Raw genomic sequence first — 229,397 nt, forward strand, 5'->3', positions numbered from 1 at the left:
GGCGAAGCGCAGGCCGGCGAGACGCCCGAAGCCTTCGGCCTCGCACGCGCGCAGCAGCTCGAGGCGAAGATCCTCGAACTCGGCGCGGAGAACGTCGCCGCGTTCATCGGCGAGCCGTTCCAGGGGGCGGGCGGCGTGATCTTCCCGCCGTCGACCTACTGGCCGGAAATCCAGCGGATCTGCCGCAAGTACGACATCCTGCTCGTCGCCGACGAAGTGATCGGCGGCTTCGGCCGCACCGGCGAATGGTTCGCGCATCAGCACTTCGGCTTCGAGCCGGACCTGATCACGATGGCGAAGGGCCTGACGTCGGGCTACGTGCCGATGGGCGCGGTGGGCATCCACGAACGCATCGCGCGGCCGATCATCGACAACGGCGAATTCAATCACGGCCTCACGTACTCGGGCCATCCGGTCGCGGCGGCGGTGGCGGTCGCGAACCTGAAGCTGCTGCGCGACGAGGGGATCGTCGAGCGCGTGAAGCGCGACATCGGGCCGTATTTCCAGCGTCGGTTGCGGGAAGCGCTCGGCGATCATCCGATCGTCGGCGAGATCGCCGGGGCGGGACTGGTCGCGGGTGTCCAGCTCGCGGGCGATCGCGCGCGGCGCGAGCGGTTCGACGCCAGCGTCGATATCGGCACCATCTGCCGCGACTTCTGCGTCAACGGGAATCTGATCATGCGCGCGACCGGCGACCGGATGCTGCTGTCGCCGCCGCTGGTGATCAGGGAGGCGGAGGTCGACGAGATCGTCGACAAGGCGAAGCGCGCGTTCGATGCGACGGCGGAGCGGGTGGGGCGGGCAGGGTAGTCAGTCGTCGCGGCGCTGCGATTGCATGTGGTCGGAGCGTCGTTGCCCGTCGAACGGGTTCGCGAGCGCAAGGAAGCGTGCAGGGGAGACGGGCCGCAGCAGAAAGGCGGCCGCAAAACGAAAAGGGCCTGCGTCGTGAGACGCAGGCCCTTGAATTCTTTGGTGGGCGGTACTGGGATCGAACCAGTGACCCCTGCCGTGTGAAGGCAGTGCTCTACCGCTGAGCTAACCGCCCAAAGAAGCTGAAATTATGTCAGAGCTTTTCGGGTTCGTAAAGCACTTTCTTCAAATATTTTTCAGCCGGTGCAAAAGATTCGTCAGCCGGCCGTCGACGGCTCGACGAGATCGAGGATCGAGCCGTCGCGCTTGAGCGTCGCGAGCACGATGCTCGAATTGATCGACATCACGCCCGTCGCGCGGTGCAGGCGGTTGATCACGAAGTCGGAATAGTGGTCGAGATCGCGCGCCCGCACCGTCAGCACGTAGTTCGAGCCGCCGGTCACGATCTGCGCGGCGATGACTTCCGGCCACTGCTGGATCGCCTCCACGAACCGGTCGTGCCATTCGGGCACGTCCGGCCGCATCGACACGTGCACGAGCGCCTCGAATGCGACGCCGACCTTCTTCGGATCGATCGTGCAGCGGTAGCCCGAAATGGCGCCGCGTTCCTCGAGCAGCTTCACGCGCCGCAGGCACGCCGACGGCGACAGCGCGACCGCATTCGCGAGGTCCTGATTGCTGATGCGTCCGTCCCGCTCGAGATGCCGGAGGATCCGCATGTCGGTTCGATCCAGATTCATTTCGCAGAATCCCATATTTTTTGAGATGACAAGCGCAGACTCTACTGCAATGGCGGCGATTCGTCATCGAAAAGTGAAGCTCATTCTATTTCGTCCTCGATAACATGCGCCCCATGCCTCGACCGCACGGCCTGACGCGCTGTCACGCCGCCGGCCGACTTGCCGCCTTCAACTTCCAGCGTCATTCCGCCATGTACGAACACATTCCCGCCTATCCGGGCGACCCGATCCTGTCGCTGTTCCAGGCGTTCCAGCAGGATGCCCATCCGCACAAGGTCAACCTCAGCATCGGTCTCTACTACGACGAAGCGGGCCGCATCCCCGTGCTGGAGAGCACGCGTCTCGCGGCCGAGCGCGTGCGCGAAGCCGGCGCGCCGCATACGTATCTGCCGATGGAAGGGCTCGCCGCGTATCGGCAGGGCGTGCAGCGCCTCGTATTCGGCACCGACTGCGCGGCGCTCGCGCAAGGGCGTATCGCGACGCTGCAGACGCTCGGCGGCTCGGGCGCGCTGCGGCTCGGCGCGGAGTTCGTGAAGCGCTATTTCCCCGACAGCGCGATCTGGATCAGCGATCCGACGTGGGACAACCATCGCGTGATCTTCGCGGCGGCCGGCCTCGACGTGCACACGTATCCGTACTACGACGAAGCGCGCAACGACCTGCGCGTCGACGCGATGCTCGCGGCGCTCGACGCGCTGCCCGCGCGCAGCATCGTGCTGCTGCAGCCGTGCTGTCACAACCCGACGGGCCTCGACCTCGGCCGCGACGCATGGCGCGCGGTGATCGACGTGCTCGCGCGCCGCGGGCTGATTCCGTTCCTCGACATGGCGTACCAGGGCTTCGGCGACGGGCTCGACGACGACGCATGGGCCGTGCGCGCGATCGTCGAAGCGGGACTGCCGGCGATCGTCAGCAACTCGTTCTCGAAGAACTTCTCGCTGTACGGCGAGCGCGTGGGCGGCCTGTCGATCGTCTGCGCGAGCGCGGGCGAAGCGGCGACGGTGCTGAGCCAGTTGCAGGCCGGCGTGCGCCGCACCTATTCGAGCCCGCCGCTGTTCGGCGCGCAGCTCGTGTCGGCCGTGCTGAACGACGACGTCCTGCGGGCGTGCTGGGAAGACGAGGTGGCCGAGGTGCGCACGCGCATCAAGCGCATGCGCGGCGCGCTGAAGACGCGGCTCGACGCGCGTCTACCGGCGAGCGCGTTCGATGCGCTCGTCACGCAGCGCGGCATGTTCAGCTACACGGGCATCGCCGCGACCGACGTGGACCGGCTGCGCGCGTCGCACGGCGTCTACCTGCTGCGCTCGGGCCGCATGTGCATCGCGGGCCTGAACGACGCGAACGTCGACCACGTCGCGAACGCGATCGCCGACGTGCTCGGCGGCACGTCGCGCCAGGCCGCCTGAGCGGCCGGTCCCGAACCGAAGGAGGACACGATGGCAGACACGATCCCGGTCGACTTGCCGCAACTCGCGCAGCCGTTCTCGTGGGCGACCCGCGCGAGCGGGCTGATGTTTACCGGCCACGGGCCGGTCGATGCGTCCGGCGCGATCGCCGGCGATACGATGACCGAGCAGGCGCGCATCACGCTCGGCAATCTCGCGAAGGCCGTCGCGGCGGCCGGCGCGACGATGGACGACGTCGCGCAGGTGCTCGTCTATCTGTCCGACGTGAAGGCGATGCCCGAATTCGACGCCGAATACCGGCGCCACTTTCACGAACCGTACCCGAACCGCACGTGCGTGGGCGTGCAGGGCTTCGCGCACCCGGACATGCGCGTCGAACTCGTCGCGTACGTCGCGCTGCCGGCGGCACGCGGCTAGCCGGCACGCGACTTCGCGACGATCGCAGCACCCACGATTAACGACAAGCATCAACACCCCCGACGAACATCAAATATTCAGACAAGGATGGAGACGAAGATGAGGCGTATCACTCGATTCGCAGTACCGACGATGGCGGGCCTGCTCGCCGCGAGCGGCGCGATGGCGCAGAGCAGCGTGACGCTGTACGGCATCGTCGACCAGAGCATTCGCTACACGACGCATGCGAACGCGTCGAACGACGCGAGCGTGCAGATGACCAACGGCGCGATCACCAACAGCCGCTGGGGCCTGAAGGGCAGCGAAGCGCTCGGCGGCGGGCTGAAGGCCATCTTCCAGCTCGAGAGCGGTTTCGAGCCGCAGAACGGGCAGCTCGACGGCGCGCTGTTCGGTCGCTACGCGTATGTCGGCCTGGCGAGCGACTGGGGCACCGTGAAGCTCGGCCGGCAGGCGACCGAGGCGTTCAACCTGTTCGGCGATCTCGATCCGCTGACGGTCGGCAACTATACGGCCAACATGTGGCCGTACTTCCTCACGCAGGGCCGCGCGAGCAACGTCGTCAGCTACGACGGCACGTTCGGCGGGCTGAACGTCGGCGCGAGCTACGGCTTCGGCGGCGTCGCGGGCAGCCTCGGCGCGAATGCGTACTGGGGCACGCACGTGTCGTACACGCTCGGCGGGCTGATGGTCGGCGCGACCTACCAGCAGGCGCGCGACCTGAACAGCCGTGCGCAGCAGGCATGGGGCGCGGGCGCACGCTACGCGTTCGGCGCGGCGACGCTGTACGCGGGCTACCTCGGCGGCATCGACCGCACGGGCCTGCTCGACCGGCAACTGCTGAACGCGCCGGGCCGCGACGTGACCTACGGTTCGTTCGCCGACAATCCGCGCCGCGACGCGATCTTCTATACCGGCGCGAGCGTGAAGGTCACGCCGGCGGTGTCGGTGACGGGCGTCGCGTACTACGACGACATCCGCAACGTCAACGGCGTCGCAGGTAACGGCGGGAAGCGCTATACGGGCGTGCTCGAGGCCGAGTACGCTCTGTCGAAGGCGACGCAGGTCTACGCGACGGTCGACTACAACCGGGTGACCGGCGGCGCGTTCACCGAAATGCCCGGACGCGGCAACCAGACGGGTATCGCGGCCGGCTTGCGCCACATGTTCTGAGCACGCGGCGCGCGGTGGCCGGTGCGGTCCGGCACCGGTCCGTGCGCCGTCGATGTTTCGACCGGACACACGTTTTCGAACGAGGTCATTCGATGCAACCAGAAGGGCAATTCCAGCACATCGCGGCGCGCGAGCAGGGTCTGCGCCGCACGCTTTCCGCACGGCAGATGGCGATGATCGCGATCGGCGGTGCGATCGGCACGGGTCTCTTTCTCGGCAGCGGGTTCGCGATCGGCTTTGCCGGCCCGAGCGTGCTCGTCAGCTACGCGATCGGCGCGTTCATCTCGCTGCTGCTGATGGGCTGTCTCGCGGAAATGACGGTCGCGCACCCGACTTCCGGGTCGTTCGGCGCGTACGCCGAACATTACGTGAGCCCGTGGGCCGGGTTCCTCGTGCGCTATGCGTACTGGGCGTGCATCGTGCTCGCGGTCGGCACCGAAGTCACCGCGATCGCGCTGTACATGAAGTACTGGTTCCCGGGTGTGCCGGGCTGGCTGTGGATCGTCGGCTTCTCGGCGCTGCTCGTGTTCGTCAACGCGCGCAGCGTCGACGTGTTCGGCGCGGTCGAATACGGCTTCTCGGTCGTGAAGATCGCGGCGATCGTCGGCTTCATCGTGCTGGGCGCGTACGTCGTGTTCGGCAATCCGGCGCTGGTCGGCGACGGCGCGGCCGGCGCGGGCTTCCACCATTACACCGAGCATGGCGGGTTCTTCCCGAAGGGGATGTGGGGGATGTGGGTCGCGGTGATCGTGTCGATCTTCAGCTACCTGAGCATCGAGATGATCGCGGTCGCGGCGGGCGAGGCGGAAGATCCCGAGCGCGCGGTGACGCGCGCGTTCCGCTCGACGATCGTGCGGCTCGTGCTGTTCTATCTCGTCACGCTCGCGTTGATGCTCGCGATCGTGCCGTGGACGGCGGCGGGGCGCGACGAGAGCCCGTTCGTGAAGGTGATGGAGGCGATCCACCTGCCGGGCGCGGCCGGGCTGATCAACTTCGTCGTGCTGATCGCCGCGCTGTACGCGATGAACAGCCAGCTCTACATCACGACGCGGATGATGTTCAGCCTGTCGCGCGCGGGTCATGCGCCGAAGGCGCTCGGCGAGGTGAACACGCGCGGCGTGCCGTTCGGCGCGCTGATGCTGTCGACGCTCGGCATCGCGCTCGCGACGGTCCTGAGCGTGCTGTATCCGGACGCGTCGTTCACGATCATGATGTCGGTGTCGATGTTCGGCGCGCTGTTCACGTGGATGATGATCTTCGTCACGCATTACTGCTTCCGGCGGCGTCGCGCGGCGCTCGGCCTGCCGGCGCCCGCGTTCCGGATGCGCGGCTTCCCGCTGCTGACGCTGCTCGGCGCGGCGCTGATGCTCGCGGTGATGGTGACGACGTACTTCACGGCCGAATTCCACATGACGCTGATCTTCGGCATTCCGTTCCTGGTCGCGCTGTCCGTTGTGTATGCGGTGTGGTATCGGCGCGCGCAGCCGGTGCTGCAGCCGGAAGCGAAGTAGCGGAGAAGTAGCGGCGCGGCGTACCGGCGCGCCGGCTCAGCCCGCGAGCGCGGGCAGCGCGTCGATCGACGCGCGCACGTAGTCGGCGAAGCGCAGCGCGACCGGTTCGGCGGTGCCGCTGCGCTTCAGCTCCAGCGTGCGCGATTCCAGCGACGCATCCTTCAGCGGCCGGAACGCGAGCCGGTCGCTCTTCACCTGCTGCAGCACGCGCGGCACCAGCGCAATGCCCATCCCGAATTCGATCATCGACAGGATCGTCTGCCAGAGCCGCGCCTCGTGACGGATCAGCGGGCTGAATCCCGCGTTTACGCATTGCGCGATGATCAGGTCGTGATAGTGCGGCGCCGCGTCGCGCGGAAACAGGATGAACGGTTCCGCGGCCAGCGCGGCGAGTGCGACCTGCCGGCGCCGCGCGAGCGGATGCGCGGCCGGCAGGCAGCACACGAACGGTTCCGCGTAGACGGGCGTCGATTCGACCTCGGGCGGGCAGTGGCCCCAGTGCGCGTAGCCGAGATCGATCTGGCCGCGCTGGATCGCCTGCACCTGCGCCTGCGTGTTCATCTCGCTCAGCACGATCTCGACGCCCGGATAGTCGGCCTCGAAGCGTCGCACGGCGTCGGGCAGCCCGCGATACAGCATCGAATGGACGAAGCCGATCCGCAGCCGTCCCGCGAGACCGGACGCCGAGCGCACCGTGAGCCTCTCTGCCTCCGCCGCCTGCAGCAGCAGCCGGCGCGCTTCGCCGAGCAGCACCGCGCCCGCGTTGGTCAGCGCGACCGTCTTGTTGGTGCGGGAAAAAAGCTGCACGCCGAGCGCATCCTCGAACTTGCGGATGTCGAAGCTCAGCGCCGGCTGCGAGATGAACAGGCGCTTCGCCGCGCGCCCGAAATGCAGTTCCTCGGCGACCGCCACGAAGTAGCGCAACTGCCTCAGTTCCATGTTGTTTCCTCCCCCGCATCGACATCGATAAGCATCGTCTATCGTACCGGATAAATCCTGTATTGGACGCTTATCGATCGCGCGCCTACGCTCTGCTGAACGCCTGGCACCAGCCGGCCGCGCCGCCACGGCGCGGGCACCGGCCGGCAGCCGGGCCACCATGGAGACGCATGCATGAACGACACCGCTCGCACGCCGGACACCGGCGCGGCCAACAACATCCCCGATAGCCGGGGCATCAACTTCTTCACGGCCGATCCCGATCTCGGCGCGTTGCTGAAACTGCATCTCGGCGCGACCCGATACGCGGAACTCGAACCGCAGCTGCACGCGCTCGGCGCGCGCGTGTCGGGCGAACTCGACGCGTGGGCGTCGCGCGCGGACAAGCATCCGCCCGTGCTCGAGCATCGCAACCGGCGCGGCGAAGCCGTGCAGCGGATCGACAAGGATCCCGCGTATGTCGCGCTCGAACGGGTCGCTTACTCGGAACTCGGGCTCGCGGCGCTGAGCCATCAGCCCGAGGCGGTGGCGCCACTCGTCAAGTACGCGCTGACGTTCCTGTTCGTGCAGGCGGAATTCGGGTTGTGCTGCCCGGTCAGCATGACCGATTCGCTGACGCGTACGCTGCGTCGTTTCGGCGACCCGGCGCTCGTCGAACACCATCTGCCGAGGCTCGCGTCGCGCGATTTCGACACGCTGTTCCAGGGCGCGATGTTCATGACCGAGCAGGCGGCCGGCTCCGACGTCGGCCGCATCGCGACGCGCGCGGTGCGCGAAACCGACGCGCAGGGCGGGGCGGTGTGGCGCCTGTACGGCGACAAGTGGTTCTGCTCGAACGCGGACGCCGACCTGGCGATGGTGCTCGCGCGGCCCGACGGCGCGCCGGACGGCATCAAGGGCCTCGCGCTGTTCCTGCTGCCGAAGACGCTGCCGGACGGCACGCGCAATCGCTACCGGATCGTGCGGCTGAAGGACAAGCTCGGCAGCCGTTCGATGGCGAGCGGCGAGATCGCGCTCGAAGGCGCGCAGGCCTGGTTGATCGGCGAGATCGGGCGCGGCTTTCACCACATGGCCGACATGATCAACATGTCGCGGCTGTCGAACGGCGTGCGCGCGGCGGGCCTGATGCGGCGCGCGCTGAACGAGTCGCTGCACGTGGCCGCGCATCGCGCCGCGTTCGGCCGTAAGCTGATCGAGATGCCGCTGATGCAGCGTCAGTTGATGAAGATGCTGCTGCCCGCCGAGGCCGCGCGCGCGATGTTCATGCAGATCGCGCTGCTGCTGCCGCAAGCGGACGCGGGCGACGAGCAGGCCGCGCGCTGCGTGCGCATCCTGACGCCGCTGATCAAGTTCCGCGCGTGCCGCGATGCGCGCCGCGTGACGGGCGACGCGATGGAGGTGCGCGGCGGCACCGGCTACATCGAGGAATGGAGCGATGCGCGCCTCGTGCGCGACGCGCATCTCGGCTCGATCTGGGAAGGCACCAGCAACATCGTCGCGCTCGACGTCGCGCGCGCCGCGCAGCGCGAGCAGGCGCTCGACGCGCTGCGCACGTTCCTCGGCGACCGGCTCGGCGCGGCGCCGCTGCCCGACGCGAGCCGCGCGGCGCTGCGGCGCATTCTCGCGCGCGCGTGCGATGCGCTCGCGCGGGTCGCGGCGGAAGGCGACGACGCGCGCGTGCGGCAGGCCGCGTCGGCGCTTTACTACGCGAGCGCGGCCGTGCTGATGGCGTGCGAGGGCGCACAGCTCGCACCCGATTACCGGCGCCTCGCGCTCGCGCACCTGGTCGTGCGTCACAAGCTGCTACCGGTCGATCCGCTCGCACCGGCGTCGCGCGACGACGAAGCGGCGGCGTTCGACGCGCTGCTGCGCGGCACACCGGTGCCGCTCGACATGGCGCTCGACCTGCTGCCGGAGGTCGAACGATGAGCGCGAAGGAAGCGATGAACGCGCCGCGCGGCGCGCTTGGCGGGCTCAAGGTCGTCGACCTGAGCCGCGTGCTCGGCGGTCCGTACTGCACGCAGGCGCTCGCCGATCACGGCGCGACCGTGATCAAGATCGAGCCGCCGGACGGCGACGAGACGCGCGGCTGGGGGCCGCCGTTCCTCGGCGACACCGCGTGGTATTTCATGGGCGTGAACCGCAACAAGGAGGGGCTCGCGCTCGACCTGTCCCGCGACGAAGGGCGCGCGATCCTGTGGCGCCTGCTGGAGGACGCCGACGTGCTCGTCGAGAATTTCAAGCCCGGCACGCTCGCGCGCTGGGGCATGGACTATGCGCGCGACCTGCAGCCGCGTTTCCCGCGCCTGATCCACTGCGCGGTGACGGGCTTCGGCGAGGACGGCCCGCTCGGCGGGCTGCCCGGCTACGACGCGGTGATCCAGGCGATGGCCGGGCTGATGAGCGTCAACGGCGAGCGCGACGGCGACGCGATGCGTATCGGATTGCCGATCGTCGACATGGTCACGGGGCTCAACGCGCTTGCCGGCATCCTGCTGGCGCTCGCGGAGCGCGAGAAGAGCGGGCAGGGGCAGTCGATCGACATCGCGCTGTACGACTGCGGCGTGTCGCTGCTGCATCCGCACCTGCCGAACTTCTTCGGCTCGGGGCGCGTGCCCGGGCGCAGCGGCAACGCGCATCCGAACATCGCGCCGTACGACAGCTATCGCACGGCGACGGTGCCGATCTTCCTCGCGGTCGGCAACGACCGGCAGTTCGCGCGCCTCGTCGCGCATCTTGGCGCGCCGGCGCTCGCGGGCGATCCGCGCTTCGCGGACAACCGCAGCCGCTGCGCGCACCGGCCCGAACTGAAGGCCGAACTCGAGGCACGGCTCGCCGCCCATCCGTGCGAGCCGCTGGCGCGCGACCTGATGGCGGCGGGCGTGCCGTGCGGGCCGGTGCGCACGGTCGCCGACGTCGCGCGCGACCCGCATGCGCTGCATCGCGAATTGTTCGTCGAGATCGGCGCATATCGCGGCACGGCATCGCCGGTGAAGCTGTCGCGCACGCCGGCGACCTATCGTTCGCCGCCGCCCGCGCTTGGCCGCGACACGCGCGCGGTGCTCGACCGCCTCGGCGTCGATCCCGCGCTCCAGCAACGATTGCTCGATGCTGGCGTGCTGAAGGTCGCGCCGGACCCGGCGTGACCGGCCGAGTGGTGCTCGCACGCGAGCATCCTCGGCCGGCGCATCGCAGGGATAAGACCCTCAACGCAAGGCAATGAAAGCGACGTAAAGCGACGTAAAGCACCACCGCCAGCCGGCGGCGCAAGGCCGGCCATCCGGCAAGGCGCGCGACAGTCGCGCCGCCGATCACAAACATGGAGACATCGATGAGCCGTCCGCAATCCCCGTCCGCCGCGCAGCCGCGGCCCGGCCGCGCCGCCCTCGCGGCGTTCGTCGGCACCACGATCGAGTGGTACGACTTCTACATCTACGGCACCGCCGCCGCGCTCGTATTCGGCAAGGTGTTCTTTTCGAGCACGATGGATCCCGGCGTCGCGACGCTGCTCGCATTCGTCACGTTCTGGGCCGGCTTCGCCGCGCGGCCGCTCGGCGGAATCGTGTTCGGGCATCTCGGCGATCGCGTCGGCCGAAAGACCGCGCTCGTGATCACGCTGGTGATGATGGGGCTGGCCACGACGGGCATCGGCCTGCTGCCCGGCTACGCGTCGATCGGTGTGTGGGCGCCGGCGGGCCTCGTCGTGCTGCGCGTGTTGCAGGGCATCGCGGTCGGCGGCGAGTGGGGCGGCGCGGTGCTGATCGCGAGCGAGAACGCGCCGAAGCATCGCAGCATCCTCTATGCGGCGTTCGCGCAGCAGGGTTCGCCCACCGGCAACCTGCTCGCCACCGCGGCCTTTTTCGCGCTGAGCGCGCTGCCGACGCCGTCGTTCCTGATGTGGGGCTGGCGCATTCCGTTCCTGCTGTCGGCGGTGCTCGTGATCATCGGGATGGTGATCCGGCTGCGGCTCGAGGAATCGATCGACATGCAGCGCGTGCTCGCGCGCAAGCGCACGGTGAAGCTGCCGCTGCGCGACGTCGTGCGCGACCACTGGCCCGTCGTGCTGCTCGCGGCCGGCACGCTGCCGGTGATCAACGTCACGTATTTCCGCAGCACCTTCGCGCTGTCGTGGGCGACGAAGGAGCTCGGCTACGCGCAGGGCACGTTTCTCGGCATCCTGTCGATCTCGCTCGTCGTGCAGTTCCTGATGCAGCCGGTCGGCGCGTGGTTCGTGTCGAAGGTCGATATGCGACGCGCGATGTGCTGGATCCTGATTCCCGAGATCGTGCTGATGCCGGTGATGTTCCATGCGCTCGCGACGCGTTCGTACTGGATCGCCGTCGCCGGGATGTGCATCTCGACGATCCCGTCGGCGATGTTCTACGGCGCGGTCGGCGGCGTGCTCGCGCGCGTGTTTCCGGCCAACATCCGTTACACGGGCCTGTCGCTCGCGTATCAGTTGAGCGCGCTCGTCGTCGGCGGCGGCACGCCGGTGCTCGCGCAGGCGATCCTGAACGCGACTGGCAGCATCGTCGGTGTCGCGATCGCGTCGGGGCTGTACGCGCTCGTGTCGCTTGCGTGCATGCTCGCGCTGCTGAATCGCACCGGCTACCGCGCGGACGAGTTGTCGACGGCCGAGCGCAGCGATGCGGCCGAATGGGGTGCCGAAGGCACGAGCGCTGAAGGTCCGACCGGCGAGACCGCGCAGGCGGGCGATCGCGGTGCGTTGAAACCGGCGGGTTGAATCCGCCGGGCCGGCGTGACTTGCCGATTCGGCGGCAGCGCACGTGCCGGCCGGATCGCATCGACCCGATTCCGCACTCCCAAAAGCAAACGGCACCGTGCGATACACGGTGCCGTTTGCCTTGCTTCGCTTCGCAACGCGGCCGGCGCGACCGGCCCGCGCGATTCGCGGTGCTTCAGCCTTCCGTCGGCGGCACGTAGCCGGACGCCTGGTCCGCGCCGTCGCCGAAGAAGTACTTCTCGGTCTGCTTCATCAGGTACTGGCGCGCGCGCGGGTCGGCCATGTTCAGGCGGTTCTCGTTGATCAGCATCGTCTGCTGCTTGAGCCAGCCTTGCCACGCTTCCTTCGACACGCTTTCGTAGATGCGCTTGCCGAGTTCGCCCGGCAGTGGCGGGAAATCGAGACCTTCGGCTTCCTTGCCGAGCTTCGCGCATTGGATCATTCGAGCCATCGTGTACTTCTCCTGTAATCGGTCTGGGGGAGGGCAGTCGTGCCTGCGCTCAGAGCTGCTTCATCAGCACGAGCGACTTGCGCTGCCAGTTATAGAGTTTGCGGCGGTCTTCCGGCAGGTCGTCGACGCTGACCTTGACGAAGCCGCGCTTGAGGAACCAGTGCTCGGTGCGCGTCGTGAGCACGAAGATGTGCGTGAGGCCGCGCGCGCGGGCACGCTGCTCGATGCGCTTGAGCAGGCGTTCGCCGTCGCCCGAGCCCTGCGCTTCCGGCGCGACCGTCAGGCACGCCATCTCGCCGATCTTCTCCTGCTGATACGGATACAGCGCCGCGCAGCCGAACAGCACGCCATCGTGCTCGATCACCGAGAAGTGGTCGATGTCGCGTTCGATCTGGTGGCGGCCGCGCCGCACCAGCGTGCCGTCGGACTCGAGCGGCTCGATCAGCGACAGGATGCCGCCGACGTCGTCCGGCGTCGCTTCGCGCAGGCTCTCGAGGTTCTCGTACGAGATCATCGTGCCGACGCCGTCGTGCAGGAACAGTTCGAGCAGCATGCTGCCGTCGAGCGACTGCGGAATCAGGTGGGCCCGGGTCACGCCGCCGCGGCAGGCGCGGATCGAGTGCTTCAGGAAGAACGCGTCGTCGCCCTGGATGTTGCCGGAGTCGAGCAACTCGGCGGCCGCGTCGAGCGACATTTCGCGGATCAGGCCGCCTTCGTCGTCGACGATGCCGGGCGCCTCGGTCAGGAAGATGATCTTGTCGGCGCGCAGCGCGATCGCGGCAGCCGACGCGACGTCTTCCATCGACAGGTTGAACGCCTCGCCGGTCGGCGAGAAGCCGAGCGGCGACAGCAGCACGAGCTTGCGGCTCGCGAGCGAATGACGGATCGATTCGGCGTCGATCTTGCGCACGATGCCCGTGTGCGCGAAATCGACCCCGTCGAGAATCCCCACCGGCCGGGCGGTCACGAAGTTGCCGGACACGACGCTGATGTGCGCGTGCGCCATCGGCGAGTTCGGCAGACCCTGGCTGATCGCGGCCTCGATGTCGAGACGCACTTCGCCGGCCGCTTCCTTCGCGGATTCGAGCGCGCGCGCATCGGTGATGCGCAGCCCGTGCGAAAACTCGGATTCGACACCATGCAGGCTCAGCTGCTCCTCGACCTGCGGCCGCGAGCCGTGCACGAGCACGATCTGGATGCCCATCGCCTGCAGCAGCGCGATGTCGGACACGAGCGCGTTCAGCAGCCCCTGCTGCACCACCTCGCCGCCGAACCCCACGACGAACGTGCTGTTGCGGAACTTGTGGATGTAGGGCGCGACGGAGCGCATCCAGTCGACGAACTGCGCGTGGCTGGCGGCCGAATCGTCGGCGGCCGGCGGCGTCGCGGCGCCGGTCTGGGCGGGTGGGAGGTCGGTTTGGGAATTCATGGGCGGGATTATAATGCGCCCCCATGTCGAATGTACCTAAAAGTCCCGCGCCGACGCGGGCCAAAGCGCCGTCGGCCCGGCACCCGGAGGGGGCGGCCGATGCGCGTCAGCAGCAGGGCCAGCCGCCGCGCCAGCAGCAACAGCAGGCGGGTCAGCCGCCGCGCGGGCCGCGCGGCGACGAGCGGCGCCGCGAGCCGGGCCAGCCGGCCGCGCCCCAGGCCGCCGGCGAGCGCGCGCCGCGCCGCGAGCGTCCGCCGCGCGCGGCCGTCGCGCCCAATCCCGTTCCGCCGATCACCTACCCCGAAAGCCTGCCCGTGTCGGGCAAGCGCGACGAAATCGCGCGCGCGATCGCCGGTCATCAGGTCGTCATCGTCTGCGGTGAAACGGGTTCGGGCAAGACCACCCAGCTGCCGAAGATCTGTCTCGATCTCGGCCGCGGCCTCGGCGCCGGCGGCACGGGCCTGATCGGCCATACGCAGCCGCGGCGCCTGGCCGCGTCGTCGACCGGCCGGCGCATCGCCGAGGAACTCGGCACGCCGTTCGGCGAGGTGGTCGGCTACAAGGTGCGCTTCACCGACAATCTCGCGCCGGGCGCGTCCGTCAAGCTGATGACGGACGGCATCCTGCTCGCCGAGACGCAGACCGATCCGCTGCTGAAGGCGTACGACACGCTGATCATCGACGAGGCGCACGAACGCAGCCTGAACATCGACTTCCTGCTCGGCTACCTGAAGGAAATCCTGCCGAGGCGGCCGGACCTGAAGCTGATCGTCACATCCGCGACGATCGACGCCGACCGCTTCGCGCGCCATTTCGGCACCGACGCGCGCCCGGCGCCCGTGATCGAGGTGAGCGGGCGGCTGTATCCGGTCGAGATGCGCTACCGGCCGGTGGCCGAGGATCGCCCGGCCGTGAAGCACGCCGAAGGCACGGGCGGCCGCGATCGCGTGAAGACCGCGCGCGAGGCCGAACGCGACCTGATGGACGCGATCGTCGACGCGGTCGACGAACTGTGCCGCGAAGGCCCCGGCGACGTGCTGGTGTTCCTGCCCGGCGAGCGCGAGATCCGCGAGGCGGCCGAGGCGCTGCGCAAGCATCATCCGCCGCATACCGAGATCCTGCCGCTGTTCGCGCGGCTGTCGGCGGCCGACCAGGACAAGGTGTTCAAGGCGTCGAACGCACGCCGCATCGTGCTTGCGACCAACGTGGCCGAAACGTCGCTGACGGTGCCGGGCATCCGCTACGTCGTCGACACCGGGCTCGCGCGCGTGAAGCGCTATTCGTACCGGAACAAGGTCGAGCAGCTGCAGGTCGAGTCGATCTCGCAGGCCGCCGCGAACCAGCGCGCGGGTCGCTGCGGCCGGGTGGCCGACGGCGTCTGCATCCGCTTGTACGAGGAAAGCGACTACCAGGCGCGCGCGCGTTTCACCGATCCGGAAATCCTGCGCTCGTCGCTCGCGTCGGTGATCCTGCGGATGAAGTCGCTGCACCTGACCGCGATCGAATCGTTCCCGTTCCTCGAACCGCCGCCCGGCCGCGCGATCGCGGACGGCTACCAGCTGCTCAACGAACTCGGCGCCGTCGACGACGACAACGCGCTGACGCCGCTCGGCCGCGAACTCGCGCGGCTGCCGCTCGATCCGCGCGTCGGCCGGATGATTCTCGCCGCGCGCGACCAGCAGTCGCTGCGCGAGGTGCTGATCATCGCGAGCGCGCTGTCCGTGCAGGATCCGCGCGACCGTCCGATCGAGGCGCAGGAGCAGGCCGACCAGGCGCACCGCCGGTTCGCCGACGAGCGCTCCGAATTCCTGCAGTGGCTGAAGATCTGGGCGTGGTTCGAGGAAGCCGTCGCGCACAAGAAGTCGAACCGCCAGCTGATCGACGCGTGCCGGCAGAACTTCCTGTCGCACCTGCGGCTGCGCGAATGGCGCGACGTCCATTCGCAGCTGCTGACGGTCGTGCGCGAGCACGGCTGGCGTCTCAACGAGGTCGAGGCGACCTACGAGCAGGTCCATCTGGCCCTGTTGACGGGCCTGCTCGGCAACCTCGGCATGAAGGCCGACGACGATCCGCACTACCTCGGTGCGCGCGGGATCAAGTTTTACCTGTGGCCGGGCTCGGCGCTCGCGAAGAAGGCCGGCCGCTGGGTGATGGCGGCCGAACTCGTCGAGACGAGCCGGCTGTATGCGCGCTGTCTCGCGAAGATCGAGCCGGAGTGGGTCGAGAAGATCGGCGCGCACCTGCTGAAGAAATCGCTGTCGGAGCCGCATTGGGAAAAGCGTCCCGCGCAGGTCAGCGCGTTCGAGCGCGCGACGCTGTACGGGTTGCCGATCTACCACCGCCGGCGCGTCGCGTTCGGCAAGCAGGATCCGGCGCGGGCGCGCGAGCTGTTCATCCGCGGTGCGCTGGTCGAGGGCGAATTCGACACGAAGCTGCCGTTCTTCGCGCACAATCGCAAGCTGCTCGCCGACATCGAGCAGCTCGAGCACAAGTCGCGCCGCCAGGACGTGCTGGTCGACGACGAGCTGATCTACGCGTATTACGACCAGGCGATTCCGGAGGGCATTCACACCGGCGCCGCGTTCGAGCGCTGGTATCGCGACGAGGTGAAGAAGGGCGGTCAGGCGGAGGAGAAGCAGCGCCTGCTGTACCTGTCGCGCGATGACCTGATGCGCCACGAGGCGGCCGGCGTGACGACCGAGCTGTTTCCGAAGCGCGCGACGATGGCCGGTGTCGAGATGGCGCTCACGTACCATTTCGAGCCCGGCACGCCGCGCGACGGCGTGACGCTCGCGGTGCCGCTGTACGCGCTGAACCAGGTCGACGCGCGCCGCTGCGAATGGCTCGTGCCGGGGATGCTGAAGGAAAAGGTGCAGCTGCTTCTGAAGTCGCTGCCGCAGAAGCTGCGACGGCACTGCGTGCCGCTGCCCGAATACGCGGCCGGCTTCGTCGAGCGGACGGGCCGCGAGCGCTTCGGCGCGGGCGGCCTCGTCGAGGCGCTGATCGCCGACGTGCGCGGCGAGACCCAGGTCGCGATGAAGACGGCCGACTTCAAGCTCGAGACGTTGCCCGCGCACCTGTTCATGAACTTCAAGGTGATCGACGAGCACGGCCGCCAGCTCGCGATGGGGCGCAATCTGGCGCAACTGCGCCAGGAGCTCGGCGCGCAGGCGCAGCAGCAGTTCCAGAAGATCGCGGCGGCATCGACGATCGCGCCGGGCGGCGAAGCGGGCGACGGCGACGCGGGCGGCGCGCCGGCGCTCGCCGCGGCGGCGGGTTCGACGGCGAAGGGCGGCAAGCCGGGCAAGGGCGCGGCGCCGCACACGGCCGCCCCGGCGGAAGCCGGCGCGACCGCGCTGTACGAGAACCTGACGACGTGGAACTTCGGCAAGCTCCCCGAGCTGCTGGAGATCCGCCGCCGCGGCCAGACGCTGTACGGCTATCCGGCGCTCGTCGATCGCGGCACGCATTGCGACGTCGAAGTGTTCGACTCGCCGGAGGAGGCCGCGCGGATCCACCGGGCGGGCTTGCGGCGGCTGTTCGCGCTGCAGCTGAAGGAGCCGATCAAGTTCCTCGAGAAGAACCTGCCGGGGCTGCGCGAGATGGCGATGCAGTACATGTCGCTCGGCACGCAGGACGAGCTGCGCGACCAGCTGATCGACACGGCGCTCGACCGCGCGTGCCTGCAGGATCCGCTGCCCGACGACGACGCGAGCTTCCACGCGCGCCGCGACGAGGGCAGGAGCCGCCTGAACCTGCTCGCGCAGGAGATCGCGCGGCTGGTCGGGCAGATCCTCGCCGAATATGCGGGGCTTGCGAAGAAGCTCGCGCAGGCGAAGCCGTTCGCGCAGGCCCATGCGGATCTGCAGCAGCAGCTCGCCGCGCTGGTCGGCAAGCGCTTCGTGATCGACACGCCTTACGTGCAGCTTGCACACTTCCCGCGCTACCTGAAGGGCATCGCGCTGCGGATCGACAAGCTGAAGGCCGACCCGGCGCGCGACGCGAAGCAGTCCGGCGAGCTGCTGCCGCTCGTCCAGCAGTATCAGCGCGCGGTGTCGCAGCGCGGCGGCGTCGCCGATTCGCGCCTCGCGGAATTCCGCTGGCTGCTGGAGGAGCTGCGAATTTCGCTGTTCGCGCAGGAACTGCGCACGCCGATGCCTGTCTCTGTCAAGCGTCTGCACAAGGTGTGGGAGTCGATGCAGCGTTAGCGCATCGGCGACCGGCGGGGCCCGCACCGGTTGCGGGCCTGGCCGCGGCCGGCCGCACGGCAGCCGCGACGTGCGTCGAAGTGGCGCAACCCCGCCTTCCGTCAACCGGTGGGGCCCGCCGAGCGTTTTACAATGACTGCTGTTCCACGACGTGAGTCTTCATGCGCACTTTCCTTTCCTTCGGCCGCACGCTTGCGCTGGCCGCCGCCGTGCTGGCGCCCGCCGCACACGCCAATAACGTAATCATCCTCAATTCGGCCGAGGCGACGCTTTCCCTGATCGACCAGCAGACCCGCCAGGTCGTCGGCACGATGCCGACCGGCAAGGAGCCGCACCACCTGATGGCGACGCCGGACAATTCGTCGCTGATCGTCGCGAATTCGGTCTCGAACAGCCTGATGTTCGTCGATCCGAAGACGGGCAAGCTGCAGCGCACGGTCGAAGGCATCGAGGATCCGTACCAGCTCGGCTTCTCGCCCGACAACAAGTGGTTCGTGTCGACCGGGCTGCGCCTCGACCGGCTCGACATCTACGGCTACGACGGCCGCGACCTGCATCTCGTGAAGCGCTTGCCGCTCGCGGTGATGCCGAGCCACATCGCGTTCACGAAGGACAGCAAGACCGTGCTCGTGTCGCTGCAGGTGTCCGGCGAGATCGCGGCGGTCGACCTCGCGACTCAGACGGTCAAGTGGAAGATGAAGGTCGGCAAGGTGCCGGCGGGCCTGTGGCTCACGCCGGACGACAAGTTCCTGCTGGTCGGGATGACCGGCGCGGATTACGTCGCGGTGGTCGACTGGCGCAACCAGAAGATCGTCAAGCAGATCCACACGGGCAACGGCGCGCACAACTTCCGCTCGCTCGCCGACGGCACGCACGTCGCGGTCACGAACCGGGTCGCGAACACGATCAGCATCATCGACGAGAACACGCTCACCAACGTCGGCGACATCACCGGCCTGCTGCCGGGACCGGACGACATGGAACTGTCCGCCGACAAGAAGACGCTGTGGGTGACGTTCCGCTTCGCGAAGAAGGTCGGTATCATCGATCTCGCATCGCGCAAGCTGGTGCAGACGATCGCCGTCGGCCGTTCGCCGCACGGGATCTACTTCTACGACCGCGCGCCGTGGAAGGCTGCGAACGGCGCGTGACGGGCGGAGGCGAGCGATGCTGCACCTGATCGATGCGTTCGTGTCGGACATCCAGACCTGGCTGTACGTCGACGTCGTGCAGCCGCTCCTCTTCAAGTTCAACCTGATGGGCTATGACGAGGACACCTACGACGCGCTGTACTGGGTGATCATCGGCGCGCTGCAGATGGTGCTGATGTTCGTGCTGCTGCGCCCGCTCGAGGCGCTGCTGCCGGTCGAGCGCTGGCAGAACCGCCGCGCGGTGCGGGTCGACGTGATCTATACGGCGATCGCGAAGCTCGGCATCTACGCGCTGTTCTTCTTCTTCGCGCTGCAGCCGGTGTTCGACGGCTTCCAGGCATGGCTGCGCCTGCACGGTGTCGTGAACGTCAACCTCGACTATCTGTGGCCCGGCGTGACGTCGCGGCCGATCGTCGCGTTCGCGATCTACCTCGTCGTGCTCGACTTCGCCGGCTACTGGTATCACCGTTGGCAGCACAAGTTCGGCATCTGGTGGGAACTGCACGCGGTGCATCACAGCCAGCGGCAGATGTCGCTGTGGTGCGACGACCGCAACCACCTGCTCGACGACGTGATCCAGTCGTGCTTCTTCGCGTCGATCGCGCTCGTGATCGGCGTGACGCCGTCGCAGTTCGTCGTGCTGACCGCGGTCACGAACTTCATGCAGAGCATCCAGCATACGAATGCGCGGCTGTCGTTCGGCCGGCTCGGCGAGCGCCTGCTCGTGAGCCCGACCTTCCACCGGCGCCACCACGCGGTCGGCTACGGCCACGAAGGCACCAAGTACGGCTGCAACTTCGGCGTGCTGTTCCCGTGGTGGGACATGATGTTCGGCACCGCGTCGTGGAACCGCACGGTCGAGCCGACCGGCATCCGCGAGCAGATCGAAGGCGTGTCCTACGGCGACGGCTTCTGGGCGCAGCACGGCCTCGCGTTCGTGCGCATCTTCCGGCGCCTCGTTCCCGCGAAGCGCGGCGCGGCGTCGGCCTGACCCCGTCGCTTTCCCGTTGAACGGCTCTCCCGCACGGCCCGCATGCGCTTTGGCGCATGCGGGCCGTGTGGTTTATCCTTTCCCCGTTTTTCTTCGTCGATACAGGTTCGCATGAACGACTTGCTGCGCTCCTTCGTCCGGGCCTTCGTCAGCGCGCTGCATCCGCGCATGCTGTGGCTCACCCTGATGCCGTTCGTCGTCTCGGCGCTGCTGTGGGGCGTCGTGCTGTGGTTCTCGTGGCAGACGCTGATCGACGCCGCGCGCGGCGCGCTCGACGGCTTCGTGCTCACGGCCGTGCTGTACCGCATGTTCGACGCGATCGGGATGTCGCAGCTGCATGCGGTCGTCGCGCCGTTCGTCGTCGTATCGCTCGCGATTCCGCTGATCGTGCTGACCGTGCTGCTGCTGATCGCGACGATCTCGATGCCGGTCGTGATCAAGCACCTGTCGAACCGGCAGTTCGCCGCGCTGGAGGCGAAGCGGGGCGGCACGTTCTTCGGCAGCGTGTTCAATTCGCTCGGCGCGGCCGTCGTCGGCGTCGTGCTGCTCGTCGTCACGATCCCGCTGTGGCTGATTCCGCCGTTCTTCGCGCTGCTGCCGCCCGTGATCTGGGGCTGGCTGACCTACCGCGTGATGACCTACGACGCGCTCGCGCAGCACGCGAGCCGCGACGAGCGCCGTGCGCTGGTGCGGCAGCATCGCTGGCCGCTGATCGGCATCGGCGTCGCGACCGGGCTGCTCGGTACCGTGCCGACCTTCGTGTGGGTGTCGTCGGTCTGGATGATGGTGCTGTTTCCATTCGTGGCGGCGGCCATGATCTGGGTTTACGCTTTCATCCTCGTCTTTTCGGCGCTGTGGTTCGGGCACTATTGCCTGCGCGCGCTGGACGACCTGCGCGCAAGTTCGCGCGCCACCGCAATCGACATGGGGCAGGCATGAGCATCGGCATCATCATCATCGGCGACGAAATCCTTTCGGGCCGCCGGCAGGACAAGCATCTGGCCAAGGTCATCGAGCTGCTCGGCGCGCGCGGCCTCGCGCTCGACTGGGCCGAATACGTCGGCGACGATCCGGCGCGGATCACCGCGACGATCGCGCGCGCGGTCGCATCCGGCGACATCGTGTTTTCCACGGGCGGGATCGGCGCGACGCCGGACGACCACACGCGCCAGTGCGCGGCCGCCGCGCTCGGCGTGCCGCTCGAGCTGCACCCGGAAGCGAAGGCGCTGATCTCGGAGCGCATCCGCGAGACGCACACCGATCCGGCCAGGCCGGTCGATTTCGAATCGCCGGAAAACCAGCACCGGTTCAACATGGGCGTGTTCCCGGCGGGCGCGACGATCATCCCGAACGGCTACAACCGGATTCCCGGGTTCTCGGTCGGCGATCTCCATTTCGTGCCGGGCTTTCCGGTGATGGCGTGGCCCATGATCGAATGGGTGCTCGATACGAAGTACCAGCATCTCCATCACGCGACGCCGCACGCGGAGCGCTCGCTGTACGTGTTCGAACTGCCGGAATCGACGCTCACGCCGCTGATGGAGAAGATCGAGCGCGATTTCCCGGGCGTGCGCGTGTTCAGCCTGCCGAGCGTCGGCGATGCCGAGCGCGGCGGGATCTACGCGCGCCGGCATATCGATCTCGGCGTGAAGGGCGAGCCGGAGGCGGTCGCGGCCGCGTTCGTGAAGCTGCGCGAAGGCGTGCACCTGCTCGGCGGCGACGTGGTCGAACCGGACGTGCCGCGCGCCTGAGGGCCGCGCAACGGCCGCACAAAAACCACGGGCCGCGCAATGCGGCCCGTCATCGGGATGTCATCGCCCGGCTCGACGATGTCGCAGTCGGGCGTGCCTGGGCGGATGCGCCGTCAGGCGCCGATCCACGGCAGTTTCCGGAAGCACCAGCCGTCGACCGTCTTGCGGTGGCCTTCGGCATCCTTGCCGCCCTCGAAGCCTTCGAGCAGGTCGAAGGCCTTCGTGAAGCCGGCCTGCGTCGAGGCGACCGCGGCGAGCTTCGAGCGCGCCGCGCTGCGGCACAGGAACAGGATGGGCGTATCGGCCGGGAGGGCCGCTTTCAGTTGATCGACGAATTCGGCGTTCGGCACGCCGCCCGGATAGCGCGTCCATTCGAGGTGCAGGTACTGGCCGTCGCCGACGAGCGGGCGGCCGATCCAGTCGAGCTCGGCGCGGGTGCGCACGTCGACGAGGCGTGCCGACGGGTCGAGCTGCAGCAGTTCGAATGCCTCGACCGGCAGCAGTGCGCCGGCATAGTGGAGCGCGCCCTGGGCGCGGCGTTCTTCGGCCTTCGCGTAAAGCTGGTCGAGCGTACTCATGGCAGGAGGTCTCCGTATCGGTCAAACAATCATTCTAGCGCGGCGCCGCCGCGCGGATGTCCGGTTGCCCGGCAGGGTATGCACCGCCCACGCATTCACCAAAAAAGTGCAGAATGGCGTGCGTGCACCAGAATGAATCTACGGCATGGGCATGCTTCGCCATTTGCACCATGGAGGTGCGGCCATGCGATCGCCGATGCGGCGCCTGGCCCCGGAATCGCGCAGCCGGGCCCTGCCGTGGCGCGGTCTGGCGCGATTCATGTCGCTTCTGTGCATGGCTGGCACGGTTGCTGCTATATAGAATTCGGTCGACCCGGGGCGCGCTGCGCCAAAGCCAGACTCCGGGCAGCTCGATAAACGAGGCGGTTCCCAGTCCGCCGGAATTGTTCAATCAGGAGAAGAGGTTATGAGTAAAACCGTCGCCGACGTCATGCAGCTCGTGAAGGACGAGGACGTCAAGTTCGTCGATTTCCGCTTCACGGATACGCGCGGCAAGGAACAGCACGTGTCGGTGCCGGTTTCGGCGTTTGACGAAGACAAGTTCGAAAGCGGTCATGCATTCGACGGCTCGTCGATCGCCGGCTGGAAGGGCATCGAGGCGTCGGACATGCTGCTCATGCCGGACCCGACCGCCGCATTCATCGACCCGTTCTACGAAGAATCGACGCTGGTGCTGACCTGCGACGTGGTCGAGCCGGCCGACGGCAAGGGCTACGAGCGCGACCCGCGTTCGCTCGCGAAGCGCGGCGAAGCGTACCTGAAGAGCACGGGCCTGGGCGACACCGCCTACTTCGGTCCGGAGCCGGAATTCTTCATTTTCGACTCGGTCCAGTGGAACACGGACATGTCGGGCTGCTTCGTGAAGATCAACTCGGAAGAAGCGCCGTGGTCGGCAGGCAAGGAATTCGAAGGCGGCAACACGGGTCACCGTCCGGGCACGAAGGGCGGCTACTTCCCGGTCGCGCCGGTCGACACGTTCCAGGACATGCGTTCGGAAATGTGCCTGCTGCTCGAACAGCTCGGCATCCCGGTCGAAGTGCACCACCACGAAGTGGCGGGCCAGGGCCAGAACGAAATCGGCACGAAGTTCTCGACGCTGGTGCAGCGCGCCGACTGGACGCAATGGTCGAAGTACATCATCCATAACGTCGCGCACTCGTACGGCAAGACGGCGACGTTCATGCCGAAGCCGGTCGTCGGCGACAACGGTTCGGGCATGCACGTTCACCAGTCGATCTGGAAGGACGGCCAGAACCTGTTCGCGGGCAACGGCTACGCCGGCCTGTCGGAATTCGCGCTGTTCTACATCGGCGGCATCATCAAGCACGCCCGTGCGCTGAACGCGATCACGAACCCGACGACGAACTCGTACAAGCGTCTGGTTCCGCACTTCGAGGCACCGGTCAAGCTCGCCTACTCGGCACGCAACCGTTCGGCATCGATCCGCATTCCGCACGTGTCGAACCCGAAGGGCCGCCGTATCGAAACGCGCTTCCCGGACCCGATGGCCAACCCGTACCTGTGCTTCACGGCACTGATGATGGCCGGTCTCGACGGCGTGCAGAACAAGATCCACCCGGGCGAAGCCGCGGACAAGAACCTGTACGACCTGCCGCCGGAAGAGGATGCAAAGATCCCGACCGTCTGCGCAGGCCTCGACCAGGCACTGGAAGCGCTCGACAAGGATCGCGAGTTCCTGACGCGCGGTGGCGTGTTCACCGACGGCATGATCGATGCGTACCTCGCGCTGAAGGAGCAGGAGCTGGCGAAGTTCCGCATGACGACGCATCCGATCGAGTTCGAGATGTACTACTCGCTGTAATCGGCGATGGCGCTTCGATTCAGCGCCGTCATGCCGGTTCGTTCCCGTCGCGCGGCTTGCGGCGGGAACCGCGGAGTCTGAAAGGGGACGGCGTCCAGCCGTCCCTTTTTTGTTCCGAGCATTTCCATTTTCCGACCCGCTGAGGCGCGACGACACGCACGATGGCTCTGAAGAATCTGATCAAGGCGAGGACGGGGCAGCCCGAGCGACTGACGGACGACGAGCGGCTCTCGCGCTCGGGCCTGCTTGCCGGGCTGGAAGCGCTGCCGACGGTCGTGATCGTGCTCGACCGCAAGACGCTGCGGGTCGCGTTCGCGAACCCGTCCGCGGAGGCGATGCTCGACATCTCGCGCCGGCAGCTCGCGCAGCGGCCGTGGGGCGAGATTTTCCCGAACGCGAACGAGCTCGCGTCGACGATCACCGCGATCGGCGAGGAGCGCTTTCACGCGACGCATCTCGATACCGTGCTCGACCGGCCGGGCCGCGAACCGCTGCACGTGCACGCGATCGTCGGCTTCCTCGAGACCGCGCCCGATTTCGTGCTCGTCGAGCTGTTCGAGAACGAACGGCAGTCGCGCACCGATCGCGAGGAGCGCATCCACGACCTGACCGCGGTCAACAAGCAACTGATCCGCAACCTCGCGCACGAAATCAAGAACCCGCTCGGCGGCATTCGCGGCGCAGCCCAGCTGCTCGAATTCGAACTGAGCGAGCGCGAGCGCGGCGAGTTGCGCGAATACACGCAGGTGATCATCAAGGAGTCCGATCGGCTGCAGACGCTCGTCGACCGGTTGCTGGAGCCGCATCGGCATCCGCACATCGTCGGCGACGTCAACATTCATGAAGTGTGCGAACGCGTGCGCGCGGTGATGCTCGCGGAATTTCCGCGCGGGCTCACCATCGAGCGCGATTACGACGTGAGCGTGCCGGACCTGCGCGGCGACAAGGAGCAGCTGATCCAGGCGCTGCTGAACATCGTGCGCAACGCCGCGCAGGCGCTGCGCGAACGGATCGCGCAGGGCGACGCGAAGATCGAGCTGCGCACGCGCGTCGCGCGCAAGGTGACGATCGCGAAGCGCCTGTACAAGCTGGCACTGGACTTGCACGTAGTCGACAACGGGCCCGGCATTCCGGAGGAGATCCGCGACCGGATCTTCTACCCGCTCGTGTCCGGGCGCGACGACGGCAGCGGCCTCGGCCTCACGCTCGCGCAGACCTTCGTGCAGCAGCACGACGGGATGATCGAGGTCGAGAGCCGGCCCGGCCGTACCGAATTTCAGATCCTGCTGCCGCTCGATCACTGAGCGACGGCATGGCGATTCACCGGATTCACCCATACCTGACCGACCTATGAAGCCGATCTGGATAGTAGACGACGACCAATCGATCCGCTGGGTGCTCGAAAAGGCACTCGCCCGGGACAGCTTCGCGACGAAGAGCTTCGCGAACGTGCGCGACGCGCTGGCCGCGCTCGACCACGAGACGCCGCAGGTGCTCGTGTCCGACATCCGGATGCCGGGCGGCTCCGGCCTCGAGCTGTTGCAGGCGATGCACGAGCGTTTGCCGGGCCTGCCCGTCATCATCATGACGGCGTTCTCCGATCTCGACAGCGCCGTCGCGGCGTTCCAGGGCGGCGCGTTCGAATATCTCGCGAAGCCGTTCGACGTCGACAAGGCCGTCGAGCTGATTCGCCGCGCGGTCGAGGAGAGCCTGCGCGGCGGCGCGCCGCAGGACGAGCGCGTCGCCGAGGCGCCCGAGATGCTCGGCCAGGCGCCTGCGATGCAGGACATGTTCCGCGCGATCGGCCGCTTGTCGCATTCGGCCGCGACCGTGCTGATCACCGGCGAATCGGGCACCGGCAAGGAACTCGTCGCGCGGGCGCTGCACCGTCACAGCCCGCGGGCGAACGGCCCGTTCATCGCGCTGAACACGGCGGCGATTCCGAAGGACCTGCTGGAATCCGAACTGTTCGGCCACGAGCGTGGCGCGTTCACCGGCGCGCAGACGACGCGCCAGGGTCGCTTCGAGCAGGCCGAGAACGGCACGCTGTTCCTCGACGAAATCGGCGACATGCCGTTCGATCTGCAGACGCGCCTGTTGCGTGTGCTGTCGGACGGCCAGTTCTATCGGGTCGGCGGCCACAACCCGCTGCGCGCGAACGTGCGCGTGATCGCCGCGACGCACCAGAATCTGGAGGCGCGCGTGCGGCAGGGGCTGTTCCGCGAGGACCTTTACCACCGGCTCAACGTGATCCGGCTGCGGCTGCCGCCGCTGCGCGAACGCAGCGAGGACATCGCGCTGCTCACGCGGCACTTCCTGCAGAAGAGCGCGCGCGATCTCGGCGTCGAGCCGAAGCGCGTGTCGGACGAAGCGCTCGCGTATCTGACGTCGCTGCCGTTTCCCGGCAATGTGCGGCAGCTCGAGAACCTCGCGAACTGGCTGACCGTGATGGCGCCCGCGCAGACGGTCGAGATCAAGGACCTGCCGCCCGACCTCGTGCCAGCAGGCGCGCCGGTGACCGCGACGGCCGATGGCGCGGATGCACTCGGCGGCGTGAGCGGCGGCGTCGCGGGCGACGCGGCGCGCGCGCAGCTGGCGGCCGGTGTCGTCCCGTTGACGGCGGCGCCCGTCGCGGCCGCGCCGAACGGTGCGCCGGCCGGCTATCCGATGTGGGAAAGCGGGCTGCGCACCGAAGTCGCGCGGCTGCTGCGCGAGAATTCGGCCGACGTGATGGACGAGCTCGCGCGCCGCTTCGAGGCAGCCGTGATTCGCGAGGCGCTCGACTTCACGCGCGGCCGCAAGGTCGAGGCGGCGGAGCGGCTCGGCATCGGCCGCAACACCATCACGCGCAAGATCCAGGAACTGCATCTGGAGCCGTAAACCTCTGTCGCGGCATGCGCGGACGTCGCGCATGCCGTGATCGGACATAATCGCGGTTTGCCGTCAGGTGCGTTCCGTCATGTCCGATTCCTTCCGCTGGCCCGCCGGGGCCGATCCCTTCCGCTTTCTCGAAGCGCTCGACAGCAAGCGTGCCCGCGCTTGGGTCGACGAGCAGAACGCGCGCACGCGTGTCGCGCTGCGCGACGACGATGCGTATCGCGCGCTCACCGCGCGGCTTGCGCAGGCGTATCTGCCGCGCGAACGCCCGGTGATTCCGACCCGCTGGCGCGACTGGGCGTACGACCTGTGGCAGGACGATCTCCATCCGAAGGGACTGTGGCGCCGCGCGCGCTGGGACGACTGGCGCGCCGGCCGGCCCGAATGGGAAACGCTGCTCGACGTCGACGCGCTCGGCGCGCAAGAGGGCGAGTCGTGGGTGTTCGAGCAGGACGCGATCCTGTACCCCGACGGTGACCGCGCGCTGCTGTCGCTGTCGCCCGGCGGGGCCGACGCTGTCGTCGTGCGCGAGTTCGATCTCGTGCAGCGTCGTTTCGTCGACGGCGGTTTCATGATCGACGAGCCGGGGCATCACACGGTCGGCTGGATCGACCGCGATACCGTCTACGTGAGCTGGGATCGCGGCGAAGCGCATGCGACCGCGGCCGGCTATCCGTACGACGCGCGCCGCTGGGTGCGCGGCACGCCGCTCGCCGATGCGCCGGTCGTGTTTCGCGGCGAACCCGACGACATCAGCGCGGGCGCGTGGTTCGACCCGATCGATGGCCGTCACGTCGCGTGGCGCAGCGTGGATTTCTTCGACGCACACGCGTACTGGCTGACCGACGCGGGCGAGTGGGCGCGCTACGACGTGCCGACGCATGTCGAGGTCGGCTTCTGGGAAGGCTGGCTCGTGCTGGAGCCGCGGCTCGACTGGGACTGCGGCGGCGTGCATCACGCGGGCGGCTCGCTGCTCGCGATCCGCGAGCAGGCGTACCTGGCGGGGTCGCGCGAGCTCACGACGCTGTTCGCGCCGCGGCCGTCGACGTCCGCCTGCACGTGGACGCACACGCGCACGATGCTGATCGCGAGCTGGCTCGACGACGTGCACAACCGCACGATGCTGTGGCAGCCGCGTCAGGGCGAGGACGGCGCGTGGACGTGGGACGCGCGGCCGTTCGACTGGCCGGGCGATGCGCAGATCGACGTCGAGCCGGTCGAGTCGACGCTGAACGACGACGTGTACGTGGACGTCGATACCTATCTCGATCCGCCCGAATGCTGGCTCGCCGACCTGGCCGATCGCGCGGCCGATGCGCCGTCGCGCCGCGTGCTGCTCGACCGGCCGCCGGTGCGGTTCGATGCGGCCGGGCTCGTCGTGCGCCGCGCGAATGCCCGTTCGCGCGACGGCACGGTGGTGCCGTACACGCTGATCGGGCCGCGTGACGCGCTCGATGCACTCGATGCGCCGGAGCGCGCCGACGGCCGCACCCGCGTCGCGCGCCCGTGCCTGCTGTCAGGCTATGGCGGCTTCGCGATTCCGAACCTGCCGGGCTACAGCGATGCACTCGGCATTGCGTGGCTCGAACGCGGCGGTGTCGCGGCGTTCGCACACATCCGGGGTGGGGGCGAATTCGGGCCGGGCTGGCACGTCGACGCGCAGCGGGAACATCGGCAGCGCTCGTTCGACGACTTCATCGCGGTGGCCGAGGACCTGATCCGCACCGGCGTGACGACGGCCGCGCAGCTCGGCATCGAGGGCGGCAGCAACGGCGGGCTATTGGTGGGCGCCTGCATGGTGCAGCGTCCGGAACTGTTCGGCGCGGTGCTGTGCCGCGTGCCGCTGCTCGACATGCGGCGCTATCCGAAGCTGCACGCGGGCGCCGCATGGCTCGACGAGTACGGCGACCCGGACGATGCGCGCGAGGGCGCGGCGCTTGCCGCCTACTCGCCGTATCACCGCGTGCGCGACGGTATCGTGTATCCGCCGCTGCTGCTGACGACGTCGACGCGCGACGACCGCGTGCATCCCGCGCATGCACGCAAGATGGCCGCGCGCATGCATGCGCTCGGACACGAACGCGTGTGGTACTGGGAGAACACCGACGGCGGTCACGGCAGCGCCGACGATCTGGAGCGCGCCGAATCCGATGCGGCGGAATTCGGCTTCCTGTGGGCCCATCTCGGGCCCGCGCCCGCGCGCGATTGAGCGCGGGCGTGAGCGGGCAGGGGGCTCAGCCGACGATCGCGACGACGGGCGTGTGGTCGGACGGCTGGTCCCACGTGCGCGGCACGCGGTCGACTTCGCACGACGTGCAGGTGGCGGCGAGCGCCGGCGACAGCAGGACGTGGTCGATACGCAGCCCCGCGTTGCGGCGGAACGCGAACATCCGGTAGTCCCACCACGTGAAGGTCTTCTCCGGCTGTTCGAAACGGCGGAATGCATCGACGAAGCCGAGTTCGATCAGCTTCGCGAAGTGCGCACGCTCCTGCGGCGACACGAGGTTCTGGCCTTCCCATTTCGCCGGGTCGTGCACGTCGCGGTCTTCCGGCGCGATGTTGTAGTCGCCGAGCAGCGCGAGCTTCGGGTAGCGCTGCATCTCGGTGCTCAGCCACGCATGCAGCGCGTCGAGCCACTGCATCTTGTAGACGAACTTGTCGGAGTCGGGCGCCTGGCCGTTCGGGAAATAGGCGGACACGATGCGCACGCCGTCGACCGTCACGGCGATCACGCGTTGCTGCGGATCGTCGAAGCCGGGGATGTTGCGCACGACGTCCGATTCGTCGACGGCGAGCGTGTCGCGCACGAGGATCGCGACGCCGTTGTAGGTCTTCTGGCCCGTGAACCAGCTGCGGTAGCCGGCAGCCTCGAGATCGGCGCGCGGATACTTCTCGTCGGGCAGCTTCAGTTCCTGCAGGCACAGCACGTCGGTTCCGCTTTGCGCGAGCCAGTCGAGCACGTGCTGCTTGCGGACGTTGAGCGAGTTGACGTTCCAGGTGGCGATTTTCATGAACGGGAATGCGTGCGGGGTGAATGCGAAGGCCGCCATCTTACCGCGAGCAAGGGGCGCGAACGCGCGCGACACGCGACGCGAAGCAGGCGCGATGCATTGCGTTATCGACGACCTGCAAAGAAATTGTGACAAAAGTGTTGACGTGAGTACTTCATCACCCTATAATTTATTTCTCTGACGCGGGGTGGAGCAGTCTGGCAGCTCGTCGGGCTCATAACCCGAAGGTCGTAGGTTCAAATCCTACCCCCGCAACCAAGCACACCAGACGATGTGCAGCGCAAGTGACCGATGCGCGCTTCGTCGACAGGAACCCGGCCTCGTGCCGGGTTTTTTGTTTTCAGCCCGCCGCCCACTCGACCGCCGCCTTCGCATGCAGTGCGGTCGTATCGAACACCGGCAGCGGCGAATCGTCCGCACCAATCAGCAGCGTGATTTCCGTGCAGCCGAGTATCACCGCCTGCGCGCCGCGTGTTGCCAGCTCGTCGATGATGGCCACGTAGGTCGCGCGCGACCCTGCATCGATCACGCCATGACACAGCTCGTCGTAGATGATCCGGTGCACGTCGCTGCGCGCGGATTCGTCCGGCACCAGCACGTCGAGACCGAATTTGTCGCGCAGACGCGCCGCGTAGAACGGCAGTTCCATCGTGTAGCGCGTGCCGAGCAGCGCGACGCGCTCGACGCCCGCTGCACGCAGCGCGGCGCCGGTCGGATCGGCGATGTGCAGGAACGGCAGCGCCACCGCAGCCTCGATCGGGCCGTGCACGCGGTGCATCGTGTTGGTCGTCAGCACGATGAGGTCGGCGCCGGCCGCTTCGAGCCGGCGCGCGGCATCGGCCATCCGCTCGCCGAGCGCGGCCCAGTCCTGCGCGCGCTGCAGCGCTTCGATTTCAGCGAAATCCACCGTGACCAGCACGCTCTTCGCATTGTGATGGCCGCCGTGCAGCGCCTTCGAATGGCGATTGATCATCCGGTAGTACTCCGCCGACGATTCCCAGCTCATCCCGCCGATCAGTCCGATCGTCTTCATCCGTCACCCGTGCGTTTCGTAACCTGTGGCAGACGAGTATAGGGGGCGGTCCTTGCGCGCGGCGGTACGATCCGCGCGAAGCAGACCGGTACGGTGCGGCCGGTCGGGACGTGCCGGAACTGCGTGGAGGCGACCGAACGCGACAGCACGTGACAGTTGAAACGGCCACTGTGTTTTTGTACAGTATCGGCACCGTGAATCCGACCATCATCCCGCCTGCCGATCCGCGCGTGCCGCCACCCGGCGACGCGCCGTCGCGCGTGCGCAAGATCATCCATTGCGATTGCGACTGCTTTTACGCATCGGTCGAGATGCGCGACGACCCGTCGCTGCGCAACCGGCCGCTCGCGGTCGGCGGCAGGCCCGACCAGCGCGGCGTGATCGCGACCTGCAACTACGAGGCGCGGCGCTACGGCGTGCATTCGGCGATGTCGTCGGCGCTGGCGATGCGCAAGTGCCCGGACCTGCTGATCCTGCCGTCCGCGATGGACAAATACCGCGCCGCGTCGCGGCAGATCATGGCGATCTATCGCGACTACACGCGTGACGTCGAGCCGCTGTCGCTCGACGAGGCGTACCTCGACGTCAGCGGCTCCGAACTGTGCCAGGGCAGCGCGACGCTGATTGCGCGGGAGATTCGCCAGCGCGTGTACGACACGGTCGGCGTGACGGTGTCGGCGGGCGTCGCGCCGAACAAGTTCATCGCGAAAATCGCGTCCGACTGGAACAAGCCCGACGGCCTGTTTGTCGTGCGCCCGCACGAGGTCGATGCATTCGTCGCGGCGTTGCCGGTGCGCAAGCTGCACGGCGTCGGCCAGGTGACGGCCACGCGGCTCGACCGGCTCGGCATCCAGACCTGCGCGCAGCTGCGCGACTGGTCGCTGATCGACCTGCATCGCGAATTCGGCGCGTTCGGCCGGCGGCTGTACCAGCTGGCGCGCGGAATCGACGAGCGGCCGGTGCAGGCCGATCAGGAGCGCAAGTCGGTCAGCGTCGAGATGACCTACGTGACCGACCTGACGACGCTCGAGCAATGCGCGGACGAGATCCGCCGCCTGGTCGTGCAACTCGACGCGCGCATCGCGCGCGCGGGCGCGGCCCGCACGATCCGCAAGCTGTACGTGAAGATCCGCTTCGCCGATTTCCAGCGCACGACGGTCGAGTGCGTGGCCGACGCGACGAATGCGCAGACGGCCGTCACGCTGCTCGCGAAGGGGCTGCAGCGGCGCGCGCAGGCCGTGCGGCTGCTCGGCGTCGGTGTGCGCATCGACGAGGATACGGCCGAGCGTCACGGGCAGTTTTCGCTGTTCGACGACGAGGCCGACCGCAACACCGACAACACGGACGAAGTCGGCGGCGAAACGCCGGCACCATGAAAAAAGGCACCGCCGAAGCGGTGCCTTTCGATGCTGCCGGACGAGCCGGGCAGCGCATGCTCAGTGCGCGGGGGAAGCCATCCCGTTGTGGCGCAGCAGCGCGTCGATTTCCGGCTCGCGGCCGCGGAACGCCTTGAACGAATCCATCGCTGGCCGGCTGCCGCCGACTTCGAGGATCTCGCGGCGATAGCGCGTGCCGGTCGCCGCGTCGAGCACGCTGCCGCTTGCGGCAGCCGCTTCCTCGAACGCCGCGTACGCGTCGGCCGACAGCACCTCCGCCCACTTGTAGCTGTAATAGCCGGCCGCATAGCCGCCCGCGAAGATGTGGCTGAACGTGTTCGGCCAGCGCGAGAACGCTGCCTGCGGGATCACGTGGTAGCGCTCGTTGATCTCGCGCGCGAATGCGTTCACGCCGGTCGTGCCGGCCGGGTCGAAGTCGACGTGCAGCAGCATGTCGAACATCGAGAACACGATCTGGCGGAGCGTGCCGAGGCCGCTCTGGAAGTTCTTCGCGGCGATCATCTTGTCGAACAGCTCGCGCGGCAGCGTGGCGCCCGTATCGACGTGCGACGACATCGACGACAGCACGTCCCATTCCCAGCAGAAGTTTTCCATGAACTGCGACGGCAGTTCGACCGCATCCCATTCGACGCCGTTGATGCCCGACACGCCGAGTTCGTCGACGCGCGTGAGCATGTGATGCAGCCCGTGGCCGAATTCATGGAACAGCGTGATGACTTCGTCGTGCGTGAAGCATGCGGGCTTGCCGCCGACCGGTGCCGAGAAGTTGCAGGTCAGATACGCAACCGGCGTCTGCACGGCGTTGCCGCGCTTCGCGCGCGCACGCGCATCGTCCATCCACGCGCCGCCGCGCTTGCCTTCGCGTGCATACAGGTCGAGATAGAACTGCGCGACGAGCGAGCCGTCGCGGTTTTCCACGCGGAAGAAGCGCACGTCCTTGTGCCACACCGGTGCGTCGTCCGGCTTGATCCGCACGCCGAACAGCGTTTCGGTGACGGTGAACAGGCCCTTCAGCACGGCCGGTTCCGGGAAATACTGCTTGACCTCGTTTTCCGAGAACGCGTAGCGCTGCTGGCGCAGCCGCTCGGCCGCGAACGCGACGTCCCACGGCGCGAGCTCGGCCAGACCGAGTTCCTTCGCGGCGAACGCGCGCAGTTCGTCCCAATCCTTGTCAGCGTGCGGGCGCGCGCGCGTCGCGAGATCCTCGAGGAACGCGATCACCTGCTGCGGCGATTCGGCCATCTTCGGCGCGAGCGACACTTCGGCGAAGTTGCGGTAGCCGAGCATCTGCGCTTCTTCGCGGCGCAGCTTCAGTTCGTCGGCGACGATCGCCGTGTTGTCCCACTCGGCCTTGCCGCCGCCGTACTGCGGGCCGAGTTCCGATGCGCGGGTTGCATACGCGCGGTACAGCGTCTCGCGCATCGCGCGGTTCTCGGCGTACTGCAGCACCGGGAAGTAGGACGGGAAGTGCAGTGTGAACTTCCAGCCTTCCTTGCCTTCCTTTTGCGCGGCTTCGCGGGCCGCTTCGATCGCGTCGCCCGGCAGGCCGGCCAGCTCGGCTTCGTCGTGCGCGAAATACGCATACGCGTTGGTCGCGTCGAGCACGTGGTCGGAGAACGCCTTCGACAGCGCAGCCTGCTGCTCCTGCAGTTCCGCGAAGCGCGGCTTCTGGTCCTCGGGCAACTCGGCGCCCGACAGGCGGAAATCGCGCAGCGCGTTGTCGAGGATCTTCTTGCGTTCGACGGACAGCGTCGCGTATTCGGCGCTCGCGGCGATCGCCTTGTACTTCTCGTACAGCGCGAGGTTCTGGCCGACGCTCGACCAGAACTCGGTCACGCGCGGCAGGTTTTCGCCGTAGGCGGCGCGCAACTCCGGCGTATCGGCGACCGCGTTCAAGTGGCCGACGACGCCCCATGCACGCCCGAGCGGTTCCGTCGCCTGCTCGACCGTCTCGACGATCGCGGCCCACGTCGCCGGCGTCGCCGGTGCGCTCGCGGTGTCGACCGCGCGGTTGGCGGCATCGAGCAGCGTGTCGAGCGCGGGCGTCACGTGTTCCGGACGAATCTCGCCGAAGCGGGGCAGGCCGGAGAAATCGAGGAGCGGATTGGTGTTGGCGCTGGCGGACATTAAGACTCCCTGTCTGTTGCCGGATGAACCGGAGTGAAAAGGGTGAGGCGCGATGCGGCGGCGCCCGATACCGACATTATTGGGGCGCATCGCGCGCTTTCCAATCGTTAGTTTCTAACGACGCGATTGGTTGCGCTCGGTGCGGGGTCGGATACGGGGGAGTTTGGTGCAACGGCGCGGCCGCGACGGCGGCCGGCCAGACGCCGGCGCACGAATGCGCGCCGGCTGGGCGGGCAGGGGCGATCGCGTTGCGATCAGGCGGCCGCGGCGGCGCGCTCGGCGGCTTCGATCGTGTTGATCAGCAGCATCGTGATGGTCATCGGGCCGACACCGCCCGGCACCGGCGTGATGTGACCGGCGACTTCCTTCACGCCGGCGAAGTCGACGTCGCCGCACAGCTTGCCCGCGTCGTCGCGGTTCATGCCGACGTCGATCACCGTCGCGCCGGGCTTGACCATGTCGGCCGTCAGGATGTTGCGCTTGCCGACCGCGGCGACCACGACGTCGGCCTGACGCGTGTGCGTGGCGAGGTCGCGGGTCTTGCTGTGGCAGATCGTCACGGTCGCGCCGGCTTCGAGCAGCAGCATCGCCATCGGCTTGCCGACGATGTTCGAGCGGCCGATCACGACGGCGTTCGCGCCTTGCAGCGGGATGTCATGTGCTTCGAACATCTTCATCACCCCGTACGGCGTGCACGGGCGGAACAGCGGCTTGCCCGTCATCAGCGCGCCGGCGTTCGCGACGTGGAAGCCGTCGACATCCTTCTCCGGCGCGATCGCCTCGATCACCTTGTGGCTGTCGATGTGCTTCGGCAGCGGCAGCTGGACCAGGATGCCGTGGATCTTCGGGTCGCGGTTCAGTTCGTCGATGCGCGCCAGCAGGTCGGCTTCCGACAGAGTGTCCGGGTACGCATCCTTCAGCGAGAAGAAACCGTTGTCCTCGCACGCCTTGATCTTGTTGCGCACGTAGACTTCGCTCGCCGGGTTGGCGCCGACGAGGATCACCGCGAGACCGGGCTGGTGGCCGCGTGCGGTCAGGGCGGCGGCGCGTTCGGCGGCCTGCGCGCGCAAGGTCTTCGAGAGGGCGTTGCCGTCGATGAGGAGGGCTGTCATGGTGGTGGTCCTGCCGGGAAGTTGGAATGCGGGCGTGCGGCGCGCGAAGCGCCGCAGCAAAACACGCAATTATACCGGTCGCCTGCCGTCGTCCGACAGCGAATACAAGGAAAGCGTCATGGCGGCGGTGCCGGCGCGCCGGGAGGAAGCGCCGGGCCGCGCCGCGCGAGTGGGCCGCATCGCACGGCGCGGCAGGGTGACGGTGCGGCCGGCCGGGCAGGTGCCCCGCGGCCGCGCGCGACGTTCAGGCCTGCTTCTTCGACAGCGCGAGGCGCAGCAGATCGGCGACCGTGTTGACGTTGAGCTTTTCCATGATGTTCGCGCGGTGCGCTTCGACCGTCTTGATGCTGATCCCGAGATCGTCGGCGATCTGCTTGTTCAGGCGGCCGGCGATGATCCGCTCGAGCACCTGCTGCTCGCGCGCGGTCAGCTTCGACAGGCGCTCGCTCGCGGCGCGCTGTTCCTGGACGCTCTTGCTTTCGCTTCGGGCCTTGTCGAGCATCCGCTCGACGAGCTTGCGCAGCTCGGCCTCGTCGAACGGTTTCTCGATAAAGTCCATCGCACCCTTTTTCATCGTCGACACCGCCATCGGCACGTCGCCGTGGCCCGTGACGAAGATGATCGGCAGCGCGGCGTTGTCCGCGATCAGGCGTTCCTGCAGTTCGAGGCCGCTCATGCCCGACATCCGCACGTCGAGGATCAGGCAGGCGATCTGGCCGGCCTGCTGCGCCGGCTGATAGGCATCGAGGAACTGCTCGGCGCTCGAGAAGCATTGCACGCGATAGCCGTTCGCCTCCAGCAGCCAGCGCAGCGAGTCCCGTACGGCCTCGTCGTCGTCGACGACGAAGACAGTTTCCTGAGTGGTGGTGACAGGGCTATTCATAGTTCTCCCGTAACGGTATGTGATGCCGATGCCTCGCGCCCCCCTTGGCCGAGATCAGCGGGTTCCCCAATGGGCAGGCTGCAGTGGAATGTCGCGCCGGAAATGCGGCCGTCCGGTTCGACATTGTTGACCACCCACAGACGCCCCCGATGCGATTCGATGATCGAACGGCAGATGTTCAGCCCCATGCCCATGCCGTCGGACTTGGTGCTGTAAAACGGTTCGAACAGGCGTTCGGCGGTCGCTTCGTCCACGCCCGGACCCTGGTCGATCACGCGGATGTCGACGAAACCCGCGTCGATGTCGGCGACGACGCGGATCACGCCGTCCGCCGACGCCGGCTTCACGTCGGCCATCGCCTCGGCCGCGTTCTTCATCAGGTTCACGAGCACCTGCTCGATCAGCACGGGGTCGACATAAATAATAGGCATTCTTGCGAGGATTTCCGTGACGATCCGGATCCTGCGCTTCCTGGCCTCGATTTCGGCGAGCCCGACCGCGTCGGCGACGATGTCCGCGACCCGCGCCGGCTGGCGTTTCGGCTCGCTGCGCTTCACGAATTCGCGGATCCGCTTGACGATCATCCCCGCGCGCAGCGCCTGCTGCGCGGTCTTTTCCAGCGCGGGCTGCAGCGTTTCGGGCGTGCCGCGGCCGCTCTTCACGAGCGCGAGCGTGCCCGAGCAGTAGTTGTTGATCGCGGCGAGCGGCTGGTTCAATTCGTGAGCAATCGACGACGCCATTTCACCCATCGTCATCAATCGGCTCGTGAACTGCAGCTTCTCTTCCTGCTGGTGCGCGAGTTCCTGCGCCTTCTTGCGGGTCGTGATGTCGGTCGCGATCTGCATCTGCGCGAGGTGGCCGTCCACCCACTGGATGTACTGGCGGCGCACCTCGAACCACTTCTGGATGCTCTCGACGTACACCTCCTGCGCGTCGGCCGTGCTGCTCGTCAGCGCGGCGGCCGGCAGGCCCGCGAACGCGTCGACCATGTCGATCGAGTCGGACGACGCCTGCGCGCGGTCGAAGCCGCCGCCGGACAGCTCCAGGTGGCCGTCCGGGCGGATCCCGAACAGATGGCGGTAGTAGCGGTTCGCGAACAGCAGCTCGGCTTCGTCGGCGGCGAGCACCGACACGGCGGCGTCGAGGCTTTCGAGCACCGTCGTGAAGCGCTCGTGCGCGGCCGCGAGTTCCTCGCGCGCGCGCTTCGGCTCGGTGATGTCGGTCATCGACGACATCCAGCCGGTCTGGCGGCCCGAGCTGTCGATCAGCGGCGACACGTAGAGGCGCGCATGGAACAGCGTGCCGTTCTTGCGCCGCACGCGCAGCTCGAAGCCCGAACTCGGCGCCTTGCCGCGCAGCGTCATGTCGAGCTGGCGCTGCATTTCGGGGTAGGCGTCGCGCGGCCAGTACGGGAACGGCGCGACCTTGCCGACGAGGTCGGTCTCGTCCCAGCCCGTCATCCGGCAGAACGCGGGGTTCACGTGCGTGATGCGGCCGTGCATGTCGAGCACGCGCATGCCGATCAGCACCGAGTTTTCCATCGCGCGGCGGAAGAATGCTTCCGCGTACAGCGCCTGCTGCGCCTCGAAGCGCTGGCGCGTGTGCTTCCACAGGCTCCAGAGGCTCCACAGCACGAAGCACGACAGGCCGGCGACCAGCCACACGAGCGTGTTGTTGGTCAGGTTCGTGAGCTGCGGGAATGCGTACACGCGCACGGTCAGCCCCTGGCCGGGCGGATCGAGCGGCAGGTCGTAGTGGGAGTCGCGCGGCAGGCGCGGGCGCGTCGACGTGGACGACAGCTCGCGGTTGTTCGAGTCGGTGATCGAGATCTTGTACTTCGACGACAGCTCCTGCGGGATGTCGTGCTTCAGGATCCCTTCGACCGAGAACACCGCGGCGATCGAGCCGAGATATTCGCGGTCGCCGCGCATCACGGGCGTCTGCAGCGTGATGAAGCCGTTGCCGAAGTCGTCGTAGATCAGCGGCGAATAGGCCTGGCGGCGCGTGCTGCGCGCCTCGTCGTACGCGCCGCGCACGGCGTCCTGCATCTGCGCGTCGCCGGGCTTCGCGAGCCGCTGGCCGAGCAGCGGCGGGTGCACGGTCGGCCAGCGCTGCACGCCGGGCGCGGTGTACCAGTTCAGATAGAGGATTTCCGGATGCGTCTGCATCACGTCCGCGACGGCCATCTGGAATGCGTTCTGGTCGAGACGGCCGGACGCGAGATCGCGCGACAGCGCCTGCAGCTGCTCCTGCGCGCCCGTCATCGACAGGCGGATCTGCTGCTGCGCCCAGGCGACGTTACGGAACAGGGTGTCTTCCTGCTGCTGCTGTTCGCGGCGATTGAGGCTCCATAGAATCAGGCTCATCACCACGAGGAACACGAGGATCGACAGCAGCGGCGTCAGCAAATAGGAGTTGGACCACCACGGTCCGTGGTGCCAGCGGGACGGCTGCGACTCCGCCGGCGGGCCCGACGGTCGCGCCGAGCGTGCGAAAAGCCGATCGGTCAACATGGCAGGATTGTAGCGCAGCGCAATACATGGAAAACCCATACCGGATATGTTGAACGGAAACGGATTTGTGCTCGCGGCGCGTGCCGGAGAGGCCCGAAACGAGGGTGCAGTGCAGCAATATTCCGCATTGCGAGAAAAGATCTCACAATTCGAAAATTTTGTTGCGCGTGGCCGTGCACGATCATTACAATCCGTCGGAGCTTGCCCGCAGCCGGCCGCGTCGCGTCGTCTGCACGAGAGCGATCCTCACATTCCAGGACCCAGGAGACGAGAATGTCCGCTGTACCGAACGAAGTGATGAAATATGTCGCCGCCGATCGTGACGACGACCCGCAAGAAACCGTTGAATGGCTCGAGTCGCTCGACGGCGTGATCTCCTCCGTGGGCACGGGCCGCGCGCACTACCTGATCGAAAAACAGATCGAATTCGCCCGCATGCACGGCGAACACCTGCCGTTCTCCGCCAACACCCCGTACATCAACACGATCCCGGTCGAAGCCCAGGCGAAGATTCCGGGCGACCAGGACGTCGAGCACCGCATCCGTTCGTACACGCGCTGGAACGCGCTGGCGATGGTGCTGCGCGCAGGCAAGGACACGAACGTCGGCGGCCACATCGCGTCGTTCGCATCGGCCGCGACGCTCTATGACGTCGGCTACAACCACTTCTGGCACGCGGCGTCGGACCAGCACGGCGGCGATCTCGTGTTCGTGCAGGGCCACTCGTCGCCGGGCGTGTACTCGCGCGCGTTCCTGCTCGGCCGCCTGTCGGAAGAGCAGCTCGACAGCTTCCGCCAGGAAGTCGACGGCAAGGGCATCTCGTCATACCCGCACCCGTGGCTGATGCCGGACTTCTGGCAGTTCCCGACCGTGTCGATGGGTCTCGGCCCGATCATGGCGATCTACCAGGCACGCTTCATGAAGTACCTGGAATCGCGCGGCATCGCGAAGACCGCCGGCCGCAAGGTCTGGGCGTTCCTCGGCGACGGCGAGACGGACGAGCCGGAATCGCTCGGCGCGATCGGCATGGCGAGCCGCGAGAAGCTCGACAACCTCGTGTTCGTGATCAACTGCAACCTGCAGCGTCTCGACGGCCCGGTGCGCGGCAACGGCAAGATCATCCAGGAACTGGAATCGGAATTCCGCGGCGCCGGCTGGAACGTGATCAAGGTCATCTGGGGCAGCCGCTGGGATGCGCTGTTCGCACGCGACAAGACGGGCGCGCTGATGCGTCGCATGATGGAAGTCGTCGACGGCGAATACCAGACGTACAAGTCGGAGTCGGGCGCGTTCGTACGCGAGCACTTCTTCAACACGCCTGAACTGAAGGCGCTCGTCGCCGACTGGTCGGACGACGACATCTGGGCGCTGAACCGTGGCGGCCACGACCCGCACAAGATCTACGCGGCATTCCACGAAGCGACCAACACGAAGGGCGCGCCGACCGTCATTCTCGCGAAGACCATCAAGGGCTACGGGATGGGCGAGTCGGGCCAGGCGATGAACATCACGCACCAGCAGAAGAAGCTGCCGGTCGAGCAACTGAAGAAGTTCCGTGACCAGTTCCGCCTGCCGATCACCGACGAGCAGATCGCCGACGTGCCGTACCTGAAGTTCGAGGAAGGTTCGAAGGAACTCGAATACATGCGCCAGAAGCGCATGGACCTCGGCGGCTACCTGCCGCATCGCCGCGAGAAGGCGACGTCGCTGCCGGTGCCGGCGCTCGACGCATTCGAGCCGCTGATGAAGGGCACGGGCGAAGGCCGCGAGATCTCGACGACGATGGCGTTCGTGCGGATCCTGAACATCCTGCTGAAGGACAAGGCGCTGGGCAAGCGCGTCGTGCCGATCGTCCCGGACGAATCGCGTACGTTCGGCATGGAAGGCCTGTTCCGCCAGATCGGTATCTGGAACCAGGAAGGCCAGAAGTACGTGCCGGAAGATTCCGACCAGCTGATGTTCTACAAGGAATCGGAAACCGGCCAGATCCTGCAGGAAGGCATCAACGAAGCGGGCGGCATGTGCGACTGGATCGCGGCGGCGACGTCGTATTCGACGCACGGCGAGATCATGGTGCCGTTCTACATCTTCTATTCGATGTTCGGCTTCCAGCGGATCGGCGACCTGGCATGGGCGGCGGGCGACATGCGCTCGCGCGGCTTCCTGCTGGGCGGCACCGCGGGCCGCACGACGCTGAACGGCGAAGGCCTGCAGCACGAAGACGGTCACTCGCTCCTGTGGGCGGCATCGGTGCCGAACTGCGTGAGCTACGACCCGACGTTCGGCTACGAACTCGCGGTGATCATCCAGGACGGTCTGCGCCGCATGGTGCAGGACCAGGAAGACGTGTACTACTACATCACGGTGATGAACGAGAACTACGAGCACCCGGCGATTCCGCAGGGCGAGCACGTGGCGGCCGACATCATCAAGGGCATGTACGCGTTCAAGAAGGCGGACGCCGACCAGAAGGCGCCGCGCGTGCAGCTGCTCGGCGCGGGCACGATCTTCAACGAAGTGATCGCCGCCGCCGACCTGCTGAAGAACGACTGGGGCGTCGCGGCCGACCTGTGGAGCGTGCCGAGCTTCACCGAACTCGCGCGTGAAGGTCACGAAATCGAGCGCTGGAATCTGCTCCATCCGACCGAAGAGCGTCGCCTGTCGCACGTGCAGAAGTGCCTGAAGGACACGCAAGGCCCGGTCATCGCATCGACCGACTACGTGCGCGCGCTGGTCGACCAGATCCGCGGCCAGATCGATCGCCGCTTCGTCGTGCTGGGCACGGACGGCTTCGGTCGTTCGGACACCCGCGAGAAGCTGCGTCACTTCTTCGAAGTCGACCGTCACTGGGTCACCGTCGCCGCGCTGAACGCGCTGGCCGACGAAGGCACGATCGAGCGCAAGGTGGTCGCGGACGCGATTGCCAAGTACAACCTCGATCCGTCGAAGCCCAACCCGATGACCGTTTAACGCACACGCGCCGTGTGATGCCGCGCGCCGCTTCCGGGAGGGGCGCGCGCGGCCATGGAGACACAAAAAGATGAGTCAAGCGATCGAAGTGAAGGTGCCGGATATCGGCGATTACAAGGACGTGCCCGTCATCGAGGTGCTCGTGAAGGTGGGCGACACGGTCGAGCCCGAGCAGTCGCTCGTCACGCTCGAGTCGGACAAGGCGACGATGGACGTCCCGAGCCCGGCAGCCGGCACGGTCAAGGAAGTGAAGATCAAGGTGGGCGATTCCGTATCGGAAGGCTCGCTGATCATCCTGCTCGAAGGCGGCGCCGCGGCGCAGGTGAACGGCGCGGCCGCGCCGGCAGCAGCGCCGGCACCGGCCGCAGCCGCGCCGGCTGCCGCTCCCGCTGCGTCGGGCGGCACGCTCGAGGTGAAGGTGCCCGACATCGGCGACTACAAGGACGTCCCGGTGATCGAGATCGGCGTGAAGGTCGGTGACACGGTCGAGAAGGAGCAGTCGCTCGTCACGCTCGAATCGGACAAGGCGACGATGGACGTGCCGAGCCCGGCCGCCGGCGTCGTGAAGGAAATCAAGGTCAAGGTGGGCGATTCGGTGTCGGAAGGCACGCTGATCGTGCTGCTCGACGCCGCCGGCGCCGCGCCGGCCGCCGCGCCGCAAGCGAGCGCACCGGCACCGGCCGCTGCCGCGCCGGCACCCGCCGCCGCACCGGCCCCCGCGAAGGCCGCGCCGGCTCCGGCTGCTGCCGCGCCGGCCGCCGCACCGTCGGGCGAGTATCGCGCGAGCCACGCATCGCCGTCCGTGCGCAAGTTTGCGCGCGAACTCGGCGTCGAAGTCGCACGCGTGCAGGGTAGCGGTCCGAAGGGCCGTATCACGAAGGAAGACATCACGGGCTTCGTGAAGGGCGTGATGACGGGCCAGCGCGCAGCGCCGGGCGCGGCAGCCGCGCCGGCAGGCGGCGGCGAGCTGAACCTGCTGCCGTGGCCGAAGGTCGACTTCGCGAAGTTCGGCCCGTTCGAGGCGAAGCCGCTGTCGCGCATCAAGAAGATCTCGGGCGCGAACCTGCATCGCAACTGGGTGATGATCCCGCACGTCACGAACAACGACGAAGCGGACATCACCGAGCTCGAAGCGCTGCGCGTGCAGCTGAACAAGGAGCACGAGAAGGCCGGCGTGAAGTTCACGATGCTCGCATTCGTGATCAAGGCGGTCGTCGCCGCGCTGAAGAAATTCCCGACCTTCAACGCGAGCCTCGACGGCGACAACCTGGTGTTCAAGCAGTACTACCACATCGGTTTCGCCGCGGACACGCCGAATGGTCTCGTCGTGCCGGTGATCCGCGACGCGGACAAGAAGGGCCTCGTCGACATCGCGAAGGAAATGGCCGAGCTGTCGAAGGCCGCGCGCGACGGCAAGCTGAAGCCGGACCAGATGCAGGGCGGCTGCTTCTCGATTTCGTCGCTCGGCGGCATCGGCGGCACCAACTTCACGCCGATCATCAACGCGCCGGAAGTCGCGATCCTCGGGTTGTCGCGCGGTCAGATGAAGCCGGTGTGGGACGGCAAGCAGTTCGTGCCGCGTCTGACGCTGCCGCTGTCGCTGTCGTATGACCATCGTGTCATCGATGGCGCGGAAGCCGCGCGGTTCAATGCGTATCTCGGTGCGTTGCTTGCCGATTTCCGTCGCATCATTCTTTGATGAGCGGGGAGCGTGCTCGCGGGGCGTGGGTTTTCTTTCGGTGATCCACGCCCTGTCGTTGAACTGGCTTTCTTGACGGTCTGCTAGCGTCGCCCCTGCGCGGGGCGGCGGTCACTTTTCTTTGTCTTCCAAAGAAAAGTAACCAAAAGAAAGGCGCGTCCTTGGGCGGACGGCAAAGGTGGTCCTGCCCAAGTGTGCGTTCTCTTGTCAGGCCGTAGTTCTTCCGCGAGCGGCTCCCTCTCTGTCTGCAGCTAATCAAGAAGGGGACAGTAATGAGTCTCATCGAAGTCAAGGTTCCGGATATCGGCGATTTCAGCGGCGTCGATGTCATCGAAGTCAACGTGAAGCCGGGCGACGTGATCGAAAAAGAGCAAACGCTCATCACGCTCGAATCGGACAAGGCCTCCATGGAAGTGCCCAGCGACGTCGCCGGCACGGTCAAGGAAGTCAAGGTCAAGGCCGGCGAGCAAGTCTCGCAAGGCACGGTCATCGCCATCGTCGAAGCTTCGGCAGGCGCCGCCGCTCCGGCGAAAGCAGCCGAACCCGCGAAGGCCGCAGCACCGGCTCCGGCCGCTGCGCCCGCCGCCGCTCCGGCACCCGCGCCGCAAGCCGGCAGCTACGGCGGCTCAGCCGACATCGAGTGCGACATGCTCGTGCTCGGCGCCGGCCCCGGCGGCTATTCGGCCGCGTTCCGCGCAGCCGACCTCGGCATGAAGACGGTGCTGGTCGAACGCTACTCGACGCTCGGCGGCGTCTGCCTGAACGTCGGTTGCATTCCGTCGAAGGCACTGCTGCACACGGCGCTCGTCGTCGAGGAAGCCGAAGCGCTCGCGGCGCACGGCATCTCGTTCGGCAAGCCGCAGGTCGATCTCGACAAGCTGCGCGACTTCAAGGGCGGCGTCGTCAAGAAGCTGACGACGGGCCTCGCCGGCATGGCGAAGGCGCGCAAGGTCGAAGTGGTCACCGGCGTCGGCGCATTCGTCGATCCGTATCACATGGAAGTGCAGGGCGAAAACGGCAAGAAGGTCGTCAAGTTCAAGCAGGCGATCATCGCCGCCGGCTCGCAGGCAGTGAAGCTGCCGTTCATGCCGGAAGACCCGCGCGTCGTCGATTCGACGGGCGCGCTCGAACTGCGTCAGCTGCCCAAGCGCATGCTCGTGATCGGCGGCGGCATCATCGGCCTCGAAATGGCGACGGTGTACTCGACGCTCGGCACCGAGATCGACGTCGTCGAAATGATGGACGGCCTGATGATGGGCGCGGACCGCGATCTCGTGAAGGTCTGGGAAAAGTACAACGCGAAGCGCTTCGGCAACGTGATGCTGAAGACCAAGACGGTCGGCGCGGAAGCGAAGGAAGACGGCATCTACGTGAAGTTCGAGGGCGAGAAGGCGCCGGCGGAAGCGCAGCGCTACGACCTCGTGCTCGTCGCGGTGGGCCGCAGCCCGAACGGCAAGAAGATCGGTGCCGACAAGGCCGGCGTCGCGGTCACCGACCGCGGCTTCATCGACGTCGACAAGCAGATGCGCACGAACGTCCCGCACATCTTCGCGATCGGCGACATCGTCGGTCAGCCGATGCTCGCGCACAAGGCCGTGCATGAAGGCCACGTTGCTGCGGAAGCTGCACACGGCGAGAAGGCGTACTTCGACGCGCTGCAGATCCCGTCGGTGGCGTACACGGATCCGGAAGTGGCCTGGGCCGGTAAGACGGAAGACCAGTGCAAGGCCGAAGGCATCAAGTACGGCAAGGCCGTGTTCCCGTGGGCCGCATCGGGCCGCGCGATCGCGAACGGCCGCGACGAAGGCTTCACGAAGCTGATCTTCGACGAGGAAACCCATCGCGTGATCGGCGGCGGTATCGTCGGCCTGAACGCGGGCGACCTGATCAGCGAAGTGTGTCTCGCCGTCGAGATGGGCGCCGACGCGGAAGACATCGGCAAGACGATCCATCCGCACCCGACGCTCGGCGAATCGGTCGGCATGGCCGCCGAGCTGTACGAAGGCGTCTGCACGGACCTGCCGCCGCAACGCAAGAAGTAACGCGACCGGCATGGCCGGCCTCGTGCCGGCCACGAAAAAACGCCGCCGCCCGGGATATCCGGACGGCGGCGTTTTCTTTTGCCGCAGCCGACGGCAGTGCCCCAACGCGCCGGCGACGACCGGATGCCCGGATGCCCGGATGCCCGGATGCCCGGATGCCCGGATGCCCGGATGTTCCGACGCCGGAAACGAAAAAAAGCCGCGCAGTGCGCGGCTTTTTCAGGAGCAGGGGACGCTTACGCGGCCGGCTTGCTCGAACGGCGCGATGCAGCAGCGCTCGCAGCCTTCGTCGCGACAGCGGCAGCCGCGTTGAAGTTCGTTTCGGCGATCTCGACGGCTTGCTTGGCAGCCTTCTGGACCGTTTCGTACGTCGTGTTCGCTGCGTTCAGTGCCGACTTCAGGGCGGCGACAGCCGTTTCCGAACCGGCCGGGGCGTTCTTCGCGACGTTGTCGACGAGCGCTTGGACCTTCTTGTTCTGCTCTTCGAATTGCGCTTCGGCAACCTTCGCGAACTCGGCTTGCGTCGACGAGGCGATTTCATACAGGTGACGGCTGTACGACAGCACCTTTTCCGCGACCGGCTGCGACAGGCTCGCTTGCAGCGCGATCAGTTCCTGCGCGTCCTTCACCGACAGCAGGCGCTGCGCGTTTTCCTGGCTTTCCGCCAGCGACGACTTCACGACCTGCAGGTTGAGTTCGATCAGCTTTTCGACGCCTTCGAACGCCTTGGTCGTCAGACCGAACAGGCTTTCGAGGTTGGCTTTCTGTGCGGCGGCGATTTGCTCGGGGGTCAGCAAGGACATGTCAAGCTCCTGAAAAGCGATCGCGTCGATCGCAGGGTAAGGGGCACTACGCTGGGGAACCACGGATCCGCGTGCTTTGTGCAACGCAGCAATGTGTCGTATTTTAGGGCAGAGAAAACGCTTGTCAAGTATTTTTTGTGCGTTGCACAATCGCGACAAATTATCGATAAAACAACGAGTTATCAGGCCCATCCGGAATCGGTTTCAGGCGTGGTCCCACATGGTGCGCACCGGGCCGGGGAAGGCGCGGCGCACCATGATCATGCACAGGTAAACCTGACAGGCATGTGGAACGTTATGCTTCTGTTCCTGTCGAAAAGCGCGCCGTTTCACTGCGCGTGCCGTGGCGATGTGCCGCCGCCGCGGTCGACACCGGTGCCGCAGGCACACCGAGCGCCGGGTACGTACTTTCCCCGCTTTAATTCGTCGCCAAAGTGACGTTATCTCAATTAACCGTGTGGTAATCGGGAGACGGGTGCTGTCGGGCAGCGCATCTCATCAATTTTTTCGATGGGAGCGGGAGGGTTGATCGACTCGTCGTTGGTCAACTCTTACATTCCGGTTTAACGACGATCGGTAAGTGCCTAATATTGCTCTTTTTTTCAGCTTTAACTACACTTGCGGAAACTCCCGCCCGCTTTGTCCAGACCCCAATGAAAGCCGAATCGTTTTCACCGCGCAGATTGTTGCAGAGCATGACGCTCAGCACGGCTGTGTCGGTCGCCGTCGCCTTGCTGGCGACCGCTGCGTCCGTCGCACCCGCTGACGCCTTTGCCGCCACTGCGAAGACCCACCAGGCCGCCAAGAAAGCCGCTTCCACATCTTCGGCGAAGAAGAAGACGGTGAAGGCCGCCTCCGCGAAATCCGCCAACGTCGCGTCGGCCGATGCGCCGAAGGCAACGCGCAAGCGCGCGACGCTCGCGTCGAACGTGCACGGCCACCGCGGTGCGGTGCGCAAGGTCGCGTTCCAGCCGCGTCGCCCGACGGTCGGTCAGGCATTCGGCCTGCACGACACGCCGGACGCGCTTGCGCTGCGCTCGAGCGTCGCATACGTCGTCGACCAGAACACCGGCGAGCCGCTGTTCGACAAGAATTCGCACGCCGTCGTGCCGATTGCGTCGATCTCGAAGCTGATGACGGCGATGGTCGTGCTCGACTCGAAATCGCCGATGACCGACCAGCTCGAAGTCACCGACGAAGACCGCGACTACGAGAAGGGCACGGGCTCGCGCCTGTCGGTCGGCTCGGTCCTGTCGCGCGAGGACATGCTCCACATCGCGCTGATGGCGTCGGAAAACCGTGCCGCTGCCGCGCTGTCGCGCTACTACCCGGGTGGCCGTCCCGCATTCATCGCCGCGATGAACGCGAAGGCGAAGTCGCTCGGCATGAACGACACGCACTTCGAGAATTCGACGGGTCTGTCGAGCTCGAACGTGTCGAGCGCGCGCGACCTCGTGAAGATGGTCAACGCGGCGTACCAGTACCCGATGATTCGCCAGTTCTCGACCGACCGCACGTACGACGTCAATACGGGCAAGCGCAACCTGGTCTACAACAGCACGAACGCGCTGATCCGCGGCAACGGCTCGTGGGACATCGGCCTGCAGAAGACGGGCTTCATCAACGAGGCAGGCGAATGTCTCGTGATGCAGGCGACGATCCACGGCCGGCCGATGGTGATGGTGCTGCTGGATTCGTTCGGCAAGTACTCGCGTTTCGCCGACGCGGCGCGCCTGCGCAACTGGCTCGACGCCGGCGGCGGCGAGCGCCTGACGGCGGCCAACACGGCGAGCGGCGGCACCTGATCGTGCCACGGCGGTTCGCCGCCGTACCTTCGCCGCAAAGAAAAAGCCCCGCAATCGCGGGGCTTTTTTTCGTCCGGCCGCCGTGCGGCGGGCGGTGCGGGTCATGCGTGCCGTTGCAGCCCTTCGGCGTCCTTCGCGGGCTCCGGCCGATAGCCGAGCGATTCCGAAATGGTGAGGGCGGTGCGGCTCAACTGGCCGAGCCACGCGTCCTGCAGGCGATCGGCCGGTGCCGACAGCGAGAGACCCGCGACGAGCTTGCCCGAGTCGTCGTAGATGCCGGCCGCGATACAGCGCACGCCCAGCTCCAGTTCCTCGTTGTCACGCGCGCACGATTGCTGGCGCACGAGCGTCAGTTCGCGCTCGAGCTTCGCGATGTCGGTAATGCTGTTCTGCGTATGGCCGGACAGCCCGGTGCGCGTCGCGTAGGCGCGCACGCGCGACGTTTCGTCGACTGCGAGAAACAGCTTGCCGACCGACGTCAGGTGCAGCGGCGCGCGGCCGCCGATCGCGCGGACGACCTGCATCCCCGAGCGCTCCGAATACGCGCGCTCGATATAGACGATTTCGTCGCCCTGGCGTACCGATAGGTTCACGGTCTGGCCGGTCAGGCGGTGCAGTTCGCGCATCGGCATCAGCGCGGCGTCGCGTACCGACAGGCGCGCCTTCACGAGGTTGCCGAGCTCGAGCAGCCGCATGCCGAGCCGGTAGGTGCCGGGGTCGGAGCGGTCGACGAGGCGGCAGGTCACCATGTCGTTGAGGATGCGGTGCGCGGTCGACGGATGCAGCTCGGTGCGCTGCGCAAGCTCCTTCAGGCTGACGGGGTCGCTGTGCGCGGCGAGCGCGTCCAGCAGCCGCATCATGCGTTCGATCACCTGGATCGACGTTTTGGAATCCGGGGTGGGTTGGCTCATGTCGGGGGGGAATCGGTTGACGCATCAAGCGGTGGTTGCGTCGATTGTATCTCGTATCGTGAAAAAAGCGAACGCCGTTCGAGGAAGTCCTCGTTTCCGGCCGTGCATGCTTGCGCACGCGCCGGCGTTGGTCTTGCCGGCCAAACGGCGGATAATGAGAGCCGTTTTCTCGAAGGAGCGCATATGCGAGTCGGTTTGTTCGTGACCTGCCTGGTCGACCTGATGCGTCCGGAAATCGGTTTTTCCGCGCTGAAACTGATTCGCGAAGCCGGCTACGAGGTGTTCGTGCCGCCCGCGCAAACCTGCTGCGGCCAGCCGGCCTACAACTCGGGCGACCGCGTGCTCGCACGCGATCTCGCCGAAAAGACGCTGCGCGAGTTCGAGCAGTTCGACTACGTCGTCGCGCCGTCGGGCTCGTGCGGCGGCATGATCCGCACGCACTACGGCGACCTGTTCCGCGACGACCCCGAACTGATGGGGCGCTATGCGCGATTTCAGCAGAAAGTCTATGAACTGACCGATTTCCTCGCGAACGTCGCGAAGGTGACGCTCGCGCCCGGCGAATTCACGGGGCCCGTCACCTATCACGACTCGTGCTCGGGCCTGCGCGAGCTCGGCGTGAAGGCGCAGCCGCGCGCGTTACTCGCGCAGCGTGGCGTGGCCGTCACCGAGATGAAGGACTGCGAGCACTGCTGCGGCTTCGGCGGCACGTTCGCGGTCAAGTACGGCGACATTTCGGCGGCCATCGCGGATGAGAAATGCGCGAACGTGCGCGCATCCGGCGCAGGCGCCGTCGTGCTCGGCGATCTCGGCTGCATGCTGAACATCGAAGGGCGGTTGCGCCGCATGGGCGACCGCGACACGCGCGTGCTGCACGTCGCGCAGGTGCTGGCGGGCGACGTCTGACGCCCGGTTCCGCTCACTTTTCCCCGATACCGCGATGCAAGTCCAATCGATGCATTTCAAGGCTCGCGCCGGCCAGAAGCTGGCCGACCAGCGCCTGCAGCAGAACCTGAAGAAGCTGTCGACGAAATTCGTGTCCGCACGCGCTGACGCGATGACCGCGATCGACTTCCAGGCGACGCGCGACGCGCTGAAGGCGCGCCGCAACCGTGCGCTGGAGAATCTCGACGTGTGGCTCGAGGCGTTCGAACGCGAGGCGACGCGGCGCGGCACGACGGTGCTGTTCGCGGAAACGACCGCCGACGCCGCGCGGCTCGTCGCCGACATCGCGCGACGCCACGACGTGAAGAAGGTCATCAAGACGAAGTCGATGGTGTCCGAGGAAATGCGCCTGAACGCGGTGCTCGCCGAGATGGGCGTGCAGTCGATCGAGACCGACCTCGGCGAATACATCCTGCAGATCAACGACAACGAGCCGCCGAGCCACATCATCGCGCCCGTCGTGCACAAGGACAAGGACGAGATTGCGGACCTGTTCGCGCGCACGCACCACCGCGAGCGGCTGACCGAAATTCCCGACATGACGCGCGAGGCGCGTGAGGTGCTGCGTCCGCATTTCCTGTCGGCCGACATGGGGGTGACGGGCGGCAACTTCGTGATCGCCGAGACGGGGTCGGTCGCGGTCGTCACGAACGAAGGCAACGAAGGGATGTGCACGGTGATGCCGCGCGTGCATGTCGCGGTGACGGGCATCGAGAAGGTGCTGCCGACGCTCGAGGATCTCGCGACCGCGATGCGTCTGCTGCCGCGCTCGGCGACCGGGCAGAAGACCTCGAACTATTTCTCGCTGCTCACCGGGCCGCGTGGCCCCGGCGACGAGGACGGTCCGGAGCACAACTACGTGGTGCTTGTCGACGGCGGTCGCACGGGACTGATCGGCGGCCAGTTCCAGGAGATGCTGCGCTGCATCCGCTGCGGCGCATGCATGAACCACTGCCCGGTATATCAGAAGGTCGGCGGGCACGCGTACGGATGGGTCTATCCGGGCCCGATGGGCTCGGTGCTGACGCCAAGCTACGTGGGGCTCGACCGAGCGCTCGACTTGCCGCAGGCCGCGACGCTGTGCGGCGAATGCGACAGCGTGTGCCCGGCCGGGATCCCGTTGTCGCACTTGCTGCGCACGCTGCGCGAGAAACAGGTCGAGCGGCATCTGAGGCCGTGGCGCGAGCGCGCCGCGCTCGCCGCGTGGGGCTTTGTCGCGCGCCGGCCGATGCTGTACGCGCTCACGACCAAGCTCGCGGTGCGCATCCTCGAGCGGCTGGGCGGCAGCGGCGGCACGCTGCGGCGGCTGCCGATGATGGGCGGCTGGATGGATACGCGCGACATGCCGACGCCGACCGGACGCACCTTCCGCGAACTGTACGCGGCATCGCAAAGCCATCTCGGCTGACGACTGTTCATCGAGCGACAACAGTGCGTTCGCTATTCATGTATTTATCTCGATAGGTGCGGTCTATAGAATCCTGCCTGTAGTCCCCGGAATCGGGTTTCGGGGCATGAGGTCAAGGAGCCGCATCATGAGAAAGACAATATCGATGTACTGGCCGCTGGCAATCGTTGTTCCGCTCGCCGCTGTCGCTTATCTGCACGCGATGGCCGACGCGCCGTCGCGTGGCCCGCTCGCCGTTCATCAGGCATCGGCCGAGCTCGCGCGCGCGGTGTCGTTCGGGCTGGTCGGCGACGCGGCGAAGCCGTTGCCGGCCGTATCCGGCGACGTCGTGCTCGCCGCACCCAAGGCGCTGTAAGGCACGCCGCCGTCGCTTTGCGCGGCGGCGCGATTCCGGGCGCCTTTGTATAATGGCGCGTTCTTCTTCCGCGCGGTTCGCCGCGGCTTTTCGATAGTGCGATGACCCGCGTTGCGATCTGTTTCGTCTGTCTCGGCAACATCTGCCGTTCGCCCACGGCCGAAGGCGTGATGCGCCACCAGGTCGATGCGGCCGGGCTGGCCGATCGGATCGCGATCGACTCGGCCGGGACCGGCGACTGGCACGTCGGCGAGCCGCCCGACACGCGCGCGCAGGCGGCGGCCCGCACCCGCGGCTACGACCTGTCGGCGCTGCGGGCGCGGCAGGTGAGCGCGGTGGATTTCGAGCGGTTCGATCTGCTGCTGGCGATGGATGAAGCCAATTTCGCGGAATTGCGGCGGCGCTGCCCGCCCGAGCATCGCGACAAGGTGCGCCTCCTGATGGAATTCGCGCCGGGCGCGACCGAGACCGAAGTGGCGGATCCTTATTTCGGCGGCGCGCAGGGCTTCGAACAGGTGCTCGACCAGGTCGAGCGCGCATGCGCGGGCCTGCTGGACACCCTCCAGAGCGGCGCCGCACGCTGATCGCGGCGGGGTGTATTCAGCGATCTGCGAATACCCTGTCGAAGACATGGATACTTGACTAAAACCGTCAAATATTTATACTTGACCAAAATCGTCAAGATTGCAGTCCCCTAGACACCATGAGACTCACCACCAAAGGCCGTTTCGCCGTCACGGCGATGATTGACTTGGCACTGCGCCAGGAGCAGGGCCCGGTGACGCTTGCAGGCATCAGCCAGCGCCAGCGGATTTCGCTCTCGTATCTCGAACAGCTGTTCGGCAAGCTGCGCAGGCATGAAATCGTCGAATCCGTGCGCGGCCCGGGCGGCGGCTACAACCTCGCGCGCCGCGCGCAGGACGTCACCGTCGCCGACATCATCATCGCGGTCGATGAACCGCTCGACGCCACGCAGTGCGGCGGCAAAGGCACGTGCGACGGCTCGAAGCAGCCCGACGGCCATTGCATGACGCATGAGCTGTGGTCGACCCTGAACCAGAAAATGGTCGAATACCTCGATTCGGTATCGTTGCAGGATCTCGTCGATCAGCAGCGCGCACGCGAAGGCGCACCCGCGGTGCTGCGCGACCGGCGCACGCCGGAGCCCGTCGCGGCGCCGGCCGAACCGGTGCGCACGATGCCGCTCGGTCCCAATTCGGTGTTCAACATCGCGAGTTCGTGAGCGCGAACGCGCCGCACACCCCATAACGCACATAGTCCCTGCACAGAATTCCCGGAGCGACAGATGACCCAAGAGACTCTCCACCTGCCCATCTATATGGATTACAGCGCGACGACGCCGGTCGACCCGCGCGTGGTCGACAAGATGGTGCCGTATCTGCGCGAGCAGTTCGGCAACCCGGCGTCGCGCAGCCACGCATACGGCTGGGACGCGGAACGCGCGGTCGAGGAAGCGCGCGAGCAGGTGGCCGCGCTCGTGAACGCGGATCCGCGCGAGATCATCTGGACGTCCGGCGCGACGGAATCGGACAACCTCGCCATCAAGGGTGCCGCGAACTTCTACAAGGGCAAGGGCAAGCACATCATCACGGTGAAGACCGAGCACAAGGCCGTGCTCGACACCTGCCGCGAGCTGGAGCGCGACGGCTTCGAAGTCACCTATCTCGACGTGAAGGAAGACGGCCTGATCGACCTCGACGTGTTCAAGGCCGCGCTGCGCCCGGACACGATCATCGTATCGGTCATGCACGTGAACAACGAGATCGGCGTGATCCAGGACATCGAGACGATCGGCGAGATCTGCCGCGAGAAGGGCATCGTGTTCCACGTCGACGCCGCACAGTCGACCGGCAAGGTCGAGATCGACCTCGCGAAGCTGAAGGTCGACCTGATGTCGTTCTCGGCGCACAAGACCTACGGTCCGAAGGGCATCGGCGCGCTGTACGTGCGCCGCAAGCCGCGCGTGCGCATCGAAGCGCAGATGCACGGCGGCGGCCACGAGCGCGGCATGCGTTCAGGCACGCTGGCGACGCACCAGATCGTCGGCATGGGCGAAGCGTTCCGCATCGCGCGTGAAGAAATGGCGACCGAGAACGAGCGCATCCGCATGCTGCGCGACAAGCTGCTGCGCGGCCTGTCGCAGATCGAGGAAACGTACGTGAACGGCGACATGGAGCACCGTGTCCCGCACAACCTGAACATCAGCTTCAACTTCGTCGAAGGCGAGTCGCTGATCATGGCGATCAAGGACGTCGCGGTGTCGTCGGGCTCGGCGTGCACGTCGGCGTCGCTGGAGCCGTCGTACGTGCTGCGTGCACTCGGCCGCAACGACGAACTCGCGCACAGCTCGATCCGCTTCACGGTCGGCCGCTTCACGACGGAGCAGGACGTCGACTTCGTGATCGCACTGCTGAACAGCAAGATCGCGAAGCTGCGCGAACTGTCGCCGCTCTGGGAAATGCACCAGGAAGGCATCGATCTGTCGACGATCGAATGGGCCGCACACTGAACACCGCATTGAATACATTCGCGGGCGGATTTGCGCACGCAGACGTAACGAGTCAAGGAGTCTGAGTCATGTCATACAGCAACAAGGTTCTGGATCACTACGAAAACCCGCGTAACGTCGGTTCGTTCGCGAAAGACGACGACGCGGTCGGCACGGGCATGGTCGGCGCGCCGGCCTGCGGCGACGTGATGAAGCTGCAGATCCGCGTCGGCGCGGACGGCGTGATCGAAGACGCGAAGTTCAAGACGTACGGCTGCGGTTCGGCGATTGCGTCGAGCTCGCTCGTGACCGAATGGGTGAAGGGCAAGACCCTCGACGAGGCGCTGTCGATCAAGAACACGCAGATCGCCGAAGAGCTGGCCCTGCCGCCGGTGAAGATTCACTGCTCGATTCTCGCGGAAGACGCGATCAAGGCAGCCGTGGCCGACTACAAGAAGCGCCACGACACGAAGGAAGGCGATCAGGCAGCGGCCTGAGCGGCATCGAGCGGCTTGTGAAGGAACGCGGCGGGCCCGGGTGGCGCGCCGCGGCAAGGACATCATGGCAATTACACTGACCGAAAAAGCAGCACAGCACGTCCAGAAATACCTCGTCCGTCGCGGCAAGGGTGTGGGCCTGCGGCTTGGCGTTCGCACGACCGGGTGCTCGGGGCTCGCGTACAAGCTCGAGTATGTCGACGAACTGGCCCCCGAGGATCAGGTGTTCGAGAGCCATGGCGTGAAGGTCGTCGTCGACCCGAAGAGCCTCGCGTACATCGACGGCACCGAGCTCGACTTCGCACGCGAAGGCCTGAACGAAGGGTTCAAGTTCAACAACCCGAACGTCAAGGACGAGTGCGGTTGCGGCGAATCGTTCCGCGTGTGACGCGGGTATCCGCGCGATGCGGGCAAGAGGCGGCACGAGCCGCCTTTTTAATGTGCGGCGTTTGCCGCGCGACGAACCGGAATTGAACGCGACGATGGTTTCGCTGAAAGACAGCCACTTCGATCTGTTTCACCTGCCGGCGCAATTCGCTCTCGACGAGGCTGCGCTCGACAGCGCGTATCGCACGGTGCAGACGCAGGTTCACCCGGACCGCTTCGCGGCGGCCGGCGACGCGCAAAAGCGCATCGCGATGCAATGGGCGACCCGTGCGAACGAAGCCTACCGCACGCTGCGCGATCCACTGAAGCGCGCGACCTATCTGCTGTCGCTGCGCGGCGTCGATATCGGTGCCGAAAACAATACCGCGATGGAGCCCGCGTTCCTGATGCAGCAGATGGAGTGGCGCGAAGGCATCGAGGATGCCGCGGCCGCCCGCAACGTCGACGCGCTCGATGCGCTGCTCGCCGAGCTGCGCGACGAAAAGCGCGTGCGCCTCGAGCGCCTCGGCACGCTGCTCGACAGCGCCGCCGATCAGGCCGCCGCCGAAGCCGTGCGTCAGCTGATGTTCATCGAACGGGTCGCGTCGGAAGTGGGCGCGCAGATCGAGCGCCTCGAAACTTAACCGCGTGCCTCGCGGCACGCGCAGCAAACGGGCCGAGCGCCCGAACGAACCAAGATGGCTTTACTGCAAATTTCCGAACCGGGCATGGCGCCGGCGCCGCACCAGCGGCGACTCGCTGTCGGGATCGATCTCGGCACGACGAACTCGCTCGTCGCGGCCGTGCGCAACAGCGTGCCCGAAGTGCTGCCGGACGAGGCAGGCCGCGCGCTGCTGCCGTCGGTGGTCCGTTATCTGGAGCAGGGCGGCCGCCGCATCGGCCACGAAGCGAAGGAACAGGCCGCGACCGATCCGCGCAACACGATCGTGTCGGTCAAGCGCTTCATGGGCCGTGGCAAGGCGGAAGTCGAAGGCGCGGCGAACGCGCCTTACGAATTCGTCGATGCGCCGGGCATGGTGCAGATCCGCACGATCGACGGCGTGAAGAGCCCGGTCGAAGTATCGGCCGAGATTCTCGCGACGCTGCGTTACCGCGCGGAAGACACGCTCGGCGACGAACTGGTCGGCGCGGTGATCACGGTGCCCGCGTACTTCGACGACGCGCAGCGCCAGGCGACGAAGGACGCCGCGCGTCTTGCGGGCCTCAACGTGCTGCGTCTGCTGAACGAACCGACCGCGGCCGCGATCGCCTACGGTCTCGACAACGCGGCCGAAGGCCTCTATGCGGTGTACGACCTCGGCGGCGGCACGTTCGACCTGTCGATCCTGAAGCTGACCAAGGGCGTGTTCGAAGTGCTGGCCGCGGGCGGCGACTCCGCGCTCGGCGGCGACGATTTCGACCACGCGCTGTTCGATCACGTACTTGCGCAAGCCGGCATCGATGCGAAGACGCTCGCGCCCGAGGACGTGCGCCTGCTGCTCGATCGCGTGCGCGTGCTGAAGGAAGCGCTGTCGTCCGCGCCGCAGGCGTCGCTCGACGTGACGCTGTCGAGCGGTGCCCGGATCGAGCAGACGATCTCGCACGACACGTTCGCCGCGCTCGTCGAGCCGCTCGTGCAGCGTACGCTGACGCCGACCCGCAAGGCATTGCGCGATGCGCAGGTGAGCCCGGCCGACATCAAGGGCGTCGTGCTCGTCGGCGGCGCGACGCGCATGCCGGTGATCCGCGAGGCGGTCGCGAAGCATTTCGGCCAGCCGCCGCTCGTCAATCTCGATCCGGACCAGGTCGTCGCGCTCGGCGCGGCAATCCAGGCCGACCTGCTCGCCGGCAATCGCGGCAGCGGCGACGACTGGCTGCTGCTCGACGTGATCCCGCTGTCGCTCGGCGTCGAGACGATGGGTGGTCTCGTCGAGAAGATCATTCCGCGCAATTCGACGATTCCGATCGCGCGTGCACAGGAATTCACGACCTTCAAGGACGGTCAGACCGCGATGGCGATCCACGTCGTGCAGGGCGAGCGCGAGCTCGTCGCCGACTGCCGGTCGCTCGCGCGGTTCGAGCTGCGCGGCATCCCGCCGATGACGGCCGGTGCGGCGCGCATCCGCGTGACCTACCAGGTCGATGCGGACGGGTTGCTGTCGGTGTTCGCGCGCGAGCAGCATTCGGGCGTCGAGGCGTCGGTTGTCGTGAAGCCGTCGTACGGCCTCGCCGACGACGACATCGCGAAGATGCTCGAGGACAGCTTCAAGACCGCCGAGATCGACATGCGGGCGCGCGCGCTGCGCGAAGCGCAGGTCGAGGCCGAGCGGATGATCGAGGCGACGCAGGCGGCGCTGGCGGCCGACGGCGAATTGCTCGACGACACCGAACGCACGCAGGTCGACGCGCTCGTCGCGGCGCTGCGCACGATCGCGCAGGGCGACGACACGGACGCGATCGAAACCGCGACCAAGACGCTGGCCGACGGCACCGACGAATTCGCGGCGCGCCGGATGGACAAGAGCATCAAGCGCGCACTGTCGGGCCGACGGCTCGACGAGATCTGAACGAACTGCGTGCGGGCCGGCGACGGCCCGCGCGATATTGAACCGTGCGGCGCCAGTCGCCGCACCCTGACTGACGGAACGGACATGCCTCAACTGGTGGTGCTGCCTCACGTCGAACTGTGCCCGGACGGCGCAGTGATCGATGCGACGCCCGGCAAGAGTATTTGCGACAACCTGCTCGACAACGGGATCGAGATCGAGCATGCGTGCGAGAAGTCGTGCGCATGCACGACCTGCCACGTGGTGATCCGCGAGGGCTTCAACGATCTCGACCCGTCCGACGAGGACGAAGACGACCTGCTCGACAAGGCGTGGGGCCTCGAGCCGACATCGCGTCTGTCGTGCCAGGCAATCGTGAAGGAAGATTCTGACCTGGTGGTCGAGATCCCGAAGTACTCGATCAACCACGCGAAGGAAAATCACTGACGGATCGGCGGGGCGGACTCGCCGCGCACACGGGAGAGCAGGCCATGAAATGGACCGATTCGCGCGAAATCGCCATCGCGCTGGCAGACAAGCATCCGGACGTCGATCCGCAGCGGATCAATTTCGTCGACCTGCGTCAATGGGTCATCGAACTGGACGGCTTCACCGACGATCCGGCTCACTCGGGCGAGAAGATCCTCGAAGCGATCCAGGCCCACTGGATCGATGAATCCGACTTCGACGACGAAGACTGAGATTCGCTGTGGCGCCTCGCGCCATGTGGCTCCGGCAACGCTCCCGCAAAAAGAAAAGGCTCGTGAAGCATCACGAGCCTTTTTCATTTCCGGCGCGGCGCAAGGGCCGCCCGGCGAGACGTCAGGCGTTACGCGCCGACCAGCGTCCCGTTCTCGATCCGCACGCGCTGGCCCTGGCCGAACGGCGGCGGGTTGTGGTACGTGAACGTGCGCGTCGCGCCGCTTTCCATCTGGACCTGCACCTGGTAGTCGGTTTCCGCGCGCACCTGCTTCTCGACCTGATTGCCGGCGAGACCGCCGCCGAGCGCGCCGATGATCGTCATCGCCGTGCGGCCGTTGCCGTGACCGAACTGGTTGCCGAGCAGGCCGCCGGCCGCTGCGCCGCCGACCGCGCCGATCCCCGAGCTCTGGCCCGGCGTACGCGTCTGCGTGATCGCGACGACGGTGCCGCAGGTCTGGCAATAGGCCGCCTGCGCGGGCGCGGACGGCTGCTGCGCGTATTGCGGCGGTTGCGGCGCCGGCGTATGGCGGCGGTGCGTGGCGGCAGGGCGCGGCGCGGGCTTCGGTTCGGCCTGGGCTGCCGCCGCCTTCTCAGCCGCCGCCTTCTGCTGCGCGGCCTGTTCGGCTGCCTGCTGCTGCGCTTGCGCGGCGAGCGCGGCGCTGGCCGCAGCGGCCGTATCGACGGCCGGCTGCGACGCGATCAGCGCGGCCTGGGTCTGGCCGTTCTGCGCATTGTTGCTGTTGGCCTTCGGGAAGATGCCCGTGATCGCAGCGGTGGCCGCGAGGCTCGCGACGATCACGGCGCCTGCCGCGGTCGCGATGAGCGGGTGAAGGCGTTGCTTTTGCGGCGTGGTTTGATTCTGGTTGTCCATTTTGTTCTCCGGTGTCGACCTGGCTTCGCACGTTGGTGCCGGCCGGATCCCACGCTCGGGAGCGAGCAGACTCGGCGTTCCGGCGCCGCGTTCTGGTCCCGTGGTCATGCGTGGTGACGCAACAGGAGTGTCATTCACGGGCGAGGGTCGCACCGTATCAAGGTGTAACGAATTGCTGCAGCGGGGCGGCGGGCGTTACAGGGAAAACCCGGAGAAGGCCGTCGCGACGAGGAGATAAAACGGGGGAGGATCGAAAACCGGCGAACGCCGGCGGGCGGGATTTACGCGTGGTTACAAAGCTGACGCGTGCGCGCCGCAGGGCGCGGCGCACACGCGGGATCGGCCGTCAGTCTTCGCGGCGCAGGTGCGGGAACAGCAGCACGTCGCGGATCGTCGGGCTGTCGGTCAGCAGCATCACGAGACGGTCGATGCCGATCCCGCAACCACCCGTCGGCGGCATCCCGTGTTCGAGCGCGCGGATGTAGTCGGCGTCGAAGAACATCGCTTCCTCGTCGCCTGCATCCTTCTGCTCGACCTGCTTCTTGAAGCGCGCGGCCTGGTCTTCCGGATCATTCAGCTCCGAGAAGCCGTTCGCGATCTCGCGGCCGGTCATGAACAGCTCGAAACGCTCGGTGATGCCCGGCACCGTATCCGATGCGCGTGCGAGCGGCGACACCTCGACCGGGTAATCGATGATGTAGGTCGGCTCCCACAGCTGCGATTCGGCGGTTTCCTCGAACAGCGCGAGCTGCAGCGCGCCGATGCCGGCGTTCAGGAAGGCCGGCTGCGACACGTCCACGCCGAGGCGCTTCAGTTCGGAGCGCAGGAACGCGTCGTCCGACAGCTGGCCGTCGGTGTACTGCGGCGCGTACTTCTGGATCGCCTGCGTGATCGTCAGGCGGTGGAACGGCTTCGCGAGGTCGAGCTCGCGGCCCTGGTACTGGATCGTCGCGGTGCCGAGCGCATCGATCGCCGCCTGGCGGATCAGCTGCTCGGTGAAGTCCATCAGCCAGCGGTAGTCGGTGTACGCGGCGTAGAACTCCATCATCGTGAATTCCGGGTTGTGGCGCGGCGACACGCCTTCATTCCGGAAGTTGCGGTTGATCTCGAACACGCGTTCGAAGCCGCCGACGATCAGGCGCTTCAGGTACAGCTCCGGCGCGATGCGCAGGAACATCTGCATGTCGAGCGCGTTGTGGTGCGTGACGAACGGCTTCGCCGCGGCGCCGCCCGGGATCGGGTGCAGCATCGGCGTTTCGACTTCCATGAAGTCGGCGTTGTCCATGAACTTGCGGATCGACGCGATGGTCTTGGTGCGCGCGCGGAACGTGTCACGCGTTTCCGGCGTGACGATCAGGTCGACGTAGCGCTGGCGATAGCGCATTTCCTGGTCGGCGAGGCCGTGGAACTTGTCCGGCAGCGGACGCAGCGCCTTCGACAGCAGGCGCAGCTCCTTGCACTGGACCGACAGCTCGCCCTTGTTGGTGCGGAACAGCACGCCGCGCGCGGCGACGATGTCGCCGAGGTCCCACTTCTTGAATGCGTCGTAGGTTTCCGCGCCGACGTCGTTCGGCGTCACGAAGAACTGGATCTGGCCCGAACCGTCCTGCACCGTCGCGAAGCTCGCCTTGCCCATCACGCGCTTGAGCATCATGCGGCCGGCGACCGATACCTCGACCGGGTTCGCCTCGAGCGCGGCCTTGTCCGAGTCGGCGAATTTCGCCTGGAGATCGGCGGCGTGATGCGTCGGCCGGAAATCGTTCGGATAGGCGACGCCTTGCTCGCGCAATGCGCGCAGCTTCTCGCGGCGCTCGGCGATGATCTGGTTTTCGTCCGCCGCGACGGCGGGCTGCGTTTGGGTCGGTTCGGTCATGATGGTCGGAATTCGGAGTGGGTGCGGCAACGCAACGGGAAGGGCGGCGCGACCGCAGGGGCCGCGCCGCGGCGCTTACACGCCCTGTTTGAGGCTCGCGCTGATGAAGTCGTCGAGATCGCCGTCGAGCACGGCCTTCGTGTTGCTCATTTCGACGTTCGTACGGAGGTCCTTCACGCGGCTCTGATCGAGGACGTACGAGCGGATCTGGTGACCCCAGCCCACATCGGTCTTGCTCGATTCGAGCTTGTCCTGCTCGGCCTGGCGCTTGCGCATTTCGGCTTCGTACAGGCGCGACTTCAGCATGGCCATCGCTTCGGCGCGGTTGCGGTGCTGCGAGCGGTCGTTCTGGCACTGCACGACGATGCCGGTCGGCATGTGCGTGATCCGCACGGCCGAGTCGGTCTTGTTGATGTGCTGGCCGCCCGCGCCCGATGCGCGGTACGTGTCGATGCGCAGATCGGCCGGGTTGACCTCGACTTCGATCGAGTCGTCGATTTCCGGATACACGAACACCGACGAGAACGACGTGTGGCGGCCGCCCGACGAGTCGAACGGCGACTTGCGCACGAGGCGGTGGATGCCGGTTTCGGTGCGCAGGAAGCCGTACGCGTATTCGCCCGACACCTTGATCGTCGCGTTCTTGATGCCCGCGACGTCGCCGTCGGACTCTTCGAGCACTTCGGCCTTGAAGCCCTTGCGTTCGCAGTAGCGCAGGTATTGGCGCAGCAGCATCGACGCCCAGTCGCACGCCTCGGTGCCGCCGGCGCCGGCCTGAATGTCGATGAAGCAGTTGTTCGGGTCGGCCGGGTTCGAGAACATCCGGCGGAATTCGATGTCGCCGACGCGCGCTTCGAGCTTCTTCGCGTCGTCTTCGGATGCGACGAGGGTGTCTTCGTCGCCTTCCTCGCGTGCCAGCTCGAACAGGTCGAGCGCATCGCGCAGGTCGCTATCGAGTGCCGTCAGCGTCGTGACGACGCCTTCGAGCAGCTTCTTCTCGCGGCCGAGTGCCTGGGCGTTCTTCGAATCGTTCCAGACGTTCGGGTCTTCGAGTTCCTTGTTGACTTCGGTCAGACGCGCAGATTTGGCGTCGTAGTCAAAGATACCCCCGAAGCTCGCCCGCGCGCGTGCGCAGGTCGAGCAGGGAACTTTCGATCGCGTTGAGACGTTCCGCTTCCATGATCGTTCGCTATTCTTGCTTCGTAAAAAAGCGGAATTATAGCCGATCGGCAGGGTTTCCCGGTGACGCGGAACGTGCTTGCATGCGCGCCGCGGCCCCGTGCGGCGCGGCGCGCATGCGGCCCGCGCGTGCCGCGGCGGGTTGGCCGGGCGGGCGGCGCTCAGCCGGCCGCGTGTTCGACGATCAGCTGGACGCGCGTCACGCCGTTCCACGTGTCGGCCACGAGGCGGTACGCGATCAGCGCGCTCGCCGGAAGCGGCTCGGTGTGGTTGAACCAGATCGCGTTGAAGCGCTGGCGGCCGCGCGCCAGCTGCAGCTTCAGGTGCTTTTCCTTCACGAGCGACTGCGACACGACATCGAATTCGCCGGAGAAAAGCGGGGCCGGAAAGCCCTGGCCCCAGACGGCTTCATCGAGCAGCCCGACGAACTGCGGCGTGAAATACGCTTCTTCGAGTTCGCCGTCGGTCTCGATCACGCGCGCCAGCGCGTCGTCGGACAACCACTCGCGCGCGACGGCCTCGAACGCGGCCGCGAAGCGCGGCACGTTGTCGGTGTCGAGCGTGAGGCCCGCCGCCATCGCGTGGCCGCCGAACGCGACGATCAGGTCGGGTTCGCGCTTCGATACCAGGTCGAGCGCGTCACGCAGGTGGAAGCCGGGAATCGAGCGGCCCGAACCCTTGACCCGCGTGCCGGCTTCGTCCGCATGCGCGAACGTGAACGACGGGCGGTGGAATTTCTCCTTGAGCCGCCCGGCGACGATGCCGATCACGCCCTGGTGCCATTCGGGGTTGAACAGCGTGATCGTGCACGCATCGGCCGGATCGACGTCGGCGAGATCGGCCAGCGCCTGCTGCTGCATGCCGGCCTCGATCTCGCGGCGCTCGCGGTTCATCGTATCGAGCTGCTGCGCGAGGTCCCACGCGCGGCCGATGTCGTCGGTGATAAGGCACTCGATGCCGAGCGACATGTCCGAGAGCCGCCCGGCGGCGTTCAGGCGCGGGCCGAGGCCGAAGCCGAGGTCGAAGCCCGATGCGGTGCGCGCCTCGCGGCCGGCCGCGCGGAACAGCGCGGCGATGCCCGGCTGCATGCGGCCGTTGCGGATGCGCTGCAGCCCCTGCGCGACGAGCACGCGGTTGTTGCCGTCGAGCCGCACGACGTCGGCGACGGTGCCGAGCGCGACGAGGTCGAGCAGCCCGTCGAGGCGCGGTTCGGCCTCCTTGCTCGCGAACGCGCCGCGGCGGCGCAGCTCGGCGCGCAGCGCGAGCAGCACGTAGAACATCACGCCGACGCCGGCGATGTGCTTGCTCGGGAATGCGCAGCCGGGCTGGTTCGGGTTGACGATCGCGCGCGCCGCGGGCAGCGCGTCGCCGGGCAGGTGGTGATCGGTGACGAGCACGTCGATGCCGCGCGCGTTCGCGGCTTCGACGCCCGCGACGCTCGCGATCCCGTTGTCGACGGTGATCAGCAGGTCGGGCTTGCGCGCGGCCGCGAGTTCGACGATCTCGGGCGTGAGTCCGTAGCCGTATTCGAAGCGGTTCGGCACGAGGTAGTCGATCTGCGCGCCGAACATCCGCAGGCCGCGCACCGCGACCGCGCACGCGGTCGCGCCGTCGCAGTCGTAGTCGGCGACGACCAGCAGGCGCCGCTTGTCGGCGATCGCGTCGGCGAGCAGCGCCGCGGCGTCCGCGCAGCCTTTCAGTTCGGTGGGCGGGACGAGGCGCGTGAGGGCCGTCTCGATGTCGGTCGGAGACTGCACGCCGCGCGACGCATAGAGGCGCGCGAGGACGGGATGCAGGCCGTGGCGCGCGAGCGCTTCGGCGTCGGCGGGCGCGACGGGGCGGGTAACGATCCGGGTCATACAGGTCGGGTTATTCGAACAGGGATGCCAGCGCGCGGCGGCGCCAGAACTTGCGCAGGTCGCCGCGCGTCGCGTGCAGCGTCACGGAGCTGGTGTCGCCGCACAGCGTGAAATCGACGCCGGCCAGCTCGCCGTTCTGCAGCGCGGCGAGGGACGGCGCGAACCAGTCGCGCTCGAGCGCGGCGAGCGCATCGTGCCAGCGTGGCCAGTCCTGCTCGATGTACGGGGCGGACAGCGTGGGCAGCTCGACGAGCGTCGCGCCGGCGGCGGCGGGCAGTGCGTCGAGTGCGGCCGGCACGCCGCCGGCTTCGGCTTGCGCGGCGCGCGCGAGGCCGAGCGCCGCGGGCGACGCGGACAGCACACGCGCGAACGGCTTGCCGACCGGTTTCAGCGTGCCTTGCGCATGGAACCAGATCGAGTTGACGGCGGGCAACCCGCGCGCTTCGCGCGCTTCGTTGACCGGATGCTGGAACCACGCCATCTGCACTTCGTTCTGCAGCTTCATCCACATCCGCGAGCGTTCGCCGGTGTGCGCTTCGTGCGGCAGCCAGATCTCGATGTTGCGGCCGCTCGCGCGCAGCGGCGCTGCGCCGGCGAGGCGGGCGAGCTGCTCGCTGGACAGGTACCAGCGAGCCGGCTGCGGCGCCTCCAGCCGCACGCCGAGCTCCTCGATCAGCGGGCGCGCGACCGCCAGCAATGCGGCGGCGTCGCCGTCGTCGAGCGCGAGGCTCGCCGGGTCGACTAGCACGAGGTGATCGTGCGCGATTTCGACGTGGACGGGTTCGACGCACGCCCAGGCCTGGGTGCCCGGATCGCCGCCGTCCGCCAGCAGCATGTAGGGCGCGAGCGGCGCCTCGTCGGCGGCGTTGCCCTGGGTCGCGCCGAACTGGCGGGCCAGCCAGCGTTCGTGCGGCAGCGTGCGCTGGAAGTCCTCGCCGGCCACGCGCTCGACGAGGCTTGCGCGGGCGAGCAACTTTTCGAGCGCGGGGCTGTCCAGCGTGTGCAGGGACGAGGTCGCATCGGCCGCCGACGGCAGCGCGAACGGAACGAGAAAATGGAGGCGTCGGTCGTGCATGATGGTGCGCATTGTATGGCAAACTGCGCGCGTGATCGGGCCGGCGGACGGCCCGATTGCGTCCGGCGACCGTTTTTTCGGCCGTGCCCGGGCGGTCGGCCGCCGCCGGACGGCGCTCCGGCCACGGGCCGCCATCCCCGCCGTAACCAGCAGAAAGGACTCGCTTGAAACTTCCGTACGAATGGCAGATCGGCTGGCGCTACACGCGCGCCGGCAAACGCACGACCGGCAACGGCTTCATTTCCTTCATCGCGCTCGTTTCGATGCTCGGGATCGCGCTCGGCGTCGCGGCGCTGATCGTCGTGCTGTCCGTGATGAACGGCTTCCAGAAGGAAGTGCGCGACCGCATGCTGTCGGTGCTTGCGCACGTCGAGGTATTCTCGCCGACCGGCTCGATGCCCGATTGGCAACTGACCGCGCAGGAAGCGCGCCGCAATACGTCGGTGATCGGCGCGGCGCCATACGTCGACGCGCAGGCGCTGCTCACGCGCCAGGACGCGGTGAGCGGCGTGATGCTGCGCGGCGTCGAGCCGTCGCTCGAACCGCAGGTGTCGGACATCGGCAAGGACATGAAGGCGGGCCAGCTCGCCGCGCTCGTGCCCGGCCAGTTCGGCATCGTGCTCGGCGACGCGCTCGCCGGCAACCTCGGCGTGACGGTCGGCGACAAGGTCACGCTCGTCGCGCCCGAAGGCACGATCACGCCGGCCGGGATGATGCCGCGGCTCAAGCAGTTCACGGTGGTCGGCGTGTTCGAGTCGGGCCACTACGAATACGACAGCACGCTCGCGATGATCAACATCCGCGATGCGGAGGCGCTGTTCCGGATGTCCGCGCCGACCGGCGTGCGGCTGCGGCTCACCGACATGCAGAAGGCGCCGCAGGTCGCGGTCGAGCTGTCGCATACGCTGTCGGGCAGCCTGTACATCCGCGACTGGACCCAGCAGAACAAGACCTGGTTCTCGGCCGTGCAGATCGAGAAGCGGATGATGTTCATCATCCTCACGCTGATCATCGCGGTGGCCGCGTTCAACCTCGTGTCGTCGCTCGTGATGACGGTGACCAACAAGCAGGCCGACATCGCGATCCTGCGCACGCTCGGCGCGCAACCAGGCTCGATCATGAAGATCTTCGTCGTGCAGGGCGTGACGATCGGCTTCGTCGGCACCGCGTCGGGCGTCGCGCTCGGCTGCCTGATCGCGTGGAGCATTCCGTGGCTGATCCCGATGATCGAGCATCTGTTCGGTGTGCAGTTCCTGCCGCCGTCGGTGTACTTCATCAGCGAGCTGCCGTCGGAGCTCGTCGCGGGCGACGTCATCAAGATCGGTCTGATCGCGTTCGTGCTGTCGGCCGTCGCGACGCTCTATCCGAGCTGGCGCGGCGCGAAGGTGAAGCCGGCGGAGGCGCTGCGCTATGAATGATCGCGCGACCGCATTGGCGGATTCACGACAACCCATCAGACAGGATTCGGCAGGTATGCAGGAATACGTGCTTCAGGCGCGCGGGATCACGAAGGCGTTCGTGCAGGGCGGCTTCAACGTGCAGGTGCTCAACAACACCGAGCTGACGGTGCGGCGCGGCGAGAAGCTCGCGGTCGTCGGCGCGTCGGGCTCCGGCAAGAGCACGCTGCTGCACGTGCTGGGCGGCCTCGACGAACCGAGCGCCGGCGAAGTGTCGCTGCTCGGCAAGCCGTTTACGCAACTCGCCGAGCGCGAGCGCAACGAGCTGCGCAACCGCGCGCTCGGCTTCGTCTACCAGTTCCATCACCTGCTGCCGGAATTCACCGCACTCGACAACGTCGCGATGCCGCTGCGCATCCGCCGGATGACGACCGAGGATGCACGCGCGCAGGCACAGGCGATGCTCGAACGCGTCGGTCTCGGGCCGCGTGCGAAGCATCGGCCGGGCGAGCTGTCGGGCGGCGAGCGGCAGCGCGTGGCGATCGCGCGTGCGCTGGTGACGAAGCCCGCGTGCGTACTCGCCGACGAGCCGACCGGCAACCTCGACGGCACAACCGCCGACACGGTGTTCAACCTGATGCTCGAACTGTCCGAGACGCTCGAAACGAGTTTCGTGATCGTCACGCACGATCCCGAGCTCGCGGCGCGCTGCGACCGCATCATGCGCCTGCGCGACGGCGTGCTGCACGAGGAGCCGGCGCTGCCGGTGTGAACGAACGCCCCGCCGTGCTGCCGGGCGAGTCCCGGCACGGCGGCGAGGGCGCAGGAAAGCCGCCATGTGGATCGATACGCATTGCCATCTCGATGCCGCCGAGTTCGACGCCGACCGCGACGCCGTCGCGCACGCGGCGCGCGCGGCCGGCGTGTCGCGCATCGTGATTCCGAGCATCGGACGCGACAATTTCACGACCGTGCGCGAACTGGCGCAGCGCACGCCGGGCGCCGTCTACGCGCTCGGCATCCATCCGATGTATACGCCGGACGCGCGCGACGAGGATCTCGACCGCCTGCGCATGGAGATCGAGGCAAGCCTCGATGATCCGCGCTTCGTCGCGATCGGCGAGATCGGTCTCGACTACTTCGTGCCGGGCCTCGACGAGGATCGCCAGCAATTCTTCTATCAGGGGCAGCTGAAGCTCGCGCGCGAATTCGACCTGCCGGTGTTGTGCCACGTGCGCAAGTCGCAGGACCGCGTGCTCGCCGGGCTGCGCCGCTTCGGCGTGCGGCGCGGCATCGCGCATGCGTTCAACGGCAGTTTCCAGCAGGCCGATGCGTATCTCGCGCAGGGGCTGCATCTCGGTTTCGGTGGCAACGTGACGTTCGGACGCGCGTTGCAGATCCGGCGGCTCGCCGCGCAGTTGCCGCTCGACGCGATCGTCGTCGAGACGGATGCGCCCGACATCGCGCCTGAATGGGCGTACAAGTCCCGCAACGCGCCCGACCAGGTGCCGCGCATCGGCGGCGTGCTCGCCGAACTGCGCGGGATCGACGCGCACGCGCTGTCCCTATCCACAACGGCTAACGCGCTCGCCGCGCTGCCGCGCCTCGCACTTTCGTCCGCATAATCGTTGCCGGAAGGTGCCGCATCGACGGCGGCGCCAGATCGACGAGGAGGTGCGATGCGCGTGTGGTGGATCGCGTTTGCGCTCGGCGTCGTCGTGCTGCAGCGGCAGGCGGCGTTGCCGGGCATGGGCGGCTGGGTAGGCGGGGCGGTCGTTCTGGCCGGTTGCGGCGCGCTGCTCGCAGGGTGTGCGCGGCGCCGTCGAACCCGCGCGATCGTCGCGCTCCGGTGGATGCTGTGCGCATGCGCCGCCGGTGCGATCGGATTCGGCTATGCGGCCGCACGTGCCGAATGTCGGCTGCGTGACAGCCTGCCTGTCGAGCGGGAAGGGCGCGATATCGTCGTCACGGGCGTGATCCGCGGGTTGCCGGTGATCGACGATACCGGCGCGCGACTGCTGTTGGCCGTCGAATCGAACGATGCGGGGCTGGCCCGTTTCCCTCCGCTGATCCGGTTGTCGTGGCGCACGTACGGCGCGCGCGCAGCACGCGACGCGATGCCCGATTTGCGCGCCGCGCAGCGCTGGCGTCTCGTGGTGCGCCTGAAGCGCCCGCATGCCGAGGCGAATCCCGGCGTGCGCGACAGCGAGGCGGCGTGGCTTGCCGCGGGCATTCGCGCGATCGGCTATGTGGTCGCGCCCGAGCGGGCGGAGCTGCTCGACGCGAGGGCATCGGGATGGCGCGCATCGATCGATCGGCTGCGCGACGCGCTGCGCAACGATATCGGCGACGCGCTCGGCAGCGACGCGCGCCATCGCGGCATCGTGACGGCGCTCGCGGTCGGCGATCAATCCGGCATCGGCGACGACGCATGGCGCGTGCTGCGCAATACGGGCACGAGTCATCTGGTCGCGATTTCGGGCCTGCACGTCGGGCTCGTCGGCACGATCGCGGGCGGGATCGTTTCGTGGGTCTGGCGGCGTCTGCGCTGGCGCGGACACGCCGCGGCACTCGCGATGCCTGCGCCATATGCGGCTTCGGTGGCGGCGCTGATGGCCGCCGCCGGCTATGCGGCGCTTGCCGGGTTCAACGTGCCGGCGCAGCGCGCGTGGTGGATGATCGCGGCCGGGGCGGCTGCCTATCTCGCCGGACGCAGCGTGCCGCCGTCCGCCGTGTTGTGCGCGGCGCTCGGCGGCGTGCTGCTGGTCGATCCGTGGGCGGTGGTGTCGGCCGGGTTCTGGCTGTCTTTTGGCGCGGTCGCCGTGATCCTGATGGCCGTGGCGGGCTGGCGCGCGGTGCGCGAATTCGACGGCGGCGACGACCGTGGGACGGACGGCGTTGCCACGGTCGACCGCTGGCACCGCCTGTGCGCGTGGTGCAAGCGTGCCGGGCGCCGTGTCGCGGAGGCGACACGCGTGCAGTACGCGGTGACGATCGGTCTTGCGCCGCTGACGGCCGCGTGGTTCGCTCAGATCTCGGTATCGGGCCCGTTCGGGAATGCGTTTGCGATCCCGTGGGTCAGCGCCGTGGTGACGCCGATCGTGCTCGCCGGGATCGGGTTGCCCGCGCCGTTGGACGCGTATGCGTTCCGGCTCGCGCATGCGGCGCTCGAACCGATGATGGCGCTGCTCCGGCACCTTGCCGACTGGCCGGCCGGCGTGTTCTGGCTGCGCATGCCCGACTGGCCGGTTCTGGCGCTTGCGTGCGTGGGTGTCGCGTGGGTTTTGATGCCGCGCGGCTGGCCGCTGCGCTGGGCGGCGCCGATGACATGGCTGCCGCTGGTCGCTGCAGCACCCGATGCGCCGCCGCCTGGCGGCTTCCGGCTGACCGTGCTCGACGTCGGGCAGGGCGCGTCGGTGCTGGTGGAGACCGCGCGCCGGACCTTGCTGTTCGACGCGGGACCGGGGGCGGAGTCGACCCACGCCGGTGCGCGGATCGTCGCGCCGGCGTTGCGTGCGCGTGGAATCCGTACCGTCGATTCGCTCGTCCTGAGTCATGCGGACGCCGATCACGCAGGTGGCGCGGCAGCCGTCTATGCGGCCGCCGAGGTCCGCCAGCTGCTTGCCGGCATTGCGCCGCGACACCGGCTGTGGCGCGACGCGCAGGCGGCCGGCGTGGCGGATCGGCTGCCGTGCGCGGCCGGGCAGCGGTGGACCTGGGACGGCGTCGTATTCACGATGTTGTGGCCGCCAGGAGTTGCCGGCGCGGGTTCCTCGAACGAGAAATCGTGCGTGCTGCGCGTCGATGCGGGCGGCACGTCGGCGCTGCTGACGGGCGACATCGAGGCGCGCGCCGAGCGCCGGCTGGTGGACGATGCGCGCGACGCGCTGGCCGCGCAGATTCTCGTTGTGCCGCACCATGGCAGCCGTACGTCGTCGGTCGAGCCTTTCCTCGATTCGGTCGGGCCGCGCGTCGCGGTATTTGCTGTAGGCTATCGCAATCGATTCGGGCATCCGCACCGGACGGTCCTCGCGCGCTACGAAATGCGCGGGATTCCGCTGCCGCGCACCGATCGCGACGGGGCCGTGAGGTTCGACATCGCCCCGGCGGGCGGCGGCTTCGCGTTCGAGCGTCATCGCGATGCGCAGCGGCGGTACTGGATGGACCGGTGAGCGGCGCGATGGCGCGGGTCAAGAAGGCGGAGGCCGGAGGTGGCGCTGAAGGGCCAGCCCCGGCCGACCGCGAAGCATGGGACCGGAGTCAGCTCGAGCGCGCTGACTCCCGTCGACAAAGGAGACATCGGCGTTTGAAGGACATCCTCCATTTCTCGCACGCGAACGGTTTTCCGGCATCGACGTACCGGACGATCTTCGCCGAGCTGGCAGACGACTACGAGCTGCGCTACATCGAGCGCATCGGTCACGACCGCCGCTACCCGGTGACGCGCGACTGGCCGCATCTCGTCGAGCAGCTGCTCGACGACATCGGCAGTCGCTACGAGCGCCCGGTCTGGCTCGTCGGCCATTCGCTCGGCGGCTACTTGTCGCTGATGGCCGCGCTGAAGAAGCCGCACTGGGTGCGCGGCGTGGTGATGATCGATTCGCCGATCATCGCGGGATGGCGCGCCGGCGCATTGCGCGCGAGCCAGTGGGCCGGGCTCGACGAACGGCTGTCGCCGGCGGCCGCGACGCGCAACCGACGCACGCGCTGGGTGAGTCGCGACGAAGCCTGGCGGCACTTTCACGAGAAACCCGCGTTCGCGCGCTGGGACGAGCGGATGCTGTCCGACTACATCGACTACGGCATTCCACAGGCGGGCGCCGACGGCGAACGCGTGCTCGCGTTCGACCGGCAGGTCGAATACCTGATCTACCGGACACTGCCGCATACGCTCGGTCCGCGGCTCGCGCACGGCGCGCCGGTGCCGCTCGGCTTTCTCGCCGGCACGCGCTCGCGCGAAGTGCGGCAGGTCGGGCTCGATGCGACGCGTCGCGCGGCGCGCGGGCGCATCGAATGGCTCGAGGGCAGCCACCTGTTCCCGATGGAGCGGCCGATCGAGACGGCCCGCGCATTGCAGCGGATGCTGAGTTCGCTGAAAACGGCGGAGGGCGGCGTGCCGCGCGACAGCGCGGCGCTCGCGAAAAGCGCCTGAGGCATCGGCCCGGTGCACCGTATCGGCGTGCGCGGTTGCACCGACCGGCCGGCCGGTTCGCCCCGGCGCGCACGGGTGGCGCGGCACAGCGCGAAAGGGCGCGATCATCGCGTCAATTGCTGAGAGAAGGGCGGGCTTTACGGTATAATCCGTTTTTCCCGCGAGCATCCAGCGATGACCAAATATGTTTTCGTCACCGGCGGCGTAGTTTCTTCCCTCGGCAAGGGTATTGCCGCCGCCTCTCTCGCCGCGATCCTCGAATCGCGCGGTCTGAAAGTCACCCTCCTCAAACTCGATCCCTACATCAACGTCGACCCCGGCACGATGAGCCCGTTCCAGCACGGCGAAGTGTTCGTGACGGAAGACGGAGCGGAGACCGACCTCGACCTCGGCCACTATGAGCGCTTCATCAGCACGAAGATGCGCAAGGCCAACAACTTCACGACCGGCCAGATCTACGAATCGGTGATCCGCAAGGAACGCCGCGGCGACTATCTCGGCAAGACCGTGCAGGTGATTCCGCACATCACGAACGAAATCCAGGCGTTCATCGAGCGCGGGGCGGCATCGGCCACCTGCGGCGAGCCGGACGTCGCGATCGTCGAGATCGGCGGCACGGTCGGCGACATCGAGTCGCTGCCGTTCCTCGAGGCCGCGCGCCAGATGAGCCTGCGCCTCGGCCGCAACAGCGCGTGCTTCGTGCACCTGACGCTGGTGCCGTACGTCGCGACGGCCGGCGAGCTGAAGACGAAGCCGACCCAGCACAGCGTGCAGAAGCTGCGCGAGATCGGCATCCTGCCGCACGTGCTGCTGTGCCGTGCGGATCGCCGCATCCCCGACGACGAATCGAAGAAGATCTCGATGTTCTCGAACGTGCCGGAAGACGCCGTGATCTCGGTGTGGGACGCCGACAGCATCTACAAGATTCCGCAGATGCTGCACGACCAGGGCCTCGACCGGATCATCTGCGAGGAACTGAAGCTGTCGCCGAAGGACGCCGACCTGAGCATGTGGTCGGAGCTCGTCGAGAAGCTGGAAAACCCGAAGCACGAAGTCACGATCGGCATGGTCGGCAAGTATGTCGACCTGACCGAGTCGTACAAGTCGCTGATCGAGGCGCTGCGTCACGCATCGCTGCACACGTCGACCAAGGTCAACATCGAGTACATCGACTCGGAAGAGATCGAGACGAACGGTGTCGACAGCCTGAAGCATCTCGACGCCGTGCTGGTGCCGGGCGGTTTCGGCCGTCGCGGCACGGAAGGCAAGATCGCCGCGATCCGCTATGCGCGCGAGTCGAAGGTGCCGTACCTCGGCATCTGCCTCGGCATGCAGCTCGCGGTGATCGAATTCGCACGCGACGTCGTCGGCATGAAGCAGGCGAACAGCACGGAATTCGATCCGGACACGCCGGAACGTGTGGTCGCGCTGATCACCGAGTGGTACGACCGCGAAGGCAAGGTCGAGACGCGCACCGAGGAATCCGATCTCGGCGGCACGATGCGCCTCGGCTCGCAACGTTGCCCGATCAAGCCCGGCACGATGGCCGAAGAGATCTACGGCAAGGACGTGAACGAGCGCCACCGCCACCGTTATGAAGTCAATAACCGCTTCGTGCCCCAGCTCGAAGCCGGCGGCCTTATCATCAGCGCCCGTACCCCGAGCGAGGATCTGCCGGAAATGATGGAGCTGCCGCGTTCGATGCACCCGTGGTTCGTTGGCGTCCAGTTCCACCCGGAATTCACGTCCACGCCGCGTGACGGTCATCCCCTGTTCAAGTCGTTCGTCGAAGCCGCGCTCGCCAACAAGCAGGCGCGTGGAGTGCAAGCATGAAGCTGTGCGATTTCGAGGTCGGTCTCGACCAGCCTTTCTTCCTGATCGCGGGTACCTGTGTCGTCGAATCGGAGCAGATGACGATCGACACGGCGGGCCGCCTGAAGGAGATCTGCGAGAAGCTGAACGTTCCGTTCATCTACAAATCGTCCTACGACAAGGCGAATCGCAGCTCGGGCAAGTCGTTTCGCGGCCTCGGAATGGACGAGGGGCTGCGGATCCTCGGCGAGGTGAAGCGCCAGCTGGGCCTGCCGGTGCTGACCGACGTGCATTCGATCGAAGAGATCGAGCAGGTCGCGTCGGTCGTCGACGTGCTGCAGACGCCCGCGTTCCTGTGCCGCCAGACCGACTTCATTCACGCGTGCGCGCGCTCGGGCAAGCCCGTCAACATCAAGAAGGGCCAGTTCCTCGCGCCGCACGACATGAAGAACGTGATCGACAAGGCGCGCGACGCGGCGCGTGAAGCCGGTCTGTCGGAAGACCGCTTCATGGCGTGCGAGCGCGGCGTCTCGTTCGGCTACAACAACCTCGTGTCCGACATGCGTTCGCTCGCGATCATGCGCGAGACGAGCGCGCCGGTCGTGTTCGACGCGACCCACTCGGTGCAGCTGCCGGGCGGGCAGGGCACGAGCTCGGGCGGCCAGCGCGAATTCGTGCCGGTGCTCGCGCGTGCCGCGGTCGCGACGGGCGTCGCGGGCCTGTTCATGGAAACGCACCCGAATCCGGCCGAAGCGAAGTCGGACGGCCCGAACGCGGTGCCGCTGAACCGGATGGGCGCGCTGCTGGAGACCCTCGTCACGCTCGACCAGGCGGTGAAGCGCAATCCGTTCCTGGAAAACGATTTTAACTAAAGATCGAATGAACCTTGCGGCGGCTTCGCGCGTCAGTAGCGTAGGCGGTTTCGGCGCGCGTGCCATCGCAGTTTGAAGAATCCATCGTCATTCTCAGAGGAAACCCATGAGTGCAATCGTAGATATCATCGGCCGCGAGATTCTGGATTCGCGCGGCAACCCCACCGTCGAATGCGACGTGCTGCTCGAATCGGGCACGATGGGCCGCGCGGCGGTGCCGTCGGGCGCGTCCACCGGCTCGCGTGAAGCGATCGAACTGCGCGACGGCGAAGCCGGCCGCTACAACGGCAAGGGCGTGCTGAAGGCCGTCGAGCACATCAACACCGAAATCTCCGAAGCCATCATGGGCCTCGACGCGTCGGAACAGGCGTTCCTCGACAAGACGCTGCTCGAGCTGGACGGCACCGACAACAAGTCGCGCCTCGGCGCGAACGCGATGCTGGCCGTGTCGATGGCCGTCGCGAAGGCAGCGGCTGAAGAAGCCGGCCTGCCGCTGTACCGCTACTTCGGCGGCTCGGGCGCGATGCAGCTGCCCGTCCCGATGATGAACATCGTCAACGGCGGCGCGCACGCGAACAACAGCCTCGACATCCAGGAATTCATGATCGTCCCGGTGAGCCAGCCGACGTTCCGTGAAGCCCTGCGTTGCGGCGCGGAAGTGTTCCACGCGCTGAAGAAGATCCTGAGCGACCGCGGCATGAGCACGGCCGTCGGCGACGAAGGCGGCTTCGCGCCGAACTTCGGCAGCAACGACGAGTGCCTGTCGACGATCCTGCAGGCGATCGAGAAGGCCGGCTACCGTGCGGGCGAAGACGTGCTGCTCGCGCTCGACTGCGCCGCATCCGAGTTCTACCACGACGGCAAGTATCAGCTCGCGGGCGAAGGCCTGCAACTGTCGTCGGCCGAATTCACCGACTACCTCGCGACGCTCGCCGACAAGTTTCCGATCGTGTCGATCGAGGACGGCATGCACGAAGGCGACTGGGACGGCTGGAAGCTGCTGACCGAGCGCCTCGGCAAGAAGGTGCAGCTCGTCGGCGACGACCTGTTCGTCACGAACACGCGCATCCTGAAGGAAGGCATCGAGAAGGGCATCGCGAACTCGATCCTCATCAAGATCAACCAGATCGGTACGCTGACCGAAACGTTCGCGGCAATCGAAATGGCGAAGCGCGCGGGCTACACGGCCGTGATCTCGCACCGCTCGGGCGAAACGGAAGATTCGACGATCGCGGACATCGCGGTCGGCCTGAACGCCGGTCAGATCAAGACGGGTTCGCTGTCGCGCAGCGACCGCATCTCGAAGTACAACCAGCTGCTGCGCATCGAGGAAGACCTCGGCGATATCGCGAGCTACCCGGGCAAATCGGCTTTCTATAACCTGCGCTAACGCGCTACTATCGGGTTCGTCATCTCGACGCCGCTCTGTGCATGTTGCGCGGAGCGGCGCTTCTTATATCTGCGTCTCCTACATGCGGCTTGTCACTGTCGTCCTGATTGCCTTGCTGGCGCTCATTCAGTACCCCCTATGGTGGGGACACGGCGGCTGGTTGCGGGTGCACGAATTGCGCCAACAGCTCGGCGATCAACTGCAGAAGAATGCGGACGAGAAGCTGCGCAATGAACGGATCGCGGGCGAAGTGCAGGATCTGCAGGGCGGTACCGCGGCCATCGAGGAGCGCGCGCGCTACGAGATGGGCATGGTGAAGGACGGCGAAGTATTCGTGCAGTTCGTGTCGCCGAATGCGCCGGCCGCGCCGCTGAACAACATGCCTTCGAGCACGTCGACGCGCGGTACGGTGTCCTCGGCGCCCGTGCGGGTCGTGCCGAACCCGCAATCGATCGCGAAGCCGTCGCGGCATCACGGCGGCGAGAAGGGCAAGGCCGCGCATCACTGAGCGCGGGAGTCCGAACCATTGAAAAAGCGCGGGAAATGCCGCGCTTTTTTATTTCCTGTCAGTCTTCAATCGAGTCGGTCGACGCGATCACGCGTCACCACCACCAGCCCGGGTAACCGTAGCCATAACCGATGCCGGTGCCCCACCGGTTTCCCCAACCGCCGCCGTAATAGCCGCCGTAGACGGTCACGGGGGGCGGCGAGTAATACGCCCAGGCGCGCGCGGCGGCCTCGGCCGCCATCGCGTCGTTCTGCTCGCGCAGCACCTGCCGGTCGATTTCGTCGTAGCGTTTGCGCTCCGCGCTCGACAGTGCGGGCAGCTGTCCGCCCGATGCGCCCGGTTCGGGCAGCCGGCTCAGGATCGTCGACGAAGGCGGCTGCACCGCGCAGCCGGCGAGGGCCAGTGTGCCTGCTGCGACACTGGTCAGGACGAGGGTGCGGAATGGGCGATTCATGAATTTCTCCAGCAGCGCGCCGACAGCGGAAAGCGGTTTGCGCCGAAGGCCGGACCTCCGGCGCCTGAGCCGTGCGTGCGACGCTCGTGCGTCATTATGCGCCCGCGCGCGCATGGCTCGCACGGGCGCGCCGCTCACTCAGTGACGCTGATCGGTCGCGGGCGTGATGCCGGTCGCGAGTTCTGGCGCGGCGAACAGCTGCGCGACGTCGACGGGATCGAACTCGTAGCGCTGGTTGCAGAACTCGCAGTGGATCTCGACGTGACCGCGCTCGACGATCACGCTGTCGACTTCGTCGCGGCCGAGCATGCGCAGCATCGCGCCGACCTTCTCGCGCGAGCACGAGCACTGGAAGCGCGTACCGGCCGGGTCGAAGTGCTGCACGTTTTCCTGCCAGAAGAGCCGGCGGAACACGACTTCCGGTTCGACCTCGAGCAGTTCCTTCGCGGACAGCGTGCCGCCGAGCGTGCAGACGCGCTCCCACGTGTCGGCGTCGGTCTCGGCGTTGCGCGGCACGATGCCGCCGTCGCCCGGCAGCTTCTGCAGCAGCATGCCGACCGCGCGGTCGCGATCGGCCGCGAGCCACAGCCGCGTGTCGAGCTGCTCCGAGTGATGCATGTAATGCTCGAGCACTCGCGACACCGATTCGAGCGGACCGTCGACGCCGTTCAGCGGCACGATGCCCTGATACGGCTGCTGGCCCGGCAGCTTCTCGGCCGGGTCGAGCGTGATCACGCAACGGCCGTGGCCGCTCGCGTTGACGAGCGACGCGAAGTGCGTGTCGTCGCCGATCGTCTGCGCGACGTCGCCGGCGAACTTGGCGGTGGCGCGCATCGACAGGTCCGAGCCGCACTGGACGACCAGCATCTGGACCGGCCCGTCGCCGAAGATCTGCATGATCAGGGTGCCGTGAAATTTCAGGTTCGCGGACAGCAGCGCACACGCGGCCATCATCTCGCCGAGCACCGTGCGCACCGGGGCAGGGTAGTCACGGCGGGAAAGCACCTCTTGCCACGTGTTGCGCAGCGACACGATCTCGCCGCGCACGGGTGCCGAATTGAACATGAATTTCTGTAACTGGTCGCTCACTCTTCTTCCTTGAAATCCGCGCGAATCAGCCGATCCGCACGAGTTGCTCCTTGAAATGCGCGCGTCGTTCGACGTACGTCTTCGCATTTGCGCGCAGCCGCGCGATGTCGTCTGCCGACAGCTCGCGCACGACCTTCGCCGGGGCGCCGAGAATCAGCGAATTGTCCGGGAACGTCTTGCCTTCCGTCACCACCGCGCCGGCACCAACCAGACAGTTGCGGCCGATGACCGCACCATTCAAGACCACGGCCTGAATCCCGATCAGCGAACCTTCGCCGATCGTGCATCCGTGCAGCATCGCCTGGTGCCCGATCGTCACGTTCTCGGCAATCGTCAGAGGAAAGCCGGGGTCCGTATGCAGGACCGCGCCTTCCTGGACGTTGCTGCCGGCACCGACTGCGATCGTCTCGTTGTCGCCGCGAATCGTCGCGCCGAACCATACGCTCGCGTTTTCCTCGAGCACGACCTTGCCGATGATGGCCGCCGTATCGGCGACGAATACGCTTTCGTGGATCGTCGGGGCCGTCTCGCCCAGTTTGTAGATCGTCACGGAGTCTCCTGGTCTCTTCGATGATGGGCGCCGGTAGAATGGCGCGTCTGGCGTGCCGGGCGCATTGCGTGACGGCACAAACGCATATTGTAAACCGTCGCGTGCATGCGCTCCCGCGATGCGCACGGGCGGTGCCCCCGCTTGATGAACATGGAGCCTTCTACTTTCATGGCTGCGCCGTACTGCGTGCGACGCACCGCGCTCGACGCGCTGCGGATGTCCGAGCCGGCCGCGAAGGCCGCTCGGGTCCGCGCGCTGCATGACGCGCTGCTGGCCGGGCAGGCCGCGATCGCACCGGCGCTCGATCTGGACGAACCGACCGACCTGCCCGGCCGTCCGGCGCGCCCGCCGCTCGTCGAGCCGCGCCAGCTCGAGCGCCGCAGCATGCGCTCGCCCGCGGGGCGCGCGGTGCTGCTGCACGCCCTCGCGCATATCGAATTCAACGCGATCAACCTCGCGCTCGACGCTGTGTGGCGCTTCGCCGGGATGCCGGACGCATTCTATGCGGACTGGCTGCAGGTCGCGGCCGAGGAGGCCCATCACTTCACGCTGCTGTCCGAGCGGCTTGCCGGGTTCGGGCATGCGTACGGTGATTTTCCCGCGCACAACGGGCTGTGGGAGATGTGCGAGCGGACCAAGGCCGATGTGCTCGCGCGGATGGCGCTCGTGCCGCGCACGCTCGAGGCGCGCGGGCTCGACGCGTCGCCGCCGATCCGCGCGCGGCTCGTGCAGGCGGGCGACGACGCGTCCGCGGCGATCCTCGACGTGATCCTGCGCGACGAGATCGGCCATGTCGCGATCGGGAATCGCTGGTTCCGGTACTTGTGCGACGAGGCAGGCCGTGATCCGGTGCCGGCCTACCGCGAGCTCGCCGAGCAGTACGATGCGCCGCGACTGCGCGGCCCTTTCAATTTCGACGCACGTCGCATCGCGGGGTTCGAGCAGGCGGAGCTGGACGAACTCGCCGCGCAGGACGCGGCGGGCGGCAAGGCGGACGGTTAGCGCGGCCGGCCGCCGCGAGTTGCCGACGGGCGGGCGAAGGCTGTCGCCGTGCCGGCCTCGTGGATCGTTCGGCGGCATGTCCGCGGTGTCCGCATGCCGATTCCATACGCCGGCGCTAGAGAGCTGCCTCGACTGCCGGGCGCCGGAACGGAAGCGCCATCGCTATAATCGAACGATCATTCTTTTTTTGGCGGCTGCAATGAGTGCCTCGAGTTCTATTTCCGATTTCGTCACGGTGCGCGGCGTCAAGCTGCATGTGCGGCGCTGGGGCCGGCCCGATGCGCCGACGCTGTTCATGCTGCACGGCTGGATGGACGTCGCGGCATCGTTCCAGTTCGTCGTCGACGCACTCGCGGGCGACTGGCAGGTGATCGCGCCGGATGCGCGCGGCTTCGGCCAGTCCGACTGGCCGGTCGCGAGGCAGGGCGGCGGTCATTACTGGTTCCACGAGTACCTGGGCGACCTCGATGCGCTCGTCGATCACTATGCGCCTACCGGCGAAGTCAATCTGATCGGGCACAGCATGGGGGCGAACGTCGTGTGCCTGTACGCGGGCGCGCGCCCGGAGCGCGTGCGGCGCGTGGTCGACCTCGAAGGGTTCGGGCTCGCCCCCGCGCGGGCCGAGCAGGCGCCGCGCCGGCTGCGCGGCTGGCTCGACGAGCTGCGCGAGCCACCGGTGTTGCGCCCGTACGCGTCGCTCGACGACGTGGCGGCCCGGCTGATCAAGACCAATCCGCGGCTCGAACCGCGCAGGGCCGCATTCCTTGCCGCGCACTGGTCGAAGCGTGGCGACGACGGCCTCTACCACCTGCTGGCGGATCCCGCGCACAAGATGGCGGGCCCGCAGCTGTACCGGCTCGACGAGGTGATGGCCGTCTGGAAGCAGGTGCGTGCGAAGGTGCTGCACGTCGAGGCCGTCAATTCGCCGACGCTCGCGTATCTCGCCGGCGACATCCCGCTGCCGGAATTCAAGGCGCGCTTCGGCGCGTTCCCCGACTGGCGCGAAAAGCTCGTCGAGGATGCCGGCCACATGGTTCATCACGACCAGCCGGAGCAGATCGCGGCGCTGATCGAGGCGTTCTGCGCGTAGGCCGGCGGCAGCGGCGGCGGGGCAGGCGGGCGGCGCAATTGCCGCATTGCAGTAGAATGAAGCTTCACCTGCCATACCGACAATGAACGCTGATCTCCACTGCCATTCGAATGTTTCCGACGGGTTGCTGTCGCCTGCCGACGTCGCGCGCCGCGCCCATGCCGGCGGCGTGACCCTGTGGGCGCTGACCGACCACGACGAAGTCGGCGGCCAGGCGGCGGCGCGCAGCGAGGCGGAGGCGCTGGGGATGCGCTACCTGAGCGGTGTCGAGATTTCGGTTACATGGGCGTCGCGCACCGTGCATATCGTCGGGCTGCACATCGATCCGTCGAACCCGACGCTCGTGGACGGCCTCTACCGCACGCGCCACGGCCGCGCCGCCCGTGCACGGGCGATCGCCGCGCAACTCGAGACGCTCGGCATTCCCGGCGCGTACGAAGGCGCACTCAAGTACGTATCGAATCCCGACCTGATCTCGCGCACCCACTTCGCGCGCTTCCTGGTCGAGAACGGTCATGCCGAATCGACCTCCGATGTGTTCGACCGCCTGCTCGGCGACGGCAAGCCCGGGTTCGTCCCGCACCGCTGGGCGACGCTGTCCGACGCCGTTGCATGGATTCGCGCGGCGGGCGGCGAGGCCGTGGTCGCGCACCCGGGCCGCTATCGCTACACGCCGGTCGAATTCGATGCGTTTTTCGGTGAATTCATCGATCTGGGCGGCCGCGCGATCGAGGTCATTACGGGCAGCCACACGCCCGACCAATACCGCGAATACGCGGACGTCGCGCGCCGCTTCGGCTTCGAGGTGTCGCGCGGCTCGGATTTCCATGCGCCGGGCGAGGGCCGCATCGAGCTCGGTAGCCTGCCGCCATTGCCGCCCGACCTGAAACCGCTCTGGGAGCGCTGGCTCTGACGTACCGCGGCCGCTTGCCGCTGGCGCTGCCGCCCAGGCGCGCATCCGACTTCTCCCTCTTTACGTGTCCCCATGTCCCAGTTCTTCAGGATTCATCCGGATAATCCGCAGCCGCGCCTGATCAAGCAGGCCGCGGACATCGTCAGCAAGGGCGGCGTGATCGCGATGCCGACCGATTCGAGCTACGCGCTCGCGTGCCACCTCGACGACAAGGACGCGGTCGAGCGCGTGCGCCGCATCCGTGGCCTCGACGAGAAGCAGCATCTTTCGCTGCTCGTGCGCGACCTGTCGGAACTGGCGAACTTCGCGATGGTGGACAATCGTCAGTACCGGCAGATCAAGTCGGTGACGCCGGGCCCGTACGTGTTCATCCTGCAGGCGACGAAGGAAGTGCCGCGCCGGCTGTCGCACCCGTCGCGCAAGACGATCGGGCTGCGCGTGCCCGACCACGCGATCACGCTCGCGCTGCTCGAATCGCTCGGCCAGCCGCTGCTCGGCACGACGCTGATCCTGCCGCCGGACGACGAGCCGCTCAACGATCCCGACGACATCCGCGCGCGGCTCGAGAAGCAGGTCGATCTCGTGATCGACGGCGGCGCGTGTCCGCGCGAGCCGTCGACGGTGATCGACCTGACGGGCGACGAGCCGCAGCTCGTGCGCGCGGGGCGCGGCGCGCTCGAACCGTTCGGGCTTTCGGCCGCGTAAGCGCCTTTCATTTTTGCGCGAGTGCGCTTGTTACAATAACGCGATATGGACGCTTCCCTGATACAGACCATCGCCGTCTACGCGCTGCCCGTGATCTTCGCGATCACGCTGCACGAGGCCGCGCACGGCTATGCCGCACGCCTGCTCGGCGACAACACCGCCTACATGATGGGGCGCGTGTCGTTCAACCCGATGCGCCACATCGATCCGCTCGGCACGATCGCGATCCCGCTCGCGATGTATTTCCTGACGGGCGGCGCCTTCCTGTTCGGCTATGCGAAGCCGGTGCCGGTGTCGTTCGGCAACTTGCGCAATCCGCGCTGGGGCAGCCTGTGGGTGTCGCTGGCGGGCCCGGCCTGCAACTTCGTGCAGGCACTGATCTGGGGCGTGCTGACCATCGTGCTGCCCGCTGCCGGCATCGACGAGCCGTTCTTCACGCGGATGGCCTACGCAGGCGTCAGCGCGAACCTGGTGCTCGGCGTGCTGAACCTGTTTCCGCTGCCGCCGCTCGACGGCGGCCGCATCCTGGCGGCGCTGCTGCCGCCGAAGCAATCGATCGCGCTGTCGCGCATCGAGCCGTATGGTTTCATCATCGTCCTCGTGCTGGTCATGACGGGCGTGCTGACGAACTTCTGGCTGCGTCCGCTCGTGAACGCCGCGGCCGGCGTGCTGAGCGCCATCCTGTCTCCCTTCGCCTCGCTTTTCTAACGACAATCATGTTCCCAGATCGTATTTTCTCCGGCATGCGACCCACCGGGTCGCTGCACCTCGGCCACTACCACGGCGTGCTGAAAAACTGGGTGAAGCTGCAGTCCGAGTACCCGTGCTTCTTCTGCGTGGTCGACTGGCATGCGCTGACGACGCACTACGAAACACCCGAGGTCATCGAGAAGAACGTGTGGGACGTGCTGATCGACTGGCTCGCGTCCGGCATCGATCCGGCGCAGGCGACGCTGTTCATCCAGAGCAAGGTGCCCGAGCATGCGGAACTCGCGCTGCTGCTCGGCATGAGCACGCCGCTCGGCTGGCTCGAACGCGTGCCGACCTACAAGGAGCAGATGGAGAAGCTGAAGGACAAGGACCTGTCGACCTACGGCTTCCTCGGCTACCCGGTGCTGATGGCGGCCGACATCCTGCTGTATCGCGGCTCGCTCGTGCCGGTCGGCGAGGACCAGGTGCCGCACGTCGAGATGACGCGCGAGATCGCGCGCCGCTTCAACTACCTGTACGGCCGCGAGCCGGGCTTCGAGGAGAAGGCGCTCGAAGCCGCGAAGAAGCTCGGCGGCAAGCGCGCGAAGCTTTATCACGAGCTGCGCAACGCGTATCAGCAGGAAGGCGACGACGAGGCGCTCGAACAGGCGCGCGCGATGCTGCAGGAATCGCAGAGCCTGTCGATGAGCGACCGCGAGCGCCTGTTCGGCTATCTCGAAGGCGCGCGCAAGATCATCCTGGTCGAGCCGCAGTCGATGTTGACCGAAGCGTGCCGGATGCCGGGCCTCGATGGCCAGAAGATGTCGAAGTCGTACGGCAATACGATCGGCCTGCGTGAGGACGCGGAGACGATCACGAAGAAGGTCCGCACGATGCCGACCGATCCGGCGCGCGTGCGCCGCACGGATCCGGGCGATCCGGACAAGTGCCCGGTGTGGCAGCTGCATCAGGTCTATACGGACGAAACGACGCACCAGTGGGTGCAGAGCGGCTGCCGCTCGGCGGGCATCGGCTGCCTCGACTGCAAGCAGCCGGTCGTCGAAGGGATCCTGCGCGAACAGCAGCCGATGCTCGAGCGCGCACAGAAGTACATGGACGATCCGTCGCTGCTGCGCGCGATCGTCGCGGACGGCTGCGACAAGGCGCGCAAGCACGCGGTCGAGACGATGCGCGACGTGCGCGAGGCGATGGGTCTGTCGTACACCTGACCTGACGGCATGCGCGAACCAGTCATTGCCGCCGCGGGCGGCCACGTCGTCCAGACCGAACCGTCGCGCTGGGTCGCCCGCTGGTCGCGGCTCGTCCCGGCGGGCGGCGCGGTGCTCGACGTCGCCGCGGGCGGCGGCCGCCATGCACGCTGGTTTGCGTCGCACGGGCATCCGGTCGTCGCGCTCGACCGCGATCCGGCCGCGCTGGCCGCATTGCGCGCGATTCCCGGCGTCGATGTGCGCGACGCCGATCTCGAGGGCGCGCCCTGGCCGCTGCCGGCCGGCGCGTCGTTCGCGGCAGTGATCGTCACCCATTATCTGCATCGCCCGCTTTGGCCCCAACTGCTCGATGCGGTGGCGCCGGGCGGCGTGCTGATCTACGAAACCTTCGCGCAAGGAAACGAAACGGTCGGCAAGCCGTCCAATCCCGCGTTCCTGCTCGCCCCGGGCGAGCTGCTGGACGCGGTGCGCGGCCGCCTGCGGGTGGTCGCGTACGAGGACGGATTTGTCGCCGCGCCGCGCGAGGCGTTCGTGCAGCGCGTCTGCGCGGTACGCGAGGGCGCGACCCCGACGGCGGGGGCGGGAATTCCACGTTACGAACTGCCCGGCTAATCCGCTACAATCTCAACGTTTACCGGTACATCAATCAATCGCGTTTCATGGCTAACGGCACCCAAGACGGCATTCAAATCCGCGGCAGCATCCCCGCGATCGTCACCCCGATGCTCGAAGACGGCAGTCTCGACCTGCCGGCGTTTCGCAAACTGATCGACTGGCACATCGCGGAAGGCACCGACGCACTCGTCGTGGTCGGCACGAGCGGCGAGTCGGCAACGCTCAACGTCGAAGAGCACATCCTGATGATCCGCACGGCGGTCGAGCATGCGGCGAAGCGCATCCCGATCATCGCGGGCGCGGGCGGCAATTCGACTGCCGAGGCGATCGAACTGACGAAGCATGCGAAGGCCGTCGGCGCCGACGCGACGCTGCAGGTCGTGCCGTACTACAACAAGCCCACGCAGGAAGGGATGTTCCGGCACTTCAAGACGATCGCCGAAGCGGTCGACCTGCCGGTGATCCTGTACAACGTGCCCGGCCGGACGGTCGCGGACATGGCGCACGAGACGACGCTGCGCCTCGCGCAGGTGCCGGGCATCATCGGCGTGAAGGACGCGACCGGCAACATCGATCGCGCCGCGCACCTGATCAAGGCCGCGCCGAAGCATTTCGCGATCTACAGCGGCGATGATCCGACCGCGATCGCGCTGATGCTGCTCGGCGGCCACGGCAACATCTCGGTGACGGCGAACGTCGCGCCGCGCGCGATGAGCGACCTGTGCCGCGCGGCGCTGGCCGGCGACGTCGCAACGGCGCGCGAGCTGCACATGAAGCTGCTGTCGCTGCACAAGAACCTGTTCGTCGAGGCGAACCCGATTCCGGTGAAGTGGGCGCTGCAGGCAATGGGCAAGATGCAGGGCGGCATCCGCCTGCCGCTCACGCCGCTCGACGAGCGCTGTCACGATGTCGTGCGTTCGGCCCTCGTCGAGGCCGGCGTCCTCTGATGCTCAGGCGGCCGTGTCCTGCGGCCGCCGGCTCGACCCCTCATCAACCCGCACCGGCCGGCTCCGTCCGGCGCCGCTCCTGACGAGCGTTCTAGCAAGACGAAGGATTTCATGAAACGTTTCGCCTTTTCCTCTCGCGCCATCCAGGTTTCGGTGGTGGCGCTGGCGCTGGGCGCGCTCGCCGGCTGCGATACGCTGAACGATTATCTGGCTCCTGACCGGGTCAACTACAAGAACACGGGTTCGGCGCCGCCGCTCGCGGTGCCGAGCGACCTGAAGCCGGTGCCGACGACCCAGCAGTTCGTCGCGCCGCCGAGCAACGCCGGTCTCGGCACGCTGCCGCCGCGGGCGACGACGGCCGCCGGCAACGCGACCGACGGTGTCCCGAGCGCACAGGATCCGCTCGGCATGCATATCGAGCGCGATGGCGACCGCCGCTGGCTCGTCGTGGACGGGCGCACGCCCGAGCAGCTTTGGCCGATCCTGAAGGAATTCTGGCAGGAGAACGGCTTCTCGCTGAAGACCGACGCACCCTCGACCGGCATCATGGCCACCGACTGGGCCGAGAACCGCGCGAACATTCCCGACGACTGGTTCCGTCGCACGATCGGCAAGGTCATCGACTTCGCTTACTCGTCGGGCACGCGCGACCGTTTCCGCACGCTCGTGAACCGCACGCCGGACGGCAACACCGACATCTCGATCACGCACAGCGCGATGGAGGAAATGATGGTCGGCCCGCAGGGTGGCACGTCGTCGCGCTGGGAAGAGCGTCCGCGCAATCCGGTGCTCGAGGCCGTGTTCCTGTCGAAGCTCATGCAGAAGTTCGGCCTGAGCGACGCGCAGGCGAAGCAACTGCTGACCGATGCGCGTCCCGCGACGGCACCGGCGCAGGTCAACGATACGAGCAGCGGTGCCGCGACGCTGCAACTGGCGGAATCGTTCGACCGTGCATGGCTGCGCGTCGGTCTCGCGCTCGACCGTACCAACTTCGCGGTCGACAATCGCGACCGCGAGAAGGGCGTGTACACGGTCCGTTACGCGAACACGATGGAAGAGCTCAAGCGCGACGGGCTGTTCGGCAAGCTGTTCTACGGCGGCCCGTCGGCGGCCAAGCCGGGCAAAGAATACCTGGTCAACGTGCGCGCGCAGGGCAGTGGCGGCACGCAGGTCGCGGTGGTCGACGCGAACGGCAAGGTCGACAACTCGTCGGACGCGCAGCGGATCATTTCGCTGCTGCACGCCCAGTTGAACTGATCGCGTGCGCTTCGCCAGCCTCGGTAGCGGCAGCGAAGGCAACGCGCTGGTCGTCGAGGTCTCGAGCGGCACGACGACCACCCGCGTGCTGCTCGACTGCGGTTTTTCAGCGAAGGAGGTCGAGCGCCGCCTCGGCCGCCTGAATCTCGCCATCGACGATCTCGATGCGATCCTCATCACCCACGAACACAGCGACCACGTCGGTAGCGCGCTGACGCTCGCGCGGCGCGGGTCGCTGCCGCTCTACATGAGCTGGGGCACGGCACGCGCGGTGGGCGCGGACGAAGCCGATGTCGATCTCCACGTGTTGTGGGGCGACGAGACGGCCGCGATTCGCGATCTGGCCGTGATGCCTTATACGGTGCCCCATGACGCGCGGGAACCGCTCCAGTTCGTCTTCATGGACGGTTGCAGCCGGCTCGGCGTGCTGACCGACGTCGGAATGGCCACCCCGCATATCACGGCCGTTCTGAGCGGTTGTGACGCGCTGGTGCTCGAATCCAACCACGATACTGAGATGCTCGCCGGGAGCCGCTATCCGCAGTCGTTGAAGGCGCGGATCGGCGGCAATCATGGCCACCTGAGCAACGACGCCGCCGCGGGCATCCTGGCATCGCTCGAACGCAGCCGCCTCCAGCACTTGGTCGCGGCGCACCTGAGCCAGCAGAACAACCGGCCCGAGCTGGCCCACCAGGCATTGGCCGGCGTGCTGGGAACGGACGGGGAGGAAGTGGTCGTGGCCACGCAGGACTCGGGCTTTGACTGGCTGACGCTCGGCTGAGCGGGCGCAGGATAGGGCGTACAGGACGGTTCCTGGCCGGCCTGGCTGCCGGAAATGATGCGCGTAACCGACAGACGTAAAAAAACCGGCCCGAAGGGCCGGTTTTTTTTCAGCTGATGCTGAGGCTTACTGGCTTGCGCCCGAAGCCGGAGCAGCCGTCGCTGCCGAAGCAGCCGACGCCACAGCAGCAGCTGCGTCGCTCGCAGCAGCCGTCGCCGACGAAGCAGCAGCCGAAGCGTCGCTCGCAGCACCAGCAACTGCCGAAGCAGCCGACGAAGCAGCAGCCGATGCGTCGCTAGCAGCCGACGAAGCAGCTTGATCAGCGCTCTTGTTGCAAGCAGCCAGTGCAACAGCAGCCAACAGGGAAGCTACGAGGAGGGATTTCTTCATGATCACGTCCTTTTATGGTTAAAGGTAAGCAACAGCGCGAAACAATACCGGTAATGTGCTCCAACACCGACCTGGGCCGCTGGTGGAGACGCACTTCTAGAGCGTGAATCTTCCCTACGGCTTGGGCGGAAATTATATGCACTTTCCTATCGACCGTCGACAAATGCGGGGTCAATACGTTGTCTTTCCCATACAGAATTTGATCTGCACGGGCATACGGGGAGGCTCACTAAATCCGGTTTCCGACCCGTATCCAGCCCGCACAATACCACTCGTGCAGCAAGGCTGTCATTGAGGGAACCCGGGATAGTGTTACAAACCGTTTCGCCTCCATGTGGCGCAGATTGGCCAGTTCGGGCAGCCATTCGCCGGCCTGCTCGAGCGGTTCTTCCTCGCCATTAATGAAGTACGAGCGCGCGTTATACATCAATGCGGCCCGTCTGTCGAGATACACGCCCCGGCGCGATGCCTGCGCGACGAACGCGGCCTCCGACAGCGGACGCGCCGGCGGCTCGAATACGACGTTTGATTTGGGTTCGCTCAGGTAGCAACCGAGGAATTCGGCGACGTCGCGCTTGCGCCAGCGGATCGCATCGACGATCTCGGCGACGCGATCGACCATCGCCGGCGGCAGTTGCGCAGGGGTGTCGACCGCCGGCTGCTTCGGGTCGCGGTAAAGCGCGTCGCCACGCTCGTCGCGCAGGCCGCCGCGTTCAGCGAGGTAGTACAGGAATTGCGCGCCCAGCTCCCCGGCGGACGGCGCCCGAAAGCCGATCGAGCAGGTCATGCATTCGCCTTCGGCCACGCCGTCGTGCGCGATGTGCGGCGGCAGGTACAGCATGTCGCCCGGCTCCAGCACCCACTCGTCGCTCGGCTCGAAATGCTCGAGGATCTTCAGCGGGACGTCCGGCTGCAGCGACAGGTCCTTCTGCGCACCGATGCGCCAGCGGCGCCGGCCCTCGACCTGCAGCAGAAATACGTCGTACGAGTCGAAGTGCGGGCCGACGCCGCCGCCGTCAGTCGCGTACGAAATCATCAGGTCGTCGAGGCGCGCGTCCGGGATGAAGCGGAAGCGGTCGAGCAGCGCGCGTGCCGCGTCGACGTGCAGGTCGAGCCCCTGCACGAGCAAGGACCAGGACTTGCGCGAAACGGCAGGCAGCGCGCCCGGCTCGAACGGACCGTGGGCCAGTTGCCACTTGTTACGAAAATGGGTGATCAGTCGCGATTCGGCGTCATAGTCGGCTGCGAGCTCGAACAGGGCGTCGCGCGTGACCGGCGGCTTCACGCCGGGGATCGCCTGGCGGATCAGCAGCGGCTTCTTCTGCCAGTAGCGGCGCATGAATTGCGCCGGCGAGAGGCCGCCGAGCAGCGGCGTGGGAAGATCGGAAGGCGGCGCGCCGTGCGGGGCGGCAGCGGTATCCCGCGGTTCGGCTTGAGACCGGTTGCGCATCGTATAATGAGACTTGTATTTGGGAGAATTGGATGAAAATCGCAAAAAACACCGTCGTGTCGGTCACTTACAAGCTGTCGGATGCGCAAGGCAATCTGATCGAGGAAAGCGACGAGCCGATGGTTTATCTGCACGGCGGCTATGATGGCACGTTCCCCAAGATCGAGGAACAGCTCGACGGCCAGGAGCCTGGTTACCAGGCGCAGATTCAGCTCGAGCCGCAGGACGCGTTCGGCGACTACGATCCCGAACTCGTGAAGATCGAGCCGCGCGATCGTTTTCCCGAGCCGATCGAAGTGGGCATGCAGTTCGAAGGCACGCCGGAAGACGGCGACGAGGAAGTGGATTCGCTGATCTACACGGTCACCGACATCGCCGAGGACAAAGTCGTGCTCGACGGCAACCACCCGCTCGCGGGCATGGCGCTGCGTTTCGCGCTGACGGTCAAGGACGTTCGCGAAGCGACCGAGGACGAGATCGAGCATGAGCACGCGCATGGCGCGGAAGGCCTCGAAATCGTCGACGAGGACGAAGACGACGACGGCGACGCGCCGTCAGGGCGTACCCTGCACTGAGCTGGCGGGCAGGCCCGGCGCCGGCCCTGAAGCAGGGGGCGGCGCGGGCCACGAAGCGCCGCCCGGAGTCGTGCCGTCGCCCTGCAGCGGCGGCGCGACCGACGACGAGTCGGGCAATGCCGGCAAGGCCGGGATCTCCGGCATCTGCGGCAGCGGGACCTCGTCGCGCGGCACGGCCGGCAGCGCGGGCGGAATCGGCAGATCCTTCGGGACGTCCTGGACGCTCACGTTGAAGATGGTCTGCCGCGCCGGCGACACGTTGACCTTCACCCACTGATTCGCCGGATGACGCGGTCCGATCGCGACACGCGTCACATTTCCCACCAGCACGCCATCGTCCGCATGCAGCGGGCGATCGATCAGGAAGCCGTTCGCAAGCGGCTCGCTGCTCGCGTGCATCACCAGGATCGGGCCGCGGAATGTCGCTGCCGCCTTCACCAGCGTTCGTTTCAGTTCACGAAAGCCGTCACGGACGCGCGGCCGGTTGAAACGCAACCACGCAAAGCGTTCGGCACGTTCATAGCGATCGAACTGCGGATCGCCTTCGAAAATCACCACCATCGCGCGCGCTTCGCGCCGCTTCGCATATTCGGCCGCATGGTCGATCCAGAAGCCGTTCGCGATGATGCGGTCCTCGAATTCGCCGTTGCGCCCGCCGGCCGTCAGATAGTGATTGTTCGGCGCCGGTGCGTTCAGCGCGACGTAGACGACGTCGTCATGCAGCCAGCGCGCGTTTTCACGATAGGGCCGGAAGCGGGCGACTTCGCTTTCGCGCGTGATCTGCAGCGCGCCGGGGTCGGGCAGCGCCGCGTCGGCCAGTAGCGTCTGACGCAGGAAGTCCAGGCGTTCGACCGGGTCGTAGCTGCCGCCTGCCGCCGTGTTGCACGTTACCCAGTCGTCGTGACCGGGAATGAACACGAGCGGCACGCGCGATGCATCCAGGATCGCGCCGCGCTGCGTATACAGCGAATCGCGGCACGCTTCCTTCGCACCCTTGATGTTGCCTGCATAGACGACGAAGGCCAGATTGCGTTCGCGCGCGATCGATTCGAACAGCCGCTGTGCGGCAGGTTCGTTGGCCGGCGCGTCGATGACGCCCGACACGACCGCGAACGAATAGGGGGCGGCGGCACGTTTGGGCGGCGCGGCCAGCGCGCCGGCCTGCGCCAGCGCAAGCATCGCCGCGACCAGCGCAGCGGTGGCCCGGGCCGGCCAGCCCGACGGGGTGCGTTTATGCGTGCCCGTCGGCATCGTGCGAGCGGACAAGCGTGCGCAGTTCGTACAGCAGGTCGAGCGCGTCGCGCGGCTTGAGGTCGTCGGGATCGATGTCGCGCAGCCTTTCGAGTGCCGGATGCGAAGTGTCGGCCGGCGCGGGCGCATCCGCGCATTCGAGTTCGTCGGTCGCGGCGGGCGGCGCGCTGAACAGATCGAGCTGCGGCGTATGCTGCGTGGCCGACTGCTGTTCGAGATACGCGAGATGCTTGCGCGCGGCGCGGATCACCGGTGCCGGCACGCCCGCGAGTTGCGCAACCTGCAGCCCGTAGCTCTGGTTCGCCGGGCCTTCGTTGACCGCGTGCAGGAACACGATGCCGTGACCGTGCTCGACGGCCGACAGATGGACGTTGGCCGCTTGCGGGAATTCAGCGGGCAGTTGCGTCAACTCGAAGTAATGCGTCGCGAACAGCGTGTAGCAGCCGTTTTGCGCCAGCAGATGGCGCGCGATGGCCCATGCGAGCGCGAGGCCGTCGAACGTCGACGTGCCGCGGCCGATTTCGTCCATCAGCACGAGGCTCTGCGGTGTCGCGTCGTTCAGGATCGCAGCCGCTTCGGTCATCTCGACCATGAAGGTCGAGCGGCCGCCGGCGAGGTCGTCGGCCGCGCCGATCCGCGTGAAGATCCGGTCGATCGGGCCGAAGCAGGCCGACTTCGCCGGCACGTAGCTGCCGACGTACGCCATCAGCGCGATCAGTGCCGTCTGCCGCATGAAGGTCGACTTACCGCCCATGTTCGGGCCGGTGATCAGCAGCAGTTTGCGCTCGGCGCCGAATCGGCAGTCGTTCGCGATGAACTGCTCGACCTGCGCTTCGACGACGGGGTGACGCCCCTGTTCGATCTCGATGCCGATTTCGTCGGTGAAGGCGGGCGCAACCCAGTCGAGCGTGCGGGCGCGCTCGGCGAACGCGGCGAGCACGTCGAGCTCCGCGAGCGCCGACGCGACGCGCTGGCACTCGGCAATGAACGGCAGCAGTGCCTGCAGCACGCCGTCGTACAGCGCGCGCTCGCGGGCCAGCGCGCGTTCCTGCGCGGACAGCGCCTTGTCCTCGAAAGTCTTCAGTTCGGGCGTGATGTAGCGCTCGGCGTTCTTCAGCGTCTGGCGGCGGCGATAGTCGTCCGGCACCTTGTCGGTCTGGCCGCGCGTGACTTCGATGTAGAAGCCGTGCACCTTGTTGTATTCGACGCGCAGGTTCGCGATGCCCGTGCGGGTACGCTCGCGCGCCTCGAGATCGATCAGGAACTGCCCGCAGTTCTCGGAGATGTCGCGCATCTCGTCGAGCTCCGCATCGTAGCCGCGCGCGATCACGCCGCCGTCGCGTACCATCGCGGCAGGCTCGGGCGCGATCGCGCTTGTCAGCAGGTCGAGACATTCGGCGGGCGGCGCGAGCGCCGCATCGACGCGCGTGAGCGCATCCGCGTTCGCGACGATCGCGCTGATGCGTTCGCGCAGCGCGGGCAGCGCCGCGAACGTGTCGCGCAGGCTCGACAGATCGCGCGGGCGCGCGGACAGCAGCGCGAGACGACCGGTGATCCGCTCGACGTCGGCGATCTGGCGCAGGGCGGTTCGCAGTGCGTCGAGGCTCGCGTTCACGGGCGCCTCGAGCAGCGCGCCGATCGCTTGCTGGCGTGACTGCGCGGCGACGGACGCGCGCGGCGGGTGATGCAGCCAGTGGCGCAGCAGGCGGCTGCCCATCGTCGTGCAGCAGGTGTCGAGCAGCGAGTACAGCGTCGGCGATTCGGTGCCGCGCAGGGTCTCGGTCAGTTCGAGGTTGCGGCGCGTTGCCGGATCGAGCCCGATGTATTCGGTTTCGTTCTCGACCTTCAGACTGCGCACGTGACGCAGTTGCTGACCCTGTGTAGCGGCCGCGTACAGCAGCAGTGCGCCGGCTGCGCCGCATGCGCTCGTCAGCGAATGCGCGCCGAAGCCGTCGAGGCCCGCGACGTCGAGCTGGTCGCACAGGCGCTGCGTGCCCGACGCGATATCGAAGTGCCATGCCGGCACGCGCTTGATCGCGCCGGCGCCGGCGGGCACGGCGTCGGTCGCGCCGTCCGCCGTGAGGATCTCGGCCGGCCGGATGCGTTCGAGCGCGGCACCGAGCTGCTCGGGTTCGATTTCGGCGAGCCGCAGCGCGCCGCTTGCGAGGTTCAGCCACGCGAGGCCGATGTTGACCGCCACTCCACGCTTGTTGTGCCCCGTGCACATCGCGAGCAGGTAGACGTCGTTCTTGTCGGACAGCAGCGCCGCGTCGGTCAGCGTGCCGGGCGTGACGACGCGCACGACCTTGCGTTCGACCGGCCCCTTCGACGTCGCAGGGTCGCCGATCTGCTCGCAGATCGCGACCGATTCGCCCATCTTCACGAGCTTCGCCAGATACTGTTCGACCGCGTGATGCGGGACGCCGGCCATCTTGATCGGCGTGCCGGCCGATGCGCCGCGTTGCGTGAGGGTCAGATCGAGCAGACGCGCCGCTTTCTCCGCATCCTCGAAGAACAGCTCGTAGAAGTCGCCCATCCGGTAAAAGACGAGCGTGTCGGGGTGATCGGCCTTGATGCGCAGGTACTGCTGCATCATTGGAGTGACGGGTGCAGGTGCTGCGGTGGGTTGCATGCTCATGTGACCGGGGAAAGTTGCTTTGGCCGCCCGAGTTTACCAGCGGGCCGCACGCGACCGCTTGAAGTTCGCCGTTCGGCCAATTGCCGGAGAACACGACCGCCGGTTGCCGGCCATGAGACGACAGTTGATCGCGCTCACGAACGGGATCCCTGCGCTTGCAAGACGACCAATGCACAGCGTTGGCCAGCATCATCCGCGCGCCATCTGGAATGCGTATGTATCGCCTTGATTTGCGATAGAGCTATTCTGCCCGGCGACGAACTGCCGTCAGGGTTCGAGATATCAAGGGCAGCGCCGCTAATGCAAGGCATACAGCTCCGAGCGGGCATAGCAGCCATGCGTACCAAAGCCAGCCATAGTGCGGCGCCACGCTGTTAAAGGTAAGTGGCGGGCGCGCGAGCAACCTGATCCTCTCGCCCACCAACGGGGTGCCGACTTCAGCCACTGTGACCGAGATGTCGTTTCTTCCGGGAACTGCCTTCAGCCGCAGCGCTCGTGGAGGCCATTTCCATTCGCCCGCTGCTGTTGCGTGATCCGCCGTTAGCTTTCGTGCAATTTCGGTATCTGTCCACGCACTTGCCGGCATAGCCTCAAGCATCACGGTCGGGCCTCCGTTCACCGAGACGGCGATATATAGCGGTTCTCCCGGATTAGGGAATGCCAGTTTTCCGGGCGTCCCGTCGAGCCTTCGATAGCTACCGAGGTCGGCTTCTCGGTGCCCCCCTGGCTCATGGCGGAACCATGCCTCGAATTCAAGCGAATGTCCCCAAAGGCTTGGGACTTCAAGCCGTGCAGTCTCGCCTGGACGCAGGACAACCGCCACTTCAGGTGCCGCTGTCGCGATTCTCCAAAGTGCGTAATAGATCAGAGGGAAAGCGGCGATGACACCCCAGATTGTCCATGCTCGCACCAGTGCTCTAACTGTCGGCATCTTATGTGGACCCTCCTACCTTTCCAGGGGCAACGTAACGGGGAAAAGATGTTTTGGCAGCCAGATTGCCTGTGAGCCCACATGGGGCATCTGTTTAACGGTGATGTGTAAATATTCCTAGGTAATTCGGTACAACCAAAACGAGCACTCCACACGCCACAATGCCCCGCATGCAGTACAGATACACCTTGCCACCGCGGCTCTTGATTATGCGACGCGCGGCATCGCTATCGCGACTAATCCGGCTAAGTAAGAGGCCGCAACCGACCGTAACGAGACCGACGATTAGAATCGGCGCAAACCTAAACGATACAATCGATACCAGCAGACAGAGTGCAAGAAAGACATGGAGAACGAGCAGGCTGACGAAGATCTTGGCTTGATTTGCCGCAATTTTTTCCATATTGCACCTCCTGTCGGAAGGCTTCGAAAGCGGTGGTCGTGTGTGCACGACGGGCCAAAGAATGTCGCGGACGCGCCTATCATGTGTGTCGCCCATTCATCATCGGATATGGGACGCAGTATTGCAACTGGATGTGAACGGCGAGTGCATAGACAACGAAAAGCCCGCTGGGAGCGGGCTTTTCTGGGCGCAACGAGTTTGCTGTAGCAGTGGCCGAATGCCGCTCGTCATTCCATCTCCTGACCGGCGAGGTGGCGTAGGTCTCGGCGTAGCTTTGCGTATCTAGCCTTGTCAGATAAGGCGCAGGTACTGCTGCATCATTGGCGTGACGGGTGCTGGTGCTGCCGTGGGTTGCGTGCTCATGTGACGGGAAAAGTTGCTTTGGCAGGACAAGTTTACCAGCGGCCTTGATGATGCCGCGCGAATCTAGTCATTTGGCCGACTATGTCGGTTCGACAATCGGTACCAGATCGGAAAGAGTCGCATCATCGAGTCAATGCGGTGGCTTGCAAGCTATCCACGCTTTATCCCGATTGTTTTGTGTTCTGTGGGAACGGTGGGCTTGAGCTCTTTGGTTTTGATTTGACGGGCGCTGCGCCGTGGCCAGTGATGGCGTTCGACGGCGTGAATCCTGAGGGTTTGGTCCAGCGAGTCGCTGACGATTTCGCAACCTTCCTTCAACTCATTGGACCGGAAATGGAATTGCGGATCACCGAGGCCGTTTCCCAAGATTGAAATGGCCCGAAGAAATCAGGCAGGTCAACACCGGCGTAGTCTTAGCGTTAAATTATGTTAAATTCAAAACGTGGGGCCACATGCAGCATGACTTCCTTAACAGTCCCCCCTAAGATTTGGGCACTCCAGATTGGAGATCCAAAGTAAATTCCTGTTGAAGGAGAAGTTATGGCCCTGTTTCGCCTCATGGTCGGCAGCGCTTCGCTGATTGTTCTTTCCATACTGAGCGGCTGCGCATTTACCCCGCCGACAGCGTTCGATCGGTACCGTGCAGAAGCGGATAAGATTGCGAACATGACACCAACTCAGAGGGAGCAATATCGGCTCCAAAAGGTGGAGGAAACCAAGAAGAAAGCGGAACAGGGCGATGTAATTTCTCAGTACGTATTGGGCGACGTTTATTATGAAGCAAAGGACTACTCTTCCGCTCACTTTTGGTATCTCAAGGCGGCGGAACAGGGCAACTCACTCGCACAAAACGGTGCCCTGATCAACGTAGCAAGGGACTACAGCGAAGGAAAAGGCGTCCCTCGTGATGATGTCAAGGCCGCCTACTGGTTGCAGAAAGGTGCCGACCAAGACATTGCGGAAGCGAAAGTCAAGCTAGCAGATATGTACGCCAAGGGTCGTGGCGTGCGTCGTGATAACGCCAAACGAATTGCCCTACTGCAGAGCGCGGCCCGTGGTAGGAGCCAGGAGGCCATCAAAATCCTTGCCTCCCTCGGTGATCCCGGCGGCGTTCTGCAGCAAATTGCTACGGAGGATGAACGGAACAGACAAAATACGGCGCGGGCCGTCAACGAGGCAGCCGCTCGACGGGCCTGGGAGCAGCAGCAACAGCAACAGCCTCAACGGATGTGTACGCAAACAGGTGGCGGGGTCGTTGCTATGTTCCCCTGTTGACATAGAGCAAAATAATTCCGTCACTCCAGAATCCTCGTGGATCAAGGCTTCCGGCTCGCGAGTTGACGACTTTATTGGCGGTTCTCAAGCGTCATTTGCTCGTCCGCTGACAAATAGTCTTCTGCAGGAAAGTCATCTGGAACAGACAACAAGACGTAGCTTATGAAGTCGTGATGCTGGTTCAGGGGCGCAGCCATGTTCGTGTTTGTAGCCTAGTATGGGACGCGTGGTGTCCTTGGTATGCTCAATTCAAACGACCGGTACACGGTCGCAAAATGAATGCGTTTAGATTGAAAGATCAGGCGTAGGTTAAAGCGTAGCTTTTGCGATGGCGCCTTGTCAGCTAAGGTGCAGGTACTGCTGCATCATCGGAGTGTGGCCTGCAAAGGCCTCGGGCGACAGCGTGGTCATAGATCCGGCATGAATTTGTTGCTTGAGTTGCCCCGAGTTTACCAGTGGCTTCGACGAATACGGTCGAAGTTGGCCGATAAGCCAGCAGATCGCGCGATACGACTCCATGTCCGGCATCGATTCCTGGCCGCTCGGATGGTCCCAAGGGATAGCGCCGGCGTTTGTCTTGCCGGCATGACACTGATGAATCAGCCAAGGCGGGCAGGCGGCCTGTCGGCTAACCGGATCTCGATCCGACTTGCAGCGTCGTGCTGAAACCCTCTCCGGGCACTCGTTCCAAGACGGCCGCGCTGTTGACCTGAATCAATCGGGGGCGATCGACTCCGCTTAAAGTGAATTCACGTCGGAATCGATGGACGCGCGGCAAGGGATACGATGTGCGGTCCGCTACTGACGGAGACGGCTCGGCAAATCGAGCTTCTGCAGAGAAAACGTCGTGAAAGAGGCATCATGAGATCCCCATCGTTTGCCATGCTCGCCGCATTATTCGCGGGGTACGCCGTGTCGATGACTGCCAATGCGCAGACGTTAGACAAAATCTCCCGGTCCAATCAAATCGTTGTTTCGTACAGGGAAGCCGCCGTGCCGTTCAGCTATCTGCTGACGCCGCATAAAGCCGTCGGCTTTTCGATGGACGTAACGGAAGCAATCGTCGACGACGTTCGCAAGGCACTTCGCAGACCGGATCTGAAGGTCGCTTACGTGCCGGTCACAGGTCAAAATCGAATTCCGCTGCTCGTCAATGGCACCTACGATCTGGAGTGCGGGTCGACGACAAATACGTCGGCGCGTGGCAAGGACGTCGCGTTTTCGATCAATTACTTTTATGCCGGCACGCGGCTGATGGCCAAACGGGCGTCGGGCATTGGCGACTATGCCGACCTCGCGCATAAGTCCGTCGCGACGGTCGGCGGGAGTACGAACGAAAAAACGCTGCGGCGCCAGCTCGAAGCGCAGCACATCGATGCCGAAGTCGTGCTGACAAAGGACTATGCCGACGCACTAAAAATCGTCGCGGACGACAAAGCGGCAGCGCTCGCCCTCGATGACGTGCTGCTTTACGGGCTCAGGGCCAACGCGGACGACCCGAGTACGTGGGCCGTGGCAGGAGACGCGCTGCAGGTGGAGCCGTACGCATGCATGGTGCGCAAAGACGATCCGGCGTTCAAGCGACTCGTCGATGGCACGCTCACTCGGCTCATGAAGAGCGGCGAATTCACTCGCCTGTACGCAAAGTGGTTTGAATCGCCGATTCCGCCACGCGGCGCGAATCTCGACATGCCGATGAGCGCGGCGCTAAAGGGAAATCTGGTCACGCGCAGCGATCGACCTGCACAGTGACGATCCATCGGCCGGGCGCAGGTCGTGGCGTAGCGTCGTGCGCCGGGACTTGTCGAATCATGCCGGAGAACAAGGAAATACCCGCTTGCGACAGCGGGGCGTTGCTCCTGCGATCCTCAAGCGTTGTCCGTGCGCCAACGACGCGGTGTCACGCCGGTGACGCGCGTGAATGTTCTCGTGAAGTGGCTCTGGTCGGCGAAGCCGCATGCGTCCGAGATCATTTGCAGGGGCATGGACGACGTGCGCATGTACATCATCGCTCGCTCGATACGCTGGTCGATCAGCCAGCGATGGGGCGGCAACCCGGTGGTCTGATGAAAGGCTTTGACGAAATGGCCGCGAGACAGGCCGCATGCTCTCGCCACATCGGCAATCGAGATGTTCCCGGTAAGGTGTTCGAGAAGAAGTCCCTTCGCCATTCGCTCCTGCCACGCAGTGAGTTTGCAGGTCGACTTCTCCCGGCGCTCGCTGACGCCGCCATACAGGCGCGCGACATGCGCCTGGAAGGCAAGCGCGACGTGGTCGATAAAGAGCTGAGACGCATGCTCGGGCCGCGCTAAAGCGGGGAGCAGAGCCTGGCCCAGGCGGTGGATGATCGGATCCGTCGCGCTCAAGTGCGGCGGCAAGTAGAGCTGTGGTCGCTGTCTGCCGCCGATTTCATCGACTGTCTCCTCCAGCGTTCGGCGAGGGAGGTGAAAATGGATGCAGTCGAACGCCCCCTTGAGGTCGGAAACCCATCTGCGATCAAGGTCATGAATCGTGACGGTCCCCGCATCGTAGGGGACGAAACGGGCAACACGTCCGTCAAGCCACAATTCCTGTTCGCCGAACGCGCGCAATTGCAGCACGATGAGATCGGCGTCTTCAAGTTCATATGGCGCAGTTCGGCCAATATTTCTACGAGATGTCTTCAGTCGGCTGATGCCGACTTGGGAATGCGGCAACGTCTGCGTGACCACGCTTTGCCTGAGGTCAGCCGGCATGAAATCAGATGACGCGTTGTCCGACTGTGCGGCGGTCATGGATGCGGGGAAACGTAGAGGGCTTGGCCGCGAAGTATACCAAAGCGAAATTTGGCCCGGCGTCAGTCGTGTCCGGCACATCGGCCTCTGAATGGCCGCGGTGCATCGCAAAGGCGGGGCGATCGAGATCGGAGAGCGTCGGTCCGATGCGGCGATTCGAGCTCGCCCCGGGCGGGCATTGAAAATGCCGGCTTCACTCGGCGCACGGGCGTACGTGCGCCGAGTCCGTCCTGCAATATCAGGACGTGTGCGCCGACATTAGATCGAGCGCCACCGCCTGCGCGACTTCGATGCCGTCGATCGCTGCCGAATAGATGCCGCCCGCATACCCGGCGCCTTCTCCGGCCGGATACAGCCCTTCGACGTTCACGCTCTGGTAATCGTCCTTGCGCCGGATCCGGATCGGGGACGACGTGCGCGTCTCCACGCCGGTGAGCGCCGCGTCGTGCATCGCGAAGCCGGCGATCTTCTTGTCGATCTGCGGCAGTGCTTCACGAATGGCTTCGATCACGTAGTCGGGCAGCGCGGTGCTGAGATCGGTCGGGCGCACGCCCGGTTTGTACGACGGCACCACGGAGCCGAGCGACGTCGACGGCCGGCCCGCGATGAAATCGCCGACCAGCTGCCCGGGCGCGCTGTAATCGCCGCCGCCGAGCTCGAACGCGCGTTCTTCCCATTTGCGCTGGAACGCGATGCCCGCCAGCGGGCCGCCCGGATAGTCTTCCGGCGTGATGCCGACGACGATGCCCGCATTCGCGTTGCGCTCGGCGCGGGAATACTGGCTCATGCCGTTGGTGACCACGCGGCCCGGCTCGGAGGTCGCCGCGACCACCGTGCCGCCGGGGCACATGCAGAAGCTGTAGACCGCGCGTCCGTTGCTGCAGTGGTGAACCACCTTGTAGTCGGCCGCGCCGAGTTGCTTGTGACCGGCGAACTTGCCGAAGCGGCTGCGATCGATCAGCCCCTGCGGATGTTCGATCCGGAAGCCCAGCGAGAACGGCTTCGCTTCGACATATACGCCGCGGTCGTGCAGCATCTGGAACGTGTCGCGCGCGCTGTGGCCCACGGCCAGCACCACGTGATCGCACCGGAGCGTTTCGCCGTTCGACAGCGTCAGCGAGCGCACCTTGCCCTGGTCGATTTCGATGTCCTCGACCCGGGTTTCGAAGCGCACTTCACCGCCCAGTTCGTGGATGGTCGCACGCATCTTTTCCACCATGCTGACGAGGCGGAACGTGCCGATGTGCGGTCGGCTCAGGTACAGGATGTCTTCCGGTGCACCGGCCTTGACGAATTCGTCGAGCACCTTGCGGCCGTAGTGGTGGGGATCCTTGATCTGGCTGTAAAGCTTGCCGTCGGAAAACGTCCCGGCGCCGCCTTCGCCGAACTGCACGTTGGACTCGGGATTGAGGACGCTCTTGCGCCACAGGCCGAAGGTGTCCTTGGTGCGCTCGCGCACGGCCTTGCCGCGCTCGAGGATGATGGGGCGGAAACCCATCTGCGCGAGGATCAGGCCGGCAAACAGGCCGCACGGCCCCATGCCGATGACGACCGGGCGCAGGAAGTTGCCGTGCTCGGGCGCCTTCGTGACGAAGTGGTACGCCATGTCGGGCGTCACGCCGCAATGCGGCGTGCCGGCGAGTCGCGGAAGCACGGCCGCTTCGTCCTTGACTTCGACATCGACGATATACGTGAGCTTGATGTCGGCGCGCTTGCGCGCATCGTGCGCACGGCGGAACACCGTGTAACGGAGGAGCCCGTCTGCCGGCACGCCAAGCTCCGCGAGGCGCGCGCGGATCGCGGCCTCGAGGGCGCTCTCGGGGTGGTCGAGCGGGAGTTTAAGTTCGCTTAGCCGTAACATGAGTATTCGGATACGGTCGCCACGAAGTCGTGGCGGTGTTGAGACGGGCGGGGCGGCGCGCTGGCGGCAGGGGTGCTGCGTCAGCCGCGCCGCGCGGGCGCGGCCCGGATTTACTCCGCTGCCGGATGCACGCGGCTGTAGCGGTTCAGGATCGGGATCATCTGCGCGTAGATCTTCGGGTTCGCCGCGACGATCTCATGACGATGCAGGAAGTCGGCGTCGCCCGTGTAGTTGCCGACGAGGCCGCCGGCTTCGGTGATCAGCAGGCTGCCCGCCGCCATGTCCCACACGTTGATGCCTTGCTCGAAGAACGCGTCGAGACGGCCGGCCGCGACGTTCGCGAGATCGAGCGCGGCCGCGCCCGGACGGCGCAGCCCCGTGCAGGCCTGCGTCATTTCGGTGAACAGGCGCGCATATGCGTCGAGGCCGTCCTTCTCGCGGAACGGGAAGCCGGTGCCGACCAGCGCGTCCGCCAGGCGGTCGCGACGGCCGACGCGGATGCGGCGGTCGTTCAGGTACGCGCCGCGGCCGCGGGTGGCCGTGAACAGGTCGTTCTTGTTCGGATCGTAGACGACGGCCTGCGTGACGACACCCTTGTGCTCGAGCGCGATCGACACGCAGTAGTACGGGAAGCCGTGGATGAAGTTGGTCGTGCCGTCGAGCGGATCGATGATCCACTTGAATTCGGATTCGTTCTCGGATTCGCCCGATTCTTCCGCGAGGATCGCGTGGTCGGGGTAGGCGGTCTTCAGCGTCTCGATGATCGCCTCTTCGGCGGCCTTGTCCACTTCGGTGACGAAGTCGTTCTGCTGTTTCTTGCGGATCTCGATCAGGTCGAGGTCGAGCGAGGCACGGTTGATGATCTGTCCGGCGCGGCGCGCAGCCTTGACAGCGATGTTGAGCATGGGATGCATGGCCTGGATCCTGTAGCCGGCGGCACGGGCCGCCACGAAGTGGAACACACCGCCCGGAACGGCGCAAACGTGCCGGGCGAGATGAGACGCGAATTGACAAAGAGCAGGGTACGACCCGTGTCGCACGGGATGCGACACGTAAACGCATGATTTTACCCGATTTTCGAGAGTTTCAGGTGGCCGGAATGCGGGGAAACCCCACTGGCCGTCCGGACGAGTGGGTTTGCCGGGGCGATGGCGATACCATACTGCCATTCTGATGAACCGAGTCGTATGCAGTGGAAACCCCGCAGAACCCTGCCGCGCCGTCCGAATCGGGCGCGGCCTCGTCCCCGCCGCCATCCGGCGGCTTCACGTCCACCCGCTTCGTGCTTGTCGAGCCGAGCCATCCCGGCAATGTCGGGGCGGCCGCCCGCGCGCTGAAGACGATGGGTTTCTCCAGGCTCGTACTGGTCGCGCCGCGCGTGCCGCACGTGCAGAGCGACCCCGAGGCGATCGCGATGGCGAGCGGCGCGGATGACGTCCTCGCGTCCGCGCATGTCGTGCCGACGCTCGGCGACGCGCTGTCCGGCGTCCAGTGGTCGATCGCGCTGACTGCCCGCGCGCGCGAATACGGGCCGCCGCGCCTTGCGCCGCGCGAGGCCGCCGAACAGGCGCGCGCGCAGGTCGGCACCGGCGACATCGCGCTCGTGTTCGGCAACGAGCGCACGGGCCTCGCGAACGAGCACGTCGAGCAGTGCAGCGCGCTCGCGCACATCCCGGCAAATCCGGCTTACAGTTCGCTGAACCTCGCACAGGCCGTGCAGGTGCTCGCGTATGAACTGCGCGTCGCGCTCCTGGAGCAGGGGAGCGGGCCGTCGCATCAAGCGCAGGCCGAAGTAGGCACGCTCGCGCAGAGCGATGAGATCGAGCGGATGTACGCGCACCTCGAGAACGCGCTGATCGCGCTCGATTTTCTCGATCCGCGCAACCCGAAGAAGCTGATGCCGCGGCTGCGGCGCCTGTTCGCACGCACCGGTCTCGAGCGCGAGGAAGTCAACATCTTGCGCGGCATCGCGAAGCACATCCTGCTGAAATCCGGCACGCCTGACGGCGACGCGTAAGCGGCCCGGCACGCCGGCTGCCGGGCGCTCGCGGGCTGCACGGCTGCGTCCCCGCCCGCGAACGCCGCATTGCATCGACCGCTCGATGTCGGTGACCTTGCGCGCGCCGATCCATCGGAAGGCCGTGTCGATCCGCCGCGACGGGCATTCCGCACGAATACCCGTGCCGCCGGCGGGGTGAACGCGCGACGCCGTGTGGCCGCGCGCGAGTGGCCCTACAATCGCCGGACGTCATAAGCAAATTACCCGGTGCGATAACGGCCGGCCTTTGCCGGCGGGGCACGCCGGCCTTTTCCCCAGCCCAGACCAGATCATGTTCACTAGACTGCGCGAAGACGTTGCGACGATTCGCGAGCGGGATCCCGCCGCTCGCAGTGCCTGGGAAGTGCTGACCTGTTATCCGGGGCTGCACGCGCTCGTGCTGCATCGCTTCGCGCATGCGTGCTGGCGCGCGAAGCGCTACTGGCTCGCACGCTTCGCGTCGCAAGCCGGGCGCTTCCTGACGGGTATCGAGATTCACCCGGGCGCGACGATCGGCCGGCGCGTGTTCATCGATCACGGGATGGGTGTCGTGATCGGCGAAACTGCGATCGTCGGCGACGACTGCACGATCTATCAGGGCGTGACGCTCGGCGGCACGTCGCTCACGCGCGGCGCGAAGCGCCATCCGACGCTCGAGGCCGGCGTGATCGTCGGCGCGGGCGCGAAGGTGCTCGGCGGTTTCACGGTCGGCGCGGGTGCGAAGATCGGTTCCAACGCGGTTGTCGTGAAGCCGGTGCCGGCAGGCGGTACCGCGGTGGGCAATCCGGCGCGCATCGTGATGCCGGCGCAATCGAAGCCGCAGCCCGAGCGCGCCGCGTTCTGCGCGTACGGGATCACGCCGAACGCGGACGACCCGATGTCGCTCGCAATTCACGGCCTGATCGACCACGCGGCGAAGGAAAGCCGGCGCGTGGACGAGATCGTCGCGGCGCTCGAGCAACTCGGTACGCATCTGGAAACGCTGCAGGGCGCGGACGCGGCGCGTCTCGACCTGCGCAGGCTGTCGGCGGTGCTGGAAGGCAAGGCGCTCGAGCGCCAGTCGTAACGCGGCGCATGCCGGCGGCCGCCGGCAGCGCCGATCGCGTCAGTCGAGCGGCATCGCGTGGATGCCTTCGGCGTCGACGCGCAGATAGCCGCCGCGCGGCATGCCGTGGTCGAGATCCCAGTCGGGCAGTACCCAGCGAATCCCGCCCGGTTCGGCGTGGCTTGCGGGGCGATGCGTGTGGCCGTGAATGATCACGCTCGCGCGGCTCTTCCGGAACAGCGCGGCGATGCCTTCACGCGTGACGTCGTAGAGCGGCGAGGCGGGGCGCATCCGGCCCGCTTCGCTGTTCGAGCGCATCCGTTGCGCGAGCGCGCGGCGCCAGCGGAACGGCCACGCGAGAAACAGCGCCTGCGCGATGCCATTGCGGGCAAACCGCCGAAATATCTGGTAGCCGCGATCGGCCGTGCATTGCGCGTCGCCGTGGGCGAGCACGATGCGCTGGCCGAACGACGTGATCAGCGCCGGATCGGGCAGCAGCATCGCGCCGGCCGCCTTCATGAAGCGCCGGCCGAGCAGGAAATCGCGATTGCCGTGCATCACGTAGAGCGCGATCCCGCGTTCCGAGAACGTATGCATCAGCGCGGCCATGCGCGCCGCGAACGGATCGTGGTCGAGCACGTCGTCGCCGATCCAGTATTCGAACAGGTCGCCGAGGATGAACACCGAGTCGGCGCTGTCGGCCGTGTATTTCACGAAATGCTCGAACGCGGCGACCGTCTTCGGAATCGCCTCGCTCAGGTGCAGATCGGAGAGAAACAGGAACGGGCGTGCGGCTTGCGCGTATTCGCGCTCGCCCGGCACGCCCGCGGAGACGCTTCGCGGCGGACTCTCCTGCAACATCGAAGTGCCTCCGTAACGGACTATGCGTCAGACCACCACGGCCTTTTCGATCACGACGTCGTCGGTCGGGACGTCCTGGTGGAAGCCCGCGTTGCCCGTCTTGACGCCCTTGATCTTGTCGACCACGTCCTGGCCTTCGACGACCTTGCCGAACACGGCGTAACCCCAGCCCTGCGGCGTCGGCGACGAGTGGTTCAGGAAGTCGTTGTCGTTCACGTTGATGAAGAACTGGGCGGTCGCCGAGTGCGGATCGTTCGTGCGCGCCATCGCGATCGTGTAGTTGTCGTTCTTCAGGCCGTTGTTCGCTTCGTTGTCGATCGGCGCGTCGGTCGGCTTCTGCTTCAGGCCCGGCTCGAAGCCGCCGCCTTGAATCATGAAGCCGTTGATCACGCGGTGGAACACCGTGCCGTCATAGTGACCCTTCTTCACGTAGTTGAGGAAGTTCTCGACCGTCTTCGGTGCCTTGGCGGCGTCCAGCTCGAGCTTGATCACGCCGTGGTTCGTGTGCAGTTCAACCATGATGAAATTCCTTCGGTGAGGCGGTTTAAATGGCACGCGGCCGGTCGTGCGACGCGGCCGCGTGTGGCGCCGGACGTGCCGGCAGGTGCTTATTTCGAGACGATGCTGGCCGATTCGATCAGGACCGGCTGAGCCGGCACGTCCTGCATCGGGCCGCGCGAGGTCGTCGCCACGCCTTCGATCTTCTTCACGACGTCGAGGCCCGACACGACCTTGCCGAACACCGCATAGCCGTTGCCGTCCGGGTTCGGGTAGTCGAGGCCGCTGTTGTCGACCGTGTTGATGAAGAACTGCGCGGTGGCCGAATTCGGATCGCTGGTACGCGCCATCGCGATCGTGCCCGTCAGGTTCTTCAGACCATTGCGGCTTTCCAGCGGGATCGGCGCGCGGGTCGGCTTCTCCTCGAAGTTGGTCTTGTAGCCGCCGCCCTGGATCATGAAGCCCTTGATCACGCGATGGAAGATCGTGCCGTTGTACTGGCCGGCCTTCACGTAATCGAGGAAGTTGGCGACCGTCTTCGGCGCCTTCTCCGGATAGAGCTCGACGCGGATGTCGCCCTGCGAGGTCTTCAGCTGCACGACGGGGTGCGCGGTGGCCGATTGCGCGAACGCGGGCGCGGTCGCGAGAAGGGCGGCGCCGCCAAGCGCCAGCAACAGACGTTTCATTGCGATCCTCAGATTGGGAGGGAAGAAAGGTTGCGCCGCTTACTGCGACGGCGCGACGTACGGCGCTGTCAGCGCGCCGGACGGACCGTTGAACTGGAACGTCGGCGACATCGGCAGCGTGGTGGTGCTCACGTTCGCGGCGGCGCGATCGGTGTACGCGCGCGTCGCAGGCGTGACGGCGCGTGCATTCGCCGCCGCCTTCGGCGGCGACACGATCTTCTGCAGGTCGGCGAGGCGCTGCGCGGTCGCGCCGCTCGTGCGGCCGAGCGATTGCGCGCGCTTGTACGATTCGGCCGCGAGGCGCAGATAAAGGTCGCCGAGGTTCTCGTACGCGAGCGAGTAGCTCGGGTTCGATTGCGTCGCGGTGACGAGCGCGCTGCGCGCTTCGTCGTAGCGGCCGTGCTTCGCGTAGAGCGCCGCGAGGTTGTTGTACGGTTCGGGCAGTTCGGGGTAGGCCTGCGTGATCGCGACGAACTGCTGGATCGCGTCGTCGTCGCGGTTCAGGCGGGCGAGCACGGTGCCGCGCTTGAACTGCGCCTGCACGTCGTGCGGATTCGACGCGATGCGCGCGTCGAGTTGCGCGAGCGCCTGTTTCCACTGCTTGCCGGCGATCGACCCGTCGATTTCGGGCGTGCCGTCGGCGGTGGCCGGGGCCTTTTGCGCGTATGCCGCGGGGGCCGCGAAAAGCGTCAGTGCGACGCCCATGACGGCGGTCGCAACGAGGGTCGCAGCGCTCGGCGCGCGGCCGCGATGAGGTTTCATAGGCGTAAATCGGAATGTTATACTCCGACCCATTCTAACAAAACGTCTGCGCGTTCCGGCGAGCCGCAGATAGTCTTTCTTTGCCTCTCGTGGCCGTCACCGCTGTGCTTGCAGCCTGACCGCCCCATGTGATACCGAGGACGCGCGGCGTCGTGCCGCGGCAGGTGGTCCGTCCGTTTCGCATGCTGGGCGAGCTTCGCCAGGGCGGTTTCCTTCGGCTCACGGTTCATCTCTATGGAATCACTGCGCATCTACAACACGCTCGCGCGTGACAAGCAAGTTTTCGTGCCGCGCCAGACAGGCGAAGTGCGGATGTACGTATGCGGGATCACCGTCTACGACTATTGTCACGTGGGCCACGCGCGCATGCTGGTCGTGTTCGACCTCGTCCAGCGCTGGCTGCGTGCGATCGGCTATCGGGTCACGTACGTGCGCAACATCACCGACATCGACGACAAGATCATCCGCCGCGCGGTCGAGAACGGCGAGACGATCAAGTCGTTGACCGACCGTTTCATCGGCGCGATGCACGAGGATGAAGCGGCGCTCGGCATCCAGCGGCCGGACATTGAGCCGCGCGCGACGCAGTTCATTCCGCAGATGCTCGGGATGATCGAGCAGCTCGAGGCGAACGGCTACGCGTACCAGGCGACCGACGGCGACGTCAATTATTCGGTGCGCAAGTTCGCGAACTACGGGAAGCTGTCGGGCAAGTCGCTCGACGATCTGCGCGCGGGCGAGCGCGTCGCCGCGAACGATGCGAAGGAAGATCCGCTCGATTTCGTGCTGTGGAAGCGCGCGAAGTCGGACGACCCGGAAGGCGCGTCGTGGGCATCGAAGTACGGGATGGGCCGGCCGGGCTGGCACATCGAGTGCTCCGCGATGGGCTGCACGCTGCTCGGCGAGCATTTCGACATCCACGGCGGCGGCCAGGACCTGCAATTCCCGCACCACGAGAACGAGATCGCGCAGAGCGAAGGCGCGACCGGCCAGACGTTCGTCAATTACTGGATGCACAACGGCTTCGTGCAGGTCGACAACGAGAAGATGTCGAAATCGCTCGGCAACTTCTTCACGATCCGCGAAGTGCTCGAGCGCTACGACGCCGAGGTCATGCGCTTCTTCATCGTGCGCACGCACTACCGGTCGCCGCTCAACTACAGCGACGTGCATCTCGACGATGCGCGCGCGTCGCTCACGCGCCTGTATACGGCGCTGAAGGATGTCGAGCCCGACGCGCTCGCGCTCGACTGGAACGAGCCGCATGCGCAGCGTTTCGCGGCCGCGATGAACGACGACATCAACACGCCGGTCGCGGTGGCGACGCTGTTCGAGCTGGCGGGCGAAGTCAACCGCACGCGCGATGCATCGCTCGCGCGGCAACTGAAACAGCTGGCTGGCCTGCTGGGCCTGCTTGGCCGCGAACCGCGCGCGTTCCTGCAGCAGGGCACGGGTGCCGCGCAGGCACGCGGGCTCGCAGCCGACGAAATCGAAGCGAAGATCGCCGCGCGTGTCGCGGCGAAGCAAGCGAAGGACTATGCCGAAGCGGACCGGATTCGGGCGGAACTGCTCGACGCCGGCATCGCACTTGAAGACAAACCGGGCGGATCGACCGAATGGCGTCGCGTATGAGCGCGGTGCGTTCCACTGACCGATCCGTCAGGTAGGAGGCAAGATGGCAACGGCCAGAAAAGCGCCGGTCAGGCGCGCGACTCCGCTCGCCGCGCGTCCGGCGGCCAAGCGCGCGCCAGCGGCGAAGGCGGACGCGACGCGCGCCGTGCCGAACGGCGCGCTCAACGGTCATGCGAAGCCCGCACGCGGGAAGGGCGCGGACGCGGCGCAGCCGGAGGTCGCGATGGCGGCCGCCGACGCGGCCCGCAAGGTGCGTGCTGCCGATGCGGCAGTCGACGGCGCCGATGGTGTCGTGCGCCCCGCATACTGGGACAAGGCGTGCGCCGATCTCGTCAAGCGCGACCGCATCCTGAAGAAACTGATCCCGAAGTTCGGCCCCGCGCATCTCGTGAAGCGCGGCGACCCGTTCGTCACGCTCGCGCGCTCGGTCGTCGGCCAGCAGATCTCGGTGCCGTCCGCGCAGGCGCTGTGGGCGCGCATCGAGGATGCGTGTCCGAAGCTCGCGCCGCAGCCGGTCATCCGGCTCGGGGCGGACAAGCTGATCGCGTGCGGACTGTCGAAGCGCAAGACGGAATATATTCTCGACCTCGCGCAACACTTCGTGTCCGGCGCGCTGCACGTCGACAAATGGACGTCGATGGACGACGAGGACGTGATCGCCGAACTCACGCAGATCCGCGGCATCAGCCGCTGGACGGCCGAGATGTTCCTGATCTTCAACCTGTCGCGGCCGGACGTGCTGCCGCTCGACGATCCGGGCCTGATCCGCGCGATCAGCGTCAATTACTTCAGCGGGGAGCCCGTCACGCGCAGCGAGGCGCGCGAAGTGGCCGCCAACTGGGAGCCGTGGCGTACCGTCGCGACCTGGTACATGTGGCGCAGCCTCGACACGCCGGACGCCGACGCCGATTGACGGCTATCGGGTTTTAAACATCAATAGTTGAGAGCCGGTCTTGCACGTCGCCCGCGCGGGTAGAATACGCGCTGCCGCAAGACCCAAGGATTCGAACACATGAAGACCACGTTTCTGGATTTCGAACAGCCGATCGCCGAACTCGAGGCCAAGATCGAAGAGCTGCGATTCGTGCAGGACGACTCGGCTGTCGATATTTCGGAAGAAATCGAGCGTCTGTCGAAGAAGAGCCAGCAACTGACGAAGGACCTCTACGCGAATCTGTCGCCGTGGCAGGTCTCGCAGATCGCGCGGCATCCGCAGCGTCCGTACACGCTCGATTACGTTGCGGAACTGTTTACCGATTTTCACGAACTGCATGGCGACCGCGCATTCGCGGACGATCTTTCGATCGTCGGCGGTCTCGCGCGCTTCGGCGGGCATCCGTGCATGGTGATCGGCCATCAGAAGGGGCGCGACACGAAGGAACGCGCGGCGCGCAACTTCGGGATGCCGCGTCCGGAAGGCTATCGCAAGGCCGAACGCCTGATGCGTCTCGCCGAGAAGTTCGGGCTGCCGATCTTCACGTTCGTCGACACGCCGGGCGCGTACCCGGGCATCGGCGCGGAAGAGCGCGGCCAGTCGGAGGCGATCGGCCGCAACCTGTACGTGATGGCCGAACTGAAGACGCCGATCATCACGACCGTGATCGGCGAGGGCGGTTCGGGCGGCGCGCTCGCGATCGCCGTGGCCGACACCGTGATGATGCTGCAGTTCTCGACCTATTCGGTGATCTCGCCGGAAGGCTGTGCGTCGATCCTGTGGAAGAGCGCGGCGAAGGCGCCCGAGGCAGCGGAAGCGCTGGGCCTGACCGCGCATCGCCTGAAGGCGCTCGGCCTGATCGACAAGATCATCAACGAGCCGCTCGGCGGCGCGCACCGCGATCCGAAGGGCATGGCCGCGCTGCTGCGCCGTGCGCTGGCCGATTCGCTGCGTCAGTTCCAGGGCATGAGCATCGATGCGCTGCGCGAGCGCCGCTTCGAGCGCCTGATGGCCTACGGCAAGTTCAAGGAAACCACGCCCGGCGCATGACCGGCGTGTTCGCATCGCGCGCCGTCCGGCGCGCGTCTGTCTCGTGATCCCCTCGACCGAATTCTCCGCCGACCGCGTCGTTCTCGACGCGGTCGGCGTTGCGCTTGCCGATCTGCCGGCCGATGCGCGCATCGCGATCGCGTACAGCGGCGGCCTCGACTCGACCGTGCTGCTCGACGCGGCCGTGCGCGTGGCGGGCGCATCGCGCTGCGTCGCGCTGCACGTGCATCACGGCCTGAGCGCGAATGCCGACGCATGGGTCGCGCATGCGCAGGAGGCGGCCGAGCGACTCGGCGTCGCGTTCGAATCGGAGCGTGTCGACGTGCCGCGCGACAGCGGCCTCGGCATCGAGGCGACCGCGCGCGAGCGCCGCTATGCGGCGCTCGACGCGATGTGCGAACGTCATGGCGTGGCCGCGCTCTGGGTCGCGCAGCATGCCGACGACCAGGCGGAGACCGTGCTGCTGCAGTTGCTCCGCGGTGCGGGGATCGCTGGCCTGGCCGCGATGGCGCCGCGTTATCGCCCTGACGGTGCGAGCGTCGAGCGCGTGCGACCGCTGCTGCGATTGTTGCGCGCGCAACTGGAGCGCTACGCGGCGCAGCGCGGGCTGACGTGGATCGACGACGAATCGAACGCCGATACGCGCTATGCGCGCAATGCGCTGCGCCTTGACGTGCTGCCGGCGCTCGCCGTGCATTTCCCGGGTTTTCGCGATGCGCTGGGCCGCGCGGCCCAGCATGCGGCCGCCGCGCAGCGGCTGCTCGACGATCTCGCCGAACTGGATTTCGCCGGCGCCGCGCGTGACGACGGCCGCGCGCTGTCGCGCGATGCGCTGGTCGCGTTCGATGACACGCGCGGCGCGAACCTGCTGCGTTTCTGGATGCGCCGGCTCGGCTTGCCCGGCGCATCGGCAGGGCGGCTCGCGAACATGATGCGGCAACTGCGCGCTGCGCACGACGCGCATGCGCTGCGGGTCGATCATGCCGGGCAGTGTCTGCGGCTCTATCGCGACACCGTGTACTGGGAGGCGGGCGACAGCGCCGAGCCGGCCGACGACGGCACCGGAACACCGCATCCCGAATCCTCGCTTGTGTGGGACGGCCAGGAAGTCTGGCACGTACCGGCATGGCGCGGCACGTTCGTATTCGCACCGGCCGAAGCCGGCAGCGACGGTGCGGTGCCGGAGGCGCTGCTGCGAAGCGCCGCGCTTGCCGCGCGCGCCCGCGCGGGCGGCGAGCGGCTGCGTACGTCACCTGGCGGCCCGGGTCGCACGCTGAAGAATCTGTTCCAGGAGCGCGGCGTGCCGGCCTGGCAGCGCGACGTACCGCTGTTGTTCGCGGGCGACCGGCTCGTCTACGTGCCACGGCTCGGCGTGAATCATGGCGACGGGCTGTCCGGCGATGGCGGGTGGCGCCGGATCGAGTGGCGTCCCGATCTGCTGATCGCGTAGCGGCGGCACGCTTCCGGCCGCGCGATCGCGCGCCGGTTTTCACCATTTGGTAAACAGCGCCGGAACGCTTGCCAAACCGGCGGGCGGCTTGTCAAGCGGGCCTCTATCGGGTACGCTCGGTCGTTTGCTCGGCTCGATTTTTGAGCGATTTGTGCAGGTTTTCCGCGTGACGTACCCGGTTTGCGCGGCCTGATCGGCCTTCCGGGCAAAATCCGTCACGCTTGCGTGCTGCGTCCCAGCCGTCCCCCTCGTCGTCCGTCCACAGCCACAAGCCGCGTGACCGAACGGCAACTCGGCCTGCCCTGCGCGCCCGTGCGGCTTCTCCTTCAGTTCAGAACGACAATGGCACTCATCGTACACAAATACGGCGGCACTTCGATGGGCTCGGTCGAGCGCATCAAGAACGTCGCGAAACGCGTCGCAAAATGGCATCAGGCCGGGCACCAGATGGTGGTCGTGCCGTCCGCGATGTCCGGCGAAACCAACCGCCTGCTCGGTCTCGCGAAAGAGATTTCGAGCCAGCCGAGCCCGCGCGAGCTCGACATGATCGCGTCGACCGGCGAGCAGGTCAGCGTCGGCCTGCTGTCGATCGCGCTGCAGGAAATCGGCGTCGAAGCCGTGAGCTATGCCGGCTGGCAAGTGCCGATCAAGACCGACAGCGCGTTCACGAAGGCGCGTATCCACTCGATCGACGACGAGCGCGTGAAGGCCGATCTGAACGCCGGCAAGGTCGTGATCATCACGGGCTTCCAGGGCGTCGATCCGGATGGCCACATCACGACGCTGGGCCGTGGCGGCTCGGACACGTCGGCGGTGGCGGTGGCGGCCGCGCTGGATGCTGAAGAGTGCCTGATCTACACCGACGTCGACGGCGTCTACACGACCGACCCGCGCGTGGTCGAAGAGGCGCGACGCCTCGATCGCGTGACGTTCGAGGAAATGCTGGAAATGGCCAGCCTCGGCTCGAAGGTCCTGCAGATCCGCTCGGTCGAATTCGCCGGCAAATACCAGGTGAAGACGCGCGTGCTGTCGAGCCTGACCGATCCGCTGATTGCGCTCGACGAAGAAATGCGCTCGGGCACCCTGATTACTTTTGAAGAAGACGAGACCATGGAAAAGGCAGTCATTTCCGGCATCGCGTTCCAGCGCGACGAAGCCCGCATTGCGGTGATGGGCGTGCCCGACAAGCCGGGCATCGCGTATCAGATCCTCGGCCCGGTCGCCGACGCGAACGTCGACGTCGACATGATCATCCAGAACCAGAGCGTGGAAGGGAAGACGGACTTCACGTTCACGGTCGGCCGCGGAGACTACCAGAAGGCAATGGACATCCTCACCAACCAGGTGCAGGGCCATGTGAGCGCCGAGCGCGTGCAGGGCGACCCGAAGGTGTCGAAGGTGTCGGTCGTCGGCGTCGGCATGCGTTCGCACGTGGGCGTCGCGAGCAAGATGTTCCGCACGCTGTCGGAAGAGGGCATCAACATCCAGATGATCTCGACGTCCGAAATCAAGATTTCGGTGCTGATCGACGAGAAATACATGGAGCTGGCCGTCCGCGCGCTGCACAAGGCATTCGAACTCGACCAGGCAGCGTGAATTTTTTGTGATGCATTAAAGAAAATGCATCACGGAAATTGACGCACGGTTCGAAACCCTATATTATTTCGTTCTCGTCGCACTGCCTCCCTGGTGCGAGCGAAAGTTTGGGAGACGTGGCCGAGAGGTCGAAGGCACTCCCCTGCTAAGGGAGCATCTGGGCCAAAACCTGGATCGAGGGTTCGAATCCCTCCGTCTCCGCCAAAAGCGGTGACAAAGCCCCGCAAGTTCTCGGACTTGCGGGGCTTTTTCTTTTGCCGCTCCGATGACGGACCTGCCGCCCGGCGCCACGCTTCGTCCGGACAGCCAATCAATGCTCGACTTGAGCGGCGCTCATGCGCTAAATAGGCGTATCGCCTCGCGCGGCTCAATCCGGAGTTCCGGCACGCATGCATTCCGTACTGACCATCCTTTCGCATCGACCCGTCGACGGGCTCGTCGACAATCACGAACGCTACGCGCGGGGCCGCGGCTACCGGCACGCGATCGTCGACGGCACGCACGTATATGGCGAGCGCCAGCAGGTGCTGCACAAGTACCACGCGATCATCGCGCAGCTCGTCGCGATGGAGCAGGGCGCGTTGCTGCTCGTGCTCGATCCGTTCTCGGTGGTGTTCGGGCAGCATGCGTTGCCGGATGTCGCCGACGGTTATGACGCGATCGTCACGACGCAGACGTCGAAGTCGCCGCTGCCCGCTGCAAGCGGCATGATCTTTCGCAACGTGCCCGACGTGCGCGAGCGCTTGCGCAAGCTGGTGGTCGAGCTGGGCAAGTGGGCGATGCGCCTTCCCGAGCGGCACCATGCGTGCGAGGCGACGCTGCTTGCCGAGCACTTCCCGCCGCTGCCGTTCGATCAGCCGCTCGCGACCGGTTATTTCGCGTCGGCCCAGACCGTGTGGGGCGACGGCCTTGCGATCGACGGCGTCGTTGGCGCGCAACCGCTCGTGGCGCACCACGCGCCGGAATGGCAGCAGATCGATGGCGTATGGGCGCCGACGCCCGACTACGACTTTCGCTATGTGCTCGCGCTCGTCGACGATGCGGCGCGCGTTCAGCGAGGCGAGCAGCCGCGCGCAATGGACGACTGGCGCGCCGCGCAGCAACGAACGCGCGAGCCGGCGCGGCACCTGAACCCGCATGCAGACATCGCGTTCGTGAGTCTGCACACGTCGCACATCGCCGGTTACGGCGATCTTCACGAAGAGAACTTCATTCGCTATTGCACGCGACACGGCTATGCGTACCACGCGTATCGCGAACCGCCCGCGTTCCTGCCGGCCGGCGTCGATGCAAACTGGGCGAAGCTGCACCTGATTCGCGAACATCTGCCCGATCACGCGTTCGTGTTCTGGGTCGACGCCGACATCCTTGCGATCGACCAGCGGCAGACGGTCGACAGCGTGATCGACGGCCGCGATTTCGTGATCGGCACCGACCACACGGCCTGGGCGATCAATTCGTGCATGATCGGCGTGCGCAACGTCGCGCCGATGCGCGAACTGGTCGAGCGCATATGCGCGCGCATCGAGAGCTTCGACGATCGGTCGTCAGTCTATGCAAGCGGCGGCGACCAGCAGGCGATCTATGTCGAACTGCTGGAGGCGGGCATGATCGACGCGCGCTACATCGTCGATGCGACGTCGCTCGCGTCGTCGCCCGTCTATGCGACGCAAGACAGCCGTTTCGTCCATTTCCCCGCGCAACACAACCACTATCGCGCGGTGACGATGCGCGTGTGGGACCGGCTGAGCCATCAGCGCTGACGGAGCGGAATGCGCCGCGATTTCCGGTTTCCGGATCGCGGCGATCGTCTGTCATTGAAGTAAAAATGAAAGCGTCGATGTAAGGATTGAATCGGTTCCGTTCATCCTTCCCCGCATTCACCTCCGTGCGCTCCGAAGAACCGGTCTTCAGACAAAAATGCGGCATCGCACCGATTCACGCGAGCGACGCCGCGTCGCAATACGAAAAATTACTCATAAAAATCAGCGACGTATCTGAGCATCGTAAAACAAAGCTTTGCTGCGATGCAAAAAATAATCAGTCGCCTTATGCTGGTTAACCCGATTGCGCTTGAGCGGCGTCAAACTTTGTGCTGATTCCGCTTTACATTTTGCCAACAATGGCGATCCACGAAATCTATCTGTCGATTTGATTTCGTTCCCTTCGTCACGCCTGTACCCAATGCAGTGCGCGACCTTCTCAAGGCCTGTTGACATGCATGATTTCCCCTTTCTGAGCCTGGCGATCTGGGTTCCGATCCTGTTCGGCGCGTGCCTGCTGCGTGCCGGTTCCGACCGTCATCTCCGGCGCACGAGGCTGATCGCGCTCGTCGGCGCGTTCGCGGGGCTCGCCGCCGTCGCGCCGCTCGTCGCCGGCTTCGATTCGCACTCGGCCGCGATGCAGTTCGCCGAAACCCGCAACTGGCTGGCGGCGTTCAACGCCGGCTGGCGCGTCGGGATCGACGGCGCGTCGCTGTGGCTCGTCGTGCTGACCGCTTTCACGACGCTCGTGGTCGTGATCGCGTCGTGGGAGTCGGTGACGGTGCGCGTCGCGCAGTACTACGCGTCGTTCCTGATCCTGTCGGGGCTGATGGTCGGCGTGTTCGTCGCGCAGGACGGGCTGCTGTTCTTCATCTTCTTCGAGGCGACGCTGATTCCGCTGTATCTGCTGATCGGCACGTGGGGCAGGGAGCACCGCGTCTACGCGGCCGTGAAGTTCTTCTTCATCTCGTTCGCGGGTTCGCTGCTGCTGTTGATGGCGATGCTGTACCTGTACGCGAAGTCGCATACGTTCGACATGAGCGCATGGCGCACGCTGCAGCTCGGCTTCGCACCGCAGTTGCTGGTGTTCCTCGGTTTCTTCGCGGCATTCGCGGTCAAGGTGCCGATGTGGCCGGTGCACACGTGGCTGCGCGACGTCTACACGGACGGCCCGACGGGCGCGGCGCTGATGCTCGCGATGCTCAAGCTCGGCGGCTACGGCTTCCTGCGCTTTGCGCTGCCGATCACGCCGGACGCGAGCCACTTCTTCGCGCCGGCCGTGATCGCGCTGTCGCTGTTCGCGATCGTCTACGCGAGCCTGATCGCGCTCGCGCAGACCGATCTCGGCAAGCTGCTCGCATATTCGACGGTCGCGCACATGGGGATCGTCACGCTCGGGCTGTTCCTGTTCAACCAGATCGGTGTCGAAGGCGCGATCGTGCAGCTCGTGTCGTACGGCTTCGTCGCGGGCGCGATGCTGCTGTGCGTGAGCGTGCTGGTCGATCGCACGAAGCAGCGCGAGATCGCCGCGTACGGCGGCGTGGCGGGTGTCATGCCGCGCTTCGCGACGTTCGCGCTGCTGTTCGCGATGGCCAACGTCGGCCTGCCGGGCACGTCGGGCTTCGTCGGCGAGTTCATGGTCATCATGGGCGCGATCCGCGTCAACTTCTGGATCGGCGCGATCGCGGCGCTCACGCTGATCCTCAGCGCGTCGTACACGCTGTGGATGGTCAAGCGCGTCGTGTTCGGCAAGGTCGCGAGCGCGCGCATCGCGAAGCTCGCCGATCTCAGCCGTCGCGAGATCGTGATGTTCGCGTCGCTCGCGCTGATCGTGCTGATGGTCGGCGTCGATCCGAAGCCGTTCACCGACGCGATCGACCCGACCGTCGCGCGGCTGATCGACGACGCCAGCCATTCGAAGCTGCCGGCCGGGGAGGGCGGCGCGCCCGCGCAGGCGTACATGGCAGCGACGCACGGCTGAAGGCGTGACGTCGCGCGCAACGGCCGCATCGCACGACGACGCGATCGTTGCACGCACATTCATCCGGTCAGGCGCGGGCGGCGTCCGGCCGGCTCGTGCCCGCCTTCCGGATGCGTGAAATTGCCCCGCGACAATCTGACTCACAGCAGATTTTGCAATGATGATTTGCCGCATCCACCGGTTTTTCGTCGCACCCGCGCGACGTATGATTCGGCCACTTTCGTGGATCGAATGCGCATCGGGCATACGCAACGGATTCAATGACCCTCGGGCTGTGTGATGAAAAGAAAAGCTTCAAGAGGCTGGACGGCGCTGATATCGATCGGCGCGGCGCTGAGCCTGTCAGGCTGTAATTTAGATGTACTAAATCCGAAAGGAAGCGTCGGCGCCGCGGAAAAGGCGCTGATCGCGACGTCGACCTGGGCGATGCTGATCGTCGTCGTGCCGGTGATCCTGCTCACGCTGTGGTTCGCGTGGCGTTATCGCGCATCGAACCGCAACGCCGCGTACGCGCCGAACTGGTCGCACTCGACCGCGATCGAGGTCGTGATCTGGACGGTGCCGACGCTGATCATCCTGTTTCTCGGCGTGCTCACGTGGAAAACCACGCACGAGCTCGATCCGTACAAGCCGCTCGAGTCGTCGGTGAAGCCGATCGATGTCGAGGTCGTCGCGCTCGACTGGAAGTGGCTGTTCATCTATCCGGAACTCGGCATCGCGTCGGTGAACCAGCTCGCGATTCCGGTCGGCACACCGGTGAACTTCCGCATCACGTCGGATTCGGTGATGAACTCGTTCTTCATTCCGCAGCTCGGCGGCCAGGTGTACGCGATGGCCGGCATGCAGACGCGCCTGCACCTGATCGCCGACGAAGCCGGCGACTACGCGGGCACGTCCGCCAACTTCAGCGGCCGCGGCTTCTCCGACATGAAGTTCCGCACGCTCGCCGAGCCGCGCGAGCAGTTCGACGCCTGGGTGCAGAAGGTGAAGGCGTCACCCGACCGGCTCGACGCGACCGTGTACGGCACCGTCGCGCAGCCCAGCGAGAAGGCGCCCGTGCGCTACTTCTCGTCGGTCGATCCGCGGCTCTTCCACAACATCATCGCGAAATACAACGATGGCCACGTCCTCGACCTGAAGGACGCCGCCTGCGGCACGAAGGGGTAACGCATGTTCGGCAAACTCACACTATCGGCGATCCCGTTCGACCAGCCCATCATCATGGGGGCGGGCGCCTTCATGGGGCTGGTCGTGCTGGGCATCCTCGCCGCGCTGACGATCACCGGCCGCTGGAAGTGGCTGTGGACGGAATGGCTGACGACGGTCGACCACAAGAAACTCGGCGTGATGTACATCATCGTCGCGCTGATCATGCTGCTGCGCGGCTTCGCCGACGCGATCATGATGCGCATGCAGCTCGCGCTCGCGTACAACGCGCCCGGCTACCTGCCGCCGCACCACTATGACCAGATCTTCACGGCGCACGGCGTGATCATGATCTTCTTCATGGCGATGGTGTTCATGGTCGGCCTGATGAACCTCGTCGTGCCGCTGCAGATCGGCGCGCGCGACGTCGCGTTTCCGTTCATCAACTCGCTGTCGTTCTGGATGACCGCGGTCAGCGCGATCCTGATCAACGTGTCGCTCGTGATCGGCGAGTTCGCGCAGACGGGCTGGCTCGCGTATCCGCCGCTGTCGGAGCTGCAGTTCAGTCCCGGGGTAGGGGTCGACTACTACCTGTGGGCGCTGCAGATCTCGGGTGTCGGCACGCTGCTGACCGGCGTGAACTTCTTCGTGACGATCATCAAGATGCGCGCGCCCGGCATGACGCTGATGAAGATGCCGGTGTTCACGTGGACGGCCCTCTGCACGAACGTGCTGATCATGGCGTCGTTCCCGATCCTGACCGCGACGCTCGCGCTGCTCGGCCTCGACCGTTACCTCGGCATGCACTTCTTCACGAACGAAGCCGGCGGCAACGCGATGCTGTATCTGAACCTGATCTGGGCGTGGGGCCATCCGGAGGTGTACATCCTGATTCTGCCGGCGTTCGGCATCTTCTCGGAAGTCATCGCGACGTTCTCGAAGAAGCCGCTGTTCGGCTACAAGACGATGGTGTACGCGACCTGCGCGATCATGGTGCTGTCGTTCCTCGTGTGGCTGCATCACTTCTTCACGATGGGTTCCGGTGCGAACGTCAACGCGTTCTTCGGGATCATGACGATGATCATCGCGATCCCGACCGGCGTGAAGGTGTTCAACTGGCTGTTTACGATGTTCCGCGGCCGGATCGAATTCACGACGCCGGTGCTGTGGACGATCGGCTTCATGGTCACGTTCACGCTCGGCGGCATGACCGGCGTGATGATGGCGATCCCGGGCGCGGACTTCGTGCTGCACAACAGCCTGTTCCTCATCGCGCACTTCCACAACGTGATCATCGGCGGCGTGCTGTTCGGGTATCTCGCGGGCTTCAACTACTGGTTCCCGAAGGCGTTCGGCTTCAAGTTGAACGAGAAGCTCGGCAAGGCCGCGTTCTGGTTCTGGCAGGTCGGCTTCTACGTCGCGTTCGTGCCGCTCTACGTGCTCGGCTTCATGGGCATGACGCGCCGTCTGAACCACTACGACAACCCGGCGTGGCATCCGTGGCTGCTGGTCGCCGCGTTCGGCGCCGTGCTGATCGCGATCGGTATCGCATGCCAGCTGCTGCAACTGGTCGTCAGCATCCGCAACCGGAACCTGCCGGCATACCGCGACACCACGGGCGACCCGTGGGGCGGCCGCACGCTTGAATGGGCGACCTCGTCGCCGCCGGCCGAGTACAACTTCGCGGTGATCCCGCAAGTGCGCACGCTCGACGCGTACGCCGACATGAAGGCGCGTGGCGACGGCCGGCCGAACCCGGCGACGATCCGCGACATCCACATGCCGTCGAATACGTGTGCGGGTCTCGTGGTCGCGATCTTCAGCCTGGTGCTGGGCTTCGCGCTCGTGTGGCACATCTGGTGGATGGCCATCGGCGGCCTGGTCGGCATCGTCGCGACGCTCGTGGTCTACAGCTCGCGCGACAACGACGGCTACTACATCCCGGCGTCGAAGGTGCGCAGGATCGAAGAGAAGCAACCGGCGGCACGCGTGGCCACGCATGTCGACGACGTGGAACTGGAGGCCAACTGATGTTGCAGAAAACCTTGAGCGCAACCCTGCTCGAGCACGACGACCATCCGCCGTCGCACTCGGTGTTCGGCTTCTGGCTATACCTGATGACCGACTGCGTGATCTTCGCGGCGCTGTTCGCGACGTTCGCGGTGCTCGGCAACCAGTACGCGGGCGGTCCGACCGCGAAGGACCTGTTCGACATTCCGGGCGTCGCGGTCGAGACGGCCGCGCTGCTGCTGTCGAGCATCACCTACGGTTTCGCGATGCTGGCCGCGTATAAGCAGCGGCGCGGCGCGCTGCTCGCGTGGCTCGCGGTGACGTTCGTGCTCGGCGCGGCGTTCATCGCGATGGAACTGCGCGAGTTCTCGCACCTGATCGCGGAAGGCGCGGGCCCGCAGCGCAGCGCGTTCCTGTCGGCGTTCTTCACGCTGGTCGGGACGCACGGGCTGCACGTGACGGCCGGCCTGGTGTGGATGATCGTGCTCGCCGGGCAGATCGTATCGCGCGGCGGCGACCTGACCGATCGCGACCTGCGGCGCCTGACGTGCCTGAGCCTCTTCTGGCACTTCCTCGACATCGTGTGGATCTGCGTGTTTTCCTTTGTCTATCTCGCGAGCGTGATCTAAATGGCTCATTCGCATTCGTCTCAACTCGAAGAAGGGCACGGCAGCGTCGGCGGCTATGTCGCCGGCTTCATCCTGTCGGTGCTGCTCACCGCCGCGTCGTTCGGCCTCGTGATGGGCGGCGTGCTGTCGCCGCACGCATCGCTGATCGCGCTGGCCGTGCTCGCATTCGTGCAGATCGTCGTGCACCTCGTGTACTTCCTGCACATGAACGGCTCCTCCGGCCAGCGCTGGAACGTGATGGCGTTCAGCTACACCGTGCTGACCGCGGCGATCCTGATCGTCGGCACGCTGTGGGTGATGCACAACGTCAGCATGAACATGATGTCGCGCTGAACGTCATCGTGGCGCAGCGGACGATCTCCATGCGCTTCGTGCAAAAAAGGCGGCACGCAAGTGCCGCCTTTTTCTCATTTCGCGGCCCGATACCGCATGACGTCAGCGTAGGCGGCGCGCGGGGCCGGGCGGGCGACGCACGGATGAAACATGTTTCACCCGCGTTCGCCCGATGCCGGATGAAGCTATTTTCATCTAACGCCGGATGGCGATCGGGGCATCTACGATAGTCGCGCGCGCATCGGATGCACGCGTCGTGACATCCATTGCGAGGACAGGCATGCGAGTACTGACGGTCGAAGACGATGCGGCGACCGCGAACGAGATCGTTGGCGAACTGACCGCGCGCGGATGTCGGGAAGAATGTCGGTCGGCGTGCGCAGTGCCGCGAGCGGCCCGGCGATCAGGATCAGCAGGGCAAGGACGATGAACGTATAGGGGCGCGCGAGCGCGAGTCGGACGAGTTTCAGCATGGGCGAGGTCTCCGCCGGCGCGGGGCGCCGGCCTGTCAGCGAGATGCCGACGCGTGGCGCGAGCACGCATCGGCTCGCGCAGTGTGCGTGGCGCCGCTTAACGCCGGGCGCGGGCCAGGATGAAAGATGTTTTAGGAAGGGCGGAGCGGGCTCGCGGCCCGTGCGGCAAGGCGGGCCGGGGAGCGAGGCGTGACGGCCGGGCGCCAATTGTTACAAGACGTTAGCGCGCGGTTCCCGTTGCGATGCTGCGCATCAGTTCTTACAAACTTGAAATATGCCGGGACGGCGCTTGTCGCTATAGTCGAATCACACATGAAACAACTCGAAGAGGAATCCATGAAGACTTTGCGTATTGCCTCGCTCATGACCGGTATGACGGCCTTGCTCGTGTCGGGCGCAGCAATGGCGGGAGTCAATGTCGGGATCAACGTCGGCGTGCCGGCTCCGGTCTACGTCGCGCCCGCGCCCGTGTATGCGCCGCCGCCTCCGCCGGTCGTCTACCAGCCGGCGCCCGTGTATGCACCGGCGCCCATCTACGCGCCGGCACCGGCGATCGTGATCGGCTGGCACGGCGATCGTTACTGGGACGGCCGCCGCTACTGGGGCCGCGACGAGTGGTATCGCCATCATGGCCGCGGCTGGGGCGGCGATCGCGGTCACGGCCATTGGGATAACGGCCGCCACAACGGCTGGCGTTGATCGACATGCGACGCACGCGTGTCGCGTGCGCGCATGAGACGAAGACCGCCCGCGTGGCGGTTTTCTTTTGCCTGCACGGCCGCGCGCGGCGCTCCCGATGCGCCGGCGCCACGCACCAAAAGCCGCAGGCTGGCTCGACGTCGAATTGAATGGGTAGAATCGACCCACGTTCCATCCCTCAATCGACCGACAGGGCCTCTATGACGAAGGGTTCGCCCCGGGCCGCCGCCGCGCGTACCCGCTTCGGCGCCGCGCGTGCAGTACGTGCCGCCGGCCGCACGGCGGCAGCATGGGCAATACAGGCGGTACTCGCCGCGACGGCCGCGCACGCGGCCCATGCGATCGCGCAGTATGGCGAGCCGAAATATCCGCCGGGCTTCAAGCATTTCGACTACGTGAACCCGGACGCGCCGAAGGGCGGCACGCTTGTGCTCGCGAACCCGAACCGGCTGACATCGTTCGACAAGTTCAATCCGTTCACGATGCGCGGCAACCCTGCGCCGGGCATCGACATGCTGTTCGAGAGCCTTGCGACCGGCAGCATGGACGAGCCGTCCTCCGCCTACGGGCTGCTCGCCGACGACATCGCGATCGCGCCGGACCGCCGTTCGGTCACGTTCCACCTGAACCCGCGCGCGCGCTTCTCGAACGGCGATCCGGTCACGGCCGAGGACGTCAGGTTCTCGTTCGACACGCTGAAGAGCAAGCTGGCCGCACCGCAGTTCGGCGCGTACTTCGCCGAAATCGCGAAGGCCGTGGTGATCGATCCTGCGACGGTGCGCTTCGAATTCCGCAGCGCGAACCGCGAGCTGCCGCTGATCGCCGGCGGCGTGCCGGTGTTCTCGCGCAAGTGGGGGCTGCGCGCGGACGGCTCGCGGATTCCGTTCGACCAGCTCGCGTTCGAGCAGCCGATCGGCAGCGGCCCGTACCTGATCGAGCGCTACGACAACGGCCGCACCATTACGTACCGGCGCAATCCCGCGTACTGGGGCGCCGATCTGCCGGTGCGGATCGGCACCGACAACTTCGAGCGGATCGTCTACAAGCTGTACGGCGACGGCGTCGCGCGGCTCGAGGCGTTCAAGGCTGGCGAGTACGACGTGCTGGTCGAATACATCGCGCGCAACTGGACGCGCCGCGACGTCGGCAAGCGCTTCGACAGTGGCGAGCTCGTCAAGCGCGAATTCCGCCAGCACAACGGCGCGGGCATGCAGGGCTTCTTCATGAACCTGCGCCGGCCGCAGTTTCGCGACGTGCGCGTGCGCCGGGCGCTCGATCTCGCATTCGACTTCGAATGGCTGAACCGCCAGCTGTTCTATAGCGCGTACACGCGCCTCGACAGCTATTTCGCCGATACCGACCTGCAGGCGACCGGCACGCCGGGCCCGGGTGAGCTGAAACTGCTGGAGCCGTTGCGCGCGCAGCTCGACCCGGCCGTGTTCGGGCCGATGGTCACGCAGCCGAACACGAACCCGCCGGGCTCGCTGCGCGCGAATCTGCTGAAGGCGCGTGCGCTGCTCGCGCAGGCCGGCTGGACCTACCGCGACGGCGCGTTGCGCAACGCGCAGGGCGAGCCGTTCACGTTCGAGATCCTCGACGATTCGGGCGCGGCGATGGAAGGCGTCGTGACCGCCTATCAGCGCAACCTCGCGAAGCTCGGCATCGACGCGCGCTTTCGCACGGCCGATTACGCGCTGCTGCAGAAGCGGCTCGACGCGTTCGACTACGACATGACGACGGTCCGTCTGCCGGGCGTGCAGGTGCCGGGCGCGGAGCAGTTTTCGCGCTACGCCAGCAAGTTCGCCGACGAGCCGGGCTCCGACAACATCATCGGCCTGAAGTCGCCGGCCGTCGACACGCTGCTGCATGCGCTCGGCGCCGCACAGACGCGTGACGACCTGCTTGACGCGACGCATGCGCTCGATCGCGTGCTGATGCACGGCTATTACGCGGTCCCGCAGTGGTACAGCACCACGCACCGGATCGCATACAAGCGCACGCTCGGCTATCCGCAGACGTTGCCGCTGTACTATTCGGCCGAGGGCTGGGTCGTGTCGACCTGGTGGGCCAAGCCCGATCACTGAAGCCTGCCGGCCCTTCGTTCAACCCAGCCTATCGATCGCGAGTCGACGCCCTATGTGGAGCTACATCCTCAAACGCCTGCTGCTGATGATCCCGACGCTCGTCGGCGTGCTCACGCTCACGTTCGCGGTGATCCAGTTCGTGCCGGGCGGCCCGGTCGAACAGGCCGTGCAGGAACTGCGCAAGGGCGCGACGGAGCAGGGCGCGGCGCCGTTCGGGATGCGTGCGCATACCGGCGTCGACGCGCAGCAGCTCGCGCAGCTCAAGGCGCTGTACGGCTTCGACAAGCCGCCGCTCGAGCGTTACTGGCTGATGCTGAAGCGCTTCGCGCGCTTCGATCTCGGCGACAGCTACTTCCGCCACCAGAGCGTGTGGTCGCTGATCGTGCAGAAGCTGCCGGTGTCGATCAGCATCGGGTTGTGGACGTTCTTCGTCACCTATCTGATCTCCGTGCCGCTCGGCATCGCGAAGGCCGTGCGCAACGGCTCGCCGTTCGATGTCGCGACGAGCCTCGTCGTGCTGGTCGGCTACGCGATTCCGGGCTTCGTGCTCGGCGTGCTGCTGCTCGTGCTGTTCGGCGGCGGTTCGTTCTGGCAGTTGTTCCCGCTGCGCGGGCTCACGTCGGACAACTTCGCCCAGCTGTCGCTCGCCGGCAAGGTGCTCGACTATCTGTGGCACATCGCGCTGCCGATCACCGCGTCGGTCGTCGGCAGTTTCGCGGTCATCACGATGCTCACGAAGAACGCGTTCCTCGACGAAATCCGCAAGCAGTACGTGCTGACCGCGCGAGCGAAAGGGCTCGCCGAGCGCACCGTGTTGTGGAAGCACGTGTTCCGCAACGCGATGCTGCCGCTGATCGTCGGGTTTCCGGCCGCGTTCATCGGCGCGTTCTTCACGGGCAGCCTGCTGATCGAGACGCTGTTCTCGCTCGACGGCCTCGGGCTGCTGTCGTACGAGTCGGTCGTGCGGCGCGACTATCCGGTCGTGCTCGGCACGCTGTACCTGTTCACGCTGATCGGACTCGCGACCAAGCTGATCTCCGACCTCTGCTACGTGTGGGTCGACCCGCGCATTCAATTCGACAATCTGGAGCGCTGACATGAATCCGTCCGCCAGCACGCCGCTCGCCGGCGCGCCCGTCCGCCTGCCCGCGCTCGCCGGGCGAGGTGCGCGATGAACCGGGCCGTCGTGTCGTCCCGCATCGACGCGGCGCGCGCGCGCGTGTCGCCGTCGCCCGCGCGCCGTGTCTGGCAGCGCTTTCGCCAGCAGCGTCTCGGCTACTGGAGCTTCGTGATCTTCGTCGTCGCGTTCGCCGCGAGCCTCGCGGCGCCGCTGTGGTCGAACGACAAGCCGCTCGTCGTCCGCTACGACGGCCAGACCTATTTCCCGATGTTCCATGCGTATCCGGAGACAACCTTCGGCGGCGACTTCCCGACGCCGGCCGACTATCTCGATCCGTACGTCCGCAAGCGGCTCGAGGCGCCGGGCAACTTCGTCGTCTATCCGCCGAACCGCTATTACTACGACACGCTGAATTACTTTTCGACCGTGCCGAACCCGGCGCCGCCGTCGCGCGCGAACTGGCTCGGCACCGACGCGCAGGGGCGCGACCTGCTCGCGCGGCTCGTGTACGGGTTCCGCGTGTCGGTCGAGTTCGGGCTGATCCTGACCGCGATCGGCACGCTGCTCGGGATCGCCGCGGGCGCGGTGCAGGGCTTCTTCGGCGGGCGCATCGACATCGTCGGGCAACGGCTGATCGAGATCTGGAGTTCGCTGCCCGAGCTGTACCTGCTGATCATCTTCGCGTCGATCTTCGAGCCGAGCTTCCTGCTGCTGATCGTGCTGCTGTCGCTGTTCGGCTGGATCGGCCTGGCCGACTACGTGCGCGCCGAATTCCTGCGCAACCGCACGCAGGACTACGTGCGCGCGGCCCGGGCGATGGGCCTCACGAACTGGCAGATCATCTGGCGCCACGTGCTGCCGAACAGCATGACGCCCGTGATCACGTTTCTGCCGTTCCGGATGAGCGGTGCGATCCTCGCGCTCACGAGCCTCGACTTCCTCGGGCTCGGCGTGCCGCCGCCGACGCCGAGCCTCGGCGAGCTGCTCGCGCAGGGCAAGGGCAATCTCGACGCGTGGTGGATTTCGTTGTCGACGTTCGGCGTGCTGGTCGCGACGCTGCTGTTGCTGACCTTCATGGGCGACGCGCTGCGCAATGCGCTCGACACGCGGATCGCCGACTCGGTGCGCGCGGCGGGAGGCCAGCGATGAGCGACACCGTCGTATCGAACGCGGGCGAACCGCTGCTGTCGCTCGAGCATCTGCACGTGCGCTTCGGCGACACGGTGGCCGTCGACGACGTGACGCTCGCGATCGGTCGCGGCGAGCGCGTCGCGCTCGTCGGCGAGTCGGGGTCGGGCAAGAGCGTGACCGCGCTGTCGATCCTGCGGCTGCTGCGCGACGCCGACGTGAGCGGCACGATCCGCTTCGCCGGGCACGACCTCGCCGGCAAGAGCGAGCGCGAGATGCGCGGGCTGCGTGGCTCGGACATCGCGATGATCTTCCAGGAGCCGATGACGGCGCTCAATCCGCTGTACACGATCGGCGCGCAGATCGGCGAGACGATCGTGCTGCACGACGGCGTGACGGCGGGGGAGGCGCGCAAGCGCGCGATCGCGCTGCTCGCACGCACCGGCATCGCGGAGCCGGAGAAGCGGGTCGACAGTTACCCGCATCAGTTGTCGGGCGGCCAGCGGCAGCGCGCGATGATCGCGATGGCGCTCGCGTGCCGTCCGCGCCTCTTGCTCGCGGACGAGCCGACCACCGCGCTCGACGTGACGATCCGCGCGCAGATCGTCGATCTGCTGCTCGAGTTGCAGCGCGAGGAGGCGGAAAAGCGCGGGATGGCGATCCTGCTGATCACGCATGACCTGAATCTCGTGCGGCACTTCGCCGAGCGGGTCGCGGTGATGGAGCGCGGCAAGCTGGTCGAAAGCGGGCCGGTCGAGCGGATCTTCGCGGAGCCGGAGCATCCGTATACCCGGCGGCTGCTGAACAGCCGGCCGCAGCGCACGGTCGCGCCGGTGCTGCCGATCGCGCCCGTCGTGCTCGATGCGCGCCACGTCAGCGTGCAGTTCGCGCGCAAGCGGCCGGGCTTCGCGGGCTGGTTCGGCACGATGCCCGTGACGGCGGTCGCGGATGTGTCCGTGTCGGTGCGGCAGGGCGAGACACTCGGGATCGTCGGCGAATCCGGCTCCGGGAAGTCGACGCTCGCGATGGCGCTGCTCGGACTGCAACGGACGGTGCACGGCGAGATCGAATTCCAGGGGCGCGCGCTGTCGACCTATCGCGGTCGCGAACAGACCGCGCTGCGCTCGAACATGCAGGTCGTCTTTCAGGATCCATTCAGCTCGCTGTCGCCGCGTCACACGATCGAGCGGATCGTCGGCGAGGGGCTCGAACTGCATCGCCCGGAATTGACGCCGGACGCGCGTCGCGCGAAGTCGCTGGCCGTGCTGCGCGAAGTCGGCCTCGACCGCACGGTGCTGCATCGCTATCCGCACGAATTCTCGGGCGGGCAGCGCCAGCGGATCGCGATCGCGCGCGCGCTCGTGCTGGAGCCGCGCATCCTCATCCTTGATGAACCGACTTCCGCGCTCGACGTGTCGATCCAGCAGCAGGTGCTGAAACTGCTCGCGAATTTGCAACAGAAATACAACCTCGGCTATGTATTCATCAGCCACGATCTGGAGGTGATCGGCGCGATGGCGCACCGGGTCGCGGTGATGCAGGGCGGGGCGATCGTCGAGTCCGGCGACGTGGCCGATATCTTCACGAAACCGTCACATCCTTACACACAAAAGCTGTTGAAAGCGGTCTGGAAAGCGTGATAAGCGTCCAATGGTCTGACTATCTCGATTGTATTTTTTAATTTGTTTTGACAAACGATTACGCGCTGGCTAGTATCGACCGAAATTTTCCGCCAATCAGCTGATTTTTAAGCACATTCCATCGACCAATGCAGCATCGATCCCTGACCCAGGCATGCGCGCGCACCCTCGCCGGGCTGTTCATCGGCGCCCTGTTCGCAGCAGCTCCCGGCGCGTTCGCCGACGAAGTCAGCAGTTTTAACCAGAATGTCACGAATTCGACTCAAATCGGGGCGAATTCCTCCCTCCAGCAGACCAGCGCCCAGCCGTCGAGCGGCGGCGCGAAGTCGTTCCTCGCCGGCATGGCCGGCAAGGCAGGCGACGTGGTCGTCGGCGCGCTGAACATGATCGGCGTGCGCTACCGCTGGGGCGGCAACTCGCCGGATTCCGGCCTCGACTGCAGCGGTTTCGTGCGCTACGTGTTCCAGGACACGCTCGGCATGTCGCTGCCGCGTCGCGCGGAAGAGATGAGCCGCGTCGGCGAGAAGGTCAGCATGAGCAACCTGAAGCCGGGCGACCTCGTGTTCTTCAACACGATGCGCCGTACGTTCTCGCACGTCGGCATCTACATTGGCGACAACAAGTTCGTGCATTCGCCGTCGACGGGCAGCACGGTTCGCGTCGACGATCTCGACAGCGGCTACTGGGAAAAGCGTTTCACCGGTGCGCGCCGGATCGAATCGGCATTCCCGATGAAGGCCGACGACCTGCGCCAGCGCGTGCGCGCGACGCTCGGCGACGACGCGGCGAACGGCAGCAACTGACGCCCGCCGGCGATCGGCCGGATCGAAAAACCCTGTCACCGAAAGGCGGCAGGGTTTTTTGCTTTGGGGCGCGCGGAAGTGGCGGGGATGCGGTGCTATCGTCGGCGCCGCCCCCCGCGATGCGTCCGCTTATGCCGCTACTGCCCCGCGGGCTGCGGCAAGCTTGCGCTGCAACTCGGGCATGATGCGCGCGACCGCTTCCTCGCCGGCGAGGATGGCCGCGTTGCGCTGGTTGAAGTCGCTGCCGCCCATCGCCGCGAGGTTCGGGCGGATCACGACGTCCGCGTATTTGTCGAGCTCGTAGGTCTTGATCGTCTGGCCCATGATCGTGAAAGTCTGCAGCAGCATCTCGATCGGGTTGGTGGTCGCCGCGCCGTCCGGTCGCGACGAGATGTCGACCGCGATCACGAAGTTCGCGCCCATCTTGCGCGCGAACGACGCGGGCACCGGGCTCACGAGGCCGCCGTCGACGTATTCGCGGTTGCCGATCTTCACGGGCTCGAACACCGACGGCACGCTGCACGACGCGCGCACTGCAAGCCCCGTATTGCCCTGCTGGAACAGGATCGGCTGGCCGTTCTGCAGGTCGGTCGCGACGACGCCGAGCGGCTTCGCCATCTTTTCGATCGGCCGGTTGTTGAGTGTCTTGTTCAGGAAGTTCTGCAGCGCGATGCCCTGCAGCAGCCCGCGCGAGCGGAACGGCAGCGCCCAGTCGCTGATCGCCGCCTGATCCATGTCGAGCGCGATCTTGTTGATCTGCAGTCCGCTCATCCCCGACGCGTACAGTGCTCCGACCACCGAGCCCGCGCTCGTGCCGGCGACGATCTCGACCGGGATGCCGCGCGCCTCCAGCGCCTTCAGCACGCCGATGTGCGAGAAGCCGCGGGCGGCGCCGCCGCCGAGCGCGATGCCGATCTTCACGGGCTTCTCGCGCGACTGCGCGGGATTCGCGGTGTTGTCGGGGCGGGACTTGTCGCCGAACGACGTGCAGGCGGCGAGGCTGGCGGATGCGCATGCGATCGTGAAGTGACGGCGCGACAGGCGAGGGGACGACATCGAGTGGTTCTCCGGCGGCTTGGCGGCGGGCCGGATGGCCCGCGGCGGCGATAGGTTCCGAGCGGCCGTGCGGCGGAAACCGGGCGGCCGGCGCGGCGCCGGCTGGCGGCCGCGGCGCGCACATCATAAAGCAAGCGGCGCGCTTGGCGCGAAGACCGGCGCGAGTATAATTCCGGCTTCTTTCCCGTTCCGGGCGCGGCCGGCCCCATTGCTGTCCGGGCTGTCGCCGTCGATCCCGCGTCGAATCATTCATGCGCCCCAGGCGTTCGAGTTACCGTTTATGACCCGTCCTGTCCGTACCCGCTTCGCGCCGAGTCCCACCGGCTTCATCCACCTCGGCAACATCCGCTCCGCGCTCTATCCGTGGGCGTTCGCGCGCAAGATGAAAGGCACGTTCGTGCTGCGTATCGAGGATACCGACGTCGAGCGCTCGTCGCAGGAAGCCGTCGACGCGATCCTCGAAGGGATGCAGTGGCTCGGCCTGGATTTCGACGAAGGCCCGATCTACCAGATGCAGCGGATGGACCGCTATCGCGCGGTGCTCGCGCAGATGCTCGAGCAGGGGCTCGCGTACCCGTGCTACATGTCGGCCGAGGAACTCGACGCGTTGCGCGAACGCCAGCGCGAGGCCGGCCTCAAGCCGCGCTATGACGGCACGTGGCGTCCGGAGCCGGGCAAGGTCCTGCCCGAGCCGCCGGCCGGTGTGAAGCCCGTGCTGCGGTTCCGCAACCCGTTGACCGGCACGGTCGTGTGGGACGACGCAGTGAAGGGCCGCGTCGAGATCTCGAACGAGGAACTCGACGACCTCGTGATCGCGCGTCCGGACGGCACGCCGATCTACAACTTCTGCGTGGTCGTGGACGACATGGACATGAACATCACGCACGTGATCCGTGGCGACGACCACGTGAACAACACGCCGCGCCAGATCAACATCCTGCGCGCGCTCGGCGGCGAGCCGCCCGTCTACGCGCACCTGCCGACCGTGCTGAACGAGCAGGGCGAGAAGATGAGCAAGCGGCATGGCGCGATGAGTGTGATGGCGTACCGCGACGCGGGCTTCCTGCCGGAGGCCGTCGTCAACTACCTCGCGCGTCTCGGCTGGTCGCACGGCGACGCCGAAATCTTCTCGCGCGAGCAGTTCGTCGAATGGTTCGACCTCGAGCATCTCGGCAAGTCGCCCGCGCAATACGATCACAGCAAGCTGAGCTGGCTGAACGCCCATTACATCAAGGAAGCGGACAACGCGCGCCTCGCCGCGCTGGCGAAACCGTTTCTCGACGCGCTCGGCATCGACGACGCGGCGATCGCGACGGGCCCGGCGCTCGACGCGGTGGTCGGCCTGATGAAGGACCGCGCGACGACGGTCAAGGAGATCGCCGAAGGCGCCGCGATGTTCTACCGCGTGCCGGCGCCGGACGCCGACGCGCTCGCGCAGCACGTGACCGACGCGGTGCGCCCGGCGCTGGCCGACCTCGTCGCCGCGCTGAAGGCGGCCGACTGGACGAAGGAAGCGGTGTCCGCCGCGTTGAAGGCGACGCTCGGCGCGCACAAGCTGAAGATGCCGCAGCTTGCGATGCCGGTGCGCCTGCTGGTGGCGGGCACGACGCATACGCCGTCGATCGATGCGGTGCTCGTGCTGTTCGGTCGCGACGTCGTGGTGTCGCGTATCGAGGGTGCGCTGGCCTGAGGTTGGGGCGGGGCGAAGCCGCCCGTGCGTGATGCCGCAGCGGCTTCGCAAAAAAATTCGCTCGAATCGCAAAAAGGGTATTTACAAGTTCAAATTCGGTCCATATAATCTCATTTCTGTTCTGCAAGGGGGTATAGCTCAGCTGGGAGAGCGCTTGCATGGCATGCAAGAGGTCAGCGGTTCGATCCCGCTTACCTCCACCATCAGAGCAGAATGGATCGATTTGCGAAGCAGTGGTGGTAGTAATAAATGCTTCACAAAATGATTTAAAGCAGTTAGAATTTCGGCCTTCGCTATTGATGATGAATGAATAGCGGAAGTCAGACAGATCTGAAAAGATTATGTCCCCTTCGTCTAGAGGCCTAGGACATCACCCTTTCACGGTGAGTACAGGGGTTCGAATCCCCTAGGGGACGCCAGATTCAGCGGCGTTTCGTAGTAGAAGTGTCGCGAGGCTTGCAGGAACGTAACCGACGTCCTGCAGGTAACGGTGCAGAAAGTTGGAGCGGTAGTTCAGTCGGTTAGAATACCGGCCTGTCACGCCGGGGGTCGCGGGTTCGAGTCCCGTCCGCTCCGCCAGAACGAAGCCCGTTCAAGACGTTTTTGAGCGGGCTTTTGTATTAAAGATGTAAGCAGTACGTTGTCCCCTTCGTCTAGAGGCCTAGGACATCACCCTTTCACGGTGAGTACAGGGGTTCGAATCCCCTAGGGGACGCCAGATTTCGGCGTCGTTCGAACAAACGATGCGCCGGCAGGAAGTAACCGACGCCTGCCAGGCAAGAAGCAAGACTGGAGCGGTAGTTCAGTCGGTTAGAATACCGGCCTGTCACGCCGGGGGTCGCGGGTTCGAGTCCCGTCCGCTCCGCCAAAAAATGAAGAAGCCCGCCTCGTGCGGGCTTTTTCGTTTGCATTGCCGGTCCGCGTGTCGCTACGAGAAATTCGCGATTGCATCCGCCCGCGACTGCGCTATCTTTGCGGGATGCGTACTTGACCCCCGCGCGATGCTCGATCCGACCGACCTGCGATTGCTGTATCAGCTCCGGCCAGCGGAGCCTGGCGATTTTCCCTTTGCCGAGGCGCTCACGCACGGCAACATGGGCGGCTATTACAAGCGCCATGGGCTCGTCTGGCGCAGCGATCTGTTCTATGCGAGCTGGCGCGAATCCGAAAACTTCATCCTGGAAGCCGACGGCGAACGCATCGGCGTGCTGCGCGTGACCGAGGAGGGCGATTCGCTGCACATCCGCGACGTGCAGATCGCGGCGGGCCATCGCGGGCAGGGTGCAGGCACCTACCTGCTCGACATGTCGCATCGCTGGGCGCGCGCCCGCGGGCTGCACGAACTGCAGCTGCGCGTGTTCGTCGACAATCCGGCCGCGAAGCTCTACCAGCGCATGGGGTACCGCGTTACCGGGCCGAGGCTGGCACAGCTCGGATCGATCCGCCATATGGTGCGCGCGGTCTGAACGCGTAACGGCACAATGCCGCAGGCAACATGGCGACGTCAGCGTGCGGTGCCGATCGCGTCATCGTCGGGGATGTCGCTGGTGGCGATGTCGTCTTCCGCGCCGCGATGCTCGTAGCCTCGCAGCATGAATGCGCGTGGACTTTCGCCGAACGCGCGCCGGAACATCGCCGAAAACGCGCTCTGGCTCTGGTAGCCGAGTTCGCGCGCGATATGCGATAGCGGACGCCCCTGGTTCAACAGCGGAATCGCGCGCGCGAGCAGCGCCTGCTGCCGCCACTGTGAAAAACTCACGCCCAGTTCCTGCTTGAACAGCCGCGAAATCGTGCGCGTGCTGGCGCCGACCTCACTCGCCCAGTGTTCGAGCGATTCCGCGTGCGCGGGTTGTGCGAGCACCGACTCGCACAGCAAGCGCAGCCGCTTCTCGTCGGGCATCGGCACCGCGAGCGGCAGCGGTTCGGCGCGGCTCAATTCGTCGAGCACGAGCCCGCACAGCAGCCGTTCGCGCTCGCCGCTCAGGTCGCGCGCGTCGAGTGCGACGATCAGTTCGCGCAGCAAGCCCGTCACCTCGACGACCCGGCACGCGTCGAGCCCGTCCGGCACGACCGACTCGTCGATATACAGCGTGCGCAAGTACGCTTCCTCGACGATCACGACCTCGTGCGTGACGTGCGGCGGCACCCAGATCGCGCGGGAGGGCGGCACCATCCAGGTCGTTCCGGTCGTCGCGACGCGCAGCACGCCGCGCGACGCATACGCAAGCTGCGCCCACGCGTGCGTGTGCAGCGGGATCCGGCGGCCGGCATCCACCTGCCGCGCCCGGACGCGCATCGGGTGGACGCGGGTCGGCGCGAACTCGGGCGGGATGTCGATGACGTCGTAGGGATTCGATGCGTCGGCTTGGGCAGGCGGATTCATGGACGATTCGGTCGGCGCGGCGGCAATGCCGTTATTTTAGAAGGCGCCGCACAGGCGCATGCGGCGGTTTTTCGGCCGATAATGCACCGTTCAAATGAACTTTGTATGGGGCCGCACGCATTCCGGCCCACGCAGCCGGGTTCAGGACGAGCGCGCCGCGTCATGCCGAAAGAACCATCGGGCCGCCGGCGCGGTCTATCGATGCGGGCGCGTCCTCGTGAGAGCGGCGCCCCGGCGACGCCGGCGCCCGCGGCGCGGCCGCGACGGCCCGGCACGGCAACACCTGAATCAACGAGGAGAACCACAATGCGCTACGTATTCGTCTACGGCACGTTGAGAGCGGGAGAAGCCAACGACATCGGCCATGCGGCCGCGCGGCACGGGATCGCCGCGCCGACGCTGCTCGGTGCGGCCGCGCTGCCGGGCGAACTGTACGATTTCGGCACGTATCCGGGCATGGTCGCCGGGCCGGCCGGCCAGTCGCTCGTATGGGGCGACGTCTACGAGATCGACGAACAACTGATGCCCGTGCTCGACGAGATCGAGCGCGTCTATCCGGGCGTCGACACGCTGTTCCGGCAGGAGCCGGTGACCGTCGAGCTCGGCGGCCGTACGTATGCGTGCGTCTACTATCCGGTCGCGGCGCATGCGGCAGCCGACCGTCCGCGCATTGTGTCGGGCGACTGGGTTCAGCACCGGCGCGAGCGGGAAGCCGCCTGAGCGTCCGCGCGGCGAACGGCTGCACGGTAAAAAGAAAAAGCGCCCCGCGGGGCGCTTTTTTCATGCCGCCGTGTCGCGCGTCGCGCGACCGGCGGGCCGGACGGGTGCGAGCAGGTCGACCCGGTCCGCGTCGTCAGATTTCCTCGTACAGCGGCAGCGTCAGGAATTCGGTGAAGCCTTCCGACGTCGACATCTGTTCGAAGATCGCCGCGGCACGCTCGTACGGCTGCGTGTTGCCGCCGACCGAACGCTTCACGTTCTCAAGCTCGACCTTCGCGAATTCGCGTACGAGCTCGGCGGTGACCTTGCGGCCGTCGTCGAGCACGCCCTTCGGCGAGCGGATCCACTGCCACACCTGCGAGCGGGAAATCTCGGCGGTCGCCGCGTCTTCCATCAGGTTGTGGATCGGCACGCAGCCGTTGCCGTCGAGCCAGGCGCCGAGATAATGGATGCCGACGTTGATGTTGTTGCGCAGGCCGGCTTCGGTGATCGGCGCTTCGGGCTGGAAGTCGAGCAGGTTCTTCCCTTCGATCTGGACGTCGTCGCGCTGCTTCGCGATCTGGTTCGGCTTGTCGCCGAGCACCTTGACGAATTCTTCCATCGCGATCGGCACGAGGCCCGGGTGCGCGACCCAGCCGCCGTCGTAGCCGTCGGTCGCGTCGCGCTGCTTGTCCGACCGCACGCCGCCCATCGCCTTGTCGTTCGCTTCCGGATCGTTCTTGATCGGAATCAGCGCGCTCATCCCGCCGATCGCCGGCGCGTTGCGCTTGTGGCAGGTCTTCAGCAGCAGCAGCGCGTATGCGCGCATGAACGGCACCGTCATCGTGATCTTCGAGCGGTCGGCCAGGCAGAAGTCGCGGTCGTTCTTGAACTTCTTGATCGCCGAGAAGATGTAGTCCCAGCGGCCGGCGTTCAGGCCCGAGCTGTGTTCGCGCAGTTCGTACAGGATCTCGTCCATCTCGAACGCCGCGAGGATCGTCTCGATCAGCACCGTCGCGCGGATCGTGCCGCGCGGCACGCCGACTGCCTCCTGTGCGGCGACGAAGATGTCGTTCCACAGGCGCGCCTCGAGATGGCTTTCCATCTTCGGCAGGTAGAAGTACGGTCCCGAGCCGCGCGCGATCAGTTCCTTCGCGTTGTGGAACAGGAACAGCGCGAAATCGAAGATGCCGCCGGACACGCGCTGGCCGTCGACCGTCACGTGCTTCTCGTCGAGGTGCCAGCCGCGCGGACGCACGATCAGCGTCGCGACCTTGTCGTTCAGCCGGTACGACTTGCCGTTCTGCTCGAGCGAAATCGTGCGGCGCACGGCGTCCTTCAGGTTGATCTGGCCGTCGATCTGGTTCGTCCAGTTCGGCGCGTTCGAATCCTCGAAGTCCGTCATGTACGAATCGGCGCCGGAGTTCAGCGCGTTGATGATCATCTTGCGCTCGACGGGGCCGGTGATCTCGACGCGGCGGCATTGCAGGTCGGCCGGCAGCGGCGCGACCTTCCAGTCGCCTTCGCGGATCGCCTTCGTATCGGCCAGGAAATCGGGGCGTTCGCCGGCGTCGAGGCGCTTGGTGCGCTCGACGCGGGCCTGCAGCAGTGCCTGGCGGCGCGGCTCGAACGCGCGGTGCAGCGCCGCGACGAGTGCGAGCGCTTCAGGCGTCAGGATCGCTTCGTAACCCGGCTTGATTTCGCCGGTGATCGCCATGCCTTGCGGCAGCGTGATCGGGGTGCTCATGAGTCTCATCTCCTTGGTCGGTCAGTTGCGGTTTCGGTGAAGGGGGAAGACGGCAGCGCTGCGAACGTCATGCGCCCGGGCCGGGGCGCGCGCGGTTCGCGGGTCTGCCGGACGGAGCCGGGGTGGCGAGGAATGCGAGCAGGTCGGCCATGCCGCTGCCGATGCCGTCGGGCGGCACGCCGAGTTCCTCGGCGGGCGCGCCCGTGCGGTTGAGCCAGAACGTCGTGTAGCCGAACCAGGTGGCGCCCGCGACGTCCCAGGCGTTCGACGACACGAACACGATGTCGCGCGGATTCGCGCCGAACGCGGCGGTGCCGAGCGCGTACGCGACCGGGCTCGGCTTGTACGCGCGCACCGCGTCGGCCGATAGCACACGATCGAACAGGCCGGTCATGCCGGCGCTCTTGATCGCGATGTCGAGCATCTCCGGGTTGCCGTTCGACAGGATCGCGAGCGGCGGGCGCGGTTCGAGCGCGCGCAGCTTGCGCAGCGCGGGCACCGTGTCGGGATAGGTGGACAGGCACGCGTATTCGTCCATCAGCCGCTTTTCGGCCGCGCTGTTGAGCGCGAGGCCGAGCAGGCGCGCGGCGAACCGCAGCGCGTCCAGCGTGATGTCGCGGAACGGCCGATAGCGCGCGCCGGACGGATCGGCGAGTGTGCGCAACTGCGAGTATTCGATTTGCTTGCGTCGCCACAGCTGCGACAACCGCTCCCCGTGACCGGGAAACATCTGCTCTGCCGCGGCCACGACCGCATGCACGTCGAACAACGTGCCGAATGCGTCGAAGAGGATTGCGTCGGGAGAGGAGAGTGTCGTTGTGGCCGACATAGCCTTGCGCTCCAGTTTCAGAGGTCGGGTCGATTCTATTCGTGATAACAGGTGCTAAAAAAGACGCTAATCATCACTTGATCTTTTACTTTCATATACATAATCTTGACCGCTCAAGCTATTTGGAGGGCGGGAGCGCCGCCCTGGCGAGTCATGGACCGGTTCAAACAGATCGAAACGTTCGCCGCGGTCGCGGCGAAGGGCAGCCTGTCGGCGGCCGCGCACGCGGAAGGCGTCGCGCCGGCGATCATCGGCCGCCGCCTCGACGCGCTCGAGGAGCGGCTCGGCGTCAAGCTGCTGGTGCGCACGACGCGCAAGCTCACGCTGACCTTCGAGGGTTCGGCCTTCCTCGAGGATTGCCAGCGGATCATCAACGACATGCAGAACGCGGAGGCGAGCGTGTCCGCCGGCGGCGTGAAGGCGAGCGGCCACCTGCGCATTTCCGCGCCGGCCGGCTTCGGCCGGCGCCACGTCGCGCCGCTCGTGCCCGAATTCAGCGGCGCGCATCCGGACGTGTCGGTCACGCTCGACCTGTCCGACCGGATGGTCGATCTCGTCAACGAAGGGTTCGATTGCGCGGTGCGGCTCGGCGAGCTGCCCGATTCGTCGCTGGTGTCGCTGAAGCTCGGCGAGAACCGGCGCGTCTGCGTCGCGTCTCCCGCGTATCTCGCGCGGCGCGGCACGCCGGCCACGCTCGCCGAACTCGCGCGCCACAACTGCCTCGCGCTTGCCGCGAACGCGAACCAGCAGCGCGGCTGGGCGTTCCAGGAGGACGAGAAGGTCGTGTCGATTCGCGTAAACGGCACGATGGAATGCTCGGACGGCGCGGTGCTGCACGAGTGGTGCCTCGCCGGGTACGGCCTGGCATGGCGCTCGTGGTGGGAAGTCGGCGACGACATCGCGGCCGGGCGCCTCGTCAGCGTGCTCGATGCGTTCGCGGCGCCGCCGATCGGCATCCACGCGGTATTTCCGCAGCGCCGCCACCTGCCGCTGCGCGTGCGCCTGTTTCTCGATTACCTGAAACATACGTACGAGCGGCCCGGGTATTGGGGCGAGTAGGGCGCGCCCGCCCGCGCGTTTCCGATATGAGGGCGAACCCGCTGCCGGCGCCGGTCGCCCGGTTTCGCGCACTACAATCGAAACTGGCATGCGCGACGCGCCGGGGTCGGCCCGCATGGGGTCGCGGCGCGTGCGGTGCGTCTGACGCAGGAGGGCGCGATGTTCCGGCACATCCTCGTTCCAACCGACGGTTCCGAGCTGTCGCAGAAGGCGATCGACGGCGCGATCGACCTGGCGCGCGCGGTCGGCGCGCAGGTCACGGCGTATGCGTGCCTGCCGCAGTATCCATACTCGCCGTTTTCCGAAGTGATCATCGAACCGCCCGCCGATTTCCGGGCGCGGAGCGAGCGCGAGGCGCGCGCGCACCTGGACGACGTGCAGGCGGCCGCGAAGGCGGCCGGCGTCGTCTGCGACAGCTGGACCAGCGTGCATCCGTCGCCGTACCTCGGCATCATCGAGGCAGCCGAACGCGGTGGCTGCGACGTGATCTTCATGGCGTCGCACGGACGCCGCGGGCTCGGCAGTCTGCTGATCGGCAGCGAAACTCAGCGCGTGCTGACCCATACGAAAATTCCGGTGATCGTCTATCGGTAGCCGCGGCGCCGTGTAGGGCCGCGCGGGCGGCGGCACGGCAGCGCCGCTGAAAAAAGGCGCGCCGGACGAAGCCGGCGCGCGTCGTTGCTGGCGGCCGCAGGCCGCGCGGCGGGTCGCACGGGTCACCGCGCGCCAGCCGTCTCCTCCCTGATTGTTGTCCCATGCCGCCGATGCCGCGCCGTCGCAGGACGGGCGGGCATCGGCGTGACGCTTGCTTTCACGTGTTATGCGACCTTCTTGCCGTCGAAGAACTGTTCGTCTTCGGTCGAGCCGTGCAGCGCGGTCGTCGAGGCTTCACGCTCGACCGTCTGCGTGACCGCGTCGAAGTAGCCGGTGCCGACTTCGCGCTGGTGCTTGACGGCCGTGAAGCCCTTGTCCGCCGCCGCGAACTCGGCCTGCTGCAGTTCGACGAACGCGCTCATCTGCGTGCGGGCATAGCCGTGCGCGAGGTTGAACATCGAGTAGTTCAGCGCATGGAAGCCGGCCAGCGTGATGAACTGGAACTTGTAGCCCATCGCGCCGAGTTCCTTCTGGAACTTCGCGATCGTCGCGTCGTCGAGATTCTTCTTCCAGTTGAACGACGGCGAACAGTTGTACGACAGCATCTTGCCCGGGAACTGCTTGTGGATCGCTTCCGCGAATTTCTTCGCGTACTCGAGATCCGGCTTGCCCGTTTCGCACCAGACGAGATCGGCGTACGGCGCATAGGCGAGGCCGCGCGAGATCGCCTGCCCAATGCCCGGCTTCGTCCGGAAGAAGCCTTCGACCGTGCGCTCGCCCGTCAGGAACGGCTTGTCGTTGTCGTCGATGTCGGATGTGATCAGGTCCGCCGCTTCGGCGTCGGTCCGCGCGACCAGCACGGTCGGCGTGCCCATCACGTCGGCCGCCAGACGCGCCGCCGACAGTTTCGCGACCGCTTCGCGCGTCGGCACGAGCACCTTGCCGCCCATGTGGCCGCACTTCTTCACCGACGCGAGCTGGTCCTCGAAGTGGACGCCCGATGCGCCTGCCTCGATCATCGCCTTCATCAGTTCGAACGCGTTCAGCACGCCGCCGAAGCCGGCTTCCGCATCGGCAACGATCGGCGCGAAGAAGTCGACGTAGCCTTCGTCGCCCGGGTTCTTGCCTTCGGACCACTGGATCTGGTCGGCACGCGTGAGCGTGTTGTTGATGCGCTTGACGACGAGCGGCACCGAGTTCGCCGGGTACAGCGACTGGTCCGGGTACATTTCGCCCGCCACGTTCGCGTCGCCGGCCACCTGCCAGCCGGACAGGTAGATTGCCTTGAGGCCGGCCTTCACCTGCTGCATCGCCTGATTGCCGGTCAGCGCGCCGAGTGCGTTGACGAACGGCTCTTCGTTGATGAGGTTCCACAGCTTTTCCGCGCCGCGCTTGGCCAGCGTGTGCTCGACGACGATCGAGCCGCGCAGGCGAACCACGTCCTCAGCCGTGTAGCTGCGCTTGGTACCCTTCCAGCGTGGATCGGTTTCCCATTGCTTTTGCAGTTCCTGTGCCTGTTGCTGTCGCGACATGATGAGCTCCTTGATGCGATGTGTTGCCAGATCGGTCGAATCGGACGGTACTGATGCCGTTCTCGAAACGGGGGGCAGGGTGTGCGCCGTTTTCGGGAAGTCTTGTATAAGAGTTTAGGCAAACCAATCGGAGCAAAACAGGGGCTGGCTCAGGAAGTTTTAAACTTTTTAATTGTTATTAATCAATGTGTTGAACATTATATTTCGCAATGGGAAACGATTTTTCCCATCTCGCAATTGTAAGGTTGTGCCGCGCAGCATGATTTTTTACGACTCAAAAAAATTTTCCGTATCGTGAAATCTGGCGCGGGACGAAAAAAAACCGGCGCGGGTGCGCCGGTCTGCCGGATGGGCGGGGCGGGGCGGCGCGGGGCCGCCCGGGCGTGCTTACGACGCCGAATTGCTGCGACGCGGGCCACCGCTGCGCTGGCCGTCGCGACGCGGGCCGCCGTCACGGCTGCCGCCCGGCTTGCCGCTCCAGCCGCCGCCATTGCCGCCGCCGTAGCTGCGGCCGTTGCCGCCATGACCGCCGCCCGGCTTGCCGCCGAAACGACGACCGCCGTTACCGCCGCCCGGACGGCCGCGGCCGCCGGTGCCGCGATCGTTGCGCGGGGGTGCCTTGCGCGGCTCGAAGCCTTCGATCACGTTGACCGGCAGCGGCGAACGCACGAAGCGCTCGATGCGCTTGAGCGCGCCTTGTTCGGCGTGGTGCACGAGGCTCACCGCGGTGCCCGAACGGCCGGCACGGCCCGTACGGCCGATACGGTGCACGTAGTCTTCCGCGAACTTCGGCAGGTCGTAGTTGAACACGTGCGTGATGCCCGGGATGTCGATGCCGCGGGCCGCGACGTCGGTTGCGACCAGCACGCGCACGCGGCGCTCGCGCAGCGCACGGATGGTGCGGTTGCGCGCGCCCTGCGGCAGGTCGCCGTGCAGCGCGGCCGACTGGAAGCCGGCGTCGGCGAGACGGCCGGCGAGCTGGTCGGCGTCGATCTTGGTCGCCGTGAAGATGATCGCCTGGTCGAGCGCGTCGTCGCGCAGCAGGTGATCGAGCAGACGATCCTTGTGATCGCGGTCGTCGACGTAGTGGACGGTCTGCGCGATGTTCGCGCGCGACTCGATCTTCGCCGTGATCTCGATGCGCTCCGGATCCTTCAGCAGGCGGCTCGTCAGCGAACCGATCTTGCCGTCGAGCGTGGCCGAGAACAGCATCGTCTGGCGCGACTCGGGCGTCGCGGCGACGATCGTCTCGATGTCGTCGATGAAGCCCATGTCGAGCATGCGGTCGGCTTCGTCGAGCACGAGCATCTTCAGTTCGGACAGGTCGATACGGCCGCGCTCGAGGTGGTCGAGCAGGCGGCCCGGCGTGGCGACCAGGATCTCGGGGTTCTTCGCGAGCAGCATCAGCTGCTGGCCGTAGGCGACGCCGCCGAGGATGCTGACCGTACGCAGACGCTTCAGGTGCTTGCCGTAAGTCGACGCGGCCGTGGTGACCTGCATCGCGAGTTCACGGGTCGGCGTCAGCACGAGCAGGCCCGGGCGGGCGACGGGTTGCGGGCGGCGCGCACGGCGGTCGCCCTGGTTCGGTTCACGCGGCGCACGCGGTTGCTGCGCCTGCGTCTTCTGAAGCTGCGCGAACCGTTCGATCGCGGGCAGCATGAATGCGGCCGTCTTGCCCGAACCGGTCGGGCTCGACACCAGCAGGTCACGGCCGGCGATGCCGGCCGGAATCGCGCGCTGCTGGACCGGCGTCGGCTTGGCGTAGCCGGCGGCCTGCAGCGCGGAGACGATCTCCGGCGACAACCCGAGCGACGCGAAAGTCGGCTCGTCCGACGCCGGTTCGACCGCGGCCGGTGCGGCGGCGTTCTCGAGACCGAGCGCCTGGTCGGCGATCGCGTTGAGCGGGCTGGAGTTGATGCTCGAAGTCATAACAATCCTTGAAACACAGTGGGTGAAACGTCGGCGCCAATCGCGCATACCCAAGTCGTCGGATTCAGCGAGCAAATCGGGAAACGGGTGCAATCCGCCGAACCGTCGGCGGATGAGGCATTAGAAGCTGTTTTGGGTGCGGCGCGCTTCTGGAGCGGGGCCGCCAGCCTGATAAGTGACGACCGCGAGGGTCGAAGCAGGAGGGGACAGGTTCTAAACCGGATTGGAGCTTAACGCTACGAGGCGTCGGGCCGGAACGGCTTGCGAGCCGAGCGCGGGAGATGACGCAGCCAGCATTATAAAGATATTTGCTGCGCTGCGCCACTGATTTGATTGCCTATTGCGGCGGGCGGGGCAGGTCAGGACGCCGTGCCGTTCTTCAGCGATTCGACGAGCTCGATGTATTGCTGCTTCGCCGCATCCTGGGTCGTGCCTTTCAGGGCTTCCCATGCGTCGTACTTGTACTTGCCGACGATATCGGTGAAGCCGGGCTTGTCGCCGTGCGCGTCGCCGTCGGTCGCCTGCTTGAAGAGCGCGTACAGGCGCAGCAGCGTCAGGTTGCCCGGTCGCTCGGTCAGTTGCTTGACGTCGATCTGGGCCTGGTCGAATTGGGCGGTGAGTTCGCTCATCGTGTGTCTCCGTAAGGGTTTCAAGTCGGCCGATCTTAACAAGCGCCGCGCCGCGCGGGGTCGAGCGATCCTTCCAAACCGCCAGCCGGGCGGCGTGCGCAACGCGATCGGGCCCGATCGCCCGTGGGAGCGGGGCGCCGCATTACAATGTCGGCCATGACGCAAACAGTGCTCCTCGCCATCGATACGTCGACCGAATACTGCTCGGTCGCGCTGCTGCGCTCGGCTTCGGCCGATGACGCCGTTTCCACCCCGCAAACCTGGGTCCGCCACGAGCTGACGGGCGCCGTGTCGAGCACGCGCGTGCTGCCGGCCATCCAGGAACTCTTCGCCGAATCGGGCCTCACGTTCGCCGATTGCGACGCGATCGCGTTCGGCGCGGGCCCCGGCTCGTTCACCGGGTTGCGTACCGCGACCGGCATTACCCAGGGGCTCGCGTTCGGGCGGGGGCTGCCGGTCGTGCCGGTCGGCACGCTGCTCACGTGTGCCGAGCATGCGCGACTGCGCGCGCCCGGCACGACGCGCGTGCTGGCCGCGCTCGATGCGCGGATGGACGAAGCGTACTGGGCCGATTTCGCGTGGGACGACCAGGCAGGCGACTGGCGAACGTTGCATCCGGCGTCGCTCGATGCGCCGGGCGCCGTCGGCGTGCCCGACGCGCCGTTCACGCTCGCGGGCAACGCGGCGGCCGCATTCGGCGCGCAGCTGCCGGCCGTGGCCGCCGCGGCCGTGATCGACGGCGACGCGCTGCCGCATGCGCTGGCGGTCGCGCATGCCGCGCTGCGGGCGTTCCGCGCCGGCCGTACGGTGCCGGCCGACCAGGCTGCACCGGAGTACGTGCGCGACAAGGTCGCGCAGACCACCGCCGAGCGCATCGCGGCCCGCGCCGCGCAGACGGGCGGAGCGAAAGGATGACGGGCGTATTGTTGAGCGACCGCTATCTGTCGCCGATGACGGATACCGATCTCGATGAAGTCGTCGCGATCGAGCAGGTCGCGTACGAATTCCCGTGGAGCCGCGGCAATTTCGAGGATTCGCTGCGCAACGGCTATTTCGGCGTGTGCCTGCGGCACGTGACGGGCGCGCTCGTCGGCTATTGCGTGCTGATGCCGGTCATCGACGAGATGCACCTGCTGAACTTGTGCGTCGCCCCGGCGGCCCAGCAGTCGGGCGCGGGTCTCGCGCTGCTGCGCGAAGCCGTGCGCATCTCGCGCGCCGAACGGCTCGACGGCGTGCTGCTCGAGGTGCGGCCGTCCAATCCGCGCGCGATCCATCTGTACGAGCGCTTCGGCTTCGTGACGATCGGCCGGCGCAAGAACTACTATCCGGCGCGGCATCGCAGCCGGGAGGACGCGATCGTGATGCGTCTGACGCTGAACAAGGACGAAGGGGACGCGCATGGCGTGGGCTGAAGCAGCGCTCGAGGAAATGGGGCTCGCGCAAATATGGGTGCGGCGCGGGCAGCGTGCGGAAGGCGATGAAGCGGGCGCTACGCCGACGGCTGCGTCCGGCGCGGGGGGCGAGGTGTCCGCCGTTGCGGCCGCAACCGTCGCGGCAACGCCTCGGCCGGTCGCGGAACAGCCTCGCGACACGCAGCCGCCTGCGACGCGTGCGTTCGCACGTGACGATACGCCGCCGGTCGGCGCAACCGCACGCAATGCGGCACCGGCGGGCGAGGCCGGTTCGGCCGCCCGTGTCGCGAGCGATGACGACCGCGCGCCCACCACGCCCGCGCCGGCCGCTGCCGCGGACGACATGCCGCCCGTCACCGAGGACGATTTCGCCTGGTTCGACGCGGCGCCGCCCGGCGATCCGCTGCCGCCGGCCGAATCGCGTCCCGCCGCAACCCCGGTGGCGATGCTCGACTGGGATGCGCTGGCCGACCGCGTTGCCGGCTGCACGAGCTGCCGCCTGTGCGAGAAGCGCACCAATACCGTGTTCGGTGTCGGCGATCGCGAGGCGGACTGGATGCTGATCGGCGAGGCGCCGGGCGAGAACGAGGACAAGCAGGGCGAGCCGTTCGTCGGCCAGGCCGGCAAGCTGCTCGACAACATGCTGCAATCGCTCGCGCTCAAGCGCGGCGACAACGTCTACATCGCGAACGTGATCAAGTGCCGCCCGCCGGGCAACCGCAATCCGGAACCGGACGAGGTCGCGCGCTGCGAGCCGTACCTCCAGCGCCAGGTCGCGCTCGTGAAGCCGAAGCTGATCGTCGCGCTCGGCCGTTTCGCCGCGCAGACGCTGCTGAAGACGGACGCGAGCATTGCCTCGCTGCGCGGCCGCGTGCACACGTATGAAGGCGTGCCGGTAATCGTTACCTATCACCCGGCGTACCTGCTGCGCAGCCTGCAGGACAAGTCGAAGGCGTGGGCCGACCTGTGCCTGGCGCGCGACACGTTCCAGCGGCCTGAGGGTGACGACGCGAACGGGCCGGCCGGACAATGACGCGCGGCGCGGCGTTCGCGTTCGTCGATACGCTGCACGATGCCGCGGTCCGCGATCTGGGCTGGCTTCTCGCGAGCCCGAGCCTGCTCACCGCGGCGCCCGGCGCGCCGCTCGCGCATCCGTGGTCGGACGCGGTCGAGCGGGTGGCCGTCGAAGCGTGGCTCGTCGCGCTCGATGCCGCGCCGGCGCCGCTGCACCGCGCACTCGACGGGCTGCGGCCCGTGCGACTCGGCCGCTATGCCGAGTGCCTGCTCGAGTATTTCCTCACGCACGGGCCGTCGCTGCGGCTCGTCGCCGCCAATCTGCCGCTGCGCAGCAACGGCAAGACGCTCGGCGAAGTCGATTTCCTCGTCGATGCGCCGGGCGGGCAGCGCCTGCACTGGGAACTCGCGGTGAAGTGCTATCTGTGCGCGCCGGTGGACGGCGACGCAACGCTCGCGGATTTCGTCGGGCCGAATCTTGTCGACCGCCTCGACCGCAAGCGCAGCCGGTTGCTCGAGCATCAATTGCGGCTGAGCGATCGCCACGGGTTCGCGCTGCTCGGCTACGGCGCGCCGTCCGATGCACAGATGTTCATCAGGGGCTGGCTGTTCTATCCACACGGCGTGCCGCTGCCGCCGGTGGCTGCAGAAATCGCGGCCGATCATCCGCGCGGGTTCTGGCTCACGCATGCGCAGTGGCCGGCCTGGGCGGCCGCGCAACCCGGTGGAGCGGCGTGGAACGTGCTGCCGCGGCTGGCGTGGCTCGCGCCGCGGCGGGCGGCGGTGGACGCCGCGCCCGAAGCGCTGGCGCAGTCGCTCGCGCTGCCGTCCGTATTGACGGCGCGCCAGGCGCCTGCCTTGATCGGTGTGCATCGACAGGACCGCGACGGCGTATGGCGGGAGACGGCACGCGGCTTCATCGTCCCGGACGACTGGCCGGCGCGTGCGCGGGCGTTCGCCGCGCAGGACCACTGACGCCGCGTCAGCCGGCGCTTACCACCAGCGATGGAAGTGATGGACGGGGCCGACGCCGTGGCCGACGTCGAGCTGACCACTCGCGGCGATCGCGCCGGTCAGATAGGCCTTTGCTTCGCGCACCGCGCTCTCGAGATCGGGCTGTTGCGGCAGCAGCGCGGCGATCGCCGACGACAGCGTGCAGCCGGTGCCATGCGTATTGCTGACCGGCACGCGCGCACCGTCGAACCGCACCGTATGCGCCGCGTCGACGAGCCAGTCGGGGCTCGCGGCGGCATCGGGCAGATGGCCGCCCTTCATCAGCACGGCGCGCGCACCGGTCTTCAGCAGCAGTTGACCTTGCCGGACCATCTCGTCTTCGGTCGTCGCGGGCGTATCGCCGAGCAGGGCGGCCGCTTCGGGCAGGTTCGGCGTGACGACGGTCGCGAGCGGCAGCAGCGCGTCGCGCAACGCGTCGACCGCATCGGGCGCGAGCAGCGCATGCGAGCTCTTCGAGATCATCACCGTGTCGAGCACGACGAAGCGCGGCGCATGGCGCCGCAGCGCGTCGGCCACCGCGTGCACGATCGCCGCGTTCGCGAGCATGCCGATCTTGACCGCGTCGATGCGGATGTCGTCGAACACCGCGTCGAGCTGCGCGGTCACGAACGCGGCGTCCGGCGCGTGCACGCCGGTCACGCCGCGCGTGTTCTGCGCGGTCAGCGCGGTGATCACGCTCGCGCCGTACGCGCCGAGCGCGGAGAAGGTCTTGAGGTCGGCCTGGATGCCCGCGCCGCCGCCCGAGTCGGAGCCGGCGATCGTCAGGACGTTGGGTATCGGGTGCGTCATGATGGCAAGGCGCCGGTTCGAATACCGGCGCCGACGGACGAAAACGGGAAGTGTAGCGTCAGTGCCGCGATTCGCCGATCAGCGCGACCGAGTCGAACTGACGCTGGTTCGCCTGGTGGCGGCGCATCACGAGCCACATCGTCAGGCAGACGAACGTGCCGAACAGCACGATCACGACGCCGACCGGCACGTCGAGCCAGACCAGCACCGCATACAGGCACAGCATCACGAGCACCGACAGGTTCTCGTTGAAATTCTGCACCGCGATCGAGTGGCCGGCCGACAGCAGCACGTGGCCGCGATGCTGCAGCAGTGCGTTCATCGGAACCACGAAGTAGCCGGACAGCGCGCCAACGCAGATCAGGAAGATGTACGCGACGATCAGGTACGCCGGCAGGCGCAGGTGGCCGAAGTGCACGGCCCAGTGCGACGGGAACAGGTCGCGCGTGTAGAACGCCATCAGCATGACCGCGATGCCCATGATGATGCCGACGGGCAGCACGGTGAGCGACTTCTTCAGCGGGATCCGCGCGGCGGCGGCGATCGCGCCGCCCGCGACGCCGACCGCGACCACCGCCTGCAGGATCGCGCCTTCGGACAGCGACATGTTGAGCGAGACTTCGGCCCACTTCAGCACGATGAACTGCAGCGTCGCGCCGGCGCCCCAGAACAGCGTCGTGACCGCGAGCGAGATCTGGCCGAGCTTGTCGCGCCAGAGCACCATGAAGCAGTCGGCGAAGTCGGTGAGGAGCTTGACCGGGCCACGCTCCTGCTTCGGGTAGCGCGCGCCCGTATCGGGGATCCGCAGGTTGAAGATGGCGGCGATCACGTAGATCGCCATGATGATCACCATCGCCGCTTCGGCGGGCGTGGCGATCCAGGCTGGCGTGTGCGCGATCACGTGCGACGCGATGTGCGGGCTGATCAGCGCGCCGCCGAGCACGGTGCCGAGGATGATCGAGCTGACGGTCGTGCCTTCGATCCAGCCGTTCGCGGCGACGAGCCTGTCGGCCGGCAGCAGCTCGGTCAGAATGCCGTATTTCGCGGGCGAGTAGGCTGCGGCGCCGAAGCCGACGATCCCGTACGCGATCAGTGGATGAGCGCCGAGCAGCATGATCAGGCAGCCGACCACCTTGATCGAGTTGGTGATGAACATCACTCGGCCCTTCGGGCGCGAGTCGGCGAACGCACCGACATACGCCGCCAGCACCACGTAGGACAACACGAAGAACAGCTTGAGCAGCGGTGTCATCCAGTTGGGGGCGTGGAGGTCTTTCAGCAGGGCGATGGCGGCGATGAGAAGCGCATTGTCGGCCAACGACGAGAAAAACTGCGCGGCCATGATGGTGTAAAAACCTTTTTTCATCTGATGCGATGCTTTCGTCGCTGCGGCAGGGCCGCGTAGGCCGCCTGGTATGCGATCGGCTTATTCCGTTCGAAATGGGTTGTGCGCACGGCTTTATAACACGAAAATACGGCAATTCGGACTAGCAAGATTCCCCGATCGTTCCGCAAATTGTCGGCTTCGGTGCTCAAAAGGCGCGGTAAGCTGATGATTCGCAAGCGTCTTTACGTAAATTTCCCATGCCGCGCCCGATCTCCGCCACCATCCACACCGCCGCTCTCGCGAACAATCTCTCCGTCGTCCGCCGATTTGCCGGCCCGTCCAAGGTCTGGGCGGTCGTCAAGGCCAACGCGTACGGCCACGGTCTCGCGCGCGTGTTTCCCGGCCTGCGCGGCACCGACGGCTTCGGCCTGCTCGACCTCGACGAGGCCGTGAAGCTGCGCGAGCTCGGCTGGGCCGGCCCGATCCTGCTGCTCGAAGGGTTCTTCCGCTCGACCGACATCGACGTGATCGACCGCTACAGCCTCACGACCACCGTCCACAACGACGAACAGATGCGGATGCTGGAGACGGCGCGGTTGTCGAAGCCGGTCAACGTGCACCTCAAGATGAACAGCGGGATGAACCGGCTCGGCTACGTGCCGGAGAAATACCGCGCCGCGTGGGAGCGCGCCCGCGCGTGCCCCGGCATCGGCCAGATTACGTTGATGACCCATTTTTCGGACGCGGACAACGAGCGCGGTGTGGCCGAGCAGCTCGCGACGTTCGAGCGCGGTGCGGAAAACATTGCCGGTGCGCGCAGTCTCGCGAATTCGGCTGCCGTGCTGTGGCATCCGGATACGCACTTCGACTGGGTGCGCCCGGGGATTGTGCTGTACGGCGCGTCGCCGTCGGGGCTGTCGGCCGACATCGCCGACACGGGCCTGAAGCCCGCGATGACGCTCGCGTCCGAGCTGATCGCCGTGCAGACGATCGCGAAGGGGCAGGCGATCGGCTACGGCTCGACGTTCTCCGCGCAGGCGCAGATGCGCATCGGCGTCGTCGCGTGCGGCTATGCGGACGGCTATCCGCGCGTCGCGCCCGAAGGCACGCCGGTGATCGTCGACGGCATCCGCACGCGGATCGTCGGCCGCGTATCGATGGACATGATTACCGTCGACCTGACGCCGTGCCCGCAGGCCGGCGTCGGCGCGCGGGTCGAGCTGTGGGGCGACGCGCTGCCGATCGACGACGTCGCGCGCCATTGCGGGACCATCGGCTATGAACTGATGTGCGCGGTCGCCGGCCGCGTGCCGGTGCGCGCGGAATAAGGGCAGCACGCGTGGCAAAACAGAAAACCGTCTACGTCTGCAGCGAGTGCGGCGGACAAACCCCGAAGTGGCAGGGGCAATGCCCGTCGTGCCAGGCCTGGAACACGCTCGTCGAATCGGTCGCCGAGTCTCCGGCCGCCCATCGCTTCCAGTCGCTCGCGAAGCGGGCGCCCGTGCAGCGGCTTGTCGACATCGAGGCGGCCGACGTGCCGCGCTTCTCCACCGGCATCGGCGAATTCGACCGCGTGCTGGGCGGCGGGCTGGTGCCGGGCGGCGTCGTGCTGATCGGCGGCGATCCGGGCATCGGCAAGTCGACGCTGTTGCTGCAGTCGCTCGCGGACATCGCGAGCGAGCGTCGTGCACTCTATATCAGCGGCGAGGAATCGGCCGCGCAGATCGCGTTGCGCGCGCAACGGCTCGCGCTGCTCGACGGCGGCGCGCCGGCGGCCGAGTTGAAGCTGCTCGCCGAAATCCAGCTCGAGAAGATCCAGGCCGCGATCGATGCGGAACGGCCGGACGTTGCCGTCATCGACTCGATCCAGACTGTCTATTCCGAAGCGCTGACGTCGGCGCCCGGTTCGGTGGCCCAGGTGCGCGAGTGCGCGGCGCAGCTCACGCGCATCGCGAAGCAGTCCGGCACCGCGATCATCATGGTCGGACACGTGACGAAGGAGGGCAACCTCGCCGGCCCGCGCGTGCTCGAGCACATTGTCGACACTGTGCTGTATTTCGAAGGCGACACCCATTCGTCGTTCCGGCTCGTGCGCGCGTTCAAGAACCGCTTCGGTGCGGTCAACGAACTCGGCGTGTTCGCGATGACCGAGCGCGGGCTGCGCGGTGTCGCGAATCCGTCCGCGCTGTTCCTGTCGCAGCATGAGCAGGTCGTGCCGGGTTCCTGCGTGCTCGTCACGCAGGAGGGCACACGCCCGCTGCTCGTCGAAATCCAGGCGCTCGTCGATACGGCCCACGTGCCGAACCCGCGCCGGCTCGCGGTCGGCCTCGAGCAGAACCGGCTCGCGATGCTGCTCGCGGTGCTGCACCGTCATGCGGGCATCGCGTGTTTCGATCAGGACGTGTTTCTGAACGCGGTGGGCGGCGTGAAGATCACCGAACCGGCCGCCGACCTCGCGGTGCTGCTCGCGATCCATTCGTCGATGCGCAACAAGGCGCTGCCGAAGGGCCTGATCGTATTCGGCGAAGTGGGGCTGGCGGGCGAGATCCGGCCGTCGCCGCGTGGCCAGGAACGGCTGCGCGAGGCGGCGAAGCTTGGTTTCACCGCAGCGCTGATCCCGAAGGCGAATGCGCCGAAACAGCCGATCGAAGGGCTGAACGTGATGGCCGTCGAGCGGATCGAGCAGGCGATCGACCGCGTGCGCGATCTCGAATGACCGTGGTGGCCGGCACCCGCGCGTGCCGGCCCGCCCCGATCTGTCGCGTAATTCGTTGTAAAGAATATGTAGGCTGATGTAACCCGCCGGACATCGCTTTTCCCTATCCTTTGCCGGATTGTCGAACCGCGCAATGCGAAGGGAACCTATGTTCAAACAGTATGGGGAAACGCCGGGCGGACGCAGTTACAACCTGCGCGGCTGCCGCGTGTCGGAGCCGATCGTTCGGCCGTGGGGCGGTGGATGCCGGATCGTCGAGTGGATCGACGACGAAGGGCGCATCGCGCGCCGGGTCGTGTCCGAGGACGTGACGGAAGCGGAGGTTGCCGCGGCGATCCGCCGGCCGACCGAAGGGCGGCGTCACCTGATGGACGACGACGAGCAGATGCCGCGCGATACGTTGCCGCGGCGTTGAGCGGACGGCGGGGCCGACGAACGGCCGACGCGACAACGGCGAACGCGACAATGACGAAGAGGCCGGGCCTGAGTGCCCGGCCTTGTCGTTTCCGGGCCCGGCGCAGCCGGGCGGTGCGTCGGGCGTCGACGCATCCCGGGGGTGCCGCGCGTGGCAGATGAAGCGATCGGCCGACGGCGCCCGGGCCCTGGTCAGCCGATCTGCTCGAGCTCTTCCTGCACGGCGAGCCAGTCCGCCTCGACCGTTTCGAGCCGGGTATTGACCTCACCGAGCTTGCGGATCGCGTCGGTCAGTTCCGTCTTGCGCGCGGCCTCGTAGCTCGCCGGATCGGCGACGAACGCGTCGAGGCGAGCCTTCTCCGCGTGCAATGTTTCCATTTCCTTTTCGAGCTTCGTGATGCGGTTCTGCAGCGGTTTCTTCAACTGCGACAACCGCTGGCGCTCCTCGGCCGCCTGACGTTTCTGATCCTTGCGGTTGACGCCCGGATCCACACCCGCTGCTGCCGCGCTGTCGGCCTTCGCGGCTGCGCGCTGCTCGGCCGCATGCTGCAGGAGCCAGTCGCGGTAATCGTCGAGATCGCCGTCGAACGGCTGCAGACGGTGTTTCGCGACGAGCATGAACTGGTCGGTGGTCGCGCGCAGCAGGTGGCGGTCGTGCGAGACGAGGATCAGCGTGCCTTCGAACTGCGCGAGCGCCATCGTCAGCGCGTGACGCGTTTCGAGGTCGAGGTGGTTGGTCGGCTCGTCGAGCAGCAGCAGGTTCGGCTTCTGCCAGATGATCAGCGCGAGCGCGAGCCGCGCTTTCTCGCCACCCGAGAACGGGCCGACCGGGCTCGTCGCCATGTCGCCCGAGAAATTGAAGCCGCCGAGGAAGTCGCGCAGTTCCTGCTCGCGCGTATCGGGGGCGAGCCGGGCGAGATGCGCGAGCGGCGAATCGTCCTCGCGCAGCGTTTCGAGCTGGTGCTGCGCGAAATAGCCGATCGTCAGCCCCTTGCCGTCGCGCACGTGGCCCGACAGCGGCGCGAGCGTGCCGGCCAGCGTCTTGATCAGCGTCGACTTGCCCTGGCCGTTCGCGCCGAGCAGGCCGATGCGCTGGCCGTTCTGGATCGACAGCGCCACGCGTTCGACGATCGGGATGTCGGTTCCGTCGTCGGCGTGGTAGCCGCAGCGGACGTCCTCCATCACCATCATCGGATTCGGCGCCGCATCGGGCGTGCGGAACTCGAAGGTGAACGGCGATGCGATGTGCGCGGGCGCGATCAACTCCATTTTCTCGAGCGCCTTCATCCGGCTTTGCGCCTGCTTGGCCTTGGTCGCCTTGGCCTTGAAGCGGTCGACGAAGCTCTGCAGGTGCTCGATCGTCTTCTGCTGCTTTTCGTATGCGCTTTGCTGCAGCGCCAGTTGTTGCGCGCGCAGCACTTCGAATTGCGAGTAATTGCCGCCGTAGCGCTTCACCTGGCGATTTTCCAGATGCAGCGTGACGTTGCAGATCGAGTCGAGGAATTCGCGGTCGTGCGAGATCACGACGAGCGTGCCAGCGTAGCGGTGCAGCCAGTCTTCGAGCCAGACGATCGCGTCGAGGTCGAGGTGGTTGGTCGGTTCGTCGAGCAGCAGCAGGTCGGAGCGGCACATCAGCGCCTGCGCGAGGTTCAGCCGCATGCGCCAGCCGCCGGAGAAGCTGGCGACCGATTCGCGCGTCTGCGCGAGCGTGAAGCCGAGGCCGAGCAGCAGTGCTTCGGCGCGCGCCGGTGCGGTATAGCCGTCGGCGTCGGCGAAGGCCGCATGTGCGTCGGCCTCGGCTGCGCCGTCATGCGCGGCCGAGGCGGCGGCGATGCGCGCTTCGATCTCGCGCAGCGCGGTGTCGCCGTCGAGCGTGTAGTCGAGCGCCGAGCGGTCGACGGCGGGCGTTTCCTGCGACACGTGGGCGATCCGCCACGACGGCGGCATCGCGAAATCGCCGGCGTCGGAATGCAGCTCGCCGCGCAGGACCGAGAACAGCGTCGATTTGCCGGCGCCGTTCGCGCCGATCAGGCCGGCCTTTTCGCCGGGATTGAGCACGAACGAGGCCGACTCGAACAGCGGCTTGGTGCCGCGCGCAAGGCTGAACTGATTGAAACGGATCACGGCGGGAATGACTGACCAAAACCGCTATTCTAGACTGCGCGCGCATCGCCCCGGATATCGGCCGTTCGGCAGGTGCCGCAACGGCACGATTTGGCCTAGACTCCACCTCGATCCGGTTTCGTAAAAGGAGTGCCCGATGTCCACCCTGTATTCGTTCAGCGCAGAGACGCTCGCCGGTGAGCCGGCGTCGCTCGATGCGTACCGCGGCAAGGTGCTGCTGATCGTCAATACCGCGAGCGAGTGCGGTTTCACGCCGCAGTATGCGGGCCTGCAGAAGCTGTACGACCAGTACGCGGCGCGCGGTTTCTTCGTGCTCGGCTTCCCGTGCAACCAGTTCGGCAAGCAGGAGCCGGGCGACGCCGCGCAGATCGGCGCGTTCTGCGAGCGCAACTACGGCGTCACGTTCCCGATGTTCGCGAAGATCGACGTGAAGGGCGACCACGCGCATCCGTTGTACCGCTACCTGACCGACGAGGCGCCCGGCATCCTCGGCCTCAAGGCGATCAAGTGGAATTTCACGAAATTCCTGATCGACCGTGACGGGCGGATCGTCAAGCGCTATGCGCCGTCGACGAAGCCCGAGGACATCGCCGCGGATATCGACAAGCTGTTGTAACGCCGAGAAGCGGCGGGGGGGAGCTGTTCGGACCGAGCGGGCAGTGGCGGCCGCGCCGAGCCGAATCCCGCGAAAGCGTGTGCCGTCATCCAGGCAGCGCACGTTCGGCGCTCGCGCGGCCGCTACAGGATCGGCGCGAACAGGCGCGCGACGTGCATCGCGATGCGTCGCCACGCGGGCGAGCGCCGATACTCGTTCGCATCGACTTCGTAGGCCAGTGCGAAATCGGCGTCGAGCATGGCCTCGACCTCGTCGGCGAACGTGCGATCGACGGTCAGCACCATGATTTCGAAGTTGAGCCGGAACGAACGGTTGTCGAGATTCGCGCTGCCGATCGCGGCGGCGACGCGGTCGATCAGCACGACCTTCTGGTGCAGGAAGCCGGGCCGGTAGCGGAACACCTTGACGCCCGCGTCGACGAGATCGCGCGCATAGAGCCTGGACGCCTCGAACACGACGTAGTGGTCGCGCCGGCTCGGGATCAGGATGCGCACGTCGACGCCGCGCATCACCGCGAGCTTCAGCGCGGCGATCACCGCTTCGTCGGGTACGAGATACGGCGTCGTGATCCAGATCCGTTCGCGCGCGGCGTTGATCGCCTCGACGAAGAACAGCGAGCCGGTTTCCTGTTTGTCGGCCGGCCCCATCGGCACGGCGAGGCAATGCATCGCGTCGTCGGGCAGCGCCTCCGGCGGCGTGGCGAGCGTCGGCAGCGTCTGCGTGGCCCAGTGCCAGTCTTCGGCGAACACGTACTGAATGCTGGCCACCACGGGGCCGCGGATCTCGATATGAGTGTCGCGCCACGGCGACAGGCGCCGGTTCGCGCCGAGATATTCGACGCCGACGTTGAGGCCGCCGACGAACGCGCGATTGCCGTCGACGACGACGATCTTGCGATGGTTGCGGAAGTTGAGCTGGAAGCGGTTGACGAACTTGCGGTGGGTCGCGAACGGATGGACCTCGACGCCGCCACGGCGCAGCGTGTCGACGTAGCTGTGCGGCAGGTCGAAGCTGCCGATGCTGTCGTACAGCAGGTAGCAGCGCACGCCGGCCGCCGCGCGGGCGAGCAGCGCGTCGCGCAGCATCTGGCCGAGCGCGTCGTCGCGCACGATGAAGAACTGGACGATTACGTAGTCGCGCGCGGCGTCGATCGCCGACAGGATCGCCGAGAAGGTCGCGTCGCCGTTCACGAGTGTGCGCACCGCATTGCCGCCGACGAACGGCATTCCGCCCAGCCGCGTAAGCGCGAGCACGGCGGCTCGGCCGATCGCGTCGGCGGCCGGCCCGTCGGTTGCGTTCGCATCGGGCCACGGCGCGCGCGGTGTGTGCGTGCGTAGCGCTTCCATCTCGTGGCGCCGCGCGTCGACATAGCCGGAGAACTTGCTGCGGCCGAGGAACAGATAGGGAATGAGCGTCAGGTACGGCATCGCGGCGAGCGATACCGCCCACGCGATCGCGCCTTGCGACGTGCGCGTGTTCAAGATCGCGTGACACGCCGCAATGATCCCGAGCACATGGATGGCCAGGATCAGGGTGCCGAGGTGTAACCAGTCGAGGGTCATGGGCGCGTGACGGACTCCTGAGGTCGTGCGGCGCGACAGCCGCTTACGCGCATCTTACCGAACCGTGCGGGACAGCGGTGTGCCGTACCGCACGGTTCGGTCGTGGGGTGCCGTCAGGCCTTGCGCGGCAGGTCCGACGCCTGGATCAGGAACACGGCGTCGTCGCCCGCGCTGGTGGGCAGCCACGTGAGCTCGAGGCCGCCGAACGCGGCTTCGACGTGCTCGCGCTCGTTGCCGATCTCGACGACGAGCACGCCGTCGTCGTGCAGCCACTTGTGCGCTTGCCCGATGATGCGTCGCACGATGTCCATGCCGTCGTCGCCGCCCGCGAGCGCCATCTCCGGCTCGTGCCGGTATTCGGGCGGGAGGGCCGCCATCGACGTTGCGTTCACGTACGGCGGATTCGTCAGGATCACGTCGTAGCGTGTGTCGGGCTCGGCGCGGAACGCGGGCAGCGGCGCGTAGAGGTCGCCGTGATGCAGCGTGATGCGATCGTCGAGACCATAGTCGTGCACGTTGATCCTGGCGACTTCGAGTGCCTTCTCGGACAGGTCGACCGAGTCGATCTCGGCATTCGGGAACGCGCTGGCCGCGAGAATCGCGAGGCAGCCGGAGCCGGTGCACAGCTCGAGCACCGCGCCGACCTGTTCGGGATCGGCGACATACGGCTGCAGCCCGTCGTCGAGCAACTCGCCGATGAACGAGCGTGGCACGATCACGCGCTCGTCGACGTAGAAGCGGTGGCCGTGCATCCACGCTTCATGCGTGAGATAGGCGGCCGGCACGCGGTCGGTCGCGCGTCGTTCGATCACCGCGAGCACTGCCGCGATTTCGTCGGGCAGCAGGCGAGCATCGAGGAACGGCTCGAGCGTGTCGAGCGGAAGGTCGAGCGTGTGCAGCACGAGGTAGGCGGCTTCGTCGTACGCGTTGTCCGAGCCGTGGCCGAACGCGAGCTTCGCCTTCGAGAAGCGCGTGACCGCATAGCGCAGCAGGTCGCGAACGGTTGCAAAAGGTGTCGTCATGCGAGGCTCCGTCAGGCAATCAGTTGTTCGAGCACGCGGCGGTACACGTTCTTCAGCGGGTCGACGAAGCGCACGTCGATGTGTTCGTCGATCTTGTGGATGCTGCCGTTCGGCGGGCCGAACTCGATCACCTGCGGGCAGATGCGCGCGATGAAGCGCCCGTCGGACGTGCCGCCCGTCGTCGACAGTTCGGTCGTGAGGCCGGTTTCGGCGCGGATCGCGTTCTCGAGCGCGTTCGACAGGTCGCCGCGCGGCGTGAGGAACGGCAGGCCGCTCACCGACCACTTCAGCGTGTACTCGAGGCCGTGCTTGTCGAGGATCGCATGCACGCGTGCCTGCAGGCCTTCGACGGTGCTCGCCGTCGAAAAGCGGAAGTTGAACATCAGGTCCGCGTGGCCGGGGATCACGTTGGTCGCGCCGGTGCCCGCATGCAGGTTCGACACCTGCCAGGTGGTCGGCGGGAAGTATTCGTTGCCTTCGTCCCACTGTTCGGCGGCGAGCTCGGCAAGCGCCGGCGCGAGCAGGTGGATCGGGTTCTTCGCGAGGTGCGGGTACGCGATGTGGCCCTGCACGCCCTTGACGATCAGTTCGCCCGACATCGAGCCGCGGCGGCCGTTCTTCACGACGTCGCCGAGTTCGGCGGTCGACGTCGGCTCGCCGACGATGCAGTAGTCGAGGCGTTCGCCGCGCGCTTCGAGCAGCTCGACGACCTTCACGGTGCCGTCGGTGGCCGGTCCTTCCTCGTCGCTCGTGATCAGGAACGCGATCGCGCCGCGATGGCCGGGGTGGGCCGCGACGAATTCCTCGGAGGCGACGACGAACGCCGCGAGCGACGTCTTCATGTCGGCCGCGCCGCGGCCGTACAGCTTGCCGTCGCGATGCGCGGGAATGAACGGTGGCGAAGTCCACTGCTCGAGCGGGCCGGTCGGCACGACGTCGGTGTGGCCCGCGAACGCGAGCAGCTTGCCGTCGCGGCCGTCGGTGCCGCGCTTGACGGCCCACAGGTTGGTCACGCCGTGCGACGCGATGGTCTCGCATTCGAAGCCGAGCGCAGCGAGGCGCTCGGTCATGATCTGCTGGCAATGCTGGTCGTCGGGCGTGACGGACGCGCGGGCGATCAGCTGTTCGGTAAGGGCTAGGGTGGCGGACATGGTTCGGACCACTTTCGATAAAAAATGCCGGCGCGGTGGCCGGCAGCGATGGGGCGTCGTGCGCGGCGCGGGCGCAGCGCGGGCGGCCCTAGGCGGCAAACAGGGCCGCGTACTGATCGGCCACGAAACCGAGCGATTTCACGCGGCCGTTGACGACGAGCACGGGGCGCTTGATGACCGACGGCTTGTGGATCATCAGCGCGACCGCGCCGGACTTCGTTTCCGCGGCCGCCTTCATGGCGTCGTCCAGGCCGCGCCACGTCGTGCCGCGCTTGTTCACGAGCGCGTCGAGCGACACGTCCTTCAGCCAGTCCTCGACGAGCGGTGCGCTGACGCCGAGCTTCTTGAAGTCGTGGAACTCGAACTCGACGCCGTGATCGTCGAGCCACACGCGGGCCTTCTTCACGGTGTCGCAGTTCGGAATGCCGTAGACGACCACGGTGCGCGGCTTGGCCATCAGTCGCCTCGCAGCAGCTCGTTCAGGCCGACCTTCGCGCGGGTCTTCGCGTCGACCTTCTTCACGATCACCGCGCAGTACAGGCTGTGCGAGCCGTCCTTCGACGGCAGGTTGCCGGCGACGACGACCGAGCCGGCCGGGATGCGGCCGTAGCTGACTTCACCCGTTTCGCGATCGTAGATCTTCGTGCTCTGGCCGAGGTACACGCCCATCGAGATCACCGAATTCTCCTCGACGATCACGCCTTCGACGACTTCCGAGCGCGCGCCGATGAAGCAGTTGTCTTCGATGATGACGGGGTTCGCCTGCAGCGGCTCGAGCACGCCGCCGATGCCGACGCCGCCCGACAGGTGCACGTTCTTGCCGATCTGCGCGCACGAGCCGACCGTGGCCCACGTGTCGACCATCGTGCCTTCGTCGACGTACGCGCCGATGTTGGTGTACGACGGCATCAGCACGACGTTCTTCGCGATGAACGAGCCGCGGCGCGCGATGGCCGGCGGCACGACGCGGAAGCCGCCCGCGGCGAAGTCTTCGGCCGTGTAGTTCGCGAACTTCGACGGCACCTTGTCGTAGAACTGCGAGTAGCCGCCGGCCGGCATCGGTGCGTTGTCCTCCAGGCGGAACGACAGCAGCACGGCCTTCTTCAGCCACTGGTGCACGGTCCAGTTGCCGTCGATCTTCTCGGCGACGCGCAGTGCACCCTTGTCGAGTTGCTCGATCGCATGAGCGACGGCTTCGCGGATGTCGGCGGGCGCGGCCTTCGGCGACAGCTCGGCGCGGTTTTCCCAGGCGGTATCGATGATTTGCTGAAGTTGTTGCGACATGTTCGTTTTCGCAGGAGATGAATGGAATTGATCGGGATGGACGTCTTACCGCGCGAGAGCCCGGCAGAAATCGACGATGCGTTGCGCGCCCTCGACGCATTCGGGGGTGCCCGCGACGAGCGCGATCCGGATGAAATCGCGGCCCGGATTCGTGCCGTGCGCATCGCGCGCCAGGTACGAGCCGGGCAGAACCGTCACATTATAGTCGGCGTACAGGCGGCGGGCGAACTCGGTATCCGACAGGCCGGTGCGCGCGACATTGGCCCACAGGTAGAACGCGGCGTCGGGCAGCTTCACGTCGATCACGTCGGCCAGCATCGGCGTGACCGTGCTGAACTTCTGCAGGTACAGCGCGCGGTTCTCGCGCACGTGCGCCTCGTCGTTCCACGCGGCGATGCTCGCGTGCTGCCAGACCGGCGACAGCGCGGCGCCGTGATACGTGCGGTAGAGCAGGAATTTCTTCAGCAGCGCGGCGTCGCCGGCGACGAAGCCCGAGCGCATGCCCGGCACGTTCGAGCGCTTCGACAGGCTCGACAGCATCACGAGCCGCTCGAAGCCGCGACCGAGGCGGTGCGCGGCCTCGAGGCCGCCGAGCGGCGGCGCCGCTTCGTCGAAGTAGATCTCCGAATAGCACTCGTCGGATGCGATCACGAAGCCGTGGCGGTCGGACAGCGCGAACAGCTCGCGCCAGTCGTCGAGCGTCAGCACGGCGCCCGTCGGATTGCCCGGCGAGCACACGTACAGCAGCTGGGTGCGCGCCCAGACTTCCTCGGGCACGGCCGCGTAGTCGCACGCGAAGTTGCGCGCCGGGTCGCTGTTCGCGAAATAGGGTTCGGCACCGGCCAGGAGCGCCGCGCCTTCGTAAATTTGATAGAACGGATTCGGACAGAGTACGATCGCTTTCTCGCCGTCCGCGGTCGGGCGCGCGTCGATCACCGTCTGCGCGAGCGAGAACAGCGCCTCGCGCGACCCCGACACGGGCAGCACCTGCGTGGCCGGGTCGATCGCCGGCAGCCCGTAGCGGCGCTCCAGCCAGTGCGCGATCGACGTGCGCAGCGCGTCCGAGCCGGCCGTGGCCGGATATGACGCGAGGCCGTCGAGCGAAGCCACCACGGCGTCGCGGATCAGCGCCGGAGTCGGGTGCTTGGGCTCGCCGATACCGAAGCTGATCGGTTTCAGGCCGGCGGAGGGCGTCACGTCCTTGAACAGGGCGCGCAGCTTTTCGAAGGGATAGGGCTGGAGCGAGTCGAGTCGAGGGTTCACGGGCGAAGCGGCCATCGCGGCCGGTTGGAGCGAAAGGGGCGGCGCGGGTGCCGCACGGCTGCGAGCGGGCGCCGACGGCGCGCGGGTCGCAACGGACGATTATAGCGTGATGCAATGCGGTCACGGCCCGCCGGAACGGCGGCCGGGCCGGTCGAATAAAGGGTATCGAACCAAATGAATAACGCGGTACGCGGCAGCCTGCCGACGCTGGCCATCCTGATCGGCGCGTCGGTATGGGGCCTGATCTGGTATCCGCTGCGGATCCTCGCGTCGCTCGGGCTCACCGGCACGCTGGCGAGCGCGCTGACGAGCGCCGTTGCTTTCCTGTTCGTAGTGGTCGTGCGGCACCGCACGATCGCCACGCTGCGCTGGCACTGGGTGCTGCCTGGCATCGCGATCACGGCGGGCGTGACGAACCTGGGCTTCGTATGGGGCACGATCCACGGCGAAGTGCTGCGCGTGATGCTGCTGTTCTACCTGACGCCCGCCTGGACCGCGATCTACGCGCATTTCCTGCTGCGCGAGCGGCTGACCTGGGCCGGCGTGGGGCTTGCGGCGCTGTCGATCGGCGGCGCGATGCTGATGCTGTGGTCGCCGAAGCTCGGCATGCCGCTGCCGGCCAACCCGGCCGAATGGGCGGGGCTCGCGGCCGGCCTGAGTTTCGCGATGAGCAACGTGCTCGTGATCAAGGCGAGCCGCGAGCTGCCGGACATGCGCGCCGAAATGCGCACGGCGACGCTGTTCGGCGGCGCGGCGGTGTTCGGCGCGATCGCATCGCTGTTCGAGGGGCTGCCGGCCGCGCCGGCGGGCGGCCAGCTCGGCGTCGCCGCGCTGATCGTCGCCGCGATCGGCGTGACGATGGCGGCGAACAACCTGCTCGTGCAATATGGCCTCGCGCGCGTGCCGGCGAACCGCGCGTCGATCATCATGCTGTTCGAGATCGTGATCACCGCGCTGTCCGCGTGGGTGTTCGCGAACGAACTACCGACGGCGCGCGAGTGGGCGGGTGGCGCATGCATCGTGCTGGCGACGCTGCTGTCGAGCCGGGTCCATCGTGCCGCGCCGGCATCGGGCAAACCCGGCGACGGGCGGGACGGCGCACGCGCGATGGTATGATGGAAGCCGTTTGCGGGGCCCAACGCTGGATGCGCGCGGCCCCGCTTTTGAATTCCGGGGCGCATCGCGCGCACGGGCCGTCCGGCCCCGCACGTCGCGGCCCCGTCCGTTTCACACCTTCTTCACATCCGATACCGCCGTGCGTCTGAGCTCGATCAAACTCGCTGGCTTCAAATCCTTTGTCGATCCCACGCATTTCCAGGTTCCGGGCCAGCTTGTCGGCGTGGTGGGCCCGAACGGGTGCGGCAAGTCCAACATCATCGATGCCGTGCGCTGGGTGCTCGGCGAGTCGCGCGCGTCCGAGCTGCGCGGCGAGTCGATGCAGGACGTGATCTTCAACGGCTCGACCGCACGCAAGCCCGGCAGCCGGGCCAGCGTCGAACTGATTTTCGACAACTCCGACGGCCGCGCGGCCGGGCAGTGGGGCCAGTACGGCGAGATCGCCGTGAAGCGCGTGCTGACGCGCGACGGCACGTCGAGCTACTACATCAACAACCTGCCGGCGCGCCGCCGCGACATCCAGGACATCTTCCTCGGCACGGGCCTCGGCCCGCGCGCGTACGCGATCATCGGCCAGGGCATGATCGCGCGGATCATCGAGGCGAAGCCGGAAGAGCTGCGCGTGTTCCTCGAGGAAGCCGCCGGCGTGTCGAAGTACAAGGAGCGCCGCCGCGAGACGGAGAACCGCCTGCACGACACGCGCGAGAACCTGACGCGCGTCGAGGACATCGTCCGCGAGCTCGGCGCGAACCTCGAGAAGCTCGAGGCGCAGGCCGTCGTCGCGACCAAATACAAGGAACTCGTCGCCGACGGCGAGGAGAAGCAGCGCCTGTTGTGGCTGCTGCGCAAGAACGAGGCCGCGAGCGAGCAGCAGAAGCAGCAGCGCGCGATCGAGCAGGCGCAGATCGACCTCGAGGCGCAGACGGCAAAGCTGCGCGAGGTCGAGTCGCAGCTCGAGACGTTGCGGGTCGCGCATTATTCGGCGAGCGACGCGATGCAGGGCGCGCAGGGGGCGCTCTACGAGGCGAACGCCGAAGTGAGCCGCCTCGAGGCCGAGATCAAGTTCATCGTCGAATCGCGCAATCGCGTGCAGGCGCAGATCGCCGCGCTGAACGCGCAGCGCGAGCAATGGCGCGCGCAGGCCGAGAAGGCGCAGGACGAGCTCGAGGAAGCCGAAGAAGCGCGGGCAATGGCCGACGAGAAGGCCGCGCTTGCTGAAGACAACGCGGCCGCGAAACACGACGCGCTGCCGGCGCTCGAGGCGAAATGGCGCGATGCGCAGGCGCAGCTCAACGACGAACGCGCGCGGATCGCGCAGACCGAACAGTCATTGAAGCTCGAGGCGGCGCACCAGCGCAATGCGGACCAGCAGCTCCAGCAGCTTCAGCAGCGCCACGAACGCCTGAAGTCCGAGGCGGGCGGGCTCGACGCACCGGACGAAGCCCAGCTCGAGGAGTTGCGCATGCAGCTCGCCGAGCAGGAAGAGATCCTCGCCGAAGCCCAGGCACGCCTCACCGATGCGCAGGACGCGCTGCCGCGCCTCGACGGCGAACGCCGTGCCGCGCAGGAGCGCGTGCAGGCCGAAAGCGCGCAGATCCACCAGCTCGAGGCGCGGCTCGCCGCGCTCAAGCAGCTGCAGGAGAACGTGCAGACCGAAGGCAAGATCCAGCCGTGGCTCGACAAGCACGAGCTCGGCGCGCTGCCGCGTCTCTGGAAGAAGCTGCACGTCGAGGCGGGCTGGGAAGCGGCGCTCGAGGCCGTGCTGCGCGACCGTCTGGCTGCGCTCGAAGTGTCGAATCTCGACTGGGTGAAGGCGTTCGCGACCGACGCGCCGCCCGCGAAGCTCGCGTTCTACGCGCCGCCCGCGGCCGGTGAACCGCCGGCCGCCGCAGCCGGGCTGCGCCCGGTGCTGTCGCTCGTACGCATCGACGATGCGGGCATCCGTGCGGTGCTGAACGACTGGCTCGGCAACGTGTACGTCGCCGACGACGTCGCGCAGGCGCTCGCGACGCGCGCGCAACTGCCGGCAGGCGGCGCGTTCGTCGTCAAGGCCGGCCACATCGTCACGCGTGTCGGCGTGCAGCTGTACGCGGCCGATTCGGAGCAGGCCGGGATGCTGGCACGCCAGCAGGAAATCGAGAACCTGACGCGCCAGGTGCGCGCGCAGGCGCTGCTCGCCGACGAGGCCCGCACCGCCGCCGTGCGGGCGGAGGCCGCGCACACGCAGGCCACGCAGGCGCTCGGCGACGTGCGCGCGCAGGCCGAGCGCGCGACGCAGCGCGTGCACGCACTGCAGATGGACGTGCTGAAACTCGCACAGGCGCATGAGCGCTACACGCAGCGCAGCACGCAGATCCGCGAGGAGCTCGAGGAAATCGGCGCGCAGATCGACGAGCAGCGCGCGCTGCGCGCGGAATCGGAAGCGAACTTCGAGCGTTTCGACGGCGAACTCGCGGAACTGCAGGCGCGCTTCGAGGACAACCAGCTCGCATTCGAGGCGCTCGACGAATCGCTGACGCAGGCGCGCCAGGAAGCGCGCGACCTCGAGCGCGGCGCGAACGACGCACGCTTCGCCGCGCGCAACGCGGTCACGCGGATCGACGAGCTCAAGCGCAGCATCCAGGTTGCGCACGAGCAGAGCGAGCGCGTCGCCGCGTCGCTGGAAGACGCGCGCGCCGAACTCGAAACGATCAACGAACAGACCGCGCACACGGGCCTGCAGGACGCGCTCGAAATTCGCGCGGTGAAGGAAGAGGCGTTGCAGGCCGCGCGGATCGAACTCGACGACCTGACGGCTAAGCTGCGCGCCTCGGACGAGCAGCGTCTCGTCGCCGAGCGTTCGCTACAGCCGTTGCGCGACCGCATCACCGAGCTGCAGCTGAAGGAGCAGGCCGCGCGCCTGTCCGTCGAGCAGTTTGCCGAGCAGCTCGCGGCGGCCGAGGTCGACGAGCAAGCGCTGCGCGAGAAGCTGACGCCCGACCTGAAACCGTCGTACCTGCAGGGCGAGGTCACGCGCCTGAACAACGCGATCAACGCGCTGGGCCCGGTCAACATGGCCGCGCTCGACGAGCTGAAGGCCGCGAGCGAGCGCAAGGTGTTCCTCGATGCGCAGTCGGCCGACCTGACCGATGCGATCACGACACTCGAGGATGCGATCCACAAGATCGACCAGGAAACCCGCACGCTGCTGCAGGGCACGTTCGACGAGGTCAACCGTCACTTCAGCGACCTGTTCCCGCGCCTGTTCGGCGGCGGCCAGGCGAAGCTGATCATGACGGGCGACGAGATCCTCGACGCGGGCGTGCAGGTGATGGCGCAGCCGCCAGGCAAGAAGAACGCGACCATCCACCTGCTGTCGGGCGGCGAAAAGGCGCTGACCGCCACCGCGCTGGTGTTCGCGATGTTCCAGCTGAACCCGGCGCCGTTCTGTCTGCTCGACGAGGTCGACGCGCCGCTCGACGACGCGAACACCGAGCGTTTCGCGAATCTCGTGCGCGCGATGTCCGACAAGACGCAGTTCCTCTTCATCTCGCACAACAAGATCGCGATGGAGATGGCGCAGCAGCTGATCGGCGTGACGATGCAGGAGCAGGGCGTGTCGCGGATCGTTGCGGTGGACATGGAAACCGCCGCGGGTTTTGCCCAGAATTGACGTTTGACGAAACCGGACCGCGTTCGCGCGGCGCATGGGCGCCCGTTCGCGGGTCCGACGAACAAGAATTGCTGATGGAGCATGCATGGACGAGTTGACACTCGGATTGATCGGCGCGGGCGCCGTCGTGGTGGGCGGCGTCGTGGTCTACAACGCGTGGCAGGGCGCGAAGGTGCGGCGCAGGATGCCGCGTCCGATGCCGGAAGAGACGGCCGAGGCGATGAATCGCCCCGAGCGCGATGAAGAGCTGCCGTTCATCGAGCCGGTGCGCCAGCCCGTGCGCCGCGAATCCACGGCGCCGGCACCGGCCGCCGCTGCCGCGAGCGCGTCGGCCGACGCCGCGCGCGTCGAGCCGACTTTCGGTGGCGTGGCGCCTGCCGACACGCCGGCCGACCTGCAGGCCGAGGCCACCGGCGTCGACGCGCCGTCGGCGTTGACCGAGCAGGCCGTCGACGAAGGTGCGGTCGCCGCCACGCAGGAAGCACCGGCCGAGGATGCCTCGAATGAACCGGCTGAACCCGTGCTGCCCGCCGCGACGACGATTTCGTCGGCGCCGCCCGCGATCGTCGACCGCCGGATCGACTGCATCGTGCCGATTCGCCTCGGCGCGCCGCTGCCGGGCGACAAGATCCTGCCGGTCGCGCAGCGGCTGCGCCGCGCGGGCAGCAAGCCCGTGCATATCGAGGGCAAGCCGGAAGGCGGCCAGTGGGAACTGCTGCAGAACGGCGTGCGCTATGAAGAGCTGCGTGCCGCCGCCCAGCTCGCGAACCGCAGCGGCGCGCTGAACGAACTCGAATTCTCCGAATTCGTGACGGGCGTCCAGCAATTCGCCGACGCGATCGACGGCGCACCGGAATTCCCGGACATGATGGAGACGGTCGCGATGGCGCGCGAACTCGACGGCTTTGCCGCGCAGTGCGACGCGCAGTTGTCGATCAACGTGATGTCGGATGGCGCGCCGTGGTCGGCGAACTACGTGCAGGCCGTCGCTTCCCAGGACGGGCTGCTGCTGTCGCGCGACGGCACGCGCTTCGTGAAGCTCGATGCGAAGCAGAACCCCGTGTTCATGCTGCAGTTCGGCGACACGAACTTCCTGCGTGACGACCTGACCTACAAGGGCGGCAACATGATCACGCTGGTGCTCGACGTGCCGGTTGCCGAAGAGGACATCCTGCCGTTCCGGCTGATGTGCGACTACGCGAAGTCGCTGTCCGAGCGGATCGGTGCGCGGGTCGTCGACGATTCGCGCCGGCCGCTGCCGGAATCGACGCTGGTGGCGATCGACCAGCAACTCATGAAGCTGTACGCGAAGCTCGAGGAAGCGGGCATCCCGGCCGGTTCGCCGGTCACGCGCCGCCTCTTCAGCCAGTAACGCGTTCACGGGCGACGGCCTGCGATGCCGTCGCCCGTTGTCGTTGCAGCGCCGCACACTCCGTCCGTGTGCACCGCAGCGGGCCTGCGCGGCATGCATCGCGTGCCCCCGCCGCGGCGTCAAACTGAGATAATCGAACATCCGATTTTTCAGAGCGAATTGCCGCCAGCATGGCCCGAACCCAAGCCGAACCGCCAGCCAGCCACCCCGACGCGCGTGCCGCGTGGCTGCGCGATCAACTCGAGCGGGCGAATTACGCCTATTACGTACTCGACCAGCCGGATCTGCCCGACGCCGAATACGACCGGCTCTTCGGCGAGCTGCAACAGCTCGAAACCGACCATCCGGAACTCGTGACGCCCGATTCGCCGACGCAGCGCGTCGGCGGCGAAGTGGCGAGCGGTTTCACGCCGGTCGTCCATGACGCGCCGATGCTGTCGCTGAACAACGGCTTCGCCGACGAGGACATCGCCGCGTTCGACAAGCGCGTCGCCGATGCGCTCGGCAAGACGACCGATCTCGCCGGCTCGGTGACGGATCCCGTCGAATACGCATGCGAGCTGAAGTTCGACGGGCTCGCGATCTCGCTGCGCTACGAGCGCGGCGTGTTCGTGCAGGCATCGACGCGCGGCGACGGCACGACCGGCGAGGACGTGACGGAGAATGTCCGCACGATCCGTTCGATCCCGCTGAAGCTGAAGGGCGCGCACGTGCCGGCCGTGCTCGACGTGCGCGGCGAGGTGTTGATGTTCAAGCGCGATTTCGCACGCCTGAACGAACGCCAGCGCGCGGCCGAGCAGCGCGAATTCGCGAATCCGCGCAATGCGGCGGCCGGCAGCCTGCGCCAGCTCGACCCGAAGATCACCGCGCAGCGTCCGTTGTCGTTCTTCTCGTATGGGATCGGCGTGCTCGACGGGATGCCGATGCCGGACACGCACAGCGCGCTGCTCGACTGGTACGAGTCGCTCGGCCTGCCAGTGAACCGCGAACGCGCGGTCGTGCTCGGTGCCGAAGGCCTGCTCGGTTTCTTCCGCAAGGTCGGCGAGAAGCGCGAATCGCTGCCGTACGATATCGACGGCGTCGTCTACAAGGTCAACCGGCGCGACGAGCAGGACCGCCTCGGCTTCGTGTCGCGCGCGCCGCGCTTCGCGCTCGCGCACAAGTTCCCCGCGCAGGAAGCATTGACGAAGCTCGTCGCGATCGACGTGCAGGTCGGCCGCACGGGCGCGATCACGCCGGTCGCGCGGCTCGAGCCGGTGTTCGTCGGCGGCGCGACGGTAACCAACGCAACGCTGCACAACGAGGACGAAGTGCGCCGCAAGGACATCCGGATCGGCGATACCGTGATCGTGCGGCGTGCGGGCGATGTGATCCCCGAAGTCGTCGGCGCGCTGCTCGACCGCCGGCCGGCCGATGCGGCCGAGTTCGTGATGCCGACCGAGTGCCCGGTATGCGGCTCGAAGATCGAGCGCCTGCCCGACGAGGCGATCGCGCGCTGCACGGGCGGCCTGTTTTGCCCGGCGCAGCGCAAGCAGGCGCTGTGGCACTTCGCGCAGCGCCGCGCGCTCGACATCGACGGGCTCGGCGAGAAGATCATCGATCAGCTCGTCGAACTGAACCTCGTGCGCACGCCGGCCGACCTGTTCAATCTCGGTTTCGCGACGCTCGCGGAACTCGACCGGTTCGCCGAGAAGTCCGCACAGAATCTGCTCAACTCGCTCGAAAAGGCGAAGCACACGACCCTCGCACGCTTCATCTACGGGCTCGGGATCCGCCATGTCGGCGAATCGACCGCGAAGGATCTCGCGAAGCATTTCGGGTCGCTGACGCCGATCATGGACGCGTCGATCGAGGAACTGCTCGAAGTGAACGACGTCGGTCCGATCGTGGCCGAGTCGCTGCACCAGTTCTTCGCGGAAGAGCACAACCGCACGGTGATCGAGCAGTTGCGTGCGCCCGGCAAGGTCACGTGGCCCGAAGGCCCGCCCGCGCCGAAGGCGCCGCAGGGCGTGCTCGCCGGCAAGACGGTCGTGCTGACGGGCACGCTGCCGACGCTCACGCGCGACGCGGCGAAGGAGATGCTCGAAGCGGCGGGCGCGAAAGTCGCGGGCTCGGTATCGAAGAAGACGGATTACGTGGTCGCGGGCGCTGACGCCGGCAGCAAGCTCGCGAAGGCCGAGGAACTCGGCATCCCCGTGCTGGACGAAGACGGACTGCACCAACTCCTGGAGGGCAACACGCCATGATTCGCGAGATCCTGAAGATGGGCGATCCGCGCCTGCTCGAAGTCGCCAAGCCGGTCGAGCGGTTCGATACCCCCGAACTGCACGAGATCGTCGCGGACATGTTCGAGACGATGCATCACGCGAACGGTGCGGGGCTTGCCGCGCCGCAAATTGGTGTCGGTCTGCAGATCATCATCTTCGGCTTCGGCAGCAACAACCGTTATCCGGACGCACCGCCCGTGCCCGAGACGGTGCTGATCAACCCGAAGCTCGAGTACATGCCGCCGGACATGGAAGAGGGCTGGGAGGGCTGCCTGTCGGTGCCGGGCATGCGCGGCGTCGTCAGCCGCTATGCGAAGGTGCGCTACAGCGGCTTCGATCAGTTCGGCGCGAAGCTCGACCGCGTCGCCGAAGGCTTCCACGCGCGGGTCGTCCAGCACGAATACGATCACCTGATCGGCAAGCTGTATCCGATGCGGATCACCGACTTCACGCGCTTTGGCTTCACCGAAGTGTTGTTTCCGGGGCTTGATCCGGCCGACGACGACTGACCTTCATGCGGCCGCGCGCGCCGTCGCCGTACCGAAACGAAAAAAGCCCGCTCGCGCGGGCTTTTTGCATTGCGCGGCACGCAGTGCGTGCCCGCCGTCAGAACGACTCGTCAGCCGACAGATAGCGCCATTGCCCTTGCGGCAACGCGCCGAGCATCACGCGGCCCATCCGCACGCGTTTCAGGCCGATCACTTCGAGACCAACCAGCTCGCACATGCGGCGGATCTGGCGCTTCTTGCCTTCGCGCAGCACGAAACGCAACTGTTCGCCGTTCTGCCAGCTCACCATCGCGGGCTTCAGCGGGACGCCGTCGAGCTCGAGACCGTGGCGCAGCTTCGCGAGCGATTCCGCGGGGAAGTGCTGGTCGATGTCGATCAGCCGTTCGCCGAAGCGCACGCGCACCAGGTATTCCTTGTCGATGTCCGACTGCTCGCCGATCAGCTGCTTCGCGATCCGGCCGTTCTGCGTCAGCACGAGCAGGCCGGTCGAATCGATGTCGAGCCGCCCGGCCGGTGCGAGCGCATGCAGATGCTGCGGCGAGAAGCGCAGTTGCGACCGGTCGCCGCTCCACTGGTTCGCGCGCGTGATCAGTACCGATGCCGGCTCGTAGCCGTCTTCCGCCTGACCCGACACGTAGCCGACCGGCTTGTGCAGCAGGATCGTCACCTGCGCGGCCTGCGCGGCGCTCGCGCGCTCGTCGATCTCGATCTTCTGGTCCGGGCGGACCTTGGTGCCGAGCGTGTCGATGCGTTCGCCGTCGACGAGCACCCAGCCCTTTTCGATCCATTCGTCCGCTTCGCGGCGCGAGCACAGGCCGAGTTCGGACATGCGCTTCGACAGGCGCATCAGGCCCGTTTCGTCGCCGCGGTCGACGTCGGCGGCGCGGCGCTTGACCGGTTGCGCGGTCTTCAGCGCGGCGCCGGTCGAGCGGCGTTCGGTGCCGCTACGTTCGTTGTCGCGTGCGGGGCGCGCCGGGCGATCGGACGACGTGCGGCGTTCGCCGAAGCTTCGCTTTTCGCCGTAGCCGGCTGCCTTGTCGCGGTAGGGTGCGCGTGCAGCGCCTTCGGCGCCTGCGCGGCGCGGGCGTGCATCGTCGTCATTGCGACGGGCCGGGCGGTCGGAGGTCGTGCGGCGTTCGCCGAAGCTGCGCTTTTCGCCTGCGCCGCCTGCCTTGTCGCGGTAGGGGGCACGTGCGCCGCCTTCAGCGCCTGCGCGGCGCGGGCGCGCATCGTCGTCGCTGCGACGCGCGGGGCGGTCGGACGACGTACGGCGTTCGCCGAAGCTGCGCTTTTCGCCTGCGCCGGCTGCCTTGTCGCGGTAGGGGGCACGTGCGCCGCCTTCAGCGCCTGCGCGGCGCGGGCGTGCCTCGTCATCATTGCGACGGGCCGGGCGGTCGGATGTCGTGCGGCGTTCGCCGAAGCTGCGCTTTTCGCCTTCACCGGCTGCCTTGTCACGATAGGGCGCACGTGCACCGCCTTCGGTACCCGCACGGCGCGGCCGCGCATCGGGCTTGCCGTCGGTGCCGCGATACGGACGGGCGTCGCCGCGTTCGGCGCGGCCGCCAGGCTTCGCGTCACTGCGATAGCCGCGCTCGGCGCCGCCGTCACGCGGTGCGCGCTTCGCCGGAGCGCGTTCCGCACCCGGGCCCTCCGCGCCGCGCGGCTTGAACGCGCGCTCGCCGGCGGCGGCCGGTGCGGCGGCCTTCTTCGGGCGCGGCGGCTTGTCGGCCGCGGACGGCGCGGCGGGGCGCACCGCCTTGCGGGCGACGAGGCTGCCAGAGCGGACAGGTGCGCGGGTCGGCGACGCCGGCCGCGGATTCTTGACGGTCAATTTGGTGCGCATAAACGCTGGGATTCATTCAGACTGCGATCGCGCGCAGCAATTCGGTTTCGAGCTGGATCTGCAAGCGGTTGTCGGACAGGCCGGCACCGTCGAGCAGGAAGATGTCCTCGACGCGTTCGCCGAGCGTATTGATCCGCGCCGCGTGGACGCCGACCCGATGCTCGGCCAGGACGCGCGCGATCGAATAGAGAAGGCCCGGCCGGTCGTTGGCGGACACGGACAGGATGTAGTACTGACCGCGCTCGTCGGCCCGGAGGTCGACGCGCGGCGTAATCGGAAACGTCCGGGACAGCCGCGACAGGCGACCCTTGGACGGCTCAGGCAGCGACGCGGTTTCGGCAAGGCGCGTCGCGAGTTGCTGTTCGACGAGATTCGCGATGTCACGGTAGCGCACGTCGCGTTCGGTCTGCGTGACGATGAAGTTGTCGAGCGCATAGCCGTGCCGCGTCGTGCTGACGCGCGCATCGAGCACCGACAGCCCGTTGCGGTCGAAGTACGCGCAAATGCCCGCGAACAGGTCGGGGCGGTCCTTCACGTACACGAGCACTTGCAGCGCGTCGCCGATCGGCGACGGCCGCGCGCGGACGATCGCGGTCTCGGCGTTCACGTGCCGGTACAGCACGCGCGTCTGCCATGCGATGTCGGCCGCGTCGTGGCGAAGGAAAAAGCCGATGTCGAGCTGATCCCACAGCGCGCGGTGCGCGTCGTCGGGCACGGTCTCGAGGCGCAGCAGCGCGAGCGCCTGCTCCTGCCGCGACTTCAGTTCCGAATGCGCGTCGGGATTGGCGCCGCCGAGCACTGCCAGCGTAATCCGGTAGAGGTCTTCGAGGAGCTTGCCCTTCCACGTGTTCCACACCTTCGGGCTCGTGCCGCGGATATCGGCGACGGTCAGCAGGTAGAGGGCGGTGAGGTAGCGCTCGTTGCCGACGACTTCGGCGAAGCGCTTGATGACCTCCGGGTCGCTCGTGTCCTGCTTCTGCGCGACCTGGCTCATCGTCAGGTGATGCTGGACGAGCCACACGATCAGCGCCGCGTCGTCGCCGGCGATCCCGTGCTCGCGGCAGAAACGCCGCGCGTCGGCCATCCCGAGCGTCGAGTGGTCGCCGCCGCGGCCCTTCGCGATGTCGTGGAACAGCGCCGCGACATACAGCACCCACGGGCGCTCGAAATTGCCGATCAGCTGGCTGCAGAACGGGTACTCGTGCGCGTGCTCGGCCACCGCGAAGCGGCGAATGTTGCGCAACACCATCAGGATGTGCTGGTCGACCGTGTACACGTGGTAAAGGTCGTGCTGCATTTGGCCGACGATGCGGCGGAAATTCAGCAGATAGCGGCCGAGCACGCTCGTCTGGTTCATCAGCCGGAACGCATGCGTGATACCTTCGGGCTGCTGCAGGATCTGCATGAACGTGCGGCGGTTCTGCGGATCGCGCCGCCACGTGTCGTTCATGATCTCGCGCGAGTTGTACAGCGCGCGCAGCGTCCGGGCGGACAGACCCTTCACGCCACGGGTCGCCTCGTACAGCAGGAACGCTTCGAGGATCGCGTCCGGATGGCGTTCGAACACGCCGTCGTCGACGATCTCGAGCATGCCCTGCTTCTCGACGAAGCGATCGGGTGACAGCACACGCGTGATGCCGCTCGTCGCGGGAAACAGCTGCGCCTCGATGTTCTGGATCAGGATCGTCGCCAGCTGCGTGACCGCTTTCGCTGCCCAGTAGTAACGGCGCATCAGCTGCTCGCTCGCGCGCTTGGCCTGCGTCGGCTGGTAGCCGAAGCTCTCGGCGGCCTGCGTCTGCAGGTCGAACACGAGCATGTCCTGGCGGCGTCCGGCGATCACGTGCAGCCGCGCGCGCAGCGTCTTCAGGAATCCTTCGTTGCGGCGCAGCTCGCGCGCCTCGCGATCGGTGATGAGGCCGCGCGTGTCGAGTTCGCGCCAGCTGCTGCCGAAGCCGGCCGCGCGCGCAATCCAGAGGATCGTCTGCAGGTCGCGCAACCCGCCCGGGCTTTCCTTCACGTTCGGCTCGAGGCTGTACGGCGTGTCCTGGAACTTCGCGTGGCGCTGGCGCATCTCGAGCACCTTCGCGGTGAAGAACGCGCGCGCGTCGAGCGCCTCGTGATACCGCACGGTGAAGCGCTCGAACAGCGCGGTGCTGCCGACGATGCGGCGCGCCTCGAGCAGCGAGGTTTGCACTGTGACGTCCTGCGACGCTTCCTCGATGCATTGGGCGACCGTGCGCACGCTGCTGCCGATCTCGAGGCCGAGATCCCATGCCATCCCGATGAAGCGCTCGATGCGCGCGTCGAGCGCCGGGTCGTGCGCATCGGGCAGCAGCACGAGGATGTCGACGTCGGAGTAGGGCGCGAGCTCGCCGCGCCCGTAGCCGCCGACGGCGACGAGTGCAAGCGTCGCGGGCAGCCCGCAGTCGTCCCACACGCGCTTGAGCACGTCGTCGGTGAGTTTCGACAGCGCGTGCATCAGCGACGCGACGTTCGTCGCGCTGCGAAAGCGCTCGAGCATGTCGGCCTTGGCGGCCTTGAATTCGGCGCGCCGCGACAGCGCTTCGGGCGAGGGGGCGGCGTGAGCGCTCATGGGCGGGCCGTTCAGGTCAGCAGGTCAGGGGCGGGTGGGGCGGCGGCGCTCAGACCGCGGCGGCCGGTTGCGCGAACACCGGGCGCGCGGGCGTGCCGGCGGACACAGTCAGCACCTCGTAGCCCGTCTCGGTGACGAGCACCGTGTGCTCCCACTGCGCGGACAGGCTGCGGTCGCGCGTCTTGACCGTCCACTGGTCGGGCATCGTGCGGATATCGCGCTTGCCGGCGTTGATCATCGGCTCGATCGTGAAGATCATCCCGGCCTTCAGCTCGATGCCGGTGCCCGGACGGCCGTAGTGGACGACCTGCGGATCCTCGTGGAACACCGTGCCGATGCCGTGGCCGCAGTATTCGCGCACGACGCTGTAGCCCTGCGCTTCCGCATGCTTCTGGATCGCGTAGCCGATGTCGCCGAGGTGGGCGCCGGGCTTGACCTGGTCGATGCCGAGCCACATGCACTCGTAGGTGGTCTGTACAAGGCGCTTCGCGAGGATCGAGCCCTCGCCGACGATGAACATCCGGCTGGTGTCGCCGAAGTAGCCGTTCTTGATCACGGTGATGTCGATGTTCAGCGCGTCGCCGTTCTTGATCACCTTCTCGCCCGGAATGCCGTGGCAGATCACGTCGTTGACCGAGATGCAGGTGGCCTTCGGGTACGGCGGATAGCCGGGCGGCTGATAATTCAGCGGCGCGGGGATCGTGCCCTGCTCGTTGAGCATGAATTCGTGACAGAGCCGGTCGAGTTCGGCGGTCGTGATGCCCGCGACGACGTGCGGCGTGATGAAGTCGAGCACTTCGCTCGCGAGACGGCAGGCGACGCGCATCTCGGCGATGTCGTGTTCGTTTTTGAGCGTAATAGCCATCGAGGTATGCCTGGAATGCGGTGAATTGACGGATTATCGCACCTTATGGCGGGCCTCGCAGCCCCTGCCGGCGGTGCCGATGCGGGTTTTCGCGGATTGCCCGGCCGACTGCCGCGCGGCAAGCGAAAGTGCCGGGCGACTTGAGAGCCGACAAATCGGCGTGCTATACTCTTTGGCTAAGTCGACATCCAAATGCCGAACATGTCCGTCATCGGGCGGTACAGGGCGGCATGGCGATGAAAGGCTTGCGGCACGGGCATTTTCGCACGTGCCGAATCGCAAGCCGGCGCAACCAGGGTGCCGGCCGCGCGGAACGAGGGTCCTTCGGGGCGCGTTCGCGCGGCGGTACGGCAGCCGGCTTAAGACCCAACCCTCGTGGAGAATTTACATGGCAGTCACGATGCGCCAAATGCTGGAAGCGGGTGTCCACTTCGGTCACCAGACCCGTTTTTGGAACCCGAAGATGGCTCCGTTCATTTTCGGTCACCGCAACAAGATTCACATCATCAACCTCGAAAAGACGCTGCCGATGTTCACGGACGCACAGAAGTACGTGCGCCAGCTGGCAGCGAACCGCGGCACGATCCTGTTCGTCGGCACGAAGCGTCAGTCGCGTGACACGATCGCCCAGGAAGCGCAGCGCGCGGGCATGCCGTACGTCAACGCACGCTGGCTCGGCGGCATGATGACCAACTTCAAGACGCTGAAGGTTTCGATCAAGCGCCTGAAGGACATGGAAGCGGCAGTCGAGGCGGGCGAGCTCGAGAAGATGAGCAAGAAGGAAGCGCTGCTGTTCGAACGCGAAATCGCCAAGCTGCAGAAGTCGATCGGCGGCGTGAAGGACATGGGCGGCATTCCGGACGCAATCTTCGTCGTCGACGTCGGCTACCACAAGATTGCCGTGACGGAAGCGAACAAGCTGGGCGTGCCGGTCATCGCCGTGGTCGATACGAACCACTCGCCGGAAGGTGTGGATTACGTGATCCCGGGTAACGACGACTCGAGCAAGGCAGTCGCGCTGTACGCCGAAGGCGTGGCCGACGCGATCCTGGAAGGCCGTGCGAACGCGGTCAACGAAGTGGTCCAGGCAGCGCGTGGCGACGACGAGTACGTCGAGGAAAACGCGTAACTGGCCCCGAGCCGGCGCAAAAAGGGGGCTCTCAACAGGCCCCCTTTTTTTAAGCTTGTGCGCCGGACCTGATCGCGCCGAATCGGCGCGGGTCCGGAAACGATTTTCGGCCGTTCGCGTCCAAGCGGGCGGCGTTGTGAATACAGACTCAAGGAGCGAATGATGGCGGCAATTACCGCAAGCATGGTGGCAGAACTGCGCGCAAAGACCGACGCACCGATGATGGAGTGCAAGAAGGCGCTGACGGAAGCCGACGGCGATCTGGCCAAGGCTGAAGAGCTGCTGCGCGTGAAGCTCGGCAACAAGGCGAGCAAGGCGGCATCGCGCGTGACGGCCGAAGGCGTCGTCGCATCGTTCGTCGGCGGCAACGCGGGCGCGCTGGTCGAACTGAACTGCGAAACCGACTTCGTCGCGAAGAACGACGACTTCCTCGCATTCTCGAAGACGGTCGCGGAACTCGTCGCGACGCAAAACCCGGCCGACGTGGCAGCGCTGTCGGCACTGCCGCTCGACGGCTCGACGGTCGACGCAGTGCGTCTGGCCCTGATCGGCAAGATCGGCGAGAACGTGTCGATCCGCCGTTTCGTCCGTTTCGAAACCGCGAACAAGATCGCAACGTACCTGCACGGCGCGCGTATCGGCGTGATCGTCGAGTACACGGGTGCGGAAGAGCAGGTCGGCAAGGACGTCGCGATGCATATCGCCGCGATGAAGCCGGTCGCGCTGTCGTCGGCCGACGTGCCGGCGGAACTGATCGAGACGGAGCGCCGTGTCGCCGAGCAGAAGGCTGCCGAATCGGGCAAGCCGGCTGAAATCGTCGCGAAGATGGTCGACGGCAGCGTCCAGAAGTACCTGAAGGAAGTGTCGCTGCTGAACCAGACGTTCGTGAAGAACGACAAGCAGACGATCGAGCAGATGCTGAAGGCAGCGAATGCGGCAGTGCAGAAGTTCGCGCTGTTCGTCGTCGGCGAAGGCATCGAGAAGCGTCAGGACGACTTCGCCGCCGAAGTGGCCGCGCAAGTCGCTGCAGCAAAGCAGCAGTAAGCAGTCAGGCAGTATCCGCGGCGGGCGTCCGCTCCGCCGCGGCCGGCGCCGCCGCCGGCCGGCCGGGAACCCCCGTCCGACCGTCGGCGCTTGCCCGAATCAGTATTTCGCCCCTACAGTTCGTGGTTGTCATCCTCTCGTCGCTCGGAAGCCCCTATGTCCAATGCCTATAAACGCGTCCTCCTCAAACTCTCCGGCGAAGCGCTGATGGGCGACGATGCCTTCGGCATCAATCGCGCGACGATCGAGCGGATGGTGGCGGATATCGCCGAAGTCGTGGGTCTCGGCACGCAGCTCGCGGTCGTGATCGGCGGCGGTAACATTTTCCGCGGTGTCGCGGGCGGCGCGGCCGGCATGGACCGCGCGACGGCCGACTACATGGGGATGCTGGCGACGATGATGAACGCGCTGGCGCTGCAGGACGCGATGCGCCACGCCGGCATCGTCGCGCGCGTGCAGTCCGCGCTGCGCATGGACCAGGTCGTCGAGCCGTACATCCGGCCCCGCGCGATCCGCCAGCTCGAGGAAGGCAAGGTCGTGATCTTCGCGGCCGGCACGGGCAACCCGTTCTTCACGACGGATACGGCCGCCGCGCTGCGCGGTTCGGAAGTGGGCGCCGAGGTCGTACTGAAGGCGACCAAGGTCGATGGCGTATATTCTGCCGATCCGAAGAAGGATCCGTCGGCCACGCGCTACACGACGATCAGCTTCGACGAGGCGATCAGCCGCAATCTGCAGGTGATGGACGCGACGGCCTTCGCGCTGTGCCGCGACCAGAAGCTGCCGATTCGCGTGTTTTCGATCAACAAGCCGGGCGCGCTCAAGCGTATCGTGCTGGGCGAGGACGAAGGTACGCTCGTCCACGTGTAAACTCCCGCGGATGCGGGCAAGCGGCGTGGGTCGCCGGCCGCGGTGCGTGGCGCGCCGGGCGGGGCCCGCGTTCTTTGAAGGTTGGAAGGTTTGGAGGTTGAAATGAGTGTCGCTGATGTCAAGAAGGGCGTAGAGCAGAAGATGCAGCGCTCGATCGAAGCGTTCAAGAACGATCTGGCGAAGATCCGTACGGGCCGTGCGCATACCGGTCTGCTCGATCACGTGCAGGTCGACTACTACGGTTCGATGGTGCCGATCTCGCAGGTTGCGAACCTGACGCTCGTCGATGCACGCACGATCGGCGTGCAGCCGTGGGAAAAGAACATGGTCGCGAAGGTCGAGAAGGCCATCCGCGAAGCAGATCTCGGCCTGAACCCGGCGACGGCCGGCGACCTGATCCGCGTGCCGATGCCCGCGCTGACGGAAGAGCGCCGCCGCGAACTGACCAAGGTGGTCAAGAGCGAAGGCGAAACGGCCAAGGTTGCGATCCGTAACCTGCGCCGCGACGCAAACGAAGCGCTCAAGAAGCTCGTGAAGGACAAGGAAATCTCGGAAGACGACGAGCGCCGTGCGAGCGACGACGTGCAGAAGCTGACCGACAAGCACGTTGCCGAAGTCGACAAGCTCGTGCAGAGCAAGGAAGCCGAGATCATGACGGTCTGACGACCGTCCTCGCGCGCCGCCTTCTTCCCGCATTACTGTCTCAACGGCCATGACCTATACCAGCTCTACCGTTCGCGTGCCTGATGTCGGCGCCGTGCCGCGTCATATCGCGATCATCATGGACGGCAACGGCCGTTGGGCGACCGAACGCCGCTTGCCGCGCGTCGCGGGGCACACCCGCGGCGTGGATGCCGTGCGGGCGGTGGTCGAAGGCTGCGCGCGCGCCGGCGTCGAATACCTGACGCTGTTCGCGTTCAGTTCCGAAAACTGGCGCCGGCCGAACGACGAAGTGTCGTTCCTGATGCGGCTGTTCATCACCGCGCTCGAGCGCGAGATCGGCAAGCTGCATGCGAACGGGATCCGCCTGCGGGTGGTGGGCGATCTCGAGCGCTTCGAGCCGCGCATCCGCGAACTGATCCGCCGCGCCGAAACCAAGACGGCGCGCAACACCCGTCTCACCCTGACGATCGCCGCGAACTACGGTGGCCGCTGGGACATCCTGCAGGCGACGAAGAAACTCGTCGAGCAGGCCGTGCGCGAGGGACGCGAGGTCGACGTGACCGAAGACGCGTTCGCGCCGCACCTGGCGATGGCCTATGCGCCGGAGCCCGATCTCTTCATCCGCACCGGCGGTGAGCAGCGCGTCAGCAATTTCCTGCTGTGGCAGCTCGCGTACGCCGAATTCTATTTCACCGACAAATACTGGCCGGACTTCGACGGCGCGGCGCTGGCCGACGCGATCGCGTCGTATACCGAGCGCGAGCGCCGTTTCGGGCGCACCAGCGCGCAGCTCGAACCACAATCGCAGAACGCCGACTCCCTTTCATGCTGAAGACCCGTGTGATCACGGCGGTCGTGATGCTGGCAGTGTTGCTGCCGGTGACGCTGTTCGCGCCGCTCGCCGCGTTCGGCGCGCTGATCGGCGTCGTGCTCGTGTTCGCCGCGTGGGAGTGGGCGCGCCTGCTCAAGCTCGGCGCAACCGGTTCGGTCGTCTACGCGATCGTCGCGGCGCTGGCGCTCGCGGCGACCGCGCCGCTCGGCGTCGAAGCCGCTTCGTCTCGTCCCCTTTTCATGGCGGCCGGCGTGTTCTGGCTGCTGGTCGGCCCGTTCTCGCTGCGGCGCAAGCCGGAGCTCGCGGGCGGCGTGTGGCGGCCGTTCCTGCTCGCGGCCGGGCTCGTGGTGTTCGCAGCCTGCTGGCACGCGGTCGTCGCGGCGCGCGCGCAGGGCGTTGCGTTCGTGCTGTCGCTGCTTCTGGTCGTCTGGCTGGCCGATATCGGCGCATACTTCGCGGGCAAGGCCTTCGGAAAGCGTAAACTGGCCGTTACGATCAGTCCCGGCAAGAGCTGGGAAGGCGCGATCGGCGGCTGGCTCGTCGTGATGGTCGTCGCGGGTGTCGCGATGGCCGCGCACTGGTTCGAGCCGACCCTGTTTTCCGCATTCGCTGCGCGCTACGGGATGCCCGGCGCGTGGGCCGCGCTGACGCTGCTGGTCGTCTACAGCGTGATCGGCGACCTGTTCGAGTCGCTGCTGAAGCGTCAGGCGGGCGTGAAGGATTCGAGCGGCCTGCTGCCCGGTCACGGTGGCGTGCTCGACCGCGTCGACGCGCTGCTGCCGGTGCTGCCGCTCGCAATGCTGCTGCTTGGTTAAACCACTATTTCTGCTATGCAAAAACGTCTGACACTGCTCGGTTCCACGGGCTCGATCGGAGACAGCACGCTCGACGTGGTCGCCCGCCATCCCGAGCGTTTCTCGGTCTACGCGTTGACCGCGCACCGCAACGGCGACAAGCTCGTCGAGCAGTGCCTGCGATTCGCACCGGAAATCGCGGTGGTCGGCGATGCGAACACGGCGACGCACGTCGAGGCGAAACTGCGCGCGGCGGGCAGCAAGACGACGGTGCTGTACGGGCCGCAGGCGCTCGTCGACGTGTCGAAGAGCGACGGCTGCGATACGGTCGTCGCCGCGATCGTCGGCGCGGCCGGCCTTGCGCCAAGCCTCGCGGCCGCGCGCGCCGGCAAGCGCATCCTGCTCGCGAACAAGGAATCGCTCGTGATGTCGGGCGCGATCTTCATGGACGCCGTGCGCGACCATGGCGCGATCCTGCTGCCGGTCGACAGCGAACACAACGCGATCTTCCAGTGCATGCCGCGCGACGAGAACGAGCACGGCGGGATCTCGAAGATCATTCTGACCGCGTCGGGCGGCCCGTTCCGCACGCGTGAGCCGGCCACGCTCGTCGACGTGACGCCGGACGAAGCATGCAAGCACCCGAACTGGGTGATGGGCCGCAAGATTTCCGTCGATTCCGCGACGATGATGAACAAGGGCCTCGAAGTCATCGAGGCGCACTGGATCTTCGGCCTGCCGGGCGACCGGATCGACGTGCTGATCCACCCGCAGAGCGTGATCCATTCGCTTGTGTCGTACCGCGACGGCTCGGTGCTCGCGCAGCTCGGCAACCCCGACATGCGCACGCCGATTGCGCACGCGCTCGCGTTCCCGGAGCGCGTCGACGCCGGTGTCGACCAGCTCGACCTCGCGCAGATCGCGCAGCTGTCGTTCGAGAAGCCCGACTACACGCGCTTCCCGTGCCTCGCACTCGCGCTGAAGGCGCTTGAGGAGGGCGGTATCGCGAGCGCCGCGTTGAACGCGGCGAACGAAATCGCGGTCGAAGCATTTCTCGAGCGCCGGATCGGCTTCATGGCGATCGCGGCGACGGTCGATGCGGTGCTCAACGCACTGCCGAACCGTAACCCGAACGGGCTCGACGACGTCCTTGCGGCGGACGCCGAGGCACGCCGCCTCGCCGCCGAGATCATTGCGAAAGCGCCTGCGCCACGCGTGGAGCGCGCTGTCTGAATGAGGTGCTCATGAACGTGCTGGTCGAACTGATCGCGTTTGCGGTGGCGATCGGGGTGCTGGTCGTCGTGCATGAGTACGGACATTATCGCGTCGCGCGCTGGTGCGGCGTGAAGGTGCTGCGTTTCTCGATCGGTTTCGGCCAGCCCGTCGCGCGCTGGGTCAGCCGCAGGACGGGCACCGAATGGACGCTCTCGGCGTTGCCGCTCGGCGGTTACGTGAAGATGCTCGACGAGCGCGAGCCGGGGGCGGGCGTCAAGCCCGAGGAACTCGATCAGGCGTTCAACCGGCAATCGGTGTTCAAGCGCATCGCGATCGTCGCCGCCGGCCCGATCGCGAACTTCCTGTTGGCAATCGTCCTGTTTTCCGTCGTATTCGCAACCGGCGTGACCGAGCCGGCCGCGGTGCTCGCGCCGCCGGCCGCCGGCACCGTGGCGGCTCGCGCGGGCTTCGACGGCGGCGAGACGATCGTGTCGATCCGCGACGCGCGCGTAGGTGACGCGCAAGGTGGCGAGGCCGTGCCGGTGCGCTCGTGGTCGGACCTGCGCTGGAAGCTGCTGTCCGCCGCGTTCGATCATCGCGAGGTCGTGCTCGGCGCGCGCGACGGCGGCGCGTCGACGTTCGACTTCCGCGTCGACCTGCGCAATGTTCCCGAAAGCCAGCTCGACGACGATTTCATGATGCACCTGGGCTTCGAGACCGGCGGCGGCACGCTGTCGGTGGCGTCCGTGCAGCCCGGCAGCGCGGCCGAGCAGGCGGGCCTGAAGGCCGGCGACAAGCTGCTGGCGCTCGACGGCAGTCCGATCGGCGGCGCGTCGCGCTTCATCGACGCGGTGAAGCACCATGCGGGCCAGGCGGTCGAACTGCAGGTCGAGCGTGGCGGCGCCGCCCGGACGGTGTCGATCGTGCCGCAAGCGCAGCGCGACGATGAAACGGGGCAGCAGATCGGCCGCATCGGCGCGGCGCTGTCGATGCACACGCCGTCGGTCGACGTGCGCTATGGGCCGATCGAGAGTCTGCGGCTCGGCGCGCACCGCACGTGGGACATCGCGGTTTACTCGCTGAAGATGTTCGGACGGATGATCACGGGCGATGCGTCGCTGAAGAATCTGTCCGGCCCGGTGACGATCGCCGACTACGCCGGCAAGAGCGCGCGGCTCGGTCCGTCGGCCTTCCTGTCGTTCCTCGCCCTTGTCAGCATTAGCCTCGGGGTGCTGAACTTGCTGCCGATTCCCGTTTTGGACGGGGGGCATCTGTTATATTATCTGGTTGAAGCCGCGACCGGGAAAGCGGTCTCGGAGCGCTGGCAGCTGATTCTGCAAAGAGCCGGGTTGATCTGCATCGTCGCGTTGTCGGCGATCGCGCTGTTCAACGACCTGGCTCGGTTAATCCATTTCTGAAGCGTCAGGCGGCGGCCAGTCGGCCGCCGCCTGATTTGATGCAGCTAAATATTGGGGATGCACGTTGTTCAAACCTCATCGCTTTGTACCTAAGACAGTTGCAGCGGCCGCGCTCGCCGCGCACGGCCTCGCGGCGCATGCAGCGGCACCGTTCGTGGTGCAAGACATCAAGATCGAGGGGTTGCAGCGCGTCGAAGCGGGTTCGGTGTTCGCCTACCTGCCGATCAAGCAGGGCGATACCTTCACCGACGACAAGGCATCCGAAGCAATCCGCGCGCTGTACGCCACGGGTTTCTTCAACGACGTGCGCATTGCCACCCAGGGCAACGTCGTGATCGTGCAGGTGCAGGAGCGTCCGGCCATCGCGTCGATCGATTTCACCGGCACGAAGGAATTCGACAAGGACAACCTGACGAAGGCGCTGCGCGCGGTGGGTCTGGCCGACGGCCGCTACTACGACAAGGCGCTCGTCGACAAGGCGGAGCAGGAGCTCAAGCGTCAGTACCTGACGCGCGGCTTCTATGCGGCCGAGGTCAAGACGACGGTCACGCCGGTCGACGCGAACCGCGTGTCGATCCTGTTCGCGGTCGCCGAAGGCCCGAGCGCGAAGATCCGCCAGATCAACTTCATCGGCAACAAGGCGTTCAGCACCAGCGCGCTGCGCGACGAGATGCAGCTGTCGACGCCGAACTGGTTCTCCTGGTACACGAAGAACGACCTGTACTCGAAGGAAAAGCTCACGGGCGACCTCGAGGCCGTGCGCTCGTACTACCTGAACCGCGGCTACCTCGAGTTCAACATCGAGTCGACCCAGGTGTCGATCTCGCCCGACAAGAAGGACATGTACCTGACGGTCACGCTGCACGAAGGCGAGCCGTACACGGTGTCGGGCATCAAGCTGTCGGGCAACCTGCTCGACCGCGAAGCCGAACTGAACAAGCTGATCAAGATCAAGCCGGGCGATCGCTTCTCGGCCGAAAAGCTGCAGCAAACGACGAAGTCGATCGTCGACAAGCTCGGCGAATACGGCTATGCATTCGCGACCGTCAACGCGCAGCCGGACATCGACCAGGCAAACCACAAGGTGAACCTGAATCTCGTCGTCGATCCGAGCCGCCGCGTGTACGTGCGCCGCATCAACGTGGTCGGCAACACGCGTACGCGTGACGAAGTCGTGCGCCGCGAAATGCGCCAGCTCGAAAGCTCGTGGTTCGATTCGAACCGCCTCGCGCTGTCGAAGGACCGCGTGAACCGTCTCGGCTACTTCACCAACGTCGACGTGACGACGGTGCCCGTCGAAGGCACGAACGACCAAGTCGACGTGAACGTGAAGGTCGATGAAAAGCCGACCGGCGCGATCACGCTGGGCGCGGGCTTCTCGTCGACGGACAAGGTGGTGCTGTCGGCGGGCGTGTCGCAGGACAACGTGTTCGGCTCGGGCACGAGCCTGTCGGTGAACGTCAACACCGCGAAGAGCTACCGCACGCTGACCGTCACGCAGGTCGACCCGTACTTCACGGTCGACGGCATCAAGCGGATCACGGACGTCTACTACCGCACGTACCAGCCGCTCTACTATTCGACGAGCTCGAGCTTCCGGATCATCAGCGCGGGCGGCAACCTGAAGTTCGGCATTCCGTTCTCGGAAGTCGACACCGTCTACTTCGGCGCGGGCTTCGAGCAGAACCGTCTCGACGTCGACTCGAACACGCCGCAGAGCTACCAGGATTACGTGAACGAGTTCGGCCGCGTGTCGAACACGGTGCCGCTGACGGTCGCGTGGTCGCGCGACGCGCGTGACAGCGCGCTGATCCCGAGCCGCGGCTACTTCACGCAGGCGAACGTCGAATACGGCGTGCCGGTCGGCAAGATTCAGTACTACAAGGCCGACCTGCAGGCGCAGTACTACTATTCGTTCTCGCGCGGCTTCATCCTGGGCCTGAACCTGCAAGGCGGCTACGGCAACGGTATCGGCAACCCGTACCCGATCTTCAAGAACTACTACGCGGGCGGTATCGGCTCCGTGCGTGGCTATGAGCCGAGCTCGCTGGGCCCGCGCGACACGAAGACGAACGACCCGATCGGCGGTTCGAAGATGTTGGTCGGCAACATCGAGCTGACGTTCCCGCTGCCGGGTACCGGCTACGACCGCACGCTGCGCGTGTTCACGTTCCTCGACGGCGGTAACGTGTGGGGCAACGCGCCGGGCGGCACGAGTACCGGCGCGAACGGCCTGCGTTACGGCTACGGTGTGGGTCTCGCGTGGATCTCGCCGATCGGCCCGCTGAAGCTGAGCCTCGGCTTCCCGCTGCAGAAGCATGAAGGCGACCAGTACCAGAAATTCCAGTTCCAGATCGGGACGGCGTTCTGATCGAACGCATGACAACAGCAACGAGAGGGTAATTTTGCTAACCGGTAAGTTTTCGAAACGAGTGATGTGTGCGCTGACCGTTGCGCTGGCCTTGGGCGCGGCGACGGCACATGCTCAGGACGTCGCCCGCATCGCGGCGGTCAATTCGGATCGGATCCTGCGCGAGTCCGCGCCCGCCAAGGCGGCGCAGACGAAGCTCGAAGCCGAGTTCGCGAAGCGCGACAAGGATCTGCAGGACCTCGCCGCGCGTCTGAAGTCGATGTCCGATTCGCTGGACAAGAACGGCCCGTCGCTGTCGGCGGCCGATCGCGCGCAGAAGCAGCGCGATCTTGCGCAGCTCGATACCGACTTCCAACGCAAGCAGCGCGAGTTTCGCGAAGACCTGAACCAGCGCCGCAACGAGGAACTCGCGGCGGTGCTGGAGCGTGCGAACAAGGTCATCAAGCAGATCGCCGAGCAGCAGAATTACGACCTGATCGTGCAGGAAGCCGTGTACGTCAGCCCGCGCATCGACATCACCGACAAGGTGCTCAAGGCGCTCGCGTCCGGCTCGACGAACTGAACGGAGCAGACGACGAATGGCATTGACGCTTGAGGCACTCGTAAAGCGGTTCGGCGGCGAGATCGTCGGCGACGCCCAGTGCAAGGTGGGCGGCCTCGCGCCGCTCGACCAGGCAGGCCCTCAGCAACTCGCATTTCTCGCGAATCCGAAGTATCTGTCGCAGGTCGAGACGACCCGCGCCGGCGCGGTGCTGATCGCGCCGAAGGATCTCGAAAAGCTGGGCGCGGCCGCTGATGGCAGGACGGCCGGCTCCCGCAATTTCATCGTGACGCCGAATCCGTACGCGTACTTCGCGCGCGTCGCGCAGATGTTCATCGATCTCGCCACGCCGCCGCGCGCGGCCGGCGTGCATCCGAGCGCGACGATCGATCCGGCCGCGCAGGTCGCCGCGAGCGCGGTGATCGGTCCGCACGTGACGATCGAGGCCGGCGCGGTGATCGAGGACGGCGTGCAGCTCGACGCGAACGTGTTCGTGGGGCGCGGCACGACGATCGGCGCGGGTTCGCACCTGTATCCGAACGCATCGGTGTACCACGGCTGCAAGATCGGCCCGCGCGCGATCATCCATTCGGGTGCCGTGATCGGTTCCGACGGGTTCGGCTTCGCGCCGGATTTCGTCGGCGACGGCGAGGCGCGCACCGGCAGCTGGGTCAAGATTCCGCAGGTCGGCGGCGTGTCGGTCGGCCCGGACGTCGAGATCGGCGCGAACACGACGATCGATCGCGGCGCGATGGCGGACACCGTCATCGAGGAATGCGTGAAGATCGACAACCAGGTGCAGATCGCCCACAACTGCCGGATCGGCGCCTACACGGTGATCGCCGGCAAGGCGGGCATCGCGGGCAGCACGACGATCGGCCGCCACTGCATGATCGGCGGCGCGGCCGGAATCGCCGGCCACGTGACGCTTGGCGACTATGTCATCATCACCGCGAATTCGGGCGTGTCGAAGTCGCTGCCGAAGGCAGGCATCTACACGAGCGCGTTCCCTGCCGTCGACCACGGCGAATGGAACAAGAGCGCTGCGCTCGTGCGCAACCTCGACAAGCTGCGCGACCGCATCAAGGCGCTCGAAACCGCGCTGGCCGCCCAGGGCGGCACGGACGCCTGACCGCACCATGCGAGACCACGAACCGGGCACGGCCAGCGCATCCGGCCCGGTTTGCCAGACTGGGCCGCGCGGCGGCCCGCTTCAGCCTTTGCATCACCACCGCGCAGCTTCTGCGTGAGACGAACCATCATGAGCACTGAAAAAATCAATCTCGACATCCACAAGATCCTCACGCTGCTGCCGCATCGCTACCCGATTCTGCTCGTCGATCGCGTGCTCGAACTCGAGCCGCACAAGGGAATCAAAGCGCTGAAGAACGTGTCGATCAACGAGCCGTTCTTCCAGGGGCACTTCCCGAAGCGGCCGGTGATGCCGGGTGTGCTGATCCTCGAGGCGCTCGCTCAGGCGGCCGCGCTGCTGACGTTCGCGGAAGAGCAGCCGAAGGATCCGGAGAACACGCTGTACTACTTCGTCGGCATCGACGGCGCACGCTTCAAGCGTGTGGTCGAACCGGGCGACCAGCTGATTCTGAACGTGACGTTCGAACGCTACATCCGCGGCATCTGGAAGTTCAAGGCGGTGGCGGAAGTGGACGGCAAGGTGGCGGCGGAAGCCGAATTGATGTGCACGGTCAAGACGGCCGACGCGGCGCCCTGAGCGACGCGGCACGCATGGGTAACGTAACGCGAGCAACGCGACACATCACATCGAGAGGCAACGGCGCATGACCAGGATTCATCCTACCGCGATCGTCGAACCGGGTGCGCAGATCGACGAGACCGTCGAGATCGGGCCGTACGCGATCGTCGGGCCGCACGTCACGATCGGCGCGCGTACGACGATCGGTTCGCACAGCGTGATCGAAGGTCACACGACGCTCGGCGAGGACAACCGCATCGGCCATTACGCGTCGGTCGGCGGCCGTCCGCAGGACATGAAGTACAAGGACGAGCCGACGAAGCTCGTGATCGGCAACCGCAACACGATCCGCGAATTCACGACGATCCACACCGGCACCGTGCAGGACGTCGGCGTGACGACGCTCGGCGACGACAACTGGATCATGGCCTATGTGCACATCGGTCATGACTGCCGCGTCGGCAACAACGTGATCCTGTCGAGCAACGCGCAGATGGCCGGTCACGTCGAGATCGGCGACTGGGCGATCGTCGGCGGGATGTCGGGCGTGCACCAGTTCGTGCGCATCGGTGCGCACTCGATGCTGGGCGGTGCCTCGGCGCTCGTGCAGGACGTGCCGCCGTTCGTGATCGCGGCCGGCAACAAGGCCGAGCCGCACGGCATCAACGTCGAAGGCCTGCGCCGGCGCGGTTTCTCGCCCGACGCGATCTCGGCACTGCGCAGCGCGTACCGCCTGCTGTACAAGAACGGCCTGTCGCTCGAGGAAGCGAAGGTGCAGTTGCGCGAATTGGCGGCCGCGGGCGGCGAAGGCGACGCAGCTGTTGGCGCGCTCGTCGCGTTCATCGACGCGTCCCAACGCGGCATCATCCGCTAAGCGATGTCGCTCCCGACCAATCAGCTCCGGCTCGCGATGGTGGCCGGCGAGCCGTCGGGCGATCTGCTCGCGGCGTCGCTGCTCGGCGGGCTTCAAGAGCGGCTGCCCGCGTCGACCCGCTACTACGGGATCGGCGGGCAGCGGATGCTCGCGCACGGCTTCGACTCGCACTGGCAGATGGACAAGCTGACGGTGCGCGGCTACGTCGAGGCGCTGGGCCAGATTCCCGAAATCCTTCGGATTCGCGGCGAACTGAAGCGCCAGCTGCTCGCGGAGCGGCCCGACGCATTCATCGGCGTCGACGCGCCCGATTTCAACTTCAACGTGGAGCAGGCCGCGCGCGACGCGGGCATCCCGTCGATCCACTTCGTATGCCCATCGATCTGGGCTTGGCGCGGGGGGCGGATCAAGAAGATCGCGAAGTCCGTCGACCACATGCTGTGCCTGTTCCCGTTCGAACCGGCGATCCTCGACAAGGCGGGCGTCGCGTCGACGTATGTCGGCCACCCGCTGGCCGACGAGATTCCGCTCGAGCCCGACACGCATGGCGCGCGCATCGCGCTGGGCTTGCCGGCGGACGGCCCCGTGATCGCGGTGCTGCCGGGCAGCCGGCGCTCGGAGATCGGGCTGATCGGCCCGACGTTCTTCGCGGCGATGGCGCTGATGCAGCAGCGCGAGCCCGGCGTGAGGTTCGTGATGCCGGCGGCGACGCCTGCACTGCGCGAGCTGCTGCAGCCGCTCGTCGACGCGCATCCGCAGCTTGCGCTGACGATCACCGACGGCCGCTCGCAGGTCGCGATGACGGCCGCCGACGCGATCCTCGTGAAGAGCGGCACCGTCACGCTGGAAGCCGCGCTGTTGAAGAAGCCGATGGTGATCTCGTACAAGGTGCCCTGGTTGACCGGGCAGATCATGCGCCGGCAGGGCTACCTGCCGTACGTCGGCTTGCCGAACATTCTGGCGGGGCGCTTCGTCGTGCCCGAGCTGCTGCAGCATTTCGCGACGCCCGAGGCGCTCGCCGATGCGACGCTCACGCAGCTGCGCGACGACGCGAACCGTCGCACGCTGACCGACGTGTTTACCGAAATGCATCTCTCGCTGCGGCAGAACACGGCCGCGAAAGCGGCCGAAGCGGTCGTGCGCGTACTCGAGCAACGCAAGGGGCGCGCATGACGGCCGCCCGTACACCACGCCGCCGCGCGTCGACCGACGTGCAGGGCGGCTTCGACTTCAGCCGGCCCGACGAGATCGTCTGCGGCGTCGACGAAGCGGGCCGCGGCCCGCTCGCGGGGCCGGTGGTCGCCGCCGCGGTGATCCTCGATCCCGCGCAGCCGATCGACGGGCTCGACGATTCGAAGGCGTTGTCCGCGAAGAAGCGCGACGCGCTGTACGAGCTGATCGTCGCGCGCTCGCGCGCGTATTGCGTCGCTTCGGCGAGCGTCGACGAGATCGATACGCTCAACATCCTGCACGCAACGATGCTCGCGATGAAGCGGGCCGTCGAAGGCCTGTCGGTGCTGCCGACGCTCGCACAGATCGACGGCAACCGCTGTCCGACGCTGACGGTGCGTGCCGAGGCGATCGTAAGCGGCGACGCGCTCGTGCCGAGCATTTCCGCCGCATCGATCCTCGCGAAGGTCACGCGCGACCGCATGCTCGTCGACCTGCACGAACGCTTCCCGGTATATGGCTTCAACGTGCATGCGGGCTACGGCACCGAGAAACATCTTGCCGCGCTGCGCGAGCACGGCCCGTGCGAAGCCCATCGGCGCTCCTTCGCGCCGGTGCGTGCGGCACTTGACCTGATTCGATGAAAAGCATTACTTCCCGCGACAATCCGCTGTACAAGCGCCTGAAGGCGCTCGCGGGTTCGACGTCCCAGCAGCGGCGGGGCGGTCAGGCGCTGCTCGAGGGTTTCCACCTCGCCAGCGCGTATCTCGATACGGGCGCAACACCCGAGCTGTGCGTCGCGACCGAAGGCGCGCTCGCGCACGACGAAGCGCAGGCGATCATCGCGCGCGTCGACGCGCAGCGGGTCGTCACGCTGCCCGACGCATTGTTCGGGCAACTGTCGAACGTGGTCAGCGGCGTCGGTTTCCTGTTGCTCGTCGACCGGCCCGCGCAGCCGCTGCCGGAGCGCGTCACGCACACGTCTGTCGTGCTCGACGGCGTGCAGGACGCCGGCAACGTCGGTTCGATCTTGCGCAGCGCGGCGGCCGCCGGCGTGCGGCACGTATTCTGTGCGCCGGGCACCGCCTATGCGTGGTCGTCGAAGGTGCTGCGTTCGGCGATGGGCGCGCATTTCCTGCTGTCGATCCACGAGGACGTCGAGCCGGACGCGCTCGCCGTGCGTCTCGACGTGCCGGTTGCGCTCACCGATTCGCATGGCGCGCGGGCGGTCTACGACTGCGACCTGGCCGGGCCCGTCGCATGGGTGTTCGGCAACGAGGGCGCCGGCGTGTCGGCGTTCTGGCGCGACGCGGCCACGCATCGCGTGACGATCCCGCAGCCGGGCGGCATGGAGTCGCTGAACGTCGCGGCGGCGGCGGCGGTGTGCCTGTTCGAGCAGGTGCGGCAGCAGCGGCGCGCGTGACATGACGACGTGACGCACGGCGTTGTCCGCGCGCGTATCCCGACCATGAAAAAAAGGCCGCGTTCGACGCGGCCTTTCTGCTTCTGGCGGCGGCCTGGCGGCCGCGCCGGCGGGCAAGTCGTCAGTACGACTGCCGGTCGAGACGGATTTCCTGCAGGATCGTCGTCGCGATCTCCTCGATCGACTTGTGTGTCGACGACAGCCACTTGATCCCTTCGCGACGCATCATCGCCTCGGCCTCGTTGATCTCGTAGCGGCAGTTCTCCGGCGCCGCGTACTTGCTGCCCGGGCGGCGCTCGTTGCGAATCTCCGACAGGCGTTGCGGGTCGATCGACAGGCCGAACAGCTTGTCGCGATGCGGCGACAGCGCCGACGGCAGCTTGCCGCGCTCGAAGTCTTCCGGAATCAGCGGATAGTTGGCTGCCTTCACGCCGTACTGCATTGCGAGATACAGGCTCGTTGGCGTCTTGCCGCTGCGCGACACGCCGACCAGGATCACGTCGGCCTCCGACAGGTTGCGGTTCGACTGGCCGTCGTCGTGCGCGAGCGAGAAGTTGATCGCCTCGATCCGCGTCTTGTATTCCTCGGTGTCGGCGTTCTGGTGGCCGCGGCCCATCGCGTGGCTCGACTTCAGCTCCAGTTCCTGCTCGAGCGGCTCGACGAAGCGCTGGAACATGTCCAGCACGAGCGCGTTCGAGCGCTTGACGATGTCGTTCGACTCGCTGTCGACGAGCGTCGTGAACACGATCGCGCGGCGGCCGTCGTGCACCGCGGCTTCGTTGATCTTCTCGACGGTCGCAAAGGCCTTGTCGAGCGAGTCGACGAACGGCAAGCGCACGAGGCGGAATTTCTGGTCGAACTGGGAGAGGATCGAGTGCGCGAAGGTTTCGGCAGTAATCCCGGTGCCGTCGGAGACGATGAAAACGGTAGGCAGCATGAATCTGGGCGTCGAACGTGAAGGGCGGTTGCGCGGGCGGCTGGAGGTTCGCCTCCAGACGCAGTGACAAGGTCGCGCCACATCCGGCAGCCGGCACGGTAGAATAGCGGCAACCTGTTGGATAAGCAATTGCGGGGGCAGGGTGCGAACGGCCCCCCGGGCTTGCCGCGAGCGATCTAAAACTCCCGGCAAGTTCGGCGATTCGTCTGACTATATCGCCCTTCTGCCGGGATTTTTGCAAATCGGGTCGGAAGATTTTCCGCCGCTGCGATTGTTTCTCCAACAGGTTGCGCAAGACGCGCCGCGCCTTTTTGCAAGCGCCCGCGTCCGAGCCCACTTGCGCAATCGAGCATTTTTTTCACACTTAGGGGCTTGTATGATTAACGCAGCAAACGTCGCAAAGGACCAGGCGTATGTAATCCCGTTCGAGCAGTTGCGGATGACCGATGTGGAGATCGTGGGCGGCAAGAATGCGTCGCTCGGCGAGATGATCAGCCAGCTTTCCGAAGCAGGCGTTCGTGTACCCACCGGTTTCGCCACGACCGCGCTCGCATTCCGTGATTTCCTCAAGCACAACGATCTGACCGATCGCATCGCCAAGCGTCTCGAGTCGCTCGACATCGACGACGTGAAGGCGCTCGCCGAAGCCGGTGCCGAAATCCGCAAGTGGATCGTCGATGCACCGCTGCAGGCGCGTCTCGAGCAGGAAATCCGCGCACAGTTCGAAATCCTGAAGAACGGCTCGCCGGGCGAGCTGTCGTTCGCCGTGCGTTCGTCCGCGACCGCGGAAGACTTGCCCGACGCGTCGTTCGCCGGCCAGCAGGAGTCGTACCTGAACGTCGTCGGCATCGACGACGTGCTCGACCGCATGAAGCACGTGTTCGCGTCGCTGTACAACGACCGCGCGATCTCGTACCGCGTTCACAAGGGCTTCACGCACGCCGAAGTCGCGCTGTCGGCCGGCGTGCAGCGCATGGTCCGCTCCGACGTCGGCGCGGCCGGCGTGATGTTCACGATCGATACCGAATCGGGCTTCAAGGACGCCGTGTTCATCACGTCGAGCTATGGCCTGGGCGAAACCGTCGTGCAGGGCGCCGTGAACCCGGACGAGTTCTACGTGTTCAAGACGACGCTCGCACAGGACAAGTACCCGATCATCCGCCGCTCGATCGGCTCGAAGCTGATCAAGATGGAATTCACGCAGCCGGGCGAGCCGGGCCGCGTGAAGACGGTCGACGTGCCGCACGAGCAGCGCAACCGCTACTCGATCACCGACGAAGACGTGATCGAGCTGGCGAAGTACGCGGTCATCATCGAGAAGCACTACCAGCGTCCGATGGACATCGAGTGGGGCAAGGACGGCCGCGACGGCAAGATCTTCATCCTGCAGGCGCGTCCGGAAACGGTGAAGAGCCAGGCGTCCGGCAAGGCCGAGCAGCGCTTCAAGCTGAAGGGCCAGTCGCAGGTGCTGGCGACGGGTCGTGCGATCGGCCAGAAGATCGGCGCGGGCCCCGTGCGCGTGATCCAGGATCCGTCGGAAATGGAACGCGTGCAGCCGGGCGACGTGCTGGTGGCTGACATGACCGACCCGAACTGGGAGCCGGTGATGAAGCGTGCAGCTGCGATCGTCACGAACCGTGGCGGCCGGACCTGCCACGCGGCGATCATCGCGCGTGAGCTCGGCGTGCCGGCAGTCGTCGGCTGCGGCGACGCGACCGACATCCTGAAGGATGGCGCGCTCGTCACGGTGTCGTGCGCGGAAGGCGACGAAGGCAAGATCTACGACGGGCTGCTCGAGACGGAAGTCACGGAAGTGCAGCGCGGCGAACTGCCGGAAATCCCGGTCAAGATCATGATGAACGTCGGCAACCCGCAGCTCGCGTTCGACTTCTCGCAACTGCCGAACGGTGGTGTTGGCCTCGCACGTCTCGAGTTCATCATCAACAACAACATCGGCGTGCACCCGAAGGCGATCCTCGAGTACCCGAACATCGACCAGGATCTGAAGAAGGCGGTCGAGAGCGTCGCGCGCGGCCACGCGTCGCCGCGCCAGTTCTACGTCGACAAGCTGACGGAAGGCGTTGCGACGATCGCCGCGGCGTTCTATCCGAAGCCCGTGATCGTGCGTCTGTCCGACTTCAAGTCGAACGAGTACAAGAAGCTGATCGGCGGTTCGCGCTACGAGCCGGACGAGGAAAACCCGATGCTGGGCTTCCGCGGCGCGTCGCGCTACATCGCCGAAGACTTCGCGCAGGCGTTCGAGATGGAGTGCCGTGCACTGAAGCGCGTGCGCGACGAGATGGGCCTGACCAACGTCGAGATCATGGTGCCGTTCGTGCGGACCGTGAAGCAGGCGGAGCGCGTCGTCGGCCTGCTCGAGAAGTTCGGCCTGAAGCGTGGCGAGAACGGCCTGCGCCTCGTGATGATGTGTGAAGTTCCGACCAACGCGATCCTCGCCGAAGAGTTCCTCGAGCACTTCGACGGTTTCTCGATCGGTTCGAACGACCTTACGCAGCTCACGCTCGGCCTCGACCGCGACTCGGGCATGGAACTGCTGGCCGTCGACTTCGACGAACGCGACCCGGCCGTCAAGTTCCTGCTCAAGCGGGCGATCGATACCTGCCGCAAGATGGGCAAGTACGTCGGCATCTGCGGTCAGGGCCCGTCCGATCACCCGGACTTCGCGCAATGGCTGACTGACGAAGGCATCGTGTCGATCTCGCTGAACCCGGACACGATCATCGATACGTGGCAGGCGCTCGCCAACCGGAAGTAACGGTCGGTAATGGCCGTTCGGCGCAAGTGCGGTACCGCCGCGCTTGTGTTGAAGGCAAAATGCAAGGTTCGTGTTATAAACACCCCGGTAAGCACCGGGGTGTTTTTGTTTGTCGGTACGTAACGGGGTGACCCGGCCGACCCGGGCGTGCCGGTCGCGTCCGCTTGCGGCGGCGAAGAATATAGTGAGCGTACGGGACCGTTTTTCTGGAGACCACAATGATGTCGGGGCATCTGTTCTGGTGGGTCGCAGTGGGTGTGCTGGTCGTGGCCGAGTTGCTCACGGGCACGTTCTACCTGCTGATGATTGCGCTCGGCTTTCTCGCGGGCGGATTGCTGCAACTGGCCGGTTTCGCGCCGCACGTGCAGTTTGGCGTGGCCGCCGTGGTCGCGATCATCGCGATGATCGTGCTGCGCCGCTCGGGGCTCGGGCGCAAGCAGAAGCGCGACACGTCGACGAATCCCGACGTCAATCTCGATATCGGCTCGACCGTCACGGTCGACGCATGGCATGACGGCCGCGCGCGCGTGCAATATCGCGGCGCCGACTGGGACGTCGAACTCGCGCACGGCGAGCGCGACGATGTGCGCGTGTATCAGGTGCGCGCCGTGCGCGGCAACTGTCTCGTGGTCGTAGCGAAACCTGCGGGCTGATCGTCCGCTGATACAACAAGGAGAGAACATTTCATGGATTCGCTGATCATCTGGGTCGTCTTGCTCGTCATCGCCATCGTGATCGTGTCGAAGACGGTGAAGATCGTCCCGCAGCAGCATGCGTGGGTGCTCGAACGCTTTGGGCGCTATCACGCGACGCTGTCGCCCGGTCTCAATATCGTGCTGCCGTTCGTCGACCGGATCGCCTACCGACACGTGCTGAAGGAAATTCCGCTCGACGTGCCGAGCCAGGTCTGCATCACGCGCGACAACACGCAGCTGCAGGTCGACGGCGTGCTGTACTTCCAGGTGACCGATCCGATGAAGGCGTCGTACGGATCGAGCAACTTCGTGCTCGCGATCACCCAGCTCGCGCAGACGACGCTACGGTCGGTGGTCGGCAAGCTCGAACTCGACAAGACCTTCGAGGAACGCGACTTCATCAACCACAACATCGTGTCGGCGCTCGACCAGGCTGCCGCGAACTGGGGTGTGAAAGTGCTGCGTTACGAGATCAAGGACCTTACGCCGCCGAAGGAAATCCTGCACGCGATGCAGGCGCAGATCACCGCCGAGCGGGAAAAGCGCGCGCTGATCGCCGCATCCGAAGGCCGCAAGCAGGAGCAGATCAACCTCGCCTCGGGCGCGCGCGAGGCGGCGATCCAGAAGTCGGAAGGCGAGCGGCAGGCCGCGATCAACCAGGCGCAGGGCGAGGCGGCCGCGATTCTCGCGGTGGCCGAGGCGAACGCGCAGGCCATCCAGAAGATCGCGAACGCGATCCAGTCGCAGGGCGGGATGGATGCCGTGAACCTGAAGGTCGCCGAGCAGTACGTCGGCGCGTTCTCGAACCTCGCGAAACAGGGCAATACGCTGATCGTGCCGGCGAACCTGTCGGATCTCGGCACCGCGATCGCGTCGGCGCTGACGATCGTCAAGAACGCGACGCCAGCCGCGGGCGGAAAGGGTTGAGCGCACGCGCGGCTCGGTGAGCCGTCCGGCCGTTGCGTGCGGCCGGCGTGCGGCGAATCGTCGCGCCATGGAATCGCGATCCTGCTCGCATGACGATAAGCGGCGCAGGGTTTCATCAGGAACCGTGAGCGGCTGCTCGATCGGCGCATCGACGCATCGCGGCTCACAAAAGCACACGGCCCGCTTCGAGCGGGCCGTGTCGTTTGCGATGCGGGATGTTGCGCGTCAGGTACCGGCGCGCATGATGCGGGCCTTTTCGCGCTCCCAGTCGCGTTTCTTCTCGGTTTCGCGCTTGTCGTGCAACTTCTTGCCCTTCGCGAGCGCGATGTCGCATTTCACGCGACCGCCCTTGTAGTGGAAGTTCAGCGGCACGAGTGTGTAGCCGCGCTGTTCGACCTTGCCGATCAGTTTCTTGATTTCGTCGCGATGCAGCAGCAGTTTGCGCGTGCGGACCGGATCGGGCTTGATGTGCGTCGAGGCTTCGGGCAGCGGGCTGATGTGGGTGCCGATCAGGAAGATCTCGGCGTTCTTGACCACGACGTAGCCTTCCTTGATCTGGCCGCGCCCGGCGCGCAGCGCCTTGACTTCCCAGCCCTCGAGCACGAGCCCCGCCTCGTAGCGTTCCTCGATGTGATAATCGAAGTGCGCTTTCCTGTTGTCGATGATGCTCATGAAAGGATCGGGCCAACTCGTTTAAAATCACGATTTTAGCAAAGCGGGGCGAGAATCGCCCGGCTTGCGTTCTTACCTCGAGCGATGCCGCGCGATTTATGGCAGATGTCCAGAAAACCGTATTGATCCGTCATTCGGCGGAACAGATGTTCGACCTCGTCACCGACGTGGCCGATTACCCCAATTTCCTGCCCTGGTGCGGCGGCGTCGAGATTCGCCGTCAGGACGACAGCGGGATGGAAGCGCGCATCGACATCAACTTCAAGGGCATCAAGCAGCATTTCGCGACGCGCAACACGCAGCAGCGCCCGACACGGATCGACATGGAGTTCGCGGACGGCCCGTTCCGGAAGTTCACGGGTTCGTGGCGCTTCATCCCGCTGCGCTCCGACGCATGCAAGATCGAATTTGCGTTGCACTACGAGTTCTCGAGCATCCTGCTCGAAAAGATCATCGGGCCGGTGTTCAGCCATATCGCGAACACGTTCGTCGATTCGTTCGTCAAGCGCGCCGACCAGCGCTACGGGAAGGGGTGACGCGATGCTGTCGATCGAAGTCTGTTACGCGCTGCCGGATCGCCAGACGCTGATTCCGGTGTCGCTGCCCGAAGGCGCGACCGTGCGCGCGGCCATCGATGCGAGCGGCGTGCTCGCGCTGCACCCGGAAATCGACCTCGCGCACGCAAAAACCGGCGTGTTCGGCAAGCTCGCGCCGCTCGACGCGCCGCTCGCCGATCATGATCGTGTCGAGATCTACCGCCCGTTGATCGTCGATCCGAAGCTCGCGCGCCAGCGGCGCGTCGACAAGACCCGCCGCGAGGGCTCCATCGAGGGCCGCAAGTGGATGCACAAGGACGCGCGCTGACGCATCGCGCCAGCATCGCTCCATTTCCTTTTGTCCCGATTCGTCAGACCAGGCTTGCCCGCGCTCAGTGGGCCGTGATGTTCGCGTTCGCGGCTGCACGGCCGGGCGTCTTGCCGCTCGCGTGCGTGTCGCCGTGCCGGCGCACCGACCCGTACACGCCCGCCAGCAGCAGCGCGAGCGCTGAGATTTCGAGCACGCGCGGCATCCGGTGGTCGTAGACGAATGCGTAGAGCATCGCGAACACGGTCTCGAACACGATCAGCTGGCCGGACAGCGTGAGCGGCAGCCGCTTCGATGCCGCGTTCCACAGCCCGTTGCCGAGCCACGACGCGCCGATCGCGAGCGCGAGGTTCAGCAGCCAGAACAGTTGCCAGCGCGACGCCGGGACTGCCGCCTGGACCGTGCCGGCCGGCAGCGCGAGGATCGCGACCCAGCAGAGGCCGCCGATCAGGCCCGTTACGACACCCCACAGCACCGACCATTCGTTGCCGCCGAAATGATGGTGGCGCTGCAGGTAGCGCGTATTCGCGACCGCGTACCAGGTCCAGCTCGCGAGCGCGCCGGTTGCGCACGCGATGCCGGCGAGCTTCTGGCCGAGCGTCGTCGCATGCGCGGCTTCCGATGTGAAGAGGTCGACGTTGATGCAGACGATGCCGGCGATCACCAGCGCGAGCGGGGCGACGAGGCGCCGCAGCGGCATCGCGCCTTGGTCGCCAAGGCCGGCGAGCGTGACGGTCACGGGCAGCACGCCGACGATCAGCGAGCTGGGCGCGATGCCGATCAGGTGCACGGCGCCGGACAGCAGCATGTAGTACGCGACGTTGCCGATCAGCGCGAGCTTCGCGAGCGCGACGAGATCCTCGCGGGTCAGCCGCACGAGCAGCGAACGGGCGGCCGGCAGCGCCGCCGCCAGCGACACGAGGCCGTACATCGCGTAGCGGCCCGCGCTCAGCAGCAGCGGCGAGAAGTCGGTCATCAGCCGCGGCACGAGAAAGACCATCCCCCACAACGCGCCCGCAAGGACGCCATACACCACACCGCGCTGCATCGACTGCTCCGAACGAATGACTGACGAGCGCGCATCTTAACGACGGCGGCGCGGCAGCGTCTTGTTCATTCCTGCACTCGGGGAGCGGACGCGGTTCGGTATCGGCTGAGATCGCCATCGCGATTCGTTTCGGCGTTGACCGGGGATGGCGGCGGGCCGGGTGGCCCGTCGATGATCGGCGATCAGCGCTCGACCGGTTCGGATGCCGCCGCACTGTCGCCCTCCGCGCGTGCTCGCGCAGGACGCCGCACGGCGCGCAGCTTGCCGCTGTTGCCGCCGCCGCAGTAGAAGAGGTCGCGACCGTCGGATTCCAGCCCCGACACACCGACACCGGGCGGCATGTCGACCTGTTCGAGCACCTGGCCGGTGCGCGGGTCGATTCTCCGCAACGCGCTCTCGTCCGCTTCCCAGGTGCCGTGCCACAGCTCGCCGTCGACCCACGTCACGCCGGTGACGAAGCGGTTCGACTCGATCGTGCGCAGCACGGCGCCCGATTGCGGATCCACCTGATGAATCTTGCGCTCGCGATACTGGCCGACCCACAGCGTACCTTCGGCCCACGCGAGCCCCGAATCCGCGCCGCCGCCGGGCGCGGGGATCGTCGCGAGCACGCGGCCCGAATCGGGATCGATCTTCTCGATGCGGTCCTCGACGATCTGAAACAGATGACGCCCGTCGAACGCGGTGCCTGCGTGTGCGGAGACGTCGAGTGCGCGCACGGTCGTGCCGCGTTCCGGATCGAGCGCGTTCAGCTTGTCGCCGGATGCGAACCAGACGCGCTGTCCGTCGAACGTGACGCCGTGCACGCCGTCGACGCCCGGAAACGGGCCGTATTCGCGGAGGATGTCTGCGGTGGAGCGTTTCATGTCTGTCACCTCGTCGTTGGTGTGCCCATCCTAGTCGCCCGGCAGCGGTGCGGGGAGTAACAAGGTCGTCGCGAATCCGGGTAGCGGCGGCGTCATCCAGCGGCGCGCGCGACCGCGGCCGAGCGCCTGCACCTTGTCCGCTTCGGCGAGCGCGTCGAGCGCGCGCTGCACGGTGCGCTGGCTCGCGCCGAGCGCGAGCGCCAGCGCGGAGCTCGACCAGGCCTCGCCGTCCGCGAGCAGCGCGAGCACGGCCGCATGGCGATCGTCGACCGGACGCGCGAGCACGACGGTCTCGTGTGGGCCGAGCGGCTCGAGCGCGAAGCCGCGCGGCGTCGCGGTGACGTTCGCGAGCGGGCGCAGCATCGCGCGCAAGCGGCCGATCTCGACGCGCAGGCGTGCGCGATGCGATTCGTCCGCGTGTCTCGCGCGAAACGCCGCGGCGACGAGCGCGTTTCTCGACACGTCGCCGGGCCACGCCTCGCCCAGCGCGCGGGCGAGCACGAACAGCACCGGGCGGCGCGCGAGCGACACGGTCGTGCGTGCGTCGCGCACGGCGTGGCGGCATGCATCGACGACCAGCGCATTCGATTCCAGCAGCGCCTCGACCTCGTCGAGCAGCACGAGCCGCGACGCACCGCGCGCGATGAGCCGCGCGGCCGGCGTATCCAGCATGCGTGCGGCCGTCTCGACTTCGGCCGTCAGCGCGGGGATGCCGGCGTCCTGTGCGGCCGCGCGGGCACGGGCGAGTGCCGTGCGCGCGAAGTGCGGGCGGATGCGGCGCATCGCGATGCCGGCCGCGATCAGTTCATGGGCTGCGCGCGATGCGGCTGGCAGTGGTGCGGGATCGAGGTTCGCGAGCTGCCGTTCGGCATCGTCGACGTGCCCGATCAGCAGCAGCCGGCGCACGCCGAGATAGCGCGCATGCGCGGCGTTCGCGCGGTCGCCGTGTGCGTCGAGCGTCGCGCAGGCGGTTTCGAGGGCGCGCGACGGCCAGCCGAGGTCGCGGGACGCCAGCGCGATTTCGGCTTCCGCGACGACGCAGCGCGCCCGCGCGACCGCTTCCTTCGCGCCGAACGCACGTGCCGCGCCGCGCACGAGCGCCCGCGCGCGCTCGAAATCGCCGAGCTGCGCCATCGCGATTCCGCGCAACGCGAGCGCCGGCGCGTCGTCACGCAGTGCGACGCGGTTCAGCGCGCCGAGCGGGTCGCCCGCCGCGAGCGCTCGCGCGGCGGCCGTGATCAGCGAATCCATCCGAATCCCGACACAGTTGTCACTCCCTCCGGTCCGATGCCCGGCCCTAATCTAGCACCACGCACACGGCGGAGGCGCCGTGCCCGGATATCCATCGAAAGGAGGAACCTGCAATGACGAACCATCTCACCGGAACACGCGGGGAATGGCTGACTGCCCGCCGCGCGCTGCTCGATGCGGAAAAGACATTGACGCGGCAAAGCGACGAACTCGCGCGACGGCGCCAGGCACTGCCGTGGGTGCGCGTCGACAAGGCCTACCGGTTCGACACCGAGGACGGCCCGGCGACGCTCGACGACCTGTTCGGCGGCCGTTCGCAACTGCTCGTCTACCACTTCATGTTCGGCCCCGACTACAAGGCTGGCTGCCCGTCGTGCTCGGCGCTCGCCGACGGTTTCGACGGTTTTGCGGTCCACCTCGCGAACCACGACGTGACGCTCGCGGCGGTGTCGCGCGCGCCGCTCGCGAAGCTGCTCGCGTACCGGCAGCGGATGGGCTGGCACTTTCCGTGGGCGTCGTCCGACGGCGGCGAGTTCAATTTCGACTTCAACGTGTCGTTCACTGAAACGCAGCAACGCACCGGCGACGTCGAATACAACTATGCGCGGGCCGGCCACGCGATGGACATGGACCCGCCGCCGGCGGCCGTCGCCCAGTTCGCGGCGACCTGCGGCACCGACGCCGCCACGTATGCGCGCGACCGGCCGGGGATGAGTGCGTTCGTGCGCGAGGATGGCGTCGTCTATCACACGTATTCGACGTACGCACGCGGGCTCGACGGGCTGTGGGGGATGTACCAGTGGCTCGATCGTGCGCCGCTCGGGCGCAACGAGACGGGCGTGTGGTGGCGCCGCCATGACGAGTATGCTGCGCGCGGCTGAGCGCGCGCCGGCGAGCGGCGGGAGCGGGCAATGAGCGCCACGACGAAACCGGCTGCGACCGGCGCGCCGGGCAGTGGCCGGCGGGCATTCGGCGCCGCGCTCGTCGCGGTATTTGGCGCCGGCGTCTGGGCGACGCTCGCGCAGCACGCATCGATGGACGCGATGGGCGGCATGCCGATGGCGGGTGGCTGGACGTTGTCGGCTGGATGGCTCCGGCCGTGCGGATGGCAGGCAGGGCGCGCGTTCGCCGCGTTCGCAGGCATGTGGGGCGCGATGACGGTGACGATGATGCTGCCGGTGCTGGCGCCGGTGCTCTGGCGATACCGGCGGAGCCTCGGCCCGTTGGGCGAGGCGCGCGCGGGGTGGTTGGTCGCGGTCGCGGGCGCCGGGTATTTCTCCGCGTGGATGGCGCTCGGCGCGCTGGTGTTTCCTGGCGGCACCGCACTGGCGGCGGTCGCCGCGCGGTTGCCCGCGCTCGCCGCCGCGATGCCGTTCGCGTCCGGCACGGTCGTGCTCGGCGCGGGCGTGCTGCAGTTGTCCGGCTGGAAGGCGCGCCGGCTCGCTTGCTGCCGGCATGCACCGGACGACGCATGTGCGCGGCGGGCGGGAGCCGCGGCCGCGGTTGCTTGGTGGTACGGCGTGCGAGCCGCGCTACGTTGCGGCGCCTGCTGCGGGAACCTGATGGCCGTTGCTCTGTCGACCGGCATGATGGATCTACGCGTGATGGCCGTCGTGACCGGGGCGATCGCCGCCGAGCGGCTGGCGCCGGGCGGCGAGCGCGTTGCCCGGATCGTCGGCGGCGGCGCGATCGGTGTCGGCGCGGCGATGATCGCGTGCGCCGCGGTCGGGCAGACCTAGCGGCGCCCGGGGCCACATGGAGGTGCCGAGCGGGGCTGGCCGAGGCCCCGCCGGAAGGGCCGCCGTCGTGCGGCCACGACGTGCGATCGGCCCGATTCCGGCCGACTGCGCGAATGGGTCGATGCGGGGGTGAAACGAAAGGCGATCGAAAACGAACCGAACGGCGATCCGAACGATTCGGCCCCCGAACGCTTGAAAACGCCTAACCCGTTGTTCGTGTTGTGAAAATTCGCGGCGCTTCGCGTATAATTCGCTTTTGCGCCCATAGGATTTGCCATGCGTCTGATCCAAAAAGCACTCACTTTCGATGATGTGCTCCTCGTTCCCGCCTTCTCCGACGTTCTCCCGCGCGACACCAGCCTGAAGACCAAGCTGACCCGCAACATCTCCCTGAACATGCCGCTCGTGTCCGCCGCGATGGACACGGTCACCGAAGGTCGCCTCGCGATCGCGATGGCGCAGCAGGGTGGTGTGGGTATCGTCCACAAGAACCTCACGCCGGCCGAGCAGGCCCGCGAGGTCGCGAAGGTCAAGCGTTTCGAATCGGGCGTCGTGCGCGACCCGATCACGGTTCCGCCGCAGATGAAGGTGCGCGACGTGATCGCGCTGTCGCGTCAGCATGGCATCTCGGGCTTCCCGGTCGTGGAAGGCCCGCAACTCGTCGGCATCGTCACGAACCGCGACCTGCGTTTCGAATCGCGCCTCGACGAACCGGTCAAGTCGATCATGACGCCGCGCGAGCGCCTCGTCACGGTCAAGGAAGGCACGCCGCTCGCCGAAGCGAAGGCGCTGATGCACAGCCACCGCCTCGAGCGCGTGCTGGTCGTCAACGACGCGTTCGAACTGCGCGGCCTGATGACCGTCAAGGACATCACCAAGCAGACCGAGCACCCGGATGCGTGCAAGGACGAACACGGCAAGCTGCGCGCAGGCGCGGCGGTCGGCGTCGGCCCGGACAACGAAGAGCGCGTCGAGCTGCTGGTGCAGGCCGGCGTCGACGTGATCGTCGTCGATACCGCGCACGGTCACAGCAAGGGCGTGCTCGAGCGCGTGCGCTGGGTCAAGCAGAACTTCCCGCACGTCGAGGTGATCGGCGGCAACATCGCGACGGCAGCCGCCGCGAAGGCGCTCGTCGAATACGGCGCGGACGCGGTTAAGGTCGGCATCGGCCCGGGCTCGATCTGCACGACGCGGATCGTCGCGGGCGTTGGCGTGCCGCAGATCAGCGCGATCGCGAACGTCGCGGAAGCGCTGAAGGGCACCGGCGTGCCGTGCATCGCCGACGGCGGCGTGCGTTTCTCGGGCGACGTGTCGAAGGCCCTCGCGGCCGGCGCGAACGCGGTGATGATGGGTAGCATGTTCGCGGGCACCGAAGAGGCGCCGGGCGACGTGTTCCTGTATCAGGGCCGCCAGTACAAGTCGTACCGCGGCATGGGTTCGGTCGGCGCGATGAAGGACGGCGCGGCAGACCGCTACTTCCAGGACAACTCGGCGAATATCGACAAGCTCGTGCCGGAAGGCATCGAAGGCCGCGTCGCGTACAAGGGTTCGGTCAACGCGATCCTGTTCCAGCTGGTCGGCGGCGTGCGCGCGAGCATGGGCTACTGCGGCTGCCGCACGATCGACGAGCTGCATGACAAGGCCGAATTCGTCCAGATCACCGCGGCGGGCATGCGCGAGTCGCACGTGCATGACGTGCAGATCACGAAGGAAGCACCGAACTACCACGTGGACTGATCGCCGATGAAACCGTTGCTGCGAGCCGTGCTGATCGTCGATGCCGTGCTGCTGCTGGCGTTCGGCGTGCTGTTCGTGCTGACGCCCTGGCAGGCGCTGTTCAACGCGCTGCAGCTGGCGAACATCCAGCCGGCGATGCTCGGCCAGGCGTTCGGCATCGCGCTGCTCGGCCTCGCGTGGCTCGCGTTCCATGCGGCGGTCAACGGCGATCTCACGGCGCCCGTCGCGCGTGCGGTCGGCCATGTGAACTGGCTGATCGGCGTGCTGGCGGTGGTGTGGTCGTTCGGCACCGGCAACGGTCCCGCGCTCGCGGCCGCCGGCCGCGTGCTGTCGGCGATGGCCGGTGTCGCGCTGATCGTGCTCGGCGTCGGCGGCGTACGCCTCGCCTCGGCCGTGCGGCGGCGCGAGAAGGCGCAGGCGCTCGAGGCGCGGGACGCGCAGCGTCCGGCCGCACCGGCGCCGGCCTCCGCCCCGCAGCAACGGGTCGAACCGGTCGTCGGCCGTCCGGCGGCGCCGTCGGCAGCCACGCCGGCCGCATCCGACCGATTGTCAGGCAGCGTCGCGTTCGACGCACGCCCGCCGTCGCAGGATTGACCGGCGATGCGTCGCGCGAGCCGCCTGCCGCCCGACGCCGTTGTCCATGCTATTGACGCAGCGCTTCATGCGCTGCTTTTCTTATTCTATTCATCCTGTCCGCAGCCATGCACGACAAAATCCTGATTCTCGACTTCGGTTCGCAAGTCACCCAACTGATCGCGCGCCGCGTGCGCGAAGCGCACGTCTACTGCGAAATCCATCCGAACGACGTGTCCGACGACTTCGTCCGCGAGTTCGCGCCGAAGGCGGTGATCCTGTCGGGCAGCCATGCGAGCACGTACGAAGACCACCAGCTGCGTGCGCCGCAGGCCGTATGGGATCTCGGTGTGCCGGTGCTCGGCATCTGCTACGGCATGCAGACGATGGCCGTGCAGCTCGGCGGCAAGGTCGAGTGGAGCGACCATCGCGAATTCGGCTACGCGGAAATGCGCGCGCACGGCCATACGCGCCTGTTCGACGGCATCGAGGATTTCAAGACGGCCGAAGGCCACGGGATGCTGAAGGTCTGGATGAGCCACGGCGACAAGGTTGCCGAGTTGCCGCCGGGCTTCGCGCTGATGGCGTCGACGCCGAGCTGCCCGATCGCCGGCATGGCTGACGAGGCGCGCGGCTACTACGCGGTGCAGTTCCACCCGGAAGTCACGCACACGGTGAAGGGCCGCCAGATCATCGAACGCTTTGTGCTGCAGATCGCCGGCGCGAAGCCCGACTGGATCATGAAGAACCACATCGAGGAAGCCGTCGCGAAGATCCGTGAGCAGGTCGGTGACGAGGAAGTGATTCTCGGCCTGTCGGGCGGGGTGGATTCGAGCGTCGCCGCGGCGCTGATTCATCGCGCGATCGGTGACCAGCTCACCTGCGTGTTCGTCGACCACGGCCTGCTGCGCCTGAACGAAGGCAAGATGGTGCTCGACATGTTCGAGGGCCGCCTGCATGCGAAGGTCGTGCACGTCGACGCGTCCGAGCAGTTCCTCGGCCATCTGGCCGGCGTGACCGATCCGGAAGCGAAGCGCAAGATCATCGGCCGCGAGTTCGTCGAAGTGTTCCAGGCGGAAGCGAAGAAGCTGTCGAAGGCGAAGTGGCTCGCACAGGGCACGATCTATCCGGACGTGGTCGAGTCGGGCGGCACGAAGACGAAGAAGGCGACGACGATCAAGAGCCACCACAACGTCGGCGGCCTGCCGGAAACGCTCGGCCTGAAGCTGCTCGAGCCGCTGCGCGACCTGTTCAAGGACGAAGTGCGCGAACTGGGCGTCGCGCTCGGCCTGCCGCCGGAGATGGTGTACCGACATCCGTTCCCGGGCCCGGGCCTCGGCGTGCGGATTCTCGGCGAAGTGAAGCGCGAATACGCGGACCTGCTGCGTCGCGCGGATGCGATCTTCATCGAGGAACTGCGCGGCACGACCGCCACCGCGCAGGACGCGGCAGCGGGCCTGTGCGGCGAGGCCGACGTCGGCAAGACCTGGTACGACCTTACGAGCCAGGCGTTCGCGGTGTTCCTGCCGGTGAAGTCGGTCGGCGTGATGGGCGATGGCCGCACGTACGACTACGTGACGTCGCTGCGCGCGGTGCAGACCACCGACTTCATGACCGCGCACTGGGCGCACCTGCCGTACGCGCTGCTCGGCCGCGCGTCGAACCGGATCATCAACGAGGTGCGCGGGATCAACCGCGTGGTGTACGACATCTCGGGCAAGCCGCCGGCGACGATCGAGTGGGAATGATCCGGCGCCGGGGCGTGCCTCGGTAGCGGACCACGGCATCTGACGATGCGGACGCCCGGCAGGGATGACCTGCCGGGCGTTGTCGTTTGTGCGATCGGCGAGTGACGGGCGCACGGAAGCCGTGTAAGTCGCCGTCTGATACGAGACCGAAACGGGCGGCCCGATGCGAGTCGATTCGTCGACGCTCAGTCCGCTGGTCGTCTGAACGCGAGCACATCGCGCGATGCGATGCCCGCATCCGACTCGTCTCCGCTCAGTTCCGCCAGATATGGCCACGGATAGATGCCGCGCGCGTGACCGTCGCCGAACAGCAGGCGGATGCCGTAACCTGCCGCTTCCACGCCGTTCAGCGTCAGGTCGAGCGGCGCGTCGACCTGCCTGCCGTCGAGCCGGATCTTCCGGCACGCGGCGCACGGACAATCGCCGCGCAACCTCGCAAAGCCGATACGCTGCGTGGTGCCGTCCGGCCAGCACAGCGTCAACGCACGAGTCGCATGATCGAGACGAATCTCGGCCGGCGGCGTCATCGTGCATCTCCTCCAATCTGCGCGATGGCGATCCGCACGGCCTTGCGTACTTCGGGATCGCGATCGTCCAGTGCGTCGTGCAGCGCGGGCAGCGTCGCGGGATCGCGCAGTTCGCCGAGCGCGAGTGCGGCCTCCTTGCGCAGGTTGCTGATCGCATGCGACAGCAGCGCGGCGACGGCCGGCGCCGCGGCGGCGTCGCGCAATTGCCCGAGTGCGCGCACCGCACGCAAGCGCACCTGCCAGTAATCGTCATCGAGCGCGGCGACGAGCGGCACGCGTGCGATCGAGACACGCAGCTTGCCGAGCGTCGCGGCCGCTTCCTCGCGTACCTGCCATTCGGCGTCGCGCAGCGCGGCAAGCAACGCGTTGGCGATGGCCGTATCGCCGGACGCCGCGAACCCGACCGCGCCGACCGCGATGCGCCGCACGTCCGCATGCGTGTCGGTCGTGGCGATGCGTGCGAGCGGCGACAACGCGCGGACGTCCTTGAGCCAGCCAAGCACGGCGACGGCTTCGGCGCGCACGGCTGCCTCCGGCGCGTCGAGCGCGTGCAACGCAGGCGCGAACGCGTCGGGGTCGCGCAGTTCGCGCAGCGCGCGCAACGCGGCGCCGCGCACGAACGGCTCGGCGTGTTCGGCCCAGCGGCACAGCACCGCACCGGACGCGACATCCTTCAGTTCGGACAGGCTGCGTGCTGCGGTCGCGCGCACGTCGTCGTCCGGATCGAGCAGCGCGTGGCACAGCGTGTCGACGACGTCGGGCTGCTCCCAGGCGGCGAGCACGCGCGCCGCTTCGCCGCGCACGTCGGCGGCCGGATCGTCGCGCAGTGCCGCAACGAAGATCGGCACGAAATCGGGATCCTCGAGATCGGCGAGTTCGAGCAGCGCGATACGGCGCACGGATGCGTCGGGCGCCGCAACACGCGCGACGAGCGCGGCAAGGTCTGAAGTGTGCGCGTCACGTAGAGGGAAAGCAGGAGAGGAAGCGGTCATGGGCAAAATCCGGAGCATTAACGATGCGTAAGAGGCGTGACGAACAACACGGTCGCGCCGATCCGCGACCCAATGGCGCGCAGCAGCGTCCGCATCATGCGGCGCCTCTGCGCGTTGAGCACGCCGAACGATTCATCCATCAGCAGCATGCGCGGCCGGATGATCGGCGCACGCGCGATGTCGACGCACGGGCGGTCCGTCGGGTCAGCGCAGCAGGTACGGAATATCGACCTTGACCGCGCCGGTCGGGCAGTCGCGTTCGCACGGCATGCAGTACCAGCATTCGTCGAACTGCATGTAGGCCTTGCCTTTGGTCACGTCGATCGCGAGCAGGTCGAGCGGGCATACGTCGACGCAAACGGTGCAGCCCTTGTCGGCGATGCAGCGATCCTCGTCGATCGTCACGGGCGCGCTGCTGCGCAGAAAGATGTCTTGCGGGGTATGGGGCACGGTCAGGCTCCTCGGAGTCAGAGGGCGGCCGCGAGGGCGGCCGATTCGCGGATGCGCAGGTGCGCGTAGGCGCTGCGTTCGTCGTCGGCGAGCGGCACGACATAGGGCTCGACCGGCCGCTTCTCGCTACGCATCGCGCCGTCGGCATCCTTGCGCAACCATGTGTGGCAGAACCATTCGGTGTCGTCGCGCTGCGGAAAATCGACGCGATGGTGATATAGCCCCCAGCGGCTCTCGGTGCGGAACAGCGATGCACGCGCGGCCATTTCGGCGCAGTCGCGGATCGCGCGCACTTCGGCCGCGCGCATCAGTTCATGAGGGTGGTTCGCCTTGAGTTCTTCGATATCCTCAATAATGGCGTCAAAACGTTGCAGCCCGATTTCCATCTTGCGCGTCACCTTCGGCGGTTGCAGATGATCGTTCACCATGCGACGCAGCTTGTATTCGACCTGCGCCGGCGCGAGGCCATGCTCGCGCGTGAGCGGCGCGAGCACGCGGGTGCGTTCGGCCGCGACCTGTTGGTCGTCCACCGGCGCGTGATCGCGGCCGGCCACGTAGTCGGCCGCGTTCTGCCCGGCGAACCAGCCGTAGGTGAATGCGCCGAGCATGTAGTTGTGCGGGACGGCCGCCATGTCGCCGGCCGCGTAAAGCCCCGGCACGGTCGTTTCGGCGCGGGCGTTCACGTACACGCCGGACGCGCTGTGGCCGCTGCAGAAGCCGATCTCGGAGATGTGCATCTCGACCATCTGATGCCGGTAGTCGGTGCCGCGTCCTGCGTGGAAGCGACCGCGGCTCGGCCGCTCGTTCGTGTGCAGGATCTGCTCGATGGTCTGGATCGTTTCCTCCGCGAGGTGGTCGAGCTTCAGGAACACCGGGCCGTTTCCGCTTTGCAGCTCCTGGTAGAACTCCCACATCATCTGGCCGCTCCAGTAGTCGCACTCGATGAAGCGTTCGCCCTTGCCGTTCGCGGTGAAACCGCCGAGCGGGCCGGTCACGTACGCGCACGCCGGACCGTTGTAGTCCTTGATCAGCGGATTGATCTGGAAGCATTCGAGGTTCGCGAGCGCCGCGCCGGCGTGGTACGCCATCGCGTAGCCGTCGCCCGCGTTGGTCGGGTTTTCGTACGTGCCCATCAGGTATCCGGACGCCGGCAGGCCGAGACGGCCGGCGGCGCCGCAGCACAGGATCACGGCCTTCGCGCGGATCACGTGAAAATCGGCCGTGCGGCAGTCGAAGCCGAGCACGCCGCTCGCGCGGCCTTGCGCGTCGGTCAGCACGCGCGTCGCGACGATCCTGTTCGTGATCGCGATGCGGGCACGTTTCAACTGCCGGTACAGCACCTTCTTGATGTCGTGACCTTCCGGCATCGGCAGCACGTACGAACCCATGTGGTGGACCTTCTTCACCGCGTAGTCGCCGGTGCCGTCCTTTTCGAACTTCACGCCCCAGCGGTCGAGTTGCTCGATCGTCGCGAAGCTGTGCGTCGCATACGCATAAACGGCTTCCTGGTCGACGATCCCGTCGTTGGCGATCGTGATTTCGCGCGTGTACTGCTCGGGCGTCGCGTGGCCGGGAATCACCGCGTTGTTCAGGCCGTCCATCCCCATCGAGATCGCGCCGCTGCGCTTCACGTTGGCCTTCTCCAGCAGCAGCACGCGCAGCGACGGATCGCGCTCCTTCGCCTTGATCGCCGCCATCGGGCCGGCCGTGCCGCCGCCGACCACGACGATGTCGTATTCGAGTACATGGGTGTTCATTGCGGATTCCTTAATGGTTGGTGCGTCTTCTGCCGATCGATGCGCAGCCGATACTGGAACGCGTCGCCGCGGAAGTAGAGGTGTTCGTAGTCGATTGGCGCACCGGACGCGTCGTGCGTCAGGCGCTCGATCCGCAGCACGGGGCTGCTTTCCTCGACGCGCAGCGCATCGACGATTTCATCGTCGGCGAGGATTGCGTCGATCGACACGTCGGCGTGACCGAGCGGCACGCCGCAGTCGTTCTCGAGAATCAGGAAGATGTCGCGGGTTGCAAGATCGGCGCCCGCGAGCCGCTTGCCGAGCGCCGCGGGCACCCACGTCTGCTCGAGCGACACGGGCTCGCGGTTCAGCAGCCGCACGCGGCGGATCTCGACAAGCGGCGCGCCTTCCGGCACGTTCAGCTTCGTCGCGAGATGGCGGTCGGCCTTCACGGTGCGCAAGCTGCGCAACTGGTTGACGATCTCGTAGCCCATCGACGACATCGCCTCGGCGAAGCCCTGCAGCGACGTCACGTTCTGGAACGCCTTCGGCTTCGACACGAACGTGCCCTTGCCGTGCAGCCTGAACAGCAAGCCTTCCTTCTGCAGGTCGCCGAGTGCCTGGCGCACCGTGATGCGGCTCACGTCGAACATCGCGCAGAGTTCGTGCTCGGACGGCATCCTGCTGTGCGGCGCATAAGTGCCGTCGAGGATGCGCGTGCGCAGCGTGTCCTTGATCTGCACGTAGAGCGGGGCCGCCGATAGCGGCACGACGTTGGATGAGGTCATCGGTCAACTTGTCATGACAAGAGGGCTCGAGTGTAGTGATCGCGCTCGCGCGCCCAAACCAACGATTTCTGATTTCGACTTTCCGATTCCGGAAAAGCGAGGGCGGTTGCGTGGCCGAGCTTCGTCCGGATCTGCCTCTTGTCGGCTGCCCGAATCGGCAGACAATCGGAGATTCCCGCTCGCATGTGCCGCGCATGTCGATTTCACGCCGCGTCGTTCGTCGTATCGATGTCGACCGGATTCGCGACGGCGTCCGCAGCCCGGTTCCGCATCAACGCCTGACCGACAGAGAGAAAGGAGGTGCCAGATGCCTGATTCCCGCTATCGCTGGATGATCGTCGCCGCGGGCGGCCTGATGGGCTGCATCGCGATCGGCGCGATGTTTTCGCTGCCCGTGTTCCTGCGGGCCATCGCACGCGACACCGGCTGGTCGATGACCGGCATTTCCGCCGCGATGACGCTCGGCTTCATCGCGATGGCCTTCGCGAGCATCGGCTGGGGCAGCCTGTCGGACCGGATCGGCACGCGTGCGGTGGTCGTGACGGGCGCCATGCTGCTGTCGGCGAGCCTGGCGCTTGCGAGCCGAGCGCCGTCGCTGCTCGCGTTCCAGCTGATTTTCGGGCTGGCCGTCGGCAGCGCGACCGCCGCGGTGTTCGCGCCGATGATGGCCTGCGTGACGGGCTGGTTCGACACGCACCGCAGTCTCGCGGTGTCGCTGGTGTCGGCCGGCATGGGCATGGCGCCGATGACGATGTCGCCGCTGGCGGCGTGGCTCGTGTCGGGCCACGGCTGGCGCACGTCGATGCTGCTGATCGCCGCGCTCGCGGCCGCCGTGATGATTCCGGCGTCGCTGCTCGTGCGCCGCGCCCCCGCGCTCGACGGGCCGCACGCCGAGCCGGCGCCGGCCGGCGGGCCCGGGGCCGCGCCGCTGTCGGTCGGCGGCGCGCTGCGTTCGCCGCAGTTCATCGTGCTGTTGCTAACCAACTTCTTCTGCTGCGCGACGCATTCCGGCCCGATCTTCCATACGGTCAGCTACGCGGTGACGTGCGGAATTCCGTTGATCGTCGCGGTGTCGATCTACAGCGTCGAGGGGCTCGCCGGCATGGGCGGGCGCATCGCGTTCGGGCTGCTGGGCGATCGCCTCGGTGCGAAACGCATGCTGGTGGCGGGGCTGCTCGCGCAGGCGCTCGGGGCGCTCGGCTATTACTTCGTGCGCACGCTCGACGGGTTCTACGCGGTCGCGATGCTGTTCGGTTTCATCTATGCGGGCGTGATGCCGCTCTATGCGGTGCTCGCGCGCGAGAACTTCCCGCTGCGGATGATGGGCACCGTGATCGGCGGCTGCGCGATGGCCGGCAGCCTCGGGATGGCGGCCGGGCCGGTCGCGGGCGGTTTGATCGTCGATGCGCTGGGCAGCTATGGCTGGCTGTACCTCGGATCGTTCGCGATCGGCATCGGCGCGTTCCTCGTCGCGATGATGTTCCGGCCGTTTCCGAAGGCGCGGTCGCACGTGGTCGCCGCATGACCCGGCAGTCGCGAAACGGCGATTTCCACGGGACGACGAACGCCGACCGACCCGGACGAAAATAAAAAAACAGGGCCGGACGTCGCCCGCGCAGACGACGCGAAATCGGCGCGGAGCCTGCTGCGGCGCAGCACAGCGGCAAGTCGTGGCGATCGGCGCGCATGCGCGCCGATTCGGCCCCTAAAAACACAATATCGAGCATACCTTCGAAGGGCCTGTCATACGCACGTCACCCTGCTAGAATTCGGCTGCCGCATTTGTTCCGATTGACTGATGAGATTGCTTGACGCACTGGTCGAACAACGCATTGCCGCCGCCGCCGCGCGGGGCGAGTTCGACGATTTGCCGGGTACCGGCGCGCCGCAGGCGCTGGATGACGACCTGCTCGTACCCGAGGAGGTGCGGGTGGCCAACCGTATCCTGAAGAATGCGGGCTTCGTGCCGCCGGCCGTCGAGCAACTGCGCGCGCTGCGCAACCTGCAGGACGAACTGCAGGCGGTCAGCGACCGTGCCGCGCGCTGCCGGCTGCAGGCGAAGATCCTCGCCCTCGACATGGCGCTCGAATCGCTGCGCGGCGGCCCGATGGTGATGCCGCGCGACTATTGCCGGCGCATCGCGGAACGTCTGTGCGAGCGCGGGCTCGACGACGCGTCCGCCGAAGCGGGGCCGATGTGAGCGCCGATGCGCTGCACGACGCCGCAGCCGGATCGGCCGCAGCTCCCGATTCCCCCGTTCCTGAAGCCGTGCCCGTGTCGGCGCGCGATCTGCATTTCATGCGGCTCGCGCAGGCCGCCGCCGAAGAGGCGCGCGCGGCCGGCGAAGTGCCGGTCGGCGCGGTGCTCGTGCGTGGCGACGAGGTGATCGCACGCGGCTTCAACCATCCGATCGGCGGGCACGACCCGTCGGCCCATGCGGAAATGGCCGCGTTGCGCATGGCTGCGCAGCATTTGCAGAATTACCGGATGCCCGGCTGCGAGCTGTACGTGACGCTCGAGCCGTGCCTGATGTGCGCGGGCGCGATCATGCACGCGCGCATCGCGCGAGTCGTCTACGGCGCCGCCGATCCGAAGACGGGCGCGTGCGGCAGCGTGATCGACGCGTTCGCGAATCCTCAGCTCAACCACCATACCGACGTGACCGGCGGCGTGCTCGCCGACGAGTGTGGCGCCGCGCTGAAGTCGTTCTTCGCGGAGCGCCGTCGTGCGCTGCGTGAGGCGCGGCTCGCACGCGACGCCGAATCCGGCGCGCCGTAACCCCTGCCGCGCCCGTCGCCTGGAGCGGGGCGGGCAGCAAGGTTCCGTGAACCGGAGACGGTTCGGACCCTCTAAGCAGGTTTGACGATCCCGATACCTTTCGCCATGTCCCTCCAGCCCGCTGCGTCCTACACCATCCGCCTGCTGGCGCCGTCCGGCTATCCGCACGACCCCGATGCGATCAACCGCGCGCTCGAGCGCCTGAGCGGCTCGCAACATCGCATCGAGAACATCGAGGCGACGCAACGCCGCTTCCAGCGATTCGGCGGCACCGACGGCGAGCGGGCCGGCGACCTGAACCGCCTCGCGGATCCGGAGCGCGCGCTGCCGGACATCGCACTCGCGGTGCGCGGCGGCTACGGCGCCGCGCGCATCCTGCACGGGCTCGACTATCGCGGGCTCGAGCGCCGCCTGCGCGACCAGCCGATCGCGCTCGTCGGCCACAGCGACTTCACCGCGATCCAGCTTGCGCTGTACGCAAAGGCGCGCATCAAGACGTTCGGCGGCCCGATGCTGTCGGCCGACTTCGGCGCGGAAACGCCAAGCGATTTCACGATGCAGCACTTCTGGCGGACGCTGTCGCAGCCGACCACGACGATCGTCGCCGAGGCGCCGCAGGTGCAGACCGTGAACGTGACGGGCACGCTGTGGGGCGGCAACCTGGCGATCCTCACCTCGCTCGTCGGCACGCCTTACATGCCCGACATCGAGGGCGGCATCCTGTTCGTCGAGGACGTCAACGAGCAGCCGTTCCGGATCGAACGGATGATCTACCAGTTGCACCTGTCGGGCGTGCTCGCGCGCCAGCAGGCGCTCGTGCTCGGCCAGTTCACGGGTGCGCGGCCGTTCGAGTACGACAACGGCTACGACATGCAGGCGATGATCGACCAGGTGCGCTCCGTGGTCGGCATTCCGGTCATCACGGGGCTGCAGTTCGGCCATGTTCCCGACCTGCTGACGTTGCCGTTCGGTGCGCAGGCGCAGCTCGTCGCGAATGCGCACGGTTTCCGGCTCACGCTGTCGGATTATCCGCATCTCGGCTGAGCCGGGCAGGGACGATCGAAAGGCGGGGCTTCCCGCCTTTTTCTTTAAGTAAATGCGCAACTAACGGTCATAAATTTTTGTCGCCGTTGATCGGGTTGGCGGCATCGCGCGCACCAGTTTTGTCAACAAAATGACCGGAAGGGTATACACCGTAAGCCGCCATGGGAAAGCAGCAGAGGCTTGTCATGCCTGGATTTGGTGTGCCGCGCACCGCACTGACACAGGGGAATGCACGCAGATTGTGCGCATTCCGGGAAAAGAATTGTTGACAATATTTATGTCCGTCCTAGGATGAGGACCATCACGCGATGCAGAACATGAACGACTCCGATACCCATCCGTCCGGCGCTGCCGGTCCCGAAGCGATCGCCGAGCGGATCCGTACGGCAATCCTCGAGCATCGGCTCGCGCCCGGCGCGAAGCTGACGGAGGCGCAGCTCTGCGACGTGTTCGGCGTGAAGCGCGGCACGATCCGGCAGGCGCTGTCGCAGCTCGCGGCCGACAAGCTGGTCGATCTCGAGCCGAACCGCGGTGCGTTCGTCGCGAGTCCGACGCTGCAGGACGTGCACGAGGTATTCGAGATGCGCCGGATCATCGAGCTGGCCGTCGTCGAGCGGCTCGCGACGGGGCCTGGCGCGAAGCGGCTGAAGGGCGTTGCGGCGCTGATCGACAAGGAACGCAAGGCGTTCGAGCGGCACGACTTCGCGGCATGGATCCGCCTGTCGGGCGAATTCCACACGGCGCTCGCGGCGCTGACGGGCAATGCGACGCTCTGCGAGTGCCTCGACGGGCTCGTTGCACGCTCGACGTTGATGTCGGCGCTGTATGAATCGCACGGGCGCAGCCCGTGCTCGTGCGACGACCACGACGAGATCCTGACCGCGCTGGAAGCGGGCGATTCGAAGCGGGCGGTGACGCTGATGGCGCACCACCTGCAGCATGTCGAACTGAAGATGCTGGACCGGCCCGCGCAAGGGCAGGTCGATTTGCGCGAAGTGTTCGGCGGCGCCTGAGCGGCGACGCGAATCCGGCCGCGCGCCACACGACGAGAGCAATGCAGGCCGGCGGTTTGCACCGCCGGCCGCCAGTCCGACTCCGGGCGATGATCCGGAGCGATATTGATGACGGTGGAGCGGCTGGTTGGCCGCGTCAAGGAGAAGTCATGGCTCAGTTCAGTGTGGCGCACGACAGTGCGTATCCGGCGGAAGAAGGCGGCGAGGGCGGCGGGCCCATGTTGCCGGACGGTTACAGTCAACGTTTGTACAACGAAGATTTGGCACCCCTTAAGAATCAGACTTGGGGCGCTTACAACATCTTCGCATTCTGGATGTCGGACGTGCATAGCGTTGGCGGCTACGTGTTCGCGGGCAGCTTGTTCGCGCTCGGGCTGACGAGCTGGCAGGTGCTGATCGCGCTGATCGTCGGCATCACGATCGTGAACCGGCTGTGCAACCTGATCGCGCGGCCGAGCCAGCAGATCGGCGTGCCGTATCCGGTCGCGTGCCGCGCGACGTTCGGCGTGCTCGGCGCGAACGTGCCGGCCGTGATCCGCGGGCTGATCGCGATCGCGTGGTACGGCATCCAGACCTATCTCGCATCCAGCGCGCTCGTGATCGTCGTGCTGAAATTCTTTCCGCAATGGCTGCCGTACGCGGACGTCCATCGCTATGGCTTCCTCGGGCTGTCGGCGGTCGGCTGGGCCGGCTTCATGCTGCTGTGGGTGCTGCAGGCGCTCGTATTCTGGAATGGGATGGAGACGATCAAGAAGTTCATCGACTTCGCGGGCCCGGCCGTATACGTCGTGATGTTCATCCTGGCCGGCTACATGGTGTGGCGCGCGGGCTGGCGCAACATCGGCATCAACCTCGGCGGCGTCAAGTATCACGGCGCGGAAGTGATTCCGGTGATGATCACGGCCGTGTCGCTCGTCGTGTCTTACTTCTCCGGGCCGATGCTCAATTTCGGCGACTTCTCGCGCTACTGCCGCTCGTTCGGCGACGTGAAGCGCGGCAACTTCTGGGGGCTGCCGGTCAACTTCCTCGCGTTCTCGCTCGTCACGGTGATCACCACCGCCGCGACGCTTCCGGTGTTCGGTGAACTCATCACCGATCCCGTCGAGACGGTCGGCCGCATCGACCATCCGACCGCCGTGATCCTCGGCGCGCTGACGTTCACGATCGCGACGATCGGCATCAACATCGTCGCGAACTTCGTGTCGCCCGCGTTCGATTTCTCGAACGTTGCGCCGCGGCTGATCAGCTGGCGCGCGGGCGGGATGCTCGCGGCCGTCGCGTCGATCTTCATCACGCCGTGGAACCTGTTCAACAACCCGGCCGTGATCCACTACACGCTCGACGTGCTCGGCGCGTTCATCGGCCCGCTGTACGGCGTGCTGATCGCCGACTTCTACCTCGTCAAGCGCGGCCGGCTCGTGCGCGACGACCTGTACTCGATGTCGGAGCGCGGCACGTACTGGTACACGGGCGGCGTGAACCGCCGCGCGCTCGCCGCGCTGCTGCCGGCCGCGGTGATCGCCGTCATCTGCGTGATGGTGCCGGGCTGGCAGGCCGCCGCAAACTTCTCGTGGTTCATCGGCGCGGGGCTCGGTTTCGTGTTCTACCGGCTGCTCGTGAGCACGAAGGCCTGAGGAGCGCGCGATGAAGATCAAGCTGATCAATCCGAACACGACGCAGCGGATGACCGATGCGATGGGCCGCTGCGCGCGTGAAATCGCGGCGGCAGGCACCGAGATCGTCGCGGTGAGCCCGCCGATGGGGCCGCCGTCGATCGAAGGCTATTACGACGAGGCGCTCGCGACGCCCGGGCTTCTGGCCGAGATCGCGCAGGGCGAGCGCGACGGCTGCGACGCATATGTGATCGCATGTTTCGGCGACCCGGGCCTTTATGCGGCGCGCGAACTCGCGCGCGGGCCGGTGATCGGGATCGCCGAGGCGGCGATGCATGCGGCGAGCGTGCTCGCGCCGGGCTTCTCGGTCGTCACGACCCTCGCGCGCACCTGCGGGATGGCGTGGCATCTCGCCGAGCGCTACGGGATGAAGCGGTTCTGCCGCAACGTGCGGGCAACCGACGTCGCGGTGCTCGAACTCGACCGACCCGGTTCGGCCGCGCGGCGGATCATCGTCGACGAATGCCGGCGCGCGCTCGACGAGGACGGCGCCGACGCGATCGTCCTCGGCTGCGCCGGGATGGCCGAATTCGCGCACGAGATCGAGCAGCAGATCGGCGCGCCGGTCGTGGAGGGCGTCACGGCGGCCGTCAAGTGGGCCGAGGCGCTCGTCGCGCTGCGCCTCGCGACCGCGAAGCGCGGCGATTATGCGCGGCCGCTGCCGAAGCGCTACGACGGCGAATTCGCGCGTTTCAGCCCGCCGGAGGACGCGCCCGCGCCCGCGTCGGCCGCCGCCACGGCGCGAAGCGGGAGCGCCGCGTCGGAACCGGTCCCGAATTTGCCGCAACCGCACATACACGCCGTCTGACATGCACTATCTGCGCCGCTGTATGGGCGCGTATGAACGTTTTCGCTACACTGGGCCGTCATCGCATCGGCCGTGCGGCCGGCCTCCGGCACCCGCGCGGGTCGATGCGAACCCATTACTTCCGCAAGCTTTCGCCGCACTTCGAACCCATGTCACTCGATCCCAACTATCCTCGCGACCTGATCGGCTACGGCCGCCATCCCGTGCAGGCGAACTGGCCCGGGCGTGCCCGCGTCGCCGTGCAATTCGTGCTGAACTACGAGGAGGGCGGCGAGAACTGCGTGCTGCACGGTGACCCGGGCTCCGAGCAGTTCCTGTCCGAAATCGTCGGCGCGGCCGCGTATCCGGACCGCCACATGAGCATGGAATCGATCTACGAATACGGTTCCCGTGCCGGCGTGTGGCGCATCCTGCGCGAATTCGAGAAGCGCGGGCTGCCGCTGACGGTGTTCGGCGTGGGCATGGCGATCGAGCGTCATCCGGAACTCGCGCGCGCATTCGTCGAGCTCGGCCACGAGATCGCGTGCCACGGCTGGCGCTGGATCCACTATCAGAGCATGACGCCCGAGCTCGAGGCCGAGCACATGCGCCTCGGGATGGAAGCGATCGAACGCGTGACGGGCGAGCGTCCGCTCGGCTGGTACACCGGCCGCGACAGCCCGAACACGCACCGTCTCGTCGCGGAATACGGCGGCTTCCTGTACGACTCCGACAACTACGGCGACGACCTGCCGTTCTGGATGGACGTCGAGGTGTCGGGCGGCGGCACGTCGCCGCAGCTGATCGTCCCGTACACGCTCGATACGAACGACATGCGCTTCGCGACGCCGCAGGGCTTCAACACCGGCGACCACTTCTTCGACTACCTGCGCGACGCGTTCGACGTGCTGTACGCGGAGGGCGACGACGCGCCGAAAATGCTGTCGATCGGCATGCACTGCCGTCTGCTCGGCCGGCCGGGGCGTTTCCGCGGGCTGCAGCGTTTCCTCGATCACATCGAGAAGCACGATCGCGTATGGGTGACGCGCCGTGTCGATATCGCGCGTCATTGGCGTGAACATCATCCGTATCAGCCCAATCATCGAAACGAAGGGAAAGCATGAAGGCGATGCGTTACACGTTGGAGCAACTGAACACGATGGCGTCGAGCGCATTCGTCGCGGCGCTGTCGGGGATCTTCGAACATTCGCCGTGGGTGGCCGAGGTCGCTGCGGGCGAGCGGCCGTTCGCGAGCATCGACGCGCTGCACGAGACGATGTCGAACGCGGTGGAGACGGGCGGCGAAGCGCGCCAGCTCGCATTGATCAACGCTCACCCGGAGCTGGCCGGCAAGGCCGCCGTGCGCGGCGAGCTGACGGCCGAGTCGACGCGCGAGCAGAGCGGCGCGGGTCTCGACCAGTGCACGCAGGAAGAGTTCGACAAGCTGCTGACGCTGAACCGCACGTATCGCGAGAAGTTCGGCTTCCCGTTCATCCTCGCGGTGCGCGGCTACGACCGGCACGGCATCATCGCGAACTTCGAGTCGCGCGTGAATCATTCGCGCACCGAGGAACTGCGCGCGAGCCTCGACCAGATCTACCGGATCGCGCGCTTTCGCCTCGACGACCTGATCGACGCCTGACACCTCACGACGGCCTGCTGCGTCGCGGCGGCCCGATCGCATCACTGAAACAAGGAAACATCATGGCAGTTCCGTTTCTCGATCCCGACGCCCCCGACTTCACGCGGCGCTACGTGAACCTCGCCGACCCGCGCCTCGGTGCGCAGGCGCTCGAGGCCAGCGACGATTTCTTCGCGCCGAAGGACCGGATGCTGAACCCCGAGCCGGCGGTGTTCATCCCCGGCAAGTACGACGACCACGGCAAGTGGATGGATGGCTGGGAGACGCGCCGCAAGCGCACCACGGGCTATGACTGGTGCATCGTCAAGCTCGCGCGGCCGGGCGTGATCAAGGGCTTCGACATCGACACGAGCCACTTCACCGGCAACTTCCCGCCGGCCGCATCGATCGAGGCGGCATACGTGGCCGACGGCGCACCGACGCATGCGACGGAATGGGTCGAGATCGTGCCGTCGACGACGCTGCAGGGCAACAGCCATCACTACGTCGAAACGCGCGACGCGCGTGCGTTCACGCATCTGCGCGTAAACATCTATCCGGACGGCGGCATCGCGCGCCTGCGCGTGTATGGCCAGCCGCAGCTCGACTGGGCCGGCGCGAGCGCGACCGAGCAGTTCGACCTCGCGGCGATGGAAAACGGCGGCTACGTGGTGGCCGCGAACAACCAGCATTTCGGCGTCGCGTCGAACCTGCTGCTGCCGGGCCGCGGCGTGAACATGGGCGATGGCTGGGAAACCCGCCGCCGCCGCGAACCGGGCAACGACTGGGCGATCATCGCGCTCGCGCAGCCCGGCGTGATTCGCAAGATCGAAGTCGATACGGCGTTCTTCAAGGGCAACTATCCGGACCGCTGCTCGATCCAGGCCGCGTACGTGTCGGGCGGCACCGACAGCTCGCTGATCACGCAGTCGATGTTCTGGCCGGTGCTGCTCGGCGAACAGAAGCTGCAGATGGACAAGCAGCATTACTTCGAGCACGAGATCGCGTCGCTGGGCCCGGTGACCCATGTGCGCCTGAACATCATTCCGGACGGCGGCGTGTCGCGCCTGCGTCTGTGGGGGACGCTCGACAAATGAAGACGCTCGCAATCGAACCGCTGACCAAGGACGCGTTCGCGCCGTTCGGCGACGTGATCGAAACGGACGGCGCGAAGCAGATTCCGATCAACCTCGGCACGACGATCCGCTTTCACGATCTCGCGAAGGTCGACGTGACCGACGAAGACGGCCGCACGCTCGTCAATCTGTTCCGCGGCCAGCCGCGCACGCTGCCGTTCGAGGTGAAGATGCTCGAGCGCCATCCGCTCGGCAGCCAGGCGTTCGTGCCGCTGAACGACCAGCCGTATCTCGTCGTCGTCGCGCCGGCGGGCGATCTCGATCCGTCGAAGATCCGCGCGTTCGTGACGAGCGGGTGGCAGGGCGTGAACTACGCGAAGGGCGTGTGGCATCACCCGCTGATCGCGCTCGGCGGCGTCAGCGACTTCATCGTCGTCGATCGCGGCGGCGACGGCCTGAATCTGAACGAGCAGGACCTGCAGGAATCGCTATGGCTCACCGAGGACGCGCTGGATGCACTGACGGCCTGAGCAGCATTTCGGCAGTACCGTTTCACCGAAGAGACCCGCGCGATCTGCGCGGGTTTTTTTATGCTCGCCGCGCGCACAGGCCCATGACGTTGCCGCTACGTCGAAGACGTCGATCGCGTGCTATCGTGCCCGCATCGCCACCGCACGACGCCCGGTTCCCGGGCCGTACCACGATGAGCCAACCTGAAAACGACCTCGCGATCCTGCTGCGCACGATGCAGCCCGAACTGCATCGCGGTGCGTTCGCGTTCGTCGCGCTGCCGGCCGATGCCGACATATCGTTATCCGAAGCGATTGCAACGTTCCGCGAAACGGAAGGCATGACCGTCGTCGTCGACGAGGAAACGGCCGCGCGTCGCGGCTGGCCGGTGCTGTTCCGTGCCGCGTGGATCACGCTGACGGTGCATTCGGACCTCGCGGCGGTCGGCCTGACGGCCGCGTTCGCGAGCGCCCTCGGCGCGGCCGGCATCAGCTGCAACGTGATGGCCGCCGCGTATCACGATCACATCTTCGTGCCGTTCGACGACGGCCAGCGCGCGCTCGATGCGCTCGTCGCGCTGCAGCGCGACGCGATGCGGAGCTAGCGGGAGACACGTTCCGCGCGGGCAAAAAAAACGGGCCCGTTTCCGGGCCCGCGAACGGAGAGGACTGCACCGACCAACCAACCGGCGGCCGGCGCAGGGCGGCTTACTTGACCGCGCCACCCTCGAACCAGGCGGCGAGCTTCACGCGCTCGTCGTCGGTCATGTGCGTGACGTTGCCGATCGGCATCGCCTTCAGGCTCACGGCCTGTTCGTAGATGCGTTGCGCGTTCTTCGACACCTCGTCCGGCGTGTCGAACATCACGCCGGCGGGCGCGCTGCCCATCAGCGTCGGCTTCGACGAGTGGCACTCGACGCAGCGCTGCTGCAGGATCGGCATGATGTCGTTGATCACGATCTTCGGTGCGTTCGCCGCCTGCGCTTCCGGTGCGACCGGCTTCGGCATCGTCCACACCAGCGCGCCCGACAGCAGCGCGACGCCGCCGATCGGCAGGTACCACAGCTGCTTGCCGCGGTGACGCATCACGAAGAACTGACGGATCAGCGCGCCGGCCAGCATGATCAGCACGAGCACGACCCAATTGAACTTGTTCGTGTACGTCATCGCATAGTGGTTCGACAGCATCGCGAACACGACCGGCAGCGTGAAATACGTGTTGTGCACCGAACGCTGCTTGCCGCGCTTGCCGTAGATCGGGTTCGGCTCTTCGCCCTTGAGCATCTTGTCGACCATCTTGCGCTGGCCCGGGATGATCACGAAGAACACGTTCGCCGACATGATCGTCGCGAGCATCGCGCCGACGATCAGGTACGCCGCACGGCCCGAGAAGATGTGGCACGCGAGGTACGCGGCGACAACGACGTAGAGGCCGACGCAGATGCCCAGCACGCGATCGTTGGTGCCGAGGATGCGGCACAGCGAGTCGTAGACGATCCAGCCGGCCGCGAGGAAGCCGAGGGCGGACGCGACGGCGACCACGGGGCCCATGTCGAGTACGCTCTTGTCGATCAGATACGTGTTCGGTGCGAGCAGGTACAGCACGAAGAACAGCGAGAAGCCCGACAGCCAGGTCGTGTACGACGGCCACTTCGACCAGTGCAGGTCATCCGGCATTTCCGGCGGGGCGACCGTGTACTTCTGCATGTTGTAGAAACCGCCGCCGTGGACGTGCCACAGCTCGCCGAACACGCCGCGCTTGCGCTGGTTCGCGTCGGTCGGCGGTTTCAGGCTGTTGTCGAGCGCGACGAAATAGAAGGACTCGCCGATCCACGCAATGGCGACGATGACGTGCAGCCATCGCAGCGCGAGGTTCAGCCAGTCGGTGATGAAGCCTTCCATGAAACTCCTCCAGACTCAGATCGTTGTCTTTGATGCGGGCGCCGATGCGTGTGTCAGCTGCCGCGATAGGTGCTGTACGACCACGGCGACACGAGCAGCGGCACGTGGTAGTGCGATGCGGTATCGGCGATGCCGAAGCGCAGCACGACGCGGTCGACGAAGCGGGGTTCGGGCACCTTCACGCCGAGCGACGCGAAGTAGTCGCCGGCATGGAACACGAGTTCGTATTCGCCGGCGGCGAGCGCGGCGCCTTCGAGCAGGGGTTCGTCGCAGCGGCCGTCGCTATTGGTCAGCACGGTCTTGATCGCGCGGCGCGATTCGCCGTCCAGCGCGTAGAGGTCCACCTTGATGGCAGCGCCGGGGCGACCGTGTGCCGTATCGAGTACGTGGGTAGTGAGCTTTCCCATTCGCAATTGTCCTTGTGTGAATGCGAGGTTCGGCGGCGACTCGATCCATTGACTGTGCGGCGGATCGAGGCTCCACGTCACGTGGCTACATACCCGTCGGCGAGATTGAAGCGAGCGCCGTGCAGGCATTGTAAAAAGGTTCCCCGCGCAAATACGGGCGCGATATCAAAGATAATGCGCCGCGCATGAACCGCTGTCGACGCCCCGCCGGAAGCCGCCGGCGGCCCGGGATTCCGGCGTCTGCCGGGGCCGCGTGCGGCGTACCATATCGAAACCGTGAAGCGCGGTATTCCGGATCGCGCATTGTGCGTTGCGCGCGGTTGGGCGATGCTCCGGCCGTGCGCGTCGGGCCGTGGGCCCGCGCGTACCCCGAAGACGGCATTCACGCCGGGTAACCGGGCCAGCGCGTTCGAACGGACGCAGGCACCGGGGCGTGCCGCGAATCAGCGTTCGAACGGCCTTGTGACGGTCTCCGGGAGCGGCTCCCGGGGGCAGAACCACGCGGAGAACGCATGAATCTCGAGCAGCACGCCGGCGCACGCGCGCCGCACCCATTCTCATCCCGCCCGACGACCCTGCTGGTCAAGCACGCCGACGTGCTCGTGACCATGGACGACACGCGCCGCGAATTGCGCGACGCGGGCCTCTATATCGAAGACAACCGGATCGTCGCGGTCGGCCCGAGCGCCGAGCTGCCCGATACCGCCGACGAAGTGCTCGACCTGCGCGGCCACCTCGTGATCCCGGGGCTCGTGAACACGCATCACCACATGTACCAGAGCCTCACGCGCGCGGTGCCGGCCGCGCAGAACGCCGAGCTGTTCGGCTGGCTCACGAACCTGTATCGGATCTGGGCGCACCTGACGCCCGAGATGATCGAGGTGTCGACGCTGACCGCGATGGCCGAGCTGCTGCAGTCGGGCTGCACGACGTCGAGCGACCATCTGTACATCTATCCGAACGGCAGCCGGCTCGACGACAGCATCGGCGCCGCGCAGCGAATCGGCATGCGCTTTCACGCGAGCCGCGGCGCGATGAGCGTCGGCCAGCGCGACGGCGGGCTGCCCCCCGATTCGGTCGTCGAGCGCGAGCCCGACATCCTGCGCGACGCGCAGCGCCTGATCGAGACCTATCACGACGAAGGCCGCTACGCGATGCTGCGGGTAGTCGTCGCGCCGTGCTCGCCGTTCTCGGTGAGCCGCGGCCTGATGCGCGACGCGGCCGTTCTGGCACGCGACTACGGCGTGTCGCTGCACACGCACCTGGCCGAGAACGTCAACGACATAGCGTACAGCCGCGAGAAGTTCGGGATGACGCCTGCCGAATACGCGGAAGATCTCGGCTGGGTCGGCCACGACGTATGGCACGCGCACTGCGTGCAGCTCGACGATGCGGGCATCGGCCTGTTCGCGCGCACCGGCACCGGCGTCGCGCACTGTCCATGTTCGAACATGCGGCTCGCGTCGGGTATCGCGCCGGTGAAGAAGATGCGTCTCGCGGGTGTGCCGGTCGGGCTCGGCGTCGACGGTTCCGCGTCGAACGACGGCGCGCAGATGGTCGCGGAAGTGCGGCAGGCGCTGCTGCTGCAGCGGGTCGGTTTCGGGCCCGACGCGATGACCGCGCGCGAGGCGCTCGAGATCGCGACGCTGGGCGGCGCGAAGGTGCTGAACCGCGACGACATCGGCGCGCTGAAGCCCGGCATGGCCGCGGACTTCGCCGCATTCGACCTGCGCCAGCCGCTGTTCGCGGGCGCGCTGCACGATCCGGTCGCGGCGCTCGTGTTCTGCGCGCCGTCGCAGACGGCGTACACGGTGGTGAACGGGAAGGTGGTGGTGCGGGAAGGGCGGCTCGCGACGCTCGACCTGCCGCCGGTCATCGAGCGTCACAACGCGCTGGCGCAGGCACTCGTGGAGGCGTCGCGCTGACGCATCGATGTGAAGGTCGCGCCGCGCGCCGCGGATCGGGCGCGCGGTGGCGGTCGCCACACGCCGCGCATCGCACCGAGCCGCACCGCGACGGCATGGCCGGCGCGTGCGTCGTGCGCGCTTACGCCTCGATCAGCGTGCGGGTTGCTTCGGCGACGAGGCTGCGCAGCCAGCGCACCTCGTCGGAGTAGTGGCAGCGTTCGTGCCACAGCTGGTAATACTGCATCGGCGGAAAGTCGAGCGGCGCCGGCACGACCGACAGCGGCAGGAACTTCGCGTAGTGATCGGCGAACAGGCGCGTCGTCGTGAAGATCAGGTCGGACTTCACCAGCACGTACGGCGCGAGGTTGAAGTACGGCAGCGTGACGACCACGTGACGCTTGAGCCGTTCGCGCGCGAGATGCACGTCGATCGCGCCGCGCTGGCCGACCGAGTACGGCGTCGGTGCGAGATGCGGCGCGTTCAGGTACTGGTCGAGCGTGAGCCCGCCGCGCTTCGCGAACGGATGCGTGTTGCTCATCAGGCAGACGATTTCGTCGACGAACAGGTTCGACAGGTGCAGTTGCTCGGGCGGCTCGGGCCAGTTCCCGACGACGATGTCGAGCTTGCCGTCTTCCAGCGCGAGCTCGTAGTCGAATGCGGGGCCGAGCGAGTGGAACTCGAGCGTCGCGTTCGGCGCCGCCTGGCGGAAGCGTTCGACGACGGTCGGCACGAACAGCACGTTCAGGTAGTCGGGGCAGCCGATCCGGTAGCAGCGGATCGACGTGGCCGGGTCGAAATTGTGCTGCTGGAACTTGATGCGCTCGATTTCGCGCAGTGCGTTCTGCACCGGCTCGAGCAGACGCAATCCGTATTCGGTCGGGACCATGCCGGACTTGCCGCGCACGAGCAGCGGGTCGCCGGTGATGTCGCGCAGGCGCCGCAGTGCGGCGCTGATCGCCGGTTGCGACTGGTTCAGTTTGACGGCCGCGCGCGTGACGCTGCGCTCCATCAACAAGGTGTGCAAGACGCGCAAGAGGTACGTGTCGATCGCCTCGCGTTGCTGACTCATGATTTCTCCAGTTTATATGGCTGGGCTGATCGAGGGGTGATGTGGGTATATGGTTTTTAATATGAACGAAAGTCAGCGTCAAGAGATGGATACCCGCAGACGCGCGTCGGCCCGGCCTCGCGAAGGGGCTGAAAGGGGCGTGATGCGGGTGGGCGCGGCACCGCGCGGATGCGTATTGCACGCATCCGGTGGCAAGGGCACCGCGCGTGACGCGCGTGGGTCAGTCGTCGATGCGCATGCCGACTTTCAGCGTGACCTGCCAATGGATGACCTGGTCGCCTTCGATGTGGCCGCGCGTTTCGGTGACCTGGAACCAGTGCAGGTTGTGCAGCGTCTTGCCGGCTTTCGAGATCGCGTTGCGGATGGCGTCGTCGCACGATTGCCGCGACGAACCGGTCAGTTCGATCAGCTTGTAGACGTGGTCGCTCATGATGCGCTCCCTGGGATGTCGGTGTGTGCGCCGGCGCAAGCGGCGGGCCCGAGACGGCGCCGTGCGTGTCCGGCTTCTTGAGTGATAGGTATGATGGGCGGCAAGTGCAACCCCAATTGGAGACGAGGAACATCGTGGAAGTCGGATTTTGCGGACCGGGATTGATGGGCGCGCCGATGATTCGGCATTTGCTGGCGGCGGGCCATCGGGTCAGCGTATGGAACCGGACGCGCGCCAAGGCCGAGGCGCTTGAAAAGGATGGTGCGCAGGTGGTCGACACGCCGCGCGAACTGGCCGAGCGTGTCGACACGGTGTTCGTGTGCGTGCTCGACGGCCGCGCGGTCGGCGACGTCGCGTTCGGCGAGCACGGGCTCCTTGCCGGCGATGCGAATGCGCGCCGCCTGAAGCGCATCGTCGATCATTCGAGCATTCCGCCTGCGGCGACGCGCGACTACGC

Annotated in this window: 199 protein-coding genes, 8 tRNA genes and 1 pseudogene (2 of these 208 cut by a window edge); 142 read left to right on the forward strand and 66 right to left on the reverse strand. The window is 66.7% G+C overall.

The window, feature by feature from the left end; all coding sequences use genetic code 11:
* A protein-coding gene (locus HWX22_RS07335; protein ID WP_175908687.1) for an aspartate aminotransferase family protein crosses the window boundary here: on the forward strand, window positions 1-810 show its 3' portion. 585 nt of this gene lie to the left of the window's left edge; only the last 810 of its 1,395 coding nucleotides appear in the window; its start codon lies beyond the left edge, outside the window; its stop codon occupies window positions 808-810.
* Window positions 811-970: 160 nt separating this feature from the next.
* On the opposite strand, the gene HWX22_RS07340 is transcribed toward HWX22_RS07335, so the two are convergent.
* Window positions 971-1,045, reverse strand: a tRNA-Val gene (locus HWX22_RS07340).
* An 82-nt stretch (window positions 1,046-1,127) separates the two neighbouring features.
* On the reverse strand, window positions 1,128-1,610 hold the full coding sequence (locus tag HWX22_RS07345) for an Lrp/AsnC family transcriptional regulator (RefSeq protein WP_059535916.1): 483 nt from the start codon (window positions 1,608-1,610) through the stop codon (window positions 1,128-1,130).
* Window positions 1,611-1,801: 191 nt separating this feature from the next.
* Between HWX22_RS07345 and HWX22_RS07350 the strand changes: the two genes are divergently transcribed.
* The 4 genes from HWX22_RS07350 to HWX22_RS07365 all read left to right on the forward strand — a co-directional run bounded on the left by HWX22_RS07350 (window position 1,802) and on the right by HWX22_RS07365 (window position 6,114).
* Complete coding sequence (locus tag HWX22_RS07350; protein WP_175908724.1) at window positions 1,802-3,016, forward strand: amino acid aminotransferase; 1,215 nt, start codon at window positions 1,802-1,804, stop codon at window positions 3,014-3,016.
* A 30-nt stretch (window positions 3,017-3,046) separates the two neighbouring features.
* Entirely contained in the window at window positions 3,047-3,433 is a 387-nt protein-coding gene (locus tag HWX22_RS07355) for a RidA family protein (RefSeq protein ID WP_059535912.1), read from the forward strand.
* A 132-nt stretch (window positions 3,434-3,565) separates the two neighbouring features.
* Window positions 3,566-4,603: a porin gene (locus HWX22_RS07360; protein WP_175915404.1), complete on the forward strand. Its 1,038-nt coding sequence runs from the start codon at window positions 3,566-3,568 to the stop codon at window positions 4,601-4,603.
* 92 nt (window positions 4,604-4,695) lie between these two features.
* Window positions 4,696-6,114 carry an amino acid permease gene (locus HWX22_RS07365; RefSeq protein WP_175915322.1) on the forward strand — a complete coding sequence of 473 codons (1,419 nt, stop codon included), beginning with the start codon at window positions 4,696-4,698 and terminating at the stop codon, window positions 6,112-6,114.
* A 36-nt stretch (window positions 6,115-6,150) separates the two neighbouring features.
* On the opposite strand, the gene HWX22_RS07370 is transcribed toward HWX22_RS07365, so the two are convergent.
* Entirely contained in the window at window positions 6,151-7,053 is a 903-nt protein-coding gene (locus tag HWX22_RS07370) for a LysR family transcriptional regulator (protein WP_059817870.1), read from the reverse strand.
* A 174-nt stretch (window positions 7,054-7,227) separates the two neighbouring features.
* Here HWX22_RS07370 and HWX22_RS07375 point away from each other — a divergent pair, with 174 nt between their 5' ends.
* From HWX22_RS07375 to HWX22_RS07385, 3 genes are all read left to right on the forward strand, one after another.
* A complete protein-coding gene (locus HWX22_RS07375) occupies window positions 7,228-8,982 on the forward strand; it encodes an acyl-CoA dehydrogenase family protein (RefSeq protein WP_175908686.1) in 1,755 nt (584 codons plus the stop codon).
* 14 nt (window positions 8,983-8,996) lie between these two features.
* Complete coding sequence (locus tag HWX22_RS07380) at window positions 8,997-10,199, forward strand: CaiB/BaiF CoA-transferase family protein (protein WP_175908722.1); 1,203 nt, start codon at window positions 8,997-8,999, stop codon at window positions 10,197-10,199.
* A gap of 185 nt (window positions 10,200-10,384) precedes the next feature.
* Entirely contained in the window at window positions 10,385-11,797 is a 1,413-nt protein-coding gene (locus HWX22_RS07385) for an MFS transporter (RefSeq protein ID WP_175908685.1), read from the forward strand.
* Window positions 11,798-11,972: 175 nt separating this feature from the next.
* Here HWX22_RS07385 and HWX22_RS07390 read toward each other — a convergent pair whose 3' ends face one another.
* Both HWX22_RS07390 and argA read right to left on the reverse strand, forming a co-directional pair.
* The gene (locus HWX22_RS07390) at window positions 11,973-12,248 is read right to left on the reverse strand and encodes an oxidative damage protection protein (protein ID WP_006478357.1); all 276 of its coding nucleotides are present in this window, start codon (window positions 12,246-12,248) and stop codon (window positions 11,973-11,975) included.
* 49 nt (window positions 12,249-12,297) lie between these two features.
* Window positions 12,298-13,677 carry an amino-acid N-acetyltransferase gene (gene argA / locus HWX22_RS07395; protein WP_044847668.1) on the reverse strand — a complete coding sequence of 460 codons (1,380 nt, stop codon included), beginning with the start codon at window positions 13,675-13,677 and terminating at the stop codon, window positions 12,298-12,300.
* A gap of 23 nt (window positions 13,678-13,700) precedes the next feature.
* Between argA and hrpA the strand changes: the two genes are divergently transcribed.
* The 5 genes from hrpA to HWX22_RS07420 all read left to right on the forward strand — a co-directional run bounded on the left by hrpA (window position 13,701) and on the right by HWX22_RS07420 (window position 21,778).
* Window positions 13,701-17,885, forward strand: a complete 4,185-nt coding sequence (gene hrpA / locus HWX22_RS07400) for an ATP-dependent RNA helicase HrpA (RefSeq protein ID WP_175908684.1) — start codon at window positions 13,701-13,703, stop codon at window positions 17,883-17,885.
* 161 nt (window positions 17,886-18,046) lie between these two features.
* Complete coding sequence (locus HWX22_RS07405) at window positions 18,047-19,036, forward strand: beta-propeller fold lactonase family protein (RefSeq protein WP_059535900.1); 990 nt, start codon at window positions 18,047-18,049, stop codon at window positions 19,034-19,036.
* A 16-nt stretch (window positions 19,037-19,052) separates the two neighbouring features.
* Window positions 19,053-20,027 (forward strand): sterol desaturase family protein, encoded by a 975-nt coding sequence (locus HWX22_RS07410; RefSeq protein WP_059690959.1) that lies wholly within the window; start codon window positions 19,053-19,055, stop codon window positions 20,025-20,027.
* Between the two features lie 111 nt (window positions 20,028-20,138).
* Window positions 20,139-20,966 carry an EI24 domain-containing protein gene (locus HWX22_RS07415; protein WP_059535897.1) on the forward strand — a complete coding sequence of 276 codons (828 nt, stop codon included), beginning with the start codon at window positions 20,139-20,141 and terminating at the stop codon, window positions 20,964-20,966.
* Window positions 20,963-21,778, forward strand: coding sequence for a molybdopterin-binding protein (locus HWX22_RS07420; RefSeq protein WP_059535895.1), 816 nt, complete (start codon window positions 20,963-20,965; stop codon window positions 21,776-21,778). Before HWX22_RS07415 ends, HWX22_RS07420 begins: the two co-directional genes overlap by 4 nt.
* Window positions 21,779-21,891: 113 nt before the next feature.
* Here HWX22_RS07420 and HWX22_RS07425 read toward each other — a convergent pair whose 3' ends face one another.
* A complete protein-coding gene (locus HWX22_RS07425; protein WP_059535893.1) occupies window positions 21,892-22,356 on the reverse strand; it encodes a rhodanese-like domain-containing protein in 465 nt (154 codons plus the stop codon).
* A gap of 406 nt (window positions 22,357-22,762) precedes the next feature.
* On the opposite strand from HWX22_RS07425, the gene glnA reads away from it, so the two are divergent.
* The 4 genes from glnA to HWX22_RS07445 all read left to right on the forward strand — a co-directional run bounded on the left by glnA (window position 22,763) and on the right by HWX22_RS07445 (window position 29,264).
* Window positions 22,763-24,178: a type I glutamate--ammonia ligase gene (gene glnA, locus HWX22_RS07430; RefSeq protein WP_059535891.1), complete on the forward strand. Its 1,416-nt coding sequence runs from the start codon at window positions 22,763-22,765 to the stop codon at window positions 24,176-24,178.
* Window positions 24,179-24,339: 161 nt separating this feature from the next.
* Window positions 24,340-25,482 (forward strand): nitrogen regulation protein NR(II), encoded by a 1,143-nt coding sequence (gene glnL / locus HWX22_RS07435; protein ID WP_059817862.1) that lies wholly within the window; start codon window positions 24,340-24,342, stop codon window positions 25,480-25,482.
* Window positions 25,483-25,528: 46 nt separating this feature from the next.
* Window positions 25,529-27,058, forward strand: a complete 1,530-nt coding sequence (gene ntrC / locus HWX22_RS07440) for a nitrogen regulation protein NR(I) (RefSeq protein WP_059535886.1) — start codon at window positions 25,529-25,531, stop codon at window positions 27,056-27,058.
* Between the two features lie 79 nt (window positions 27,059-27,137).
* A complete protein-coding gene (locus HWX22_RS07445) occupies window positions 27,138-29,264 on the forward strand; it encodes a prolyl oligopeptidase family serine peptidase (protein ID WP_175915323.1) in 2,127 nt (708 codons plus the stop codon).
* 25 nt (window positions 29,265-29,289) lie between these two features.
* Here HWX22_RS07445 and xth read toward each other — a convergent pair whose 3' ends face one another.
* Complete coding sequence (gene xth / locus HWX22_RS07450) at window positions 29,290-30,066, reverse strand: exodeoxyribonuclease III (RefSeq protein WP_208456622.1); 777 nt, start codon at window positions 30,064-30,066, stop codon at window positions 29,290-29,292.
* 181 nt (window positions 30,067-30,247) lie between these two features.
* On the opposite strand from xth, the gene HWX22_RS07455 reads away from it, so the two are divergent.
* Window positions 30,248-30,324, forward strand: a tRNA-Met gene (locus HWX22_RS07455).
* 82 nt (window positions 30,325-30,406) lie between these two features.
* Here the strand turns inward: HWX22_RS07455 and HWX22_RS07460 are convergent.
* Window positions 30,407-31,099 (reverse strand): aspartate/glutamate racemase family protein, encoded by a 693-nt coding sequence (locus tag HWX22_RS07460; RefSeq protein ID WP_175915324.1) that lies wholly within the window; start codon window positions 31,097-31,099, stop codon window positions 30,407-30,409.
* Between the two features lie 170 nt (window positions 31,100-31,269).
* Here HWX22_RS07460 and dinB point away from each other — a divergent pair, with 170 nt between their 5' ends.
* On the forward strand, window positions 31,270-32,475 hold the full coding sequence (gene dinB, locus HWX22_RS07465; protein WP_175915405.1) for a DNA polymerase IV: 1,206 nt from the start codon (window positions 31,270-31,272) through the stop codon (window positions 32,473-32,475).
* A 60-nt stretch (window positions 32,476-32,535) separates the two neighbouring features.
* Here the strand turns inward: dinB and HWX22_RS07470 are convergent, their stop codons facing one another.
* The 4 genes from HWX22_RS07470 to fixL all read right to left on the reverse strand — a co-directional run bounded on the left by HWX22_RS07470 (window position 32,536) and on the right by fixL (window position 39,131).
* Window positions 32,536-34,623: a M3 family metallopeptidase gene (locus HWX22_RS07470; protein ID WP_175908679.1), complete on the reverse strand. Its 2,088-nt coding sequence runs from the start codon at window positions 34,621-34,623 to the stop codon at window positions 32,536-32,538.
* Between the two features lie 254 nt (window positions 34,624-34,877).
* Window positions 34,878-35,735: a bifunctional methylenetetrahydrofolate dehydrogenase/methenyltetrahydrofolate cyclohydrolase FolD gene (gene folD / locus HWX22_RS07475; RefSeq protein ID WP_175908678.1), complete on the reverse strand. Its 858-nt coding sequence runs from the start codon at window positions 35,733-35,735 to the stop codon at window positions 34,878-34,880.
* A 244-nt stretch (window positions 35,736-35,979) separates the two neighbouring features.
* Entirely contained in the window at window positions 35,980-36,618 is a 639-nt protein-coding gene (fixJ, locus tag HWX22_RS07480) for an oxygen response regulator transcription factor FixJ (protein ID WP_006493245.1), read from the reverse strand.
* On the reverse strand, window positions 36,615-39,131 hold the full coding sequence (gene fixL, locus HWX22_RS07485; RefSeq protein WP_059464201.1) for an oxygen sensor histidine kinase FixL: 2,517 nt from the start codon (window positions 39,129-39,131) through the stop codon (window positions 36,615-36,617). Before fixL ends, fixJ begins: the two co-directional genes overlap by 4 nt.
* 273 nt (window positions 39,132-39,404) lie before the next feature.
* On the opposite strand from fixL, the gene aceE reads away from it, so the two are divergent.
* From aceE to lpdA, 3 genes are all read left to right on the forward strand, one after another.
* Window positions 39,405-42,101: a pyruvate dehydrogenase (acetyl-transferring), homodimeric type gene (gene aceE / locus HWX22_RS07490; protein WP_175908677.1), complete on the forward strand. Its 2,697-nt coding sequence runs from the start codon at window positions 39,405-39,407 to the stop codon at window positions 42,099-42,101.
* 70 nt (window positions 42,102-42,171) lie between these two features.
* Window positions 42,172-43,800, forward strand: coding sequence for a dihydrolipoyllysine-residue acetyltransferase (gene aceF, locus HWX22_RS07495; protein WP_175915325.1), 1,629 nt, complete (start codon window positions 42,172-42,174; stop codon window positions 43,798-43,800).
* A gap of 272 nt (window positions 43,801-44,072) precedes the next feature.
* Window positions 44,073-45,842, forward strand: a complete 1,770-nt coding sequence (gene lpdA, locus HWX22_RS07500; protein WP_175908675.1) for a dihydrolipoyl dehydrogenase — start codon at window positions 44,073-44,075, stop codon at window positions 45,840-45,842.
* A 236-nt stretch (window positions 45,843-46,078) separates the two neighbouring features.
* Here lpdA and HWX22_RS07505 read toward each other — a convergent pair whose 3' ends face one another.
* Window positions 46,079-46,645 (reverse strand): phasin family protein, encoded by a 567-nt coding sequence (locus HWX22_RS07505; protein WP_059450463.1) that lies wholly within the window; start codon window positions 46,643-46,645, stop codon window positions 46,079-46,081.
* Between the two features lie 653 nt (window positions 46,646-47,298).
* On the opposite strand from HWX22_RS07505, the gene pbpG reads away from it, so the two are divergent.
* Complete coding sequence (gene pbpG / locus HWX22_RS07510) at window positions 47,299-48,450, forward strand: D-alanyl-D-alanine endopeptidase (protein ID WP_175908674.1); 1,152 nt, start codon at window positions 47,299-47,301, stop codon at window positions 48,448-48,450.
* 101 nt (window positions 48,451-48,551) lie between these two features.
* Here the strand turns inward: pbpG and HWX22_RS07515 are convergent, their stop codons facing one another.
* Window positions 48,552-49,361: an IclR family transcriptional regulator gene (locus HWX22_RS07515; protein ID WP_059535866.1), complete on the reverse strand. Its 810-nt coding sequence runs from the start codon at window positions 49,359-49,361 to the stop codon at window positions 48,552-48,554.
* 183 nt (window positions 49,362-49,544) lie between these two features.
* Between HWX22_RS07515 and HWX22_RS07520 the strand changes: the two genes are divergently transcribed.
* From HWX22_RS07520 to iscX, 12 genes are all read left to right on the forward strand, one after another.
* Window positions 49,545-50,267, forward strand: a complete 723-nt coding sequence (locus HWX22_RS07520) for a (Fe-S)-binding protein (RefSeq protein WP_175915326.1) — start codon at window positions 49,545-49,547, stop codon at window positions 50,265-50,267.
* 34 nt (window positions 50,268-50,301) lie between these two features.
* Complete coding sequence (locus HWX22_RS07525; RefSeq protein WP_175908672.1) at window positions 50,302-51,714, forward strand: lactate utilization protein B; 1,413 nt, start codon at window positions 50,302-50,304, stop codon at window positions 51,712-51,714.
* A 127-nt stretch (window positions 51,715-51,841) separates the two neighbouring features.
* Window positions 51,842-52,069, forward strand: coding sequence for a hypothetical protein (locus tag HWX22_RS07530; protein ID WP_059817843.1), 228 nt, complete (start codon window positions 51,842-51,844; stop codon window positions 52,067-52,069).
* A 101-nt stretch (window positions 52,070-52,170) separates the two neighbouring features.
* Window positions 52,171-52,653 (forward strand): low molecular weight protein-tyrosine-phosphatase, encoded by a 483-nt coding sequence (locus HWX22_RS07535; protein WP_175915327.1) that lies wholly within the window; start codon window positions 52,171-52,173, stop codon window positions 52,651-52,653.
* A gap of 119 nt (window positions 52,654-52,772) precedes the next feature.
* Entirely contained in the window at window positions 52,773-53,312 is a 540-nt protein-coding gene (gene iscR, locus HWX22_RS07540; protein ID WP_009691731.1) for a Fe-S cluster assembly transcriptional regulator IscR, read from the forward strand.
* Window positions 53,313-53,375: 63 nt separating this feature from the next.
* The gene (locus tag HWX22_RS07545; RefSeq protein WP_175915328.1) at window positions 53,376-54,599 is read left to right on the forward strand and encodes an IscS subfamily cysteine desulfurase; all 1,224 of its coding nucleotides are present in this window, start codon (window positions 53,376-53,378) and stop codon (window positions 54,597-54,599) included.
* A 68-nt stretch (window positions 54,600-54,667) separates the two neighbouring features.
* Window positions 54,668-55,075 (forward strand): Fe-S cluster assembly scaffold IscU, encoded by a 408-nt coding sequence (iscU, locus tag HWX22_RS07550; protein ID WP_009691729.1) that lies wholly within the window; start codon window positions 54,668-54,670, stop codon window positions 55,073-55,075.
* Between the two features lie 64 nt (window positions 55,076-55,139).
* Window positions 55,140-55,463 (forward strand): iron-sulfur cluster assembly protein IscA, encoded by a 324-nt coding sequence (gene iscA, locus HWX22_RS07555; protein ID WP_011885413.1) that lies wholly within the window; start codon window positions 55,140-55,142, stop codon window positions 55,461-55,463.
* Between the two features lie 94 nt (window positions 55,464-55,557).
* On the forward strand, window positions 55,558-56,085 hold the full coding sequence (gene hscB, locus HWX22_RS07560) for a Fe-S protein assembly co-chaperone HscB (RefSeq protein WP_034176899.1): 528 nt from the start codon (window positions 55,558-55,560) through the stop codon (window positions 56,083-56,085).
* Between the two features lie 54 nt (window positions 56,086-56,139).
* Complete coding sequence (hscA, locus tag HWX22_RS07565) at window positions 56,140-58,008, forward strand: Fe-S protein assembly chaperone HscA (protein WP_175915329.1); 1,869 nt, start codon at window positions 56,140-56,142, stop codon at window positions 58,006-58,008.
* Between the two features lie 84 nt (window positions 58,009-58,092).
* Window positions 58,093-58,434 (forward strand): ISC system 2Fe-2S type ferredoxin, encoded by a 342-nt coding sequence (gene fdx, locus HWX22_RS07570; protein ID WP_059464189.1) that lies wholly within the window; start codon window positions 58,093-58,095, stop codon window positions 58,432-58,434.
* A 44-nt stretch (window positions 58,435-58,478) separates the two neighbouring features.
* Window positions 58,479-58,688, forward strand: coding sequence for a Fe-S cluster assembly protein IscX (iscX, locus tag HWX22_RS07575; protein ID WP_040144569.1), 210 nt, complete (start codon window positions 58,479-58,481; stop codon window positions 58,686-58,688).
* A 128-nt stretch (window positions 58,689-58,816) separates the two neighbouring features.
* Here iscX and HWX22_RS07580 read toward each other — a convergent pair whose 3' ends face one another.
* The 5 genes from HWX22_RS07580 to HWX22_RS07600 all read right to left on the reverse strand — a co-directional run bounded on the left by HWX22_RS07580 (window position 58,817) and on the right by HWX22_RS07600 (window position 65,558).
* Complete coding sequence (locus HWX22_RS07580) at window positions 58,817-59,560, reverse strand: glycine zipper 2TM domain-containing protein (RefSeq protein WP_059535846.1); 744 nt, start codon at window positions 59,558-59,560, stop codon at window positions 58,817-58,819.
* Window positions 59,561-59,906: 346 nt separating this feature from the next.
* Complete coding sequence (gene lysS, locus HWX22_RS07585; RefSeq protein ID WP_059535844.1) at window positions 59,907-61,433, reverse strand: lysine--tRNA ligase; 1,527 nt, start codon at window positions 61,431-61,433, stop codon at window positions 59,907-59,909.
* A 75-nt stretch (window positions 61,434-61,508) separates the two neighbouring features.
* Window positions 61,509-62,613 (reverse strand): peptide chain release factor 2 gene (gene prfB / locus HWX22_RS07590; RefSeq protein WP_107938119.1). Its coding sequence is split into 2 segments (ribosomal slippage): window positions 61,509-62,531 and window positions 62,533-62,613, totalling 1,104 coding nucleotides; the frame shifts between segments, so codons are not numbered across the junction.
* A 160-nt stretch (window positions 62,614-62,773) separates the two neighbouring features.
* Complete coding sequence (gene recJ / locus HWX22_RS07595; protein ID WP_175908667.1) at window positions 62,774-64,471, reverse strand: single-stranded-DNA-specific exonuclease RecJ; 1,698 nt, start codon at window positions 64,469-64,471, stop codon at window positions 62,774-62,776.
* A 10-nt stretch (window positions 64,472-64,481) separates the two neighbouring features.
* Entirely contained in the window at window positions 64,482-65,558 is a 1,077-nt protein-coding gene (locus HWX22_RS07600; RefSeq protein WP_059817833.1) for a hypothetical protein, read from the reverse strand.
* Window positions 65,559-65,710: 152 nt separating this feature from the next.
* Here HWX22_RS07600 and HWX22_RS07605 point away from each other — a divergent pair, with 152 nt between their 5' ends.
* The 9 genes from HWX22_RS07605 (at window position 65,711) to ftsB (ending at window position 76,677) form a co-directional block, all read left to right on the forward strand.
* Window positions 65,711-66,964 carry a lipoprotein-releasing ABC transporter permease subunit gene (locus tag HWX22_RS07605; RefSeq protein WP_059535838.1) on the forward strand — a complete coding sequence of 418 codons (1,254 nt, stop codon included), beginning with the start codon at window positions 65,711-65,713 and terminating at the stop codon, window positions 66,962-66,964.
* A gap of 55 nt (window positions 66,965-67,019) precedes the next feature.
* Entirely contained in the window at window positions 67,020-67,715 is a 696-nt protein-coding gene (gene lolD / locus HWX22_RS07610; RefSeq protein ID WP_059450449.1) for a lipoprotein-releasing ABC transporter ATP-binding protein LolD, read from the forward strand.
* 64 nt (window positions 67,716-67,779) lie between these two features.
* A complete protein-coding gene (locus HWX22_RS07615; protein ID WP_175915330.1) occupies window positions 67,780-68,568 on the forward strand; it encodes a TatD family hydrolase in 789 nt (262 codons plus the stop codon).
* A gap of 54 nt (window positions 68,569-68,622) precedes the next feature.
* Window positions 68,623-71,115, forward strand: a complete 2,493-nt coding sequence (locus tag HWX22_RS07620; protein WP_175915331.1) for a DNA internalization-related competence protein ComEC/Rec2 — start codon at window positions 68,623-68,625, stop codon at window positions 71,113-71,115.
* Window positions 71,116-71,249: 134 nt separating this feature from the next.
* Window positions 71,250-72,095 (forward strand): alpha/beta hydrolase, encoded by an 846-nt coding sequence (locus HWX22_RS07625; RefSeq protein ID WP_059535830.1) that lies wholly within the window; start codon window positions 71,250-71,252, stop codon window positions 72,093-72,095.
* Between the two features lie 174 nt (window positions 72,096-72,269).
* Entirely contained in the window at window positions 72,270-73,928 is a 1,659-nt protein-coding gene (locus tag HWX22_RS07630; protein ID WP_059690943.1) for a CTP synthase, read from the forward strand.
* Complete coding sequence (kdsA, locus tag HWX22_RS07635) at window positions 73,925-74,779, forward strand: 3-deoxy-8-phosphooctulonate synthase (RefSeq protein ID WP_014896643.1); 855 nt, start codon at window positions 73,925-73,927, stop codon at window positions 74,777-74,779. Before HWX22_RS07630 ends, kdsA begins: the two co-directional genes overlap by 4 nt.
* Window positions 74,780-74,885: 106 nt before the next feature.
* Window positions 74,886-76,169 (forward strand): phosphopyruvate hydratase, encoded by a 1,284-nt coding sequence (gene eno / locus HWX22_RS07640; RefSeq protein ID WP_011885396.1) that lies wholly within the window; start codon window positions 74,886-74,888, stop codon window positions 76,167-76,169.
* An 82-nt stretch (window positions 76,170-76,251) separates the two neighbouring features.
* Window positions 76,252-76,677: a cell division protein FtsB gene (gene ftsB, locus HWX22_RS07645; RefSeq protein ID WP_175908662.1), complete on the forward strand. Its 426-nt coding sequence runs from the start codon at window positions 76,252-76,254 to the stop codon at window positions 76,675-76,677.
* A 94-nt stretch (window positions 76,678-76,771) separates the two neighbouring features.
* On the opposite strand, the gene HWX22_RS07650 is transcribed toward ftsB, so the two are convergent.
* The 3 genes from HWX22_RS07650 to HWX22_RS07660 form a co-directional block, all read right to left on the reverse strand.
* Entirely contained in the window at window positions 76,772-77,131 is a 360-nt protein-coding gene (locus tag HWX22_RS07650) for a hypothetical protein (protein WP_175915332.1), read from the reverse strand.
* Window positions 77,132-77,269: 138 nt separating this feature from the next.
* Window positions 77,270-78,220 (reverse strand): Hsp33 family molecular chaperone HslO, encoded by a 951-nt coding sequence (gene hslO / locus HWX22_RS07655; RefSeq protein ID WP_175915333.1) that lies wholly within the window; start codon window positions 78,218-78,220, stop codon window positions 77,270-77,272.
* Window positions 78,221-78,245: 25 nt separating this feature from the next.
* Window positions 78,246-78,770 carry a gamma carbonic anhydrase family protein gene (locus HWX22_RS07660; protein WP_059817822.1) on the reverse strand — a complete coding sequence of 175 codons (525 nt, stop codon included), beginning with the start codon at window positions 78,768-78,770 and terminating at the stop codon, window positions 78,246-78,248.
* 144 nt (window positions 78,771-78,914) lie between these two features.
* On the opposite strand from HWX22_RS07660, the gene HWX22_RS07665 reads away from it, so the two are divergent.
* The 11 genes from HWX22_RS07665 (at window position 78,915) to HWX22_RS07715 (ending at window position 88,298) form a co-directional block, all read left to right on the forward strand.
* Entirely contained in the window at window positions 78,915-79,772 is an 858-nt protein-coding gene (locus tag HWX22_RS07665) for a ferritin-like domain-containing protein (RefSeq protein WP_175915406.1), read from the forward strand.
* A 199-nt stretch (window positions 79,773-79,971) separates the two neighbouring features.
* The gene (locus tag HWX22_RS07670; protein ID WP_175915334.1) at window positions 79,972-80,862 is read left to right on the forward strand and encodes an alpha/beta fold hydrolase; all 891 of its coding nucleotides are present in this window, start codon (window positions 79,972-79,974) and stop codon (window positions 80,860-80,862) included.
* 82 nt (window positions 80,863-80,944) lie between these two features.
* Window positions 80,945-81,775: a 3',5'-nucleoside bisphosphate phosphatase gene (locus tag HWX22_RS07675; RefSeq protein ID WP_059690938.1), complete on the forward strand. Its 831-nt coding sequence runs from the start codon at window positions 80,945-80,947 to the stop codon at window positions 81,773-81,775.
* A 72-nt stretch (window positions 81,776-81,847) separates the two neighbouring features.
* A complete protein-coding gene (locus HWX22_RS07680; protein ID WP_059535812.1) occupies window positions 81,848-82,480 on the forward strand; it encodes an L-threonylcarbamoyladenylate synthase in 633 nt (210 codons plus the stop codon).
* A gap of 45 nt (window positions 82,481-82,525) precedes the next feature.
* Window positions 82,526-83,188, forward strand: a complete 663-nt coding sequence (locus HWX22_RS07685; RefSeq protein WP_059817815.1) for a site-2 protease family protein — start codon at window positions 82,526-82,528, stop codon at window positions 83,186-83,188.
* Between the two features lie 8 nt (window positions 83,189-83,196).
* A complete protein-coding gene (locus HWX22_RS07690) occupies window positions 83,197-84,399 on the forward strand; it encodes a tryptophan--tRNA ligase (protein WP_175915335.1) in 1,203 nt (400 codons plus the stop codon).
* 9 nt (window positions 84,400-84,408) lie between these two features.
* On the forward strand, window positions 84,409-85,011 hold the full coding sequence (locus HWX22_RS07695) for a class I SAM-dependent methyltransferase (RefSeq protein WP_175915336.1): 603 nt from the start codon (window positions 84,409-84,411) through the stop codon (window positions 85,009-85,011).
* A 47-nt stretch (window positions 85,012-85,058) separates the two neighbouring features.
* Window positions 85,059-85,961 (forward strand): 4-hydroxy-tetrahydrodipicolinate synthase, encoded by a 903-nt coding sequence (gene dapA / locus HWX22_RS07700; RefSeq protein ID WP_175915337.1) that lies wholly within the window; start codon window positions 85,059-85,061, stop codon window positions 85,959-85,961.
* A 111-nt stretch (window positions 85,962-86,072) separates the two neighbouring features.
* Entirely contained in the window at window positions 86,073-87,218 is a 1,146-nt protein-coding gene (gene bamC, locus HWX22_RS07705; RefSeq protein ID WP_175915338.1) for an outer membrane protein assembly factor BamC, read from the forward strand.
* Between the two features lie 4 nt (window positions 87,219-87,222).
* Window positions 87,223-87,999: an MBL fold metallo-hydrolase gene (locus HWX22_RS07710; RefSeq protein WP_175915339.1), complete on the forward strand. Its 777-nt coding sequence runs from the start codon at window positions 87,223-87,225 to the stop codon at window positions 87,997-87,999.
* A gap of 116 nt (window positions 88,000-88,115) precedes the next feature.
* Window positions 88,116-88,298 (forward strand): hypothetical protein, encoded by a 183-nt coding sequence (locus HWX22_RS07715; RefSeq protein WP_162499716.1) that lies wholly within the window; start codon window positions 88,116-88,118, stop codon window positions 88,296-88,298.
* A 320-nt stretch (window positions 88,299-88,618) separates the two neighbouring features.
* Here the strand turns inward: HWX22_RS07715 and HWX22_RS07720 are convergent, their stop codons facing one another.
* Window positions 88,619-89,839, reverse strand: coding sequence for a cupin domain-containing protein (locus HWX22_RS07720; protein WP_175908656.1), 1,221 nt, complete (start codon window positions 89,837-89,839; stop codon window positions 88,619-88,621).
* 32 nt (window positions 89,840-89,871) lie between these two features.
* Between HWX22_RS07720 and HWX22_RS07725 the strand changes: the two genes are divergently transcribed.
* Complete coding sequence (locus HWX22_RS07725) at window positions 89,872-90,414, forward strand: peptidylprolyl isomerase (RefSeq protein WP_175908655.1); 543 nt, start codon at window positions 89,872-89,874, stop codon at window positions 90,412-90,414.
* On the opposite strand, the gene HWX22_RS07730 is transcribed toward HWX22_RS07725, so the two are convergent.
* Together HWX22_RS07730 and mutS are read right to left on the reverse strand one after the other, a co-directional pair.
* Entirely contained in the window at window positions 90,394-91,665 is a 1,272-nt protein-coding gene (locus HWX22_RS07730) for a hypothetical protein (RefSeq protein WP_175915407.1), read from the reverse strand. The two genes, HWX22_RS07725 and HWX22_RS07730, sit on opposite strands and share 21 nt — an antisense overlap.
* Entirely contained in the window at window positions 91,646-94,303 is a 2,658-nt protein-coding gene (gene mutS / locus HWX22_RS07735; protein ID WP_175915340.1) for a DNA mismatch repair protein MutS, read from the reverse strand. Before mutS ends, HWX22_RS07730 begins: the two co-directional genes overlap by 20 nt.
* Window positions 94,304-96,540: 2,237 nt before the next feature.
* Here mutS and HWX22_RS07745 point away from each other — a divergent pair.
* Together HWX22_RS07745 and HWX22_RS07750 are read left to right on the forward strand one after the other, a co-directional pair.
* Window positions 96,541-97,275, forward strand: a complete 735-nt coding sequence (locus tag HWX22_RS07745) for a tetratricopeptide repeat protein (protein WP_175915342.1) — start codon at window positions 96,541-96,543, stop codon at window positions 97,273-97,275.
* An 861-nt stretch (window positions 97,276-98,136) separates the two neighbouring features.
* On the forward strand, window positions 98,137-99,027 hold the full coding sequence (locus HWX22_RS07750; protein WP_175908609.1) for an amino acid ABC transporter substrate-binding protein: 891 nt from the start codon (window positions 98,137-98,139) through the stop codon (window positions 99,025-99,027).
* Between the two features lie 116 nt (window positions 99,028-99,143).
* Here the strand turns inward: HWX22_RS07750 and HWX22_RS07755 are convergent, their stop codons facing one another.
* From HWX22_RS07755 to HWX22_RS07765, 3 genes are all read right to left on the reverse strand, one after another.
* Entirely contained in the window at window positions 99,144-100,049 is a 906-nt protein-coding gene (locus tag HWX22_RS07755) for an AraC family transcriptional regulator (RefSeq protein WP_175915343.1), read from the reverse strand.
* Window positions 100,050-100,287: 238 nt separating this feature from the next.
* The gene (locus HWX22_RS07760; RefSeq protein ID WP_175915344.1) at window positions 100,288-101,910 is read right to left on the reverse strand and encodes an NAD(P)/FAD-dependent oxidoreductase; all 1,623 of its coding nucleotides are present in this window, start codon (window positions 101,908-101,910) and stop codon (window positions 100,288-100,290) included.
* Between the two features lie 110 nt (window positions 101,911-102,020).
* Entirely contained in the window at window positions 102,021-102,824 is an 804-nt protein-coding gene (locus HWX22_RS07765; RefSeq protein ID WP_006751612.1) for an inositol monophosphatase family protein, read from the reverse strand.
* A gap of 278 nt (window positions 102,825-103,102) precedes the next feature.
* Between HWX22_RS07765 and HWX22_RS07770 the strand changes: the two genes are divergently transcribed.
* Complete coding sequence (locus tag HWX22_RS07770; protein ID WP_175915345.1) at window positions 103,103-103,927, forward strand: RNA methyltransferase; 825 nt, start codon at window positions 103,103-103,105, stop codon at window positions 103,925-103,927.
* A gap of 313 nt (window positions 103,928-104,240) precedes the next feature.
* Window positions 104,241-105,014, forward strand: coding sequence for a serine O-acetyltransferase (gene cysE / locus HWX22_RS07775; RefSeq protein WP_059535780.1), 774 nt, complete (start codon window positions 104,241-104,243; stop codon window positions 105,012-105,014).
* A 39-nt stretch (window positions 105,015-105,053) separates the two neighbouring features.
* On the opposite strand, the gene HWX22_RS07780 is transcribed toward cysE, so the two are convergent.
* The 4 genes from HWX22_RS07780 to HWX22_RS07795 form a co-directional block, all read right to left on the reverse strand.
* The gene (locus HWX22_RS07780; RefSeq protein ID WP_059817794.1) at window positions 105,054-105,854 is read right to left on the reverse strand and encodes a UDP-2,3-diacylglucosamine diphosphatase; all 801 of its coding nucleotides are present in this window, start codon (window positions 105,852-105,854) and stop codon (window positions 105,054-105,056) included.
* Between the two features lie 27 nt (window positions 105,855-105,881).
* Window positions 105,882-106,373: a peptidylprolyl isomerase gene (locus HWX22_RS07785; RefSeq protein WP_006483987.1), complete on the reverse strand. Its 492-nt coding sequence runs from the start codon at window positions 106,371-106,373 to the stop codon at window positions 105,882-105,884.
* 89 nt (window positions 106,374-106,462) lie between these two features.
* Entirely contained in the window at window positions 106,463-107,038 is a 576-nt protein-coding gene (locus HWX22_RS07790; RefSeq protein WP_012364186.1) for a peptidylprolyl isomerase, read from the reverse strand.
* A gap of 39 nt (window positions 107,039-107,077) precedes the next feature.
* Window positions 107,078-107,800, reverse strand: coding sequence for a tetratricopeptide repeat protein (locus HWX22_RS07795; RefSeq protein WP_059535775.1), 723 nt, complete (start codon window positions 107,798-107,800; stop codon window positions 107,078-107,080).
* Window positions 107,801-108,034: 234 nt separating this feature from the next.
* Here HWX22_RS07795 and cysS point away from each other — a divergent pair, with 234 nt between their 5' ends.
* From cysS to HWX22_RS07890, 19 genes and pseudogenes are all read left to right on the forward strand, one after another.
* Window positions 108,035-109,432 (forward strand): cysteine--tRNA ligase, encoded by a 1,398-nt coding sequence (gene cysS, locus HWX22_RS07800; RefSeq protein WP_175908607.1) that lies wholly within the window; start codon window positions 108,035-108,037, stop codon window positions 109,430-109,432.
* Between the two features lie 43 nt (window positions 109,433-109,475).
* Complete coding sequence (locus HWX22_RS07805) at window positions 109,476-110,345, forward strand: DNA-3-methyladenine glycosylase (protein WP_059702212.1); 870 nt, start codon at window positions 109,476-109,478, stop codon at window positions 110,343-110,345.
* A 99-nt stretch (window positions 110,346-110,444) separates the two neighbouring features.
* On the forward strand, window positions 110,445-111,416 hold the full coding sequence (locus HWX22_RS07810; protein ID WP_006478433.1) for an acetyl-CoA carboxylase carboxyltransferase subunit alpha: 972 nt from the start codon (window positions 110,445-110,447) through the stop codon (window positions 111,414-111,416).
* Window positions 111,417-111,459: 43 nt separating this feature from the next.
* Window positions 111,460-112,866 carry a tRNA lysidine(34) synthetase TilS gene (gene tilS / locus HWX22_RS07815; protein ID WP_175915346.1) on the forward strand — a complete coding sequence of 469 codons (1,407 nt, stop codon included), beginning with the start codon at window positions 111,460-111,462 and terminating at the stop codon, window positions 112,864-112,866.
* Between the two features lie 342 nt (window positions 112,867-113,208).
* Window positions 113,209-114,462, forward strand: a complete 1,254-nt coding sequence (locus tag HWX22_RS07820; RefSeq protein ID WP_040144529.1) for an aspartate kinase — start codon at window positions 113,209-113,211, stop codon at window positions 114,460-114,462.
* Window positions 114,463-114,572: 110 nt separating this feature from the next.
* A tRNA-Ser gene (locus HWX22_RS07825) sits at window positions 114,573-114,666 on the forward strand.
* Between the two features lie 185 nt (window positions 114,667-114,851).
* A complete protein-coding gene (locus HWX22_RS07830; RefSeq protein WP_175911643.1) occupies window positions 114,852-116,225 on the forward strand; it encodes a hypothetical protein in 1,374 nt (457 codons plus the stop codon).
* A 454-nt stretch (window positions 116,226-116,679) separates the two neighbouring features.
* The gene (locus HWX22_RS07835) at window positions 116,680-118,206 is read left to right on the forward strand and encodes an NADH-quinone oxidoreductase subunit M (RefSeq protein ID WP_175915347.1); all 1,527 of its coding nucleotides are present in this window, start codon (window positions 116,680-116,682) and stop codon (window positions 118,204-118,206) included.
* A gap of 279 nt (window positions 118,207-118,485) precedes the next feature.
* Window positions 118,486-119,373, forward strand: a complete 888-nt coding sequence (gene cyoA, locus HWX22_RS07840) for a ubiquinol oxidase subunit II (protein WP_059450408.1) — start codon at window positions 118,486-118,488, stop codon at window positions 119,371-119,373.
* Window positions 119,374-119,376: 3 nt separating this feature from the next.
* The gene (cyoB, locus tag HWX22_RS07845; RefSeq protein ID WP_059690921.1) at window positions 119,377-121,383 is read left to right on the forward strand and encodes a cytochrome o ubiquinol oxidase subunit I; all 2,007 of its coding nucleotides are present in this window, start codon (window positions 119,377-119,379) and stop codon (window positions 121,381-121,383) included.
* Window positions 121,383-121,991 carry a cytochrome o ubiquinol oxidase subunit III gene (cyoC, locus tag HWX22_RS07850; protein ID WP_175915348.1) on the forward strand — a complete coding sequence of 203 codons (609 nt, stop codon included), beginning with the start codon at window positions 121,383-121,385 and terminating at the stop codon, window positions 121,989-121,991. The genes cyoB and cyoC overlap by 1 nt, the downstream gene beginning before the upstream one ends.
* Window positions 121,992-122,324, forward strand: a complete 333-nt coding sequence (gene cyoD, locus HWX22_RS07855; protein ID WP_011352504.1) for a cytochrome o ubiquinol oxidase subunit IV — start codon at window positions 121,992-121,994, stop codon at window positions 122,322-122,324.
* A 280-nt stretch (window positions 122,325-122,604) separates the two neighbouring features.
* A pseudogene (locus tag HWX22_RS32350) lies at window positions 122,605-122,676 on the forward strand (DNA-binding response regulator); the annotation flags it as partial.
* Window positions 122,677-123,133: 457 nt separating this feature from the next.
* Window positions 123,134-123,496 (forward strand): hypothetical protein, encoded by a 363-nt coding sequence (locus tag HWX22_RS07865; protein ID WP_175915408.1) that lies wholly within the window; start codon window positions 123,134-123,136, stop codon window positions 123,494-123,496.
* A gap of 200 nt (window positions 123,497-123,696) precedes the next feature.
* Window positions 123,697-125,580, forward strand: a complete 1,884-nt coding sequence (locus HWX22_RS07870) for an extracellular solute-binding protein (protein ID WP_175915350.1) — start codon at window positions 123,697-123,699, stop codon at window positions 125,578-125,580.
* 52 nt (window positions 125,581-125,632) lie between these two features.
* Entirely contained in the window at window positions 125,633-126,676 is a 1,044-nt protein-coding gene (locus HWX22_RS07875; protein WP_059535752.1) for an ABC transporter permease subunit, read from the forward strand.
* A gap of 75 nt (window positions 126,677-126,751) precedes the next feature.
* Window positions 126,752-127,849 (forward strand): ABC transporter permease, encoded by a 1,098-nt coding sequence (locus tag HWX22_RS07880; protein WP_059464142.1) that lies wholly within the window; start codon window positions 126,752-126,754, stop codon window positions 127,847-127,849.
* On the forward strand, window positions 127,846-129,468 hold the full coding sequence (locus HWX22_RS07885; protein WP_059702201.1) for a dipeptide ABC transporter ATP-binding protein: 1,623 nt from the start codon (window positions 127,846-127,848) through the stop codon (window positions 129,466-129,468). Before HWX22_RS07880 ends, HWX22_RS07885 begins: the two co-directional genes overlap by 4 nt.
* A gap of 128 nt (window positions 129,469-129,596) precedes the next feature.
* A complete protein-coding gene (locus HWX22_RS07890; RefSeq protein WP_059535746.1) occupies window positions 129,597-130,271 on the forward strand; it encodes a C40 family peptidase in 675 nt (224 codons plus the stop codon).
* A gap of 129 nt (window positions 130,272-130,400) precedes the next feature.
* On the opposite strand, the gene HWX22_RS07895 is transcribed toward HWX22_RS07890, so the two are convergent.
* Window positions 130,401-131,327, reverse strand: coding sequence for a patatin-like phospholipase family protein (locus tag HWX22_RS07895; protein WP_175911653.1), 927 nt, complete (start codon window positions 131,325-131,327; stop codon window positions 130,401-130,403).
* A 280-nt stretch (window positions 131,328-131,607) separates the two neighbouring features.
* On the opposite strand from HWX22_RS07895, the gene gltX reads away from it, so the two are divergent.
* From gltX to HWX22_RS07930, 7 genes are all read left to right on the forward strand, one after another.
* A complete protein-coding gene (gene gltX / locus HWX22_RS07900; protein ID WP_059702199.1) occupies window positions 131,608-133,017 on the forward strand; it encodes a glutamate--tRNA ligase in 1,410 nt (469 codons plus the stop codon).
* A 127-nt stretch (window positions 133,018-133,144) separates the two neighbouring features.
* Window positions 133,145-133,220 (forward strand) — tRNA-Ala (locus tag HWX22_RS07905).
* 140 nt (window positions 133,221-133,360) lie between these two features.
* Window positions 133,361-133,436: transfer RNA gene (locus HWX22_RS07910), tRNA-Glu, on the forward strand.
* 83 nt (window positions 133,437-133,519) lie between these two features.
* Window positions 133,520-133,596: transfer RNA gene (locus HWX22_RS07915), tRNA-Asp, on the forward strand.
* 63 nt (window positions 133,597-133,659) lie between these two features.
* A tRNA-Glu gene (locus HWX22_RS07920) sits at window positions 133,660-133,735 on the forward strand.
* A gap of 73 nt (window positions 133,736-133,808) precedes the next feature.
* Window positions 133,809-133,885: transfer RNA gene (locus tag HWX22_RS07925), tRNA-Asp, on the forward strand.
* Window positions 133,886-134,018: 133 nt separating this feature from the next.
* Window positions 134,019-134,483, forward strand: coding sequence for a GNAT family N-acetyltransferase (locus HWX22_RS07930; protein WP_059529245.1), 465 nt, complete (start codon window positions 134,019-134,021; stop codon window positions 134,481-134,483).
* 38 nt (window positions 134,484-134,521) lie between these two features.
* Here the strand turns inward: HWX22_RS07930 and HWX22_RS07935 are convergent, their stop codons facing one another.
* Complete coding sequence (locus HWX22_RS07935) at window positions 134,522-135,400, reverse strand: helix-turn-helix transcriptional regulator (RefSeq protein WP_059529248.1); 879 nt, start codon at window positions 135,398-135,400, stop codon at window positions 134,522-134,524.
* Between the two features lie 306 nt (window positions 135,401-135,706).
* On the opposite strand from HWX22_RS07935, the gene HWX22_RS07940 reads away from it, so the two are divergent.
* Window positions 135,707-136,120 (forward strand): gamma-glutamylcyclotransferase family protein, encoded by a 414-nt coding sequence (locus tag HWX22_RS07940; protein WP_175915351.1) that lies wholly within the window; start codon window positions 135,707-135,709, stop codon window positions 136,118-136,120.
* A 133-nt stretch (window positions 136,121-136,253) separates the two neighbouring features.
* Here the strand turns inward: HWX22_RS07940 and aceB are convergent, their stop codons facing one another.
* Both aceB and HWX22_RS07950 read right to left on the reverse strand, forming a co-directional pair.
* On the reverse strand, window positions 136,254-137,846 hold the full coding sequence (aceB, locus tag HWX22_RS07945) for a malate synthase A (protein ID WP_059701622.1): 1,593 nt from the start codon (window positions 137,844-137,846) through the stop codon (window positions 136,254-136,256).
* 67 nt (window positions 137,847-137,913) lie between these two features.
* Window positions 137,914-138,675 carry a haloacid dehalogenase type II gene (locus HWX22_RS07950; protein WP_175915352.1) on the reverse strand — a complete coding sequence of 254 codons (762 nt, stop codon included), beginning with the start codon at window positions 138,673-138,675 and terminating at the stop codon, window positions 137,914-137,916.
* A 153-nt stretch (window positions 138,676-138,828) separates the two neighbouring features.
* On the opposite strand from HWX22_RS07950, the gene HWX22_RS07955 reads away from it, so the two are divergent.
* Both HWX22_RS07955 and HWX22_RS07960 read left to right on the forward strand, forming a co-directional pair.
* Complete coding sequence (locus tag HWX22_RS07955; protein ID WP_175915353.1) at window positions 138,829-139,734, forward strand: LysR family transcriptional regulator; 906 nt, start codon at window positions 138,829-138,831, stop codon at window positions 139,732-139,734.
* A 159-nt stretch (window positions 139,735-139,893) separates the two neighbouring features.
* The gene (locus HWX22_RS07960; RefSeq protein ID WP_057929788.1) at window positions 139,894-140,328 is read left to right on the forward strand and encodes a universal stress protein; all 435 of its coding nucleotides are present in this window, start codon (window positions 139,894-139,896) and stop codon (window positions 140,326-140,328) included.
* Between the two features lie 224 nt (window positions 140,329-140,552).
* Here the strand turns inward: HWX22_RS07960 and aceA are convergent, their stop codons facing one another.
* The 3 genes from aceA to HWX22_RS07975 form a co-directional block, all read right to left on the reverse strand.
* Entirely contained in the window at window positions 140,553-141,860 is a 1,308-nt protein-coding gene (gene aceA / locus HWX22_RS07965) for an isocitrate lyase (protein WP_175915354.1), read from the reverse strand.
* 387 nt (window positions 141,861-142,247) lie between these two features.
* A complete protein-coding gene (locus HWX22_RS07970; RefSeq protein WP_059692009.1) occupies window positions 142,248-143,789 on the reverse strand; it encodes a DEAD/DEAH box helicase in 1,542 nt (513 codons plus the stop codon).
* A 359-nt stretch (window positions 143,790-144,148) separates the two neighbouring features.
* Entirely contained in the window at window positions 144,149-144,418 is a 270-nt protein-coding gene (locus tag HWX22_RS07975) for an acyl-CoA-binding protein (RefSeq protein ID WP_059529263.1), read from the reverse strand.
* 147 nt (window positions 144,419-144,565) lie between these two features.
* Here HWX22_RS07975 and tsaB point away from each other — a divergent pair, with 147 nt between their 5' ends.
* From tsaB to HWX22_RS07995, 4 genes are read left to right on the forward strand one after another with little or no spacing between them, the layout of a single operon-like run.
* Window positions 144,566-145,333: a tRNA (adenosine(37)-N6)-threonylcarbamoyltransferase complex dimerization subunit type 1 TsaB gene (gene tsaB, locus HWX22_RS07980; RefSeq protein WP_175915355.1), complete on the forward strand. Its 768-nt coding sequence runs from the start codon at window positions 144,566-144,568 to the stop codon at window positions 145,331-145,333.
* Window positions 145,330-145,830 (forward strand): ribosomal protein S18-alanine N-acetyltransferase, encoded by a 501-nt coding sequence (gene rimI / locus HWX22_RS07985; RefSeq protein WP_059529269.1) that lies wholly within the window; start codon window positions 145,330-145,332, stop codon window positions 145,828-145,830. The genes tsaB and rimI overlap by 4 nt, the downstream gene beginning before the upstream one ends.
* Window positions 145,817-146,863: a uracil-DNA glycosylase gene (locus tag HWX22_RS07990; protein ID WP_175915356.1), complete on the forward strand. Its 1,047-nt coding sequence runs from the start codon at window positions 145,817-145,819 to the stop codon at window positions 146,861-146,863. Before rimI ends, HWX22_RS07990 begins: the two co-directional genes overlap by 14 nt.
* Window positions 146,860-147,819, forward strand: coding sequence for a DUF1853 family protein (locus HWX22_RS07995; protein WP_175915357.1), 960 nt, complete (start codon window positions 146,860-146,862; stop codon window positions 147,817-147,819). Before HWX22_RS07990 ends, HWX22_RS07995 begins: the two co-directional genes overlap by 4 nt.
* Before the next feature lie 18 nt (window positions 147,820-147,837).
* On the opposite strand, the gene thiD is transcribed toward HWX22_RS07995, so the two are convergent.
* Window positions 147,838-148,647, reverse strand: a complete 810-nt coding sequence (thiD, locus tag HWX22_RS08000) for a bifunctional hydroxymethylpyrimidine kinase/phosphomethylpyrimidine kinase (RefSeq protein WP_175911664.1) — start codon at window positions 148,645-148,647, stop codon at window positions 147,838-147,840.
* Window positions 148,648-148,705: 58 nt separating this feature from the next.
* Entirely contained in the window at window positions 148,706-150,013 is a 1,308-nt protein-coding gene (gene lplT, locus HWX22_RS08005) for a lysophospholipid transporter LplT (protein WP_059817761.1), read from the reverse strand.
* A 218-nt stretch (window positions 150,014-150,231) separates the two neighbouring features.
* Here lplT and alr point away from each other — a divergent pair, with 218 nt between their 5' ends.
* The 3 genes from alr (at window position 150,232) to HWX22_RS08020 (ending at window position 153,105) form a co-directional block, all read left to right on the forward strand.
* Entirely contained in the window at window positions 150,232-151,302 is a 1,071-nt protein-coding gene (gene alr / locus HWX22_RS08010; RefSeq protein ID WP_059529283.1) for an alanine racemase, read from the forward strand.
* An 11-nt stretch (window positions 151,303-151,313) separates the two neighbouring features.
* Window positions 151,314-152,690: a DNA repair protein RadA gene (radA, locus tag HWX22_RS08015; protein WP_044847946.1), complete on the forward strand. Its 1,377-nt coding sequence runs from the start codon at window positions 151,314-151,316 to the stop codon at window positions 152,688-152,690.
* A 148-nt stretch (window positions 152,691-152,838) separates the two neighbouring features.
* Window positions 152,839-153,105 (forward strand): DUF2866 domain-containing protein, encoded by a 267-nt coding sequence (locus HWX22_RS08020; protein ID WP_175915409.1) that lies wholly within the window; start codon window positions 152,839-152,841, stop codon window positions 153,103-153,105.
* A gap of 191 nt (window positions 153,106-153,296) precedes the next feature.
* On the opposite strand, the gene HWX22_RS08025 is transcribed toward HWX22_RS08020, so the two are convergent.
* A complete protein-coding gene (locus HWX22_RS08025) occupies window positions 153,297-155,228 on the reverse strand; it encodes an ATP-binding cassette domain-containing protein (protein ID WP_059817756.1) in 1,932 nt (643 codons plus the stop codon).
* A 136-nt stretch (window positions 155,229-155,364) separates the two neighbouring features.
* Between HWX22_RS08025 and HWX22_RS08030 the strand changes: the two genes are divergently transcribed.
* Complete coding sequence (locus HWX22_RS08030) at window positions 155,365-155,844, forward strand: glutathione peroxidase (protein WP_059529292.1); 480 nt, start codon at window positions 155,365-155,367, stop codon at window positions 155,842-155,844.
* Between the two features lie 122 nt (window positions 155,845-155,966).
* Here the strand turns inward: HWX22_RS08030 and cls are convergent, their stop codons facing one another.
* The 6 genes from cls to dapC form a co-directional block, all read right to left on the reverse strand.
* The gene (gene cls / locus HWX22_RS08035; protein WP_175915358.1) at window positions 155,967-157,406 is read right to left on the reverse strand and encodes a cardiolipin synthase; all 1,440 of its coding nucleotides are present in this window, start codon (window positions 157,404-157,406) and stop codon (window positions 155,967-155,969) included.
* Between the two features lie 113 nt (window positions 157,407-157,519).
* The gene (prmB, locus tag HWX22_RS08040; RefSeq protein WP_175915359.1) at window positions 157,520-158,428 is read right to left on the reverse strand and encodes a 50S ribosomal protein L3 N(5)-glutamine methyltransferase; all 909 of its coding nucleotides are present in this window, start codon (window positions 158,426-158,428) and stop codon (window positions 157,520-157,522) included.
* An 11-nt stretch (window positions 158,429-158,439) separates the two neighbouring features.
* The gene (gene dapE, locus HWX22_RS08045) at window positions 158,440-159,579 is read right to left on the reverse strand and encodes a succinyl-diaminopimelate desuccinylase (protein WP_059529300.1); all 1,140 of its coding nucleotides are present in this window, start codon (window positions 159,577-159,579) and stop codon (window positions 158,440-158,442) included.
* An 88-nt stretch (window positions 159,580-159,667) separates the two neighbouring features.
* Window positions 159,668-160,036 carry an ArsC family reductase gene (locus HWX22_RS08050; protein ID WP_044847939.1) on the reverse strand — a complete coding sequence of 123 codons (369 nt, stop codon included), beginning with the start codon at window positions 160,034-160,036 and terminating at the stop codon, window positions 159,668-159,670.
* Window positions 160,036-160,863 (reverse strand): 2,3,4,5-tetrahydropyridine-2,6-dicarboxylate N-succinyltransferase, encoded by an 828-nt coding sequence (dapD, locus tag HWX22_RS08055; protein WP_059817751.1) that lies wholly within the window; start codon window positions 160,861-160,863, stop codon window positions 160,036-160,038. Before dapD ends, HWX22_RS08050 begins: the two co-directional genes overlap by 1 nt.
* Window positions 160,864-160,908: 45 nt before the next feature.
* Window positions 160,909-162,141 carry a succinyldiaminopimelate transaminase gene (dapC, locus tag HWX22_RS08060; RefSeq protein WP_175911673.1) on the reverse strand — a complete coding sequence of 411 codons (1,233 nt, stop codon included), beginning with the start codon at window positions 162,139-162,141 and terminating at the stop codon, window positions 160,909-160,911.
* Between the two features lie 159 nt (window positions 162,142-162,300).
* Here dapC and HWX22_RS08065 point away from each other — a divergent pair, with 159 nt between their 5' ends.
* From HWX22_RS08065 to def, 5 genes are all read left to right on the forward strand, one after another.
* Window positions 162,301-163,242: a DMT family transporter gene (locus HWX22_RS08065; RefSeq protein WP_059701553.1), complete on the forward strand. Its 942-nt coding sequence runs from the start codon at window positions 162,301-162,303 to the stop codon at window positions 163,240-163,242.
* Between the two features lie 139 nt (window positions 163,243-163,381).
* On the forward strand, window positions 163,382-166,894 hold the full coding sequence (smc, locus tag HWX22_RS08070; protein ID WP_175915360.1) for a chromosome segregation protein SMC: 3,513 nt from the start codon (window positions 163,382-163,384) through the stop codon (window positions 166,892-166,894).
* An 85-nt stretch (window positions 166,895-166,979) separates the two neighbouring features.
* Entirely contained in the window at window positions 166,980-168,266 is a 1,287-nt protein-coding gene (locus HWX22_RS08075; protein WP_175911677.1) for a cell division protein ZipA C-terminal FtsZ-binding domain-containing protein, read from the forward strand.
* Between the two features lie 170 nt (window positions 168,267-168,436).
* A complete protein-coding gene (gene ligA / locus HWX22_RS08080) occupies window positions 168,437-170,512 on the forward strand; it encodes an NAD-dependent DNA ligase LigA (protein ID WP_175915361.1) in 2,076 nt (691 codons plus the stop codon).
* A complete protein-coding gene (gene def, locus HWX22_RS08085; RefSeq protein WP_059511077.1) occupies window positions 170,509-171,042 on the forward strand; it encodes a peptide deformylase in 534 nt (177 codons plus the stop codon). The genes ligA and def overlap by 4 nt, the downstream gene beginning before the upstream one ends.
* Before the next feature lie 97 nt (window positions 171,043-171,139).
* Here the strand turns inward: def and HWX22_RS08090 are convergent, their stop codons facing one another.
* From HWX22_RS08090 to map, 3 genes are read right to left on the reverse strand one after another with little or no spacing between them, the layout of a single operon-like run.
* A complete protein-coding gene (locus HWX22_RS08090; RefSeq protein WP_175915362.1) occupies window positions 171,140-172,885 on the reverse strand; it encodes a pseudouridine synthase in 1,746 nt (581 codons plus the stop codon).
* A 16-nt stretch (window positions 172,886-172,901) separates the two neighbouring features.
* A complete protein-coding gene (locus tag HWX22_RS08095) occupies window positions 172,902-175,478 on the reverse strand; it encodes a [protein-PII] uridylyltransferase (protein WP_059817742.1) in 2,577 nt (858 codons plus the stop codon).
* A 49-nt stretch (window positions 175,479-175,527) separates the two neighbouring features.
* Window positions 175,528-176,343, reverse strand: a complete 816-nt coding sequence (map, locus tag HWX22_RS08100) for a type I methionyl aminopeptidase (protein WP_021159103.1) — start codon at window positions 176,341-176,343, stop codon at window positions 175,528-175,530.
* A gap of 388 nt (window positions 176,344-176,731) precedes the next feature.
* Between map and rpsB the strand changes: the two genes are divergently transcribed.
* The 16 genes from rpsB (at window position 176,732) to HWX22_RS08180 (ending at window position 192,398) form a co-directional block, all read left to right on the forward strand.
* Complete coding sequence (rpsB, locus tag HWX22_RS08105) at window positions 176,732-177,472, forward strand: 30S ribosomal protein S2 (RefSeq protein WP_006483818.1); 741 nt, start codon at window positions 176,732-176,734, stop codon at window positions 177,470-177,472.
* Window positions 177,473-177,634: 162 nt separating this feature from the next.
* On the forward strand, window positions 177,635-178,516 hold the full coding sequence (gene tsf, locus HWX22_RS08110) for a translation elongation factor Ts (RefSeq protein ID WP_034188848.1): 882 nt from the start codon (window positions 177,635-177,637) through the stop codon (window positions 178,514-178,516).
* Window positions 178,517-178,672: 156 nt separating this feature from the next.
* A complete protein-coding gene (pyrH, locus tag HWX22_RS08115; RefSeq protein WP_011885142.1) occupies window positions 178,673-179,386 on the forward strand; it encodes a UMP kinase in 714 nt (237 codons plus the stop codon).
* A gap of 102 nt (window positions 179,387-179,488) precedes the next feature.
* A complete protein-coding gene (gene frr / locus HWX22_RS08120; RefSeq protein ID WP_006752152.1) occupies window positions 179,489-180,049 on the forward strand; it encodes a ribosome recycling factor in 561 nt (186 codons plus the stop codon).
* Window positions 180,050-180,098: 49 nt separating this feature from the next.
* Window positions 180,099-180,881 carry a polyprenyl diphosphate synthase gene (gene uppS / locus HWX22_RS08125; RefSeq protein WP_006758563.1) on the forward strand — a complete coding sequence of 261 codons (783 nt, stop codon included), beginning with the start codon at window positions 180,099-180,101 and terminating at the stop codon, window positions 180,879-180,881.
* Window positions 180,875-181,696, forward strand: a complete 822-nt coding sequence (locus HWX22_RS08130) for a phosphatidate cytidylyltransferase (protein ID WP_175908858.1) — start codon at window positions 180,875-180,877, stop codon at window positions 181,694-181,696. Before uppS ends, HWX22_RS08130 begins: the two co-directional genes overlap by 7 nt.
* 15 nt (window positions 181,697-181,711) lie before the next feature.
* Window positions 181,712-182,908 (forward strand): 1-deoxy-D-xylulose-5-phosphate reductoisomerase, encoded by a 1,197-nt coding sequence (locus tag HWX22_RS08135; protein WP_175915363.1) that lies wholly within the window; start codon window positions 181,712-181,714, stop codon window positions 182,906-182,908.
* 11 nt (window positions 182,909-182,919) lie between these two features.
* Window positions 182,920-184,308 (forward strand): RIP metalloprotease RseP, encoded by a 1,389-nt coding sequence (gene rseP / locus HWX22_RS08140; protein WP_175915364.1) that lies wholly within the window; start codon window positions 182,920-182,922, stop codon window positions 184,306-184,308.
* A 64-nt stretch (window positions 184,309-184,372) separates the two neighbouring features.
* Window positions 184,373-186,679, forward strand: a complete 2,307-nt coding sequence (gene bamA / locus HWX22_RS08145) for an outer membrane protein assembly factor BamA (RefSeq protein ID WP_059691997.1) — start codon at window positions 184,373-184,375, stop codon at window positions 186,677-186,679.
* A gap of 64 nt (window positions 186,680-186,743) precedes the next feature.
* A complete protein-coding gene (locus HWX22_RS08150) occupies window positions 186,744-187,241 on the forward strand; it encodes an OmpH family outer membrane protein (protein WP_059529330.1) in 498 nt (165 codons plus the stop codon).
* 16 nt (window positions 187,242-187,257) lie between these two features.
* A complete protein-coding gene (gene lpxD, locus HWX22_RS08155; protein WP_059691996.1) occupies window positions 187,258-188,352 on the forward strand; it encodes a UDP-3-O-(3-hydroxymyristoyl)glucosamine N-acyltransferase in 1,095 nt (364 codons plus the stop codon).
* 129 nt (window positions 188,353-188,481) lie between these two features.
* A complete protein-coding gene (gene fabZ, locus HWX22_RS08160) occupies window positions 188,482-188,949 on the forward strand; it encodes a 3-hydroxyacyl-ACP dehydratase FabZ (protein ID WP_006495559.1) in 468 nt (155 codons plus the stop codon).
* Window positions 188,950-189,016: 67 nt separating this feature from the next.
* Window positions 189,017-189,805, forward strand: coding sequence for an acyl-ACP--UDP-N-acetylglucosamine O-acyltransferase (gene lpxA, locus HWX22_RS08165; RefSeq protein ID WP_059817736.1), 789 nt, complete (start codon window positions 189,017-189,019; stop codon window positions 189,803-189,805).
* A 3-nt stretch (window positions 189,806-189,808) separates the two neighbouring features.
* Window positions 189,809-190,978: a lipid-A-disaccharide synthase gene (gene lpxB, locus HWX22_RS08170; RefSeq protein ID WP_059817734.1), complete on the forward strand. Its 1,170-nt coding sequence runs from the start codon at window positions 189,809-189,811 to the stop codon at window positions 190,976-190,978.
* Window positions 190,975-191,619, forward strand: coding sequence for a ribonuclease HII (gene rnhB, locus HWX22_RS08175; RefSeq protein ID WP_059817732.1), 645 nt, complete (start codon window positions 190,975-190,977; stop codon window positions 191,617-191,619). Before lpxB ends, rnhB begins: the two co-directional genes overlap by 4 nt.
* On the forward strand, window positions 191,616-192,398 hold the full coding sequence (locus HWX22_RS08180) for an RNA methyltransferase (protein ID WP_175915365.1): 783 nt from the start codon (window positions 191,616-191,618) through the stop codon (window positions 192,396-192,398). The genes rnhB and HWX22_RS08180 overlap by 4 nt, the downstream gene beginning before the upstream one ends.
* A 121-nt stretch (window positions 192,399-192,519) precedes the next feature.
* On the opposite strand, the gene HWX22_RS08185 is transcribed toward HWX22_RS08180, so the two are convergent.
* Window positions 192,520-193,335 (reverse strand): pyruvate, water dikinase regulatory protein, encoded by an 816-nt coding sequence (locus tag HWX22_RS08185; protein WP_059450011.1) that lies wholly within the window; start codon window positions 193,333-193,335, stop codon window positions 192,520-192,522.
* Between the two features lie 376 nt (window positions 193,336-193,711).
* Between HWX22_RS08185 and ppsA the strand changes: the two genes are divergently transcribed.
* The 3 genes from ppsA to HWX22_RS08200 all read left to right on the forward strand — a co-directional run bounded on the left by ppsA (window position 193,712) and on the right by HWX22_RS08200 (window position 197,733).
* Complete coding sequence (gene ppsA, locus HWX22_RS08190; protein WP_175915366.1) at window positions 193,712-196,111, forward strand: phosphoenolpyruvate synthase; 2,400 nt, start codon at window positions 193,712-193,714, stop codon at window positions 196,109-196,111.
* A 218-nt stretch (window positions 196,112-196,329) separates the two neighbouring features.
* Complete coding sequence (locus tag HWX22_RS08195) at window positions 196,330-196,764, forward strand: NfeD family protein (protein ID WP_059529350.1); 435 nt, start codon at window positions 196,330-196,332, stop codon at window positions 196,762-196,764.
* Window positions 196,765-196,797: 33 nt separating this feature from the next.
* Window positions 196,798-197,733 (forward strand): SPFH domain-containing protein, encoded by a 936-nt coding sequence (locus HWX22_RS08200; protein ID WP_059817728.1) that lies wholly within the window; start codon window positions 196,798-196,800, stop codon window positions 197,731-197,733.
* 225 nt (window positions 197,734-197,958) lie between these two features.
* On the opposite strand, the gene smpB is transcribed toward HWX22_RS08200, so the two are convergent.
* On the reverse strand, window positions 197,959-198,405 hold the full coding sequence (smpB, locus tag HWX22_RS08205) for an SsrA-binding protein SmpB (RefSeq protein WP_050012888.1): 447 nt from the start codon (window positions 198,403-198,405) through the stop codon (window positions 197,959-197,961).
* 98 nt (window positions 198,406-198,503) lie between these two features.
* On the opposite strand from smpB, the gene HWX22_RS08210 reads away from it, so the two are divergent.
* Together HWX22_RS08210 and HWX22_RS08215 are read left to right on the forward strand one after the other, a co-directional pair.
* Window positions 198,504-198,941: a type II toxin-antitoxin system RatA family toxin gene (locus HWX22_RS08210; protein WP_059529356.1), complete on the forward strand. Its 438-nt coding sequence runs from the start codon at window positions 198,504-198,506 to the stop codon at window positions 198,939-198,941.
* Between the two features lie 4 nt (window positions 198,942-198,945).
* Window positions 198,946-199,269, forward strand: coding sequence for an RnfH family protein (locus HWX22_RS08215; protein ID WP_059450006.1), 324 nt, complete (start codon window positions 198,946-198,948; stop codon window positions 199,267-199,269).
* Between the two features lie 64 nt (window positions 199,270-199,333).
* On the opposite strand, the gene HWX22_RS08220 is transcribed toward HWX22_RS08215, so the two are convergent.
* From HWX22_RS08220 to HWX22_RS08230, 3 genes are all read right to left on the reverse strand, one after another.
* On the reverse strand, window positions 199,334-200,317 hold the full coding sequence (locus tag HWX22_RS08220) for a DMT family transporter (RefSeq protein WP_175908864.1): 984 nt from the start codon (window positions 200,315-200,317) through the stop codon (window positions 199,334-199,336).
* Between the two features lie 182 nt (window positions 200,318-200,499).
* A complete protein-coding gene (locus HWX22_RS08225) occupies window positions 200,500-201,183 on the reverse strand; it encodes a glutamine cyclotransferase (RefSeq protein ID WP_175915367.1) in 684 nt (227 codons plus the stop codon).
* Window positions 201,184-201,213: 30 nt separating this feature from the next.
* Window positions 201,214-202,434 carry a helix-turn-helix domain-containing protein gene (locus tag HWX22_RS08230; RefSeq protein ID WP_175915368.1) on the reverse strand — a complete coding sequence of 407 codons (1,221 nt, stop codon included), beginning with the start codon at window positions 202,432-202,434 and terminating at the stop codon, window positions 201,214-201,216.
* A 113-nt stretch (window positions 202,435-202,547) separates the two neighbouring features.
* Between HWX22_RS08230 and HWX22_RS08235 the strand changes: the two genes are divergently transcribed.
* From HWX22_RS08235 to guaA, 5 genes are all read left to right on the forward strand, one after another.
* Complete coding sequence (locus tag HWX22_RS08235) at window positions 202,548-203,315, forward strand: DUF899 domain-containing protein (protein WP_175915369.1); 768 nt, start codon at window positions 202,548-202,550, stop codon at window positions 203,313-203,315.
* 30 nt (window positions 203,316-203,345) lie between these two features.
* Complete coding sequence (locus tag HWX22_RS08240) at window positions 203,346-204,173, forward strand: DUF2182 domain-containing protein (protein WP_175915370.1); 828 nt, start codon at window positions 203,346-203,348, stop codon at window positions 204,171-204,173.
* 276 nt (window positions 204,174-204,449) lie between these two features.
* Window positions 204,450-205,910, forward strand: a complete 1,461-nt coding sequence (guaB, locus tag HWX22_RS08245) for an IMP dehydrogenase (protein WP_059464274.1) — start codon at window positions 204,450-204,452, stop codon at window positions 205,908-205,910.
* Window positions 205,911-205,916: 6 nt separating this feature from the next.
* Window positions 205,917-206,504 (forward strand): hypothetical protein, encoded by a 588-nt coding sequence (locus HWX22_RS08250; RefSeq protein ID WP_059817717.1) that lies wholly within the window; start codon window positions 205,917-205,919, stop codon window positions 206,502-206,504.
* Between the two features lie 107 nt (window positions 206,505-206,611).
* Window positions 206,612-208,231: a glutamine-hydrolyzing GMP synthase gene (gene guaA, locus HWX22_RS08255; protein WP_059529378.1), complete on the forward strand. Its 1,620-nt coding sequence runs from the start codon at window positions 206,612-206,614 to the stop codon at window positions 208,229-208,231.
* Window positions 208,232-208,416: 185 nt separating this feature from the next.
* Here guaA and HWX22_RS08260 read toward each other — a convergent pair whose 3' ends face one another.
* Genes HWX22_RS08260 through HWX22_RS08285 form a run of 6 tightly spaced genes read right to left on the reverse strand, consistent with a single transcriptional unit; the run spans window position 208,417 to window position 212,724 of the window.
* The gene (locus HWX22_RS08260) at window positions 208,417-208,758 is read right to left on the reverse strand and encodes a gamma-butyrobetaine hydroxylase-like domain-containing protein (RefSeq protein ID WP_175908869.1); all 342 of its coding nucleotides are present in this window, start codon (window positions 208,756-208,758) and stop codon (window positions 208,417-208,419) included.
* Window positions 208,755-209,750: a HEAT repeat domain-containing protein gene (locus HWX22_RS08265; protein ID WP_175908870.1), complete on the reverse strand. Its 996-nt coding sequence runs from the start codon at window positions 209,748-209,750 to the stop codon at window positions 208,755-208,757. Before HWX22_RS08265 ends, HWX22_RS08260 begins: the two co-directional genes overlap by 4 nt.
* A gap of 17 nt (window positions 209,751-209,767) precedes the next feature.
* Window positions 209,768-209,899, reverse strand: a complete 132-nt coding sequence (locus HWX22_RS32230; RefSeq protein ID WP_279610430.1) for a hypothetical protein — start codon at window positions 209,897-209,899, stop codon at window positions 209,768-209,770.
* A 55-nt stretch (window positions 209,900-209,954) separates the two neighbouring features.
* Window positions 209,955-210,200 carry a ferredoxin family protein gene (locus HWX22_RS08275; RefSeq protein WP_059529554.1) on the reverse strand — a complete coding sequence of 82 codons (246 nt, stop codon included), beginning with the start codon at window positions 210,198-210,200 and terminating at the stop codon, window positions 209,955-209,957.
* A 17-nt stretch (window positions 210,201-210,217) separates the two neighbouring features.
* Window positions 210,218-211,957: a fumarate reductase/succinate dehydrogenase flavoprotein subunit gene (locus tag HWX22_RS08280; RefSeq protein ID WP_175915371.1), complete on the reverse strand. Its 1,740-nt coding sequence runs from the start codon at window positions 211,955-211,957 to the stop codon at window positions 210,218-210,220.
* Entirely contained in the window at window positions 211,954-212,724 is a 771-nt protein-coding gene (locus HWX22_RS08285; RefSeq protein WP_175915372.1) for a GntR family transcriptional regulator, read from the reverse strand. Before HWX22_RS08285 ends, HWX22_RS08280 begins: the two co-directional genes overlap by 4 nt.
* A 307-nt stretch (window positions 212,725-213,031) precedes the next feature.
* Between HWX22_RS08285 and HWX22_RS08290 the strand changes: the two genes are divergently transcribed.
* From HWX22_RS08290 to HWX22_RS08345, 12 genes are all read left to right on the forward strand, one after another.
* Complete coding sequence (locus tag HWX22_RS08290; RefSeq protein ID WP_175908872.1) at window positions 213,032-214,249, forward strand: MFS transporter; 1,218 nt, start codon at window positions 213,032-213,034, stop codon at window positions 214,247-214,249.
* 273 nt (window positions 214,250-214,522) lie between these two features.
* Window positions 214,523-214,924: a DnaJ family domain-containing protein gene (locus HWX22_RS08295; protein ID WP_009694817.1), complete on the forward strand. Its 402-nt coding sequence runs from the start codon at window positions 214,523-214,525 to the stop codon at window positions 214,922-214,924.
* On the forward strand, window positions 214,921-215,502 hold the full coding sequence (gene tadA / locus HWX22_RS08300; protein WP_059529566.1) for a tRNA adenosine(34) deaminase TadA: 582 nt from the start codon (window positions 214,921-214,923) through the stop codon (window positions 215,500-215,502). The genes HWX22_RS08295 and tadA overlap by 4 nt, the downstream gene beginning before the upstream one ends.
* Window positions 215,503-215,607: 105 nt before the next feature.
* Window positions 215,608-216,546, forward strand: coding sequence for a muramoyltetrapeptide carboxypeptidase (ldcA, locus tag HWX22_RS08305; protein WP_175915373.1), 939 nt, complete (start codon window positions 215,608-215,610; stop codon window positions 216,544-216,546).
* Between the two features lie 308 nt (window positions 216,547-216,854).
* Window positions 216,855-217,559 carry a GntR family transcriptional regulator gene (locus HWX22_RS08310; protein WP_059599950.1) on the forward strand — a complete coding sequence of 235 codons (705 nt, stop codon included), beginning with the start codon at window positions 216,855-216,857 and terminating at the stop codon, window positions 217,557-217,559.
* Between the two features lie 149 nt (window positions 217,560-217,708).
* The gene (locus tag HWX22_RS08315; protein WP_175915374.1) at window positions 217,709-219,193 is read left to right on the forward strand and encodes an NCS1 family nucleobase:cation symporter-1; all 1,485 of its coding nucleotides are present in this window, start codon (window positions 217,709-217,711) and stop codon (window positions 219,191-219,193) included.
* 10 nt (window positions 219,194-219,203) lie between these two features.
* Window positions 219,204-220,040: an aspartate/glutamate racemase family protein gene (locus HWX22_RS08320; protein ID WP_059817695.1), complete on the forward strand. Its 837-nt coding sequence runs from the start codon at window positions 219,204-219,206 to the stop codon at window positions 220,038-220,040.
* Between the two features lie 149 nt (window positions 220,041-220,189).
* Entirely contained in the window at window positions 220,190-221,143 is a 954-nt protein-coding gene (gene puuE, locus HWX22_RS08325; RefSeq protein WP_059529581.1) for an allantoinase PuuE, read from the forward strand.
* Window positions 221,140-221,661: a 2-oxo-4-hydroxy-4-carboxy-5-ureidoimidazoline decarboxylase gene (uraD, locus tag HWX22_RS08330; protein ID WP_175915375.1), complete on the forward strand. Its 522-nt coding sequence runs from the start codon at window positions 221,140-221,142 to the stop codon at window positions 221,659-221,661. The genes puuE and uraD overlap by 4 nt, the downstream gene beginning before the upstream one ends.
* 62 nt (window positions 221,662-221,723) lie before the next feature.
* On the forward strand, window positions 221,724-222,737 hold the full coding sequence (gene alc / locus HWX22_RS08335) for an allantoicase (protein ID WP_175915376.1): 1,014 nt from the start codon (window positions 221,724-221,726) through the stop codon (window positions 222,735-222,737).
* A complete protein-coding gene (locus tag HWX22_RS08340; protein ID WP_059529590.1) occupies window positions 222,734-223,246 on the forward strand; it encodes an ureidoglycolate lyase in 513 nt (170 codons plus the stop codon). Before alc ends, HWX22_RS08340 begins: the two co-directional genes overlap by 4 nt.
* 173 nt (window positions 223,247-223,419) lie before the next feature.
* The gene (locus HWX22_RS08345; RefSeq protein ID WP_175915377.1) at window positions 223,420-223,830 is read left to right on the forward strand and encodes an ACT domain-containing protein; all 411 of its coding nucleotides are present in this window, start codon (window positions 223,420-223,422) and stop codon (window positions 223,828-223,830) included.
* Window positions 223,831-223,933: 103 nt separating this feature from the next.
* Here HWX22_RS08345 and HWX22_RS08350 read toward each other — a convergent pair whose 3' ends face one another.
* Both HWX22_RS08350 and uraH read right to left on the reverse strand, forming a co-directional pair.
* A complete protein-coding gene (locus HWX22_RS08350) occupies window positions 223,934-225,127 on the reverse strand; it encodes a urate hydroxylase PuuD (protein WP_175915378.1) in 1,194 nt (397 codons plus the stop codon).
* Window positions 225,128-225,180: 53 nt separating this feature from the next.
* Window positions 225,181-225,534: a hydroxyisourate hydrolase gene (gene uraH, locus HWX22_RS08355; protein WP_011657188.1), complete on the reverse strand. Its 354-nt coding sequence runs from the start codon at window positions 225,532-225,534 to the stop codon at window positions 225,181-225,183.
* 512 nt (window positions 225,535-226,046) lie between these two features.
* On the opposite strand from uraH, the gene HWX22_RS08360 reads away from it, so the two are divergent.
* Window positions 226,047-227,459 carry an 8-oxoguanine deaminase gene (locus HWX22_RS08360; protein ID WP_175915379.1) on the forward strand — a complete coding sequence of 471 codons (1,413 nt, stop codon included), beginning with the start codon at window positions 226,047-226,049 and terminating at the stop codon, window positions 227,457-227,459.
* Between the two features lie 121 nt (window positions 227,460-227,580).
* Here the strand turns inward: HWX22_RS08360 and HWX22_RS08365 are convergent, their stop codons facing one another.
* Window positions 227,581-228,510 (reverse strand): LysR substrate-binding domain-containing protein, encoded by a 930-nt coding sequence (locus tag HWX22_RS08365; protein WP_006762467.1) that lies wholly within the window; start codon window positions 228,508-228,510, stop codon window positions 227,581-227,583.
* 220 nt (window positions 228,511-228,730) lie between these two features.
* Window positions 228,731-228,940, reverse strand: coding sequence for a dodecin (locus HWX22_RS08370; RefSeq protein WP_006755984.1), 210 nt, complete (start codon window positions 228,938-228,940; stop codon window positions 228,731-228,733).
* A 134-nt stretch (window positions 228,941-229,074) separates the two neighbouring features.
* On the opposite strand from HWX22_RS08370, the gene HWX22_RS08375 reads away from it, so the two are divergent.
* Window positions 229,075-229,397, forward strand: partial view of an NAD(P)-dependent oxidoreductase gene (locus HWX22_RS08375; RefSeq protein ID WP_175915380.1) — the start only. The gene runs 571 nt beyond the window's last position; only the first 323 of its 894 coding nucleotides appear in the window; its start codon is at window positions 229,075-229,077; its stop codon lies beyond the right edge, outside the window.

It is taken from the genome of Burkholderia sp. BCC1638 (genome assembly GCF_902833195.1).
GTDB classification, from domain to species: domain Bacteria; phylum Pseudomonadota; class Gammaproteobacteria; order Burkholderiales; family Burkholderiaceae; genus Burkholderia; species Burkholderia diffusa.

Bases quoted from the DNA above. Each gene is read 5' to 3' on its own strand.
- HWX22_RS07345 (WP_059535916.1), bottom strand. From the start codon at position 1,610: ATGAATCTGGATCGAACCGACATGCGGATCCTCCGGCATCTCGAGCGG.
- HWX22_RS07350 (WP_175908724.1), top strand. From the start codon at position 1,802: ATGTACGAACACATTCCCGCCTATCCGGGCGACCCGATCCTGTCGCTG.
- HWX22_RS07355 (WP_059535912.1), top strand. From the start codon at position 3,047: ATGGCAGACACGATCCCGGTCGACTTGCCGCAACTCGCGCAGCCGTTC.
- HWX22_RS07360 (WP_175915404.1), top strand. From the start codon at position 3,566: ATGGCGGGCCTGCTCGCCGCGAGCGGCGCGATGGCGCAGAGCAGCGTG.
- HWX22_RS07365 (WP_175915322.1), top strand. From the start codon at position 4,696: ATGCAACCAGAAGGGCAATTCCAGCACATCGCGGCGCGCGAGCAGGGT.
- HWX22_RS07370 (WP_059817870.1), bottom strand. From the start codon at position 7,053: ATGGAACTGAGGCAGTTGCGCTACTTCGTGGCGGTCGCCGAGGAACTG.
- HWX22_RS07375 (WP_175908686.1), top strand. From the start codon at position 7,228: ATGAACGACACCGCTCGCACGCCGGACACCGGCGCGGCCAACAACATC.
- HWX22_RS07380 (WP_175908722.1), top strand. From the start codon at position 8,997: ATGAACGCGCCGCGCGGCGCGCTTGGCGGGCTCAAGGTCGTCGACCTG.
- HWX22_RS07385 (WP_175908685.1), top strand. From the start codon at position 10,385: ATGAGCCGTCCGCAATCCCCGTCCGCCGCGCAGCCGCGGCCCGGCCGC.
- HWX22_RS07390 (WP_006478357.1), bottom strand. From the start codon at position 12,248: ATGGCTCGAATGATCCAATGCGCGAAGCTCGGCAAGGAAGCCGAAGGT.
- argA (WP_044847668.1), bottom strand. From the start codon at position 13,677: ATGAATTCCCAAACCGACCTCCCACCCGCCCAGACCGGCGCCGCGACG.
- hrpA (WP_175908684.1), top strand. From the start codon at position 13,701: ATGTCGAATGTACCTAAAAGTCCCGCGCCGACGCGGGCCAAAGCGCCG.
- HWX22_RS07405 (WP_059535900.1), top strand. From the start codon at position 18,047: ATGCGCACTTTCCTTTCCTTCGGCCGCACGCTTGCGCTGGCCGCCGCC.
- HWX22_RS07410 (WP_059690959.1), top strand. From the start codon at position 19,053: ATGCTGCACCTGATCGATGCGTTCGTGTCGGACATCCAGACCTGGCTG.
- HWX22_RS07415 (WP_059535897.1), top strand. From the start codon at position 20,139: ATGAACGACTTGCTGCGCTCCTTCGTCCGGGCCTTCGTCAGCGCGCTG.
- HWX22_RS07420 (WP_059535895.1), top strand. From the start codon at position 20,963: ATGAGCATCGGCATCATCATCATCGGCGACGAAATCCTTTCGGGCCGC.
- HWX22_RS07425 (WP_059535893.1), bottom strand. From the start codon at position 22,356: ATGAGTACGCTCGACCAGCTTTACGCGAAGGCCGAAGAACGCCGCGCC.
- glnA (WP_059535891.1), top strand. From the start codon at position 22,763: ATGAGTAAAACCGTCGCCGACGTCATGCAGCTCGTGAAGGACGAGGAC.
- glnL (WP_059817862.1), top strand. From the start codon at position 24,340: ATGGCTCTGAAGAATCTGATCAAGGCGAGGACGGGGCAGCCCGAGCGA.
- ntrC (WP_059535886.1), top strand. From the start codon at position 25,529: ATGAAGCCGATCTGGATAGTAGACGACGACCAATCGATCCGCTGGGTG.
- HWX22_RS07445 (WP_175915323.1), top strand. From the start codon at position 27,138: ATGTCCGATTCCTTCCGCTGGCCCGCCGGGGCCGATCCCTTCCGCTTT.
- xth (WP_208456622.1), bottom strand. From the start codon at position 30,066: ATGAAAATCGCCACCTGGAACGTCAACTCGCTCAACGTCCGCAAGCAG.
- HWX22_RS07460 (WP_175915324.1), bottom strand. From the start codon at position 31,099: ATGAAGACGATCGGACTGATCGGCGGGATGAGCTGGGAATCGTCGGCG.
- HWX22_RS07470 (WP_175908679.1), bottom strand. From the start codon at position 34,623: ATGTCCGCCAGCGCCAACACCAATCCGCTCCTCGATTTCTCCGGCCTG.
- folD (WP_175908678.1), bottom strand. From the start codon at position 35,735: ATGACAGCCCTCCTCATCGACGGCAACGCCCTCTCGAAGACCTTGCGC.
- fixJ (WP_006493245.1), bottom strand. From the start codon at position 36,618: ATGAATAGCCCTGTCACCACCACTCAGGAAACTGTCTTCGTCGTCGAC.
- fixL (WP_059464201.1), bottom strand. From the start codon at position 39,131: ATGTTGACCGATCGGCTTTTCGCACGCTCGGCGCGACCGTCGGGCCCG.
- aceE (WP_175908677.1), top strand. From the start codon at position 39,405: ATGTCCGCTGTACCGAACGAAGTGATGAAATATGTCGCCGCCGATCGT.
- aceF (WP_175915325.1), top strand. From the start codon at position 42,172: ATGAGTCAAGCGATCGAAGTGAAGGTGCCGGATATCGGCGATTACAAG.
- lpdA (WP_175908675.1), top strand. From the start codon at position 44,073: ATGAGTCTCATCGAAGTCAAGGTTCCGGATATCGGCGATTTCAGCGGC.
- HWX22_RS07505 (WP_059450463.1), bottom strand. From the start codon at position 46,645: ATGTCCTTGCTGACCCCCGAGCAAATCGCCGCCGCACAGAAAGCCAAC.
- pbpG (WP_175908674.1), top strand. From the start codon at position 47,299: ATGAAAGCCGAATCGTTTTCACCGCGCAGATTGTTGCAGAGCATGACG.
- HWX22_RS07515 (WP_059535866.1), bottom strand. From the start codon at position 49,361: ATGAGCCAACCCACCCCGGATTCCAAAACGTCGATCCAGGTGATCGAA.
- HWX22_RS07520 (WP_175915326.1), top strand. From the start codon at position 49,545: ATGCGAGTCGGTTTGTTCGTGACCTGCCTGGTCGACCTGATGCGTCCG.
- HWX22_RS07525 (WP_175908672.1), top strand. From the start codon at position 50,302: ATGCAAGTCCAATCGATGCATTTCAAGGCTCGCGCCGGCCAGAAGCTG.
- HWX22_RS07530 (WP_059817843.1), top strand. From the start codon at position 51,842: ATGAGAAAGACAATATCGATGTACTGGCCGCTGGCAATCGTTGTTCCG.
- HWX22_RS07535 (WP_175915327.1), top strand. From the start codon at position 52,171: ATGACCCGCGTTGCGATCTGTTTCGTCTGTCTCGGCAACATCTGCCGT.
- iscR (WP_009691731.1), top strand. From the start codon at position 52,773: ATGAGACTCACCACCAAAGGCCGTTTCGCCGTCACGGCGATGATTGAC.
- HWX22_RS07545 (WP_175915328.1), top strand. From the start codon at position 53,376: ATGACCCAAGAGACTCTCCACCTGCCCATCTATATGGATTACAGCGCG.
- iscU (WP_009691729.1), top strand. From the start codon at position 54,668: ATGTCATACAGCAACAAGGTTCTGGATCACTACGAAAACCCGCGTAAC.
- iscA (WP_011885413.1), top strand. From the start codon at position 55,140: ATGGCAATTACACTGACCGAAAAAGCAGCACAGCACGTCCAGAAATAC.
- hscB (WP_034176899.1), top strand. From the start codon at position 55,558: ATGGTTTCGCTGAAAGACAGCCACTTCGATCTGTTTCACCTGCCGGCG.
- hscA (WP_175915329.1), top strand. From the start codon at position 56,140: ATGGCTTTACTGCAAATTTCCGAACCGGGCATGGCGCCGGCGCCGCAC.
- fdx (WP_059464189.1), top strand. From the start codon at position 58,093: ATGCCTCAACTGGTGGTGCTGCCTCACGTCGAACTGTGCCCGGACGGC.
- iscX (WP_040144569.1), top strand. From the start codon at position 58,479: ATGAAATGGACCGATTCGCGCGAAATCGCCATCGCGCTGGCAGACAAG.
- HWX22_RS07580 (WP_059535846.1), bottom strand. From the start codon at position 59,560: ATGGACAACCAGAATCAAACCACGCCGCAAAAGCAACGCCTTCACCCG.
- lysS (WP_059535844.1), bottom strand. From the start codon at position 61,433: ATGACCGAACCGACCCAAACGCAGCCCGCCGTCGCGGCGGACGAAAAC.
- recJ (WP_175908667.1), bottom strand. From the start codon at position 64,471: ATGACCCGGATCGTTACCCGCCCCGTCGCGCCCGCCGACGCCGAAGCG.
- HWX22_RS07600 (WP_059817833.1), bottom strand. From the start codon at position 65,558: ATGCGCACCATCATGCACGACCGACGCCTCCATTTTCTCGTTCCGTTC.
- lolD (WP_059450449.1), top strand. From the start codon at position 67,020: ATGCAGGAATACGTGCTTCAGGCGCGCGGGATCACGAAGGCGTTCGTG.
- HWX22_RS07615 (WP_175915330.1), top strand. From the start codon at position 67,780: ATGTGGATCGATACGCATTGCCATCTCGATGCCGCCGAGTTCGACGCC.
- HWX22_RS07620 (WP_175915331.1), top strand. From the start codon at position 68,623: ATGCGCGTGTGGTGGATCGCGTTTGCGCTCGGCGTCGTCGTGCTGCAG.
- HWX22_RS07630 (WP_059690943.1), top strand. From the start codon at position 72,270: ATGACCAAATATGTTTTCGTCACCGGCGGCGTAGTTTCTTCCCTCGGC.
- kdsA (WP_014896643.1), top strand. From the start codon at position 73,925: ATGAAGCTGTGCGATTTCGAGGTCGGTCTCGACCAGCCTTTCTTCCTG.
- eno (WP_011885396.1), top strand. From the start codon at position 74,886: ATGAGTGCAATCGTAGATATCATCGGCCGCGAGATTCTGGATTCGCGC.
- ftsB (WP_175908662.1), top strand. From the start codon at position 76,252: ATGCGGCTTGTCACTGTCGTCCTGATTGCCTTGCTGGCGCTCATTCAG.
- HWX22_RS07650 (WP_175915332.1), bottom strand. From the start codon at position 77,131: ATGAATCGCCCATTCCGCACCCTCGTCCTGACCAGTGTCGCAGCAGGC.
- HWX22_RS07665 (WP_175915406.1), top strand. From the start codon at position 78,915: ATGAACATGGAGCCTTCTACTTTCATGGCTGCGCCGTACTGCGTGCGA.
- HWX22_RS07670 (WP_175915334.1), top strand. From the start codon at position 79,972: ATGAGTGCCTCGAGTTCTATTTCCGATTTCGTCACGGTGCGCGGCGTC.
- HWX22_RS07675 (WP_059690938.1), top strand. From the start codon at position 80,945: ATGAACGCTGATCTCCACTGCCATTCGAATGTTTCCGACGGGTTGCTG.
- HWX22_RS07680 (WP_059535812.1), top strand. From the start codon at position 81,848: ATGTCCCAGTTCTTCAGGATTCATCCGGATAATCCGCAGCCGCGCCTG.
- HWX22_RS07685 (WP_059817815.1), top strand. From the start codon at position 82,526: ATGGACGCTTCCCTGATACAGACCATCGCCGTCTACGCGCTGCCCGTG.
- HWX22_RS07690 (WP_175915335.1), top strand. From the start codon at position 83,197: ATGTTCCCAGATCGTATTTTCTCCGGCATGCGACCCACCGGGTCGCTG.
- HWX22_RS07695 (WP_175915336.1), top strand. From the start codon at position 84,409: ATGCGCGAACCAGTCATTGCCGCCGCGGGCGGCCACGTCGTCCAGACC.
- dapA (WP_175915337.1), top strand. From the start codon at position 85,059: ATGGCTAACGGCACCCAAGACGGCATTCAAATCCGCGGCAGCATCCCC.
- bamC (WP_175915338.1), top strand. From the start codon at position 86,073: ATGAAACGTTTCGCCTTTTCCTCTCGCGCCATCCAGGTTTCGGTGGTG.
- HWX22_RS07715 (WP_162499716.1), top strand. From the start codon at position 88,116: ATGCTGAGGCTTACTGGCTTGCGCCCGAAGCCGGAGCAGCCGTCGCTG.
- HWX22_RS07720 (WP_175908656.1), bottom strand. From the start codon at position 89,839: ATGCGCAACCGGTCTCAAGCCGAACCGCGGGATACCGCTGCCGCCCCG.
- HWX22_RS07725 (WP_175908655.1), top strand. From the start codon at position 89,872: ATGAAAATCGCAAAAAACACCGTCGTGTCGGTCACTTACAAGCTGTCG.
- HWX22_RS07730 (WP_175915407.1), bottom strand. From the start codon at position 91,665: ATGCCGACGGGCACGCATAAACGCACCCCGTCGGGCTGGCCGGCCCGG.
- mutS (WP_175915340.1), bottom strand. From the start codon at position 94,303: ATGAGCATGCAACCCACCGCAGCACCTGCACCCGTCACTCCAATGATG.
- HWX22_RS07745 (WP_175915342.1), top strand. From the start codon at position 96,541: ATGGCCCTGTTTCGCCTCATGGTCGGCAGCGCTTCGCTGATTGTTCTT.
- HWX22_RS07750 (WP_175908609.1), top strand. From the start codon at position 98,137: ATGAGATCCCCATCGTTTGCCATGCTCGCCGCATTATTCGCGGGGTAC.
- HWX22_RS07755 (WP_175915343.1), bottom strand. From the start codon at position 100,049: ATGACCGCCGCACAGTCGGACAACGCGTCATCTGATTTCATGCCGGCT.
- HWX22_RS07760 (WP_175915344.1), bottom strand. From the start codon at position 101,910: ATGTTACGGCTAAGCGAACTTAAACTCCCGCTCGACCACCCCGAGAGC.
- HWX22_RS07765 (WP_006751612.1), bottom strand. From the start codon at position 102,824: ATGCATCCCATGCTCAACATCGCTGTCAAGGCTGCGCGCCGCGCCGGA.
- cysE (WP_059535780.1), top strand. From the start codon at position 104,241: ATGTTCACTAGACTGCGCGAAGACGTTGCGACGATTCGCGAGCGGGAT.
- HWX22_RS07780 (WP_059817794.1), bottom strand. From the start codon at position 105,854: ATGTTGCAGGAGAGTCCGCCGCGAAGCGTCTCCGCGGGCGTGCCGGGC.
- HWX22_RS07785 (WP_006483987.1), bottom strand. From the start codon at position 106,373: ATGGTTGAACTGCACACGAACCACGGCGTGATCAAGCTCGAGCTGGAC.
- HWX22_RS07790 (WP_012364186.1), bottom strand. From the start codon at position 107,038: ATGAAACGTCTGTTGCTGGCGCTTGGCGGCGCCGCCCTTCTCGCGACC.
- HWX22_RS07795 (WP_059535775.1), bottom strand. From the start codon at position 107,800: ATGAAACCTCATCGCGGCCGCGCGCCGAGCGCTGCGACCCTCGTTGCG.
- cysS (WP_175908607.1), top strand. From the start codon at position 108,035: ATGGAATCACTGCGCATCTACAACACGCTCGCGCGTGACAAGCAAGTT.
- HWX22_RS07805 (WP_059702212.1), top strand. From the start codon at position 109,476: ATGGCAACGGCCAGAAAAGCGCCGGTCAGGCGCGCGACTCCGCTCGCC.
- HWX22_RS07810 (WP_006478433.1), top strand. From the start codon at position 110,445: ATGAAGACCACGTTTCTGGATTTCGAACAGCCGATCGCCGAACTCGAG.
- HWX22_RS07820 (WP_040144529.1), top strand. From the start codon at position 113,209: ATGGCACTCATCGTACACAAATACGGCGGCACTTCGATGGGCTCGGTC.
- HWX22_RS07830 (WP_175911643.1), top strand. From the start codon at position 114,852: ATGCATTCCGTACTGACCATCCTTTCGCATCGACCCGTCGACGGGCTC.
- HWX22_RS07835 (WP_175915347.1), top strand. From the start codon at position 116,680: ATGCATGATTTCCCCTTTCTGAGCCTGGCGATCTGGGTTCCGATCCTG.
- cyoA (WP_059450408.1), top strand. From the start codon at position 118,486: ATGAAAAGAAAAGCTTCAAGAGGCTGGACGGCGCTGATATCGATCGGC.
- cyoB (WP_059690921.1), top strand. From the start codon at position 119,377: ATGTTCGGCAAACTCACACTATCGGCGATCCCGTTCGACCAGCCCATC.
- cyoC (WP_175915348.1), top strand. From the start codon at position 121,383: ATGTTGCAGAAAACCTTGAGCGCAACCCTGCTCGAGCACGACGACCAT.
- cyoD (WP_011352504.1), top strand. From the start codon at position 121,992: ATGGCTCATTCGCATTCGTCTCAACTCGAAGAAGGGCACGGCAGCGTC.
- HWX22_RS07865 (WP_175915408.1), top strand. From the start codon at position 123,134: ATGAAGACTTTGCGTATTGCCTCGCTCATGACCGGTATGACGGCCTTG.
- HWX22_RS07870 (WP_175915350.1), top strand. From the start codon at position 123,697: ATGACGAAGGGTTCGCCCCGGGCCGCCGCCGCGCGTACCCGCTTCGGC.
- HWX22_RS07875 (WP_059535752.1), top strand. From the start codon at position 125,633: ATGTGGAGCTACATCCTCAAACGCCTGCTGCTGATGATCCCGACGCTC.
- HWX22_RS07880 (WP_059464142.1), top strand. From the start codon at position 126,752: ATGAACCGGGCCGTCGTGTCGTCCCGCATCGACGCGGCGCGCGCGCGC.
- HWX22_RS07885 (WP_059702201.1), top strand. From the start codon at position 127,846: ATGAGCGACACCGTCGTATCGAACGCGGGCGAACCGCTGCTGTCGCTC.
- HWX22_RS07890 (WP_059535746.1), top strand. From the start codon at position 129,597: ATGCAGCATCGATCCCTGACCCAGGCATGCGCGCGCACCCTCGCCGGG.
- HWX22_RS07895 (WP_175911653.1), bottom strand. From the start codon at position 131,327: ATGTCGTCCCCTCGCCTGTCGCGCCGTCACTTCACGATCGCATGCGCA.
- gltX (WP_059702199.1), top strand. From the start codon at position 131,608: ATGACCCGTCCTGTCCGTACCCGCTTCGCGCCGAGTCCCACCGGCTTC.
- HWX22_RS07930 (WP_059529245.1), top strand. From the start codon at position 134,019: ATGCTCGATCCGACCGACCTGCGATTGCTGTATCAGCTCCGGCCAGCG.
- HWX22_RS07935 (WP_059529248.1), bottom strand. From the start codon at position 135,400: ATGAATCCGCCTGCCCAAGCCGACGCATCGAATCCCTACGACGTCATC.
- HWX22_RS07940 (WP_175915351.1), top strand. From the start codon at position 135,707: ATGCGCTACGTATTCGTCTACGGCACGTTGAGAGCGGGAGAAGCCAAC.
- aceB (WP_059701622.1), bottom strand. From the start codon at position 137,846: ATGAGCACCCCGATCACGCTGCCGCAAGGCATGGCGATCACCGGCGAA.
- HWX22_RS07950 (WP_175915352.1), bottom strand. From the start codon at position 138,675: ATGTCGGCCACAACGACACTCTCCTCTCCCGACGCAATCCTCTTCGAC.
- HWX22_RS07955 (WP_175915353.1), top strand. From the start codon at position 138,829: ATGGACCGGTTCAAACAGATCGAAACGTTCGCCGCGGTCGCGGCGAAG.
- HWX22_RS07960 (WP_057929788.1), top strand. From the start codon at position 139,894: ATGTTCCGGCACATCCTCGTTCCAACCGACGGTTCCGAGCTGTCGCAG.
- aceA (WP_175915354.1), bottom strand. From the start codon at position 141,860: ATGTCGCGACAGCAACAGGCACAGGAACTGCAAAAGCAATGGGAAACC.
- HWX22_RS07970 (WP_059692009.1), bottom strand. From the start codon at position 143,789: ATGACTTCGAGCATCAACTCCAGCCCGCTCAACGCGATCGCCGACCAG.
- HWX22_RS07975 (WP_059529263.1), bottom strand. From the start codon at position 144,418: ATGAGCGAACTCACCGCCCAATTCGACCAGGCCCAGATCGACGTCAAG.
- tsaB (WP_175915355.1), top strand. From the start codon at position 144,566: ATGTCGGCCATGACGCAAACAGTGCTCCTCGCCATCGATACGTCGACC.
- rimI (WP_059529269.1), top strand. From the start codon at position 145,330: ATGACGGGCGTATTGTTGAGCGACCGCTATCTGTCGCCGATGACGGAT.
- HWX22_RS07990 (WP_175915356.1), top strand. From the start codon at position 145,817: ATGGCGTGGGCTGAAGCAGCGCTCGAGGAAATGGGGCTCGCGCAAATA.
- HWX22_RS07995 (WP_175915357.1), top strand. From the start codon at position 146,860: ATGACGCGCGGCGCGGCGTTCGCGTTCGTCGATACGCTGCACGATGCC.
- thiD (WP_175911664.1), bottom strand. From the start codon at position 148,647: ATGACGCACCCGATACCCAACGTCCTGACGATCGCCGGCTCCGACTCG.
- lplT (WP_059817761.1), bottom strand. From the start codon at position 150,013: ATGAAAAAAGGTTTTTACACCATCATGGCCGCGCAGTTTTTCTCGTCG.
- alr (WP_059529283.1), top strand. From the start codon at position 150,232: ATGCCGCGCCCGATCTCCGCCACCATCCACACCGCCGCTCTCGCGAAC.
- HWX22_RS08020 (WP_175915409.1), top strand. From the start codon at position 152,839: ATGTTCAAACAGTATGGGGAAACGCCGGGCGGACGCAGTTACAACCTG.
- HWX22_RS08030 (WP_059529292.1), top strand. From the start codon at position 155,365: ATGTCCACCCTGTATTCGTTCAGCGCAGAGACGCTCGCCGGTGAGCCG.
- cls (WP_175915358.1), bottom strand. From the start codon at position 157,406: ATGACCCTCGACTGGTTACACCTCGGCACCCTGATCCTGGCCATCCAT.
- prmB (WP_175915359.1), bottom strand. From the start codon at position 158,428: ATGACGACACCTTTTGCAACCGTTCGCGACCTGCTGCGCTATGCGGTC.
- dapE (WP_059529300.1), bottom strand. From the start codon at position 159,579: ATGTCCGCCACCCTAGCCCTTACCGAACAGCTGATCGCCCGCGCGTCC.
- HWX22_RS08050 (WP_044847939.1), bottom strand. From the start codon at position 160,036: ATGGCCAAGCCGCGCACCGTGGTCGTCTACGGCATTCCGAACTGCGAC.
- dapD (WP_059817751.1), bottom strand. From the start codon at position 160,863: ATGTCGCAACAACTTCAGCAAATCATCGATACCGCCTGGGAAAACCGC.
- dapC (WP_175911673.1), bottom strand. From the start codon at position 162,141: ATGGCCGCTTCGCCCGTGAACCCTCGACTCGACTCGCTCCAGCCCTAT.
- HWX22_RS08065 (WP_059701553.1), top strand. From the start codon at position 162,301: ATGAATAACGCGGTACGCGGCAGCCTGCCGACGCTGGCCATCCTGATC.
- HWX22_RS08075 (WP_175911677.1), top strand. From the start codon at position 166,980: ATGGACGAGTTGACACTCGGATTGATCGGCGCGGGCGCCGTCGTGGTG.
- ligA (WP_175915361.1), top strand. From the start codon at position 168,437: ATGGCCCGAACCCAAGCCGAACCGCCAGCCAGCCACCCCGACGCGCGT.
- def (WP_059511077.1), top strand. From the start codon at position 170,509: ATGATTCGCGAGATCCTGAAGATGGGCGATCCGCGCCTGCTCGAAGTC.
- HWX22_RS08090 (WP_175915362.1), bottom strand. From the start codon at position 172,885: ATGCGCACCAAATTGACCGTCAAGAATCCGCGGCCGGCGTCGCCGACC.
- HWX22_RS08095 (WP_059817742.1), bottom strand. From the start codon at position 175,478: ATGAGCGCTCACGCCGCCCCCTCGCCCGAAGCGCTGTCGCGGCGCGCC.
- map (WP_021159103.1), bottom strand. From the start codon at position 176,343: ATGGCTATTACGCTCAAAAACGAACACGACATCGCCGAGATGCGCGTC.
- rpsB (WP_006483818.1), top strand. From the start codon at position 176,732: ATGGCAGTCACGATGCGCCAAATGCTGGAAGCGGGTGTCCACTTCGGT.
- tsf (WP_034188848.1), top strand. From the start codon at position 177,635: ATGGCGGCAATTACCGCAAGCATGGTGGCAGAACTGCGCGCAAAGACC.
- pyrH (WP_011885142.1), top strand. From the start codon at position 178,673: ATGTCCAATGCCTATAAACGCGTCCTCCTCAAACTCTCCGGCGAAGCG.
- frr (WP_006752152.1), top strand. From the start codon at position 179,489: ATGAGTGTCGCTGATGTCAAGAAGGGCGTAGAGCAGAAGATGCAGCGC.
- uppS (WP_006758563.1), top strand. From the start codon at position 180,099: ATGACCTATACCAGCTCTACCGTTCGCGTGCCTGATGTCGGCGCCGTG.
- HWX22_RS08130 (WP_175908858.1), top strand. From the start codon at position 180,875: ATGCTGAAGACCCGTGTGATCACGGCGGTCGTGATGCTGGCAGTGTTG.
- HWX22_RS08135 (WP_175915363.1), top strand. From the start codon at position 181,712: ATGCAAAAACGTCTGACACTGCTCGGTTCCACGGGCTCGATCGGAGAC.
- rseP (WP_175915364.1), top strand. From the start codon at position 182,920: ATGAACGTGCTGGTCGAACTGATCGCGTTTGCGGTGGCGATCGGGGTG.
- HWX22_RS08150 (WP_059529330.1), top strand. From the start codon at position 186,744: ATGTGTGCGCTGACCGTTGCGCTGGCCTTGGGCGCGGCGACGGCACAT.
- lpxD (WP_059691996.1), top strand. From the start codon at position 187,258: ATGGCATTGACGCTTGAGGCACTCGTAAAGCGGTTCGGCGGCGAGATC.
- fabZ (WP_006495559.1), top strand. From the start codon at position 188,482: ATGAGCACTGAAAAAATCAATCTCGACATCCACAAGATCCTCACGCTG.
- lpxA (WP_059817736.1), top strand. From the start codon at position 189,017: ATGACCAGGATTCATCCTACCGCGATCGTCGAACCGGGTGCGCAGATC.
- lpxB (WP_059817734.1), top strand. From the start codon at position 189,809: ATGTCGCTCCCGACCAATCAGCTCCGGCTCGCGATGGTGGCCGGCGAG.
- rnhB (WP_059817732.1), top strand. From the start codon at position 190,975: ATGACGGCCGCCCGTACACCACGCCGCCGCGCGTCGACCGACGTGCAG.
- HWX22_RS08180 (WP_175915365.1), top strand. From the start codon at position 191,616: ATGAAAAGCATTACTTCCCGCGACAATCCGCTGTACAAGCGCCTGAAG.
- HWX22_RS08185 (WP_059450011.1), bottom strand. From the start codon at position 193,335: ATGCTGCCTACCGTTTTCATCGTCTCCGACGGCACCGGGATTACTGCC.
- ppsA (WP_175915366.1), top strand. From the start codon at position 193,712: ATGATTAACGCAGCAAACGTCGCAAAGGACCAGGCGTATGTAATCCCG.
- HWX22_RS08195 (WP_059529350.1), top strand. From the start codon at position 196,330: ATGATGTCGGGGCATCTGTTCTGGTGGGTCGCAGTGGGTGTGCTGGTC.
- HWX22_RS08200 (WP_059817728.1), top strand. From the start codon at position 196,798: ATGGATTCGCTGATCATCTGGGTCGTCTTGCTCGTCATCGCCATCGTG.
- smpB (WP_050012888.1), bottom strand. From the start codon at position 198,405: ATGAGCATCATCGACAACAGGAAAGCGCACTTCGATTATCACATCGAG.
- HWX22_RS08210 (WP_059529356.1), top strand. From the start codon at position 198,504: ATGGCAGATGTCCAGAAAACCGTATTGATCCGTCATTCGGCGGAACAG.
- HWX22_RS08215 (WP_059450006.1), top strand. From the start codon at position 198,946: ATGCTGTCGATCGAAGTCTGTTACGCGCTGCCGGATCGCCAGACGCTG.
- HWX22_RS08220 (WP_175908864.1), bottom strand. From the start codon at position 200,317: ATGCAGCGCGGTGTGGTGTATGGCGTCCTTGCGGGCGCGTTGTGGGGG.
- HWX22_RS08225 (WP_175915367.1), bottom strand. From the start codon at position 201,183: ATGAAACGCTCCACCGCAGACATCCTCCGCGAATACGGCCCGTTTCCG.
- HWX22_RS08230 (WP_175915368.1), bottom strand. From the start codon at position 202,434: ATGGATTCGCTGATCACGGCCGCCGCGCGAGCGCTCGCGGCGGGCGAC.
- HWX22_RS08235 (WP_175915369.1), top strand. From the start codon at position 202,548: ATGACGAACCATCTCACCGGAACACGCGGGGAATGGCTGACTGCCCGC.
- HWX22_RS08240 (WP_175915370.1), top strand. From the start codon at position 203,346: ATGAGCGCCACGACGAAACCGGCTGCGACCGGCGCGCCGGGCAGTGGC.
- guaB (WP_059464274.1), top strand. From the start codon at position 204,450: ATGCGTCTGATCCAAAAAGCACTCACTTTCGATGATGTGCTCCTCGTT.
- HWX22_RS08250 (WP_059817717.1), top strand. From the start codon at position 205,917: ATGAAACCGTTGCTGCGAGCCGTGCTGATCGTCGATGCCGTGCTGCTG.
- guaA (WP_059529378.1), top strand. From the start codon at position 206,612: ATGCACGACAAAATCCTGATTCTCGACTTCGGTTCGCAAGTCACCCAA.
- HWX22_RS08260 (WP_175908869.1), bottom strand. From the start codon at position 208,758: ATGACGCCGCCGGCCGAGATTCGTCTCGATCATGCGACTCGTGCGTTG.
- HWX22_RS08265 (WP_175908870.1), bottom strand. From the start codon at position 209,750: ATGACCGCTTCCTCTCCTGCTTTCCCTCTACGTGACGCGCACACTTCA.
- HWX22_RS32230 (WP_279610430.1), bottom strand. From the start codon at position 209,899: ATGCTGCTGATGGATGAATCGTTCGGCGTGCTCAACGCGCAGAGGCGC.
- HWX22_RS08280 (WP_175915371.1), bottom strand. From the start codon at position 211,957: ATGAACACCCATGTACTCGAATACGACATCGTCGTGGTCGGCGGCGGC.
- HWX22_RS08285 (WP_175915372.1), bottom strand. From the start codon at position 212,724: ATGACCTCATCCAACGTCGTGCCGCTATCGGCGGCCCCGCTCTACGTG.
- HWX22_RS08290 (WP_175908872.1), top strand. From the start codon at position 213,032: ATGCCTGATTCCCGCTATCGCTGGATGATCGTCGCCGCGGGCGGCCTG.
- HWX22_RS08295 (WP_009694817.1), top strand. From the start codon at position 214,523: ATGAGATTGCTTGACGCACTGGTCGAACAACGCATTGCCGCCGCCGCC.
- ldcA (WP_175915373.1), top strand. From the start codon at position 215,608: ATGTCCCTCCAGCCCGCTGCGTCCTACACCATCCGCCTGCTGGCGCCG.
- HWX22_RS08310 (WP_059599950.1), top strand. From the start codon at position 216,855: ATGCAGAACATGAACGACTCCGATACCCATCCGTCCGGCGCTGCCGGT.
- HWX22_RS08315 (WP_175915374.1), top strand. From the start codon at position 217,709: ATGGCTCAGTTCAGTGTGGCGCACGACAGTGCGTATCCGGCGGAAGAA.
- HWX22_RS08320 (WP_059817695.1), top strand. From the start codon at position 219,204: ATGAAGATCAAGCTGATCAATCCGAACACGACGCAGCGGATGACCGAT.
- puuE (WP_059529581.1), top strand. From the start codon at position 220,190: ATGTCACTCGATCCCAACTATCCTCGCGACCTGATCGGCTACGGCCGC.
- uraD (WP_175915375.1), top strand. From the start codon at position 221,140: ATGAAGGCGATGCGTTACACGTTGGAGCAACTGAACACGATGGCGTCG.
- alc (WP_175915376.1), top strand. From the start codon at position 221,724: ATGGCAGTTCCGTTTCTCGATCCCGACGCCCCCGACTTCACGCGGCGC.
- HWX22_RS08340 (WP_059529590.1), top strand. From the start codon at position 222,734: ATGAAGACGCTCGCAATCGAACCGCTGACCAAGGACGCGTTCGCGCCG.
- HWX22_RS08345 (WP_175915377.1), top strand. From the start codon at position 223,420: ATGAGCCAACCTGAAAACGACCTCGCGATCCTGCTGCGCACGATGCAG.
- HWX22_RS08350 (WP_175915378.1), bottom strand. From the start codon at position 225,127: ATGGAAGGCTTCATCACCGACTGGCTGAACCTCGCGCTGCGATGGCTG.
- uraH (WP_011657188.1), bottom strand. From the start codon at position 225,534: ATGGGAAAGCTCACTACCCACGTACTCGATACGGCACACGGTCGCCCC.
- HWX22_RS08360 (WP_175915379.1), top strand. From the start codon at position 226,047: ATGAATCTCGAGCAGCACGCCGGCGCACGCGCGCCGCACCCATTCTCA.
- HWX22_RS08365 (WP_006762467.1), bottom strand. From the start codon at position 228,510: ATGAGTCAGCAACGCGAGGCGATCGACACGTACCTCTTGCGCGTCTTG.
- HWX22_RS08370 (WP_006755984.1), bottom strand. From the start codon at position 228,940: ATGAGCGACCACGTCTACAAGCTGATCGAACTGACCGGTTCGTCGCGG.